At 38.5% G+C, this 230,686-nt stretch carries 206 protein-coding genes, 4 tRNA genes and 2 riboswitches (2 of these 212 only partly in view); of the genes, 105 read left to right on the plus strand and 105 right to left on the minus strand.

Going from position 1 to position 230,686, the window contains the following annotated elements; genetic code table 11:
- The 8 genes from LQ227_RS07095 to pckA all read right to left on the minus strand — a co-directional run.
- A protein-coding gene (locus LQ227_RS07095) for a tetratricopeptide repeat protein (RefSeq protein ID WP_230148858.1) crosses the window boundary here: on the minus strand, nucleotides 1-573 show its start. Its footprint begins 1,143 nt before the window's first position; only the first 573 of its 1,716 coding nucleotides appear in the window; its start codon is at nucleotides 571-573; its stop codon lies beyond the left edge, outside the window.
- A gap of 79 nt (nucleotides 574-652) precedes the next feature.
- Complete coding sequence (locus tag LQ227_RS07100; protein ID WP_230148860.1) at nucleotides 653-1,558, minus strand: PstS family phosphate ABC transporter substrate-binding protein; 906 nt, start codon at nucleotides 1,556-1,558, stop codon at nucleotides 653-655.
- An 8-nt stretch (nucleotides 1,559-1,566) separates the two neighbouring features.
- Nucleotides 1,567-1,794, minus strand: coding sequence for a hypothetical protein (locus LQ227_RS07105; RefSeq protein WP_029274767.1), 228 nt, complete (start codon nucleotides 1,792-1,794; stop codon nucleotides 1,567-1,569).
- A gap of 6 nt (nucleotides 1,795-1,800) precedes the next feature.
- On the minus strand, nucleotides 1,801-2,619 hold the full coding sequence (locus tag LQ227_RS07110; RefSeq protein WP_215129967.1) for an energy transducer TonB: 819 nt from the start codon (nucleotides 2,617-2,619) through the stop codon (nucleotides 1,801-1,803).
- Between the two features lie 18 nt (nucleotides 2,620-2,637).
- Nucleotides 2,638-3,144: a biopolymer transporter ExbD gene (locus LQ227_RS07115; RefSeq protein ID WP_138819651.1), complete on the minus strand. Its 507-nt coding sequence runs from the start codon at nucleotides 3,142-3,144 to the stop codon at nucleotides 2,638-2,640.
- Nucleotides 3,145-3,147: 3 nt separating this feature from the next.
- Nucleotides 3,148-3,762, minus strand: a complete 615-nt coding sequence (locus tag LQ227_RS07120) for a biopolymer transporter ExbD (protein ID WP_230148862.1) — start codon at nucleotides 3,760-3,762, stop codon at nucleotides 3,148-3,150.
- 78 nt (nucleotides 3,763-3,840) lie between these two features.
- Nucleotides 3,841-4,671, minus strand: a complete 831-nt coding sequence (locus LQ227_RS07125) for a MotA/TolQ/ExbB proton channel family protein (protein ID WP_057931433.1) — start codon at nucleotides 4,669-4,671, stop codon at nucleotides 3,841-3,843.
- A 298-nt stretch (nucleotides 4,672-4,969) separates the two neighbouring features.
- Nucleotides 4,970-6,565: a phosphoenolpyruvate carboxykinase (ATP) gene (gene pckA / locus LQ227_RS07130; protein WP_230148864.1), complete on the minus strand. Its 1,596-nt coding sequence runs from the start codon at nucleotides 6,563-6,565 to the stop codon at nucleotides 4,970-4,972.
- 297 nt (nucleotides 6,566-6,862) lie between these two features.
- Between pckA and LQ227_RS07135 the strand changes: the two genes are divergently transcribed.
- From LQ227_RS07135 to thrC, 5 genes are all read left to right on the plus strand, one after another.
- Nucleotides 6,863-7,354 carry a hypothetical protein gene (locus LQ227_RS07135; RefSeq protein ID WP_230146637.1) on the plus strand — a complete coding sequence of 164 codons (492 nt, stop codon included), beginning with the start codon at nucleotides 6,863-6,865 and terminating at the stop codon, nucleotides 7,352-7,354.
- 937 nt (nucleotides 7,355-8,291) lie between these two features.
- Nucleotides 8,292-10,745 (plus strand): bifunctional aspartate kinase/homoserine dehydrogenase I, encoded by a 2,454-nt coding sequence (thrA, locus tag LQ227_RS07140; RefSeq protein WP_230148866.1) that lies wholly within the window; start codon nucleotides 8,292-8,294, stop codon nucleotides 10,743-10,745.
- Nucleotides 10,746-10,749: 4 nt separating this feature from the next.
- Nucleotides 10,750-11,208: a DinB family protein gene (locus tag LQ227_RS07145; RefSeq protein ID WP_230148868.1), complete on the plus strand. Its 459-nt coding sequence runs from the start codon at nucleotides 10,750-10,752 to the stop codon at nucleotides 11,206-11,208.
- A gap of 15 nt (nucleotides 11,209-11,223) precedes the next feature.
- Complete coding sequence (locus LQ227_RS07150; protein WP_230148870.1) at nucleotides 11,224-12,159, plus strand: homoserine kinase; 936 nt, start codon at nucleotides 11,224-11,226, stop codon at nucleotides 12,157-12,159.
- Between the two features lie 84 nt (nucleotides 12,160-12,243).
- A complete protein-coding gene (gene thrC, locus LQ227_RS07155; RefSeq protein WP_230148873.1) occupies nucleotides 12,244-13,551 on the plus strand; it encodes a threonine synthase in 1,308 nt (435 codons plus the stop codon).
- A 188-nt stretch (nucleotides 13,552-13,739) separates the two neighbouring features.
- On the opposite strand, the gene LQ227_RS07160 is transcribed toward thrC, so the two are convergent.
- The 8 genes from LQ227_RS07160 to murQ form a co-directional block, all read right to left on the minus strand.
- Nucleotides 13,740-14,153, minus strand: coding sequence for a tail fiber domain-containing protein (locus tag LQ227_RS07160; RefSeq protein ID WP_230142274.1), 414 nt, complete (start codon nucleotides 14,151-14,153; stop codon nucleotides 13,740-13,742).
- A 75-nt stretch (nucleotides 14,154-14,228) separates the two neighbouring features.
- The gene (locus tag LQ227_RS07165) at nucleotides 14,229-14,531 is read right to left on the minus strand and encodes a hypothetical protein (RefSeq protein ID WP_230142276.1); all 303 of its coding nucleotides are present in this window, start codon (nucleotides 14,529-14,531) and stop codon (nucleotides 14,229-14,231) included.
- Nucleotides 14,532-14,576: 45 nt separating this feature from the next.
- On the minus strand, nucleotides 14,577-15,968 hold the full coding sequence (locus LQ227_RS07170; protein WP_230148875.1) for a pyridoxal-dependent decarboxylase: 1,392 nt from the start codon (nucleotides 15,966-15,968) through the stop codon (nucleotides 14,577-14,579).
- A 175-nt stretch (nucleotides 15,969-16,143) separates the two neighbouring features.
- Nucleotides 16,144-17,097, minus strand: a complete 954-nt coding sequence (metF, locus tag LQ227_RS07175) for a methylenetetrahydrofolate reductase [NAD(P)H] (protein ID WP_108197393.1) — start codon at nucleotides 17,095-17,097, stop codon at nucleotides 16,144-16,146.
- A 144-nt stretch (nucleotides 17,098-17,241) separates the two neighbouring features.
- Nucleotides 17,242-20,940: a methionine synthase gene (gene metH, locus LQ227_RS07180; RefSeq protein ID WP_230148877.1), complete on the minus strand. Its 3,699-nt coding sequence runs from the start codon at nucleotides 20,938-20,940 to the stop codon at nucleotides 17,242-17,244.
- Nucleotides 20,941-21,108: 168 nt separating this feature from the next.
- Nucleotides 21,109-21,213: riboswitch (SAM riboswitch) on the minus strand.
- A 116-nt stretch (nucleotides 21,214-21,329) separates the two neighbouring features.
- Nucleotides 21,330-22,085: a Bax inhibitor-1/YccA family protein gene (locus LQ227_RS07185; RefSeq protein ID WP_230148878.1), complete on the minus strand. Its 756-nt coding sequence runs from the start codon at nucleotides 22,083-22,085 to the stop codon at nucleotides 21,330-21,332.
- Between the two features lie 38 nt (nucleotides 22,086-22,123).
- Nucleotides 22,124-22,690 (minus strand): hypothetical protein, encoded by a 567-nt coding sequence (locus tag LQ227_RS07190; RefSeq protein WP_230142287.1) that lies wholly within the window; start codon nucleotides 22,688-22,690, stop codon nucleotides 22,124-22,126.
- A gap of 113 nt (nucleotides 22,691-22,803) precedes the next feature.
- Nucleotides 22,804-23,607 carry an N-acetylmuramic acid 6-phosphate etherase gene (gene murQ / locus LQ227_RS07195; RefSeq protein ID WP_131028100.1) on the minus strand — a complete coding sequence of 268 codons (804 nt, stop codon included), beginning with the start codon at nucleotides 23,605-23,607 and terminating at the stop codon, nucleotides 22,804-22,806.
- 190 nt (nucleotides 23,608-23,797) lie between these two features.
- Between murQ and LQ227_RS07200 the strand changes: the two genes are divergently transcribed.
- From LQ227_RS07200 to LQ227_RS07215, 4 genes are all read left to right on the plus strand, one after another.
- Nucleotides 23,798-25,405, plus strand: coding sequence for a S41 family peptidase (locus LQ227_RS07200; RefSeq protein ID WP_230142289.1), 1,608 nt, complete (start codon nucleotides 23,798-23,800; stop codon nucleotides 25,403-25,405).
- 152 nt (nucleotides 25,406-25,557) lie between these two features.
- Nucleotides 25,558-26,691 (plus strand): histidine decarboxylase, encoded by a 1,134-nt coding sequence (locus tag LQ227_RS07205; RefSeq protein ID WP_230142290.1) that lies wholly within the window; start codon nucleotides 25,558-25,560, stop codon nucleotides 26,689-26,691.
- Between the two features lie 74 nt (nucleotides 26,692-26,765).
- Nucleotides 26,766-27,362, plus strand: a complete 597-nt coding sequence (locus tag LQ227_RS07210) for a short chain dehydrogenase (protein ID WP_230148879.1) — start codon at nucleotides 26,766-26,768, stop codon at nucleotides 27,360-27,362.
- 94 nt (nucleotides 27,363-27,456) lie between these two features.
- Nucleotides 27,457-27,963: a GNAT family N-acetyltransferase gene (locus LQ227_RS07215; protein ID WP_230148880.1), complete on the plus strand. Its 507-nt coding sequence runs from the start codon at nucleotides 27,457-27,459 to the stop codon at nucleotides 27,961-27,963.
- A 211-nt stretch (nucleotides 27,964-28,174) separates the two neighbouring features.
- Here LQ227_RS07215 and LQ227_RS07220 read toward each other — a convergent pair whose 3' ends face one another.
- The 4 genes from LQ227_RS07220 to era form a co-directional block, all read right to left on the minus strand.
- Nucleotides 28,175-28,684, minus strand: a complete 510-nt coding sequence (locus LQ227_RS07220; protein ID WP_230142293.1) for an N-acetyltransferase — start codon at nucleotides 28,682-28,684, stop codon at nucleotides 28,175-28,177.
- A 318-nt stretch (nucleotides 28,685-29,002) separates the two neighbouring features.
- Complete coding sequence (gene der, locus LQ227_RS07225) at nucleotides 29,003-30,304, minus strand: ribosome biogenesis GTPase Der (RefSeq protein WP_230148881.1); 1,302 nt, start codon at nucleotides 30,302-30,304, stop codon at nucleotides 29,003-29,005.
- Nucleotides 30,305-30,458: 154 nt separating this feature from the next.
- Nucleotides 30,459-30,965: a TlpA disulfide reductase family protein gene (locus LQ227_RS07230; RefSeq protein WP_230142295.1), complete on the minus strand. Its 507-nt coding sequence runs from the start codon at nucleotides 30,963-30,965 to the stop codon at nucleotides 30,459-30,461.
- 16 nt (nucleotides 30,966-30,981) lie between these two features.
- The gene (gene era / locus LQ227_RS07235; protein WP_193421259.1) at nucleotides 30,982-31,878 is read right to left on the minus strand and encodes a GTPase Era; all 897 of its coding nucleotides are present in this window, start codon (nucleotides 31,876-31,878) and stop codon (nucleotides 30,982-30,984) included.
- A gap of 113 nt (nucleotides 31,879-31,991) precedes the next feature.
- On the opposite strand from era, the gene LQ227_RS07240 reads away from it, so the two are divergent.
- From LQ227_RS07240 to LQ227_RS07265, 6 genes are all read left to right on the plus strand, one after another.
- Nucleotides 31,992-32,067 (plus strand) — tRNA-Met (locus tag LQ227_RS07240).
- A gap of 26 nt (nucleotides 32,068-32,093) precedes the next feature.
- A tRNA-Glu gene (locus LQ227_RS07245) sits at nucleotides 32,094-32,165 on the plus strand.
- A 90-nt stretch (nucleotides 32,166-32,255) separates the two neighbouring features.
- Nucleotides 32,256-32,331: transfer RNA gene (locus LQ227_RS07250), tRNA-Met, on the plus strand.
- A gap of 30 nt (nucleotides 32,332-32,361) precedes the next feature.
- Nucleotides 32,362-32,433, plus strand: a tRNA-Glu gene (locus LQ227_RS07255).
- Between the two features lie 134 nt (nucleotides 32,434-32,567).
- Nucleotides 32,568-33,458 (plus strand): helix-turn-helix transcriptional regulator, encoded by an 891-nt coding sequence (locus tag LQ227_RS07260; protein WP_230142297.1) that lies wholly within the window; start codon nucleotides 32,568-32,570, stop codon nucleotides 33,456-33,458.
- 67 nt (nucleotides 33,459-33,525) lie between these two features.
- Nucleotides 33,526-34,260 (plus strand): SDR family oxidoreductase, encoded by a 735-nt coding sequence (locus LQ227_RS07265; RefSeq protein ID WP_230142299.1) that lies wholly within the window; start codon nucleotides 33,526-33,528, stop codon nucleotides 34,258-34,260.
- Between the two features lie 95 nt (nucleotides 34,261-34,355).
- Here the strand turns inward: LQ227_RS07265 and LQ227_RS07270 are convergent, their stop codons facing one another.
- On the minus strand, nucleotides 34,356-38,084 hold the full coding sequence (locus tag LQ227_RS07270; RefSeq protein WP_230142301.1) for a tetratricopeptide repeat protein: 3,729 nt from the start codon (nucleotides 38,082-38,084) through the stop codon (nucleotides 34,356-34,358).
- A 147-nt stretch (nucleotides 38,085-38,231) separates the two neighbouring features.
- Here LQ227_RS07270 and LQ227_RS07275 point away from each other — a divergent pair, with 147 nt between their 5' ends.
- Nucleotides 38,232-38,681, plus strand: a complete 450-nt coding sequence (locus LQ227_RS07275; RefSeq protein WP_230142302.1) for an SRPBCC domain-containing protein — start codon at nucleotides 38,232-38,234, stop codon at nucleotides 38,679-38,681.
- A gap of 239 nt (nucleotides 38,682-38,920) precedes the next feature.
- On the opposite strand, the gene LQ227_RS07280 is transcribed toward LQ227_RS07275, so the two are convergent.
- Genes LQ227_RS07280 through LQ227_RS07295 form a run of 4 tightly spaced genes read right to left on the minus strand, consistent with a single transcriptional unit; the run spans nucleotide 38,921 to nucleotide 46,282 of the window.
- On the minus strand, nucleotides 38,921-40,006 hold the full coding sequence (locus tag LQ227_RS07280) for a Gfo/Idh/MocA family protein (protein WP_230148882.1): 1,086 nt from the start codon (nucleotides 40,004-40,006) through the stop codon (nucleotides 38,921-38,923).
- Between the two features lie 8 nt (nucleotides 40,007-40,014).
- Nucleotides 40,015-41,469 (minus strand): Gfo/Idh/MocA family protein, encoded by a 1,455-nt coding sequence (locus LQ227_RS07285; protein WP_230148883.1) that lies wholly within the window; start codon nucleotides 41,467-41,469, stop codon nucleotides 40,015-40,017.
- 30 nt (nucleotides 41,470-41,499) lie between these two features.
- Entirely contained in the window at nucleotides 41,500-44,973 is a 3,474-nt protein-coding gene (locus LQ227_RS07290) for a DUF1080 domain-containing protein (RefSeq protein ID WP_230148884.1), read from the minus strand.
- A 22-nt stretch (nucleotides 44,974-44,995) separates the two neighbouring features.
- Entirely contained in the window at nucleotides 44,996-46,282 is a 1,287-nt protein-coding gene (locus LQ227_RS07295) for a Gfo/Idh/MocA family oxidoreductase (protein WP_029276744.1), read from the minus strand.
- A 225-nt stretch (nucleotides 46,283-46,507) separates the two neighbouring features.
- Between LQ227_RS07295 and LQ227_RS07300 the strand changes: the two genes are divergently transcribed.
- The 5 genes from LQ227_RS07300 (at nucleotide 46,508) to LQ227_RS07320 (ending at nucleotide 50,026) form a co-directional block, all read left to right on the plus strand.
- Nucleotides 46,508-47,770, plus strand: coding sequence for an ROK family protein (locus tag LQ227_RS07300; RefSeq protein WP_230148886.1), 1,263 nt, complete (start codon nucleotides 46,508-46,510; stop codon nucleotides 47,768-47,770).
- A gap of 100 nt (nucleotides 47,771-47,870) precedes the next feature.
- Nucleotides 47,871-48,653, plus strand: a complete 783-nt coding sequence (locus LQ227_RS07305) for an alpha/beta fold hydrolase (RefSeq protein ID WP_230148888.1) — start codon at nucleotides 47,871-47,873, stop codon at nucleotides 48,651-48,653.
- A gap of 38 nt (nucleotides 48,654-48,691) precedes the next feature.
- On the plus strand, nucleotides 48,692-48,967 hold the full coding sequence (locus tag LQ227_RS07310; RefSeq protein ID WP_230148890.1) for a MafI family immunity protein: 276 nt from the start codon (nucleotides 48,692-48,694) through the stop codon (nucleotides 48,965-48,967).
- Between the two features lie 66 nt (nucleotides 48,968-49,033).
- Nucleotides 49,034-49,717 (plus strand): GNAT family N-acetyltransferase, encoded by a 684-nt coding sequence (locus tag LQ227_RS07315; RefSeq protein ID WP_230142309.1) that lies wholly within the window; start codon nucleotides 49,034-49,036, stop codon nucleotides 49,715-49,717.
- Between the two features lie 84 nt (nucleotides 49,718-49,801).
- Nucleotides 49,802-50,026: a CDGSH iron-sulfur domain-containing protein gene (locus LQ227_RS07320; protein WP_086548824.1), complete on the plus strand. Its 225-nt coding sequence runs from the start codon at nucleotides 49,802-49,804 to the stop codon at nucleotides 50,024-50,026.
- 63 nt (nucleotides 50,027-50,089) lie between these two features.
- On the opposite strand, the gene LQ227_RS07325 is transcribed toward LQ227_RS07320, so the two are convergent.
- Both LQ227_RS07325 and LQ227_RS07330 read right to left on the minus strand, forming a co-directional pair.
- Nucleotides 50,090-50,893, minus strand: coding sequence for an AraC family transcriptional regulator (locus LQ227_RS07325; RefSeq protein ID WP_230142310.1), 804 nt, complete (start codon nucleotides 50,891-50,893; stop codon nucleotides 50,090-50,092).
- Between the two features lie 111 nt (nucleotides 50,894-51,004).
- A complete protein-coding gene (locus tag LQ227_RS07330; protein ID WP_230148892.1) occupies nucleotides 51,005-51,883 on the minus strand; it encodes an oxidoreductase in 879 nt (292 codons plus the stop codon).
- Between the two features lie 149 nt (nucleotides 51,884-52,032).
- On the opposite strand from LQ227_RS07330, the gene LQ227_RS07335 reads away from it, so the two are divergent.
- On the plus strand, nucleotides 52,033-52,227 hold the full coding sequence (locus tag LQ227_RS07335; RefSeq protein ID WP_109929779.1) for a hypothetical protein: 195 nt from the start codon (nucleotides 52,033-52,035) through the stop codon (nucleotides 52,225-52,227).
- A gap of 78 nt (nucleotides 52,228-52,305) precedes the next feature.
- On the opposite strand, the gene LQ227_RS07340 is transcribed toward LQ227_RS07335, so the two are convergent.
- Nucleotides 52,306-54,036, minus strand: a complete 1,731-nt coding sequence (locus tag LQ227_RS07340) for an arylsulfatase (RefSeq protein WP_230148894.1) — start codon at nucleotides 54,034-54,036, stop codon at nucleotides 52,306-52,308.
- Nucleotides 54,037-54,101: 65 nt separating this feature from the next.
- Complete coding sequence (locus LQ227_RS07345) at nucleotides 54,102-54,476, minus strand: DoxX family protein (RefSeq protein ID WP_230148896.1); 375 nt, start codon at nucleotides 54,474-54,476, stop codon at nucleotides 54,102-54,104.
- Nucleotides 54,477-54,576: 100 nt separating this feature from the next.
- Between LQ227_RS07345 and LQ227_RS07350 the strand changes: the two genes are divergently transcribed.
- From LQ227_RS07350 to LQ227_RS07375, 6 genes are all read left to right on the plus strand, one after another.
- Nucleotides 54,577-54,975: a helix-turn-helix domain-containing protein gene (locus LQ227_RS07350; RefSeq protein WP_230142317.1), complete on the plus strand. Its 399-nt coding sequence runs from the start codon at nucleotides 54,577-54,579 to the stop codon at nucleotides 54,973-54,975.
- Nucleotides 54,976-55,053: 78 nt separating this feature from the next.
- Nucleotides 55,054-55,605, plus strand: coding sequence for a hypothetical protein (locus tag LQ227_RS07355; RefSeq protein WP_230148898.1), 552 nt, complete (start codon nucleotides 55,054-55,056; stop codon nucleotides 55,603-55,605).
- A gap of 515 nt (nucleotides 55,606-56,120) precedes the next feature.
- Nucleotides 56,121-56,423 carry a helix-turn-helix transcriptional regulator gene (locus tag LQ227_RS07360; RefSeq protein ID WP_029276735.1) on the plus strand — a complete coding sequence of 101 codons (303 nt, stop codon included), beginning with the start codon at nucleotides 56,121-56,123 and terminating at the stop codon, nucleotides 56,421-56,423.
- 11 nt (nucleotides 56,424-56,434) lie between these two features.
- Nucleotides 56,435-57,535 carry an NADH:flavin oxidoreductase gene (locus LQ227_RS07365; protein WP_230148900.1) on the plus strand — a complete coding sequence of 367 codons (1,101 nt, stop codon included), beginning with the start codon at nucleotides 56,435-56,437 and terminating at the stop codon, nucleotides 57,533-57,535.
- A 533-nt stretch (nucleotides 57,536-58,068) separates the two neighbouring features.
- A complete protein-coding gene (locus tag LQ227_RS07370) occupies nucleotides 58,069-58,959 on the plus strand; it encodes a pirin family protein (protein WP_230142323.1) in 891 nt (296 codons plus the stop codon).
- Nucleotides 58,960-58,965: 6 nt separating this feature from the next.
- Complete coding sequence (locus tag LQ227_RS07375) at nucleotides 58,966-59,247, plus strand: GNAT family N-acetyltransferase (protein WP_230142325.1); 282 nt, start codon at nucleotides 58,966-58,968, stop codon at nucleotides 59,245-59,247.
- A 6-nt stretch (nucleotides 59,248-59,253) separates the two neighbouring features.
- On the opposite strand, the gene LQ227_RS07380 is transcribed toward LQ227_RS07375, so the two are convergent.
- Both LQ227_RS07380 and LQ227_RS07385 read right to left on the minus strand, forming a co-directional pair.
- Nucleotides 59,254-60,438, minus strand: a complete 1,185-nt coding sequence (locus LQ227_RS07380; protein WP_230142326.1) for a PorT family protein — start codon at nucleotides 60,436-60,438, stop codon at nucleotides 59,254-59,256.
- Nucleotides 60,435-61,073, minus strand: coding sequence for an RNA polymerase sigma factor (locus tag LQ227_RS07385; RefSeq protein ID WP_230142327.1), 639 nt, complete (start codon nucleotides 61,071-61,073; stop codon nucleotides 60,435-60,437). The genes LQ227_RS07380 and LQ227_RS07385 overlap by 4 nt, the downstream gene beginning before the upstream one ends.
- A 173-nt stretch (nucleotides 61,074-61,246) precedes the next feature.
- Between LQ227_RS07385 and LQ227_RS07390 the strand changes: the two genes are divergently transcribed.
- Complete coding sequence (locus LQ227_RS07390) at nucleotides 61,247-62,110, plus strand: hypothetical protein (RefSeq protein WP_230142328.1); 864 nt, start codon at nucleotides 61,247-61,249, stop codon at nucleotides 62,108-62,110.
- A 56-nt stretch (nucleotides 62,111-62,166) separates the two neighbouring features.
- Here LQ227_RS07390 and LQ227_RS07395 read toward each other — a convergent pair whose 3' ends face one another.
- Together LQ227_RS07395 and greA are read right to left on the minus strand one after the other, a co-directional pair.
- Entirely contained in the window at nucleotides 62,167-62,565 is a 399-nt protein-coding gene (locus LQ227_RS07395; RefSeq protein ID WP_057931477.1) for an HIT family protein, read from the minus strand.
- A gap of 99 nt (nucleotides 62,566-62,664) precedes the next feature.
- Nucleotides 62,665-63,138, minus strand: a complete 474-nt coding sequence (gene greA, locus LQ227_RS07400) for a transcription elongation factor GreA (RefSeq protein ID WP_029276724.1) — start codon at nucleotides 63,136-63,138, stop codon at nucleotides 62,665-62,667.
- 321 nt (nucleotides 63,139-63,459) lie between these two features.
- Here greA and LQ227_RS07405 point away from each other — a divergent pair, with 321 nt between their 5' ends.
- Nucleotides 63,460-65,340: a M1 family metallopeptidase gene (locus LQ227_RS07405; protein WP_230142329.1), complete on the plus strand. Its 1,881-nt coding sequence runs from the start codon at nucleotides 63,460-63,462 to the stop codon at nucleotides 65,338-65,340.
- Between the two features lie 175 nt (nucleotides 65,341-65,515).
- Here LQ227_RS07405 and LQ227_RS07410 read toward each other — a convergent pair whose 3' ends face one another.
- The 3 genes from LQ227_RS07410 to LQ227_RS07420 form a co-directional block, all read right to left on the minus strand.
- Nucleotides 65,516-65,992 (minus strand): OsmC family protein, encoded by a 477-nt coding sequence (locus LQ227_RS07410; protein ID WP_230148902.1) that lies wholly within the window; start codon nucleotides 65,990-65,992, stop codon nucleotides 65,516-65,518.
- A 140-nt stretch (nucleotides 65,993-66,132) separates the two neighbouring features.
- On the minus strand, nucleotides 66,133-66,591 hold the full coding sequence (locus LQ227_RS07415) for a hypothetical protein (RefSeq protein WP_230148904.1): 459 nt from the start codon (nucleotides 66,589-66,591) through the stop codon (nucleotides 66,133-66,135).
- Nucleotides 66,592-66,690: 99 nt separating this feature from the next.
- Nucleotides 66,691-67,617 carry a 2-hydroxyacid dehydrogenase gene (locus LQ227_RS07420; RefSeq protein ID WP_230142332.1) on the minus strand — a complete coding sequence of 309 codons (927 nt, stop codon included), beginning with the start codon at nucleotides 67,615-67,617 and terminating at the stop codon, nucleotides 66,691-66,693.
- 218 nt (nucleotides 67,618-67,835) lie between these two features.
- Between LQ227_RS07420 and LQ227_RS07425 the strand changes: the two genes are divergently transcribed.
- From LQ227_RS07425 to LQ227_RS07445, 5 genes are all read left to right on the plus strand, one after another.
- Complete coding sequence (locus LQ227_RS07425) at nucleotides 67,836-70,325, plus strand: outer membrane beta-barrel family protein (RefSeq protein WP_230148906.1); 2,490 nt, start codon at nucleotides 67,836-67,838, stop codon at nucleotides 70,323-70,325.
- 56 nt (nucleotides 70,326-70,381) lie between these two features.
- A complete protein-coding gene (locus tag LQ227_RS07430) occupies nucleotides 70,382-72,811 on the plus strand; it encodes an outer membrane beta-barrel protein (RefSeq protein WP_230148908.1) in 2,430 nt (809 codons plus the stop codon).
- 27 nt (nucleotides 72,812-72,838) lie between these two features.
- Entirely contained in the window at nucleotides 72,839-73,393 is a 555-nt protein-coding gene (locus LQ227_RS07435; protein WP_230142338.1) for an NUDIX hydrolase, read from the plus strand.
- A 487-nt stretch (nucleotides 73,394-73,880) separates the two neighbouring features.
- Nucleotides 73,881-74,342 carry an IS200/IS605 family transposase gene (gene tnpA / locus LQ227_RS07440; protein ID WP_230142341.1) on the plus strand — a complete coding sequence of 154 codons (462 nt, stop codon included), beginning with the start codon at nucleotides 73,881-73,883 and terminating at the stop codon, nucleotides 74,340-74,342.
- 36 nt (nucleotides 74,343-74,378) lie between these two features.
- Nucleotides 74,379-75,137 carry a 1-acyl-sn-glycerol-3-phosphate acyltransferase gene (locus tag LQ227_RS07445; RefSeq protein WP_230148910.1) on the plus strand — a complete coding sequence of 253 codons (759 nt, stop codon included), beginning with the start codon at nucleotides 74,379-74,381 and terminating at the stop codon, nucleotides 75,135-75,137.
- Between the two features lie 138 nt (nucleotides 75,138-75,275).
- On the opposite strand, the gene LQ227_RS07450 is transcribed toward LQ227_RS07445, so the two are convergent.
- Together LQ227_RS07450 and LQ227_RS07455 are read right to left on the minus strand one after the other, a co-directional pair.
- Nucleotides 75,276-76,025, minus strand: a complete 750-nt coding sequence (locus tag LQ227_RS07450) for a LytTR family DNA-binding domain-containing protein (protein WP_230142345.1) — start codon at nucleotides 76,023-76,025, stop codon at nucleotides 75,276-75,278.
- A 54-nt stretch (nucleotides 76,026-76,079) separates the two neighbouring features.
- Nucleotides 76,080-77,114 carry a sensor histidine kinase gene (locus LQ227_RS07455; RefSeq protein WP_230142347.1) on the minus strand — a complete coding sequence of 345 codons (1,035 nt, stop codon included), beginning with the start codon at nucleotides 77,112-77,114 and terminating at the stop codon, nucleotides 76,080-76,082.
- Between the two features lie 263 nt (nucleotides 77,115-77,377).
- Here LQ227_RS07455 and LQ227_RS07460 point away from each other — a divergent pair, with 263 nt between their 5' ends.
- The 3 genes from LQ227_RS07460 to LQ227_RS07470 are packed head-to-tail and all read left to right on the plus strand — an operon-like array spanning nucleotide 77,378 to nucleotide 79,348.
- The gene (locus tag LQ227_RS07460) at nucleotides 77,378-77,635 is read left to right on the plus strand and encodes a hypothetical protein (protein WP_230142348.1); all 258 of its coding nucleotides are present in this window, start codon (nucleotides 77,378-77,380) and stop codon (nucleotides 77,633-77,635) included.
- Nucleotides 77,636-77,640: 5 nt separating this feature from the next.
- The gene (locus LQ227_RS07465; RefSeq protein WP_230142350.1) at nucleotides 77,641-78,549 is read left to right on the plus strand and encodes an ABC transporter ATP-binding protein; all 909 of its coding nucleotides are present in this window, start codon (nucleotides 77,641-77,643) and stop codon (nucleotides 78,547-78,549) included.
- A gap of 1 nt (nucleotide 78,550) precedes the next feature.
- Nucleotides 78,551-79,348, plus strand: coding sequence for an ABC transporter permease (locus tag LQ227_RS07470; protein WP_230142352.1), 798 nt, complete (start codon nucleotides 78,551-78,553; stop codon nucleotides 79,346-79,348).
- 108 nt (nucleotides 79,349-79,456) lie between these two features.
- Here LQ227_RS07470 and LQ227_RS07475 read toward each other — a convergent pair whose 3' ends face one another.
- Nucleotides 79,457-79,687: a response regulator transcription factor gene (locus LQ227_RS07475; RefSeq protein ID WP_057931491.1), complete on the minus strand. Its 231-nt coding sequence runs from the start codon at nucleotides 79,685-79,687 to the stop codon at nucleotides 79,457-79,459.
- Between the two features lie 292 nt (nucleotides 79,688-79,979).
- Between LQ227_RS07475 and LQ227_RS07480 the strand changes: the two genes are divergently transcribed.
- The 8 genes from LQ227_RS07480 to LQ227_RS07515 all read left to right on the plus strand — a co-directional run bounded on the left by LQ227_RS07480 (nucleotide 79,980) and on the right by LQ227_RS07515 (nucleotide 86,058).
- Entirely contained in the window at nucleotides 79,980-80,348 is a 369-nt protein-coding gene (locus LQ227_RS07480) for a hypothetical protein (protein WP_230142354.1), read from the plus strand.
- Between the two features lie 8 nt (nucleotides 80,349-80,356).
- Nucleotides 80,357-81,007 (plus strand): hypothetical protein, encoded by a 651-nt coding sequence (locus LQ227_RS07485; RefSeq protein ID WP_230142356.1) that lies wholly within the window; start codon nucleotides 80,357-80,359, stop codon nucleotides 81,005-81,007.
- 104 nt (nucleotides 81,008-81,111) lie between these two features.
- Nucleotides 81,112-81,765, plus strand: coding sequence for a sensor histidine kinase (locus LQ227_RS07490; RefSeq protein ID WP_230142359.1), 654 nt, complete (start codon nucleotides 81,112-81,114; stop codon nucleotides 81,763-81,765).
- A 4-nt stretch (nucleotides 81,766-81,769) separates the two neighbouring features.
- The gene (locus LQ227_RS07495; RefSeq protein ID WP_230142361.1) at nucleotides 81,770-82,411 is read left to right on the plus strand and encodes a response regulator transcription factor; all 642 of its coding nucleotides are present in this window, start codon (nucleotides 81,770-81,772) and stop codon (nucleotides 82,409-82,411) included.
- A gap of 221 nt (nucleotides 82,412-82,632) precedes the next feature.
- Nucleotides 82,633-83,010 (plus strand): BlaI/MecI/CopY family transcriptional regulator, encoded by a 378-nt coding sequence (locus LQ227_RS07500; protein ID WP_147227562.1) that lies wholly within the window; start codon nucleotides 82,633-82,635, stop codon nucleotides 83,008-83,010.
- On the plus strand, nucleotides 83,007-84,992 hold the full coding sequence (locus LQ227_RS07505) for a M56 family metallopeptidase (RefSeq protein WP_230142364.1): 1,986 nt from the start codon (nucleotides 83,007-83,009) through the stop codon (nucleotides 84,990-84,992). The genes LQ227_RS07500 and LQ227_RS07505 overlap by 4 nt, the downstream gene beginning before the upstream one ends.
- A gap of 5 nt (nucleotides 84,993-84,997) precedes the next feature.
- Nucleotides 84,998-85,633 carry a TonB-dependent receptor plug domain-containing protein gene (locus tag LQ227_RS07510; protein ID WP_230148913.1) on the plus strand — a complete coding sequence of 212 codons (636 nt, stop codon included), beginning with the start codon at nucleotides 84,998-85,000 and terminating at the stop codon, nucleotides 85,631-85,633.
- A 26-nt stretch (nucleotides 85,634-85,659) separates the two neighbouring features.
- Complete coding sequence (locus LQ227_RS07515; protein WP_230142368.1) at nucleotides 85,660-86,058, plus strand: energy transducer TonB; 399 nt, start codon at nucleotides 85,660-85,662, stop codon at nucleotides 86,056-86,058.
- 493 nt (nucleotides 86,059-86,551) lie between these two features.
- Here the strand turns inward: LQ227_RS07515 and LQ227_RS07520 are convergent, their stop codons facing one another.
- The 3 genes from LQ227_RS07520 to LQ227_RS07530 form a co-directional block, all read right to left on the minus strand.
- The gene (locus LQ227_RS07520; RefSeq protein WP_029278232.1) at nucleotides 86,552-87,322 is read right to left on the minus strand and encodes a succinate dehydrogenase/fumarate reductase iron-sulfur subunit; all 771 of its coding nucleotides are present in this window, start codon (nucleotides 87,320-87,322) and stop codon (nucleotides 86,552-86,554) included.
- 84 nt (nucleotides 87,323-87,406) lie between these two features.
- A complete protein-coding gene (locus LQ227_RS07525) occupies nucleotides 87,407-89,386 on the minus strand; it encodes a fumarate reductase/succinate dehydrogenase flavoprotein subunit (RefSeq protein WP_230142369.1) in 1,980 nt (659 codons plus the stop codon).
- Between the two features lie 17 nt (nucleotides 89,387-89,403).
- Entirely contained in the window at nucleotides 89,404-90,084 is a 681-nt protein-coding gene (locus LQ227_RS07530; RefSeq protein WP_230142371.1) for a succinate dehydrogenase cytochrome b subunit, read from the minus strand.
- Nucleotides 90,085-90,418: 334 nt separating this feature from the next.
- Here LQ227_RS07530 and LQ227_RS07535 point away from each other — a divergent pair, with 334 nt between their 5' ends.
- The gene (locus LQ227_RS07535; protein ID WP_230146638.1) at nucleotides 90,419-91,054 is read left to right on the plus strand and encodes a M48 family metallopeptidase; all 636 of its coding nucleotides are present in this window, start codon (nucleotides 90,419-90,421) and stop codon (nucleotides 91,052-91,054) included.
- Nucleotides 91,055-91,147: 93 nt separating this feature from the next.
- The gene (locus LQ227_RS07540; RefSeq protein WP_230142375.1) at nucleotides 91,148-92,269 is read left to right on the plus strand and encodes a thioredoxin family protein; all 1,122 of its coding nucleotides are present in this window, start codon (nucleotides 91,148-91,150) and stop codon (nucleotides 92,267-92,269) included.
- A gap of 89 nt (nucleotides 92,270-92,358) precedes the next feature.
- Here the strand turns inward: LQ227_RS07540 and LQ227_RS07545 are convergent, their stop codons facing one another.
- Together LQ227_RS07545 and LQ227_RS07550 are read right to left on the minus strand one after the other, a co-directional pair.
- Complete coding sequence (locus tag LQ227_RS07545) at nucleotides 92,359-92,550, minus strand: cold-shock protein (RefSeq protein WP_010599638.1); 192 nt, start codon at nucleotides 92,548-92,550, stop codon at nucleotides 92,359-92,361.
- A 289-nt stretch (nucleotides 92,551-92,839) separates the two neighbouring features.
- Nucleotides 92,840-93,343, minus strand: coding sequence for a hypothetical protein (locus LQ227_RS07550; RefSeq protein WP_230142380.1), 504 nt, complete (start codon nucleotides 93,341-93,343; stop codon nucleotides 92,840-92,842).
- An 817-nt stretch (nucleotides 93,344-94,160) separates the two neighbouring features.
- Here LQ227_RS07550 and LQ227_RS07555 point away from each other — a divergent pair.
- Nucleotides 94,161-94,505, plus strand: coding sequence for a four-helix bundle copper-binding protein (locus LQ227_RS07555; protein ID WP_230142383.1), 345 nt, complete (start codon nucleotides 94,161-94,163; stop codon nucleotides 94,503-94,505).
- 57 nt (nucleotides 94,506-94,562) lie between these two features.
- On the opposite strand, the gene LQ227_RS07560 is transcribed toward LQ227_RS07555, so the two are convergent.
- Nucleotides 94,563-96,113, minus strand: a complete 1,551-nt coding sequence (locus tag LQ227_RS07560) for a trypsin-like peptidase domain-containing protein (protein WP_230142385.1) — start codon at nucleotides 96,111-96,113, stop codon at nucleotides 94,563-94,565.
- A gap of 396 nt (nucleotides 96,114-96,509) precedes the next feature.
- Here LQ227_RS07560 and dapF point away from each other — a divergent pair, with 396 nt between their 5' ends.
- The 5 genes from dapF to LQ227_RS07585 all read left to right on the plus strand — a co-directional run bounded on the left by dapF (nucleotide 96,510) and on the right by LQ227_RS07585 (nucleotide 107,483).
- Nucleotides 96,510-97,292, plus strand: coding sequence for a diaminopimelate epimerase (gene dapF, locus LQ227_RS07565; RefSeq protein WP_230142388.1), 783 nt, complete (start codon nucleotides 96,510-96,512; stop codon nucleotides 97,290-97,292).
- Between the two features lie 618 nt (nucleotides 97,293-97,910).
- Nucleotides 97,911-99,080 carry an efflux RND transporter periplasmic adaptor subunit gene (locus tag LQ227_RS07570; protein ID WP_230142390.1) on the plus strand — a complete coding sequence of 390 codons (1,170 nt, stop codon included), beginning with the start codon at nucleotides 97,911-97,913 and terminating at the stop codon, nucleotides 99,078-99,080.
- 48 nt (nucleotides 99,081-99,128) lie between these two features.
- A complete protein-coding gene (locus LQ227_RS07575) occupies nucleotides 99,129-102,305 on the plus strand; it encodes an efflux RND transporter permease subunit (RefSeq protein ID WP_230142393.1) in 3,177 nt (1,058 codons plus the stop codon).
- 10 nt (nucleotides 102,306-102,315) lie between these two features.
- Nucleotides 102,316-103,716, plus strand: coding sequence for an efflux transporter outer membrane subunit (locus tag LQ227_RS07580; RefSeq protein WP_230148915.1), 1,401 nt, complete (start codon nucleotides 102,316-102,318; stop codon nucleotides 103,714-103,716).
- A 221-nt stretch (nucleotides 103,717-103,937) separates the two neighbouring features.
- Nucleotides 103,938-107,483 (plus strand): gliding motility-associated C-terminal domain-containing protein, encoded by a 3,546-nt coding sequence (locus LQ227_RS07585; protein ID WP_230148917.1) that lies wholly within the window; start codon nucleotides 103,938-103,940, stop codon nucleotides 107,481-107,483.
- Here the strand turns inward: LQ227_RS07585 and LQ227_RS07590 are convergent.
- Nucleotides 107,480-108,490, minus strand: a complete 1,011-nt coding sequence (locus tag LQ227_RS07590; RefSeq protein ID WP_230148919.1) for a type IX secretion system membrane protein PorP/SprF — start codon at nucleotides 108,488-108,490, stop codon at nucleotides 107,480-107,482. The genes LQ227_RS07585 and LQ227_RS07590 overlap by 4 nt on opposite strands.
- A gap of 287 nt (nucleotides 108,491-108,777) precedes the next feature.
- Here LQ227_RS07590 and LQ227_RS07595 point away from each other — a divergent pair, with 287 nt between their 5' ends.
- The 5 genes from LQ227_RS07595 (at nucleotide 108,778) to LQ227_RS07615 (ending at nucleotide 114,588) form a co-directional block, all read left to right on the plus strand.
- On the plus strand, nucleotides 108,778-111,669 hold the full coding sequence (locus tag LQ227_RS07595; RefSeq protein WP_230148921.1) for a DEAD/DEAH box helicase: 2,892 nt from the start codon (nucleotides 108,778-108,780) through the stop codon (nucleotides 111,667-111,669).
- A 315-nt stretch (nucleotides 111,670-111,984) separates the two neighbouring features.
- On the plus strand, nucleotides 111,985-112,371 hold the full coding sequence (locus LQ227_RS07600; RefSeq protein WP_230142403.1) for a GxxExxY protein: 387 nt from the start codon (nucleotides 111,985-111,987) through the stop codon (nucleotides 112,369-112,371).
- Nucleotides 112,372-112,555: 184 nt separating this feature from the next.
- The gene (locus tag LQ227_RS07605; protein WP_029278253.1) at nucleotides 112,556-112,873 is read left to right on the plus strand and encodes a DUF2892 domain-containing protein; all 318 of its coding nucleotides are present in this window, start codon (nucleotides 112,556-112,558) and stop codon (nucleotides 112,871-112,873) included.
- Between the two features lie 65 nt (nucleotides 112,874-112,938).
- On the plus strand, nucleotides 112,939-113,721 hold the full coding sequence (locus tag LQ227_RS07610; RefSeq protein ID WP_230148923.1) for a DUF1080 domain-containing protein: 783 nt from the start codon (nucleotides 112,939-112,941) through the stop codon (nucleotides 113,719-113,721).
- A 252-nt stretch (nucleotides 113,722-113,973) separates the two neighbouring features.
- On the plus strand, nucleotides 113,974-114,588 hold the full coding sequence (locus LQ227_RS07615) for a TMEM175 family protein (protein ID WP_230142407.1): 615 nt from the start codon (nucleotides 113,974-113,976) through the stop codon (nucleotides 114,586-114,588).
- A 223-nt stretch (nucleotides 114,589-114,811) separates the two neighbouring features.
- Here LQ227_RS07615 and aat read toward each other — a convergent pair whose 3' ends face one another.
- Nucleotides 114,812-115,444 (minus strand): leucyl/phenylalanyl-tRNA--protein transferase, encoded by a 633-nt coding sequence (gene aat / locus LQ227_RS07620; RefSeq protein WP_230142408.1) that lies wholly within the window; start codon nucleotides 115,442-115,444, stop codon nucleotides 114,812-114,814.
- A gap of 73 nt (nucleotides 115,445-115,517) precedes the next feature.
- Here aat and LQ227_RS07625 point away from each other — a divergent pair, with 73 nt between their 5' ends.
- Together LQ227_RS07625 and LQ227_RS07630 are read left to right on the plus strand one after the other, a co-directional pair.
- Complete coding sequence (locus tag LQ227_RS07625; protein ID WP_230142409.1) at nucleotides 115,518-116,960, plus strand: DUF1800 family protein; 1,443 nt, start codon at nucleotides 115,518-115,520, stop codon at nucleotides 116,958-116,960.
- Between the two features lie 92 nt (nucleotides 116,961-117,052).
- Nucleotides 117,053-118,252, plus strand: a complete 1,200-nt coding sequence (locus LQ227_RS07630) for a DUF1501 domain-containing protein (RefSeq protein WP_230148925.1) — start codon at nucleotides 117,053-117,055, stop codon at nucleotides 118,250-118,252.
- 60 nt (nucleotides 118,253-118,312) lie between these two features.
- Here the strand turns inward: LQ227_RS07630 and LQ227_RS07635 are convergent, their stop codons facing one another.
- On the minus strand, nucleotides 118,313-118,663 hold the full coding sequence (locus tag LQ227_RS07635) for a hypothetical protein (RefSeq protein WP_230148927.1): 351 nt from the start codon (nucleotides 118,661-118,663) through the stop codon (nucleotides 118,313-118,315).
- A gap of 106 nt (nucleotides 118,664-118,769) precedes the next feature.
- Between LQ227_RS07635 and LQ227_RS07640 the strand changes: the two genes are divergently transcribed.
- On the plus strand, nucleotides 118,770-119,138 hold the full coding sequence (locus LQ227_RS07640; RefSeq protein WP_029274540.1) for a YccF domain-containing protein: 369 nt from the start codon (nucleotides 118,770-118,772) through the stop codon (nucleotides 119,136-119,138).
- A gap of 303 nt (nucleotides 119,139-119,441) precedes the next feature.
- Here LQ227_RS07640 and LQ227_RS07645 read toward each other — a convergent pair whose 3' ends face one another.
- Entirely contained in the window at nucleotides 119,442-120,416 is a 975-nt protein-coding gene (locus LQ227_RS07645; RefSeq protein WP_230148928.1) for an App1 family protein, read from the minus strand.
- Between the two features lie 57 nt (nucleotides 120,417-120,473).
- Here LQ227_RS07645 and LQ227_RS07650 point away from each other — a divergent pair, with 57 nt between their 5' ends.
- Nucleotides 120,474-121,346 (plus strand): diacylglycerol kinase family protein, encoded by an 873-nt coding sequence (locus LQ227_RS07650; RefSeq protein ID WP_230148929.1) that lies wholly within the window; start codon nucleotides 120,474-120,476, stop codon nucleotides 121,344-121,346.
- Here the strand turns inward: LQ227_RS07650 and LQ227_RS07655 are convergent.
- The 10 genes from LQ227_RS07655 to LQ227_RS07700 form a co-directional block, all read right to left on the minus strand.
- Entirely contained in the window at nucleotides 121,335-121,724 is a 390-nt protein-coding gene (locus tag LQ227_RS07655) for a hypothetical protein (RefSeq protein ID WP_230142414.1), read from the minus strand. The two genes, LQ227_RS07650 and LQ227_RS07655, sit on opposite strands and share 12 nt — an antisense overlap.
- Nucleotides 121,725-122,378: an energy transducer TonB gene (locus tag LQ227_RS07660; RefSeq protein WP_230142416.1), complete on the minus strand. Its 654-nt coding sequence runs from the start codon at nucleotides 122,376-122,378 to the stop codon at nucleotides 121,725-121,727. It abuts the gene before it with no gap.
- A gap of 351 nt (nucleotides 122,379-122,729) precedes the next feature.
- On the minus strand, nucleotides 122,730-123,416 hold the full coding sequence (locus LQ227_RS07665) for a peptidoglycan DD-metalloendopeptidase family protein (RefSeq protein ID WP_230148930.1): 687 nt from the start codon (nucleotides 123,414-123,416) through the stop codon (nucleotides 122,730-122,732).
- A 7-nt stretch (nucleotides 123,417-123,423) separates the two neighbouring features.
- The gene (locus tag LQ227_RS07670; RefSeq protein ID WP_230142421.1) at nucleotides 123,424-124,053 is read right to left on the minus strand and encodes a hemolysin III family protein; all 630 of its coding nucleotides are present in this window, start codon (nucleotides 124,051-124,053) and stop codon (nucleotides 123,424-123,426) included.
- 5 nt (nucleotides 124,054-124,058) lie between these two features.
- On the minus strand, nucleotides 124,059-124,436 hold the full coding sequence (rbfA, locus tag LQ227_RS07675) for a 30S ribosome-binding factor RbfA (protein WP_116249286.1): 378 nt from the start codon (nucleotides 124,434-124,436) through the stop codon (nucleotides 124,059-124,061).
- Nucleotides 124,437-124,526: 90 nt separating this feature from the next.
- Nucleotides 124,527-125,717 (minus strand): GTPase HflX, encoded by a 1,191-nt coding sequence (hflX, locus tag LQ227_RS07680; protein ID WP_230142423.1) that lies wholly within the window; start codon nucleotides 125,715-125,717, stop codon nucleotides 124,527-124,529.
- A gap of 109 nt (nucleotides 125,718-125,826) precedes the next feature.
- Complete coding sequence (trpC, locus tag LQ227_RS07685; protein WP_230143445.1) at nucleotides 125,827-126,609, minus strand: indole-3-glycerol phosphate synthase TrpC; 783 nt, start codon at nucleotides 126,607-126,609, stop codon at nucleotides 125,827-125,829.
- 104 nt (nucleotides 126,610-126,713) lie between these two features.
- A complete protein-coding gene (locus LQ227_RS07690) occupies nucleotides 126,714-127,301 on the minus strand; it encodes an aminodeoxychorismate/anthranilate synthase component II (RefSeq protein ID WP_230142425.1) in 588 nt (195 codons plus the stop codon).
- 52 nt (nucleotides 127,302-127,353) lie between these two features.
- Entirely contained in the window at nucleotides 127,354-128,751 is a 1,398-nt protein-coding gene (locus tag LQ227_RS07695; RefSeq protein ID WP_230142427.1) for an anthranilate synthase component I family protein, read from the minus strand.
- A 360-nt stretch (nucleotides 128,752-129,111) separates the two neighbouring features.
- Nucleotides 129,112-129,555, minus strand: coding sequence for a cytochrome B (locus tag LQ227_RS07700; protein ID WP_230142430.1), 444 nt, complete (start codon nucleotides 129,553-129,555; stop codon nucleotides 129,112-129,114).
- Between the two features lie 112 nt (nucleotides 129,556-129,667).
- On the opposite strand from LQ227_RS07700, the gene LQ227_RS07705 reads away from it, so the two are divergent.
- From LQ227_RS07705 to LQ227_RS07725, 5 genes are all read left to right on the plus strand, one after another.
- Nucleotides 129,668-132,688, plus strand: coding sequence for an amidohydrolase family protein (locus tag LQ227_RS07705; RefSeq protein ID WP_230142432.1), 3,021 nt, complete (start codon nucleotides 129,668-129,670; stop codon nucleotides 132,686-132,688).
- A 1-nt stretch (nucleotide 132,689) separates the two neighbouring features.
- Entirely contained in the window at nucleotides 132,690-134,000 is a 1,311-nt protein-coding gene (locus LQ227_RS07710) for an amidohydrolase family protein (protein ID WP_230142435.1), read from the plus strand.
- A gap of 239 nt (nucleotides 134,001-134,239) precedes the next feature.
- Complete coding sequence (locus LQ227_RS07715; protein ID WP_230148931.1) at nucleotides 134,240-137,410, plus strand: carboxypeptidase regulatory-like domain-containing protein; 3,171 nt, start codon at nucleotides 134,240-134,242, stop codon at nucleotides 137,408-137,410.
- Between the two features lie 102 nt (nucleotides 137,411-137,512).
- The gene (locus tag LQ227_RS07720) at nucleotides 137,513-139,264 is read left to right on the plus strand and encodes an ABC transporter ATP-binding protein (RefSeq protein WP_215129585.1); all 1,752 of its coding nucleotides are present in this window, start codon (nucleotides 137,513-137,515) and stop codon (nucleotides 139,262-139,264) included.
- Nucleotides 139,265-139,281: 17 nt separating this feature from the next.
- Nucleotides 139,282-139,497 (plus strand): PLD nuclease N-terminal domain-containing protein, encoded by a 216-nt coding sequence (locus tag LQ227_RS07725; RefSeq protein ID WP_230142438.1) that lies wholly within the window; start codon nucleotides 139,282-139,284, stop codon nucleotides 139,495-139,497.
- A gap of 559 nt (nucleotides 139,498-140,056) precedes the next feature.
- On the opposite strand, the gene LQ227_RS07730 is transcribed toward LQ227_RS07725, so the two are convergent.
- The 8 genes from LQ227_RS07730 to LQ227_RS07760 all read right to left on the minus strand — a co-directional run bounded on the left by LQ227_RS07730 (nucleotide 140,057) and on the right by LQ227_RS07760 (nucleotide 152,287).
- Nucleotides 140,057-141,379 (minus strand): MFS transporter, encoded by a 1,323-nt coding sequence (locus tag LQ227_RS07730; protein WP_230142440.1) that lies wholly within the window; start codon nucleotides 141,377-141,379, stop codon nucleotides 140,057-140,059.
- 178 nt (nucleotides 141,380-141,557) lie between these two features.
- Nucleotides 141,558-143,432: a RagB/SusD family nutrient uptake outer membrane protein gene (locus LQ227_RS07735; protein WP_230148932.1), complete on the minus strand. Its 1,875-nt coding sequence runs from the start codon at nucleotides 143,430-143,432 to the stop codon at nucleotides 141,558-141,560.
- A 119-nt stretch (nucleotides 143,433-143,551) separates the two neighbouring features.
- A complete protein-coding gene (locus tag LQ227_RS07740; protein ID WP_230148934.1) occupies nucleotides 143,552-146,824 on the minus strand; it encodes a TonB-dependent receptor in 3,273 nt (1,090 codons plus the stop codon).
- A gap of 471 nt (nucleotides 146,825-147,295) precedes the next feature.
- Nucleotides 147,296-149,401 (minus strand): ATP-dependent DNA helicase RecG, encoded by a 2,106-nt coding sequence (gene recG, locus LQ227_RS07745; RefSeq protein ID WP_230148936.1) that lies wholly within the window; start codon nucleotides 149,399-149,401, stop codon nucleotides 147,296-147,298.
- Nucleotides 149,402-149,407: 6 nt separating this feature from the next.
- Complete coding sequence (locus LQ227_RS07750) at nucleotides 149,408-150,310, minus strand: EamA family transporter (protein WP_230142448.1); 903 nt, start codon at nucleotides 150,308-150,310, stop codon at nucleotides 149,408-149,410.
- Nucleotides 150,311-150,312: 2 nt separating this feature from the next.
- Nucleotides 150,313-150,693 carry a RidA family protein gene (locus LQ227_RS07755; protein ID WP_230142450.1) on the minus strand — a complete coding sequence of 127 codons (381 nt, stop codon included), beginning with the start codon at nucleotides 150,691-150,693 and terminating at the stop codon, nucleotides 150,313-150,315.
- A gap of 12 nt (nucleotides 150,694-150,705) precedes the next feature.
- Complete coding sequence (locus LQ227_RS25625) at nucleotides 150,706-150,843, minus strand: DUF6728 family protein (protein WP_317130071.1); 138 nt, start codon at nucleotides 150,841-150,843, stop codon at nucleotides 150,706-150,708.
- A gap of 97 nt (nucleotides 150,844-150,940) precedes the next feature.
- Nucleotides 150,941-152,287: an OmpA family protein gene (locus LQ227_RS07760; RefSeq protein ID WP_230142452.1), complete on the minus strand. Its 1,347-nt coding sequence runs from the start codon at nucleotides 152,285-152,287 to the stop codon at nucleotides 150,941-150,943.
- Nucleotides 152,288-152,459: 172 nt separating this feature from the next.
- Here LQ227_RS07760 and LQ227_RS07765 point away from each other — a divergent pair, with 172 nt between their 5' ends.
- On the plus strand, nucleotides 152,460-153,749 hold the full coding sequence (locus LQ227_RS07765; RefSeq protein WP_230148938.1) for an aminopeptidase P family protein: 1,290 nt from the start codon (nucleotides 152,460-152,462) through the stop codon (nucleotides 153,747-153,749).
- Between the two features lie 57 nt (nucleotides 153,750-153,806).
- Here the strand turns inward: LQ227_RS07765 and meaB are convergent, their stop codons facing one another.
- Entirely contained in the window at nucleotides 153,807-154,706 is a 900-nt protein-coding gene (gene meaB / locus LQ227_RS07770; protein ID WP_230142456.1) for a methylmalonyl Co-A mutase-associated GTPase MeaB, read from the minus strand.
- 58 nt (nucleotides 154,707-154,764) lie between these two features.
- Here meaB and LQ227_RS07775 point away from each other — a divergent pair, with 58 nt between their 5' ends.
- The 5 genes from LQ227_RS07775 to LQ227_RS07795 all read left to right on the plus strand — a co-directional run bounded on the left by LQ227_RS07775 (nucleotide 154,765) and on the right by LQ227_RS07795 (nucleotide 160,791).
- Nucleotides 154,765-155,640, plus strand: coding sequence for a glycosyltransferase family 2 protein (locus LQ227_RS07775; protein WP_230142458.1), 876 nt, complete (start codon nucleotides 154,765-154,767; stop codon nucleotides 155,638-155,640).
- A gap of 63 nt (nucleotides 155,641-155,703) precedes the next feature.
- The gene (locus LQ227_RS07780; protein WP_230148940.1) at nucleotides 155,704-156,759 is read left to right on the plus strand and encodes a glycosyltransferase family 1 protein; all 1,056 of its coding nucleotides are present in this window, start codon (nucleotides 155,704-155,706) and stop codon (nucleotides 156,757-156,759) included.
- 214 nt (nucleotides 156,760-156,973) lie between these two features.
- Complete coding sequence (locus LQ227_RS07785; protein ID WP_230148942.1) at nucleotides 156,974-158,809, plus strand: ABC transporter ATP-binding protein; 1,836 nt, start codon at nucleotides 156,974-156,976, stop codon at nucleotides 158,807-158,809.
- 7 nt (nucleotides 158,810-158,816) lie between these two features.
- Nucleotides 158,817-159,983: a glycosyltransferase gene (locus tag LQ227_RS07790; protein WP_230142463.1), complete on the plus strand. Its 1,167-nt coding sequence runs from the start codon at nucleotides 158,817-158,819 to the stop codon at nucleotides 159,981-159,983.
- Between the two features lie 13 nt (nucleotides 159,984-159,996).
- Complete coding sequence (locus LQ227_RS07795) at nucleotides 159,997-160,791, plus strand: DUF5672 family protein (RefSeq protein WP_230142467.1); 795 nt, start codon at nucleotides 159,997-159,999, stop codon at nucleotides 160,789-160,791.
- 12 nt (nucleotides 160,792-160,803) lie between these two features.
- Here the strand turns inward: LQ227_RS07795 and LQ227_RS07800 are convergent, their stop codons facing one another.
- Nucleotides 160,804-161,748: a glycosyltransferase family 2 protein gene (locus LQ227_RS07800; protein WP_230142468.1), complete on the minus strand. Its 945-nt coding sequence runs from the start codon at nucleotides 161,746-161,748 to the stop codon at nucleotides 160,804-160,806.
- Nucleotides 161,749-161,831: 83 nt separating this feature from the next.
- Here LQ227_RS07800 and LQ227_RS07805 point away from each other — a divergent pair, with 83 nt between their 5' ends.
- Both LQ227_RS07805 and LQ227_RS07810 read left to right on the plus strand, forming a co-directional pair.
- Nucleotides 161,832-162,686, plus strand: coding sequence for an alpha-1,2-fucosyltransferase (locus LQ227_RS07805; RefSeq protein ID WP_230142470.1), 855 nt, complete (start codon nucleotides 161,832-161,834; stop codon nucleotides 162,684-162,686).
- Nucleotides 162,683-163,690: a glycosyltransferase gene (locus tag LQ227_RS07810; protein WP_230142471.1), complete on the plus strand. Its 1,008-nt coding sequence runs from the start codon at nucleotides 162,683-162,685 to the stop codon at nucleotides 163,688-163,690. The genes LQ227_RS07805 and LQ227_RS07810 overlap by 4 nt, the downstream gene beginning before the upstream one ends.
- Here the strand turns inward: LQ227_RS07810 and LQ227_RS07815 are convergent.
- On the minus strand, nucleotides 163,687-164,778 hold the full coding sequence (locus LQ227_RS07815) for an acyltransferase (RefSeq protein ID WP_230148944.1): 1,092 nt from the start codon (nucleotides 164,776-164,778) through the stop codon (nucleotides 163,687-163,689). The two genes, LQ227_RS07810 and LQ227_RS07815, sit on opposite strands and share 4 nt — an antisense overlap.
- A gap of 238 nt (nucleotides 164,779-165,016) precedes the next feature.
- On the opposite strand from LQ227_RS07815, the gene LQ227_RS07820 reads away from it, so the two are divergent.
- Entirely contained in the window at nucleotides 165,017-165,763 is a 747-nt protein-coding gene (locus LQ227_RS07820) for a DUF268 domain-containing protein (RefSeq protein WP_230142474.1), read from the plus strand.
- Nucleotides 165,764-166,229: 466 nt separating this feature from the next.
- On the opposite strand, the gene infB is transcribed toward LQ227_RS07820, so the two are convergent.
- From infB to LQ227_RS07840, 4 genes are all read right to left on the minus strand, one after another.
- Nucleotides 166,230-169,334 (minus strand): translation initiation factor IF-2, encoded by a 3,105-nt coding sequence (infB, locus tag LQ227_RS07825; RefSeq protein ID WP_230142476.1) that lies wholly within the window; start codon nucleotides 169,332-169,334, stop codon nucleotides 166,230-166,232.
- 62 nt (nucleotides 169,335-169,396) lie between these two features.
- On the minus strand, nucleotides 169,397-170,641 hold the full coding sequence (nusA, locus tag LQ227_RS07830; protein ID WP_029274497.1) for a transcription termination factor NusA: 1,245 nt from the start codon (nucleotides 170,639-170,641) through the stop codon (nucleotides 169,397-169,399).
- A gap of 2 nt (nucleotides 170,642-170,643) precedes the next feature.
- Entirely contained in the window at nucleotides 170,644-171,108 is a 465-nt protein-coding gene (gene rimP, locus LQ227_RS07835) for a ribosome assembly cofactor RimP (RefSeq protein WP_230148946.1), read from the minus strand.
- Nucleotides 171,109-171,229: 121 nt separating this feature from the next.
- A complete protein-coding gene (locus LQ227_RS07840; protein ID WP_230148948.1) occupies nucleotides 171,230-171,661 on the minus strand; it encodes a hypothetical protein in 432 nt (143 codons plus the stop codon).
- An 18-nt stretch (nucleotides 171,662-171,679) separates the two neighbouring features.
- Between LQ227_RS07840 and LQ227_RS07845 the strand changes: the two genes are divergently transcribed.
- Nucleotides 171,680-172,024 (plus strand): phage holin family protein, encoded by a 345-nt coding sequence (locus tag LQ227_RS07845; RefSeq protein WP_230142482.1) that lies wholly within the window; start codon nucleotides 171,680-171,682, stop codon nucleotides 172,022-172,024.
- A 64-nt stretch (nucleotides 172,025-172,088) separates the two neighbouring features.
- Here LQ227_RS07845 and LQ227_RS07850 read toward each other — a convergent pair whose 3' ends face one another.
- From LQ227_RS07850 to panC, 4 genes are all read right to left on the minus strand, one after another.
- Nucleotides 172,089-173,228 carry an acyl-CoA dehydrogenase gene (locus tag LQ227_RS07850; protein ID WP_230142483.1) on the minus strand — a complete coding sequence of 380 codons (1,140 nt, stop codon included), beginning with the start codon at nucleotides 173,226-173,228 and terminating at the stop codon, nucleotides 172,089-172,091.
- Nucleotides 173,229-173,841: 613 nt separating this feature from the next.
- Nucleotides 173,842-174,822 (minus strand): lysylphosphatidylglycerol synthase transmembrane domain-containing protein, encoded by a 981-nt coding sequence (locus LQ227_RS07855; RefSeq protein WP_230142485.1) that lies wholly within the window; start codon nucleotides 174,820-174,822, stop codon nucleotides 173,842-173,844.
- Nucleotides 174,823-174,826: 4 nt separating this feature from the next.
- Nucleotides 174,827-175,177: an aspartate 1-decarboxylase gene (panD, locus tag LQ227_RS07860; protein ID WP_029274491.1), complete on the minus strand. Its 351-nt coding sequence runs from the start codon at nucleotides 175,175-175,177 to the stop codon at nucleotides 174,827-174,829.
- A 162-nt stretch (nucleotides 175,178-175,339) separates the two neighbouring features.
- A complete protein-coding gene (panC, locus tag LQ227_RS07865) occupies nucleotides 175,340-176,185 on the minus strand; it encodes a pantoate--beta-alanine ligase (RefSeq protein ID WP_230142487.1) in 846 nt (281 codons plus the stop codon).
- A gap of 149 nt (nucleotides 176,186-176,334) precedes the next feature.
- Between panC and LQ227_RS07870 the strand changes: the two genes are divergently transcribed.
- Together LQ227_RS07870 and LQ227_RS07875 are read left to right on the plus strand one after the other, a co-directional pair.
- Nucleotides 176,335-177,159 carry a glycogen/starch synthase gene (locus LQ227_RS07870; RefSeq protein WP_230143447.1) on the plus strand — a complete coding sequence of 275 codons (825 nt, stop codon included), beginning with the start codon at nucleotides 176,335-176,337 and terminating at the stop codon, nucleotides 177,157-177,159.
- A 22-nt stretch (nucleotides 177,160-177,181) separates the two neighbouring features.
- Nucleotides 177,182-178,612, plus strand: a complete 1,431-nt coding sequence (locus tag LQ227_RS07875) for a DUF4270 domain-containing protein (protein WP_230148950.1) — start codon at nucleotides 177,182-177,184, stop codon at nucleotides 178,610-178,612.
- 143 nt (nucleotides 178,613-178,755) lie between these two features.
- Here LQ227_RS07875 and LQ227_RS07880 read toward each other — a convergent pair whose 3' ends face one another.
- Both LQ227_RS07880 and mutY read right to left on the minus strand, forming a co-directional pair.
- Nucleotides 178,756-179,193: a single-stranded DNA-binding protein gene (locus LQ227_RS07880; RefSeq protein WP_029274486.1), complete on the minus strand. Its 438-nt coding sequence runs from the start codon at nucleotides 179,191-179,193 to the stop codon at nucleotides 178,756-178,758.
- 56 nt (nucleotides 179,194-179,249) lie between these two features.
- A complete protein-coding gene (gene mutY / locus LQ227_RS07885) occupies nucleotides 179,250-180,311 on the minus strand; it encodes an A/G-specific adenine glycosylase (protein WP_230142492.1) in 1,062 nt (353 codons plus the stop codon).
- A 169-nt stretch (nucleotides 180,312-180,480) separates the two neighbouring features.
- Here mutY and LQ227_RS07890 point away from each other — a divergent pair, with 169 nt between their 5' ends.
- The 5 genes from LQ227_RS07890 (at nucleotide 180,481) to LQ227_RS07915 (ending at nucleotide 186,062) form a co-directional block, all read left to right on the plus strand.
- A complete protein-coding gene (locus tag LQ227_RS07890; protein WP_025143406.1) occupies nucleotides 180,481-180,783 on the plus strand; it encodes an HU family DNA-binding protein in 303 nt (100 codons plus the stop codon).
- A gap of 9 nt (nucleotides 180,784-180,792) precedes the next feature.
- A complete protein-coding gene (locus LQ227_RS07895) occupies nucleotides 180,793-181,671 on the plus strand; it encodes a M48 family metallopeptidase (RefSeq protein ID WP_230148952.1) in 879 nt (292 codons plus the stop codon).
- Between the two features lie 279 nt (nucleotides 181,672-181,950).
- Complete coding sequence (locus LQ227_RS07905; protein ID WP_029274483.1) at nucleotides 181,951-183,501, plus strand: Rne/Rng family ribonuclease; 1,551 nt, start codon at nucleotides 181,951-181,953, stop codon at nucleotides 183,499-183,501.
- A gap of 394 nt (nucleotides 183,502-183,895) precedes the next feature.
- On the plus strand, nucleotides 183,896-185,272 hold the full coding sequence (radA, locus tag LQ227_RS07910) for a DNA repair protein RadA (protein WP_230148954.1): 1,377 nt from the start codon (nucleotides 183,896-183,898) through the stop codon (nucleotides 185,270-185,272).
- A 325-nt stretch (nucleotides 185,273-185,597) separates the two neighbouring features.
- Nucleotides 185,598-186,062, plus strand: a complete 465-nt coding sequence (locus LQ227_RS07915; protein ID WP_230142497.1) for a DUF4920 domain-containing protein — start codon at nucleotides 185,598-185,600, stop codon at nucleotides 186,060-186,062.
- A 127-nt stretch (nucleotides 186,063-186,189) separates the two neighbouring features.
- On the opposite strand, the gene LQ227_RS07920 is transcribed toward LQ227_RS07915, so the two are convergent.
- Together LQ227_RS07920 and LQ227_RS07925 are read right to left on the minus strand one after the other, a co-directional pair.
- Nucleotides 186,190-187,254, minus strand: a complete 1,065-nt coding sequence (locus LQ227_RS07920) for a branched-chain amino acid aminotransferase (protein ID WP_230142499.1) — start codon at nucleotides 187,252-187,254, stop codon at nucleotides 186,190-186,192.
- A 144-nt stretch (nucleotides 187,255-187,398) separates the two neighbouring features.
- Nucleotides 187,399-188,364 (minus strand): tryptophan 2,3-dioxygenase family protein, encoded by a 966-nt coding sequence (locus LQ227_RS07925; RefSeq protein ID WP_230142502.1) that lies wholly within the window; start codon nucleotides 188,362-188,364, stop codon nucleotides 187,399-187,401.
- Between the two features lie 64 nt (nucleotides 188,365-188,428).
- Nucleotides 188,429-188,491: riboswitch (Fluoride riboswitch) on the plus strand.
- A gap of 19 nt (nucleotides 188,492-188,510) precedes the next feature.
- Here LQ227_RS07925 and LQ227_RS07930 point away from each other — a divergent pair.
- Nucleotides 188,511-189,800, plus strand: a complete 1,290-nt coding sequence (locus tag LQ227_RS07930; RefSeq protein ID WP_230142505.1) for a voltage-gated chloride channel family protein — start codon at nucleotides 188,511-188,513, stop codon at nucleotides 189,798-189,800.
- Between the two features lie 161 nt (nucleotides 189,801-189,961).
- Here the strand turns inward: LQ227_RS07930 and LQ227_RS07935 are convergent, their stop codons facing one another.
- Together LQ227_RS07935 and LQ227_RS07940 are read right to left on the minus strand one after the other, a co-directional pair.
- A complete protein-coding gene (locus LQ227_RS07935; RefSeq protein ID WP_230142507.1) occupies nucleotides 189,962-191,263 on the minus strand; it encodes an HAD-IB family phosphatase in 1,302 nt (433 codons plus the stop codon).
- Nucleotides 191,263-192,225 (minus strand): NAD-dependent epimerase/dehydratase family protein, encoded by a 963-nt coding sequence (locus tag LQ227_RS07940; RefSeq protein WP_230148956.1) that lies wholly within the window; start codon nucleotides 192,223-192,225, stop codon nucleotides 191,263-191,265. The genes LQ227_RS07935 and LQ227_RS07940 overlap by 1 nt, the downstream gene beginning before the upstream one ends.
- A gap of 71 nt (nucleotides 192,226-192,296) precedes the next feature.
- On the opposite strand from LQ227_RS07940, the gene LQ227_RS07945 reads away from it, so the two are divergent.
- Nucleotides 192,297-193,478 (plus strand): formimidoylglutamase, encoded by a 1,182-nt coding sequence (locus LQ227_RS07945; RefSeq protein WP_029274474.1) that lies wholly within the window; start codon nucleotides 192,297-192,299, stop codon nucleotides 193,476-193,478.
- Nucleotides 193,479-193,621: 143 nt separating this feature from the next.
- Nucleotides 193,622-194,776 (plus strand): TlpA disulfide reductase family protein, encoded by a 1,155-nt coding sequence (locus LQ227_RS07950; protein ID WP_230142510.1) that lies wholly within the window; start codon nucleotides 193,622-193,624, stop codon nucleotides 194,774-194,776.
- Nucleotides 194,777-194,842: 66 nt separating this feature from the next.
- Here LQ227_RS07950 and LQ227_RS07955 read toward each other — a convergent pair whose 3' ends face one another.
- From LQ227_RS07955 to dcd, 10 genes are all read right to left on the minus strand, one after another.
- On the minus strand, nucleotides 194,843-195,349 hold the full coding sequence (locus LQ227_RS07955) for an SMI1/KNR4 family protein (protein WP_230148958.1): 507 nt from the start codon (nucleotides 195,347-195,349) through the stop codon (nucleotides 194,843-194,845).
- An 11-nt stretch (nucleotides 195,350-195,360) separates the two neighbouring features.
- Entirely contained in the window at nucleotides 195,361-196,632 is a 1,272-nt protein-coding gene (gene purD, locus LQ227_RS07960) for a phosphoribosylamine--glycine ligase (RefSeq protein ID WP_215129489.1), read from the minus strand.
- A 75-nt stretch (nucleotides 196,633-196,707) separates the two neighbouring features.
- Nucleotides 196,708-197,115, minus strand: a complete 408-nt coding sequence (locus LQ227_RS07965; RefSeq protein WP_230142513.1) for a hypothetical protein — start codon at nucleotides 197,113-197,115, stop codon at nucleotides 196,708-196,710.
- Between the two features lie 5 nt (nucleotides 197,116-197,120).
- A complete protein-coding gene (locus LQ227_RS07970; RefSeq protein WP_230142515.1) occupies nucleotides 197,121-197,699 on the minus strand; it encodes a class I SAM-dependent methyltransferase in 579 nt (192 codons plus the stop codon).
- Between the two features lie 164 nt (nucleotides 197,700-197,863).
- Nucleotides 197,864-198,601 (minus strand): DUF2071 domain-containing protein, encoded by a 738-nt coding sequence (locus tag LQ227_RS07975; RefSeq protein ID WP_230142517.1) that lies wholly within the window; start codon nucleotides 198,599-198,601, stop codon nucleotides 197,864-197,866.
- Nucleotides 198,601-199,011 carry a DoxX-like family protein gene (locus LQ227_RS07980; protein WP_230142520.1) on the minus strand — a complete coding sequence of 137 codons (411 nt, stop codon included), beginning with the start codon at nucleotides 199,009-199,011 and terminating at the stop codon, nucleotides 198,601-198,603. Before LQ227_RS07980 ends, LQ227_RS07975 begins: the two co-directional genes overlap by 1 nt.
- Before the next feature lie 6 nt (nucleotides 199,012-199,017).
- Complete coding sequence (locus LQ227_RS07985; protein ID WP_086548706.1) at nucleotides 199,018-199,893, minus strand: SDR family oxidoreductase; 876 nt, start codon at nucleotides 199,891-199,893, stop codon at nucleotides 199,018-199,020.
- Between the two features lie 121 nt (nucleotides 199,894-200,014).
- Complete coding sequence (locus tag LQ227_RS07990) at nucleotides 200,015-200,776, minus strand: enoyl-CoA hydratase/isomerase family protein (RefSeq protein ID WP_230148960.1); 762 nt, start codon at nucleotides 200,774-200,776, stop codon at nucleotides 200,015-200,017.
- Between the two features lie 98 nt (nucleotides 200,777-200,874).
- Nucleotides 200,875-203,565 (minus strand): carboxypeptidase-like regulatory domain-containing protein, encoded by a 2,691-nt coding sequence (locus LQ227_RS07995; RefSeq protein ID WP_230148962.1) that lies wholly within the window; start codon nucleotides 203,563-203,565, stop codon nucleotides 200,875-200,877.
- 522 nt (nucleotides 203,566-204,087) lie between these two features.
- Nucleotides 204,088-204,624, minus strand: a complete 537-nt coding sequence (gene dcd / locus LQ227_RS08000) for a dCTP deaminase (RefSeq protein ID WP_215129483.1) — start codon at nucleotides 204,622-204,624, stop codon at nucleotides 204,088-204,090.
- Between the two features lie 71 nt (nucleotides 204,625-204,695).
- On the opposite strand from dcd, the gene LQ227_RS08005 reads away from it, so the two are divergent.
- The 5 genes from LQ227_RS08005 (at nucleotide 204,696) to LQ227_RS08025 (ending at nucleotide 207,676) form a co-directional block, all read left to right on the plus strand.
- Nucleotides 204,696-205,343 (plus strand): 4'-phosphopantetheinyl transferase superfamily protein, encoded by a 648-nt coding sequence (locus LQ227_RS08005; RefSeq protein WP_230142528.1) that lies wholly within the window; start codon nucleotides 204,696-204,698, stop codon nucleotides 205,341-205,343.
- 11 nt (nucleotides 205,344-205,354) lie between these two features.
- The gene (gene lipB, locus LQ227_RS08010; RefSeq protein WP_230142530.1) at nucleotides 205,355-206,083 is read left to right on the plus strand and encodes a lipoyl(octanoyl) transferase LipB; all 729 of its coding nucleotides are present in this window, start codon (nucleotides 205,355-205,357) and stop codon (nucleotides 206,081-206,083) included.
- A gap of 45 nt (nucleotides 206,084-206,128) precedes the next feature.
- The gene (locus LQ227_RS08015; protein WP_230142532.1) at nucleotides 206,129-206,854 is read left to right on the plus strand and encodes an SGNH/GDSL hydrolase family protein; all 726 of its coding nucleotides are present in this window, start codon (nucleotides 206,129-206,131) and stop codon (nucleotides 206,852-206,854) included.
- Nucleotides 206,855-206,938: 84 nt separating this feature from the next.
- Nucleotides 206,939-207,280, plus strand: coding sequence for a CD225/dispanin family protein (locus LQ227_RS08020; RefSeq protein WP_083488603.1), 342 nt, complete (start codon nucleotides 206,939-206,941; stop codon nucleotides 207,278-207,280).
- A 75-nt stretch (nucleotides 207,281-207,355) separates the two neighbouring features.
- Nucleotides 207,356-207,676 carry a DUF2752 domain-containing protein gene (locus tag LQ227_RS08025; RefSeq protein WP_230148963.1) on the plus strand — a complete coding sequence of 107 codons (321 nt, stop codon included), beginning with the start codon at nucleotides 207,356-207,358 and terminating at the stop codon, nucleotides 207,674-207,676.
- Here LQ227_RS08025 and LQ227_RS08030 read toward each other — a convergent pair whose 3' ends face one another.
- Nucleotides 207,677-208,417, minus strand: a complete 741-nt coding sequence (locus LQ227_RS08030; RefSeq protein WP_230142536.1) for an RDD family protein — start codon at nucleotides 208,415-208,417, stop codon at nucleotides 207,677-207,679. It lies immediately after the preceding gene.
- A gap of 196 nt (nucleotides 208,418-208,613) precedes the next feature.
- Between LQ227_RS08030 and LQ227_RS08035 the strand changes: the two genes are divergently transcribed.
- The 6 genes from LQ227_RS08035 to LQ227_RS08060 all read left to right on the plus strand — a co-directional run bounded on the left by LQ227_RS08035 (nucleotide 208,614) and on the right by LQ227_RS08060 (nucleotide 214,758).
- Nucleotides 208,614-209,567, plus strand: a complete 954-nt coding sequence (locus LQ227_RS08035) for a stage II sporulation protein M (protein WP_230142537.1) — start codon at nucleotides 208,614-208,616, stop codon at nucleotides 209,565-209,567.
- 1 nt (nucleotide 209,568) lies between these two features.
- Nucleotides 209,569-210,453: a hypothetical protein gene (locus LQ227_RS08040; RefSeq protein ID WP_230142539.1), complete on the plus strand. Its 885-nt coding sequence runs from the start codon at nucleotides 209,569-209,571 to the stop codon at nucleotides 210,451-210,453.
- 1 nt (nucleotide 210,454) lies between these two features.
- Nucleotides 210,455-211,183 (plus strand): DUF4129 domain-containing protein, encoded by a 729-nt coding sequence (locus tag LQ227_RS08045; RefSeq protein WP_230142541.1) that lies wholly within the window; start codon nucleotides 210,455-210,457, stop codon nucleotides 211,181-211,183.
- On the plus strand, nucleotides 211,180-212,370 hold the full coding sequence (locus LQ227_RS08050) for a DUF4350 domain-containing protein (RefSeq protein WP_230148964.1): 1,191 nt from the start codon (nucleotides 211,180-211,182) through the stop codon (nucleotides 212,368-212,370). The genes LQ227_RS08045 and LQ227_RS08050 overlap by 4 nt, the downstream gene beginning before the upstream one ends.
- A complete protein-coding gene (locus LQ227_RS08055) occupies nucleotides 212,351-213,328 on the plus strand; it encodes a MoxR family ATPase (RefSeq protein WP_230148965.1) in 978 nt (325 codons plus the stop codon). Before LQ227_RS08050 ends, LQ227_RS08055 begins: the two co-directional genes overlap by 20 nt.
- Nucleotides 213,329-213,411: 83 nt before the next feature.
- Entirely contained in the window at nucleotides 213,412-214,758 is a 1,347-nt protein-coding gene (locus tag LQ227_RS08060) for a DUF58 domain-containing protein (protein WP_230148966.1), read from the plus strand.
- A 90-nt stretch (nucleotides 214,759-214,848) separates the two neighbouring features.
- Here LQ227_RS08060 and LQ227_RS08065 read toward each other — a convergent pair whose 3' ends face one another.
- The 4 genes from LQ227_RS08065 to LQ227_RS08080 form a co-directional block, all read right to left on the minus strand.
- Nucleotides 214,849-215,907, minus strand: coding sequence for a nucleoid-associated protein (locus LQ227_RS08065; protein ID WP_131528988.1), 1,059 nt, complete (start codon nucleotides 215,905-215,907; stop codon nucleotides 214,849-214,851).
- Nucleotides 215,908-216,002: 95 nt separating this feature from the next.
- Nucleotides 216,003-216,485, minus strand: a complete 483-nt coding sequence (locus LQ227_RS08070) for a MarR family winged helix-turn-helix transcriptional regulator (protein ID WP_230142550.1) — start codon at nucleotides 216,483-216,485, stop codon at nucleotides 216,003-216,005.
- Nucleotides 216,485-216,988: a GNAT family N-acetyltransferase gene (locus LQ227_RS08075; RefSeq protein WP_230142551.1), complete on the minus strand. Its 504-nt coding sequence runs from the start codon at nucleotides 216,986-216,988 to the stop codon at nucleotides 216,485-216,487. Before LQ227_RS08075 ends, LQ227_RS08070 begins: the two co-directional genes overlap by 1 nt.
- A 102-nt stretch (nucleotides 216,989-217,090) precedes the next feature.
- Nucleotides 217,091-217,663 carry a TlpA disulfide reductase family protein gene (locus LQ227_RS08080; RefSeq protein WP_230148967.1) on the minus strand — a complete coding sequence of 191 codons (573 nt, stop codon included), beginning with the start codon at nucleotides 217,661-217,663 and terminating at the stop codon, nucleotides 217,091-217,093.
- A 633-nt stretch (nucleotides 217,664-218,296) separates the two neighbouring features.
- On the opposite strand from LQ227_RS08080, the gene LQ227_RS08085 reads away from it, so the two are divergent.
- Nucleotides 218,297-220,609 (plus strand): TonB-dependent receptor, encoded by a 2,313-nt coding sequence (locus LQ227_RS08085; RefSeq protein ID WP_230142554.1) that lies wholly within the window; start codon nucleotides 218,297-218,299, stop codon nucleotides 220,607-220,609.
- Nucleotides 220,610-220,959: 350 nt separating this feature from the next.
- On the opposite strand, the gene LQ227_RS08090 is transcribed toward LQ227_RS08085, so the two are convergent.
- The 3 genes from LQ227_RS08090 to LQ227_RS08100 all read right to left on the minus strand — a co-directional run bounded on the left by LQ227_RS08090 (nucleotide 220,960) and on the right by LQ227_RS08100 (nucleotide 223,533).
- Nucleotides 220,960-222,039 (minus strand): NADH:flavin oxidoreductase/NADH oxidase, encoded by a 1,080-nt coding sequence (locus LQ227_RS08090; RefSeq protein ID WP_230142556.1) that lies wholly within the window; start codon nucleotides 222,037-222,039, stop codon nucleotides 220,960-220,962.
- A 106-nt stretch (nucleotides 222,040-222,145) separates the two neighbouring features.
- Nucleotides 222,146-223,135, minus strand: coding sequence for an aldo/keto reductase (locus LQ227_RS08095; RefSeq protein ID WP_230142557.1), 990 nt, complete (start codon nucleotides 223,133-223,135; stop codon nucleotides 222,146-222,148).
- Between the two features lie 2 nt (nucleotides 223,136-223,137).
- Nucleotides 223,138-223,533, minus strand: coding sequence for a DoxX family protein (locus LQ227_RS08100; RefSeq protein ID WP_230142559.1), 396 nt, complete (start codon nucleotides 223,531-223,533; stop codon nucleotides 223,138-223,140).
- 220 nt (nucleotides 223,534-223,753) lie between these two features.
- Here LQ227_RS08100 and LQ227_RS08105 point away from each other — a divergent pair, with 220 nt between their 5' ends.
- The 5 genes from LQ227_RS08105 to LQ227_RS08125 all read left to right on the plus strand — a co-directional run bounded on the left by LQ227_RS08105 (nucleotide 223,754) and on the right by LQ227_RS08125 (nucleotide 227,893).
- The gene (locus LQ227_RS08105) at nucleotides 223,754-224,581 is read left to right on the plus strand and encodes an ATP-binding cassette domain-containing protein (protein ID WP_230142562.1); all 828 of its coding nucleotides are present in this window, start codon (nucleotides 223,754-223,756) and stop codon (nucleotides 224,579-224,581) included.
- A 3-nt stretch (nucleotides 224,582-224,584) separates the two neighbouring features.
- Nucleotides 224,585-225,397 carry a hypothetical protein gene (locus tag LQ227_RS08110; protein ID WP_230148968.1) on the plus strand — a complete coding sequence of 271 codons (813 nt, stop codon included), beginning with the start codon at nucleotides 224,585-224,587 and terminating at the stop codon, nucleotides 225,395-225,397.
- A 19-nt stretch (nucleotides 225,398-225,416) separates the two neighbouring features.
- The gene (locus tag LQ227_RS08115; RefSeq protein WP_230142567.1) at nucleotides 225,417-225,791 is read left to right on the plus strand and encodes a GntR family transcriptional regulator; all 375 of its coding nucleotides are present in this window, start codon (nucleotides 225,417-225,419) and stop codon (nucleotides 225,789-225,791) included.
- 4 nt (nucleotides 225,792-225,795) lie between these two features.
- On the plus strand, nucleotides 225,796-226,641 hold the full coding sequence (locus tag LQ227_RS08120; protein WP_230142568.1) for a hypothetical protein: 846 nt from the start codon (nucleotides 225,796-225,798) through the stop codon (nucleotides 226,639-226,641).
- A gap of 265 nt (nucleotides 226,642-226,906) precedes the next feature.
- A complete protein-coding gene (locus LQ227_RS08125) occupies nucleotides 226,907-227,893 on the plus strand; it encodes an alpha/beta fold hydrolase (RefSeq protein WP_230142570.1) in 987 nt (328 codons plus the stop codon).
- A 54-nt stretch (nucleotides 227,894-227,947) separates the two neighbouring features.
- Here the strand turns inward: LQ227_RS08125 and LQ227_RS08130 are convergent, their stop codons facing one another.
- The 3 genes in view from LQ227_RS08130 to LQ227_RS08140 are tightly spaced (at most 60 nt apart) and all read right to left on the minus strand, a layout consistent with a single transcriptional unit that may run on beyond the window.
- A complete protein-coding gene (locus LQ227_RS08130) occupies nucleotides 227,948-228,853 on the minus strand; it encodes a DUF6263 family protein (protein ID WP_230142572.1) in 906 nt (301 codons plus the stop codon).
- Nucleotide 228,854: 1 nt separating this feature from the next.
- Complete coding sequence (locus LQ227_RS08135; protein ID WP_230142574.1) at nucleotides 228,855-229,628, minus strand: zinc-dependent peptidase; 774 nt, start codon at nucleotides 229,626-229,628, stop codon at nucleotides 228,855-228,857.
- A 60-nt stretch (nucleotides 229,629-229,688) separates the two neighbouring features.
- Nucleotides 229,689-230,686, minus strand: the 3' portion of a protein-coding gene (locus tag LQ227_RS08140; RefSeq protein ID WP_230142576.1) for a Gfo/Idh/MocA family oxidoreductase. It continues 28 nt past the right edge of the window; only the last 998 of its 1,026 coding nucleotides appear in the window; its start codon lies beyond the right edge, outside the window — the gene reads right to left on this strand; its stop codon occupies nucleotides 229,689-229,691.

Consider the following 230,686-nt stretch of genomic DNA (forward strand, 5'->3'; position numbering starts at 1 on the left):
AGGGCCTAATGCCTCTGAATTTTTCTTCTGTAAAGCGTAAGCATCGCCTTGTGCCAAGAAAACTTCTGCATCCTTATCTTTAGAATCTAACTCATCTGCTTTGGTAATGTTTGCTAAAGCGTTGGTAAAATCAGGTTTAGATACATCATCACTTGGTTTATCCTGTGCTAAATAGGCTTTACCGATATACAAATAAGTTTTGTAATCTTTCGGCGCCAAAGCTACTGCCTTGTCGAAATTAGTTTTAGCAGAACTTGGGTTATTAGATAACATATCTGCTTCACCTAAACCGATTAAGTTTAAGTTGTTTTTTGGATCAGCGGTAATACCTTTGGTAAATACGGCTCTAGCAGAGTCGATATAACCGGTTTTTAAGTAAACCAAACCAAGATTGTAATAGTTATTACCATCTGATGCTTTTGAGCTCACCAACGATTTAAGCATTGATGACGCTTTCTGATACTGCTCCGCGTCGATGGCTTTTTTCGCGTCATTTAAATCTTGAGCAAAAACTGCAGAACCCATCAACACCAAACCTACATTTAAGGTTATTGCTTTCTTTAAAATTTTCATCGGATATTCTGTTTTTTTATTTAATAAAAATGAAGTGTCTCTTTAGATTTACTTCGTGGTTCAATTTATAATTTTTAATTTAATTCCCTTTTGTCAGGTTAATTTGTCTTGGCATTAATTTATGCGGGCCAAGTCCAGATTTAAGTACAATCAATTGTCCCCTCTGACTTCTTAACCATGTTGCAAATCCTGTGCCTAAACCATCTCTTCCCTCGCAATCTATAATATTTATATTTCTTAAGAAAGGATAAACACCGTTGATCAAGTTATCTTGAGTTGGTTTATAGAACTGATCGTCTCCTACCTTGCCTTTTACATTCTTTACGCCCAGCACTTTTATCCGAGAAAGGTATTCGCTCATCTCTGTATCCTTGTCAGTGATCCAATTCACGCCCAAAATACCAATAAAATCTTTATCTTCTGCAATAAGTTTAATTACTTCTTTGCTAGAATTTTTGGAGTAAACACCCGTGGCTGGAAATTGGCTGATATGGGCCAACTCTTTAAAATATTGAAAGGTACTTGAATAAGCGTTATCAAAGACCAATTTTTTATCTGATTTCTTCCCCTGTAATATATCAATCACCTCTTTAACGTTAATTGTACTATCGATATTGCCCTGATTGGTAATTAAAGCAATACCATCAATGGCAAAACGCGAAGAGTTGATTTTAATATTACGCTGGTTATAATACTTTTCTTCTGCTTTGGTTAATAACCTTGGCAAAACAATTACCCTTATACTATCATTAAGAAAGGCAGGCAATAATTTTTCTTCAGGTTTTACCATTGTCTGAAATTTTGCATCCGGATAATCCAAACTAAAAATATCGATCTGATCCTGAACAATCGGTCCAACACTTTCATCAACCAATATTTTTAGGGTACCGCTTGTTCTGGTTTCTTTAACTGCATTGGCTTTATTCTTACGTTTGCAGGATACAAGTAAAGCTAGTACACAAAATATTAAAAGGAAATTTTTCATTGAAATGATTAATCGCGCCTTCCAAGGCTTAAAAGTCTTACAAATGCATAAATAATTAGGAAGATACCGATTGCGATGCGGCCCCATTGTGGAATAGTGCTTAAGCGCAGGGCAATTGGTTCGTAAAATATAAATGCGAAGCCCAATACCACATAGAAAACGAACATGACAAGGCCTAAAATGAGCAAAAACCGCTGTTTAGGCGATTTTTGCTTAAAAATATCAAAATTTAACATCTACTATTAGTTCAATGTAAAGTTAACGTTGATGTTGTATTTTACCCTTACCGGCTTACCATTTTGGATACCAGGGTTCCAACGTGGACTAGCTTTCAATACACGGATGGCTTCTTCATCAGTTCCGCTACCCAAACCACGGGTAACAGTGATATCAGTTAATTTACCATCTTTTTCAACAACGAAAGATAAAAATACTTTACCTTGAACGTTGTTTTCTTGTGCCATCGGCGGGTACTTTATTGCTTTACTTAAGTATCCATAAAACTTAGAGATACCTCCTGGGAATTCTGGTTGTTTCTCGATACTAACAAAGTCGTAAACTTTATTATCATCAACCGCAACAGCAGCTTCTCTTTTTGGTCCTTCACCTACTGGTTCAGCGATAACAATATCAGCTGTTGGATCACCTTTGATATCTCTCTGACCTGGATCAGCTTCCTTCAACTTTTCAACCGTAGGTGGTTCATCACGAACCTCGATATCTGGTTTTACAATTGGAGGTGGCATTTTCACCTGGTCAACTTTTGGTGGAGGTGGCTCTACCGGTGGTGGTGGCGGTGTTTTAGGATCTACTGGTGGTGGTGGCGCTAAAATTACTTCTTGTGCTTTTAATTGCTCATCTTCATGATCCATTGAGCCTTTAATCAGGCTATAGATTTTAGGAGAGAAAAATAACACAATAAATATAATAGAGCCGATAATTAATGCTTTTGAGGTGTTGGCACCATTGCTTTTACGCAATTGATACGCACCGTAGGTTTTGTTTTTATCCGCAAAAACCACTTCAAGCCATTCTTTTCTGAATATATCTAACTTCGACATAACTATTGGTTTTACTGATTATAAAATTCCTTTTTCTTTCATGAACTGCTTCTCATTATCAAGGATGTTATCATCGTCGATCTGACGAACCTTAACTTTAAGAATTTCCAACTCATCCATGATGTCTACAAAGTTTTGGAATGTAGAACCTGATGTTGGTTTTACCAGTACAACAAAGTCTCCAGCAACGCCTGAGGCATCAGCTGCTTTTCTATTTTTAACAATAGCATCTTCGATTTGTGAACCAGATTCTATAGTTGGTGCGCTTTCGCCAGCTACTCCCATGTACCATGCTACCTTATTGCTTTTACCCAACAAAATAGTCATTGTTTTACTTGCTTTCAGCTCCAATCTGTTCTCAGGTAACTTTTCGTTTTTATCTGGCTTTGCAATATCCATCGCTTGAGGCGTAGAGATTACTGTTGTTAAGATAAAGAATGTTACCAAAAGAAACATTAGATCCACCATCGGAGTCATATCAACCCTTGGGGTGGCTTTCTTCCCGCCTGTGTTTAATTCTGCCATTTCTTATTTCTTTTTAGCTTCAGAGTTGGTAACCAATAAAAACTTGTTTACACTTTGTTTCTGAAGTACATCAATAATCTTTTTAACTACCGGATATTCTTCTTTTGCATCACCTTTAATACTGATACGCATATCCTGATTATTAATCTCTTTAGTTGCTTTACGGGCATTTAATACCCATGCATTTAACTGATTGTCAGTCGAATCTGAAGGTATGCCAGGTTGTACCCCTGGTTTCATACGGTCAGCACCGTTCAAGGCAATAAGAGATTTTAAACTCTGGATCGGCACACCGAAACTCCCGATATTGGAGAAACGTTGTATTTCTAACGGAGTGAACGATATTTTATACTGTTCGCCCATTAGTTCTAATGTTTTCGCTCTCACTTTTGTACCTGCTACTTCGAAGAAAACTTTACCCTGCCCGATGGTTAATATCGCATTGTTTTCTACCGGCACCTTAAACTCATATGTAGATGAAGGTGTAGAAACGGCTAGTGGTTCTGGTTGCCTCGCTGTAGCAGTTAAGATGAAGAAAGTAAGTAACAATGACGCCACATCACACATGGCGGTCATATCGGTTACTGTACTTGTTCTTTTAACTTTAATTCTAGGCATAATATTTTTTACTAGTTTTAATAATGATGATCTTTTTTCCGGTTTTCCATAAAGCCGGTAAAAATTTTTTCAAAATTCTTATTTATGCGAACTAGCGTATGTTTGAACGATGCTGAAACCAGCCTCATCGATAGCGTAAGTTAACTTGTCGATTTTAGAAGTTAATACGTTATACATGATAATTGCCACAGTAGAAACCAAGATACCTGTTGCAGTGTTGATCAATGCCTCAGAGATACCTACCGCTAATGCTGACTGATCTGGTGCACCAGAGTTTGCTAAACCGGCGAATGCACGGATCATACCTGTTACTGTACCCAATAAACCTACTAATGTACCAATTGAGACCAAAGTTGCAATTACAGTTAAGTTTTGCTCTAACATTGGCATTTCTAAAGCTGTAGCTTCTTCAACCTCTTTTTGGATTGCAACGATTGATTGCTCAACATCCATATTGGTATCTGCTTCAACTTCACTGTATTTTTTCAAGCCAGATTTAATTACGTTAGCAACTGAACCTTCTTGTTTATCACACTCAGCTTTTGCTGCTTCGATGTTGCCTGCGCTTAATAAACCCTGTACTTTGCGAATGAAAGTGTCTAAGCTAGATTTTCCACTTGCTTTACCAATAACGATGAAACGTTCGATAGAGAATACAATTACTACTAATAGTAATCCAACTAAGATCGCTACGATAGGACCTCCTTTGTAAGCTGTTCCAAGATAGTTACCAGGTAATGGTAATTTTTCTCTGTCACCATCGATAAAGTTACTTCCTTCTCCGAATACGAATCTCCAAACACAGAATCCAATGATAATACAAATTGGAATAACGAATGTTGCAAATACATTTGAAGCACTAGAAGAGCTCTCTTTTTTAACAGTTGTTGGTTTTGGTGCGTTTGCCATTTTTTTTGAAATTTTAGTTTTAGTTCTTGTTTTTAATTTTTAGCTGTTTTTTTCTTTTGTACTACACTCAACGTTTCATATCCGAAATTGTTGCGAAAAACAAATTTATAAATTGATTTTAAATTACAAATTAATAAATCAATAAGCAATTAAATCGTTACTTAGAATTTAGTTTCGGTAAATCACCTAGGGTGTATAACAAAAAAATTGCCCCAGCCGAGGCAATTCTTTCACAATAAAAACTAAAAAAAAATCGAATTGCAAATTTTTCGCTCAAAAAATGCATTTTAAAGTGCATTTAACATAATTTTAACGCTTCGTGTCTGCTTTTTGGTACTTTTGTCAGTTCGAACTGCTTGAAATTCTCTGTAAAGGCATCCGACAGTTCGTAGGCTTTCAAAAAGTATTCTTCCTGATTGCTCCATGTTTTAGAGGGGTCTAAAATTTCGTCTGGTACGCCAGGACAATTTATTGGCATCATCAATTTAAATACATGATGTTGCTTATATTTATTATGATCCAAGTCTCCATTTAAAGCTGCCGTAATCATCGCTCTGGTATAACTTAATTTCATCCTTTTACCTACGCCGTAAGCTCCACCGCTCCAACCCGTATTTACTAACCATACGTTTACCTGGTGTTTTTCCATCTTCTCGCCCAATAGTGCGGCATACTTAGATGGGTGCAATGGCAGGAAGGCTTTACCAAAGCAAGCCGAAAACGTTAACTGAGGTTCAGTTACCCCTGTTTCTGTTCCTGCAACCTTGGCTGTATATCCGCTCATAAAGTGGAACATCGCCTGTTCTACATTCAATTTTGAAATTGGAGGCAATACGCCAAACGCATCTGCAGTTAAGAAAAAGATATTTTTCGGAACAGCCGCGATTGATGGTAAAATCGCATTGTCAATATAATCTATAGGATAAGCCACGCGGGTATTCTCCGTTTTACTGATATTGCTATAATCAACTTCCTTCGTACCTGGAAAAAAATTAATATTCTCCAGCAAGGAGCCAAATTTGATTGCCTTAAAGATCTGAGGCTCTTTCTCTTCTGTTAAGTCTACGCATTTTGCATAGCAACCGCCTTCGAAATTAAATACAGAATCTTTACCCCAGCCATGTTCATCATCACCGATCAATCCTCTTTCGGGATCGGCAGATAAGGTGGTTTTTCCCGTTCCTGACAAGCCGAAGAATATAGCAGTATCACCATTTTTACCCACATTGGCCGAACAGTGCATGGATAGCGTATTCTTATATACTGGCAGGATAAAGTTTAAAACAGAAAAAATTCCTTTTTTAATTTCGCCGGTATAGCCAGTTCCCCCAATCAAAATCATTTTCCTGGTAAAATTGATGATGGAGAAGTTTTCCTGTCTGGTTCCGTCAATAGCCGGCTCGGCCAAGAAACCTGGTGCAGCAATGATGGTCCACTCTGGCGTGGCCCCCAAACGATCTTCTTCAGGGCGGATAAACAAATGATGAGCAAAAAGATTCTGATAAGCAGTTTCTGTAATTACCCGAATGGATATATCGTAATCCGGATTGGCACAGGCTGAAGAATCGCGGACATAGATTTTCTTATCTTCAAGGTAATTTGTTAGCTTATAAAACAGCTGATCGAATTTCTCCGGAGAAATTTTAATGTTTACATCGCCCCACCAAACCTGATCTTCGGTTACCTCGTCGCATACAATAAAACGGTCTTTAGGAGAACGTCCGGTAAACTTTCCGGTATCAACCGCCAGCGCTCCTGAAGCAGCCAGCGTACCTTCTTTATTTAATAAGGCATCATCAATTAATTCCGTTGGAGATAATTGGTACTTTACAGCAATGTTTCCACCTAGATTTAAATAGCTTAAATCTGGCGTTTGCAGTTTCTTTTTGCTCATAACAATAAGTTAGTTAGTACAGCAAAGGTAAATACTTATCTTCCACAAAAACTAGTTTTGAAGCGTAATTTTTTACATATTGTAGCAAATACACTATTATGTAAACATTTTATTTACAGATATTTACACTCATTTTTACAAGGTAAAAAAAATTAAAAAATTACACTAAGTAAAATCTGTTAAATGGTTTTAGCTGGTTTAAACTTTTAATTGATAAGGCTTTAAGCGCTTATAAATCTTACATACTATTTGGAAATGAATTAAAGATCATACTTTTATGCAGTAACATGATCAATAATGAACTGGGAAATACTTAGAAAAAAGATATATTATATTGACGGCTCCTTAAGGGATATCTATGTTAAAGATACAAGCATGGAAGATTGGGAAAAATGGATAGACCTCATCAATACCAGATATAAAGTGAAATTTTATAATGCATTCTCGGGTGAAATTGAAGGCCATATTAATAAAAGCATTGTATTTGATTATTGGAATGGAAAAACCGACGTACTTAATAATGTTACTATATATTTAGGAGATATTCTAGTTAAATGCTATTTCTTTGGTGGCGATGAAATTGAAAATGATATTACCCCTACGGAAATTAATTCGATAGAAGACCATAACAGGTTAGTAGATTATTTAAAAGATGTTTCTGCCTGCTTAGGCAAAGAAGTTATGCTAACTCCAGAAAATTATTCGGAAGAAGACAAGAAATTAATTATTGTTAATAAAAACGGAATTGAGCTTGATTTTTCAGATCATCCCATTGGAGGCAAATATTGAATATTAAAAAAATGACAGGCAACAATAGCTTAAAAAGCTTATCCATTGTCTCGTTAACAATATTATTATGGTTATTAATCTGGAATATAGTTCCAATAATACAGGTCAGAATGCAGTTGGTTAGCGATTTTATCCCTAGCAGTATTATTTATGACTCCGCAAAACCGTATATATACATCAGTTCTGTTTTGGTTTTTGCTAACATTATAGCATTTCTATTATTCTTTCTTAAGAAATATTTACCAGTGATTATTTTGGGTAGTATTGCTTTTTGCATTCATGGAGCATATATTTTTTTGAATTAATTATTTCATTTACCACTTCGCCTGGCGGGCGCCCCTCAAGAGGAGGGGAATTAGACGCCGGAAAGGTAACCAACTTAAATAGTACCACAACCCAAATTTAACTAAACCTGATAAAAGCGGCAGCTCCCGACCTCACCAACAACAAAACAGCACTACCATCAGGACTATAGCGGTTAGCAGGGCTGCCGTACCCGAAGATTTACGACAGCACCTTTTCTAATATTTAAAACTGCTTACCAACAACCCCACCCTGCAAGCAGCCCTCAAAAAGGGAATGATTTGGTTTCGGGTTCAAAAAATACAGCTATTTCATCTACTTAAACGTTTTAATAGAAATTTCGAAATAAAAATCAAAAAACATTTGCATTTTAAAAAAATAATCTCCTACTTTACGGTGTACAAAGTACACAAAGACAAGATGAATTTTAACACTTCGATTATTACAACGATTATTATTACCACCGGTATAAACCAGCGGGGCTAATTTGTTGTAAATTGAAAAAACATAAAACACAGAAAGCGTCCCGATAAAAATCGGGACGTTTTTTTTTTAAACCCAAGCTGAATGAAACCTGTACGAGCAACCATGAATTATCCGCACAGCATCAAACAGTTAAAACCAATATAGACTAATGAAAGTACTTAAATTCGGCGGCACATCCGTAGGTTCGGCCGAGAACATTAAAACCCTCTTACGCCTGGTTGGCGAAGAAAAACAGAAGAACAGCCCGGTAGTTGTATTATCGGCAATGAGTGGTGTAACCAATTTGCTTACCGATATGGCCGAAATGGCCGAGCGTGGAGAAGATTACGACGCTCATTTAAAAGAAATCGAAGCAAAACACTTTGCTGTAATCCGCTCGCTTTTGCCTGCGGCTGCACAAAACCCTGTGTTTACACGTTTAAAGATCTTTTTTAACGAATTGGAAGACCTGTTACAGGCTGTGGCCAATCTGCGCGAACTGAGTTTGCAGACCAAAGATCAGATTTTGAGTTATGGCGAACGCTGTTCTACCTTTATGATCAGCCATATCGCTTCTCAAAATTTTGGCGATGCGCTTTATGTTAACGGTTCCGACCTGATTAAAACCGACAGCAACTTCGGTCAGGCGAAAGTAGATACCGAATTGACTGAAATGCTGATCAACAATTTTTACCAGGAAAATAAAGACAAAGTACTTTTTGTTACTGGGTTTATAGCGAGCAATGCAGCAGGCAGGGTAACAACTTTAGGCCGTGGTGGCTCTGATTATACCGCAGCGGTATGGGGTGCGGCCTTAAATGCCGAAGAAATAGAGATATGGACGGATGTAAACGGCATGATGACAGCCGATCCACGCATTGTGAAAAAGGCTTTCTCGTTACCGGAATTAAGCTACACCGAAGCCATGGAACTAAGCTATTTTGGGGCGAAAGTGATCTATCCGCCAACCATGATCCCTGCCTTTATGAAGAAAATCCCGATTGTGATCAAAAACACTTTCGAACCTGATTTCGGAGGAACTTATATCAAAAGCGACGTTAAAGCATCGAGTTTACCCATAAAAGGAATTTCCTCTATCGATCATATCAGCATTATTAACCTAACGGGTAGTGGTATGGTAGGTAAGGCAGGCTTTAGCGGAAGATTATTTTCACTACTTTCGCGCGAACAGATCAATGTAGTATTGATTACCCAGTCTTCATCAGAACATAGCATTACTTTCGCTGTTAAACCAACAGATGCTTCACAGGCCATTTCTCTAATCAAAAAAGAGTTCGAACTGGAGTTAGACGCTAAAAAACTAGAACTTCCGGAAGTTGAAAATAACCTTTCAGTTTTGGCCATTGTTGGCGAAAACATGAAACGTACACCAGGTATGAGCGGACGTTTGTTCAGCGCTTTGGGCCGCAACGGTATCAATGTAAGGGCTATTGCTCAGGGATCTTCAGAATATAACATTTCGGTAATCATCAGCAAAGACGATTTATCGAAAGCAGTAAATGCAGTGCACGACGCTTTCTTTACCGACCTGAAAAGAACATTAAACGTTTTCTGCCTGGGCACCGGAAACATTGGCAAAACCTTGTTTAACCAACTGAAAGAACAGATGCCTTTCTTAGCGGCGAATAACGACCTACAGGTTAAGGTAACGGGCATCAGCAATACACGAAAAATGATTTTCAGCCCTGATGGCCTTTCGTTAGAAAATTGGGAAGCAGAATTGAATACAAATGGTGAACAGGCAGATTTAGCGGGTTTTGTTGCCAAAATGAAAGCCCTAAACTTACCAAACTGCGTTTTTGTAGACAACACGGCTGCAGAATCACCAATAGAATTTTATCAGGGCATCTTCGAAAGCAGCATTTCGGTAGTAACGTGCAATAAAAAAGGAAACTCGGCAGATTTTGCCCAGTATAAATCATTTAAAGATACCGCCCGCAAATTTGGTGTAGATTTTTATTATGAAACCAATGTTGGCGCAGGCCTGCCAATCATCCGTACACTGCGCGAGCTGATGATGAGTGGTGATAAGGTAGCGCGGATTGAAGCGATTTTATCAGGAACCATTTCTTACATCTTCAATAATTTTAAAGGTGATGCCGGTTTTTACGAAACTGTGAAGGAAGCGCAAGAACTGGGTTATACTGAACCAGATCCCCGCGACGACTTAAATGGAAAAGATTTTATGCGTAAAATGCTGATCCTTGCCCGTGATGCTGGTTATCCGTTAGAAGCCAGTGATGTAAAAATCGACAATATTTTGCCAGAAGCCTGCTTAAATGCCACATCAGTTGAAGATTTCTATGCTGAATTACAGGCAAATGCAGCATACTTCGAAAATTTAAAGAATACCGCAGCCAACGATGGAAAAGTTTTGCGTTACATCGGCAAGCTTGAAAATGGAAATGTAGAAATCAGCCTGCAAATGGTTGACGACAGTCATCCTTTTTATATGTTATCAGGTAGCGACAACATTATTTCGTTTACTACAGACCGATACAAAACCCGCCCGTTAGTGGTAAAAGGCCCAGGCGCAGGTGCAGAAGTTACCGCCGCCGGAGTTTTTGCGGATATCATTAACGTAGGTACTTTAAATAAGTAGCAAGATGAATTCGGTTTTAGACAAAAAAAACGAGATCCTTCAGCTGGTTAATCAGGCGATGACCGATTTCGAAAATATTTCGGATGAGGCCTGGAATAATAAACTGCAGCCTTTAAAATGGTCTAAGAAAGAACTGTTGGGTCATTTGGTAGATAGTGCAGTTAACAACATCCGTCGTTTGGTTGTTGGACAATACGAACAAGGGGTTAAAATTATTTATCATCAGGATGAATGGGTAAACTACCAAAACTACCAGGAGGCAGCTATTGCGGAAGTTATAATGCTCTGGAAGTTATTAAACCATCAGATTAGCCGGGTAATTGAAAATATTCCAGAGGAAAAGCTTCAAAATACCTGCGACACAGGAAAAGGGAAAATAGAAATGCACACCCTTTCTTTTTTTATCGATGATTACTTAGTGCATTTGAAATATCATTTAAACCAAATAACGCTTAACAAATAGCTAAGCCAATTAATAATGAAAAATAGTATAAAAGTTTTCGCTCCGGCAACCGTTGCAAACGTAGTTTGTGGTTTCGATGTACTGGGTTTCGCTGTAAACGAACCTGGTGATGAAGTTGAAATGCGATTTACCGATACACCTGGTGTGGTGATCAAAAGAATTACTGGCGATGATGGCCGTTTGCCTTTAGATGCAGCAAAAAATACCGTAAGTGCCAGTGTTCAACATTATTTAAAGCATATAAACCGTTTGGATGTTGGTGTAGAAATTGAACTGCACAAGAAAATGCCTATTGGTAGTGGATTGGGCTCAAGCTCGGCCAGTACAGTAGCTGGTTTGTTTGCCATTAACAAATTAATGGGCGATTTATTGAGCACCAAAGAGCTGGTTCCTTTTGCCATGAAAGGCGAAGAACTTGCCTGTGGTTATGGCCATGCCGATAACGTTGCCCCTGCATTGTTGGGTGGTTTTGTACTGGTGAGAAGTTACGAACCGCTTGATGTGATTTCTTTACCTACGCCTGCTGGCACGTATGCGGCAATTGTTTATCCAGAAGTGGATGTGCCGACCAAAGATGCACGCCAAATGATCCGTAGTAAAGTAGCATTAAAAGATGCGGTTACCCAGTGGGGAAATGTTGCAGGTTTGGTGAGTGGATTGTTCATGAATGATTTTGATTTAATCGGAAGAAGCATGAAAGATGTTCTGGTAGAACCAACACGTTCGATCTTAATACCTGGTTTTGAAGAAATGAGAAAACTGGCGATGGAGAACGGCGCAATCGGCTTCGGAATTTCAGGTTCAGGCCCATCTGTTTTCGCATTAACCCAAGATGAAGAAACAGCCAGAAAAATAACAAAATCGCAACAGCAACATTTACATAAAATAAATATTAACAGCAAAGCTTTCGTATCTCCGGTTAACGCTGAAGGACCGAGAGTAATTTCTTAAGGCTGGAAGGTAGAAGGCTTAAGGCGTAGGATTGTACTCTGCGCCATAACCCTAAACCCTACACCCTAAACCCTAAACCTTAAAATGAAACTATACTCAACCAACAATAAAGATCTACGTGTTTCTTTCAAAGAAGCAGTTTTTAACAGCATGCCGCAGGATAAAGGCTTATATATGCCTGTTGAAATTCCACAGCTTGACCCCGAATTCATCCAGAATATAGAAAAATATTCTCTGCCTGAAATTGCTTACAAGGTAGCCTCAACTTTATTAAAAGAAGAGATCCCTTCAGATGATTTAAAAGCTTTAATTGATGATGCTATTAATTTTGAAGCTCCGGCTGTTAAATTAGATGACAAAACCTTTGTGCTCGAATTGTTCCGTGGTCCGTCTTTGGCCTTTAAAGATTTCGGCGCTCGTTTTATGAGTCGTGTGATGGCTTATTTCTTAAAAGACGGCGAACAACTTTTAGATGTTCTGGTTGCCACTTCTGGCGATACCGGTGGCGCAGTGGCTTTGGGTTTCTTGGGGGTGCCGAACACCAGAGTAACTATTCTATATCCAGAGGGAAAAGTGAGCCCGATACAGGAACTGCAGTTAACCACCAACGGCGAAAACATCAGAGCCGTTGAAGTCAAAGGTACTTTTGATGACTGCCAAACTTTGGTTAAACAAGCTTTTGCGGATGATGAGTTGAATGCAAAATTCAGATTGACTTCTGCCAATTCGATTAATATTTCGCGATTAATTCCGCAAACATTTTATTATTTCAATACTTACGCCCAACTGAAAAAGCAAGGTTTTAAAGACGTGGTGTTTTCAGTACCAAGTGGAAATTTCGGAAATATTGGTGCAGGTTTACTGGCCTATAAATTAGGATTACCTGTTAAACAGTTTATCGCTGCTACTAATGTTAACGATACCGTTCCACGCTTTTTAGACAGTGGCGTATATGAAACGAAACCATCTACACAAACCTACTCGAACGCGATGGATGTAGGTGCACCAAGCAATTGGGTACGCATTATGGATCTGTTTAATCAGGATGTAGAAGCCATCAAAAAGGTGGTTACCTCTTATCGTTTTACTGATGATGAAACATTGAAAGGGATCAAAGAAATTGACAGCAAGTTAAACTATGTAGCTTGTCCGCATACTGCGATTGCCTATTTAGCAGTTGAAAAATACAGGAACGAAAATCCTGCAGACGAAAGTGCCGCAGTTTTCTTATCTACAGCACATGCTTGTAAGTTCCCTGATATTTTCCCTGCAGATATTGCGGCTAAAATCGAAATCCCTGAACAGGTAAAAGCTTTAGAAAGTAAACCAAAACATGCTGATCAGTTAAGTGTGGATTTTGAAGGGTTTAAAAGTTATTTGCTTAAAGGATAGTAAGTAAAAATATACTTCTATTTCGAAAGTTCGTCATTCCCGCACAGGCGGGAATGACGAATCTATAAAACAATGTTCCCTATTTCATACTTCTCTGTGCATTCCTTTTTAAGTACTTCGAACAGTAAATACCGGACCAACTTAAAAAAACAGAGAATAAAAATCCCGACTTTCATCGGGATTCATTTTTACTTAGTGCTTTGCGATTTTAGCGTTTTCAGCTCGCGTTGCAGGGCTTCAATCTGTTGCTGTTGCTCCTTTATACTGGCAACCAAAAGCGGGACTAAACTTTCGTAATCTACCTTGGTAATAGTAGCATTTCTAAATGCGTTTTTACCTGATGCATAACTTTTTGCCTGTACTGAAACAATTTCAGGAACAGCTGTTTTAGCTTCAGTACCTACAAAACCATACTGCGGTTTGGCGGATAGCTTTAGTTTTTCTGCCCAGGTTTTATCATAATTAAAACTTACCGGTTGTAGCTTAGTTACCTGAATAAGGGCATTTTCTACCGGCTTAACATTATTTTGCACAACTTCTTGTGCACTGATTTTTAAAGAAGCAGCGATTAATAACACTGCAAATGAAATTGCTCGTTTCATATGTATTATTTTGAAATTTTAAAATAGACTGTTTGTTCTACAGGATCTGCAGAAAAAATAAACACAAAAATAAGTTTATATGGAGGGTGGTGGGGTTAAAACTTCAGGGAAGTAGGCCAATTGAAGAGAATAATCAGGAATAACCAACTTTTTTGAAGTTTGAAGTGGAAAATATAACGCTCCATGAAATGCGATCTGTTGCACCGCATATTCGGTTTCTACTTTCTTTTCTTCTTTCTCTGTTGCGTCATCGTTTGTAGATAAAACTTCAACATTATTGGTAGAATAGCTTAAATACGAAACCGCATGACTTACTTTTAAGAAAAAAGCTATCGCAATGCAGGCAATAAGTACATATTTAAGGCCATCTAATTTCATCGGTACAAAGATAAACGCTACAGCATTAAAACAATAATTTTAAGGTTAAAGTTCTGTAAGAATTTTAAGCATAACTGTCGTAGCCAACTCAACATCAGCGGCTGAGGTCCGCCAGTTTACAAAAGCAGCACGTATTCCTTTCTTCCCGTTATAAAATGTAGGGGTCATAAAAACTTTTCCGCCCGCGTTTAACTTATTCAGGAATGTTGCAACTAAACCTTCATCTGTCAACGAAAAACAAACGGTATTTAGACGTACGGGTGCCAACAACTCGAAGTTTGGATTTTCATTAATAAAATCTGCAAACTGTAAAGCCACTTCAACATTACTTTCCACAATTTCCTGATAACCTTGTTTTCCGTAGCTTGTTAAGGTAAACCATGCAGGTAAGGCCTTTAAACGGCGGGAATTTTCTGGCAAAAAATTTAAGTAACTGAAATTTTCCATCGGGTTGCCCAAATAAGCCGCATTAGAATTCTGAAAGGTTTCTACCTGTAACAATTGATATTTTTCTTTCACTAAAAATACGGCGTTTTCATAGGGTACATTTAGCCACTTATGGCAATCTATCGTAATACTGTCGGCATGCTCCCATCCTTTAACCAAATGATTATATTTTGGCGAACAAGCGGCAAAGCCACCAAAGGCTGCATCGATATGCCACCAGAAATTATATTTTTCTTTTAAGGTATTAATGGCTTCAAAATCATCAAAATCAACCGTATTTACTGTTCCGGCGCTGGAAATCAGAATGAAAGGTTCGCCATTTAAGGCTTGTATTTTTAGTTCAAGGTCGGCAATATCCAATGCTTCGCGATTACCCTGCATTACGTTTACCTGAATAAAATTGCCACTCCCCAAGCCAAGCATCGATAAGGATTTTATGGCTGATGAGTGCGGTGTAGCCGACAGTACATTTACCTTACCGGATATACCTTCTCTGGCAAAATCTTTCCCAAATTGTTTGCCAATCCATTGCCTGGCAACAGCTAGACAGGTAAAATTAGATAAGGTTGCACCTGTTACAAAACCACCAAAAAAATCTTTGGGCAGGTTAAACAATGAAAGTAATAACTGGATGGTTTCGAGTTCGATGATAGCCGAAATGTCGCCGTTACCTTTTGCGTTTTGCGTGTTTTGATCGTAGATAGTCGACAGCCAATCGCCAGCAATGGCGGCAGGTGTAGTACCTCCGGTTACGAAACCCCAGTACCTTGGACCAGACGAGGCCACCATAATGGGTTCAAAACGTTGATTAAATTGTTTTAAGGCTTCAAGTGTACCAAAACCCTGCTCACTTAAATCCCAAACAATCTCTGCTTCAGCAGAACTGGCCGTAGGCCGTTCATGAATTTGGTTTAAATAATCTATTCCCTGTTGTTTAACCTCTGTTAGGATGGCATCAAGGTTTTGTTGGTCGATATTTAGATTATTCATGATGATAATTTAAGTAATAAAGAAAATACGTCATTGCGAGGCACGAAGCAATCCTAAAGCGCTAGGTTAATTAGCGATCGTTGTAGGATTATTCATTTTGCAGTTGTTTTTAAAGGCATTCATGAGCTCACTTCGTTCGGTTATCTTCGTGCCTCCCAATGACGATGCTTTTTGATTAAAAAATAGCTTTCGCAATCTTTTTGGTTTGCTCGGGGCGGCCCATGGTATAAAAGTGTAGTACTGGAGCACCGAAATCAATCAGTTCTTTACATTGTTTAATCATCGCTTCGGTACCAATTTCTTTTGCCTCATTATTATTTTTAGCGTGCGATAGCGCATCCGTTAATTCATCAGGTAAATCGATGTGAAAAATCTTAGGCAGTACATTTAACTGCGATAAGGTACTAATCGGTTTCAAACCTGGTATAATTGGAATATTGATATCGTTTTCCCTGCATTTCTTTACAAAGTCGAAATACTTCTGGTTATCGAAGAACATCTGCGTAACAATAAACTCTGCTCCTGCTTCAACTTTCTTTTTCAGGTATTTGAAATCGGTACTCATGTTAGGCGCTTCGAAATGTTTTTCAGGATAGCCAGCCACGCCGATACAGAAATCGCTTTTAAAGGTTTCTACATCTTCGTGGAGAAATTTACCTTCATTATGATTCTTGATGTGCTCGATCAAATCTGTAGCATAACAATGTCCGCCAGGAGTTGGCACGAAATTCCCATCTGCCTTACGTGCATCGCCCCGCAAAGCCAACACGTTATCGATTCCCAAAAATTGTAAATCGATCAATGCATTTTCAGTTTCTTCCTTGGTAAATCCACCGCAAATGAGATGTGGAACGGCATCGACCTTATATTTATGGATAATAGCCGCACAAATGGCTATGGTTCCCGGACGCTTGCGATACGAAACCTTTTGGAGCAAACCATTGGCCTGTTCTTTATAAATGTAATCCTCGCGGAGCGAAGTTACATCGATAAAAGGAGGATTAAACTCTAATAATGGCTCTATCGCATCATAAATCCATTGTATACTTTGCCCTTTAATAGGCGGCAATAGTTCAAAAGAGAACAAGGTTTTACCCTTTGCGTTTTTTATATGGTCTGTAATCTTCATAACCTATTTCTGGGTGTCATGCTGAGTGCTAACGAGCATCTCTAACATTGTAGCAGTTCTTATTTCTGACGACTGCAAACATCAAAATTATATGTTCATCGTTTTGAGATCCTTCGCTTCACTCAGGATGACAAATCGACAATATTAATAAGCTAAATTTGGACTTAACCACCGCTCCACTTCTTCAACCGGCATATTCTTTCTGATGGCGTAATCTTCAATCTGATCTTTGGTGATTTTTCCTAATCCAAAATACCTCGAATCAGGGTGCGCGAAATAAAACCCACTTACCGCTGCTGTTGGATACATGGCATAACTTTCAGTTAAGTGCAATCCAATTTTATTCTCCGCATCAAGCAATTGGAATAAAGTTCCTTTTTCGGTGTGTTCCGGACAGGCAGGATAACCTGGTGCGGGACGAATACCTGCGTATTCTTCTTTAATCAATTCCTGGTTGCTCAGGTTTTCATCTTGTGCATACCCCCAGTATTCTTTACGCACACGTTCGTGCAAGCGTTCTGCGAAAGCTTCAGCTAAACGATCGGCCAATGCTTTAGCCATGATACTGTTGTAATCATCGTAATTGGATTCGAACTCATTTACCAGTTCATCAATCCCGATACCTGCGGTTACGGCAAAACCACCAAAATAATCCTGAATACCACTTTCTTTCGGTGCAATAAAATCAGACAAAGCATAATAAGGCTGCCCATCTACTTTTTCGGCCTGCTGACGGAGGGTGTGGATTTTGACTAGTTTGGAGTTTGGAGTTTGGAGTTTAGAGTCTCCCAACTCATCACTCTCAACTCTCAACTCGATGTCGTCTCCTACCGCATTTGCTGGCCAGAAACCGATTACGGCTCTTGCTGTTAACAGTTTTTCATCGAGGATGCGTTTTAATAAAGTCTGTGCATCATCAAAAAGCTTCTTCGCTTCGTCACCTACATTTTTATCGTCGAAAATTTTCGGATAACTGCCACGGAGCTCCCAGGTATGGAAAAACGGCGTCCAATCGATATAGGGAACCAATTCTTCTAATGGGTAATTATCAAAAACCCTTGTGCCTGTAAATTCCGGAACGGGTAGGTTTGGTTGAAAATCGATTTTAAATTTATTTGCACGTGCTTCTTCTAAGGTTTTAAAACGTTTATCCGATCGCTTATTTAAATGCGCTTCACGTGCTTTATCATATTCGGCCCTGATACCTGCAATGTACTCATCTCTTGTATCCGGGTTCATCAGGGTGCTGCAAACGGTAACACTTCTGGAAGCATCCAATACGTGGATAGCAGGACCTGAATAATTTGGCGCTACTTTTACAGCAGCATGGATTCTTGAAGTAGTTGCCCCACCGATAATTAAGGGAATGGTAAAGCCTTCGCGTTCCATTTCTTTGGCAAAATGAACCATTTCATCCAATGATGGTGTAATCAATCCACTTAAACCAATAATATCCGCTTTTATTTCTTTGGCTTTTTTGATGATTTCCTGCGCAGGAACCATCACGCCCATATCAACAATTTCGAAGTTATTACAAGCCAATACTACGCCTACAATATTTTTTCCAATATCGTGCACATCACCTTTTACGGTGGCCATTAAAACTCTTCCTGCAGATGAATTTTGATCCTGATCGGGATTATCCAGCTTTTCCTGTTCAATAAATGGCAATAAATAGGCTACAGCTTTTTTCATTACCCTTGCCGATTTTACCACCTGAGGCAGGAACATTTTGCCGGCTCCGAATAGATCCCCAACAATGTTCATCCCGTCCATCAATGGCCCTTCGATTACCTGAATCGGTCGGGCATATTTTTGTCTGGCTTCTTCCACATCATCATCCAGGTATTCTACAATTCCCTTTACTAAAGAATGAGATAACCGCTCTTCAACAGCGCCTTTTCTCCACTCTTCATCTTTAACCACCTCTTTACCTTTCGATTTTACGGTATCGGCATATTCTACCAAACGCTCTGTAGCATCGTCTCTTCGGTTTAAGAGTACATCTTCTACCCTTTCTAACAATTCGGGTGGAATTTCCTGATAAACCTCCAACATCCCTGCATTTACGATTCCCATGTCTAAACCAGCCTGAATGGCGTGATAAAGGAATGCGGAGTGCATGGCTTCGCGAACGGTGTTATTCCCCCTGAAAGAGAAAGAAATATTGGAAACCCCACCGCTCACTTTAGCATGAGGTAGGTTTTCTTTGATCCAGCGGGTGGCATTTATAAAGTCGACAGCATAATTATTATGCTCTTCTAATCCGGTTGCAACGGTTAAAATGTTCGGATCGAAAATAATATCCTCTGGCGGGAAACCAATTTCGTGCACCAGAATATCGTAACTTCTTTTACAGATTTCTTTTCTGCGCTCGTAATTATCGGCCTGTCCCTGCTCATCAAAAGCCATTACTACTACCGCAGCACCGTATTGCATAATTTTGCGTGCACTTTCGCGGAATTTCTCCTCCCCTTCTTTTAGTGAAATAGAGTTTACAATTCCTTTTCCCTGCAAACATTTTAAGCCATTTTCAATAACCGACCATTTGGATGAATCGACCATGATTGGCAATTTGGCAATATCAGGTTCAGAGGCAATGAGATTTAAGAATTTGGTCATGGCTGCTTCCGAATCCAACATTCCCTCATCCATGTTCACATCAATTATCTGCGCACCGCCTTCAACCTGTTGCAGGGCAACGGCCAGTGCAGCTTCGTAATCGCCACCCAAAATCAGTTTAGAGAATTTGGGAGATCCGGTGATATTTGTTCTTTCACCAATATTTACAAAAATGCTTTCTGGAGTGATGGTTACGGGTTCCAATCCGCTTAAACGCATATAAGGTTCAAGAACCGGTATTTTCCGCGGCTCAGCTTTTCGCGCATTTTTGGCAATACAGCCAATATGCTCTGGTGTGGTACCACAACAGCCACCCACAATATTCACAAAACCAGATGCAATAAAGTCATCAACCAAATGTGCCGTTTCATGTGGCTGTTCATCATAAGCGCCAAACTCGTTTGGTAAACCTGCATTTGGATAGGCCGAAACATAACAGCCTGCTTTTGCTGCAAGTTCCTCAATATGCGGACGCATTTCTTTAGCACCCAAAGCACAGTTAAAACCGATACTTAATGGTTTTGCATGCATTACAGAGTTTAAAAAAGCTTCGGCAGTTTGACCTGAAAGTGTTCTTCCGGAGGCATCGGTAATGGTACCAGAAATCATGATCTCCAGTTTACGGCCAATTACCTCTTCATATTTTTTTATGGCTACAATAGCCACTTTAGCATTTAAAGTATCGAAAATGGTTTCGATTAATAATACATCAGAACCACCATCTACCAAACCACGCACCTGCTCATAATAAGCTGCTTCAAGCTCATCAAAATAGACTGCCCTAAAACCAGGATCGTTTACATTCGGCGACATGGAAAGGGTACGGTTGGTTGGGCCAATAGCACCGGCCACAAAACATTTACGGTCTGGATTTGCAGCCATGAACTCATTTACGGCTTCCTTTGCCACCCGCGCACCTTCAAAACTCATTTCGTAAGAAAGGTCTTCCATCTGGTAATCGGCCATGGAAATGCGCTGTGTACTGAACGTGTTGGTTTCGATAATATCGGCACCAGCGGCCAGGTACTCCAGGTGTATGGTTTTAATAATATCCGGACGTGTGATGTTGAGCAAATCATTATTGCCTTTTACATCACAGGGATGGTTTTTAAATCGCTCCCCTCTAAAATCTTCTTCGGTTAAGGTATATCGCTGAATCATGGTACCCATTGCACCATCAATCACCAAAATACGTTTTTCTAATTCTTCTCTTATGCTCATCTGTTGTTATTAGTAACAAGCAGTTAGTATCAAGTATCAATATTAATGATAGATCGAACTAACTTTAGATAAAAGCAAAGTATAAACAAATCTGTCTTGATACTTGATACTTAATACCCAATACTTATATGGCTTATTTAAAAAGTTGGTACGTGAATCGTAATCCTAAACTTATCTGTTTCCGCTATTTGCAGAATAGAATTTAGCACCTTGTATGGTTACAGGTTGCTAAGACTTCGTTGGGTCTAATCCCTCCGTCTTTCTTAATAAGCATACAAAAATGCAACAAAGCAACATCAATTCCAAAATTTATCGCTTTGCTACCAAATAAAATTACAAAGGCCATGCAATTCTGCACGGCCTTAAGAATATTGTTCTGTTTTTGAGGTTTACCTTCTGTTACCGAAAATACGCAATAGCGACAAAAACAAGTTGATAAAAGTAATGTAGAGGGACAGTGCACCCATGATTGCTAATTTTTTGCTTTCATTTACGCCTAAAGTGTTGCCATTTTCATCTAATCCTTCGCCTATCCTTTTAAGCTCCTGAACCTTATATGCAGTCAATGCAGTAAAAATTGCTACTCCGATAAATCCCATGATGTAACCTAATGTTGAGCTCCCCAAAAACATATTGATTACGCTAATGATCACCAAACCGATTACACCAGCAAATAATATAGGACCAAATTTACTTAAATCGGTATCTGTGGTATATCCCATTACCGCCATTACTGCAAATATTGCGGCGGCCGCAGCAAAACTAATTACAACTGATGGCAAAGAATAGGTTAACAAGATAAAGCTGAGCATTACTCCGGTTAATATAGAATAAAGCAAAAATACGCCGATTAACGTCTGATAAGACATTCGTTGCATACCAGCACCCATTAAGAATACCAGCCCGAGTGGGGCAAATATTGCAATATAGCCTAAAACAGTAAAGCCACCTTTACCAGTTTGAGGATTATAAGATAAAAGATAGTCCAATACCGCTGGTGTACTTGCGATAAAATAAGCTGCAACTGTGGAAACAGCTAATGCTACAAACATCCATAAGAAAACATTCCCAAAGAAACGTTTAGATGCAGATCTTTCCTGTACAAAAACACTGTCCTTTTGATATTGATAATTTTGTTGTTCCATTTTAAATTTTGTGTATTTAACTATATAAAAATAAATATTTAGTTTAATCTTTTTGTCAGCAATTCTTCAACTTTTTTAAAGAATTGTAGCGGTTTTAATGTGCGCCATGGCAGATTATCAAATGCACCACCAAAGTTAATGTAATAATCGATGTTATTATCGCGAAACTCGGTGATTACGTGTTCCTGAAAATTCACCCCAACAATCCAGCCATCTTCTACTTCCTGAAACCACTCTTCGTAATAACTGTCATCAGAGGCATGAAAATTCAGTATATTTTCACCGATCAGGATAAATTTATTAATGCCTTCATCCATCATCATCTCTAAAATATCGCGTTTCAGCAGCATAATGTCGTTGTTAATGGCATCGTTCCACTCGCCTATAAATTCTATAACCGCATAACTGCGATCATAATCGGCGTATAACACCTTCATGTATAAGGTATTCGAACCAAACTCGTCCCATTGGGGGTGAAGTAAAAAATTGTAAATCTGCTTATCGAAGTAAAGTTCTGAATATTCGGTATTGTAAAACGGCGAACGCTCATCTTCTGCCGAAATATAATCATCTCTCCACTGGTAATAAGGCTCAATTTCGTGCATACTCTTTTTTAATTATTGAATGAGTGAGTTTTGAATGATTGAATGATAATGCTATTCTTTCATGCTATCATTCACTAATTCTTTCCTTCAATCCTTCATCCTTCTCTCATTTCTTAGTGTCCTGCTTCAACTGCTTTACGTACACTTCCATAACGGGTTAACAACTCAGCTGCTTCATCGTAACCTATATTTAGCTCATCGGCCACCATTTGTGTACCGCGGTCTACGAGTTTATGATTGGTTAACTGCATATCGACCATTTTATTGCCAACTACACGCCCCAACTGAACCATAACGGTGGTGCTTAACATATTTAACACCATTTTTTGCGCCGTACCAGATTTCATGCGGGTAGAGCCGGTTACAAACTCAGGGCCAACCACCACTTCAACCGGAAAATCCGATTCTGCAGCAATAGGTCCGCCGGTATTACAAACGATGCAACCTGTTAAAATACCATGCTTACGTGCTGTGTTTAATCCGCCGATTACATAAGGCGTAGTACCTGACGCTGCCAGGCCAACCAAACAATCTTTCTCGTTAATTTCAAATTCCTGAAGATCTTTCCAGGCTTGTTCGGCATCATCTTCAGCAAATTCTACCGCTCTTCTAATGGCTGTATCTCCACCGGCAATAATTCCAACAACCCAATCAAAAGGAACACCATATGTAGGTGGGCATTCTGATGCGTCTACTACACCTAAACGACCACTTGTACCCGCACCTATATAAAAGAGACGGCCACCTTTTTTCATTCGCTCGGCCACTGCCGATGTTAATTTTTCGATCTGAGGCAAAGATTTTTCAACTGCAAATGCTACAGTTTTATCTTCGTTATTAATGCCCTGCAAAACTTCTAACACCGACATCTGATCGATGTGGTTATAGTTAGATTCTTGCTCGGTAACTCTATTCATAAATTTAATTTTGATAAAATTCGGTAAATTCTTTCTAAAAACTACCCTAAAAACCCAAAAATATCTGTCTTAAATTTCAACCTATGGCTCCATTGCATTAATTAATGTTAAATATTATAAACAAAAGACATGAAAATGCAGTTAAAAAATATATCAACTCGCTAATTTTCATAAATTTGCAGTAACGCTGATGAAAAAAAATACCCGAAATAACATACTGATCGCTGCAAGCTATTCTGTAATTTTAATAGTGGGTATGTTTTTGGGCATAAAATTTATTAAAGATCAAGGCTTTGGCGTTAAAAAGAGCCCTCAACTTGCCAGCAACAGCGATGAGAAATTAAATGAGATCTTACACATCATCAACGGTAATTATGTTGATGACATCAATACCGATTCGCTTCAAAACTTACCCATAGACAGCGTTCTGCACCAACTCGATCCACATAGTGTTTACCTGCCGCCAACCGATGCGCAGGATATGACCGATAACCTGGAAGGAAACTTTGAGGGTGTGGGCATAGAATATTATATGCTTAACGATACCATGATGGTTACCGGCGTGGTTAAAGATGGCCCGGCTTATCAGGCGGGGATAAAATTAGGCGATAAAATTCTGAGTATCGATACAGCAGTTGTAAGTGGGAGAAACTTACCAAAAGACCAACTTACCGGTCGTTTTAAAGGCAGGTCTGGAACAGGTGTTAGCGTGGTGCTTTTACATCCAGGTGCACCGCAAAGTAACCGCATTATGGTTACGCGAGGCAAAGTAAACATCAGCAGTATCGATGCCGCTTATATGATCAATAACGAAACAGGTTATGTACGGATCAGCAAGTTTGGCGCCAATACCGATAACGACTTCTCAGTTGCAGCCAATAACCTGAAAGCAAGGGGCATGAAAAAACTGATTCTTGACTTGCGCGATAATGGAGGGGGTTATTTTACGGCAGCTACAGGCTTGGCCGATCAGTTTTTAGCAGAGAACAAACTTATTGTATATACACAGGGTAAACATGAGCCACGTACCGATTATTTTTCTACGGGCACCGGCGCTTTTCAAAATGGCAAACTGGCCATCTTGATTAATGAAAATACCGCTTCGGCCAGCGAAATTGTTGCTGGAGCCATCCAGGATCTGGGACGCGGAATTATTGTTGGCCGCCGTTCTTTTGGTAAAGGCTTGGTACAAGAGCAATTTGCTTTTGGCGACGGCTCTGCATTGAACTTAACCATCGCTAGATATTACACACCATCTGGTCGTAGTATCCAAAAATCGTATAAAAAAGGTTACGATGCCTACAAACATGAATTAGACGAACGCATGATGGACGGAGAGCTTACCGGAGACCGGACCTCTTTTCAAGATTCTATTGAAAAAACAGAAGGCGTAAATATTCAGCCCAACAGAAAAGTTAAACCGATTGGCGGTATCCAGCCAGATGTATTTGTAAAATTAGACACGAGTGGATACAATAAGTTTTACAGCAATTTAGTAAGCAAAAAAGTGCTTTCTGATTATGTATTTAATGTACTTACCAATAAGTATAGTGCCAGTTTTGTAGAGCAGAATATCAACATTTTCACTATAAATGATAACGACTTTAAAGACTTTATCGGATATCTTCAACGCAAAAATGTAGCGATAGACCGTTTTCAATTGTATAATTCGAAAAATGTGATTCTGAATGATTTAAAAGCTTTGCTTTGCCGTTATTATCTGGGCGATGTAGGCTATTACAAGGCTGCAAACCAAACCGACAACGCCGTAAGACAAGCGCTACTTAACCTTCAATAGCCATATTTTATATGCTATGGCGGATGAATCCAGATGCTAAAAAGAATTTTAATTTCACAAATACAACACATCCAAACATAATATTCTTAATTTAACACAAACCATAAAACTATATTTTGTTTTATTAATTTTGCCAGCAAATCATATTTTTTATGGAAGCGAGCAAATTAAAGGAAAAGGACCAACAAGTATTAAATGATCTATTAGAGAACGTTAAGAAACAGACCGATTTATTCTTAGGTTATCCCGTTTCAAAGGACTTTGATTATCAATCACTTTCAGATTTTTTAAAATATCCGATGAACAACCTGGGCGATCCTTTTGTTACTTCAACCTATGCCGTAGGCTCACGTGAACTCGAAAAAGAAGTAGTCCAGTTTTTTGCCGAACTTTTCCGTGCCCCTACAGATAACTGGTGGGGTTATGTAACCAATGGCGGCTCAGAAGGAAATCTTTATGGCTTGTATCTTGCCCGCGAATTACATCCAAAAGGAATGGTTTATTACTCTGAAGCTACACATTATAGTGTGCAAAAGAACCTGCACTTACTCAACATGTCAAATATCGTTATCCGTACCCAGGAAAATGGAGAAATTGATTACGAAGACCTTGAACACACCATAAGGATGAACCGTCACATGCCTGTTATCATTATGGCCAATATTGGCACCACCATGACCGAAGCCCGTGACGATGTGGCCAAAATTAAAAGCATCTTAAAAAAACTGGCTATCCAACATTATTATATCCATGCCGATGCTGCACTTTCTGGCACCTATAGTGCGTTGATTGAACCCAGACCAGCATTCGACTTTGAAGATGGCGCAGACAGCATCGCCATTAGCGGTCACAAGTTTTTTGGCTCGCCGATGCCTTGCGGTGTAGTAGTTGCCAAAAAATCGAACCGGGATCGGATTGCCCGTTCGGTGGCTTACATCGGAAGTGTTGATACCACCATTACCGGATCTAGAAATGGCCATAGCCCCTTATTTTTATGGCACACCATTAAACGTTTGGGTATAACAGGTTTAAAAACCAGGGCCATGCACAGTTTAGCAACTGCAGCTTATACCGAACAAAAACTTAAAGCGCTGGGTATTGCTGCATGGCGAAACACGAATGCCATAACTGTAAACTTCCCTACCCCATCTGCAACAATTTGTAAAAAATGGCAACTGGCAGCTGAACAGGGAAATTCTCATATCATCTGCATGCCTAACGTAACCCAAGCGCATGTCGATCTTCTGATTACCGACCTGAAAGCAGAAATTGTGTTGCAGGATTAACGCGATGCAAACATTTTAATGACCCTGATGTTTAATAACGATGCAAATCTGGTATCCACATTAAACATATTTATATGAAAATAATAATTGTAGGCGCGACAGGCACGTTGGGCACAAAAGTAGCTGAAACTTTCGCACAAAAACATGAGATCATCCGTGTAGGAAATACCAAAGGTGACGTTCAGGTAGATATTACCAATGAAGCATCGATTAAAACCATGTTTGAGCAGATTGGTGCTTTTGATGCCCTGATCAGTACCAGTGGAAAAGGTCCTTTTGCTCCTGTAAGCCAGATGACGGGTGAAGTATTTAAGCGTGGCTTATTGGACAAACTATTGGGTCAGGTTAACCTCGTGCTTATTGGTCAGCATTACATTAATAAAGGTGGCTCACTTACCCTAACTTCGGGCATATTGGCTGATCATCCTGTTGCGGCAGGTGCCGCACTAAGCGCAATAAATGGAGGATTAAATTCTTTTGTTCTCGCTGCTGCTCCAGAACTTGAAAATGGGGTTCGTATAAATGCCATCAGTCCCAACGTGGTTGAAGATTCGCCTGCTTATTTTGATTCTTTTCCTGGCGAAATTCCTGTTAGTATGGAGAAAGTAGTTAAAGCTTACGAGAAAAGTGTGCTGGGTATTGTAACCGGACAGGTAATAAAGGTTTATTAATTACGCTAGACATTTTTTTTAACAAAAGCTTGTTCTAAAATTTTGGCTATTCAAAACCCAATGCTTTATATTAGTCCATGTAACAACCTCAAGCATGATAGAAACAAAACGCCTCATTTTAAGACCATTAACACACGATCAGCTTTTAAAATACATTAAAGATGATCATTCACTTGAAGAAGAATTTGGCCTTTTGCCAACCAAAAAAAACATTTCTCCTTCGCTTCACGAGGCTTTGGAAGAGACGATTTTACCTAATGTTTTCGATAAGGATAAAGATTACCTGTACCATACCCTATGGACAATCATATCAAAACCCGATCATAGAATGGTAGGCGATATCTGTTTTGTTGGTGAGCCTGATCCAAATGGCGAAATTGAGATCGGTTATGGCACATATAAGGAATTTAGAGGTAAGGGTTTTATGACGGAAGCCGTGGGCAGATTAATAGAATGGGCTAAGGAGCAGCCAAAAGTGAAATCTGTCTTTGCCGCCACTACAAAAGATAATGTGGCCTCGTATTCCATTTTAGAAAAAAACAACTTTATTCATATTGGAGAAGTTGATGATATGTTAAGCTGGAAAATTGAATTAAAATGATTTAATTCATCGTCCTCGTTTGCAACGAGGACGTCGAGTATCCCGATTGCATCGGCTTAAGTGATTTGACACATTACAAATGTGTATTTCATTCATCCTCGTTGCAAACGAGGACGATACTCCTCTAATCTTAGCGTCTCGCTAAGATATTGATGATTTTATCACAGCATAAATTTCGTTACAAGCGACCCTGATGAACCTTTGCAATACGCTACAGCACGATCTCAAACAAGCTTAAACTGATTCCTTCATAGTGTTTCGGTAGCCCGTCGGTTTTTTCCATGCTTACTACCCCAACATAATCAAAGCCACAGCCTGTATAATATTCGAGTAGTTTTTCATTATCCGCCCAGGTGTCCATTCTGATAAATTTAATACCCTTCTTTGCAGCGTAATCTTTAGCCCATTTGATAATTTCCTTCACAAAAGAATAACCTCTAAATTCGGGATGGGTTACAATCCTGTGGATATAAATCGCATCATGATCCCGCTCTCCCCAAATTAACTCATCGTTAAACGTAACGGCAAATACACAGGCCAACACGCCATCTACAAGAATTTTATATTGGCGGTTTTCATCAATTTCGGCTTGCACCATTTCTCTGCTAAAGCCTTGCCAATGTTTATTAAATACTTTCTTCTGGTGGGCTATAGCCATATCGTAAAATTCGAAAATGACATCGATGTCGGCTGCCAGGCTATTTTGTACTTGTAATTGCATAAAGCAAAGGTAAGGGTATTTTTTTACCACAGATAAGGAGGATGAGCACAGATTTAGGAAAATAGACCACCTATTGTAATCTCGACGAACAAAAAAGTATCTGTTGTCATTCTGAACGCAGTAAAGAATCCCGAACCTATGAAACACTGCCTTCCAACGTTAGTAAATTCATTCTACAGATTCTTCACTGCGTTCAGAATGACATGAATAGCAAAAACAAAACAGGGCTGCTTTCGCTATGAATGCAGCCCTGTTTCTAATTATATTGTTAGGTATCCCGACCCTACGCCTTCCACCTTTAAACCTTCAACCTCAAACCTATTTCTGTCTGAAATAAATCTGGATCGGTGCACCAGAAAAATCGAAGTTTTCTCTCAATTTATTCTCGATGAAACGTTTATATGGATCTTTAATGTACTGCGGCAAGTTGCAGAAAAAGGCAAACATTGGCGAAGTAGCATTAATTTGCGTGATGTATTTGATTTTAATGTGTTTTCCTTTTAAAGCCGGCGGTGGGAATTTCTCGATGAGCGGCAACATCACATCATTCAATTTAGATGTAGGGATTTTCTTGCTACGGTTTTTATAAACTTCTAAAGCCGCTTCAATTGCTTTGAAGATACGTTGCTTGTTTAATACGGATGTGAAAATGATCGGCACATCGGTAAACGGTCGGATACGCTCATGAATCTGCTCTTCGAAAGCTTTCATCGTTTGTGTATTTTTTTCGATCAAATCCCATTTGTTAACCAAAATTACGATCCCTTTTTTGTTCTTCTCGGCTAGGTGGAAGATATTGATATCCTGACTTTCGATTCCTTCTACGGCATCGATCATTAATACCACAACATCAGCTTCTTCTAAAGCTTTAATGGTACGCATTACCGAATAAAACTCTAAGTTTTCTTTAACTTTTGTTTTTTTACGTAATCCGGCAGTATCGATCAGCATAAACTCATGACCGAACTGGTTATAATGAATTTTGATCGAATCGCGGGTTGTACCTGCATTTGCAGTAACGATATTACGTTCTTTACCAATCAGTGCATTAACCAGAGAAGATTTGCCTACATTCGGACGACCAGCAATGGTAATCTTAGGCAATTGATTTTCTTCTTCCGGAATATCTTCGAAGTTTTTAACGATCTCATCCAACAACTCTCCTGTTCCAGAACCCGTCATTGATGATAATGCATATACTTCGCCTAATCCGAAACCGTAAAAAGTATGGATCTCGTTATATAAAGCGGTATTGTCTACTTTATTTGCACAAACATAAACTGGCTTATTACTTCTGCGCAGTACGTGGGCAATGTCGTCATCTAAATCGGTGATGCCTGTAGTTACATCAACCATAAAGATTAATACACTGGCTTCTTCGATGGCGATCATTACCTGTTCGCGAATGGCGGCTTCGTAAACGTCTTCTGAGTTGGCTACATAACCTCCAGTATCAATTACTGTAAATTGTCTGTCTGTCCACTCACCCACTCCATAGTGTCTATCGCGGGTTACCCCGCTGATGTCATCTACAATCGCCTTACGGCTTTCGGTTAATCTATTAAAAAGGGTGCTCTTGCCTACGTTTGGCCTGCCTACGATGGCTATAATATTACTCATGGTGTTCTTTTGATAGTTAATGGCTTATAGTTAATGGTCGTGGTGTTTAGGCAAGCTGCTCAAACTATTTGGCTATCAGCCATTGACTATCAACTACTAACCGATTTATTTCGGGCTGCAAAGGTAAGGTTAATTTTCGTAACCTCCATTAATATTAATTTTTATACTTTTCTAAAAGTCCTTTTATTACCTCTTCTGTTAATTGATTCCCTTGCAATAAGGGAAAGCCCTCCCACCTAACAATTCCTTTCGGATCGATAAGAATAGCATGCGGGATGCCTTTAACCTGAAGCGAGTCTTTTACCGTTCCCTTAGTGTCTATGGCTTCAAAATAGTTGATTTTAGGATTATTAAAAGCTTCTACTTTTTCAGCTGCTTCATCAGAAACACCAATAATTACAATTTTATCGGCATATTTCTTTTGAATATCGTTTAACGTAGGGATATATGCCCTGCAGGGTCCGCACCAGGTTGCCCAAAAATCGATCAGCACAAACTTCCCTTTGGTATCGGGCTGTTTTGAAATCCATTTTTCAACAACTAAGTCTGGCGCTCTTTCGTTCAGGATAGATTTTGCCCACAATTTTTTACCATTGTTTGATTCCTGAGCAAAAACTGCTGTACTGATCAGCAATAAGAGAAACGTTAAATTTATCTTCATATCCTAAAAATCGAAATTAATTATCGTAACCGAAGCTTTTTAAATAATTCTTTTTACTTCTCCAATCGGGAATTACCTTCACAAACATCTCCAGGAAAACCTTGTTGTCTAAAAATTTCTCAATCTCTAAACGTGCTTCGGTACCTACCTTCTTCAACATGCTTCCACCTGTACCGATTAAAATATTCTTTTGCGAATCGCGTTCGACCACAATTTCTGCAGTAATCCTGATCAATGCACCTTTACCGTTTTTCATTTCCTCTTCTTTAAAACTCTTCACAATTACCTCTGTACTGTAAGGAATTTCTTTCTGATAATTAAGGAAGATTTTTTCGCGGATAATCTCCGAAACAAAGAAACGTTCTGAGCGATCGGTTAAATCTTCTTTGTCGTAATATGGCGGATGTTCTGGCAACATCTCGAGCACGCGATCCAATAATCCGTCGACATTGTGTTTATGTAAAGCCGAAATTGCATAAATAGCAACCGGATTTAGCTTCTCCTGCCAGTAGGCAATCTTCTCATCAACCTGTTCTTGTAATGCTTTATCTATTTTATTGATGAGTACAATTGTAGGGATATTACGGTTCAGAATTTTCTCCAGAACGTCTTCCTCATCGTGCGCTTCGTTGATGTCGGTTACGAATAAAAGTACGTCGGCATCGGTCAAAGATCCGTTAACAAAGCTCATCATACTCTCTTGTAAACTGTATTTTGGCTTAATTATACCCGGAGTATCAGAGAAAACGATCTGATATTCTTCTTCATTTACGATACCTAAAATGCGGTGTCTTGTGGTTTGTGCCTTAGGAGTTATAATGCTAAGTCGCTCGCCTACAAGCACATTCATGAGGGTAGATTTACCTACATTTGGTTTACCTATTATACTAACAAAACCTGCTTTATGCGCCATTAAAATATTTTTTAAAAAAAATTTGCAGCACAAAGAAACGAATTATATCTTTGCATTCCAATTCGGAAACAGAGTTAAGGATTTAATTCAAAGAAAAAACGGGTTGTATAGAGTGCGGGGTGGAGCAGTTGGTAGCTCGTCGGGCTCATAACCCGAAGGTCGCACGTTCGAGTCGTGTCCCCGCTACCAAAGAGTTGAAAGACACTCAAATTAATGGCCCGTTCGTCTAGGGGTGAGGACGCCAGATTTTCATTCTGGAAACAGGGGTTCGATTCCCCTACGGGCTACGAAACCGCTACAAAAGCTGAGCGGTTTTTTTTATCAGTTTCAACACTGCAAAATTGAAGGTTGGTATTTCCATTAAAAATACATGAGAGTGCGGGGTGGAGCAGTTGGTAGCTCGTCGGGCTCATAACCCGAAGGTCGCACGTTCGAGTCGTGTCCCCGCTACCAAAAGAGTTGAAAGACACTCTAATATTTAATGGCCCGTTCGTCTAGGGGTGAGGACGCCAGATTTTCATTCTGGAAACAGGGGTTCGATTCCCCTACGGGCTACGAAAAAGCATCAATCTGATTAAGGTTGATGCTTTTTTTATATCTTCAATATGCAAGCTTATGCCTATAATTGCATATTGAACGCAATTCGAGCACAATCAGGACAATTCATTTCTTTCAATTTGTTTTAAGCGATGCAGATACTTAATTCCCTTCAACAACTACCAATCTACAGTATAGAACCTGATGAGATAGCAGGAAATAAAAACTTTAGGGTTTACAATTTTGAAGGTACTTTGCCAAACCAGTCGGAGTTGCTTATCCCCCATCGAAAAGATCATTTTCTTGTTGTTTTGATTAGACATGCAGATAGTCGACAATGGATCGATATGACGCCTTACGTCCTTAAAGATAACACCATTTACTTTTCTGGCCCAAGCAACATCATTGTAAAAGAAGGTTTTAAGCAGTTATGGAGCACCGGCATTGCTTTTTCAAAAGAGTTTCTCTCCCTTCAGGAAAATGCTTCATTGAGTAAACTCCCCATCATCGAAAACCTGCACAATGGACATGAATTAGCCTTAACCCAAGCTGATCTTAACTTTGTTGAGGATATCCTTGCCAAAATCAATGCCGAATATCAAAAGTCCGGCGAATGGCAACAGCGTATGCTTACCGCCTACCTTACCGTGCTGCTTACCTATTTAAGTCGGCTGTATACCGAGCAGTTTAAAGGAGCTGATCATTCCGCGGATAAACTTTTACTGAAAAGTTTTCAGACAAAAATAAATGAATGTTATCGAGAGCTGCGCGAAGTAAGCGATTATGCCTCTATATTGAACATTTCTGCCGGACATTTAAGCGAGGTGGTGAAAATACAAAGTGGTAAACCTGCCATTAAACATATACACGAACGATTGGTATTGGAGGCACAGCGGTTGTTGTTTCATACTCAAAACCCTTTAAAAGAAATTGCCTTTGATTTGGGTTTCTCGGATACTTCCTATTTTAACCGCTTCTTTAAACGCGAAACGGGTATAACACCTGCCGACTACCGGATCAGCATCCGCGAAATGTACCATTAATACCGTTGGATGTGTTCTGCTCAGGCTAACCAATACGCCTACATTTGTACCATAAACATTGTAAATTATGAAAACAGCACTGATTACAGGAGCAAATAAAAGCATAGGCTTTGAAACAGCAAGACAATTATTACAACACGGGTATTATGTATATGTAGGCTCCCGAGATATTAAAAAAGGCGAAGAGGCCGTAAGCCAGTTAAAATTAGAAGGGTTAAATAACTTAGCGCCCATAGAAATTGACGTGGATAACATCGAATCGATACAAGCTGCCGGAACATTACTCAGTAAGAAAATTAATGTGCTCGATGTATTGATCAATAATGCAGGTATTAGTGGTGCTATGCACGCGGCTTTGGAAACAGATATTAATGTATTCAGGCAGGTATTTGAAACCAACTTTTTTGGTGTAATCACAGTTACGCAAACCTTTATAGATTTATTAAAGCAATCGCCAGCACCAAGAATTGTGAACGTTACATCAGGTTTGGGTTCGCTTACGTTACACAGTGATCCAAGCTGGAAATACTATGGCGTAAAGCCGGCCGGTTACGTTTCTTCAAAGGCAGCACTTAATGCTTATACCATTCTATTGGCTAATAACCTGTTGAATACCCCTTTTAAGGTAAATGCGGTTGATCCAGGCTATACTGCTACAGATTTTAATCACCACTCAGGCCCGGGAACAATACCAGATGCAGCAGCAAGAGTGGTAAAGGCAGCTACATTAGCACCAGATGGGCCAACAGGACAATTTTTTAGTGATGACAATGTGCCTGATACAGGAATAAGTCCATGGTAAGCGAGAATTAGCTATTGAGATGCGACTGAGTTTCTTTGGTAACGCTTTATATCACTTAAAAGCCCTGCTTTGTTAAACAGGGCTTTTAAGTGTTCTTATTTCATAGCCAGTTGCTGATCATCTGCTTCGGCCATTTCTTTATAAAACGCCTTAAACTGATCGATTTTATCTAAGGGAACATAATCTTTCTTTAATGCAAAACTCCGCTTTAAAACGAGTTTATTTCCTTGTTGTACGCTTTCTAGTTTAAAATCAACAAAATCATTACTCAATTGAACGGCTTTAAAAGGCTGAACCATGGCTTTTCCGGTTGGAAGTTCTAGTGATAATTCCTGATTAGACTCGTCAACCCCAAATAACTGGGTAAGATCGATACCAAATTTACGCGGTGAAACTACCTGCAAGGCTGTTGCATACGATTTGTTTGACCATGGAATAGAGAATATCGACATGCCTGCTACACTTTTGCTTACATTCAGCAATTTATAGGAACAAGCTGTCCCCACAGTATCTGAAGTTGATTTTGCGGCATTGAGGTTAGAAAAACTAAGGCTATAAATTTCGTTTTCGGGATAGACACCTGTCAGATCTTCCTTCATTTTCTTGATCTGATCTGCACTGCTCAAATCGTTAAAAACACTTCTGATATAGCTAGACATTGATCCCGTATTCCAATTGGTTTCCTTAACCGTCATATCGGCATTTTCCAGCTTAACCTCGGTTTTGTAGGCCATCATGTTCCTTCCTCTTATTCCAGGATTAAACTTGGTTAACGCTGTGCTTGCTTTATTAATTTCGAGAATATTAGATCCCAGGAAAGTATTGCTGAAAGTATTAAAAGGCAATGTTCCGGAAGTAAGCTCTACCCAGTAATCTTTCCCTCCTATTGTAGATTTGGCAATACAGTGATTAAATTCGATACTAGGTAACAATAACGTATTCTGTCCACGATCTCTGGTATTTGCTAAAGCCAGTGTTGCGGTAATTCCAGCTTCTTTACACATACTCACGAAAAGCGTAGATACATCTTTACAATCCCCAATTCTTGTATTAATAACTGTTGATGGATTTTGGGGAATAATACCACTCTGCCTAAACGATACTGAGCTGTAAGCGATGTTGGTAATAATGTAATTATAAATCATCTTGATTTTGGTTAAATCATCTAAATTACTTTTACCAGCAAACAAATCATTTACTACTGTTTTTATTTCATAACTGCTGCGGGCTTTAGCCGATGCAATATTGTCGTACCAATCTGCAATAAATTTCCAGTCGGGAATAGATGATAAATACAGCATGTTGGTTACATCATCCATTGGGGGCATTTTATCCTCATACCTTAATGCTTCCTGTTTATTCTTCTCCCATACATACAGGTCAAACTCGTCTTTTGCCGTTTTAACAGGAGCAATGTCCTGCTGTGAGAAAACATATTTAAAAGCTTTATCGCGGTGGATTAACAATGAATATTTAATATTAAGGTTATCCAAACCATCGCTAAAATAGAAAGCGTCCCAGAAGTGGGTAGACATTGCCCCAACATGAAAATTCTCGATTTTATAACGGATATTAATCACATCGCCAATTTCGAGGTTGGTAAATACCAACTCATTATTATTGGTTTCGGCAGGAACTTTTGTTCCACTGGCCTTTATTACCTCGGCTATTTCGACGGCATAATTCTGGTCATTATTATAAGGAATAGCATATTCTTTAAAGCTTTCAAGCCCTTTTTGGGTTAGTATTTTTGCAGTAAAAAAGTGTTTCTCTTCTGATCCACCGTTTTCATAAACAACTTTCTGCACTTCATTATTTAAAACTACAACCTGCCCATCGGGATATTCTGTTTTAGACGGCGCCTTGCTAACCATCATTTTAACATCGGGTTTGTCGAAGTAATCAAATACCGCTTTTTTGTCCTGAAGTGTTCTTAACAACTGGATAACAGTGTAATTATTCGGATCGATCTGTAAACTCTTTTCGTATGCCTTAATACTTTTCTCTTTCTGTTTATTTGCATTATACAGCGTACCTAACTGAGAATAAACAAATGCGTTGTTAGGATCGATCTCGAGTACTTTTAAATATAATTTTTCTGCCTCATCGTATTGTTGCAACTGATAGTAAATACCTGCGAGGTCGGTGTATATGGAAAATCCGATCGGATCGTTTGCTAGTTCTTTTTTGTAAATATCAATGCCTGCATCGGTTTCTCCTTTATCCAAATGCAGCTTTGCTACATATTTAGCAGCCTTGTAATCGTTATTCTCATCAATGTATTTTTGCAAAATATCAATCGCCTTAGGGTTTTTCCTAATCTGCACTTCGATAAGGTATTTTAAATTGACAATATCTGCTGAATTTAAATATTGTGGATAAATTTTTTCCACCAGGTCTATAATTTCAGGTTGTTTTTTCTCCTGGCCGAGTATGTTTAGTTTTTTCATCAACACCGTTTCATTCTCGCCATAAATTTTTTCCAGTTTAGCAAGAACTTCTTTTGCTCGCACGTAATCATTCTGTTGAAAATGCTCCGTATATACAAGCTCCAGGGCTAGCGAGCACTCCGGGTCGTGTGTTTTAATTTCTTCTCTGAGGGTTTCAATTCCAGTTCTATTATCGGCTTTAACAAACAGTTCTATCATCATTAGGTTGAGATAGGTACTTTCAGGAAAATGTTTTTTAAGTTTCTCCAGGATCAACCTTGCATCGAACACATTTCCTAAACGCAAATAAAGCTTAGCCATCATTAACTGATTTAAATAGCTCTGCGGTTTTGCTTTAAGGGCATCTTCGAAATATTTAAATCCAACTGGTTTTAGCTGAGCTGGAACAGGATTTGTTTCTTTTGAATACGCCTGTGGTGTACTGGTAGTAGAAAGGTTATTTAATGGTGCTCCGTTGGCATCAGTTAACCGCAGCATAAAATTCGATCTGCCCGCATAGCTCTCGCCTATCTGCACCAAAACGCGGTTGTAGCCCTGATTTAACTTAATCGGCACAATGTATGCGTCAAGATCGTTGTTTCTTTCTTCTGATTCGCTGATTAAAAGCTGATCATTTACCCAAACCTTTACCGAGCCGGATACGCCGATTCTTAATTGCCCTGTTGTACTTGCAGGCGCATTAACAAATGTTTGGGCAAACTGTAGTGCATTTTCATAAGTGTTATAATACGTAAAATCGAACCATTTATCATGCCGTACATAAGGTACCGTTCTCCAGCTAAATTTTCTGTTCTTTTTACCCGTAAAAACATAATTAAGTTCAGGATGGGCTAAAATATCATCGTACTGTTTATCGAAACCACTGGTCGAAATGTTTTCATACTCGCCTGTGATTAACCAATTTTCGATTTCGCCAATCTTATTAAAATACTGATCAGCTTCGGCATATTGTTTTTTCTCTTCGAAATGCGAACCTAACGATGCGTAGGCCAATGCATTAATGGTGCCGTCTACATCTTTTCTTGTTGCCAGTTTTTTATAAAACTCCAACTGGTCGGTCGTTTTTATCTTCGAAGCGTTATTGGGCAAATCGCTCCATAGCGCAACAAGATATGGTTGTGGGTTTTTAGCCGTATTAGATAATTTATTTAAGTAGCTAAAACCTTCTTTGGCTGGCCGGTCCATTTCAGTCATCATAGATAATGCAACATTTGCTTCATCTGAAAATGCAGGTTTAAGTGCTGCCTTGGTAAAAAAATCGCGTGCCGCTGTCCGGTTGTTTTTAAAAAAATATTCCCAGCCTGGGTTCAAATTTGTTTGTGCCTGAATAGACGAAGAAACAAGAATTGAGAGAATTAATAGTTTAAATTTCATTTTGTAATTATAGAAAAAAAACAAATCTGAATCAAAGCAATTTAGATTAAAAAATAAGCAGGAAAAACCTCACCCATTTACTGCATTTAATGTGCAGGTAATATTTTTTAACTTAGATGATCAAACTAAAAAATTGAATAAACTGTGATGGATAAAACGGAGAACAGATCAATGCAGGTTAAGGGCCTTTTTAAAGCAAATATGCAATTGCTTTGGGACGTTTGGACCAAACCCGAGCACCTAAAAAACTGGTGGGGACCAAAAGGCTTTAGTGCCACCATCCATAAAATGGATTTGCAGGCAGGTGGTGAATGGAAGCTCACCTTACATGGACCTGATGGTAAAGACTATGCCAACCGCAGCATTTTTAAAGAGATTATTCCACTTGAAAAAATTGTATTCGAACACTTCAACCCACATTTTTTCACTACAGTTCTTTTTGAGGCCCATGATGAAGAAACCCAAATAAACTGGACGATGTTATTCGACACTCCTGAGATGCGCGAAACGATAGTTAAAGTGCATAAGGCCGAGGAAGGGCAAAAGGAAAATATGGAAAGACTTGGAGACTACCTTTTGAAGGTACATACGCAATAATTCTCTCATTTCGAGTGATAATTGATTTTATAAAATCAATATAAGGAATTTTAGTAGTTTGTGAGCATACAAGAAATCGTCATTGCTGGAAGGTATTTTTTGCCCAGGAAGCAATTTTATGATTATCGCTACTAGCGTCCGCTTTAAGGTTGCTTCGTGCCGACGACTTATCCTTTCGTGGTGTCAGATGGTAACATCTGATACTACGACCGCAGCAACCGAAATGACAAGAAATAATTTTAATCTAACCGGATCATTTCACCTGTTTTTACCGATTCATCGCAGGCAAAAGCAATCCTTAAGCTGTTTACAGCATCTTCAGTGGCGTCGGTTAAATCTATATCTTCTGCAATAGCTTTTAGGAAATAACGCTGCTCGCGGTTGCACAGTTCCTGATGATCCGGCTCATCGGTTAGATCCACCCATTCATCAGCTTTGCTGAACTCATCATTAACATCTAAATCGGCATGATGTATTTTAATCGATTCGGTTTTGGTATGCGCATCAATGTTATCAGAGTTTCCGGCTGCACCTGCTTTTTTAGCCGTGATAGATACTGATCCTTTTGGTCCAAAAACATCTTTAATAAAAAAAGCATTATCGCTCACCATCGGTCCCCAGCCAGCTTCATACCAACCAATAGAACCATCCTCGAAACGGATCTGCAGCTGCCCGTAATTGTAGTTCCACTCTGGGATATCGTCAGTAAGCCTGGCACCAATGGCACTCACCTGTACAGGCTTCGATCGGGTCATTTGGCACATAATATCGATGTAATGTACGGCACAATCGACAATGGGGCTTAAACTTTTCATCAGGTTACAGTGCACCGTCCATTTAGGTCCATGGCTCTGTTGGTTCAGGTTCATGCGCATCACCAAAGGTTTTCCCATTTCCTGAGCCAGCGAAGTAAATTTCTCCCAGGAGGGATGATAGCGGAGGATATACCCCACCAATAATTTTTTATTCGCTTTTTTAGCGGCGTCTGCCACCTTTATAGCGCCTTCTACGCTATCGGCCAATGGTTTTTCGATAAACACGTGGCAACCATTTTCGAAAGATTTTATGGCATAAGCTTCGTGTGTATCGGGATAAGTAGAAATACAAACGGCATCTGGTTTGGTTATTTCAAGTGCCTCGTAAAAATCAGTATACAAATCATATTGTCCGCCTAATTTTTCATTAAGCTTTTCTTTGCTTTTACCGGTAGAAACCAATCCGCAAATTTCAAAACCGGGTAGGGTGTGGTAAGCTGTGGCATGGGAAGCACCCATATTGCCACAGCCTACTACTAATACCTTTAAATTCTTATTTTCTATCGACATACTAAATCTTAAACGCCCAACGTCCAACCCTTACGGTATTCGCGTTTCACAAATTGATTTACCTCGTCAAAATTGGTCACCTTCATATTTATTTTGTCCCAAAGCATTTTGATATCTCTGCCCGGGTAACTGATTTTACTTGCTGCATCTCTGCGCTGTACATCTGTGCCCCTAATGGCGAGATTGGCAATCAATAAGGTTTCGGTAAGTGGCCCGGCGATTTCAAATGGCGAACTCAGTTCCATTTTTCCATAACCGGCAATGGCGGCTTCGGCAAACTGAGTATAATGGCCTTCTTCCTGATTAGCGATACGCGGAATAGTGATTTTCGTTCTATCTGATTCGTTGCGCGAGAGTGGTAACAATTTTGGATTTTTGCCATAGGTTTCACAGATCATTTTACCTTTTGTACCGATAAAAAGCACACCATTATCGCCGAAACTTTCATTAGGCCCTAATTCTTCCGGACGTTCCGGCTTAATGCCTCCATCCATCCAATGCACCTGAACCTCATGTTTGGTTTTTGGCGTTTTGGCAAAGGTTAAAATGACGTGGCTTGATGGCGGGCAGCTTTCTGGCAAATAGGCACGTTTAAATTCATCAACATATACACTGCCTACGCTGCATTCTACGCTGATTGGGGTATCCAGGCCTAACACCCTAAAAGGAGGCCCTACCAAGTGACAGCCCATATCGCCAATGGCACCGGTGCCGTAATCCCACCATCCCCTCCAATTAAAGGGAACCAGTTTATTTACATATTCTTTATATGGAGCACTGCCCAACCACAAATCCCAATCCAGTTCTTTCGGTATTTCGGCTTTTCCACTTGGCCACGAAATTCCCTGAGGCCATACTGGCCGGTTAGTCCAGCAGTAAACCGTATGAACTTTACCTATCCTGCCTGCATCGTACCATTCCTGAAGTCTTCTTACACCATCGCCCGAAGCACCCTGATTACCCATTTGCGTAACCACTTTATAGCGGTTTGCGGCTTCGGTTAACATCCTGGCTTCGTAAATATCGTGCGTTAAAGGCTTTTGCACATACACATGTTTACCCAATTGCATGGCTGCCATGGCAATTTGCGCGTGGGTATGATCGGGTGTTGATACCGTTACGGCATCAATATTTTTGCCTTCTTTATCCAATAACTCACGATAATCTTTGTAATATTTTGCCTTTGGGAAGTTTTTTAGAGAATTTGCAGCTCTTCTATCATCTACATCGCATAAAAAAGCAACATCTGTTTTTCCTCCCCTAACAATACTGGCAATATCGCCCTCTCCTTTTCCACCTGCACCTATTCCAGCCAATTGCAAACGATCGCTTGGCGCCAGAAAACCTGGCCCACCCAACACATGGCGGGGTACAATCATAAATCCAGCGGCAGCAAGTGCTGTTGTTTTAATAAAGTTTCTTCTCGAATTTTCTGTTTTCGAATTTGCCTTATCTTCTATCATTATTTAACCTGTTATAATGCTAAATTTAACTTATTTCTTTTTACCTGTAACTTTTGTATCAGTTTCTTCTTGAGCTGACGCTTTCTTGCTCAGATCTTTAATCCTGATGTTGCGGAACTGAACAGGAGAACCATGACCTAAGAAACCGATATGTCCACTTTCACGTAGTAAACCCGGGTGTTCTTTATGGTCTGGAGTGCCGTTTTTCTTAAATGGTTCGATATCGCCATCTAAAATTACGGTGCCGTTTAAGATCACTTTAATTTTCGATCCTTTGGCAATTACTTCTTCATAGTTCCACTCTCCAGTAGGCTTTAAAAACCCTCTCTTTGCAGCGATAGTGCCATAAACCGAACCATGATACTGGTATTCTTTCAGGTCTTTATAAATCGGTGCATCGTTATCCAGTATCTGCAGTTCCATACCGGCATAAGCAGCATCACCTTCTAAAGGAGCCCTGATCCCTAAACCGTTGTTTGCACCTGGAGTGAGCTGAAATTCGAAACGGTAAACAAAATCGCTGAATTCTTCTTTGGTGAATAAGTTACCGCCTGATCCTTTACCTGGTTTTGGACGGATAGCGATGTTTCCATCCTCGATAACGTAATCGGTAGTATTACCTGTCCAGCTGTGCATATTGGTTCCATCGAACAATACTTTATAACCTTCTTTTTTCTCTTGTGCACTCAGCTCAAAAGGTTTTGGGCGGGGAATTTCTTTGATATAGATATCGCGGTAAGCCACCGGCGATCCATGCGCCTGCAATTCGATCTGCTCTTCTGCAAAGATCGGCAAACTTCTGTCCCAATAATTCTCTAAAATCACATTATCGGTCACCAATTGTCCGTTCAGATAAACGGTAACACGGTCGCCTTTCATTAAGATTCTGAATGTATTCCATTCATCCAACTTGTTATCGGCCACTTTAAGCGGTTTACTTTCGTTTGTTTGATTGTTGTACAAACCACCAGAACCAACCTGGGCACCCACTTTTGTACGGGCAAGATCCCAGATCTGTACCTGTGGCGTACCGCGGAGATAAATACCCGCATCGCCCTCTCCTTTTTTATCGTCGATGATTTTCCAGTCTACCAACATTTCAAAATCGCCATATTTTTTAACGGTTGCAAGGTTATTGCCATGACTTTGAAACTGTAGTTCACCGTTGATCACTTTCCAGCTTTCCTTTGCCTCGGCATCAGCTTTGGTTTGTGCTTCGGCTAAGGTTTTTTCATCCATTTTTGATCTTTTGATCGGATCGGCCACAAGTCCTTTCCATCCGGATAAATCTTTGCCGTTAAAAATCTGAACAAAGCCTTCGCCAGCTTTCATCTCAGAAATATACTTCCGCATACCTTCTTTCTGATAACCGGCATCGCCTCCGGTAATTACGGCAATGGTTTTATTTAACAAGCCTTTTACAATGTCGCCATTGTAAGTTCCGGCCATGGCAATATTCATCACCGCGTTTGCCGCAGCCTGTTGTAAAGTAGCATTATCTAAATACTGACCAGCAAATACAATCGCATTAAAACATTTGGCCTGTTCGACATCTTTAAGAATCTGCTGTTGTTGTGCTGGTGTTTTAGCCACTGCCATCGCATTGCGCAATAATAATAAACGTTGCTCAGCCGGGTACTTTGTATTTCTTACTAAAGTTAAGTAACCCACAATCGCCTGGTTCAAAAAGTCTGGATTGGTGGTGGTACGCGCAATGCTGATCAATGCATCCGTTGAGCCTGCATCCGACCATGAAGAAAGTGCTTCAATTGCAGCTTTCTTGGTGGCGTCATCGCCTGTGGCATAGGCTTCTGAAACCGATTTTAACGATTGCTCACCACCTAAACTGCCAAGTACCTTATAAAACAACAATTTCTTATCAGCAGGTGTATTGCTCATTTGCTGAAGAATGGCATTGGTTTGTGCCGCTTTATCTGTTGATCCTTTTACCGAAGCAATAATGGCATCTTGTACAGCAGTAAGTTCGTCGGCATTGGTGCTTTTATTTAAAAGATCAAATAATTGTGCTTTATTTTCAGCTGCTGCTACATGTTGCAATGAAAGGTATGCTGCTTTTCGTACTTCAGGTTTTTTACTGTTTAATGCAGTATAAATAACCTCCGTTTGGCTGGTTGCAGCGCGGTCGGCTAAAATATTAATCAAGGCAACCTGTACCTCTGGTTTAGCTTTCGGAAGATAAGCACCAACTTTAGTGGCTACACTTTCGCCTTTTATTCTTAAAATTCCATTAGAAATAGCCGCAATATCTGCTGTATCTCCTTTGCCCATTAACTTCAACAGATCGTCTATAACTTCTTCCTGTCCAAGTTTTACAGCGGTGTTAATTGCAGCCAGTTTTACCTGCTCATCGTCGCTTTTAATTAATTTGAGTACGGCTGGCAATGCAGATTTTGCTTTGCTATTGCCCAGCATATCTAAAATAGAAACCTGAGTTGGGGCATCAACCTTTTTTAACTGGCTTACCCAGGCTGCACTATTGGTATCATTTACGCCATCAGCAGCGAATTTAACCGCAGCCGCTCGAAATTCGAACTGTTTATCGGTCATGGCAGCCAACAAAGCTTGTTGATCGGTTTGTGTTGCCGAAAGTAATTTTAAGGCTGCAGTACGTTCGTTTACCTGATCATCAGCCGTTGCTTTTTCTAATATTGTTTTCGCTATTGCTTCCACTCCCGCTTTATCTGTTGCTATGTTTTTCTGGGCGTAAACCAATAAAGCTGCAACCGCATTGGTTTGGTCGTATTTATAACCTGCTTGTTCAGCAGCTTTTACTAAAATTTCTTTTGCGGATGCATCGCCAATATTGGCAAGGGCATACAAACTTACCTTGGTTAATGCTTTGTCTGTTCCAGTAGCCAATGGCGCAATAGCTGTAGCTGCTGCTTTAGCATTAGTATGGCCCAATGCTTCTACAATGGCAATTTTTGCTTTGCCGTTTGCTTTACTCAAGCCACTAAGCAATGCATTTGTAGCAGAGGCAGTACCAATTTTGGCCAGTGCTCTCGATGCTTCGTCAGCCAATTGTTCGTCAGCAAGGTAATCTGTTAGACAGGCTACCGCAACATCATTTCCTACCAAATCGAACTGACTGATGATAAATGCTTTGTTCTGTTTATCGGTTAGTTTGGGTAACGCTTTGCAATAGGCATTGATGGCCATACTCCTTAGATTCTGTTGACCGGTTTTGGTCGCATAAGCAGTAAAACCACCTACTGCATACTCAATAAGGGCGTTGTTTCCTTTTTCAGAAGCCGTTAAACCAATAATTAAGGCTACGTAACCCTCTTCACCTAAATCGGCCACTTCTTTCATATTGCGTTCTAGCTGGGCAGCATTTCTAGCGGGCAGCTGTGCCAATAAATCGGCAATACGCGTGGTTGTAGTTCTCTCGTCTTTTTTATCTTGAGCCAGGGCCCTTACCGTAAATAATGCGTTTGTAAGCATTACAATGGCTAACAGCACCAATAATATTTTTTTGTTCATGATGGTTTGTATTTTGAGATGTTTAAATAGAAAATGGTGCACGCATTACAGGATTAATCAATCTGTTAGCAGCCTCATCATCTACGAATTCTTGCTTAACCGGGTCGAATTTTAACGATCTTCCCAATCTTAAGGCAGCCAAACCAATATTTACAATGTTGCACGAACGGTGTCCGTTCTCTTCATTTAAAGCGAATTTTTTCCTCGTCCGTACCGATTCTGAAAATTCTACAATCTCAGGATCAGGATCAGGGAATTGCGCCAGTTTACGTTCCAGATCAGGAATGTCAGATTTAAAACCCGGATACAATTTACCTTTTGGACCTTCTATATACGGTACATTGGTATCTTTACCTTCACCGTCTAAAATAATCTGGCAGCCATCGGCATAAGTATAGGTAATCCTGCGCCAAATGCCTACAGCATCCGTATGTTGTTGTGGCGCATCAACCTCTACAGAAATTGGATTGGTATCATCCTTACCTAAAAAGTATTGTATCGGGTCGATATAATGTTGCCCCATATCACTTAATCCACCACCATCATAATCCCAATAACCTCTAAAAGTTTGGTGAACACGGTGTGCATTGTAAGGCTTATATGGTGCAGGGCCTAACCATGCATTATAATCTAATTCTGGTGGTACGGGCTGAGGTTCTAAATGATCTTTGCCCACCCAGTAAAATTTCCAGTCGTAGCCGGTATGTTTACTTACGGTTACTTTTAATGGCCAGCCCAACATACCACTATCTACCAGTTTTTTAATCGGTTTTACAGTAGTGCCCATTCCGTAAAAGGTATCTTTAAACCTAAACCAGGTATTTAACCTAAACATTCTACCATGCTGTTTTACCGCTTCTACCACCCTTTTGCCCTCACCTATGGTATGTGTCATTGGTTTTTCGCACCAAATATCTTTTCCTGCATTGGCAGCATCTACAGCCATTATACCATGCCAGTGTGGTGGGGTAGCAATGTGTACAATATCTACCTCAGGCAATTGTATCAGTTCTCTATAATCACTAAATGTTTTTACACCTTTATCCAACATTGATGCCGCTTGTTTAAGGTGGTTCTGATCAACATCACATATGGCTACTACCTGGGTACCTTCGTAGCCAAAATGGCCTCTGCCCATTCCTCCAACACCGATTACGGCTTTGGTTAATTTATCGCTTGGGGCAAGATATCCTTGTCCGCCCAATACATACCTTGGGACGATGGTAAATGCTGCCAGGCCAATTGCAGATTTTTTGATGAAATCGCGTCTGGTGTTTTGTTCATTTTGTGGTTCTTCTTTAGTTTTCATTTGTTTCTTGGTGTTGTAAAAACTTATATGATAGTTTGGTTCCAAAAGCATTAGGATGCTGGAGCATAGGATTTATCGATCTGGTTAGATTAAAATTACAAGGTTAATGTTAATAAGAAATTATTATAAAGACAAAACATCGTTGATTTCTTTACGTATTAAAAAAACTTTAGTAAATTTTTAATAGAAGTTATCTATATTTATCGAAATAGTGCAATCAACAACATGAATCTTAATCTATTAAATAACCTAACATCAGACACCAACGATAAGCAGTCGATTCAAAAACATAAGCTCATAAAATACCTTTTTAATTTAGGGGCATCTTCGGTTTCTACTTTATGTGAAATTATGGAAATGAGTACGCCGAGTATTCTGAAGCTTCTGCTTAGCCTGATTGATGAAGGCTGGATAGAAAAGAAGGGTTATGGTTTATCTATTGGGGGGCGAAAACCCGACCTTTATCGTTTAAAGGATAAAAAGATTCTGATTCTCTGTATAGACATTGAATTATTTCATACCAAAATAGCCATTATTGACAACAATTATAATTTTGTATTGGATGTTAAAACCATTTCGGTGCCTATTTCAAAAAGCAGGACTGATTTTTTCAATATTTTACATACACACCTTCAGGATATCTTAAAATCGGCAGGTATTCAGCATAGGCAGTTTATTGGCTGTAGTGTTGGCATGCCTGGCTTAATTGATGCTGAAAAGGGAGAAAATTATAGTTATTTCCTAAGCGATGATGAAAATATCCCTTTAACAGCCGCATTTGAAAAAATGCTAAATATACCTGTAGTGATCCAAAACGATGTGAATGGTTCATCAATGGCAGAATTTACCCACGGAATGGCTAAGGGCAAAAAGAACGTACTCGTATTGTTAATGGATTGGGGTGTGGGTTTAGGCATTATAATGGACGGAAAATTGAGGCAAGGTAACTGCGGTTTCTCTGGCGAATTGGGCCATATGCCTTTTGTAGAGAATGGCGCACTCTGTTACTGTGGAAAACACGGCTGCCTCGAGACCGTTGCATCTGGAAACGCACTGTCAGAAATGGCAAAAGAAGGTATTTTATTGGGCAAAAACTCTATGCTTACTAATCTTTCGAACGAAGAACTGGAAAGAATTGAGCCAGCCCTGATTATTAAGGCAGCCAATAAAGGTGATCAATACGCCATTCAGCTGCTCTCCAATGTTGGCACGCATATGGGCAAAGGAATAGCTGTTCTGATCCAGTTGTTCAACCCCGAACTGATTATTTTAAGCGGCAAAATTGCGGGGGCCAAACAATACATCACATTACCCATGCAACAGGCAATAAACACCTATTGTATGACCCAAATTAGAGAAAAAACAACGATAGTTTCTTCCGAGCTGGGCGAAAACTCCAGGTTATTAGGATATGCAGCAACAGGTATCGATCAATTTCTAGGCGCTTACATCAAAAAAGTAAAAAAGCTTAAAAAGCTTAAAAAGTAATATTCCAAATGGCGCAAACCACCCTAAATTTGTCTGTTATCAGCACCTTATTTTCCAATAGCTTATTTAGATTTGTATAGCAAATTTTAAACCAAGACCAATGGAAACATATAAAAAAGCAGGACATGAAAAGGTAAATGGCATTAACATGTACTATGAAATTTACGGGGAGGGAGAAATTCCACTGGTATTGATACATGGCGGCGGTTCCACCATTCAATCTACATTCGGCAGATTTATTCCTTTTTTGGCAAAATCTGGTCGGGTTATAGCTGTTGAGCTTCAGGCTCATGGACGTACCAGCGACCGTGACCAGGCAGAATCTTTTGAGCAGGATGCAAAAGATGTGGTCACTTTATTAAATCAGCTAAAAATAACGAAAGCCAATTTTTTAGGTTTTAGTAACGGGGGAACAACAACCTTGAACATAGCAGTACACCATCCGACTGTGGTGAATAAAATCATCGTTATTTCGGCCAATTACCAACGAGAAGGCTTAATTGATGGCTTTTATAATGGCTTTGGAGATGCAACCATCGACCATATACCCGAGCCGCTTAAAACAGCTTTTTTAGCAGTAAACCCAGATCAAAACGCACTGCAGATGATGTTCGAAAAGGACAAACAGCGCATGCTCGATTTTGTCGACCTCAGCGATGAAGATCTGAGGGAAATTACCGCCGATACGCTTTTAATGGTGGCAGATAAAGATGTGATCAAGCCAGAACATGTGGTTAAAATGTCGAGATTGATTACAAATGCGCAACTGGTTATTTTACCTGGTATGCATGGCGCTATGATCGGCGAAAACCTTAATCCGGACGTAAGCGACAAAACAATTGAGATTACGGCACATCTGGTGGAAACTTTTTTAAATAATTAATGCCTTAAGCTAATCTGCATAAAATTAACTGTAGGTATATGAAAAAGAAATTAGCAGCATTAATTGAGGAGGTTAAAATACTGGGTTTACCTCAGCGCGATCTAGATAATGCAAATGATTTTTTAATTAACCACGAATATGGCCTATGTTACGATACAGTTATAACACAATTGTATGAGTATGATATAGAAATTGACAATAAGATATATAGTCTGATTTCGAAAATCGCGAAAGACCTCAGCCTTTCCGAAAATGATTATTTGTTTATGAAAGATTTAGTTCGCGCAGAAACTGAAATTTCTAAGAAATTATAAGTCAAGATTTAACTCCATTAGATTAAAATTACCTCCCCCTAATTTAGCATTTAATATCTTTGCCGGATGGAACACGTATTGGATAATCCAATTTATTATGCCTTAACATCCGGACATAGCCATATTGCAAAAGGACTTGAAGAGGTAAAATATTATATCGAAGATATCACCGCATTTGCAGGCTTAAAAGATAATTCGCTGGAAAATCTAAACACCCTTTATCAGATCAGTCCTGCAGAAAGCCTTTTTGTATTTTTCTCCAAAACACCTGTCGAAATACCTGCACAGTGGAAGTTGCTAACCCATATCGATATGTTTCAATTTATTTTCCGCGGCAAGGAAATACCAACAGTAGATGCAACGGAAATAAAAGACCTTGATCTGGAACATGTTGCAGAAATGATCGACCTGGTAGAGCTGACTAAACCAGGGCCTTTTCTGGCCAAAACCATAGAACTCAGTAATTACACAGGCATATTTGCTGATGGGAAATTGGCAGCCATGGCCGGACACCGATTCCATCCCAACCCTTACCGTGAAGTAAGTGCGGTTTGCACCCATCCCGATCATTTAGGCAAAGGTTATGCTTTTAAGATTTTACAAGAACAGATCAAAAGAATATTGCTCCGTTCGGAAATACCGTTTTTACATGTCAGAAATGATAATGAAGGTGCCATTAAACTTTATCATAAATTGGGTTTCGAGATCAGGACAGAAATGATTGCCTACGTTATTAAAAAAGAGGCTTAGACCAAGAAGAGAATGTTTCTAAATAGAAAACCGTTCAGAAATTACCATTTCAATGCTTTAGTTTTGCACTAAACAAACACATACATGTCTAAAACAAAACTTACCATTAACAATAACGGCTCTGTTAAAATTGAGGGCGATTTCGAAATTGTAGATAGAAACGGAAACACTTATGGCTTACAGGGCAGAGAAGTACTTTCGATTTGCCGTTGTGGTTTATCAAAAAACAAACCTTTTTGCGATGGTGCACATAACGGCCATTTTGAGCATGAGGCGATAGCCTTTGATCTTCCTCCAAAAAAGGTTTAATAATGACTTTTTTCTAAAAAGCCCTGCTAAATGCGGGGCTTTTACATTTTGAAAGCAGCATAACTAAACCACTACCCTTGATGGCGCCATGCCATAAGCTTTTTTAAAAGCGAAAGAGAAATGCGACAGGTCTTTAAAACCAACTTCGAGGTACACATCTGATGATTTCCAGCCTTTTTCGGTTAGGAGATAATAGGCATCATTCAAGCGCTTTTTCTGTAGCCAGCGATTGGGCGAAAGGTTAAAAATCTTTTCAAAATCTCTTTTAAATGTGGCCAAACTCCTGCCCGTTAAATAAGCAAATCGGTTAATATCTACATTAAACTTATAATTGGCATTCATATAGGCTTCCAGATCAATTTTTCCAGGTTCTGAAAAATCGAAAAGCACATCTTTTAATATTGGATTGGTCTGCAATAATATCATTACTGCTTCTTTAACTTTTAAATCGATCAAAGCTTGATTAAACGCGTTATTGCCGTCTAAATATGGCCATATCGAATCGATATAATTCTTCAAAAGGCCATTGGCTTCTAAAGCCAGGCCTTTAATATCGGGATTCGGCTTTTGCATGTGCAGATCATATTCATTGCTGATGCTATGCAGAATATCCTGGTCGATGTTTATGCTAATCGACTTAAACTCTCCTCCTGCTGGTGGATATTTGGTATACCGGGCCAATTGATTCCGCCTGAAAAAACGAAAATCACCATCCGAAAACACGAATTTCTCTCCTCCGATAAAAATTTCAGATGTACCCGCAATAACCAATCCCAGCGAATGATTGGGAATAAACTGTTCGCCCTCACTGCTTTTCTGGGCATAACACGAATACAGGATCTTGGGGCGTTTCTCTTGATTTGACATCTTAATCAAATTTATGGATTTACATTTAACCACAGATAAAAAGGATGCACACAGATAAAATATGACACTGCTAAAATCTGTGTTCATCTGTATGAATCTGTGGTTAATATACTATCCTTTAGTAAAAGATTTCCCCAAATCGGTTGCTAAGAAATTCTCAGCCTCATCATGATCTGTGGATAAACTTACGTCCATCCATTTCTCCATTTCGGCAGTCCTGGTAGCATTAGCATGTTTAAGCATTCCAATGGCTTCACTTCCAAATACCAGGTGTACAGGTGGCTCAGGGTGTTCTACCAGTGCCAACATGGCTTTCGCTGCTTTTTGCGGATCGCCCATCGGTATAAAGTTACCACTTTGGAAAAAATCTGAGCGCTTTTCTACAGTAGATTCGTACCCTTCAATGCGAGGTGCATATGACATTGAGGCACCTGCCCAATCGGTACGAAAACCACCAGGTTCTACACAGGTTACATAAATCCCTAAATCCACTACCTCTTTTGCCAGGGATTCACTAAAGCCGCTCAACCCAAACTTTGCAGCCTGGTAAATACTCACCCCGGCATTACCTACCCGCCCGCCTATCGAGCTGATTTGAAGAATTCTGCCCGAACGTTGCTTGCGCATAAATGGCAATACAGCTCTCGTAATTTCGATCGGTGCATATAAATTTGTTTCCAACTGACTGCGCACTTGTTCTTCTGTAAAAGCTTCTGCTGCACCAACAATACCAAAACCGGCATTGTTAACCAAAACATCTATTTGACCAAAATGGGCTACTGCCGATTCTACTGCCAAATACACCTGATCGTAATCGGTAACATCTAAAGTGATCGGAAAAATCTGATCAGGGTATTTTTCTACAAGATCTTTTAAAGCTGCTGTATTTCTTGCTGTTGCGGCAACTAAGTCGCCTTTTGCCAATACTTGTGCTGTTAGGTCACGTCCCAATCCACGGGAACTACCTGTTATAAACCAAACTTTTTTCATTTTTCTAAATTTTTATAGAATCAAAGGTAGGCTGATAATCGAGGTGAGGCTTTGCTTTAAGGCTCAATTTACTTTGTTAAAAAGCTCAATTGGTTTATCAGAACTTTTAAGTACAATCTGCTGTTATTTAATTAGTAAATACTTGGGTTATGGCGAAAGAAAAGAAAAAAGGAAAAAAGAAGAAAGATAAAAAGAAAGGCAAGAAAAAAAATAAGTTGGGGGTTAAAAACTCCCTTGTTAATAACATCAATGCCCGAAAGAAGAAAGGCAAATCGAGGTCTAAGAAGAAATCAAAAATTAGTAAGAAAGCCTATAAAAAAATGCAAAAAGGCTGGAAAAAGTAACTATTGATATCTACCTACCAGAGCATCGGGGCAAGAAGTTGATAAAAAAGCCTTCGGGCAAGAATGATCAACTTTAATTTATTTCTTAGGTAGTACATGGTTTTCCTTTGCCCAGCTTTGCCATTTTGCATTTAATTCTTTTACCTGATCAGGATGTTGAGCCGCAACATCGTTCAATTCGGTCTGATCATTTTTGATGTTATAGAGATGCCAGGTAGAATCGCCAGAAAGATTAACCATTTTCCAGTCGCCCGAACGCACGAAACTGGCGTTAAAATGTTCGTTAAATAAGATTTCATGTCCGTTTGATACCTTTCCTTTTAAAGCAGGCACCAAACTCATGCCTTGCATTGGCTTGATAGTGTTGCCCTTATAGCTGCTGGGATACTTCGCATTGGCAAGTTCGACAAAAGTGCTCATAAAATCCATTACATGCCCTACCTGATTGCTATAACTTCCTTTTTTGGCAGCGATACCTTTTGGCCAGAAGGCAATCATCGGCGTATGCACACCACCTTCATACGATTGTGATTTTGCAAGTTGATAGGGCGTATTGGCTACATTTGCCCAGGTTGGTCCGATTGAGGTATAACTCGTTTGCGGCCCCGGCATTACTTTCTTATAAATGGGATAGGCAATTTTTTCGCCAGCCCTTGTTTCACTTGGACGGTCGAAACCTGGCCCATAGCGCATTGCATCTTCAGGGCTTGCACCATTATCGCTCAAAAACACAATCAATGTATTGTCCAATTGATTGGTTTCTTTCAGGGCTTTAATAATCCGCCCGATACCTTGGTCCATCCGATCAATCATTGCTGCATGTACAGCCATCGCCATTTCATCAAATGTCTTTGTAGGATTATCTTCCCATTTCATGGTCGATTTGCGTGGAGATAAAGGAGCCGTTTTAGGATCGATCAATCCCATCTCTACCATTCGCTTATACCTCGCCTCACGAATAGCATCCCATCCAACTTTGTAGGTATCTTTATATTTCGCGATATCACCTGGTTTTGCCTGCAATGGCCAATGTGGCGCATTTTCAGCTACATAGAGAAAAAATGGCTTATCACCTTTGCTAAATTCATAGATGTAACTCGCAGCAGTATCGTTAATGGCATCCGTATGGTAATAATCTTTAGGTACCTCTTTAATCGGCGTTGTACCACTTACCAAACTAAAAGGGTCAAAAAAATCGACCACTCCCCAAAGTGTTCCGAAGAATTTCTCAAAGCCTCTGCTGGTTGGGTATTGATCAATCGGCGAAAACAAAGGAAAAGATGTTTTATGGTTTAGCCAATCTAGCTGCGCTTGAGGCGTAGGTTGTTCTATGGTATTTGCAACATGCCATTTACCTGACATTGCCGTCCTGTATCCTGCATCTTTTAAAACTTCTGCCAGCGTTACTGTATTTTTGGTAATGGTACCACGATATCCTTCTACACCACGATCGGTAGTCATTTCGCCAATGCCAGCGTTGTGGTTATAAAGCCCGGTTAATAAGGCTGCACGTGTTGGACAGCAACGAGAAGTATTATAAAAATTTTTGAAACGGACACCCTGGCTAGCCAGATAATCGATATTTGGTGTTTTAATTTCTCCGCCATAACAGCCGATATCAGAAAACCCCAGATCATCGGCAAGGACGACAATAATATTAGGTCTTTTATCAGCAGCTTTCTTTGGCTTGGGTTTATCGGTAAAAGCGGTTAAAACAGCTACAGTAAAGATTAAAAACAGGCCGGAATATTTGGTAAATGTGCGCATATTACCTAAATTAAAATAAAAAGCCGAAAGATCCAGTTTCATCAATTAATTTGTTGCAAACACAGCTAAATCGTTTTATAAACACCGAAAAAAATTCAGCGCTTCATCTAAACAGATGCTTTCTTAGCTTTGTGATAGGTAAAATACGACAGCAATAACACGATTAAAAATACAACCGGACCAACGCGGTTATTGATTGGATCACCCGATGCCGTATGCGCAATAAATGCCGAAACAAATGTAAATGCAAAACCTGCATATGCCCATTCTTTCCATTGCCCTTTTATCGGCAACAGTAATAAAACAGCTCCTAAAATTTTGGCAACGGCTAATTCTACCCTAAAATAATCAGGAAAGCCAAGGTGACGAAAAGCCTGTTTAATGGTTTCATTAGTCAGGTAGGAATAGGCCGAGAAAGTCATCATTAACGAAACCAAAGCAGTGGATATCCAGTAAATAGTTTTGATTGTTTTTGTTTTCATATTATTTTTTTGATGCAAACTTATGTAGTTTTGCTATCTAAAAGATACTAGTATCCCAAAGGATAGTACTATCCTTTACGAAAGCTTATACCTTTGTATTATGGGACCAAGAAAAGAACACCGTAATCTAGAAACCTGTACGGCAAGTTTAAATGCGGTAAAAGACGCGCTCTATGTTTTAAATGGCAAGTGGAAACTTCCGCTGATTATTTCTCTGCAAGAAGGACCACTGCGTTTTAATGAGATCCAAAAATCACTTGGAGAAATTACACCCAAAATATTATCGAAAGAACTTAAAGATTTAGAATTAAATGAATTTGTGATCCGGAAAGTATTTTCTACCACTCCGGTTACCGTAACTTACGAGCTTACCCCTTATAGTGAATCGCTTGAAAGAGTTATTGATGAACTAAGGGATTGGGGGTTAAAACATCGCGAACGGTTGGTTAAAAACAGAAAAAGCGAGTTGGTTGAAGCAGAACTGGCGACTTCACTTTAGGCCACTAAATTTGATCTGCTAGACCATCCATTTTGCTCAAAAAAGCAAAAAACTGATAATGATAAAATTCGGCTATCTTTGTACAAAATAAAATCGATGGCGGTATTACATAAAAAAGAAGAAAAAATTCAGGCAGTGCTGGGTAGGTTGCCTAAAAAATATACAGACGAACAATTTGTAGAGATGTTTATCAGACTTTACTCTAAAGATTGGGGCAAAATTAAATCGGCTTACATTAAACAATCTCAGGATAAAGAACCTGGAACCATCATTAACATGCCGAAACCAGAGGTATATCTACGACAGATTCTGGCAAACTATCTACAACAAGATCATGCTCCGAAAGCAGTTGAGGTTAAAGAAGAACCTGTTGTTGAAGCGCCGGTTACCGGAGTTAAAAAAGCGAAGGCTCCGGCCAAGAAGAAAGAAACTGTAGCTGAAGAAGTACCTGCCGAGGTTAAAAAAGCAAAAGCACCTGCTAAAAAGAAAGCTGAAGCAATTGAAGAACCGATTGTAGAAGTTAAAAAAGCTAAGGCGCCTGCGAAGAAAAAAGCAGAAGCAATCGAAGAGGCTCCAGTAGCTGAAAAGAAAGCAAAAGCAGTAGCAAAAAAGCCGGCAGCAAAAAAATAAAAAATATTTTACATCAAATATAATAAATCACCTTTTTGGTTGTTTATATATATGAGAGCGTTAATTTAGATGACGGGGATAGGTCGGTATGATTTATCCCCGTTCTTTTTTGACCGTTTTTTCTCTCAGATTATCTTAGCCACAGAAGACATTGATCTCAGTCATTCCAAAAACTCAGTTTTTTTCGAAACTTCAACGGCCATTCGCAGCGATGCGTCATTCCCAACTTGATTGGGAACCACGGAGTGCTCATGAATGCCTCTGAAAAAAGCAAAACTTATGAATAATCGTAATGCTTCGGTAGGGCTTGTATGCTGCATTAAGATTCCCGCCTGCGCGGGAATGACGACCGTTCTTTAAAATCTGTCATATTACAATCTGTCAGTAATAGTGCAACGAAGAATCTTTCAGCGCACATCCATATTTCATTTTTATCCATCGGCATGTTTTACATCCAATTGTAAACTTTGTTCTTTTAATTGGTATATCGGGAAAAGTCGATATACATTTGCGCCATGGATCAAGTAGAAATATTTAAAGCCCTTTCGAACAAAACACGTTTACAGATTTTAGGCTGGTTAAAAGCGCCTGAGCTACATTTTCCGGAGCAGCCCAATGCCGATTTTGAAAATGTAGGTGTTTGCGTTGGGCAGATTCAGCTTAAAAGTGGTTTATCACAAAGTACCATTTCCGAATACCTCTCTATTTTACAGCGCGCCGATTTAATCAGTTCAACGCGCTTAGGCCAATGGACTTATTACAAACGCAATAAAGAAGGCTTAGAAAAATTAAGCGAAATCATCAATACCGAATTATAATTTAGAAACATATGAACACAGATAGTTTATTCAGGCCTTTTAGCCTTAAAACATTAAATATCAAAAACAGAATAGTAATGGCCCCCATGACGCGTTCATTTTCGCCAGGTGGCGTGCCAACAGCCGATGTTGCCAGCTATTACGCAAAAAGAGCTGCTGGTGAAGTGGGTTTAATTTTATCAGAAGGAACCGTAATTAACCGCCCATCTTCTTCTGCCGATCCTAACATTCCACATTTTTACGGTACTGAAGCTTTGGCAGGCTGGGAAAACGTAATTAAAAGTGTACACCAGGCCGGTGGTAAAATGGGACCACAGATCTGGCACCAGGGCATTATGGACAACCATGCATCAGGCTGGTTACCAAGCACACCATTTGAAGGTCCATCAAGCCTAAACAAACCAGGTTTCGAAAACGGCGTACCGATGACTGATGCAGCCATTGCTGATACCATTGCGGCTTTTGGCCAGGCGGCAGCAGATGCCAAAGCTTTGGGTTTTGACACTGTTGAAATACATGGCGCGCACCAATACCTGATCGATCAGTTTTTCTGGGACGGTACAAACAACCGTACCGATATTTATGGCGGTAAAACCTTAGCTGAACGCACCCGTTTTGGTGTTGAAGTAATTAAGGAAGTACGTAAAAGGGTTGGAGAAGATTTCGCGCTAATTATCCGTTTATCACAATTTAAACCTGCTGCCTACGATTTTAAACTGGCCAAAAACGAGCAGGAAATGGAACAGTGGTTAACGCCATTGGCCGAAGCCGGAATTGATATTTTTCATTGTTCGCAACGCCGTTTCTGGGAGCCTGAATTTGAAGGTTCTGACTTAAATTTTGCAGGTTGGGCTAAAAAAGTAACCGGAAAAGCTACAATCTCAGTAGGCTCAGTTGGTTTGGATGGCGATTTCTTTGGCGCTTTCGCAGGCCAAAGTTCACAGCCAAGCTCATTAGATGAACTGGTGCGCAGAATGGACCGCGGCGATTTCGATTTAGTAGCCGTTGGCCGTCCGCTTTTAGCAGACCCGAACTGGGTAGAGAAAATCAAAAACAACCTTACCGAAGAACTGAAAGGCTTTAGCAAAGAAGCTTTAATGGAATTGGTATAAAAACCATATTTTTTCTTTTTAAGTTTAGAAAGGCATCTCGAAAGGGATGCTTTTTTGATAAGGAGGCATCGTCATCTCGATCCGATAGTTATTGGATGAAGCGTAGTGAAATAGAGAGATCTATTTGCACCGTCAGGTGTTACATAATAAGTTTAGAAATAATTTTTCTGCCACGGAAGCACAGAGGGCACGGAAATTTTCTTGATAATTTGAAAAGCAGTATCCGTATTACTTCGGTTGCGCCAGCCCCGCCCTTCGCTTAATCCGACTGAAAAAGTCGGGATAACGCTGTCGGTCGGGTTTATTTTACTTCTGACAGTAGCAATGCCCTAGCCGCCTAAACCCGATCAAAGCGAGATGACAATTTCCTTCAAAATTGGCAGAAGCGGGAGCGGGACTACAACAACCCAAAAGCTTCTGTTATTGCTTTCCAAAAAACAAACTAGTTTTTTTTCGTGCCACCAGATACTACCAAACCAATCTGCCTTAGGATTTTTTTCCTTAAATTCACCTCATCAAAAATTGATTTCACCATGTCGAACATTAAACTCATTATCGAAGAAAGACCAGCAAATATTGGAAATTTTATGGTTGGCAGACTCCTGCCTTTCAGAGAGAAACGGATGGTTGGGCCTTTTTCTTTTATCGACCATATGGGTCCTGCTGCAATGAGCGATCACGAGAATCTCGACGTTCCACCTCATCCACATATTGGTTTATCTACCTTAACTTTTTTATTTGAAGGTGAAATTACACATAAAGACAGTTTAGGTTCGGATATTGTAATTAAACCCGGGCAGGTAAACTGGATGACTTCGGGCAGCGGCATTGTACATTCGGAAAGAACTCCCGAATACCTTCGGCATACTGATAAAATGCTCCACGGCTTACAGATCTGGGTAGCCTTACCCAAAGATTTAGAGCAAATGGACCCTGAGTTTTACCATGTAGAAGGGGCAGACATTCCAAGCTGGACAGAAGATGGTGTAAGTTTTAAATTAATCGCAGGAGAAGCTTTTGGCTATAAATCTCCAGTTCCGGTGTATAGTCCATTATATTTTCTAGAATTGAAAAGTACCAAGCAGCAAAAGCTAAACATTGGCGATTACCTGTTTGGAGAAAGTGCACTTTATATTTTAGAGGGTGCAATTGAAAGTGAGGGGAATATTTTTGAGCCACGTTTAATTTTAATTGCCAACGACGCCAAACTGTGCGAATTTACCATGCACGAAAACACCACGGTTTATATTTTCGGAGGCGAGCCTTTTCCTGAAGAGCGTTTCATTTACTGGAACTTTGTTGCCTCTGACAAAGAACTGATTGAAAAAGCCAAGCAAAAATGGCTCGAACAAAGCTTTAAACCCGTTCCTGGAGAAACAGGTTTTGTGCCTTTGCCAGATCAAAACCCAAAGGTTAAGAAATAAACCCTAATGGAAATACAACAGATTAACAACGAAAAGAAAGGGCAGTTCGAAGCCTTAGAGAACGGCTTACAAGCAGGCGTTATGGCATATGTTTGGGCTGGCCCTGGCAAATTCATTATTGACCATACCGAAGTAAATCAAGATTTTGCCGGTAAAGGGGTAGGAAAAAAGTTAGTGCTTGCCGCCGTAAATTATGCCAGAGAAAACAAGATGAAAATTCTTCCGCTTTGTCCGTTTGCAAAAAGTGTTTTCGATAAAACGCCAGAAATTCAAGACGTATTATTTTAATCTTAATTAATTCTTCCTGCCAAATAAATTCATATTTACCGAAACTGCCACGCCTGTTGATGATAATTTAGAATTTCCATAACCAATATTGGTTAAGGGTATTTTCATAAATGGTTTAGCGCTAATGCTTAAATTATTATTTATTTTGTGCTGAAACTCGACACCAACATTGGCTATACCTAAATAATGCTGATTCTGGTTTCTAACTTCGTAGCTTTGAGGACCTTGATAAGCTCCATTATAAGAATAGCTGTATTTCTCTTTCAACATTAAATAACTGGACAAGCCTGTACTTACTGAAATCGAATTTCTACGTCCATCAAAAACCTTATAGTTCACATTAATTGGAATATCAATTACATCGCAATTGGCGTGAATATTTGCTGGATTTGCCTTAAAAACATAATTGCTGTTAGGATTGTATTGGCTAAAATCTGAGTCGTAGATTTTCTTAGCATAAGCTGCCCCGGTAGTAACACTCAATTTCTTTGTTAAGAAAAGCGTAGCTTCTACCCCAAAACCACCACTTAAACTACTTCTACCTGATTTCTGCACACTGGTTAAATCGGGTGCAGCCAGAATACTCAACACAAATCTTGGTTTTTTCTTAAAAACTGGGTCTTTAATTCTTGGTATTTTGCCTCGAACAGGATCAGCTACAAGATTCTGTTTTTCAAATTCTATAAGCTTGGTTTCAGCTTTTATTTCTGGATTATAAATCACATCCGCTAAAAGGTTATGATTACCACTATTACCTTTCTCAATAACTTTTGGAAAAATTTCGCGGACGAATCCTGTTTTGATTATTTTTTGATCTTTGCTTTCCTCCGCTCCTTTATTATTCTCTGTCAATAAACTTTCTTCCCTATCCTTGGCTAACGAATCATTGTTGGTTGGCTTTTCAATTAAACCACCATCATTATTTAATGGCTTGTTATTCTCATTTGTTTTTGTTTTCACCAGCGGATTCGTTTTTGATCGATCACCATCAGGTTTAACCAATAAAAAAACCACCAGCAACATTGCGGCTACCGCAGCCGCAGCAGTTAACCAAATTATCGGCACTATCGTCCTTTTAGGTGCTGGATGCAATCTCTCCTCCAGATTATCCCAATCTAAATCATTAAAAGGAAGATCGGGATTTTCCAATCCATCCTTAAATAATTTATCTATATCTTTTCCCGCTCTCATTGCATGTTTGTATTTAACCTCACCTGTAAAAGGTTTCTATCTACCTCCGAACTCCTTACCTGGTAAGTTTTCGCATCTGCAGCTTTTAGCATTTCCTGTAATTTCTGTCGTGCCTTAAACAGGTTCGACTTTGATGTTCCTATCGATATTCCCAGCATTTCGGCAATTTCTTCGTGGGTATACCCATCAATGGCAAAAAGGTTAAAAACCGTTCGATAGGCAGGACTTAGGTTTTGAACCAATGCTAACAAATCATTATAAGCCAATTTATCGTACACCGAGTTTGTATGTGCAATATTTTCATGATCCTGAATATCTACATGATCGGCAAATTTTAAATTTGCACGATAATAATCAATGGCAGTATTGGTTATTATCCGACCAAGCCAAGGCAAAAAGGCCTTCGAAGTTTCATATTTGGCTATATTTTTAAAGGCCTTAAAAAAGCCATCGTTCAGTATTCCTGCAGCATCTAGCCGATCGTTTGCATAACGCAAACAAATCCCCATGGCAAAGCTATAGAAATGTTTGTATAGCGCTTTTTGGCTATCCCTTTCATTTCTAACGCACCCTTGAATATACTTTTGTATAATATCTTCACTATCGCGGCTAGCGGTCACAGGTTCTCCTTTCAAAATACATTACGGTAAGAAATTACAAAAGGTTGCCACAAAAAAGTATTTCTTTAAAATAATTATTATTCGTTCGGTTATGCTAAAATTCTCTATTCAACAAGCAACCATTTACAACTTGACGGCGTAATAGCAGCATATTAATGATTAAAGTTAAAACTAAAAACAAAAATCTTATGCTAATCTACTTAAAAAGAAATCTATTGGCTATCGTTTGCATAGCAATGGTATTTACAGCCTGCAAAAAAAGCAGTTCAGACGAACCTACAACACCACCCGTTACCAATAACAATAAGGGGATTCAATTGGCAACAGATGCCAAGTTCGGGACGGTATTAACTGATAAAGACGGTAAAACTTTATACTTTTTTGCATCTGACGCTGCAGGCACGCCAACCTGTACCGGCGGTTGCGAAACGGCATGGCCACTTTATTACTCAGCCGATGCGAGCACCGATTTAAAACTGAACAAAGCAGAAGTTGGGGAGGTTACCCGTGCCGACGGCCGTAAACAAAGCACATACCGAGGTTATCCATTGTATTACTTTGCTAGTGATACTAAAGCCGGAGATATTAAAGGTGACGGTTCAGGTGGTATTTGGTTTGTAGCCAAGCCCGATTATTCGTTAATGTTGGCCAATGCACAATTGTTCGGGAACAACACCAATTATACCAGTACTTATGCCGTAGGCACTGGCAACACCATTTACCTAACCGATAGCAAAGGACGTACTTTGTATGCTTTTGCACCAGATAAAAATGGTGTAAACACATATACCAAGAGTGCTACACAAGAAGGTATTTGGCCGGTATATGAATCTGAAGTGCTTAATGTACCCTCTGCTGTTGCAAAAGCTGATGTTGGCGTAATTACTGTGGCTACAATTGGTAAAAAACAGTTAACTTATAAAGGATGGCCATTATACTACTGGGTATCAGATCTAAAAAGAGGCGATAACAATGGCATAGTAATCGGAAAGGGACCAGGTTTAACTTGGCCTGTATTACAGTTAAATGCTACAGTTGCTCCGGCGCCATAAATAATTTGGGTTAGGCGGGTAGAATGGTCGGCTGGTGTTTTCACAGCCGGCCTTTTTTATACCTCCAGTAAGGCTTGTTTAATTTTTTCGGCAGCTTCAGCCAATTCTTCGCTGGTTGGCTTTAATTTTTCTTTACTAAAGTTCATGTCGCTAACATTATTCATTGGGATTAAATGAATATGAGCATGTGGAACTTCCAATCCGATAACCGAAACACCTACTTTTTTACAAGGGAAAGCTATTTTTACACCTTTAGCTACAATTTTAGCGAACATCCAAAGGCCAACATACAGATCTTCATCCATATCGAAGATATAATCGGTTTCAATTTTCGGAATAACCAAAACATGCCCCGCCGTTAAAGGCTGAACATCTAAAAACGCTAAATATTCTACAGTTTCAGCAACAACATGTGCACTGATTTCGCCTGCAACAATTTTTGAAAAGATAGTCATAAGGTGGAAGGTTAAAAGGTGTAGGGTGTAAGGGCTGGGCGATCAGGGTCAAGCGTTTGGCGGGAGGCGATTAAACACTTATCGCCAAACGCTATCCGCTTATCTCGATATTTCCAGCACTTCGAACTGCATTTTACCTGCCGGCACTTCGATTTCGGCGAATTCGCCTACCGATTTACCTAACAAACCTTGTGCAATTGGCGATTTAACAGAAATTTTTCCTGTTTTTAAATCTGCTTCTGTTTCAGCTACCAACTGGTAAGTCATGGTAGCACCGTTTTTAACATTCTTTATTTTAACGATCGATAAAGCAAGTACTTTCGATAAATCTAATTTAGACTCATCAATTAAACGTGCGTTTGCCAACGTATTCTTTAATTTTGAAATTTTTGCTTCATGCAAACCTTGCGCTTCTTTAGCAGCATCGTATTCTGCATTCTCCGATAAATCACCTTTATCCCTTGCTTCTGCAATTGCTTTAGATATTAGCTGACGACCGGTGGTTGTTAAATAATGAACTTCCTCTTTTAATTTATCTAACCCCTCTTGGGTGTAGTATGTTACCTCTGTCATTGCTCTATTAATTTTATTCAAACGCTATAAAAAACAAACAAGACTATATAGTTGGTTTGCTACATAGTCTTGCTTCAATTATAACGAAGATAAAATGTGGAAATTACAAAAGCAAATAAAAAATTAAGAAGCGGCCAATATTTTAACCTTTTGTGACGCTCAAGGTCAATTAGAAGCATTAATTACACCTTAAAATAAAGACAAACCCATTCGTTCCTTATTATAATTATATGCCAGAATCACCACAATGGTAACATTCATTTATACACTTATCCAAAATTCAACCATTAATTCTATTTTTAGCTAAAATTATTCGTAAAAATGAAAAAGTTATTATCTATTGTCCTACTCATTTGTTTGGGTGGCTATACCGTTTCTGCCCAAGAACTTTATATGCCCAGAAATATAAAAGCAGCATATGCTAAGGGTACCCGTGCTATGAATGGAAAACCTGGCCCCAACTATTGGCAAAACCATGGTAAATACAACATGGATATTAAGGTAGATGCCGAAACCAAAGTGGTAAGCGGTAAAGAAGAAATTTTGTACAGCAACAACAGCACCGATACTTTAAGAACTTTGGCCATTCGCTTTGTAAACAACCTGCATAAACCAACCTCACCGAGAGGTGGTGCCGTGAGCGAAGATTTTTTGAGCACAGGCTTGAATATCAGTTCTTTCTCTGTTGATGGCGAAACGTATAAAGTAGATAGCAAAAACTGGGGAACAGTTGGCAATGTAAAACTGAACAAACCGTTGCTACCGAAATCGAAAATTGCGGTTAAAATAGAGTGGGATTATCCCCTATCAAAAGAAAGTGGACGTGAGGGACAGATTGATCCAAACTCTTTTTTTGTGGCTTACAGCTATCCACGTATCTCTGTATATGATGATTATAACGGCTGGGACCGCATTCCACACACCGATAGAGCCGAGTTCTATAACGACTTTAATGATTACGAATTCTCGATCAAAGCGCCTAAAAACTATGTGGTTTATGCTACTGGCGATTTCCTGAATCCTGATGAAGTATTACAACCTGAAATTTCTGCGCGTTTAAAAAAATCGTACAATGGAGATGAGGTAATTCATATTGCTACCGAACAGGAAATGAAAGATGGCAAAGTAACCCAGCAAAAAGACTGGAACACCTGGAAATTTGCAGTACAGCACATTACCGATGTTACTTTTGCTTTGAGCAACCATTATGTTTGGGATGGCGCAAGTGTAATTGTAGATAAAAAGACCAATCGCCGTGCAAGTGCCCAGGCGGCTTACAACCCAACTACCGGAACAGATTTTACAAACTCGGTTAAATACAACCTTAATGCTTTAGATTGGTTCTCGAACAATTGGCCAGGCATCCCCTACCCCTATGCTAAAACCATTGCTTTTCAAGGTTTTGCCGATATGGAGTACCCGATGATGGTTAACGATTCTCAATTTGGCGATCCTGTTTTTGCACAATTGGTTCAGGACCATGAAGTAGCACATACTTACTTCCCTTTTTATATGGGCATTAACGAAACCCGTTATGCCTATATGGACGAGGGTTGGGCCACAACATTCGAATATTTAATCGGTATTGCAGAACACGGCAAAGAGGCTGCTGATAAGTTTTACAAAAACTTTAGGGTAAATAAATATATTAATGATAAATCGACAGAAGAAGATCAACCGGTAATTTCCATGTCTGATCAGGTTTCGGGTTCGGGTTATGGGAATAACTCCTACGGAAAGGCTTCATTATCTTACCTTGCCTTAAAAGATATGCTGGGTGATGAGCTATTTAAAAAAGCATTACATACCTATATGGGCAACTGGAATGGCAAACACCCTATTCCATGGGATTATTTTAATTCGATGAATGCGGGATCTGGACAAAATTTAAACTGGTTTTTCCAAAATTGGTTTTTCACCAACAACTATCTTGATTTAGCCATTGCCAAAGTAACACCTGCAAAAGGAAAATCTACCCTAACCATTAAAAATATTGGTGGATTTGTTATTCCTTTTGATATAGTGATTACTTATACGGATGGAAAAGCAGACACCATCCACAAAACACCTGCAGTTTGGAAAGCAAACCAGAAAGAGGTGAACATAGTGCTTAACACTACTAAAAAAGTAAAATCAATTGGTTTAGACAACGGTATCTATGTAGATGCTACGCCGAAAGATAATGTTTGGTCAGCTAAATAGTTTGACAGTTTGCAATTTTCAGTTGGCAGTTAGATGACTACCAACTGAAAACTGTTAACTAATAGTCCCGCTTATAACAAGGATTATCGAGATCCGCACTTGTAATGCGACATAAACAAATTAATGGCGATAAAATCGCCTATCTCCACCATCCGATGGTATCAACTGAAAGCTGTTACCCGTTCTCCGCTTTACAAGCGGGTTCGTGTTTAACTGGAAAATTTAATGAATTGGCAATAAAACACATTTTATTTGCCTCATGATGCAGCGAAGCTGCAAGTTCGTAATGTGCCTTATCGGCTATTAAAACCTGGGGATGAAGGGTAACCTCTTTAAAACGGCCACTGCCATCAGCCGATTCTTCCATTGTACCTACTGCCTCATCTTTATAATCGATTACCACGATCTCGTTTTTAGAGCATAAGTGTAAATACCAGAGCATATGACAGCTGGATATTGAGGCCAATAACAGATCTTCGGGATTATATTTAGATTTATCGCCCAAAAAAGCAGAATCAGACGATCCTGAAATATCGGATTTGCCTTTTACTGAAATTACATAATCGCGATCGTACGAACGGTAATCCATTGTACCCGAGCCTTTATTGCCCGTCCAAGTAACTGTAGTTGAATATAAATGATCTTTCGGCATGATAAAATTGGTTAGATTGTATAGCCAATTTAAGAAAATATTATCAAGATTAATCTACTTTTCAACCCTTTTGACTAAGAATAATCTAAATATCTTAATCTCAAGAAACAATTTTAACTCAAGAAATATTTCAGAAAAAATTATGCCCTAATTTTATGCCCTTTTGAGGTTAAGAAGGACTTTAGCAAGCCGTATGTAGATTCGTCTGCATTAATATTAATCCCTTTATCATTCTCCATGTATGAGCATTCGAAACATACATTAAGAGCAGAAACAATTTCTCCAGTCTTATTATAAAATATGATTGCATCCCTGTAAATAGGTAGACACATCCAAGAAGGTAAGTTTGCAACCTCGGTTTCTAAAATGTGATTTAATTTAATCACATCCTGACTATTACGTTGGAAGGAACTAATCTTTTCCGAAGTGTTATCAAGGTTACCATTCAGATCAGTTATGCGGTTATCATACCAAGATATTGCTCCTGTATTTCTAGTAGTATCCGAATAGTAGGCCTGCTGTTGAAAAGAGTATGTCTCAACATATTCGAAATCGATGTTTTTAATATAATCTTTGGATTGAATAGCACTATGTGTCATATTACTTTTTCAAGACGTAGTTTTAAAAGCCTGTAAATTTGGATTGGTAGTAAATAATTAGACCTATGAGGTTTTAAAAACCTCATAGGTCTTTCTAAACTAAAAATTAAGATCCCTTAATTTCTCAGCCAAAACCTCCGAAATTTTCCGGTAAGAATCGAATGTCCAGCCACCAACATGTGGCGTTAAAATCACTTTTTCGTTATTTTTTAGCTCATCGTACCAAACCTGTTCGCCCAATGCAGGGAATTTTTCTGTTTGCAGTACATCCAATCCGGCACCTAAAATCTTTCCGCTTTTAATTGCACTCAACACTGCTTGCGTATTTACAATTTCGCCTCTCGCGGTATTGATAAAGAAAATGGGCTTTTTAAAATGGAAGAAATACTCGTCATCAACCATCTGTCTGGTTTCGGCAGTTAGGGGAATATGCAAGCTCAGTACATCGCTGTGTTTCACAATTTCTTCCATGCTTACCTCGCGGGCAAAAGCATCAGAAAAGCCTGTTTTATACTTATCATAGGCCATTACATCCACCTCAAAACCTGCCAGTTTCTTCGCAAAACTTTGCCCCATAAAGCCATAACCAATAATTCCCACCTTTTTGCCTTTCAATTCGTAACCACGGTTACCTTCTCTATCCCACACCCCGTTTCTAATCTCCATATCGGCCCTGCGGAAGTTGTTCATCAACGATAACAGCAAACCCGTAGCATGTTCGCCAACAGCATCACAATTTCCTTCAGGTGCATTAATCAATTCGATATTTCTTTCAAAAGCGATTTTATCATCAATATTATCTAAGCCAGCCCCTGCTCTTGCCACAAACTTTAAGTTTGGAGCGGCTGCAAAAATTTCGGCGTCTATCCTAAATTTCGTTCTTACCGCAATACCGGTATAATCTTTTATTTTATCTAATGTTTGTTGGCGGGTAATCTGTGGTTCATTATCAACCAGGTAACCCATAGCAATGGCCTGCTCTTTAAATGCAGGGTGCAAATCATCAACAATTAATATCCTATTCATAATAAACAAAAGTAACATTTTGCAAATTGTTCAATTGTAATATTCTTTTATTGTTTAGGCAAAACTGAAAACTGCCAATTACTAACCGCCAACTGGAGAATAACCCACAAAAATATTACTATAAAATGGCTGTAATAAAATAGTTACGGCTCCTTAATTAAACTTAGTTGCCGTTACTTTGTCTCCCTTTACAAAAACACACGAAATTTTATTTTTTAATGAGACTTTTACAATCGAGAACAATACAGATTACCCTTTTACTTTTAAGCTTATCTTTTAGTCTTTTCGCACAAACAGGTGGAAAAGCAAAAATTACCGGAGTACTTAAAGATGCAAAAACACAAGAAACCATTCCATTTGCTACCGCTGTTTTAATTGATAAAGCAACAAGCAAAAATGCAAAAATTGCCCAAACAGATGTAAATGGTGCATTTATAATGGCAGATATCCCAACCGGAACTTTTACCTTTAAAATAAGCTTTGTTGGCTACCAAACCATGGTTAGAGATAATATAGCCATTACTGCCGCTACGGGTACATTAAACTTTGGCGACATTAAAATGAATCCTTCAAAAGGAAATATGCTGAGCGAAATTACCGTAACAGGCCAAAAACAAGGCATGCAAATGGGGATCGACAAAAAGATTTTTGCTGTGGATCAGAGCGTAATCAGCGAAGGTGGCTCAGCAGGCGATTTATTGCAGAATGTTCCTTCAGTTTCTACCGATATGGATGGCAATGTGAGTTTACGTGGCTCTGCAGGCGTAAAAGTTTTAATTGATGGAAAACCATCTTTAATTGCCGGTGGTAATGTAGCGCAGATTCTCCAATCGATCCCGGCAAGCTCTATCGAAAGCGTTGAGGTAATTACCAATCCATCGGCTAAATATGATGCAGAAGGTCAGTCAGGAATCATCAACATCGTACTGAAGAAAAATACGAAACTTGGCTTTAACGGTTCAGTCGCACTAACTGCAGGTAACCGCGATAACTATAATGCCAACACTAATTTAAGTTTTCAGAATAGCAAAGTAAACCTTTACGGAAACTATGGCTATCGCTATGGCAACCGTTTGGGTGGCGGTTTCCAGGATATTACCTACAAAACACCAACCAGTTCAACAGCTTTCGCAAATCAGAATACCGTTTCTAATTCATCTGATAGGGGACACAATGCTAAAGCTGGTTTAGATTATTATTTGGCACCAAAAAGCGTAATCAGCTTATCGGGTGGTTTTAACTCAAGAGAAAATGAGCGGAACGAGCTGCTTAACATTAGACAATTAAGTGCAAACCAGTCGCCTGTTTTATTAAGCAACAGAACCAATAATAATGACGGTTATGGAAAAAGTTACGACCTGAATTTAGATTACGTACAGAAGTTTAAAAAACCGAAAGAAGAGTTAACCTTCAACTTTGGCTATTCGTATGGCACAAACAACAACGACCAAACTTACAGCACCAATACCACTAACCGAAATGGTGTGCCGATTGATGAAACCTTAAGTTTACAGCGTGTTTTTAACACAGGCAATAATACCAATTACAACATCCAGACTGATTATGCATTGCCTGTTGGTAAAGCCGGTAAAATTGAAGTTGGTTACCGTAGCCAGATCCGCTTAGGAAACAATGATCAATACGCAGATTCGATCCCTACCAATACGAACATTTATGTTAGCAATAATAAGTTAATTAACGGTTTCGATAGTAAGGATCAGGTGCACGCACTTTATTTCAATTATCAGAGCCAGATTAAAGATTTTGGTTACCAGATTGGATTAAGAGGAGAAGATGCGCGTTTAGATACACATTTAGAAGGTTACACGGGCAATGTATTAACCACGGCCGAAGGAAATATCCACTACAAAAGGATCTATCCAAGTGTTTTCTTAACGCAAAAATTAAAGGGCGACAACCAGCTTCAATTGAGTTATACACGCCGTGTAAACCGCCCCCGCCCCTGGGATACCAACCCGTTTTTGGATGTTTCGGATCCTTTAAACTATAGAGGTGGTAATCCGAATTTATTGCCAGAGGATGTACACTCTTTCGAATTGGGATATAGTAAATACTGGAAAAAAGTAACCTTAACTTCGAGTTTGTATTTCCGCCAAACCAATGATGTAATTCAAAGGGTAAGAAGTACACCTGTTAACGGGATCATTACTTCAACCCCTCAAAATTTAACGAATCAGATTAATAGCGGTTTAGAGTTGATTGGCCGTTTCGATCTGATTAAAGCTTTAAATTTTACTACCAATGTAAACTTATATCAAGCTAAGTTTGCCGGAGATGCAAGATTTGACATTCCATCAAGCAGTGGCTTTAGCTGGAACGCCAATATTACCGGAAATTTAACAGTAGTTAAAAATTTATCGTTACAGGTGCGTGGTGATTATAGGGCGCCAGAAGTGATGGCACAAGGAAAACGTAATGCTATGTATGGGGTTGATGGTGGAGCCAAATACGATTTCCCGAACAAAAAAGCATCTTTAAGTTTCAATGTTCGTGATGTCTTTAACACCAGAAGATGGAGCATGACCACTGAAGATAGAGCCACAATTGTTGATTTTGAACGCCAGTTTCAGGGCACAATGGGGAATTTAACCTTCTCTTACCGCTTTGGAAAAACTACATTTACCGGTACGAATAAAAAGAGGAAAGACGATCAGCAGGACAACCGCCCTGATGAGGGATCCTTTTAATAACCTAAGGTGCTTAGAAAAAATATTTCTAAGCACCTTTTTTAACTAATCAGATATTGGAAAAACTTTTACCTAAGCTTTGCTTTACCTTATTAATTTTACTCAAGGCCTTTACCGCGCTTGCTGTAGAAAAAGGTGTAATCAGTGGGAAGGTGATTGAAGAAGTTGGTGGATTATCTATTCCATCGGCAGTAATATCTGTTTATATCGATGGATCTGAACAGCCCATAATTACGTCTGCCACAGATGAGGATGGCCATTTTAGTATTAAAAATCTAAAAACAGGAAATTATAGCATTAGGGTAAGTTTTGTTGGCTATGCCCCATTAAAAGTAAATGGAATAGCCATAACAGAAAAAGATTTTGATAAAAACCTGGGCGCATTAAAACTAACCTCTGAACAAAATTCTTTGCAGGAAGTAACCATTACCTTCCAAAAACCACCTATCGAATTCGGAGCTGACGGTGTTACCTATAATGTTGGCTCAACACTATTAGCCGAAGGCAGCACCGCAACAGATGTATTAAAAAACGTACCAATGGTGCAGGTAGATATTGATGGTAACGCTACCATTGCAGGAAAGAGAAGTACGAGGGTTTTTATTGATGGTAAACCCTCAGACTATATGACCTCTAACATCGTCGACCTGCTAAATGTGCTACCTTCTGATGCCATCGATAAGATAGAGGTCCTTACCAATCCACCATCTAAATATAGCGGAGATGGCGAAGGCATCATTAACATTGTAATGAAAAAAGGCTTCAAGGTTGGCTTTAACGGTAATGTAGGTGTTTCGAGCGGATTGCAGGGCAACGGCAATACCAACGCCAATGCCTCTTACCGCGGAAAATCTTATGCTATAAATGGAAGCGCAGCTTATCGCTATAATGTTGGGAAAGGTGACAGCCATAATTTCCGCGAAAACTTTTTTCCCGATACAACTTTCTATTATGACCAATACGGGGCTTACCGGAACCATAACAACGGTGGAAATTTTAGAATGGGTTTAGATTGGACCATTAGTCCAAAGCAAAGCCTGCGCTTATCAACCAATTACAACCTCAATAATTCAAATTCAAATGCTACAACCGATCTTCATTACTTAAGCGAAGAACGCATAGAAAACCGCCTCCGCAACCAGCATAATACGGGTAAAGGCAATAGCAATAACTTTGTTTTTAATGCCGATTACGATCTTCAGACCGATACCAGCGGAGGTAAAATATCTTTAGGATTAAATTTCAACACCAATAAAAATATCGATTTTAGGGATTATAGCACCACTTATGCCCAACCCAGCACATCAGCCCCAACTTTACAGCAAAATAATAACAACACCGGAAACAGGGGGCTAAACGTAACCTTTGATTACGAAAAACCAATATTCAATAAACGCGACCGCATTGAAGCCGGGCTGGCTTTTAACTACAGAAAGAACGATAACGACTTGTTAATCGAAAATTTTAATTTTGCAGCGCAACAGTTTGTGCGTAACAACAAATTATCGAACCAGTTTTTATACAATGAAAACATAGCTGCTGCTTATGTATCCTACAACTACCGGAAGGTTGGCTGGGGCGTTAAAACAGGAGTTAGGGTCGAACTTACAGATGTAGCTTTCGATTTATCTACCGGGCAGAATTATAATGTAAAACCTTATCTCAGTGTTTTCCCTAATTTATCTTTAAATCGATTTTACCGCAAACGGTACAATATTGGTGCTACCTATAGCATCCGTATAAACCGGCCAAGAGAAAATACCTTGAACCCACAGGTTAATAATGTGGATACACTTAATATCTCCTATGGGAATCCTAATCTATCGCCAGCTTACACCCACCAGTTTGATATTAATTTTGGGGCTTTTGGCCAGAAATGGTCATTCAACCCGCGGCTCTCTTATTCGACCAGTCAAGGAGTTATAGAACGCTACCGCACGGTAACGTTAATTCCGGGCTCCAATACAGCCAGATCTGAAAGCACTTATGATAATGTGGGCACCAATAATTCGCTATCGCTTATCTTAATCGGGAATTATCGCCCTACCAATAAGATATCGGCCAATGGAAATTTCAGCGTGATCCAAAGTAATTATAAATCGCAGTTAAACAATTCGCTAAACCGAGATGGTTTGAGTTTTAGAGGGGCAATTGGCCTATCGATGCAGTTACCGCTTAAAACGGCTTTCGAATCGAACTTAAATTATGCCAACAATACCAATGCACAAGGCCGGAGCAAAGGTTCCATTACTTCTAATTTCTCGGCCAGAAAAGTCTTTTTAAGTAACCGGTTAAACCTTCGCGTAACAATTAATGATATTTTAGGGAACAGAGCCAATACCTTTTACAATGAAGGACAGAATTTCAGGCTGGAGAATTATTCAACCAATAACACGCAGAATTTCACTTTCAGCCTAAATTATCGTTTCACTAAAATTACCGTAAATAAAACTCCACCACCGCCGTCTCCTGCAAAACCACAGTAAGATAAATCATATTGCTTATCTTGCACCATGGAAGAGATCAACCCTTGGAAAACATTAGAGAGCGAGGTAAAGTACGACAACAATTGGATCCGATTAACCGAACATCAGGTGATTAACCCCTCTGGCGGAAAAGGAATTTATGGTACCGTTCATTTTAAAAACCTGGCGATCGGAATCCTCCCACTAGATGAAAATTACAATACCTGGTTGGTTGGTCAATATCGATATGCCCTAAACGCTTACAGCTGGGAAATTCCCGAAGGTGGTGGGCCATTTCACGAAGCATCGCTAGAAAGCGCCAGAAGGGAATTACTGGAAGAAACGGGAATGAGTGCCAGAAACTGGAAAGAGATTCAAAGAATGCATTTATCTAACTCTGTGAGTGATGAACTGAGCATAATCTATGTTGCCACTGGTTTAATTCAAGGTATCGCGATGCCTGAAGAAACGGAACAACTCATGGTAAAAAAATTGCCCTTTGATGAAGCTTATCAAATGGTTTTGAATGGAGAAATTACCGACTCAATAAGCGTTGCCGCAATTTTAAGAGCAAAGCTGATGATAATGAATGGCGAATTGTAGTTCGGACAACCACCAAATGTTCCTAATGGAACATAAAAAATATTGCATATTTTTTCTACCCAGCATATGTCCCCATGGGACATTAGGGGCAATCTGATGATTATAAGATCTTTTTAAAAAAATGGGCACACCTCTGTCTACTCCAAGTACTTATTATTTTGTTACTAAATCTATAAGCTGTTCCTTAGGAACAAATCCTAGTAGTAGTAGAAATAATACAATTGCAATTTTCGTTCCATAGGAACGTTTCATGACCAATAAAAATGCTATATCTTTTATAATTCAAAAAATTATATCTAATTTAAGATCGCAAAACAATGCATCAAACCGTTATTTAATAAGATCATTTGTTTTAAATTGCCAGTGCAATCCCTAAATATTAAATCATCCTAAAAATTATTAATGTCCAGTATGGACATTTCCCCGGTAGAAATTGCACACAACAATTTTCGTTCCGTAGGAACGTTTGATTATGATTTAAAATGCCATGCCGAATACCTACACCCAATTGCATATTCAATTTGTTTTTGCCGTTAAATTTCGCGCTTCATTAATTCATAAAGATTGGAAAGAAAGGCTTTTGAAATATATCACAGGGATATTTCAGGCAAATAACCATAAAATGATCCAGATCAATTGTATGCCAGATCATATTCACATCTTTATTGGTATGCGGCCACACCAATCCATTTCCAGCCTGATCCAGAATGTAAAAACAGAAAGTTCAAAATGGATTAACGATCAGAGATTTTGTAAAGTTAAATTTGCCTGGCAAGAAGGTTATGGTGCATTCTCTTATTCAAAAAGCCATGTTCAACAAGTTATTCAATACATCCAAAACCAGGAACAGCACCATAAAAAGGAAACCTTTTTACAAGAGTACACCAGCTTCTTAAAAACGTTTGAGATTGAATACGAAGAAAAATACATCTTCAAAGAACCAGAATAATTTATTATTATCTTTGCCATCTATTAAATCAACCAGATGAGCAAGCTTTTCGGATATATTTTAAGCCCTATTTTTTATATTTTCTTTGGATTAACACTTTGTATCTTCCATCCTATACAATGGATTTGCTTTAAGCTTTTTGGTTATAAAGCGCATAAAGTTTCGGTAGATATCCTCAACTTTTTCCTAACCTACTGCCAGATTTTTCTATTCAATTCAATCAGCTTTAAGAATGAATACGATTTACCTACAGACAGACCAATTATTTTTGCTGCGAACCACCAGAGTATGTACGACATCCCTTCGTTAATTTGGTTTTTAAGAAAACACAGCGCAAAATTTATCTCTAAAATTGAGCTTACCAAAGGTATTCCATCCATATCCATTAACCTGCGTTTAGGCGGTGGGGCAAACATCAACCGAAAAGACAACAAACAGGCCATTTCCGAAATCATCAAACTTGGCCGTAGAATGAAAGAAAACAACTGGAGTACTGTTATTTTCCCGGAGGGAACCCGAGCGAAAGATGGTCAGCTGAAAACATTCCAATTTGGAGGTATTGCTACCATATTAAAAGTAGTACCCAATGCTTTGGTCGTTCCGGTGGCTATAGAAAATTCATGGAAAATTGTTCGCTTTGGCATGTTTCCATTAACCACAGGCAATGCGCTAAAATGGACGGTTTTAAAACCGATAGAACCAGGCGTAAAAACGCCAAATGATATCACGCTTGAGGTAGAAAACGAAATCAGGAAAGTTTTAGGTCAACCAATGGCGCAGGCTGCTGTTTTGTAATTTTAATTAATCTCTTTAAAGATCCTTCGACTCCGCTCAGGATGACAATCGCAGCAGGATCATTCCGTGGTTTTTGTGCTTCCGTGGCAATTAAAAGGTTAATTGTTTGAACTGGTTAAGCGCCTAATGCCAAACGCTCTAAATATTCTTATTTCCGATCACCCTAAAAAATTCATCGCGGTAAGTATCGCCAACAGGGATAATTTTTTGATTGATGGTAATGCGGCTACGCTCAATACTTTCAATTTTATCAACAGCCACAATATAAGATTTGTGTACCCTGATAAACTGACCTTGAGGTAAAGCTTCTTCCATCTTCTTCATACTCTGTAGCGTAATTACACGCTCATCTTTCGTAAATATCGAGATGTAATCTTTTAAACCCTCGATAAATAAAATATTATGCAGATAGATTTTTTGGATCTTATGTTCTGTTTTAACGAAAATATAATCCTGAACAGGATTTGCTGAACCAGAAAACGGTGCAGGTGTAACGATGGGCTGTGCCACACTCGCAGGGGCTTCAGTTGGTTTTACCTGATTATGTACTTTTTCTACCGCTTTATAAAAACGGTCGAATGCAATTGGCTTTAACAGGTAATCCGAAACATTAAGGTCATAACTTTCTAAAGCGTATTGTGGGTAAGCGGTTGTTAATATATAGTGGCATTTATTGCCAGCAATTTTTAAGAACTGGATTCCGGTCAGCTCAGGCATTTGAATATCTAAAAACACAAGATCAATCCCTCCGCCCTGAACAATCTGCAAAGCTTCAATAGGGTTTTCGCACCTTTTAACCATGGTTAAAAAAGGTACTTTCGAAATATAATCCTGTAAAATATCAAGCGCTAAAGGCTCATCATCAACAACAATACAGTTTAAGTTCATTTTAGGTTATTATTTTAATTAATGATTTTATCCGGGTTATGTTTGGTTATCGGATTATATGTCAATCATCAGTTCACAGGTATAATGAGTAGCCGAATTTACAACATTTAATTTATATCTATCAGGATAAACCAATTGTAACCGTCGTTCTACATTGGTTAAACCAACTCCTCCCTGTGCATCTTTATTCTGTTGGTTCTTTTTATTTACTACACTAAAATGCAAAATCTTTTGATTGGCAATGATATTAATTTTTACCGGTTCTGCCGGATCGGTTACTACCCCATGTTTAAATGCGTTTTCTACAAACGAAATCAGCATTAAAGGAACAATTTTCTGATTGTCAATTTCGCCGTTTAAGGTAAGCTCGATATAGGCGCCATCTTTAAACCTTATTTTTTGCAATTCGATATAACTGGTTAAATAGTCTACTTCCTTACTTAGTGCTACCGTTGGCGTATTGCTCTCATAAATCATGTAACGCATAATTTCCGAAAGCTTCATAATGGCATCGGCAGTTTTATCCGATTTCTGATAGGCCAGTGAATAGATATTATTGAGCGAATTAAAAAGAAAATGCGGGTTTAACTGCGATTTTAAAAACTGAAGCTCCATCTCCCGCCGCTCACTTTCTAAGTTACGTTGAATCCTTTCACTTGCAAACCAATCGATGGTAAATTTAATGATGCAACTGCAGATTAAGAAAAAGCCCGACAAGAACGTAACCAAAATCACAAAATTATGAACAGGTATTTCCATCCGCTTTCCCTTAGCGCTTACCGTAGTCAGTACATCATCTGGATATAATACCGCAATAGCGGTTTTAGCAACAACAGATACAGCAATCAACAATAAGAATGCTAAAACATAGATGAGGTATTTTTTTCTCTTTTTTATTAATTCAGGAATTAAAAAGATATAATTAATGTAGAAAATAGAAATATTGATTACCCCATAAACAACATAGCTGATAAAATAATCTTTCATCGTATGTTTTGTGGTATCGAATATATTACCACCAACGATAATCATTAAGATAATTGTCCAAAAAATAGCATGTAATATTAAAGGCCCCTTACTTTGTTTCATTAAGATATATATTAAATGGTTATGAAAGCTGATATCCGTTTAATAGACGCATATTCTTTCATGCATCCAAAATAAATAAAGTTTTATCGATTTACTTACACAATCTACCAACGGGCATTTTTTTTCTACCAACGGCCCAATAGGCAAATTTTATCGACAAACGCCAAAAATGTCTGTTGATCTAGAATCTTGAACACTTGGTATAATAGATTTTAGCAGGTTGTTTTTCTTGAGTTTCTTTGAATCATCAAAACGAAAACAAAATGAAAACTTCATCAGCAATCAACTTAAAAAATCAAACAGTAATTACTGATGGTATTTTCGCAACCGCTCAAATAAAACTATCGATCATGAAAAAGTTAGCAAACACATCACCATTTTTACTTTTATTATTACCTGTATTTATGATGATTATTTTAACCCTTACCGTTAGCACCAATCAGAATGATGCAGAAATAGTTGTAAAACCTACAAAAACATCTGGTTCTGTTGTGAAACAGGTAACTGCCATTTTCAAATAGAAACAATGGGTAAATACGCTATCGAAACTGTAGGTTTAAACTTTAACTTCGGCAACCAGGTTATTGTAAAAGATCTTTCATTACAAGTGCCAAAAGGCAGCATTTACGGCTTCTTAGGCCCCAATGGGGCTGGCAAAACAACCACTATAAAAATCTTGCTTAACCTGCTCAAATCGCCTTCCGATCAGGTTTTTATCTTTGGCAAAGAAATAAACAGTAATCGCATAGCTACCCTTAAACGCATTGGCGCTCTGGTAGAACAGCCAGCCATTTATGGGCATTTAACAGGGAAAGAAAACCTCATTAACCGCTGTATTCTGTTAGGCATAAAAAAAACGAAAGCTGATGAAATGCTGTCGCTGGTAGGTTTGACAGAAGCAGCAAATAAAAAAGCCAGTAAATATTCGTTAGGTATGAAACAACGGCTGGGCATTGCGCAAGCACTAATTTCAGACCCGGAATTACTCCTGCTGGATGAGCCTACAAATGGCTTAGATCCAAATGGCATTATTGAGGTCCGGAACCTCATGATCGATTTAGCTACTAAACACCAAAAAACAATATTGGTTTCAAGCCACCTATTGGCAGAAATAGAAAGAACAGCAACCCATGTTGGCATTATAAACAAAGGTCAATTATTATTTCAGGGCACCATTAACGAACTTCATTTACTGAGCAAACCTATGCTCGAAATCGAAGTCGACAAGATCGAAAGCGCAAGTTCCCTTTTAACAAAGTCGGGTTATGAAATTATTGCAAAAACCGATAGGATAATTACTATTCCATTTACTTCATCACAAAAAAGTGGAGAACTAAATACATTACTTATCCAAAATGGTTTCACGGTGAGCAGTCTTTATCAGCAAAGAAAAGACCTCGAAAATTTATTCCTTGATATTACCAAAACAAACTAACATGCACGCTCTTTATATTTCTTTAGTATCAGAATTTTACAAATCCAGGAAAACCTTAGCTTTCTGGGCAGCTATATTATTACCAGTTATTATATGTGGGTTAATCAGCTTTGGTTTTTATTCCGACGCCGAGAAAATCATCGCTAGGCATTATCCTCCAATGGTATTATGGGCACATTACAGCGGTGCGGCACTCGGCGTAATGGGATTTTTGATAATGCCCTTCTATGTTATATTCATGGCCTTTTCGGTCAATAATATCGAACATAAAAACGATACCTGGAAGATGTTATTTGCCCAGCCCTTAAATAAATTTTCGATTTATGCGGCAAAATACCTGTATGCGGTGTTGTTAATATTTATCTGTTTATTCTTATTCGCTACACTTACCTACGCCTTTGGCCACTTATTACAGGTATTGTTGCCTAAGCTTAATTTTAATCAATACAACCCGTTAAATATCCTGGTTAACTCTTACGGTAAATTATTCTTATCATCTTTAGGCATTTTATCGCTACAGTTCATATTAAGCCTGCTATGGAGCGACTTTCTTAAGCCAATGGGCATTGGCTTTATTGGAACGATTATGGGCATTATTACCGCAAATGTAGGGTGGAAATATGCTTACCTGATCCCATATTCATTACCTGCTTTGTCTTTAAAGATGACCAAGGTAAAAAAAGGAGGCGATCCGCTGGATTTTCCGGTTTTTACGCAGGAAATATGGACGAGTTTGATTTACGCAGCGATACTTTTCATCATCGGCTATTTTATTGTCACCAAAAAGAGTATAAAATAGCTGGCGCTACTGCAAAAGACATTAAAAAACAAAAGCCTGCTGATTTGACTTTAGTATCAAATAGCAGGCTTTGCTGTTTAGAATGAGAGGTTATGCGTATTTTAACCCTTATAAGGATAATATTCTTTCTTTAAAGGCCCAAACAATTAATTGATAAGAATTTTTAAGATCGAGCTTTCTTACCATATTTCTTCGGTGCGTATTAACGGTATGCTCGCTGATAAAAAGCATTTCACCAATTTCCTTACTGTTGTACCCCATCGATAACAGGTGTACAATTTCAACTTCCCTTTCGCTGATCGAACTGTGATTTTCCCGTAACAGGATATTGTTTATCATTTTTGAAAGAATTAAATGGTTAATGTTTCTATAATCAAGCTTTCTTAAAAGATTAGACTTATTTTAAAATAAGTCCAAAATATTTGTTTTAATAGGACCCACGGCATTCATTGTTTACAATCACAAATTATTCAGCTGTTATTGTATACCAAAAGTAGTGGTACCGCACAATTCGATGTTAGCACAAAACGCCCTAAATAACAGGGTGTTTTTACGGTATTTTAATTGCAAATATTTCTTGCCAGAACACTTATTATTATCGATTTTTAGACAAATCAAACTTTTAACTTTTATGAGCAAAAAATTTAATTCGGAACCTATCGATAAGAAGGTTGCGCAGGCAATGGTTAATGCCTACACAGAAGAAGCCAGGAAATTTCCAAAATCTTACACAAAAGCCGTATGGTTTCCGGCAGAGCAGATTTTAGAAATAGCAAAATCAATGAGCGAAGGGAAATATGATGGATTGAGAATTTATTTTGGACAATACACCCCCGACTCACTCGAAGGTTTGCCAAAAACATACGAAGGCCGAAATACCTTACTATTGGTACCTACACTGCCGAGTATAAGCAATGATGACGAACACAAAGATGACCTGGATGATATCGAAAACAGGGGAGAAATGTGCCCTGAAGTATGCAATGGAACTTGTCTATAATATAAAGAATGATCAAGATTATAGATCCTGTAACCTCAGTTGAACTTGTATGTTTAATAATTGCTATATTTTTTCTAAGCAAGGATAAACAAAGTTTTTGGACTATAACCTTGGCGTATCTTGCATTTGTATGTTGTACAGAGTATTTCGGTCAGTATATTGGTGCTAAATACAAAAACAATCTTTGGGTATATAATGTATTTGTTTTTTTTGAGGCCGGTTTTATCTCTTATGGATTGTATAATTGTTTTAAAAAATACATTAACCCTAAACCCATTTTTTTAATTAGCAGCATTATTATCTACACCACATATTTTGCTGTTTTTATAAAAAATGGGGTTTTTGCTTTCAATTCGATTACTGTAAGTGTAATGTCGGTTATTTTTGTGCTGTACTGCCTTTACTATTATTACTTACTACTTAGGGACGAGCACCTTTTAGATATTACGTATCACCCAGAATTTTGGTGGCTAACCGCTGTTTTGTTCTTCTATTTTGGCAGTACCACCAGTAATTTGTTTTTTGGCTTATTTAAATCTATCAAAATTGGTCCTTACCCACTAACATACGCTATCTACATACTATTAAACTGGACTTTATATAGCCTTTGGGCTTACTCTTTTATATGCAGAGCCAAACAACGCAAATTGCAATCTTAGTAGGAATATCTACTTTGATTTTTTTATTGATGCCCGTGTTTTTGATATTCTATATTAAGATTAGTATAAAGTATAGAAAAAATCACATTCTCGAAAAGGCAGCTATGAAACAGAAATTTGAATCCGAAATGCTTCAAACCCGTGTGGAAGTACAGGATCAGACCATGCAGAGCATTGCCACAGAACTGCACGATAATGTTGGCCAATTGCTCAGTCTTACTACCTTAACCTTAAACTCCGTAAATTTAGATGATGGCGAAAAGGCTAAAAAGAAGATCGACAATTCCTTAGCGCTAGTGAACAAATCAATTAAAGAATTGAGAGAGTTGGCTAAGTTATTACATGGCGAACAATTGGTAGAAAATGGCATTGGGCATGCAATAGATCAAGAGATTAACTGGCTTAACAAAGCTGGAGCATATGAGTTAAAAGTTAGTAACCAATTAGTTGACCTGCAGATCACATCTCCCGATAAAGATTTGATTATTCTTCGTTTATTACAGGAAATCATCAATAACATTATAAAACATGCTCGGGCAAAACATATACAGATCGATTCTTATCTCGAAAAGAATGCTTTACATCTAAAGGTTATTGAGAATGGTGTAGGTTTTAACCCCGAAGAAATTAAATCAAAAAAATCGGGAATGGGACTAAATTCTATTTATAAAAGAATTGAGATGATCAATGGAAAATTAATATTAAATTCGACTCCAGGCGAAGGCACTTCCATTTCCATAGAAGTTCCATACCCTTAATTGTATGCAAGACCAAAGTATCTCTATCGCTATTGTTGATGACCACACGCTTTTCCGTTCCGGATTGGCCAGCCTATTGGAAGAATTTGACGAAATAAATGTCACGTTTGAGGCTGTAAACGGATTAGATCTACAGTCTAAAATAAACAGCCACAAACACGTCCAACTGGTGCTAATGGACATTAATATGCCGGTAATGGATGGTTTTGCAGCAACCAAATGGGTTAAAACCAATCATCCGAATGTACATGTGCTTGCATTAAGTATGCTCGAAGATGAAAAAGCAATTATCGGAATGCTTAAAGCCGGTGCCGGAGGCTATATGCTTAAAGAATCAACCCCATCCGATCTGCTAACAGCAATTAAAGTAATAGTAGATAAAGGTTTTTATGTAAACGAACTGGTATCGGGCAGACTTTTGGTGGCGCTAAAAGACAGCGATCAAAAACCAGTATTCTCTGCAAGAGAACTTACATTTTTACAATATTGCAGTACTGAACTTACTTATAAGGAAATTGCAGACCTCATGATTGTTAGTCCACGCACAGTAGATAACTACCGGGAATCTCTTTTTGCGAAGCTGAATATTAAATCGCGCACCGGATTAGTGGTATATGGCATCAAAAACAACCTGATTACCATATAGTCTCCACACCTTATCGAAACAGATTTAAACACTGTTTTTCAGTCAAATAGCTACTTAAAGCTAATTACTTTTCTCAAAGTAACCTCCTAAAAGGAAGCAAAAACTCATTTTTATTCATTTTTCTAATAATTTATTCAATAAAATTAGGATAACTAACTAATTAGTTTTAACTTTAGTTAAGGCAAAGTAATTTGCTGTCATCCTTATTATTATTAACTATTATGGAAATTAAAGATTTAACCAAAGCCGAAGAACAGATTATGCAGGTTTTATGGCAATTGGAAAAAGCATTCGTCAAAGAAGTTATTGATGAGCTACCCCTCCCTAAACCTGCATACAATACCGTATCAACCATTATAAGAATTTTAGAAACCAAAGGTTTTATTGGTCACGAAGCCTTCGGTAAGGCACACCAATATTATCCTCTAATCAGCAGAGAAGAATATAAACGCCATGCAACAGAAAAACTGTTAGGCAATTACTTCGAAAATTCGGTAGAAAGTATGTTCTCTTTCTTCGTTAAAGAAGAAAAACTGGATTTAAGTGATGTTGATGAAATTTTAAAAATGATTAACAAAATTAAACATAAGCCAAAATGAGTTTTGCCCACTACCTATTACAGGTGAACTTATACTTAATTGTTTTTTTCGGTTTTTACAAATTACTGTTAGATAAGGAGACCTATTTCACTTTAAACCGCATTTATTTAGTAGCTGCGGGCGTTTTGTCGCTATCTATACCATTTATCCGTTTAGAATGGCTAACGGAGCAAAGAGCGGCACAACAGGTTTATACTTCAGTTAATTGGGAAGCCGTATTAGCACAGGCAACGATTGTAACGGAGCGCAATACCGGTTTTAACTGGGGGAATGCATTCGTTTACATCTATTGCGCAGGTATTTTGTTCTTCTTAGGTAGATTGGTATTTAACCTATTAGCGGTTAAAAAACTCATCTCAATAAGCAAAGCGGGCTCGGCTTTCTCTTTTTTTGGCAAAAAAGTAATTGATCGGGAATTGCCACAAATGGATGTGATTGATATTCATGAAGAAGCACATATTAAACAATGGCATACAGTAGATATTTTATTTTTCGAAATTATAGGAATTATAACCTGGCTAAATCCAGTGATTTATCTTTATAAAAAAGCAATTAAAAATATTCACGAGTTTTTAGCCGATGAACTTGCAGCCGAATTTCAGGGTGATAAAGCGGAATATGCCATGTTATTGCTCAGTAAGTCGTTCGGCATTTCGCCAAATGCCTTAACAAATGGCTTTTTAGAAAAATCATTGATCAAAAAAAGAATTTTCATGCTTCATAAAGAGCGGTCGAAAAAGATCGCTATTATGAAGTATGGAATTTTTATCCCCTTATTTGCCCTTCTGATTGTGTTTTCGTCGGCTACTGTCCGCAAAAATGAAAAGTTGTTATCCATTACCGATCAAATCCCTTTAGAGAAACCAATTGAGATTGTAGAAAACATGGTTACAGCACCCGAGAAGATAACTGTAGCACCTAAAATTTCAGTTGATGGCAAAACAGATGCAAACTGGAAAGGATTTTACCAGTTTCTATTAAGAAATATTAAATACCCAGGCGCAGCCAGCAGTGATGAGGTACAAGGTAATGCCCAGATAAAATTTAATCTAAAAAGCGGCAGGGTTACCAATATTACATCGAATGTAGAACTGGGGGCAGGTTGCGATGAAGAAGTGATGAAAGCAATTTTATCTTATAAAGGATTTAAAACTGTAGCAGATGGCAATTATGCTTTAACGGTAAGTTTTAAAATTCCAGAATCTTCAGAAGAGTTCAGGAATAAATTATTACCTGAATCGGATGGATATGTAAATCTGAACAAGATCAATATCATATCTTATCTTCCTAAAACCGCTGAAACAGAAACCAGTTCTATTAAATCTGAAAATACAGATAAAGTATATGATTTCGTTTCAATCGAGAAACAACCGGAGTTTCCGGGCGGTATAAGCAAGTTTTATAGATATCTGGGTGGCAGCATCAGGTATCCGAAAATGGCGCTGGAGAATAATGTGCAAGGTAAAGTTTTTCTCAGTTTCGTGGTTGAAAAAGATGGTGCACTATCCGATATCCAAATTACAAGGGGTTTAGGAAGCGGCACAGATGAAGAGGCAATAAGGGTTTTAAAAGAATCGCCAAAATGGCACCCAGGCATCCAGAATGGCTTAGCCGTGAGGGTAAAATACAATATCAATGTGAATTTCACACTTAATGACCCCTCACAAGAAACTAAAGCAAATAGCATAGCAACAAACCGGATCGCCTTTAGGGATGGTATAAATCAAGAAGCGTTGATCATTTTAGATGGTGTGAAGTTGCCAAACAATAGCCAGTTGAGTACTATAAATCCAAATAACATAGAATCGATTTCTGTTTTAAAAGATCAGGCAGCTGTTAATCTTTATGGGGAAAGAGCTAAAGCTGGTGTAATTCTAATTACAAGTAAAGGATCTAAAAACAATGCCTTCAAACAATTGGATGGAAAGGAACTTACTACCGACAAAACTTCTAATTTTTTCAACCTTAAAAGAAAATTCTAACCAAAATGAAAAATATAATCGCCTTTACCCTAATGATGGGTTTTAGTTTAGTTGGTTTTGCTCAAAAAGCAGATAGCACAAAAACAACCAAAATTACACTTAGAGGTGTACCTGCCCCTGGCATTGAACCCTTGATTGTAATAGATGGCAATAAACAGTATATAAGGGGCACATCATCACTTAGCGAGGTTGATCCCAATAATATTGAGTCTGTAAGCATCTTAAAAGATAGTTTAGCAACAGCTACGTATGGAGCTGACGGTTTTGCTGGGGTAATAGAAGTTAAAACCAAAAATGGCTCTTTAAGCAATTCTAAATTTAAAACCGCTCCGATAAAAATTGACGACCCTAATTTAAAAGGGAAAGTATCAGGATTTAGCACTCGACCAAATGTACCTAACCCCAATACGTCTATAACCTTAAGAAATCTATTGAATAGCGATTTCGACCCGAAGGCAGAACCGCTTTATGTTGTGGATGGGAAAGAAGTTTCGGAAATAAAAAACATGGATCCGAAATCTATTGAATCAGTAGAAGTGCTAAAGGATTCGTCTGGTATAACTTTACATGGTGATAAGGGCAAAAATGGAGTGGTGATTATCACCACCAAAAAATCAAAAACAACGCCCAAGAAAAACTAAATAATCAGCATTTTAATAAAAAAACAATGAGAAAGCTAATCTTTTTAGCCCTAACGGGCATCGCTATGTGCTTAAATCAGGCAAAAGCACAAGACAATTCAAACAAAGTTTATGATTTTGTGTCTGTTGAAAAACAGCCGGCGTTTCCGGGCGGCATTTCAAATTTCTATAGATACTTAAGCCATGAAATTAAATACCCTGAAGCTGCAAAGCGGAATAATACAAAGGGCAAGGTCTTCGCCTCTTTTATAGTCGAAAAAAATGGCACCTTAGCCGATATTCAGATCATCAGAAGCCTTTCACCAGAAACGGATAAAGAAGCAGTACGGGTACTGAACAAGTCGCCCCGGTGGAACCCGGCCTTGCAAAACGGAATACCCGTAAGGGTAAAATACAACATGGCTATTAATTTCGCCTTGAAGTAAAACCAGTTTATATTAATGCTCTCCAAGCACAAAACCCCAGCAAAAATTGCCGGGGTTTTATGTTTTCTCTCCTGTCTCGGAAGACTAAATTTAGAAAAATTTTAATGTATATGCAAATATTACAGAATAAAATTTCTAAATACGCAAAACTTTAATATGCAAACATAAGATTATTACGACTTTCGCAAACTTTTATTTCGAGACCGCTTTGTTGTGCAAGGTTTCGGTTTTAAATTATAAAGTTTCATATGTTTTCATAACAGCGGGAAAATGTTAAATATGTATCTGTTTTAGTCGTTAGTATGCTAACAAATCATTAAAATTTATTCATTATTTATTCTTGGTCTATTAACCAGTATTAGCCTGATAATGTGTCTTAAACAGCTATTTTATCTATTTTATGATTAGTTTGTAGTTCCCTTTAAAACTAAAAAGCCTCCACATTGTGGAGGCTCAAGAACCCTGCGGTTAAGCTGGGTGCACAGTATATTTTTTAAACGGTTTCTTCTGAAATAAATTTTGCAGATGCAAAATCGCGGTTCATACGAGCGATGTTTTCCAAAGAGATTCCTTTAGGGCATTCGGCTTCGCACGCACCAGTATTGGTACAGTTACCAAAACCTTCAGCATCCATTTGCGCAACCATGCTCTGCACCCTGCGGTAACGCTCTGGCTGACCTTGTGGTAATAATGCCAACTGAGAGATTTTAGCTGATACGAATAACATTGCTGAAGCATTTTTACAGGTTGCCACACAAGCACCGCAACCAATACAAGCTGCGGCTTCGAAAGCAGCATCTGCCTGCATTTTAGGGATTGGCAAGTTGTTCGCATCTTGCGCATTACCTGTGTTTACCGAAATAAAGCCACCAGCAGCAATAACTCTATCGAATGCAGAACGATCTACGGTTAAATCTTTTACTACCGGAAAAGCTGCTGCCCTCCAAGGCTCAACAACAATGGTATCGCCATCTTTGAAAGAACGCATATGCAACTGGCAGGTAGTAACCAAATCTTTTGGTCCGTGTGGACGGCCGTTGATAAACATCGAGCACATTCCGCAGATCCCTTCGCGGCAATCATGATCGAATACCACTGGCTCTTCACCTTTATTTATTAATTGTTCGTTTAATACATCGAACATCTCTAAGAAAGACATATCCGGTGAAATATCGGCCAATTTATAATCTACCAAAGCACCTTTGGCATTGTTATTTTTTTGACGCCAAACTTTTAGCGTTAAGTTCATATTTCCTGTACTCATGATATTGAGATTTAAGTATCAAGTAACGAGCACCAAGTATCAAGATTAATTCAAGTCTTGATACTTGATACTTACGTCTTGCTACTATTTATAACTTCTTTGTGCTACTTTAATATTTTCAAACTTCAGCTCTTCTTTGTGAAGTTCGAAGTTTACACCTTCTTTAAATTCCCACGCGGCTACGTAAGCATAATTCTCATCATCACGTAGTGCTTCACCTTCTTCTGTCTGATACTCTTCACGGAAGTGACCACCACAACTTTCGTTACGGTTTAATGCATCAATACACATCAACTCGCCCAGCTCGATAAAATCGGCAACGCGACCAGCTTTTTCCAATTCGGTGTTTAACTCATCAGCTGTTCCAGGTACACGAACATCGCTCCAGAATTCAGCACGTAAGGCTCTGATTTCCTGAATTGCTTCATTTAAACCTTTTGCGTTACGGGCCATACCACATTTCTCCCACATGATGTGACCTAAACGTTTGTGGAAATGATCTACCGACTTAGTTCCTTTAATATTGATCAGTGTATTTAAAATACCAACTGCTCTTTCTTCAGCCTCTACAAAGGCAGGGTGATCAGTAGGAATTGCTTTTACCGAAATCTCTTTTGATAAGTAAGCACCAATGGTGTAAGGAAGAACGAAATAACCATCAGCTAAACCTTGCATCAAAGCAGATGCACCTAAACGGTTGGCTCCGTGATCTGAGAAGTTAGCCTCGCCTGTACAGTATAAACCAGGTACCGATGTCATTAAGTTATAATCAACCCATAAACCACCCATGGTATAGTGAACCGCAGGATAAATACGCATTGGTGTTTCGTAAGGATTTTCGCCGGTAATCTGCGCATACATATCGAATAGATTACCATATTTTTCCTTAATTACTGCAGTACCTAAGCGCATACAGGTTTCTTTATCAGGATTGTGGTTACCCGCTTTGGCAGCTTCGATTTTTCCGTAACGTTCTGTATTGGCTTTAAAATCTAAGTATACTGCTAACTTAGAAGCACCTACTCCATAACCTGCATCGCAACGCTCTTTTGCAGCACGGGAGGCCACATCACGAGGAACTAAGTTACCGAAAGCAGGGTAACGGCGCTCTAAATAATAATCTCTTTCATCTTCAGGAATTTCTGAAGCTTTACGGTTATCATCTTTCTTTTTAGGAACCCAGATACGTCCATCGTTACGCAACGACTCAGACATTAGGGTTAATTTAGACTGGTGATCGCCAGAAACCGGGATACAAGTTGGGTGGATCTGTGTGTAACATGGGTTTGCAAAATAAGCACCTTGTTTGTGTGCTTTCCATGCTGCAGTAACATTACTTCCCATCGCGTTGGTAGAAAGATAGAATACGTTACCGTAACCACCTGTTCCCAATACCACTGCATGACCGAAATGGCGCTCGATTTCTCCTGTAATTAAGTTACGTGCAATAATACCACGTGCTTTGCCATCGATTTTAACAACTTCAAGCATTTCGTGGCGGGTATACATTTCTACTTTACCCATACCAATCTGGCGTTCTAAAGCAGAATATGCACCTAATAATAACTGTTGACCAGTTTGACCAGCTGCATAAAAAGTACGTTGTACCTGTGTACCACCGAACGAGCGGTTATCTAACAAACCACCGTACTCACGTGCTAAAGGCACACCCTGAGCCACACACTGATCTATAATGTTGGCACTCACTTCGGCCAAACGATGCACATTGGCTTCGCGGGCACGATAATCGCCACCTTTAATTGTATCGTAAAAAAGGCGATAAACGCTATCACCATCATTCTGATAGTTTTTTGCTGCATTGATACCACCCTGAGCAGCAATTGAGTGTGCTCTACGTGGTGAATCCTGGAAGCAGAAACATTTTACTTTGTAACCCATTTCGGCCAAAGTAGCCGCTGCCGAAGCACCCGCTAAACCTGAACCTACTATGATTACTTCAATAGTTCTTTTGTTCGATGGGTTAACCAAAGGCACAGAAGACTTATATTTTGTCCATTTGCTGGTTAATTCGCCTTCTGGAATATTTGAATTAATATCTGACATATCTTTTGTGCTAAAAATTATTGAATAAGACCGAAATAAACTGCAATCGGCATGGCTGCGAAAAGGATCGAAATAATAACCGAATACCAAACGCCAGCTCCTTTAATTATACCGTTATATTTTGAGTGGTTCCATCCTAATGTTTGGAATGCGGAAGCAAAACCATGCAATAAGTGGTAGCATAAAGAAAACATAGCAAGAATATATACAACAACCCTTACCGGATCCTGAAATTTCTCTTTCATTACCGCATAAAGATCTTCATGTCCGCTGGCATCAACCGTTGGGATTCCTGTAAAACGGGAAACTACCCAGAAATCTTTCAGGTGAACGACCAGAAAGATCAGCAAAAGCGTACCCAGCAAGCCCATAGAACGGCTGTACCATTTACTGTTTGCCTTACCATCGTTTACGGCATATTTAACCGGGCGTGCTTTTTGATTTTCCAACGTTAAACGCAACGCCTGAAAAATGTGCGCAAGCAAACCAATAAACAACACAATCTCGCCAGCCCGGATAATCCAGTTGGTGGCCATAAAATGTGCGCCTACGTTAAATGTTAAACCACCGTCGTTAATAAATATTAAAGCATTAATACCGCAGTGTACAATTAAAAAAAGTATCAGGAACAAACCTGTAATACCCATGATGAATTTCTTCCCTATTGAAGAAGAAAATGCATTTCCGAAACCACTCATTTGATTAGGATTTATATCTAAATTTCTTGCAAAAGTATCTAATTATGAGTTTAATTTATAAACGAATATGACAAAACAACGATAAAACATTTATTTAGAAACATTCTAAAGCATATTCGGAAGAAAGTTAAAGAACATCTACCTTTTTATACGTAGAATGCTACTAACATGGGATTTTCAAAGTGCAGTAAAAACATCAATTCTAAAAATTAATGAGGCGAATATTTTAAAATGCGGTAAGAATTGACTCAAATTAATTCTATCTTAACATCAATTTAATTAAGCTATGAAAAGAATCCTCATTATTATATTTAGCTGTTTTTCTCTCCCGATAATGGCACAACAAATCACTTATCAAGAATGGAAAGCTGCAGCCAAAGAGGAAATCAGGTTATTGCCCAAATACGGAGGGGCAAAAAAAACACCCGCTCAACTAGAATCAGATGAGAACTTCAAAACAACAACTTTAACAAATGAACCCGATCGGCGCAAAGCATCAGATTATTTAATAAAAAGAGGATTTGATTTTTATTATAAAGGCGATTTAAAAACAGCAATGTTTAGGTTTAACCAGGCCTGGCTAATAGATCCAACTAACGAAAATGTGAATTGGGCATTTGGGGCTATATATGCTTTTTTTAACGATTATGAGAATACGCTGAAGCAGTATGACGAAGGTTTAAAACTTAACCCTAAAAGTTCAAATATATTAACGGATAAAGCCACTGTTTTCGCTACAAAATATAGCAATGGCAGAAACAAAAAAGATCTCGATACTGCACTTTCTTTATATAAACAATCTTACCTTATCGATTCGGAGAATCAAAATACACTGTTTAAAATATCTGCCCTTTACTTTCTTATCGATGATTGCGCTAACGCAAAAAGATATTTTAATGAGTGCAAAAAACTTGGTGGTAAGCCAATTCCAGCTGACTATGATGTTGCGCTCAAAAGTAAATGTAAGTAGACTTATACCTCATTTTTGATAAAACGTTTATAATTTCAACTTGGCAAAAAAACAACTAAGTTTTTCGTTATATTGCAATAGCAAATTGTTAATATGAAAAAACAGCTCTATTTACTTACTTTATTAGCGGGCCTCTTCGCTTCTTGCGATCCAGCTCCTGCTACATTTAATTTCGAAACCAAAAACTTTGGCCCAAATGCCGTCATTACCATTCAAAGCGCTGAAAAGGGCGAGACACTGAAAGTTGAAAACATTACCAATAGCGATCAGACTTTTAAAATCAATATCCCAATAAAAGGCTATGCCACTCTAAGAACTGAGGATGGCAGTCGCACTGGAGAATACTACTTCTATCTTGATAAAGGCAGCTTCAAAGGCGTTCTTGATGGAAAAAATCCTAGCATTTATCCATTAAAGAGCGTTCCGGACACAGAGGGTGAAGAATTTATCGATTTCTACAAACTAACGGGCAATATGAGTAAAAACATACTCGATAGTTTGAACATTGCAGAACAAGAGCTGGATCAGGCTAACCAGAGCAACATTATGGAGAAAGCTCAAAAAGCAGATCGGTGGAGAGCGAAACAGCTTCAGCTTAAACTGGAAATTATCAGGGCTTTTGCCAAAAAGTATCCCAGCTCAACGCACACACTTTTTTTATTAGAACGCTTAGGAACGGTAGAATCAGAAGCGAAGCACTACCTGTCAATCTTTAATGGCTTAGATAAAAAAGTTCAGGAAAGTAAAAAGGGGAAAAGTCTTTTAGCTGAAATTACACAGGCCAACCAAATGATGGCAGGAAGTAAAATGCCAAATATTGAAGGAGAAAATATCGAAGGAAATAAATTCGATTTAAAAGTATTAAAAAAGATAAATCTGGTAACCTTTTGGGCATCATATAGTGGCAAGAGCCGCAGAGACAACCAAACACTGACTTCACTTTACGAAAAATACAAGAATAAGGATGTTGAATTTATAAGCGTATCATTTGATAAGAAGCGCGATTCGTGGCTTAAAACGATAAAACAAGATAAGTTAATCTGGCCACAATATGCCGATTTTAAAGGTTCCGAATCGCCAAATGCAAAAAACTTAAGCAATTACAACGTTACCTACTTCTTTTTAGTGGATAAAAACGGCACTGTATTAACCAACAATGATCTTTCTTTAGATTTTGTTGACAGTGAAATCAGCAAAAATTTGGCAGGCAGATAAAGGTGAGGATCGACAATTCAAAAGTTGGTTCCACAAAAAAAGTCCCGATTTGCATCGGGACTTTTTACGATTTATGTGTTTGAGTTTTCTTAAGCTACTTTAACATTTACCGCGTTTAGGCCTTTTCTACCTTCTTCTACATCGTAGTTTACGGTATCATTCTCGCGAATGTTATCGATTAAGCCTGAAGCATGAACAAAAATTTCGGCATCGCCATTAGATGGAGTGATAAATCCGAAACCTTTAGTTTCATTAAAAAATTTTACTGTTCCTTGTTGCATTGTATTGTATTTTAATTTGTTTCAAAGATAGAGTTAAATCCCTATAAATCAATTTTTTATTTTTTTATTATGTAAATAATGCTAAATATATTGATAATTTGCCATTTAAGCCCGATTTAGCGACCCGATTTATTCTTTCATTGCTCGATGTACCGTCCAATTTTATCAATAAAGCACGTTCAAAACAGTCCGTTACCTCTACTTTTCTACCTAAAAAAAGCAAATACCAATCCAACATATAATTTCCGTCGTAATCAATACGGGCTATTTGGAAAGAAATCATGTTAAGTTAACTATAAACCAGGTTTTCGTGCTGCTCATAATTTACCATCAGATTTTCGGTAATTTTCACCACTAATGTTTCGTTTTCTTTACCATTATAACTTAAGATTAACAGATCGCCAATGATTTCGTGTAAAATTAATTTCGGGCTGGTATAGGTGATCGATACCACATGCGCTGCTTTATTTAACAGATCTGAAGTGTAAATATGTAATTCGGCCCAATCGAAAAGGATCGGATGATCTTCTAAATCGTTTAAAACAGGCATTTTATTTGCTAAGGCAGCAATGCTGTTCATTACGGCGTACTGAAGTTTTTGGTGTAATGCGTTTGCCTTTTCGCTGGCTTGCTGCATCTGAGAAAAGGTATGTGCCTGCTCATCTAAGCGGTATATTTTTGATCTTTTTTGAAATTCTTTGTAAGTATCGTGAAATATCCGTCTTTCAAAATCTGTTCTGCACATGAAATTGAAATATTGTTTTACGCTGAGGTTAATGCTAGCTAAAGCCATAATATTCGGTTTTTGTTGCTGATTCAAATATGGGACAATAAAAAAAATTAATTTATAGCGTATCGGTAAACGCTGATTATCAATCGGTAAATAGCGAAACTAAATCTTGATTATGAAAAACGGATGAATATTGGTTTGAGTACAGGGATTTGGCTGAACATCCCGATATTTAAGGTATTTTAACATTTAGAGATTTTCTGAAGGGGCAACTTGAGCGTAGTCGAAGCATAGCCTTATTATTAGAAAACGTAGCTGTAGTAGTTCTTGGCGGTTTGCAGTCCCGCCATTCGTTTAGTCCCGATGAAACCTGTCAAACAAGCAAGCACACCATAAAAAAGCAAAAAATAGTGCTTAAATCGGGAGCTGTCGCTATTGTCGGGTTTAAGAATAAGGGTTTTTATACCCTGCAACCCAAAAAATGAAATGCTGTGTGGCCAGCTCGCCCCGGTTGAAGCGACACCCTGCAGCAACGAGGTACGAGGCAGCAAAGCGTATAAGCGTAAACGGGAACGCATTTATTGCTATGTACCAAGCCTTGCGCTCCAAACATGAAAATTAAATTGGGTTTTTAAATGTGAAGATAACGGTCTTCGACTACACTCTCCACAGGAGTCCTTTGGACAGACTGACAACCACGGCGCCTAACTTTAACTTAATCACACGGCCTTCTTGGCTAAAAATACAATCTAGTAGTTTATAGCTCAAACTATTAATTAGCGGCAAGATGCGACCGATCGCCAATTTCATTTTTTTAAAACAGTTTAATTTCCAGCAGGTTATTAATATACAAAATAGGTATAACCAAAACTTTTACGATATGGAAACGAGAAACAACCATGGTTTAATCCAGGCTTTACTAGATTGCGCGCTAGCTTGCGAACATTGTGCATCGTCCTGCTTAAAAGAAGAAGACATCAACATGATGATTGACTGCATTAAACTAGATCGGGATTGCGCAGATATTTGCATCCAGGCAGCCCGGTTATTGCAAAGAGATTCAATTGTCGGGCATCAATATTTACTACTCTGTGAAGAAATATGCAGGCTTTGTGCAGCCGAATGTAGCAAACACGATCATGAACATTGCAGACAATGCGCTGTTGCCTGCGAGGAATGTGCAGATGCCTGCCATGCCAATCACGAACCAATCCATCAGGATTAAAAAAAAGCGTCCCGATTTAAATCGGGACGCTTTTAAAACTATTTTTTATCAGATCAATTACTGCGCTGGGAAGCTATAGTTATAAGAACCTTGCTCGCCAACACCAGAAATACTCACCATGTTGTTCCTGCCTAAAGGCAATGCTTTTTGTACATCGGCTACAGAATTTACAGGTTGCCCATTCACTTTGGTAATGATTAAACCCTTTTCTACACCAATATTATCAAATGCTTTTCCTGTGGTTACAGAGGTTACAACAACACCACTATTAATGCCATATTTCGATTTCTGTGCTTGAGTAGCAGGAGCAAAAGTTGCACCTAATTTCGAAACCTCAGCGCCTTTGCTTGTTGCATTTTTGGCTGTAAGACCTACACTAGCTTCTCCTTTTAAGGTTACAGTGTAATCTTTAAGTGCACCATCGCGTAATACAGTTAATTTAACCTTATCGCCCGGATTTAAACGGCCAACTCTTTCCTGAAGATCAGGAGAATCGTTGATTACTACGCCATCAACTTTTTTGATTACATCACCTGATTTAATGCCTGCTGCTGCAGCACCGCCACCGGCAACTACATCATTCACATATAAACCGCTTATTTCGTTGGTTTTAATACCTTCAGGTTTATCTTCACCACTTAGCGGTACAAAGTTAACGCCGATATAACCACGTTTAACCGAGCCGTATTTCATAAAATCATCAACAATTTTACGGGCAAGATTAACTGGAATTGCAAATCCATAACCTTGATTGTATCCGCTTTGCGATGCAATTGCTGAGTTAATACCTACCAATTCGCCATTTGCGTTTACAAGCGCACCACCGCTGTTGCCTGGGTTAATGGCTGCATCGGTTTGGATAAATGATTCGATACTGGTATTTGCCGGACGATCTGGCCTTTTACCCGTACGTTGGTATTCGCGATACTCCTCTTCAGTAATTTCGTTGCCTTGTTGCTCGCGACCAATAATACCAATACTACGGTTTTTCGCACTTACAATACCAGCTGTTACCGTAGTATTTAAATCTAGCGGGAAACCAACTGCTAAAACCCATTCTCCAACCTGTACATTATCTGAGTTACCCATTTTTACAACAGGTAAACCAGTTGCATTTACTTTAATCAAAGCCAAATCGGTATTCGGATCGCGACCAATTACTTTTGCCTCAACTTTACGTCTGTCTGTTAAAACCACCTCTACCTTCTCTGCATTTTCTACCACGTGGTTATTGGTTACGATATAACCGTCCTGACTAATAATTACGCCAGAACCCGATGCCGCTCTAGGCTGACGTTGCATCTGACGGCCACCGCCACCGAAGAAATCTTCCATCATATCAAATGGAGAAGAGCTTCTACCACCGCCGCTTTGTGCCGCATATGTAGTTTTAATGTGAACTACACCAGGTGCAACAGCTGCTGCCGCCTGCGTAAAATCTGTTGTTCCCGCTGATGATACTTTAAGCGGATTGTTTGCGAAGTACAAGTTCTGTTTTTCAGTAATAGTACTGCCAGTTTGGTTACGCTCAAATAGTTTGTAACCCCCAATTGCTGCTGCCCCACCTATAAAAGCAGCCAACACGGTAATTCCTAATATTTTTTTCATGTGTTTGTATATTGTTTTTTAATGGTCATGAAGCTATTAAAAGCTTAGTATTGCTTTTAATGGTTTCATGTGTTAATATGTGTTTATATTTATATATTATTTTAAAGCCATGAATTATTACAAGCTGATTTGCTAGCTAATTGTTTGGTTAGCTTATAATATTCATTGTTAAATGTATTACTTGCAAGAGCACTTTCACTTTGATTTAAGCAGAATGCTCCAGCAGTTTTTATCTGCTCAAATTTTCTTTTGTAAGTTTACTCAAAATTAATACCATATAAACGATATTTGCACCCTCAGAGCACTTAGTTTTGTGTTAAAAAATGTTAAATTAAAAAGCACAAACCACTAATTACCTTTTGCAACTCAAATATTGCATTAAAAAATGAAGCTTTCATGAAAATTAATTTCTTTAAATACCAGGGCGCAGGCAACGATTTTATTTTAATAGACCACACGATGAGTCCGTTAAAAAATATTGATAATCAATTAGTTGAACAACTATGCCATAGAAGATTTGGCATTGGTGCCGATGGATTAATGTTTATTACCAAACATGAGGATTATGATTTTGAGATGCATTATTTTAACGCTGACGGTAAGCTGGGCAGCATGTGCGGAAATGGTGGCAGATGTATTGTTGCCTTTGCCAAACAACTCGGAATCATCGATCGCGAAACAAACTTTTTGGCAGTAGACGGCCCACATTATGCCAGAATTTCAGAAAATGGCGAATGGGTTGATTTACAAATGATTGATGTAGATACCATTACCAAAGATGGTGAGGCTTATGTACTGAACACTGGCTCGCCTCATTATGTTGCTTTACAAAGCGGTTTAAAAGACTTTGATGTTTTTACTGAAGGGAAAAACGTCCGTTACAATGGAACTTATGCAGAAAAGGGCATAAATGTAAACTTTGTAGAAGATAAAGGTGATCATTTATTTGTGCGTACCTACGAGCGCGGTGTTGAAGATGAAACTTATGCCTGTGGTACTGGAGTAACCGCGGTTGCCATGGCCATGGCGAAACACAAAGACCAAACCGGTCATATTAAAACAGCCATTAAAGTTTTGGGTGGTGATATTAAAATAGAATTCGATTACGATGGTAAGGAATTTACCAATGTATTTTTATGCGGCCCGGCCAAACTGGTTTTTGAGGGAGAAGTGGAGTAGTTTTCATAGAAACTTATTTTACTTTAAGACCATTTATCGTCCTCGTTTATAACGAGGACGTATGAGATTAGCGATTTCATCGCCTTCTTTAAATCTCACTTTTCATAAGAGCTTATGGGAGATTTATAATCCAATTACAGATAAATATTTCTCCGCATTACAAATGCGGTTTTCATTCATCCTCGTTACAAACGAGGACTATTGTCAGGAATGGAATAATCTTCTTTTCAAACCTCATAGGTTTAGCGCTAACTGAACACTTCGTGTAAAACAGACACTATCCATGTATTTTATTGCCTAAAATAGGCAACATTTATTCAAAAAAAATCGTATATTTCCTTTAGATTTAACAGCTTTTAACATCTGTCGCAAGATATTTACACACTGTTTTTTATGCCAAAAAATACGACAACACAATCTTTAACAGTACTTTAAAGGAAATCCGACAGGTTTTCAATCGCAAAATAAATCAATCGATTGATTAAATGACAGAATTCGGACAGATTTATTTTTTTTTAGGCTCTATTTTTGGGCATTTATTGGCGAAAATCGAAGTCCTATATTTTTTGACAACGCCCTTAATTCCGGAAATTTAAATTTAAACACACAGAAATACCCATGAGAAAAGTAACAACTCTCTTTTTTAGCGTAAGCATTGGTATGCTTCTAGCGTCCTGCGGAAATAACGATGCAGCTAAAAAAGCTGCCGCTGCAGCCGCAGCTGGTCCACAAGCTTACCCTGTTTTTACAGTAACCACACAAAATACAACATTAGATTCTGATTATCCAGCAACAATTGAAGGTATTCAAAACATCGATATCCGTCCGAAAGTTGATGGTTTCATTGAAAAAATATTGGTTGATGAGGGTGCTGTAGTTAAGAAAGGTCAATTGCTTTTCACCATTAATGCACCACAGTACGAGCAACAGGTTAGGACAGCACGAGCTGCAATTAGCAGCGCCGAAGCTGATGTAAATGCTGCCCAGCTAACAGTAAACAAAACCAAACCCCTGGTAGAAAAAGATATCATTAGCAAATATGACTTGGATGCAGCGCAGCTTACGCTCCAAAGCAGAAAAGCTGCATTGGCACAAGCAAAAGCAGAATTGGTAAATGCACAGGTTAATTTAGGTTATACTTCGATTACCAGCCCTGTTGATGGTGTAGTGGGCAGTATCCCTTTCAGAAATGGAAGTTTAGTGAGCAGCAGCAGTACGCAACCGTTAACTACTGTTTCTAATACCTCTAAGGTTTACGCCTATTTCTCATTAAATGAGAAACAGCTTTTAGATTTTTCTAATACCTACAAAGGCAATACGCTTGCACAGCAAATGAAAAACATTCCTCCGGTGAGCTTGGTTCTTGCTGACGGAACAGTTTATGCACAGAATGGCAAAATCGAATCGATCAACGGGCAGATTAATACCAGCACCGGCTCGGCAAGTTTAAGGGCAACCTTCCCTAATCCGGTTTTCTTATTAAAAAATGGTGCTAGTGCATCGGTTAGAATTCCACAGCATGTTGAAAATGCAATTTTAGTTCCTCAAAAATCAACTATCGATTTACAGGGCAAGAAATTCGTCTATATTTTAGGCGATTCGGCTAAGGTGGTCAATACCCAAATTGAAGTGATGGAATTGGCCAAAGGTAATTTCTATGTGGTTACCAAAGGACTTAAAGCTGGCGATAAAGTTATTTTAGAAGGCTTTCAATCGTTAAAAGACGGGACTAAAATTAAACCTGAGGTAAAAAACACCGATTCAGTTTATGCTGAAATAAAAAAATAACAATATAGTCAGTGCAATCACACTACATCAGTGTAATCCATATTAATTATGTTTAAGAAATTTATAGATAGGCCCGTTTTATCAACAGTCATATCCATTATAATTGTAATATTAGGTGTATTAGGCCTTGTAACTTTACCCATCTCTCAATACCCCGAAATTGCACCGCCAACCGTTCAGGTATCGGCTTCGTACCAAGGGGCAAATGCCGATGTGGTAATGAGTAGTGTTGTTGTTCCGCTGGAAGAGCAGATAAATGGTGTGGAAGACATGACCTACATGACTTCTAGTGCCAGTAATGATGGTACTGCAACCATTACCGTTAACTTTAAATTGGGTACAAATGCCGATTTAGCAGCGGTTAACGTGCAGAACCGTGTAGCCAGGGCAACCAGTTTATTACCTGCAGAGGTAACCAGATCGGGTGTAATTACAGCAAAGAGACAGGCGAGTAACTTACTTATTTTTGCCATTTACAGCGATGATCCATCATACGATCAGAAGTTTTTGCAGAATTATGCCAACATCAACATCATCCCTGAAATTAAAAGGATTAGCGGTGTGGGTGATGCAAGTGCGTTTGGTACTTTAGATTACACCATGCGTATCTGGCTTAAGCCAGAAGTAATGGCCGTTTATGGTCTGGTACCAAATGATGTAAGTGTAGCCTTGGCTGAGCAAAACATCGAAGCTGCACCAGGTCAGTTTGGTGAGCAGGGAAATCAGGCTTTTCAATACACCTTAAAATATAGTGGCCGTTTAAAAACGGAAACTGAGTTTAGCAACATCATTATTAAGGCGGATGCAAACGGACAGATTCTTCGCCTAAAAGATGTGGCCAGGATAGAACTTGGTGCGCAAAGTTATGCCAGTTATGTGAAGTTTAACGGCAAACCTGCTTTAGGTATCGCCATTAGTCAAACAGCGGGTTCGAATGCGAAAGAAGTAATCGAAAACTCGATCAAAACTTTAGATAAAGCCGCAACTTCTTTCCCTAAAGGTGTTCATTACGAAACCGTAGTTAACGTAAATAACTTCTTGGATGCCTCAATCGAAAAGGTAATCCACACCTTGATTGAAGCATTCATTTTGGTGTTCTTAGTGGTATTTATTTTCCTACAGGATTTCCGTTCAACCTTAATACCTGCAATTAGTGTTCCGGTGGCTATTATCGGTACCTTTTTCTTCCTGAGTCTGTTCGGTTTTACCATCAACCTGTTAACCTTATTTGCATTGGTACTGGCCATCGGTATTGTGGTGGATGATGCCATTGTGGTGGTTGAGGCCGTACATGCCAAGCTGGATGCGGGTTACAAAGACCCTAAAAAGGCAACGAAAGATGCGATGGATGATATTAGTGGTGCGATTATTTCGATTACACTGGTAATGGCGGCGGTATTTATCCCGGTAAGTTTTATCCAGGGTTCGTCGGGTGTATTTTATAAACAATTCGGTTTAACACTGGCTATTGCGATTATTTTATCGGCGATCAATGCCTTAACATTAAGTCCGGCACTATGTGCGATGTTCTTAAAACCGCACGCAGAAGATCACGAAAAAAGCAAAAATTTCTTGCAACGTTTTTATACTGCTTTCAATACTTCATTTGATGCCGTAACGCAAAAGTATAAACGCTCTGTTGGCTTCTTAGGCAAAAAAAGGTGGCTTGCAGGTTTAGGAATTGCTGTTTTCGCAGTGGTGTTAGTGTGGATTATGAATACAACGCCTAAAGGTTTCGTGCCAAACGAAGATTTAGGAACGGTTTTCTCTGATATTTCATTACCACCTTCTACGTCACAGGAAGAAACCGATAAAATTATTGTAAAAATCAATGATATTGTAAGTAAGGTGCCAGAAGTAGAAGCTACATTTAGGGTTGTTGGCCGAAGTTTGATCAGCGGATCGGGTAGTTCTTATGGTATGGTTATCGCCAGGCTTAAACCATGGGATAAACGTAAGCGTGATGTTAAAGCCATTATTGGTGAATTATTTGCAAAAGCATCCAGCATTAAAGGTGCGAAGGTAATTTTCTTTGCTCCGCCAACCATTCAGGGTTTTGGTACCGGTGGTGGTTTCGAGTTCCAGTTACAGGATAAAACCGGTGGCGACATCAAAAAATTCAACGAAGTGGGTAATGCATTTTTAGCCGCATTGAGTAAACGCCCTGAAATCCAATATGCATCAACCTCGTTCAACCCGAATTTTCCACAATATCAGATCGATGTAAATGTGGCAAAAGTGAAACAAGCTGGCCTAACGGTTAGTGATGTGTTGGGTGTTTTGCAAGGTTATTATGGTGGTGTTTATGCATCAAACTTTAATAAATTTGGTAAACAGTACAGGGTAATGTACCAGGCAGATGCCAAATACCGTGCAAATCAGCAAAGTTTAACCAGTATTTATGTACGTAATTCGAGTGGTACAATGGCTCCTATTTCTGAGTTTATCACTTTAGAAAAAGTTTACGGACCACAGGCTATTTCACGTTTCAATTTGTATACCTCAATTGCAGTTACGGGTAACCCGAATGCAGGATTTAGTTCTGGTGATGCCATTAAAGCGATTCAGGAAGAAGCCGCAATTCATCTTCCAGCAGGTTATGGATATGAGTTCTCCGGTTTATCGCGTGAAGAAGTAAGCAGTGGCAGTCAGACAATTTTTATCTTTCTACTTTGCGTTGTCTTCGTATATTTCCTGCTTTCGGCTCAGTACGAAAGTTATATCTTACCATTAGCGGTATTGTTTTCGCTGCCAATTGGTTTAGCCGGAGTATTCATCTTTGATAAGATATTTGGTGTAGATAATAACATCTATACGCAGATTACCTTGATCATGCTTGTGGGGCTACTGGCAAAGAATGCCATTTTAATTGTAGAGTACGCGGTAGACAGGCGACGAAAGGGAATGAGTATTATTAATTCGGCTATTGACGGTGCAACTGCCCGTTTACGTCCGATCTTGATGACCTCTTTTGCCTTTATCCTGGGTTTATTGCCTTTAATGTTATCATCAGGTGTTGGTGCAGCAGGTAATACTTCAATTGGTACCGGAGCTGTAGGCGGTATGTTAATCGGTACTATATTCGGCGTGTTTGTAATCCCGGCCTTGTTCATTGTTTTCCAAACCTTACAGGAAAAAATCAGTAGCAGTTCTCCTTTTGAGGAAGGCATTGATCGCGAACAAACAGAAGAAGAGTACGAGTTAGCGGTTAACCGTCCACATTAATTTTAAAACCATGAAATTTAGATATAAGCATTCCATTTTTATCGGTGTAGCCATCCTCAGCCTAAGCGCCTGCGTAACTAAAAAATACGAGCGCCCACAACTTAAGAGCGAAGGTTTATACCGTGATAACAATAGTACCGATACAACCACCATTGCCGACGTACAATGGAAAACGTTGTTTTCAGACACCACTTTACAATCGCTGATCCAACAGGGGATAAATGAAAATTTAGACCTGAAACAGGCCATCGAGCGCATTAAAATTGCGGAAGCAACACTCATACAAAGTCGTGGCGCATTATTGCCAAGCTTACAGGCTGATGTAAACGTAGCGGATAATAAACAATCGCAGGCCTCCTTAAACTTTCCTCCTGGGATTAACATTAATTTAGAAACCCAAACCTATAAAGCACAGTTGAGCACCAGCTGGGAAGCTGATATTTGGGGGAAATTAAGCAGTGCAAAGCGTGGTGCTTACGCTACTTTATTACAAAGTGATGCAGCAAAACGCGCTGTTCAAACACAGTTAATTGCTACCATTGCTAATAATTATTACGCTTTATTGGCCCTTGATAAACAATTGGCCATTACCGAGCAGACGATTAAGGTTAGAACACAGGATGTTGAAACCATGAAAGCCTTAAAACAAGGTGCCGTAGTTAATGGCGCGGCTGTTGTACAGAGTGAAGCCAATTTATACGCAGCTCAGGTAACCTTGCCCGATTTGAAAAGAAGCATTAAAGAGGCTGAAAATGCATTAAGTGTTTTAGTGGCTAAAGCGCCGAATGCGATTAACCGCACTACCTTAGATCAGCAGACCCCTTATGCTAATTTACAAACCGGCGTTTCTGCACAATTGTTAAAAAACCGCCCGGATGTAATAGCTGCTGAATTTGGTTTCAGATCGGCTTTCGAAAACACAAACGTAGCAAAAGCTTATTTTTATCCTGCGTTAACCATTACAGCAACAGGCGGCTTATCAAGCTTACAATTACAGGATTTCTTCAGCAAATCTATCTTCTATAATTTGGTGGGTGGTTTAACGCAGCCAATTTTTGCTAAAGGCGCAAACAAAGCACGTTTAAAAACAGCCGAAGCGAATCAGCAGATTGCTTTTTACAACTTTCAACAAACGCTGCTAACCGGTGGACAAGAAGTATCGAATGCTTTGTACGCTTACCAAACAGCTTCGGAAAAAGAGGCAACTAGGGCAAAACAAATTGCTTCATTAACCAAAGCAGTAGATTTTACCAAAGAATTATTGCGCTACAGTTCGGCAACAAACTATACTGACGTTTTAACTTCAGAACAAAGTTTATTAACAGCACAATTAAGTGGAATTAATGATCGATTACAAAAACTACAATCGGTGGTAAACCTATACCGCGCATTAGGCGGTGGCTGGAAATAAACAATAATTAACAAACTTTTAAGGCATTCTGATTTTCAGGATGCCTTTTTTGTTTGGGCCAATTCGCAAATAGCATTACAATTTGGTCAATCGCGATAATAAAAACGAGCATATGCTTAGTCAAGCGCTCAATTATTTTCAGAAAAATAATGTACGTTTGTTTCACTAAAACGCTAGCCACTAAATAGTTTATTTGTATTTTGGCTGCACCAAACAATTTTATGCGCTTCTCAAAACTGCTAGCCCTATTTATCGGCTTATTTTTCTGCAATAATATATATGCTCAAACTTATGTAGTAACCAGTAATGCCGATAGCGGCCCTGGAACACTAAGGGAAGGATTAACACAAGCGGCTGTAGCCAATAGGGTAACTACTTTTACTATTAACTTCAATTTACCGGGCACGCCTAGCGACAATGCCAACCGTACCATTAGGTTACGTTCGGCATTACCTGTGGTTTCTTCAAATGTAGTAATCGATGGCACCTCGCAGGCTGCGTGGCCAGCACTTGGTGTTTCGGGTGCGAAAGTAATTTTGGAGCCTGAGTATCCAAACACTACGTTTCCCGGATTGGTTATCGGCCAGTCATCAACCACGCAGATCCAAACTACTGGCGTTGAGGTTTATGGCTTATACATCCGTAATTTTGCTACGATCAATAACTTACAGAATGTAAATATGGCTCAGGGCTCGGGAATTGTAATCGATTATCGTGCAAATAATATTACCATCGGTGCTCCAAATAAAGGAAATGTTATTGGAGGGAACATTAACGGTATTATTGTACAGAACAGCTATTATTTTAATACCATCACCGCTACTAAAATCAAGATCCAATCGAACTTAATCGGGGTGATATATGATGGAATAACACCAAACACCAATGTTTTTGGTATTTCGGCCAATTTATACGATAGTGCACTAGACGTCGGTGGTGATAATCCTGGTGAAGGAAACGTAATTGCCGCAAACCGGATTAATGTAGATATTACCCGGTCATCGTACTCCACCAATGCAAGGTTTGATGTTAACGTGATCAATAATAAAATCGGGGTCGATTATACAGGTAAAAAAGATTTTCATGAATTACCGATATTTCTTTCTTCCTCCGCTTTAGAAATTGCAGGTTTAAAGGTCAATGCGGTAAATACGGCACTTTATGTGCGCAATAATATTATCGGCGGAAACAGAACTACAGGGGTTTCGATCACCAACTCTGATTTTATTTTAACCGGTAATGCCATTGGTACCGATGCTGCCGGAGCTGTAGTGATGAGCAATGGAATTGGCGTAAAAATAGAGTTGGGTGCAGGAGGAACCATTGGCGGCGCAACACCTGCCGAAGCAAACTTAATTGCCAACAACAATTTCGGTGTCGAAACGGTATCTTCAAAGCCCGTAAAAATCACCAGGAACAGTTTCTTTTGCAACAAGACATTCGGCATCGGAAAAACCCTATCAATCCTTCAACCCTACATTCAGGTGCTGAAAAAAAGAAATGATTATGTTTCGGGCAGGGCTACACCCAATTCAGAAGTAGAACTATTTTATACTATAAATTGCCAAGGTATCTGTGAAGGTAAAACCTATATCGCAACAGTACAAGCTGGTAGCGATGGCCGTTGGGAATATAACGGAACCTTGAGCGGAATGGTTACTGCAACAGCCAGCTTATTAAATGCCACCACCTCCCCTTTCTCTACTGCTGAATTATTACCAAATGAGGCGATAGTAGAGCCTGTAACCTGTAATGCCAATGGATCTATCACCATCCCAGAACCCCGTGAAGGTTTTACTTTTAGTTGGGTAAAGATAGAAACAGATGGGAGCCGCGTACCTAAAGGCAATACACAAAGCATCTCCAATTTAGATGTAGGCACCTATGAAGTAACTGTTGATGACGGCTGTAAGGCATTCCCATCAGTGTTTATCATCAAAGATCAGAAGTTAACCAAACCTACTATCCAACCCATTTCTCCCATCTGTGGACAAACCACTTTTACATTTACCGCGGAGGTTTTAAGAGGAAAAGGTGTATTAAAATATGAGTGGATAAATACCGCAACAAATGCTGTTGTAAGCAGAACAAACCCGGCAAATTTACCTGAAGGTACTTACTTCGTAAAAGTATCGGATGAGTCAGTACCAAGCTGCTCACTAGATTCTGATCCGATTACGGTTAAAAGGAAACCAAGAATAATTATTACTAGCACCATCCCACCAAAACATGCTACCTGTGGCAGCCAAAATGGTGCAGTTACCGGTTTAAAAATTACTGATTTTACAGGAACCGTTACTTACAATTGGTACAAACCAGATCCAATTACCGGAGATTTAGGGAATTCAATTTCTTCGACATTGGATTTAGTAAATGTTGAAGGAGGAAATTATAAACTCGTGGTAACCGATGAAGGTGACTGTAACCTCCCTCCTGTTTCTGCTTCTTATTTCATCATTACCGATAATACCATCCAGATTAGCGATGCTTCAATCAAAAAAAATGTAACCTGTAATAGCGACAATGGCGCTTTGGGTGGAATTACACTGACCGATGCTGATGGTTACGAATGGATTGGGCCAGATTTAATCACCATTAAAAAAGGTGCTTATTCTCCTGGAACATCTTTATTGATCGAAAACCTAAAACCTGGTTCTTACAGATTATGGGCCAGTAACAGCAGTTCTACCTGCCCGAGAGTGCCAAGAGATTTTGTGGTAACAGCTGTTGCCCCTCCTGTTTATACCTTTTCGCATCGCGAATCGCCAACCACATGCGGGCTGATCAATGGAAGTATCGACTTAGATTTTAGCTCAGCGCTTCCATACCGATATGAATGGAAAGATCAGGCAGGTAACATCATTTCGAGTACGAAAACAATCAATTCCATTTCGCTTAAAAATTTACCGGGCGGCACTTATACTATGTACGCTTATGACATTAACAACTGTGCTCCTTTTGTTATTGGCCCGTATACAATAGATGTTACGCCGTTGCTGACCATTGTGCCTAAAACCGGGACCCCAGTTAAAGATGGATGTAGTTTACAGAGAGGTTCCGTTACGGGGGTTGAGGTAATTGGTGGTGTACCAGGCTATACTTTTAAGTGGATAAACGAAGCTGACGAAGCTGTTCAATTTACGCAAGACCTAACTAAGATTGGTGCAGGTACCTATCGTTTAGAAGTTTACGACAAAACAGCTTGCGGTTACGCCATTAGCGAGCCTTTCACTATTATCGACGAACCTTTTAAAATTATAGCTCCGATTATCAACGATCTACGCGTTTGTTATGTATCAGATATTGTTTTGCCTGTAATTGCACCAGAAGAAGGCACCTACCAACTCTTCGAAAAAATTGATGATACGAAGCCTTTTTTAGAAAACACCAACGGAATATTCAAATTTAGGGTAGCCAAAACGGCCGATTATTTTGTGAGGAGAAAACTGGGTTCTTGTACAAGCGAGTTTACCAAGGTACATGTAGAAGTAACACACGATAACCTGGAGGTTACCAACACCATGACCCCAAATGGGGATGGCATGAACGATGTTTGGCAAGTGAGGGGTTTACCAGATTTTAAGGGCACCAATATTAAAATCTACACCCGTGGCGGTCAGTTGGTTTACGAATCGATCGGCAATTATACCAAACCTTTTGATGGCCGTTTTAGGGATAAAGAATTACCAGCAGGGGTTTATTATTATGTAATCGATTTGCGTGCCGAATGTAAACCACTTGGTGGCAGTATAACACTTTTACGTTAAAATTGCCTACTTGGACAAACTACCTGATAGCGGTTATTTAATAAAATACCCAGTACAATTTCGTGGGTACCATTATTTACCGAACGTAATCCTGAAGTATTTACATCATAAGAATAACTCAGGTTTACCAGCGATGCAATATTAAATCCTGCTAGAAGCGAAAAAGAATCGTTGTTCCTGAAACTGGTTCCAACCCAAAATTTATCCTTATAGGCAAACTTCAAATTGGCATCGAAAGTAGCTGGAGCGTTGGCCCAATATGAAATCAAACCAGAGGGGATCATTGCAATATCCTCATCGATAAATATTTTATAACCCGCCGTTCCGTAAAAAGTAGCAGACTGGTATGGGCTCGTTTTAACTTGATTATTTACTATACTGCTTTTATTTCCAACCAGCTGTTTTGCTGAAACACCAGCAAAAAATCTTGGACTATACAGCCAAATACCTGCGCCAATATCGGGTCTAATTTTGTTGTTATAATCGGCAGAGAATAAAGGGTCGCCCGATTCATCGGCTATAATTCCGCGCACATCAACACTGATCGATTTAAATCCGCCTGATAAACCAACTGATAAATTTACTTCGTTTGTAAGGCCCAAATGATAGGCGTAGGTTAAATTCACATTGGTCTGCCGAACCAAACCTGCTTTATCCGTCATAGCCACCAGGCCAATTCCATGGTGAGGCTCCGCCGCGGTGTAGCTGTTTACAAAACTTCTGCTCATTGGATTGTCTCCATTCCCGGCAAATGAATTTACATTGCTCCGAACAAAATCTTCGCCAATAGCGGTACTTAAAGAAAGGTATTGTGTACTTGGTGCACCTTCTAAACCGCTCCACTGTTTGCGTAAACCTATTTTTAAATCTGTATAATTATCTATTCCCGATAATGCAGGATTCAGCAGGATATTGTTAAAAATATATTGGGTGCTCCGGGGGATTTCTTGCCCATAGCTACAAAAGAATAAGCAGGCAAACAGAGAGAGCGCGTAAAAAAATTTCATTTAAACCTTAATAGTGATGCGTTAATTGATTGATACTAAAAAGCCTATCAATACAATGGCTAAGATAATAAGTTGTAGCCAATTATAAAGCATTTAATATTTATCTGCCTTTAACTTCAAAATAAGCGTCCCATCCAATAGTAGCAATTAACCATTCTTTTAAATTTCGATAAAAAACTGATACTTTTTATTTCAAAAACCGCTACTTCTTTTTGATGTAACCTCAAAATATTGTAAGTTTAAAGTTTTTTAAGCGCTTAGCTTAGAAAAAAATTTTATCTCCATCAATGTTACGTGTCGATAGCTCTAAAACCTGTAAAGTGGTGTACTCTTTGTGCAAACATGAGTACTTGGGCTATTTAATTGAACCTCACGTTGTTCAGCTCAATCCACAAGGAGATTTTTCGTTTACTTATCAACGGATTTTTACACATACCGCAGAAGAATTTAATGCCTGTTTAAGTGATATTGATTATAAACTGATCAAAATTTTAGATGACATTGAACAAGACTCACTGATTAAAAAATATTATAAAAAACTAATCAGGCCAACTGAGTTTTTCACTAAAATTTTCGACAATAAATTTTATGAAAATGTCCGTCCTAAAATCGAAAAGAAACTTGCCGAAGCTTTAGAGCTTTTGAAAGTCAAAAACGAGCTTTATATAATGGACAAAGATGGCTGGCCGGTAGAACGAAAAATCGAACTGGCTGATGAGCCTGCATCTATTCTTTTTCATTTCCGAAGGAACGAAACTGAAACACGTTATTTTCCGACCATCAAATATCAGAATCTGCGCATCGAATTTATGTTTAAAGAAGCACAGATTATCAGCAACAAACCTGCCTGGTTATTGCTTAACGATGTATTGTACTTTTTTGATCAGGATATTGAAGGAAAAAAACTGCAACCCTTTTTAAATAAACGGTTTATTGCCATACCCAAAACAACCGAAGCCACTTATTTTGAAAAGTTTGTAGCCCCTTTAATAGAAAAGCACCATGTGTATGCCGAAGGTTTCGAAATCAGAACTGAACAATTTGAGGCAACACCGGTAATTAAAGTTTTATATGTTGATGGTGGTCTTTCTCAAATTCAGCTATATTTTAAATATGGCGAATATACTTTCCCGGTAGAGAATGCGCACAAAGTAACTGTACGTTTAGAAAAAACTGCCGATAACTATATTTTCCACCGCATCAAACGTTCGGCGGAATGGGAGAAAAAGCAGTTTAATTTGCTGTTATCCTTAGGACTAAAAAAAACGAGTTCTTTATTCAGCAACCTGGAAGTAGCTTCTGCCGAAGAAAATCCAAGTTACGGAGCTATAAATTGGGTAAACGAGCATATCGAAATTTTACAGGCATCAGGTTTTGAAATTGAACAGGCCACAGGACAGAAAAAATTTGTTTTCGGTGCCAGCAAAATAGATCTTGAAGTTAAAGAAGGAAACGATTGGTTCGATATCCATGCTGTGGTATGGTTTGGAAAATACCAGATTCCTTTTCTTTCACTAAAGCAACATATTCTACACAAAAAGCGTGAGTTTTTGTTGCCCGATGGCGAAGTGGCTATTATCCCCGATAAATGGTTTACGCAATACGGCAGTTTGTTCAGTTTGGCAGAGGCCGGAAAAACGCTAAAATTAAAGAAACACCATATCGGTCTCATCAATGATCTGGCTGAAGATAGCCTGGCTAATGTTACGCTTGAACGCAAGTTACAGCGATTATCAGACTTTGAGGATATTGCTGATACGCAAATGCCTGTTCATTTTAAAGGCAGTTTACGCGATTACCAGAAAGCTGGTTATAACTGGTTCAGTTTTTTACGCGAATACAATTTCGGTGGCTGTTTGGCCGATGATATGGGTTTGGGTAAAACCATCCAGACATTGGCTATGCTGCAAAAGGTGAAGGAAGATGACCAATTGCTTGAAACGCAGACGACCTCGCTCATCATCATGCCTACCTCTTTAATTTACAACTGGTTAACAGAAGCTAAAAAATTTACTCCAAAGCTTAAAATACTGGCACATACAGGCACCAACCGAAATAAAGATGTTGCCAATTTTGCCAATTACGATATTATTATTACCACTTACGGGGTAACCAGGGTAGATGTAGATGAATTGAAAAACTTTTATTTCAACTACATTATTCTCGATGAAAGTCAGAACATTAAAAACCCGGCATCAAAATCGTTTAAAGCCGTTAGAAGCTTAAAATCTAAACATAAACTGATTCTGAGTGGTACACCTGTAGAAAACTCAGTAAGCGATTTGTGGTCGCAGTTGACCTTTTTAAACCCTGGTTTATTGGGTACACAGGCGTTCTTCTACGAAGAATATGTACAAGCGATAGAAAAGAAAAAAGACGAAGAAAAGGCGCGTAAACTGCAATCGATTATCAAGCCTTTTGTGCTCCGTAGAACGAAAGAGCAGGTGGCTGCAGAATTACCACCAAAAACGGAGCAGGTAATTTATTGCGACATGAGCGAAGATCAAGCCGCTTATTACGAAAAAACAAAATCTGCCTACCGTAATGATTTATTGCAGAGCATGGACGATGGAACTTTCGCAAAGAAACAGGTACAGCTTTTACAAGGGTTAACCGCCTTACGTCAGTTGGCCAACCACCCGGTAATGATTGATGGCACCTATGTTTCAGATTCAGGAAAGTTCGAAAACGTGATCCATACGCTCGATAACGTACTTAAAGGCGGACATAAGGTTTTGGTTTTTTCTCAGTTTGTAAAACATCTTGATATATTCAAAAAACATTTTGAAGCGGAAAATATTCCATTTGCTTATTTAGATGGTGCAACCCGTAACCGTGGCGAAATTGTTTCCGAATTTCAGCAGAATACCGAACTGAAAGTCTTCTTAATCTCTATAAAAGCAGGCGGCGTAGGTTTAAACTTAACGCAAGCTGATTATGTTTTTATCCTCGACCCATGGTGGAACCCGGCAGTAGAGCAACAAGCCATCGACAGAACGCACCGTATTGGTCAGGATAAAAAGGTTTTCATTTACAAATTCATTGCAAAAGATACCGTTGAAGAGAAAATATTGGCTTTACAGAACCGTAAAAAATCGCTCGCAAATTCTTTAATTACAACTGAAGAAAGTTTCTTTAAATCACTGAGCAAGGAAGATATACGCGATATATTGAATTAATTGCCGAAATCTGCCATTGAGCGAATTCGAACAGTTTATTTGAATATTGAACCCTCTAACAGACTATTCTACTTAATTTTTTGCCACGGAAACACGGAAATCACGGATGTACTCTCTGTTGGTCACTCTGAGCATAGTCGAAGAGTTGGCTGTGTAAACAGGCATCTATAGCCAGTGTCTAACACAAACCTTTCAAGTTATTCTTTGCCATGGAGGCACAAAATTGCAAAGTATGTTTTGCAGCGTCCCATTATTTTACTATTTTAGTAAATACATCCCAAGTTAATAAGTTAAACCTTTATTAAATCCCTTGGTATGGAAATCCGTCAATCGAACTTCCCATTAAAAAACGAAACAGACCTAATTATTAGTGCTGCTATTGAGATTCATAGTTTTTTAGGCTGTGGTTTTTTAGAAATTGTTTACAAAGACGCCTTTTGCATAGAACTGAAAAACAGGGATTATTTTTACGAAAGAGAAAAGTTATACCGAGTTTATTATAAAGGTGTTCTCCTACCCCATAGCTTTTATGCCGACTTTATTATATTTGACGCGGTAATAGTAGAAATTAAATCAAAAAGTGCCCTTGCAAGCGCCGATATAGCGCAAACTCTAAACTACTTAAGATGTTCAGGATGCAAAGTTGGGCTTATTTTAAATTTCGGTAAACCAACTCTCGAAATCAGGCGTGTTGTTTTATAATCCCGATTATTAGTACTTCTTCCATGCTAATCAGCGTTTCCGTGGCTAAAACATCAACGTGATACAAACAACCTGTTCTTTCCGTGCTAATCTGTGCCTCCGTGGCAACATTACATAATTAAAATTTCTTTCAAAACTCATTTCCTTCTTACTTGTTATACAGTAGAACATAAATTTAACCATCATGACAAATCAAGATTTTAATACCGCTGTAAACAATGTTAAGGAAGCCTGGAAGTACCCAGAATTGTTCGAAAACGTTTCAAAATCTGAACGTTGGTTATCTGGCGCTGCAGGAACATATTTACTTTTTAAAGGCATCACCAGTATTTTTTCACATCCTGTAATTGGCCTTACGGGTGCAGCAATTGGTGCAGGATTACTGTATCGCGGCATTACGGGTTATTGTCCAATGCGCGATTTGGCCGAACAGCGTAAAGAAGACATTGCCCCTGATGAAGTAATTATAAGTGAAACCTATGTTGTTGACGATTTGGGGTAAAATTTTAAATACGAAATTTCCTTTTCTTAATAAACTGGTTAACTTTAAAAAGTTAAACCACAATCATGAACAAGTATACACTATTATTTATTCCTGCACTTTTTGCAGGGCAAGCTATGGCACAAGATAAAAAACCAGATCCTGCCAAAGACCCAAAAACAACCGAGGTTTGGGAACCCGTTCCTAAAATTGTTACACCGGGCAAATTGCCTCAGGATGCACCGTCTGACGCCACCATTCTTTTCAATGGCAGAAATTTAGATGCATGGCATTCTGTTAAAGATCCATCTAAACCAGCTGCCTGGACAATCGACGATGGTTTTTTCACGGTAAAAAAAGGCACTGGGAATATTGAAACCAATAAAAAGTTTACCGATTACCAATTGCACATGGAATGGAAAATTCCTGAAAACATAACTGGCGAAGGTCAGGCACGTGGGAACAGTGGTGTGTTTTTAGCATCAACAGGTGGCGGCGATGACGGTTACGAAATCCAGATTATGGATGCTTATAACAACAAAACCTATGTTAACGGACAAACAGGCAGTGTTTACAAACAAGCTATTCCATTGGCAAATGCCAATAAGAAACCAGGCGAATGGCAATATTACGATATCATTTGGAACGCGCCACGTTTTAATGAAGATGGAACCATACAAAAACCAGCAAGTGTTACTGTATTTTTAAACGGCGTACTTTTACAGAACGGATTTGTATTAAAAGGGGAAACCAGGTATATCGGCGCACCAGAATACAAAAAACATGGTCCGGCTTCAATTAAATTACAAGATCACGGCGATCCAAGTCCTGCAATCAGTTACAGGAACATCTGGGTAAGAGAATTATAATTTCAACAAAACAACAATATAGTCCTCGTTTGTAACGAGGATTAATGAAAATAGCGATTTTATCGCTTAATATTAAAGCACATTAAAAATGTGAATCTCTCGCATCCTCGTTACAAACGAGGACGACCACAGTTAGAGAATTATAAATACAACAAAACAACAATAAGGAACCTGCAGACCAAAAGTTTGCGGGTTTTGTTTTATAAGATAATTTCATTGATAATTGTATCAGATTAACAGCGGTCATTTTTTATGAACAAAGGCAGATTAGAAGCATTTAGTGATGGGGTAATTGCAATTATCATTACCATCATGGTTTTAGAAATTAAAGTCCCGGAGCATGGCGAAACTTTAGCAAGCTTAAAACCGCTTATTCCAAAATTCATCAGCTATGTTTTAAGTTTTATCTACGTAGGCATTTACTGGAACAATCACCACCATTTATTGCATGCAGTTAAAAAAGTAAACGGATCAATGCTTTGGGCAAACCTTAATTTTTTATTCTGGCTCTCGTTATTCCCAGTAGCAGCCGGATGGATGGGTGAACATCATTTTGCCTTGTGGCCGGTGGTAGTTTATGGTGCTGTACTCCTGCTTGCCGCTGTTTCTTACACCCTGTTGGTAATCGTAATCAAAAGAACAGAAGGTCAGCATTCGCTTGTGGTACATGCCATTGGGAATGATGCAAAAGGGAAATTCTCATTACTTTTTTATATCGGGGGCATTGCACTAAGTTTTATAAACCCATGGATTGGCGTTGCACTTTATTTCATTGTAGCCTGCATCTGGTTTATTCCCGATAAACGCATAGAGAATGCAATGCTCGAGCAGGGTTTAATTGATAATAATAATGGACTAGGCACTTAGCCTATAATAGTAATGCCAGCCCTCGCCACCTAGCCCCGATTGCAGTGAGCATCCCGATCCTTTCATCGGGATAAAACGAAAAGCGGGAAGAAACCTGAATAGCTGTATTAAAAATGCGCTTCTAACCTGAACTCGATTAATAACTTGCTTAGATATTTTCGGCTAAATATTAATTGACCTAAGGCCCTTAATAATCTAAAGCAATTCAAAACTTACCTTAACATTAAGGAGCCTGAAGCAGTTCCATATACAATTTCCGATCGATCATTTCAGCACCTAAACTCATTAAATGATCGTTCGGCAACTGACAGTCAATTAAATCGATATTCATTTTACTTAAAAAAATCAATGCTGCTTTTGAGGCATTGCTTACATGGCTAAACATGCTTTCTCCACAAAAAACACGATTTACTTTTAAACCATATAGGCCACCCACCAGCTGATCAGCCAACCAAACCTCTACACTGTGTGCGTAGCCCTGCTGATGAAGGCTAATGTAAGCATCTTGCATTTCGTTGGTAATCCAGGTACCATCCTGCCCTTTCCTTTCGGTAGTTGCGCAATTGCGGATCACTTCGGCAAAGGCCTGATTAAAAGTAATCTTGAAAACTTCCTGGTTTAAAATTTTCTGCATGCTTTTACTGATTTTAATTTTATCAGGATAAATCACACAGCGTTTGTGTGGAGAATACCAAAGAATTGGTTCGCCTTCACTAAACCATGGAAATATACCATTCGAATAGGCGATTAACAACCGCTCCGTACTTAAATCACCACCAATGGCCAATAAACCATCCTCTTCTGCCAAGGCTGGGTCTGGAAAGCCTGGATTGTCATCTAGTAGCTGAAAAAACATAGGCAAAAATAAGAAAGAAAACAAAGATTAAACCCTGGCGTTTTAAATAAGTCATACTGTAAAACAGTCCATTATGAGCGCAAAAGATAATTTCTTAAAAGTAAAACATCTTTACAACCGGGCAGGCTTCGGGGTTTCTTATGCCGACTTACAAAAATTAAGCAAAAAAAATCTCGATAAAGTGGTCGATAATCTGCTTAAAGATTCCCTAAAAAACGATCCCATTAATTTAGTAAACGATTACGAATCGAAACGACAACTTTTGGTTCAGGCGGGTTTATACTCCAAAAAAGACCTCACGGATGAAGAAAAGAAAATGCGCCAGCAGATTGTACGGGAGCAAAACGAAGTAAGCCGTGATCTGAATATTGCCTTCATTACCAAAATGATCAATACAGATGCTCCATTGAGGGAAAAGATGACACTCTTTTGGCATGGCCATTTTGCCTGCCGTAGCAATAACCCGTTTTTTGCACAACAATTAAATAACATCCAAAGAGCAAATGCACTGGGCAGCTTTAAAACCTTATTGATTGAGGTTTCCAAGTCGCCGGCAATGCTGCAATACCTGAATAACCAGCAGAATAGAAAAGGTAAACCAAATGAGAACTTCGCCCGCGAACTCATGGAACTTTTCACCCTGGGAAGAGGAAATTATACCGAGCAGGACATTAAAGAATCTGCCCGCTCATTTACCGGCTGGATGTACGACAAAGATGGCTCGTTCATTTTCAGACAAAACCTGCACGATCCTGGAACAAAAACCTTTTTCGGTAAAATCGGGAATTTTGAAGGCGAAAACATCATCGATATTATTCTAGAAAAACCAGAAACTTCACAGTTTATCGCCAGGAAAGTATATAAATTCTTCGTAAACGATAACCCGAATGAGGATCATATTAAAGAACTTGCCACACATTTTTACAACTCGAAATACGACATTGGCTCGATGATGAAAAAAATGTTTACATCAGATTGGTTTTATAGCCCTGAAAATGTAGGCACCAAAATTAAATCACCTGCCGAATTTTTAGTAGGCTTAAGTCGCGAGTTTTATGTTACCTATAACAAACCACAGGTTTTAATACAGCTGCAAAGCAGTTTGGGGCAATATTTATTTAACCCACCTAATGTAGCGGGCTGGCCTGGCGGACAAAGCTGGATTGATAGTTCATCGTTAATGTTAAGGATGCGGATTCCTTCACTTGTTTTAAATGACGGGGAAATCGACTTCAGCGGCAAAGCCGATCCTGAAGATGAAGCCGTAATTGCGTTAAGCAGAACAGCTACCACCAATGCAAATGCCAACATGAAACCAAAATCATACGTAAACGCAAATGCAGACTGGCCTAAATTTTTAGATACTTTACCAAAAGGATTAACGCCATTGGAACTTACAGAGTTTTTATTGCAACCGAAATTAAATGCAAAAATAACAACTATGGTAAGCGATAATAAAGGATTGCGAAGTACTGCAGTCGAAATTACCAGTATGCCAGAGTATCAGTTGTGTTAATAGTCAATGGTTGATGGTCCAATAGCCGATTAGCTGAACACCCAAACCAACGAACTATTGACGAATGAACATTGAACCAAAATATTAACAAGATGAACAGAAGAAATTTTTTAAGAAATACAGGATTTGTTGCAGCAGGTTCGCTATTTGTTCCGGCTTTTATGAAACCGTTTGAGGCCATGGCGCTTGATGAGCTGAGCCTATACAAAAACTTAGTTGTGGTACAGCTTTCTGGTGGAAATGACGGCTTAAACACAGTTATTCCCTTTGGAAATGATATTTATTACCAAAAAAGAAAAAGTATTGCCATTAAACCTGAAGAGGTAATTAGATTGAACGACATGCAAGGGCTAAACCCGAACATGGCGGCCCTGCAAGAAATTTATGACCAAGGCTGGATGACCATCATCAACGATGTTGGCTACCCCAACCCAGACCGCTCGCATTTCCGTTCGATGGATATTTGGCAAACGGGTAGCGACAGCAATCAGTTCTTATCAACCGGATGGATTGGCCGTTATTTAGACAGCAATTGCCAAACCTGCAAATTCCCTTATACTGCAATAGAAGTAGACGACTCGCTTTCTCTGGCCATGAAAGGGCAAACCAAAAAAGGAATTGCATTAAAAGATCCCGCAGCTTTGTTCCGTAATACGAACGATCCGTTTTTTAAGGCCATGTTGCAGAATGATAAGGAACATTTAGATGAAGATAATTTAGGCTATTTGTATAAAACGATGATCGAAACTTCATCCTCTGCCAGTTACATACAGAATACCTCCAAAATTTATCAGTCGAAATCTACTTACCCTACTTCGGGTTTTGCAAACCAATTGAAAACGGTTTCTAAATTTATTTCTTCGGGATTAAAAACAAGGGTTTATTATGTATCCTTAAGTGGCTTTGATACCCACGTAAATCAAATTGGTCAACAAGGCAATCTGCTTAAACAGTATAGTGAAGGTATGGCTGCTTTTTTGAAAGACCTAAAATCGAACAATAAACTGGAGGATACCTTGGTAATTACCTTCTCCGAATTTGGCCGTAGGGTAGAACAAAACGCCAGTAACGGCACCGACCACGGAACGGCAAATAATATGTTTGTTTTTGGTGGGAAATTGAAAAAACAAGGGATTTTTAATGCTGCACCTAATTTAAGTGATCTGGATACCGGCGATTTAAAATATCAACTGGATTTCAGACAGGTTTATGGTACCATTTTAGATAAATGGCTGGATGTAAATAATGCTGATATCCTGAATAAAAAGTTTAATACACTCGATTTTATATAGATATTATAAAGAAGTCAAGTTTAATAAGCTACAGGCTATGAAACTTGACTTCTTTATTATTTACTTCCTTTTTAACACATATACAGGCCTACTGCTATCTTTATCAATCTGATCGGTATAGGTATTAAAAAGTTCATAACCATATCCTTTCAGTTTATTGAGGCAATCCATCTGGGAATTGAAAAGTAAATCGTTTCCATCGTCGTCTCTTACGTTCAGTTCCTTAGGCCTTTTGAATTTTTGCCCATAATCTACCCTGGCAATATAGGTATCGCCACCGTTGTAAATCGGTTTGACCTCAATGTATTCCACCTTGATATCGCTTAATTTAAAGCCATTTACATTTTGGGCTTTGGCACGCGACAGCCCAAAGCAGGCGACAAGTGCCGCTGCAAGAATTAATTTTTTCATGTTGTGTTTCTTTTGTGTGTGATTCTAAATTACGAAGAATACGTGAGTATGTATTAAATGAATTGTAACAAAACATCCATTATTAAATCTTAAACTAAAAAACATAATGAACTTTTTAGGCAATATTATCTGGATTATTTTTGGCGGTATCTTTATTTTCTTCGAATATATTATTGGAGGTTTAATCCTTTGTCTAACCATTGTGGGGATTCCTTTTGGTATCCAATGTTTTAAATTTGCCATTGTAGGCCTTGCTCCTTTTGGCGTTAAAATAACTGACACTTCATCAAACACAGGTTGCCTTTCTACCATCATGAACCTGATCTGGATTTTATGCGGCGGTTTCTGGATTGCTTTAACCCATTTGTTTTTTGGTATTTTGCTTTGCATTACCATTGTGGGTATTCCATTTGGGCGCCAGCATTTTAAATTAATGAATTTAGCTTTTACACCGTTCGGAAAATCGATTTCTTGATTTGGGGGTAATTCTTCTATTTCGTCATAGCGAGGCACGAAGCAATCTTACAACAACCGCTATTAAGATTGCTTTTTCTGAAAAGCAGGGTCCTGTGTTTATCGGACCCGAAAGCCCTGCCATCCGCTTTACCTCTCTACGTTCGGTGCCCGCTTCTGTCAGGTTTATTAAACTGTGGCCAGTTTCCACTAGCAAAAAACTTTGTTCTTAGCCCCGATTGAATGGATGCCCACGATACTTCATCGGGGCAGGAAGGAAAGCGGGATTGTCGAAACCGATGAGCACAACCATTCTGCTCCAAAACTATTTGATCAATCCTATTGATTTAGAATGTTCAATCGCTTCCTTACTTTCATTAAATAAGCAAGCTTTTACATTTTTACCTTCTACTTTTTTGAGAAACTCCCCCGCTTCTGCTTCTTTTTCAGGACGAATATTGCGAATGTAGACCGCTTCGATATTTTTTGGATACTTCTCCACTATTGTAGAATAAATTTTTGGGTCCTGCTGCGAGTTATCGCCAAAAAACACAAACTTCTGGTTGGGAAAGGCATCTAAAATTCGCATTACCCTCAATAATTTACCTTCATGTCCTGTTTTACCTGTTCTGACTAAATCTTTCCACCGCTTTAATGTATTTAAAAGAAAAGCACCGTCAGGCAACTTGTTAAACCTAAACGTCTCGACCAAATAATCGTAAAGGTTCCATTCGCTGCTGCTTACATAAAAAAAAGGATTGGGCTGATCTGATTCAGTGTGCGACATGGCCAATTGCTGATAATGACTGGCCGCATCAGGAAAGGTTTTACGTGTATGTGGATTCTTGATAAACAGCTCTCTCAACCGCCGCCCTATAGTTGCCGAATGAGAAATCATCACAGTATCATCCACATCCGAAATAAAGGCATATTGCGTAATGTGCGGTACATATACCTTCCCCTCACCTGCACTTAAAACTTTCCCGTTTTTATCAACAGCTTCTACCTTAACAAAGTGCCAGCCTGCAGGCACATCATGTTCAGCTTTCCATTCGAACTTAAAAAAGCCATCCCCTTCGGTTTTATTGTAAACCGTTTGATCAAAAAATTGCAAACGCACCTCAACAAAAGCATAAGGTTTTAAGATAAAGAGCTTTAAAAGATGTGCAATATTAACAAACAAATTATTGCTGTAAACCTGCTGTGTTTTTGCCTTGCGTTTAAAAACATGACCATAAACAACCAAATTGTGTGCGTGGCCATAGCCATGATATACCTTAACACTAGCAGATTTATTCATCTGTATTAAAACAGAGTTTATTAAAAGTTGTTTGTGATGTAAACCATAAGGTAACACATGAAATTATTATTCATCATCAATCCAGGCTCGGGCAGTCACGACATTAATCTAAAGGAAGTAATTTCTACCCATTTCGATGCAAAAAAAACGGAGATCGATCTTTTCGAATTACCGGAAGACTGCTCTTTAGCGAAGATAAAAGAAAGGATTAAAGCTGCGAAGGCAGATCGTGTGGTGGCCGTTGGTGGCGATGGCACCCTAAAACTGGTTGCCGAATGTCTGTTGCATACCGAAACGCCTATTGGAATAATCCCTGCTGGTTCTGCAAATGGAATGGCGAAAGAATTAGGTATCCCGACTGATATTGAACTTGCTTTAGCCATTTTGGATGAAGGCCGTTTGCAAAAAATCCATGTGGTTAAACTCAACGACGAAATCTGCATCCATTTATCCGATTTAGGTTTTAATGCCTACCTGGTAAAGAAATTTGATTCCCTGCCCCAACGCGGCATGTGGGGTTATGCAAAGGCTACATGGCATGCTTTATGGAACCACAGCAGAATGGACGTGCAATTGAACCTAAGAGGTGAAACAATCACTTCTAAAGCGGCAATGGTGGCTATTGCAAACGCAACCATGTACGGTTCTGGATTAAAAATAAACCCAGACGGAAAATTAGACGATGATCTTTTCGAAGTGGTTTTGGTAAAAGATTACTCATATCTTGAAATACTAAAGATATGGATCACCAAATTACCTTTCAACCCTAAAAAAATAGAAGTATTTCAAACCGCTGAGGTTAAGGTTTCTTCGAAACATAAAGCACACTTTCAGGTTGATGGAGAATACATTGGCAGGGTGAATACCGTTGAAGCAAAAATTCTACCTGCAGCCATAACGGTGGTTTTACCTGAGGTATCAGAAGGATGAACGGTGAATTTTAATGGTAAAATACAATCTGAAGAATTCGGCAATAAAACAGATGCGGAACAAAATATCAAACCACCGTTCGCCGAGGTTTAACGCTTCTGGTAAATAAGTAATAAAGCCGATGGAAAATATCCATACCACCAAACGAAAAGGGAATTGAATGTAGTAGGTAATAAAACCGAATTTCTTAAATAAGATTAAACCCGCTGCCGATACAAAAAGCGACACAAATAAGGGCAACAATAAAACAACCTTGGCCTGCGAAAGGATCTGATCGGGGATTTCGTTCAGGTGAGTTAAAATCTGCCAAAACTGTTTAGCCAATAATGCAATGCTGATGATATCCAGTAAGGCAAAAAATCTTGTGGTGTTCTTCATTTACTTACAATACTTTGCTAAATAATCATCAGCCATTTTACTCCCCATATATTTAACAAATAAAAAATCTTCACAGGCACCTTGTTTATCACCCTGTTTTATTTTTTTTAGGGCCATTTTTATCCGGTCATCCAAGTATTCATCATCAATGCCCAACTGGTTTTTAATGGCAATAATCTGAACCTCTTGTCCGGGTTTTGCCTGGTCGATGTTTTTATAGAAATTAATTACCGAGTTGGTTAAGGCTTCTTCAGCTAGATAAGTACGGATAGCTTCCTGAATGGCTTCGCTTGATTTCCCTTCACAATTATAGCCCGAAAGTTTAAAATTAACCGGCGCAACAATCGAAACTGTGGTATCGTAACCTGCCGGAACCTGCCATTTACCGCTGCTTAAACGCACCAAGCGCAGGGCCTCTTCATCCAGATCAGATAATATTCCTTTGCTAATTTTCGAAAAATAAACCTTCCCTTGTGCATCAAGCTTAAAGCTCACATTTACCGTTCCTTGAATACAATTATCTTTAGAGAACTGCGGATAAATGGTATTCTCTCTCAGGAAGTTTACAAAACCGCTTTTACCCGATTTAAACTGAACCTGGGCCATGGCCAGTGAACAGCAGAAAAGTAAAAAAAGGGTCAACAGGTTTTTCATTATACTAATTTACGGTTTTAACTGCAGAGAACGCAAAGTTTTTTGTATGGGAGCTTGATATTTTACCACAGAGAACATGGAGTTTTTCACAGAGAAAATGAGAGATTTAATTGACATTTAAATAGTAAGATCGTGATTATCGTCGATTAGCACTTCGTGGTTCCAATCAAGTCACCAATGACGAATTTAAAAAATCGACCATCATTTCCTTTGGTTAAGCAAATGACAATCCGCCTATATTTGTCATCATAACTTCTATGTTTTTTCTAAGAATGACTTCTGGAAATGACAATCGCAAACAAATATCTCTGCGGGCTCTGTGGCCTTCTCTGTGTTCTCGGTGGTTAAAAACTAAGAAAACGTAGCCTTTAAAATCAAATTCGGGTCAGGGCAGTTTGCCAGGTATTTTTCTCGCTCACTAAACCTACAAACCCCAGGGTAATCGCCTTTTAATCCTTGCATATTTTCGATCAATTGAAAATGAAGGTGTGGTGGCCAGTAACCATTCTCTTCTTTTGAGCCTAATACTGCAATTTTGGCCCCGGCAGGAATGAATTTACCTTCCTTAAGGCCATTTAACGAAGCTAGGCTTAAATGCCCATATAACGCATTAAACTTAAAACCATCAATTTCGTAAGCTAAGATAATGGTTGCGCCATAATCGCCAAATTTGTTGTTATTGGCAAAGCTTTGAACAGTGGCATCATAAAAATTGTAGATCGATGTCCCCGCTGGGCCCCAGATATCAACACCTAAATGTAACCTGCGAGCTCCTTCACCGGCATTAAAATGAGCACTTCGTGAATATATGGTGCGGTGTTCGTCATAACCGCCAATTCCATAACGGGCATTATTATCAATTAATTTTCCATTTACCCAAGCAGAAAACAAATCGGTATTATCCAGAATTTTATCCGTTAACTCAGTGTTTGCTGCAGTAAAATCTAAAGATAAAAGCTGATCCCGTTCTACATCAAAATCAACCACCTTATGGATCAATGAAGCATTCGCTTGAATAATCTGCTCAAAAGTTTGCATTTATAATCTACTTAAAAATATAAACGAAGTTATAAATATAGTGAGATAAGGCTCCTCCAATTACAAACAGGTGCCAAAGTTCGTGACTGTGCATCCACCTGAAGAGCTGTTTATCCTTTGCATAATAATAAGTTCCGGCAATGTAAAAAACACCACCGAACATTAACCAGACAATAGCGCCAATAGGTAACGTACCTAGCATTTTCTGTAGCAAAGGCACAATTAAGCAGCCCATTAAAATATAGATAGACAATGAGATAGCCGTGCTTTTTAATCGGTTAAAGATTTTAAGCAGGCAACCTATAATAGCGATAACCCATACGATTGCGAACAAACTCCAACGTAACCAGTCATCAAAAACCAGCAAAGCAGTTGGTGTGTAAGAACCTGCTATCATTAGATAAATGCAGCAATGATCGAATTTTTGCCAAAAACGTACACCATAATCGGTAGCCGGATAACCATGATACATAGCACTTACGCCAAAAAGGATAAAAGTGCCAATGCTATAAATCCAGGCAGCAGTATATTCAATAGGTGTATTGCATTTCTGGAGCAATAAATAACCAGCCGGAATTGCAATTAATGCCGGTATAAAATGAGTGAAGAAATTAACGGGTTCCCTTAGCTTCCTCACAAAGATTATTCGCTGTCTTCGTCTTTTTGTCTAGGCTCTTTTGCAATCTTCTCGAAAAGATGATCCATGCGCTCTACATACTCATTCGTATCATCTACAAAGAAAGTAAGCTCTGGCACTACCCTAACCTGATGGCGGATTCTGCTTCCCAGTTTATACCTGATTTCGCCCGAATGTGCGTTAACTGTATTGATAGAAAGCGTGGTGTTATTGGTATTAAAAAAGCTCAGGTAAACTTTAGCCACTGCCAAATCCGGCGAAACCCGAACACGGGTAATGGTTACCAATGTATTAGGCAAAAATGCAGCACCTTCACGCTGAAAAACCTGTGCTAACTCCTCTTGTAATACTCCTGCAAATTTCTGCTGACGTTTACTTTCCATAATGTATTTATCTATCGTTATTGTGATGAAACCTCGCAGGTTTTAAAAACCTGCGAGGTTTATTTTCGCACCGCAATGACGGAATTTAATCTAATATAACAAATTACTATCATACGGGTATCTTGCCACGTGCGCAGCTTTAATCTTATCGTACAATAATGTTTTAAACTCTTCTAAGTTTTCTTTTTCGGTAGCCGATATAAACAATACAGGCACTTTATCGTGGCTCATCCAGCTTTTCTTAAAGTCTTCCAAAGTGAGCTTGCCATCATCTTCTTCATCGTCAAGCTCTGGCGAAACATAGGCATCAATCTTATTAAAAACTAATATCATGTCTTTATCAATCGCGCCAATATCTTTCAAGGTTTCATTGACTGTATTAATCTGATCTTCGAAGTTAGGATGCGAAACATCAACCACGTGGATCAACAAATCAGCTTCACGTACTTCATCTAAAGTAGATTTAAAACATTCTACCAAATGGTGAGGCAGCTTGCGGATAAACCCAACGGTATCAGAAAGTAAAAAAGGCAAATTCTCGATCACAACTTTACGAACTGTTGTATCTAAAGTTGCAAACAGTTTATTTTCCGCAAATACTTCCGATTTCGACAGCATATTCATGATGGTCGATTTACCAACGTTCGTATAGCCTACCAAAGCAACCCGAATTAACTGTCCGCGATTTTTACGCTGCGTTTCGTTCTGACGATCTATGTTTCTTAAACGCTCTTTTAACAAAGAGATTTTATTTAAAATAATCCGTCTATCACTTTCTATCTGGGTTTCACCCGGACCACGCATCCCGATACCACCTTTCTGGCGCTCTAAGTGAGTCCACATACCGGTTAAGCGTGGCAAAACATATTGTAATTGTGCCAGTTCTACCTGTGTTTTTGCCTGTGCAGTTTGGGCCCTGTTGGCAAAAATATCAAGGATCAGATTGCTTCGATCTAAAACCTTAACTCCAAGTTCACGATCGATGTTACGCAGTTGCGACGGCGATAATTCATCGTCGAAAACCACCACATCAATTTCTTCTGATTTTACATAAGCTTTTATCTCTTCCAATTTTCCCGTACCCACAAATGTAGCACGCTCTGGTTTAAGCATTTTCTGTGTAAAAACTTTCTCTACCTTCCCCCCGGCTGTATCTACCAAAAAGGCCAACTCATCTAAATATTCTTTTGTTTGGGCTTCTTTTTCGCCTGGCGTAACCACTCCGACTAAAATTGCCCGTTCCTGCACTACGGCAGTATCATATGTCTTTTGTTTTCCCATGTAATTGAGGCAAATATACGAAATTTGCGAACGTGTAAATCTTTTTAAGTCGCAAAGACTTCCGAAGTTTGCCTGTGCTTTGGCCTTTGAGACTTCGGAAGTCTGTTGATTATATCTGCCCTATAAATTCTTTTATTGCAACACCTGGGTTGTCAGTCTTCATAAAATTCTCGCCAATTAAAAATCCGTTAAAACCCGCGGTTTTTAATTCCCTGATCGTTTGTGGATTACTGATCGCACTTTCCGAAATCTTTAAAAATTCGTTCGGGATTTTGTTTACCAGATCGAACGATGTCTGAATATCTACTGTAAAATCGCCCAGGTTTCTATTGTTTACACCAATGGCATCCAGATTTGGGCAGATGCTCCGTTCCAACTCTTCCAGGTTGTGCACTTCTAACAACACGTTTAAACCTAAATCTTTTGCAAACTTTCCGAAATCGTTAATCTGTTGAGGTGTTAATATTGAGGCAATCAACAGAATAATATCAGCGCCCCAAGCTTTTGCTTCGAGGATCTGATACTCATCGATCATAAAATCCTTTCTTAAGATCGGAATATTGTTTGCCGCCCGTGCTGCCAGAATATCGTCGGTTTTACCGCCAAAGAAATCTACATCCGTTAATACCGAAAGCGCTGATGCGCCTGCAGCATTATAAGCCTGCGTTACCTCTGCAACATCGGCAATGCCATTGATTAACCCTTTTGATGGTGAGCGGCGCTTAAACTCAGCAATAATGCCAGTACGGTCTTCGGCCAATAGAAACTCCTTAAAGGAATAAGGCGTTCGGTTAAAATGTACCGAATTTTCTAAATCCTGTACAGAAACCAAAGCTTTGGCAGCTGCAACCTCTTCCTTTTTACGTAATACGATTTTATCTAATATGTTCACCCCTAAATCCCCTGAAGGGGACTTTGACTTTCCATCGTTCATATTTCTGTTATAATCAATTTTAAACTTTAAGTTATTTGGGTTTTCATTCCCCCTTCAGGGGGCTAGGGGGTCGTTAACCAGTTTTCCATCATCTGTTTCCCATACTCCGTTAGCACACTTTCTGGGTGAAACTGTACCCCGCGTACATCCAAAGTTTCATGTCTTAACGCCATGATCTCATTCTTATGATCTCTTGCTGTAATTTTTAAACACGAAGGGAAGTTCTCTTTACTCACTACCCAACTATGGTAGCGACCAACATTTATGGTTTGCGGGCATTCCCAGAACAAAGGCTCATCGCCATCTACAACAGTTACCGGTGTCGCAATTCCGTGCATTGGTCTGCCCAGGTTCAATAAAGTACCGCCAAAAACTTCGGCGATGGCTTGCTGGCCTAAACATACCCCAAAGATACTCTTCGTTGGCGCATAAGTTTTAATTACATCCAACAACAAGCCTGCTTCTTCCGGAATGCCCGGCCCAGGTGAAAGTAAAATTTTATCATACTTTTCTACATCAGCCAGATCGAATTTATCATTTCTCCAAACCTCTGCTTCATAACCAACTTCGTTAATTAAATGCACAAGATTGTAGGTAAAACTATCATAGTTATCAATTACTAAGACGGTTTTTTTATCTATATTTTCCATTTTATTTCCTGTTAACGGATTTTACTCCAAGCTAAAAACTCCTCACTCCCAACTATATTCCCTCTGCCATTTGCACCGCTTTACGCAAAGCTGCAATTTTATTGTTCACCTCCTGCATTTCAGTTTCGGGAACAGAATCGGCCACAATACCTGCGCCTGCACGGTAATGCAGTTCGTTATTCTTGCTCATAAACGTCCTGATCATGATGGCATGGTTAAAATCTTCATTAAAGCCCATAAAACCAATTGCACCGGCATAAAAATTCCTGCCCAGCTTTTCGTTTTCGTCAATCAATTGCATGGCTTTATATTTTGGCGCACCACTTAAGGTACCTGCCGGATAGGTATCTGCAACGACTTTAAAAGCACTTACGTTTTCCTGCAAATGACCGCTCACTTTACTTACCAGGTGGATCAGGTGCGAATAGTATTGTACTTCTTTAAAAGATTTTACCTCCACACGATTACAGTGCCTGCTAAGGTCGTTTCTGGCCAAATCAACAAGCATTACATGTTCTGCACTTTCTTTCGGGTCTTGTTCTAATTTACGGGCCTGTTCAGCATCTTCGATGTCATTTCCGCTGCGTTTAAAAGTTCCTGCGATTGGAAAAATGTTGGCCGAATTGTTTTTGATGGTAATCTGCGCTTCGGGTGAAGAACCGAACAACTTAAAATTCCCATAATCAAAATAAAACAGGTAAGGAGATGGGTTTATCGAACGCAGGCAACGGTACACATTAAATTCATCACCAGAAAATGCTTGCTTAAATGCTCTTGAAGGCACAATCTGAAAAACATCTCCACGATAAATATGCTTTTGTAGTTTCTCTACCAGATCCATAAATCCCTGATCGGTTAGGTTCGAACTTTCCTCACCACGAAGTTGAAACTTATATTCAGGGTAATTTTTATTCTGGATCAGGTACTCCATTTTTTCAAGCCCGCCCTCTTCTTCTCCTTCGAAAGTATTTTTGAAAAGGGTAATTTCATTTTTAAAGTGATCGATGGCGATGATATAACGGTACAGGTGATACTGCATTTCCGGAATTTCTTCACCCTCTGGTGTTTCAGAAGTAAACTTTATATCTTCAAAATGTTGTACTGCATTCCAGGTAAAATAGCCAAACAGACCGCTCGAAATAAATTTGATTTCGGGTAATTCCGTTTCGCTGAATTTATCTTTAAAATCGGCAATTTCTTCAATCAGGTTTTTACTTTCGGTAATCTCTACAGCGCCATCAGGGAAATAAGTCTCCAATCGCGATCCTTTTAAAATAATTCCCGCTACCGGATCGGCACAAACAAAACTCATCGAGTTTTCTCTGCTGTGGTAATCAGAACTTTCTAACAAGATACTGTTAGGATACACATCACGTAAGCGTAAATAAATGCTCACTGGCGTTGTGGTATCGGCAAGCATTTTTTTGTAAGTCGTATTAATTTTATACATGATAAAGGTAAATGGTGTAAGCTATAGGGCTTAAGGTTTGCATTTCGTATTTTTTAACAATAAAAAGCCCGGCGTGTGGTTCTACGCCGGGCTTTAATGGTTCTTTAATAAGGTTTAGGTTGATAAACTATATTTTGTTCATACGCAGCCAGCGCAATTCGTTCGAATTACTTTGCCAAAGCCATGTATGTATATTGTTGATCATGAGCAACAAAAATATAAAGAATTTCCAAAAATGGAAATAATTATGAAAATAAATTTAGCAGGAAGGCAGGAGTCGATTGGATCATGACATAATCTCTAATTAGTCTTATGCCTTTCGCTATGCGCCAAACGCCCAGCCCTCTACTTTGCAATTGGCTATGAAACCCCAAAAAACGATCTTCCTGGCACAGCTTTAACCATAAGCAGAATGGCAACAATAATCAGGATCAATGCCAATCCAAAGAATACAGCAATGGTGCGGTGTTTTGCAACAGCTTCTGTTACCTTTTTCGATTTTGCATTACCAATGGTAATCAGAATAATGGCAATAAGCATCATTGAAGTATGTTCAGCCTTAAAGTAACGGCCTATGGCATCGCTCATCGGCAATTTTGTTAATGGACTTAAGAAAAAAAGCACCAAACCCATCAGGAATTGAATGTGTGCACTGATCAGCGTAAATACATTCAGCTTACGGTTACCTTCCGTGTAAGTTTTATTACCAAACCAACCAGCCAAAGCATTGATTACAGCAATAACCAATAGAATTAATACGATGTAGCGCCATCCGGAGTGCGCAGATTTTAAGATGTTGTACATTTTTATCAAATATGTTTAGTCAAAAATAGACATTAATTGTAAAAAATAGGATATTCAACAGATTGAACGCTTATTTATATTAGTTTTAAACAAAAAAAACACTAAACTTATTATGAAGAAAATTTTACTCGCCATTGGGCTGGTATTTTCTACTACATTTCTGTTTGCCCAGCAAACCTCCTTTCCTGTTAACGGTTCTTTCGATACCCGACCTGGAATGTTTGCTTTTACCAATGCAACCATAGTAGTTAATGCCAACCAAACCCTAACAAATGCCACACTTTTAATCAAAGGACAAACCATACAGGGTGTTGGCACCGGTTTAGCCGTGCCTAAAGGCTATGTGGTAATAGACCTTAAAGGAAAATTTGTTTACCCCTCCCTAATTGATGCCTTTACCAGTTATGGCCTTAGCGAAACACCTGCACAACAGCGTGGTTTCGGCGGTCAGCGTCAGTCTATTTTCGTATCTACCAAAAAAGGTGCTTATGGCTGGAACGAATCAATCAGGCCGGAAACTTATGTAAAAAGCATCTTTTCTACCGACAGCAAAAAAGCAGATGAATTACGTAAGGTAGGCTTTGGTAGTGTAAACGTAATTAATCGCGATGGTATTGCCCGCGGCGTTTCTGCTGCTGTAACTTTAAACGAAGGCGCAGATAACAGCGTATTTTTAAAAGATCAAACCGCAGCAAACTATTCATTTAACAAAGGAACATCATCAAACGATTACCCAACCTCATTAATGGGCTCTATTGCTTTATTGCGCCAAACCTATTATGATGCGCAATGGTATGGCAAACAAAAAGATGAGTTTAACATTTCTTTGGATGAATTTGGCAAGCAACAGACCATGCCACAGATTTTTGAAGTTGATGGATGGCAGAACATCCTGCGTGCTGATAAAATCGGAAAAGAATTTGGCAAAAAATACATCATTAAATCTACAGGTGATGAATACCAACGCATAAACGAGGTTAAAGCTACCGGAGCCAGTTTAATTATTCCAGTAACTTTCCCTAAAGCTTATGATGTTGAAGATCCGGCAGAGGCCAGAAACGTCACTTTATCACAAATGAAAGGCTGGGAACTGGCACCAACCAATCCAGCCAGCTTGGAAAAAGCAGGGATTAAATTTGCTTTAACGGCATTCGGACTGGAGAACAGTCGCGATTTTTGGGCAAATATCCGCACTGCGATAGAAAATGGCTTAACTGAAAAACAGGCCCTACAATCGGTTACCGAAATTCCTGCTTCACTTTTGGGCATCAGCGATAAAGTTGGTTCCCTGGAAAAAGGAAAAGTAGCCAATTTTTTAATCTCATCTGATAACCTGTTCAAAAACGGAAACATTATTTTCGAAAACTGGGTACAGGGCAAACGTTTCATTGTTAACAAAATGGATGTGAGCGATGTACGCGGCACTTATAATTTAAACGTTGATGGTATTGGTGCTTTAACCCTAAAAATTACGGGTACAGGTGGCGGATCGACAGCAGCTATTGAAAGAATTGGTGTAGATAGTGTAAAAACCACAGCAACCTTTAGCAGAAATGGCGATTGGATAAGCATCAATTTCAATTTAAAGAAAAACCCTAAGGGTGATGTCCGTTTAAGCGGTTACATTACTTCGGCAAATCCGGTTACCATCAAAGGCGAATCGGCTCTGGCTGACGGCACTACGGGAAAATTTACAGCAACTTATAAAGAAGCCGCAAAAGAAACACCTAAAAAAGAAGAGCCAAAAAGCACTTTGGCCATGGGGCCGGTAATTTACCCTTTCTCGGCTTTCGGAAGCACTGAACTGCCCAAACAAGAAACGGTTTTAATTAAAAACGGTACCGTTTGGACGAATGAAAAAGATGGAATCCTCCAAAATGCCGACGTACTTTTAGAAAACGGAAAAATTAAAGCGGTTGGCAAAAACCTTTCGGCAAGCGGCGCAAAAGTGATCGATGCTACCGGTAAACACGTAACCGCTGGTATTATTGATGAGCACTCGCACATTGCAGGCGCAGGCGGCATAAACGAAGGTGCACAATCGGTTTCTGCCGAGGTACGCGTTGCCGACATCCTCAACTCTGAAGACGTAAACATTTACCGCCAGCTGGCCGGTGGTGTAACCACTTCACAAATCCTGCATGGGTCTGCCAATCCGATCGGTGGTCAGTCGCAATTGATCAAACTACGCTGGGGCAAATCGCCAGAGGAACTGAAATTTGCAGGTGCTGATGGCTTCATTAAATTTGCTTTGGGCGAAAACGTGAAACAAAGCAATTTCGGCACAGGTGCCCGTTTCCCGGTTACACGTATGGGTGTTGAGCAAACTTTTGTGGATGAATTTACCCGTGCAAAAGAATATGAAAAAGCATTATCCGTAAAAGGTAACAGCGTACGTAAAGATTTAGAATTAGATGCTATTGTTGAGATTTTGAACAACAAACGTTTCATTACCTGCCACTCTTATGTGCAGAGCGAGATCAATATGTTAATTCATGTGGCAGACAGCTTAGGCTTTAAGATCAACACCTTTACACACATTTTAGAAGGTTATAAAGTAGCCGATAAAATGAAAGCACACGGCATTGCAGGTTCTACCTTTTCTGATTGGTGGGCCTATAAAAACGAAGTGGCCGAAGCCATCCCTTACAATGGAAAAATTATGCATAATGTTGGTGTAACTACGGCTTTCAACTCTGATGATGCCGAAATGGCCCGTCACTTAAACCAGGAAGCTGGTAAATCGGTATTATACGGTAACGTTCCGGAAGAAGATGCCTTTAAGTTTGTAACCTTAAACCCGGCAAAAATGCTGCACATCGACGATAAAGTGGGCAGTTTAAAAGCAGGTAAAGATGCAGATGTGGTGATCTGGACCGCCAATCCACTTTCTATCTATGCCAGGGCAGAGAAAACTTTTGTAGATGGTATTGCTTATTGGGATATCGAGAAAGATGCTCAGGTAATCAAAGCTCAACAGACAGAAAAAGCACGCTTGATCCAGAAGATGTTAGAGAGCAAAAGCAAAGGTGGCCGTACACAACGTCCATTGGGCGATGCACCACGTCTGTACAATTGCGAAACCTTAGAAAACTATTCAGCAGAATTAACCGAGAAAGAACATGCACACTAACATGAAAACATATTTATTCAGTCTGGCTTTTTCGGCTTCGAGCCTGATGTGTTTTGCGCAGGCGAACATATCGCCAGCTAAAAAACAAAGCAAAACCATTGCCATAACAGGTGCAACCGTACATGTTGGCAATGGAACAGTGATCGAAAACGGAACCATCCTTTTTGGCAACGGAAAAATTATCTCGGTTACCGCTAACGGACAGGTACCACAGGATGATGTAATGCGCATTGTGGCTACAGGTAAACACATTTACCCAGGCTTTATTGCTGCAACCACAAACCTGGGTTTAACCGAAATTGAAGCTGTAAAAGCAACATTGGATTTTCAGGAGATCGGAGATTTTAATTCACACATCCGTTCTATTGTGGCTTACAATACCGACTCGAAAGTTCCGGCTACATTACGTAGCAATGGCGTATTAATGGCGCAACCAACTCCACAAGGCGGCACGGTTTCGGGCAGTTCGTCAGTTGTTCAGCTTGATGCCTGGAACTGGGAAGATGCAGCCCTTAAAACAGACGATGCCATGCACATGGCCTGGCCTGTTACGCCACGTTTTAGAGGCGGTTTTGGTGGTTTCGGCAGGCCACAACAATCGCCAGAAAGCTTAGCCGAAAGAACGCAGGCTGCCATTGCGCAGTTAACTTCTTTCTTTGCCGAGGCAAAAGCTTATGCTGAAATGAGCAAACCAGATGCAATTAATACCCGTTTCGAGGCGATGAAAAAAGTATTCGCCGGTAACGAAAAATTGTTTATCGCGGCCGAAAGTCAGAAAGATATTGTTGCAGCCGTTAATTTCGCCAAGAAATTTGGCATCACCCCGGTAATTACAGGGGCAGATGAAGCTTACCTGATCATCGATTTCTTAAAAGAAAACAACATTACCTTAGTGGTGAAACAGCCTCATGCTTTACCTAACAATAATGATGACGATGTAAATATGCCTTACAAAAATGCTGCAATATTGGCCAATGCAGGCTTAAATGTAGTATTGAGTATTGATGGTTACTGGCAACAACGCAACCTGCCTTTTATGGCGGGTACGGTTACGGCCTGGGGCTTGGATAAAGAAAGAGCTTTATCAACCATTACCTTAAACGCTGCAAAAGCGATGGGCGTTGAGAAAAGCACAGGCAGTATTGAGACGGGCAAAGATGCTACTTTCTTTATTTCAGCTGGCGACGCTTTGGATATGCGCACCAACAAAGTGGAGCAGGCTTTTATTCAAGGCAGGGATATTAATCTTGATAACCTGCACAAACAGTTGGATAAAAAGTTTAGTGATAAATATATTGTTGAGAAGAAATAAGTTAACACCAGTTTAACACAAACGGCCGATATTGATTTATCGGCCGTTTTTTATTTTAACATCAGCAATCAAAATGCCAACACACTAAACCTATTATTAATATTAAATCAGGATTCAGTTAACAGCACATTAACATCTTTGTCATCATAAAAAATCAGAACAAATCATAATGAAATCTGCCTGAGCAGCAAAAAAACAGGCTCAGGCAAGCTTCATAACCGTTAAAAAAACAAATGATGATGAAAAATTTACTTATTGCAGTGATGCTGTTTTTATGTTATTCCAGTAATTCGGTTATAGCACAGACTACCCAAGCATCAATCTCCGGAATTGTAACGGATAATCAAAAGAAGCCCATCCCAGGTGTTTCTGTTCAAATCAAAAACAACTCTACTGGTTTTACCACCAGAACATCAACAAACGCTCAGGGAGAATACACATTTAAAGAGCTTCCTTTAGGTGGCCCCTACACCATTAAAGCAACATACATTGGCTTTGCAGAGCAAAACAGAACAGGTTATATGCTTAACCAGGGCGATGCTGTAATCGTAGCGGTTAACATGCAGGAAGATGCGAAAACACTTGATGGTATCACAGTTAATGGATCAGCTTTAAGAAATAAAGTGCAGCAATTTGGTGCTTCAACAGAAATTTCATCGAAGACGATGAACTTGTTACCAGTAAATGGCCGTAACTTTTCAAGTTTAACAGACTTATCTCCGCTATCAGGTCCCGGTGGAATTTCTGGCCAGTTAGGCTCGTCAACCAACTTCACCATTGATGGTATGACAGCGAAAAACCCAACTTCAGCAGGTAGTACAACCAGCCGTAGTGGTGCGCCATATTCTATCTCAATTGAAAGTGTCCGTGAGTTTAAAGTAGTAACCAATCAGTACGATGTAAGTTTAGGTCGTTCAGGTGGTGGTACAATCAGTGCTGTAACTAAATCTGGTACAAATCAAATTACAGGTAGTGCTTTTGCTTATAACCGTGCTGATTTCCTTGCAAGTAAATATGACATCAGAGGAAATAGAAGAACTAATGATTTTTCAACTTATCAGTATGGTTTTAGCTTAGGTGGCCCGATCATAAAAGATAAATTACATTATTTTGCAGCCTGGGATCATCAAAGAGATTCTCGCCCATTAATTATTGCCGATATTAACTCGGATGCGGATGTAGCCCGTTTCAACATCACAAACAGCACACTAAATAATTTTTTAGCTGTTGCAAGATCAAAATATGGTGTAGCTAATACTCCACAATTTGGTTCTTTCCCAAAAAAGAGAGGCACCGATGCAGGTTTCCTTCGTTTAGATTGGCAGATTGATGATAAAAATTTATTAACCGTTAGAGATAACTATACCAACGACAGAAATCCGTTAGGATTAGCTGACAATACGGCCATCAACTTTTACGAAAGTTATGGAAATGATAAAAACGTGGATAATAGCTTATTGGCTACCTTACGTTCAACAATCAGCAGCAAAGTTACCAATGAATTAAAATTGCAGCATTTGTACACCTACCAGGCTAGTACGCAAAATGATGAATTAGGTTTTGCTATACCAAGAGCGGTTGTTTCTAATTTACAATCTACTACCCCAACTGGCAGTTTATTAACAGCTATTCAAATTGGCGGTCACCGTTTCGGACAAGAAGGTTTTACCAATAACGTGTTGCAATTGGTAGATAATTTCTATTATAACACAGATAAAATTAAATATACTTTTGGTGTAGATATCATGTACACCCATGCAAAATCATTGTATGGTAGTGAAGTAAATGGTCGTTTTACTTTTAACAGATCAGGCACAGGAGCAACCGATCCAACCGCTTTACAAAACTTCGATAATTTAACACCAATCAGTTATTACAGAGAAGTTCCTTTAGTTGCTGATCCAACTGTTGTCGGCAAATTATGGAATACAGCAGTATATGGCCAAATGCAAACTAAATTGGGTAAAGGTTTAGATTTTACAGGTGGTTTACGTTTAGATTATAGCAAGTACCCAACCTCACCATTAAATCAGCAATTATTTGATGCCATAGGTGTAAGAACAGATCATAAATTAAAGCAGTTTTTAATTCAGCCTCGCATCCAGTTTAATTGGGATGTGAATGAAAAACATACTGATTACGTTCGCTTAGGCGCCGGAATTTTTGGATCAGATGTGAACAATTATGTAACCATTAACAACTTAACATTTGATGGTAAACATTTTGCAACGGTTGATGTTACAGGTACAGGTGTACCTACTCCTAACTTTATTGGCTACAGAAACGGAACTGCTTCAGCACCAACGCTACCGGCACTACAAATCCCTACCATTAATACTTATGCTGACGATGCGAAAATACCAGTAGTGTATAAAGCAAACTTATCTTATAACAAATTAATAAATGATAGAATACGTATAGGTATTACCGGTTATGCAACTTTAGCACGTAATAACTATATGTATGTAGATAGAAATATGGTTGCCGATCCTTTCTTCAGATTATCGAACGAAGGAGACAGAGGAGTTTATGTGCCTGCAAACAGTATCATTACAGGTAATGGAACTACAGATTGGAAAAGAGGTCGTTTAACTAATCAGTTTGGTAGAGTATTAGAGATGAACAGCAAGGGCAAGGTAAATCAATTTGCAGTAGTTGTAGATGGTACCTGGAGATACTTTAAAGATGGAGAAATTTCGGCTAGTTTTACCTGGAATGATACAAAAGATAACACATCGTACAATGGTAACGTAGCTAACTCAGCAACATTATCTTTACCTGTTGTTGATGATCCACGCGATTTAAGCAGAATGACTTACTCAAATGGTCAATTTAGAAACAAAGTTGTAGTTTACGGAACATTACCATCATTCTACGGTATTAAAGCTGGGATTCGTTATTCGGGCATTGGCGGTACCAGATATAGTTTACTATCTGGTGGAAATACCAATGGCGATTTCGTGGCAACAAATGATTTAGCCTACATCTTCAACAGATCAAATACCAATGTACCAGCTGCACTTAGAACTGCTTTACAAGCCTTATTGGATAATGGCGCTGCAAGCCAGAGTTTGAAAGATTATATCACTAAGTACGAAGGTACCTTTGCTGAGCGCAATGGTGGTATAAATGGCTTCTATGGCACATTCGATTTAAGACTGGCTTATGAGTTTAAATTTGGCCCTCGTAAAAACCAGAAGGTAGAAATTTCTGGCGATTTGTTTAACGTAGCCAATTTGTTTAAGAAAACATGGGGTACAACGGAAACTTTAGGTACGCAGGCATTATATGCTGTAACAGGCTTTGACGCCGCAACTTCTAATTACAATTACCGCGTAAACAATACTGGTATTGTAACACCAACCGGAAACCCTTGGCAGGCTCAAATTGGTTTACGTTACGGTTTTTAACAAACATTTAGCTAAGTTTCTTAGCTTAAAGTCATAAAAAAAGGGAATGGATTTTTATCCGTTCCCTTTTTTTATGTTTGCATTAACAAACAACAAAACTTAATGGGATTATTACTTAACTACCTGAAAAACCACAAATGGATTGTGGCCTTAGCGTTATTGCTAGCAGGCATAAATATTGGTTTTTCACTTTTAGATCCATACATCACCGGTCGGATTTTAGACCGCTTTATCAATAAAAAAGATTCGTTAACCTATAACCAATACCTTTGGGGTTCGCTGGGTTTAATCGGGCTGGCTATTGGTGCAGCCATGGTTTCGCGTATCGCTAAAAACTTTCAGGATTATTTCACCAGTGTGATTGTTCAAAAAGTTGGCGCAAAAATGTATGCTGATGGTTTGCAACATTCTCTAAAACTGCCTTATCAGGTTTTCGAAGATCAACGCAGTGGCGAAACATTGGGTATTTTACAAAAAGTACGTTTGGATTCGGAGAAGTTTATCACCGCCTTTATCAGCATCCTTTTTGTAAGTTTAATCGGAATGATTTTCGTTATCGTGTATTCGGTTTCGGTAAGCTACAAAGTTACCCTGGTTTATTTTTCAGCTATTCCGATCATCAGTTTCGTGAGCTGGTTTTTAAGTCGCAAAATTAAAACCATCCAACGCTCTATCGTTGGCGAAACCACAGCTTTAGCAGGTTCTACCACCGAATCGTTAAGAAACATCGAACTGGTTAAGAGTTTAGGTTTGGCCGATCAGGAAATTGACCGGCTGAATAAAACCACTTACAAAATTTTGGGTTTAGAACTTAAAAAAGTGAAATATGTGCGCAGTATGAGTTTTGTTCAGGGCACAACCGTTAACCTGGTCCGCAGTACAATGGTACTGGTTTTACTGCTCCTTATTTTCGACAATACGATTTCTGCCGGACAGTACTTCTCATTCCTTTTTTACTCGTTCTTCCTTTTCGGACCGCTACAAGAACTGGGCAATGTGATTTTAACCTGGCGTGAGGCTGAAGTTTCGTTAGGTAACTTTAAAAAGATTCTAAGTACACCAATTGATAAAAAACCAGAGAATCCAACTTCTATAGCAAAAATTAAGGATCTAACCTTTAACAACGTTGGCTTCAAACACCTAACAGCCAATAGAAATGCTTTAGATAATATTTCATTTAAAACCCATCACGGGCAAACCATTGCATTTGTAGGCCCATCAGGTTCTGGAAAAAGCACACTCGTGAAACTATTGGTGGGTTTATATCCGGCAAAAGATGGTGAGATTTTATACAATGGTATTCCAAGTAACGATATCGATCTTGATGCCTTACGCGAGAAAATCGGTTTCGTAACGCAAGACACGCAATTGTTCTCGGGTACAATAAGAGAAAACCTGTTGTTTGTTAACCCTAATGCTACAGATGAAGAATGTTATAAGGTTTTAAACCAGGCAGCCTGTCAAACTTTACTGGCCCGTGCCGACAAAGGTTTGGATTCTTTAATTGGCGAGGGTGGTGTTAAAGTCTCGGGAGGAGAAAAACAACGTTTATCAATTGCAAGAGCACTGCTCCGCCAACCAGATATTTTGGTTTTTGATGAGGCCACTTCTTCGCTGGATTCGATTACGGAAGAAGAGATTACCAAAACCATTCGCTCGGTTTCAAATTTAACTGATCACATTACCATTTTGATTGCGCATCGTTTATCGACCATAAAACATGCTGATAAAATTTATGTTTTAGAGAAAGGCCATATTATTGAGCAAGGACGGCATGAAGAACTAATTGCACAAAATGGTTTGTATCAAGCCATGTGGCGCCAACAAATTGGAGAAAGAGTTGTTGAAGCTTAGGAACAATTTTTTTAATTATGTTACTAGCTCAAATAGAAAGCAACCAGATTGCAATTATCATTATTATAGCAGCCATACTTTGGCTGGCATTAATATTAGCGGCATTGTACCATATATCGAGAAACAACCACATCAGTTTCTCGGTAAAAGTACTTTGGTTTATCATTATCCTGCTTGCCCCCTTTTTAGGTTCCATTATTTATCTAATCTGGGGTAAGAACAAGAAGTTTTAATGTTTCGTGGCCGATGGCTCATTAGCTAATCACACAGTATAGTATCGCTATGGTCCGTGCCCTCACAGACCATTTCTTATTCAAAAACAAATACTGTTGGTAGAATAAGTCTATTTTTTTGGAAAGCAATTCCAGTTTTCTTCGGTTTGGTTCCGTCCCGCTGTTCCTCCTGCCGATAGCTATTGATAAAAAAATAACAAATCCCCTCTATCGGCATCCGTGCCATCGGGTTTAGGTGGCCTGGGCAAACCCATAACTGACATTTTTTACCGCTATGGGTTTTGCATGAGAGATAGCAGTGGAAATCCTTTTTTGATTTTTCTTCAAAAAAGATTGCAACGGATAGCCCGGCCCTTTCCCGATTCATCGGGATTAGGGGCATGCCCAAATTATTTGCAATAAAATATTTTCCTTATCGCCATGGTCCGTGCCCTCACAGACCATTTTTTTGTTTCACCACCAAGACGCAAAGGCACAATAAATAGTTAATTTATTATTAAATTCCAGAATGTCAACTTTCTGGCAAACTGGCTATTAAAGTTGACAACTCTTTTAGTAACTAAACAGCCTTGCTGGTTTGTTCATTAATATCCTGCAAACTCAGTTTCGTTAAAGATTTCGTTTTTAACCATGTAATTCCAGCAATTGCCAATGTCATCGTTCCACCAAAAACTACCGATGGGATAGTACGCATTAACTTTGCGGTAAGGCCTGATTCGAAAGCTCCGATTTCGTTCGACGACCCAATGAACATGCTGTTTACTGCTGATACACGTCCGCGCATTTCGTCGGGCGTTAACAATTGCATAATGGTTGATCTGATGATTACACTTACGCTATCAAAAGAGCCTTCTAAAAAGAGAAAGAAGAGCGTTAAGTAGAAATTTTTAGATAAACTCCAGCAGATGATGCTTAAGCCAAAACCGGTTACGGCGATCAATAAATTTCGCCATGGTTTGTTCATCGGCGAAAAACGCGTCATAGCAAGCATGGTAAAAACAGACCCTGCAGAAACAGCGGCCCGCATAAAGCCTAAACCCTCGGGTCCAACTTTTAGTATATCATTTGCAAACACAGGCAATATGGCTACCGCACCACCAAAAAACACCGAAAACAGATCCAAACTCATTGCCCAAACCATCATTTTGGTTTTAAACACAAAATTTATTCCTTTAAGCAAACTCTCTTTAATATTTTCTTTGGGCACAAACTGCGGAGGGTGTACTTTTAAAAAGAAAATACAGATAAGGGCTATAAATACAAAAGAAATAATTACGATATAAGTGATGGTAATACCGAAGAAACCATAAGTTATTCCTCCTATTGCCGGCCCTAAAATAGAAGCCATCTGCCAGCTCGAACTGCTCCAGGTGCTCGCATTTGGATAAAGGTTTTTTGGTAAAATCTGAGCCATTAAAGAGAATGTAGCCGGACCGAAAAACCCTCTTGATATCCCCATCCCAAATACGAGTACATACATAATTAAGGCAATTAGATTCACCTTAAAATTAAACAGGGTAAAAATAATATCGAACTGCCCAAGGTTAAACTGCGGTAATGTTACCAGCAGCATAATGAGGGTACAAAGAAATACGCCTCCAAATACTTTGAGCAATAAGCCCCTTTTTTCGCTCTTATCTGCAACATAACCTCCGTATAATGCAATCCCTATAGCAGGAATAGCCTCACACAGGCCTACAAACCCTAAGGCCAATGGATCTTTTGTTACGTGATAAATATAAATCCCAAGCACTACTGCCTGCATTTGATAGGCAAAGGTGAAGAAAAAACGCATGCCTAAATAAGAGCGGAACTCCCTAAAGCGCAATGCGGCGTAAGGATCTGGTTTTGTAATAACCGAATTGAGGTCTGAATCTGCCACAGAAAAAAATTTATTTGCAAAACTACGCTTTGAAAATTAAATAAGGGAATGGCCAAAGGCTTAAGCTTACCTGTTTTTTCTATTAAAAAGTAAAAATATCCGATCGGCCAGCTCCAGATATTATTGCATAAAAAACCCGATGAATAATATTATCCATCGGGTATCTAGATTGGTTAGCTTAGTAACCGGGGTTTTGTTCCAGTAAATTATTTTTGTTTACTTCATCGCGACTAAATGGCCTGAAATAAAGTTTATTGTCCCAACTTCTGTTTTCCTGTGCATTTTCTACCACTGGACTATAAGTATAATCATATACAGTAGGGTCGTAATGGTAAGGGGCAGACATCGTTTTACCTGGTTTAAATTTACCGGTAACTTTGATATAAGTAACCTTTCTGCCCAGTGTTTCGCCAGCAATTAACCACCTGCGCGTATCGTGATAACGTTGTTCTTCATAGGCCATTTCTATACGGCGCTCATGGCGGTAAGCCTCTCTAAGGCCAGCCTGATCTGTTGCTGTAACCGCAGGCATACCCGCCCTGAAACGAATTTTATTTAACCAGTTTGTAGCATTACTCAATTCGCCGAGCTCAATACTCGCCTCGATATAATTAAATACCACTTCGGTATATCTAAAGAAAGGCCAAGGCACATTTTGCGACATCGAGGCATCTACAATAGTTGGATCTGGATCAATAAATTTATGGTAGTAATAACCTGTCCAGCTACCGTTCCAGTTTTCGATAGAACTTGCACGTGTATCTAAACCTCTAAAGTCAATTCTCGTATTGTTATCCATTAAATCGTATACTCCAGTTTGGATTTGACTGGCAGGATCGACATTACCGGATGCTTTATCGCGGGGTTTCCAACCTGCACCATCATATAAAACTGTAGCGTAAAACCTTGGATCTCTATTTACATAAGGATTTGCTTTCTGTACTGGATCGTTCCAACTAAACTTTGTCCCATCCATCATTTCATAATCATCAACCAATAACCCAATTGGCGTATTTCCAGCCCAGTTATGGTAACCGTTCGGGCCATTTTGCTGTGCATGTTTGATATTGCTTTGAATGATAAAATAACGGGCAAAAATAAGTTCAGATGCAGCTGACGCATCTATATTTGGTGCCTTGCTTGCTCCACCCATAGCTATACTTTTATAATTTAACCGGCCATCTGTTAGCGCAGCAGGAGCTGAAAGATTTAATTTATAACCAGTACCTAAATCCATAACGGCTTTGGCAGCAGTTTGGGCTAATTTATAACGGTCTGCCTGATTACCACTCGCATAGCTTAAGAAATCTAATTTTTGCGCAGCTATTCCTGTAATTTTTGCATTAAGTTTCGCTCTATCATGCAAGTCGCTTGCGGCATAAATCAGCACTCTAGATTTTAATGCCAGCGCAGCAAGCGCTGTAGTACGGCCTTTATCGAGTGTTTTACCTGTTAACAGCTTATTGGCTTCATCGCAGTCTTTAATAATAAAATTCACACATTCTTCGTAAGTGTTGCGTTTTATTTTAAAATCATCAGTTAAAGCATATGTTTTGGTTATAATAGGTACTGCTCCATAAAAGCGTAATAACTGCTGATAAAAATAAGCACGTAAAAAATATGCTTCACCCACCAGCTGATCTTTTAACGTTTGGCTGGTTAGTGCATTATCTCCACTAGTAATTTTCTCGATGGTAATGTTGCAGGCCCGGATGCGGTTATACATTTGTTTATAAGCCCAGGTATCATTAACCCACCCCAATGTAGATGGGTTGATGGTAGCACTATTAACCAGATCGATACCACGGGTAGGGTGCGTAAACAAGGCTTCGTCAGAAACTGATGCTAACATCTCTTCTGAAAAACCACCATTTCCCAATCCGTTATAGATATCGTTTACAAAAGCCTGCGCAAGTGCAGGGTCTTTCCAAACCAGTTCCGAAGATATTTTATCGGGCGGGTTTACATCCATAAAATCTTTCTTACAAGAAGCTGCAAGAAAAGTTATAAAAACCAATATATATAGATTTATATTTTTGTTTGTTGCTTTCATATTTTTCATCCTTTTAAATTTATTTTCAACTACGATGAAGCTTTCATGATTTAAATATTCACTACGTGATCTTGAAAAGTATGATGGTTTCAATGTAATTGATAAACTGTTATACATTTTTAAAAAGCGGCCTTAATTCCCATGTTGATTACCCTGGCCTGAGGATAGTATTGACCACTTGTGTTGGTAGATTCAGGATCCCATATCTTGATTTTATCAAGCGTTGCCAGGTTGAGGCCATTTGCATAAACCCGTACACTATTTAGTCCAATTTTTTCAACCCATGTGGTTGGCAACGTATAGCCCAACTCAACATTTTTTAGCCTGATGTAATTGTTGCTGCGCAACCAATAAGTATTATTTAAGGCATTATTACTATCGGTATAATAGGTAGCGCCCCTGTTTGATAAACGTGGGTTTACTGAACTCGGATTCTCGATACTCCAACGATTTTGATACGACCACTCCAAGAAATTGCCGATATCTCCAGATTCAGTTATCCCTACAATTTGCATCCCACCTGTGGCTCCCTGGATAAGTACAGAAAGGTCGAATCCTTTATATTGCAAATTCAAGTTTAGCCCTCCGGTGAAGGTTGGTGTTCCGTTTTTGTCTAAACGTATTTTATCATCTGCATTGATTTTACCATCACCGTTAATGTCTTTAAATTTCATGTCGCCAGGGCGAAGATTGCCGGTAAGTGCACTATAATTAAGCGTATTGGCACTAACTTCTGCCTGATCTTTAAAAACACCATCATAATCGTATACCAACCACGAGCTAGTTACCCTATCGGTAGAACGTTGCCACTCTGGGGCACCCGGTGTCTCATCCCAAAATATGATTTTATTTTTAGCATAACCACCATTTACACTCACGCCATAATTCCAATCACCTACGTGGTCGTTATAACTTAATTTAAATTCGAAACCTTTGTTATTTACTTTACCCAAGTTAACAGGCGGTAAACGGTCTGTAATCCCTGAACTTTCTGGAACTGAACTACCTCTGCTGATCAGGATATTTGTACGTTTATTGTAGAAATAATCGAACTCAAGAGAGAGTTTGTTTTTCAAAAAGGATGCATCCAAACCAATGTTCGTATTGTTAGCAACTTCCCATCCGAAATCTAAATTAGGCACCTTGCCTTCGGTCAATGATTTTGTAATCAAATCATTAAAAACATAACTACCAAAGTTCATCAAACTGAGATACTGGTACTCTTGCAAGGCATCTCCGAAGTAGGCCTCAGCACCCATTTGTCCCCAAGAAGCTCTCAATTTTAGATTATCAACGAACCTAACATTGTCTTTAAAAAAGGGTTCTTCAGACAAGCGCCATCCTACTGATACGCCAGGGAAGAAACCAAAACGCTTGGCTGTCGGAAAAATATAAGAACCATCTACACGCCAAAGAAATTCGGCCAGGTATTTTTCTTTGTAATTATAGCCAGCACGCCCGAAATAACTTAATCGTGCACGGTTGAATAAATTGTTCGGGTCGCCAGGATTATTACCTAATGACTGTTCTTTCTCATCACCCGCCAATAATTGCTCAATTGCCGATGACAGGAAATATCTTCTGAATGCAGTAAAACCATCATTCTTTATTTTCTCGCGGGTAACACCAGCCATTAATCCTATGGTATGATCACCGATTTTTTTATCATAATTGATCATACCCGTTAAATTTACAGCCAATTGACCACCAGCTGTTTCTCTAAGCCTTGGATCGGTATATTGAGAGCGTACAGTACCTGTTAATACCGGAGTTACCCCATCCGCTTGAAAAGTCTTCTTGTCCCAGTCGTAAAGTGTCCATGGTAATTGCCAGTTTTTTTGCCTTCCAGAATATTTGTCTATGGCTGCTGTTCCGGTTACTTTTAATCCTTCTACACCTGGGATTTTAATTTCAACTTTACCTGTTGTTTGAAAGTAATCTCTGATATCTTTATTGTACCCTGTCAAATCAGTAGTAGAAACCACTGGATTATAACCATATTCAATATCCCTACCTGGCAAACCGTTAGGCCATATGGCTATTTCATTAGGGCGTCCTCTCATTAAAAATCTAAATATATCGCCCGCACTAACCGTCGGAAAATTGCGGTTTTCCTCTCTCGCAGTTACGCCCAATGTCGTGGTAATATATTTACTTACTTTTGCTTCCAGGTTAAAACGCATATCGTATTGCTGATAGCCAGTAGCAGAATTCTTATAGTATGCATCTTGATCAAGATAGCCGAGTGAGACCAGATATTTCACATTTTCACTGCCACCATTAATCTGAACATTATGTCTTTGTTGAGGCGACCAATTTTGAAAAACAGTTTTAAACCAATCAGTATTGGGATACCTTAAAGGATCTGAGCCGTCGCCAAATTTCCGGATTTCATCTGGTTTGTAAGCAGCATTAATCGTTTTACCGCCGGTAGACAAATAAGTACCTGTTGTTTTAAAACTATTCCATGCTGCCGACCATTCATTTGGATTAAGATCGGAGCCGAAAATATTCAGTTCATTTAAAATCTCAGCATATTGAGTAGAATTGGCCATTTTAGGTATGCGTGTAGGCTGTTGTAGGCCATAACTAAAATCGTAAGAAAATTGTGGTTTCCCAGATTTTCCTAATTTAGTAGTGATGAGGATTACTCCATTTGCAGCCTGCGAGCCATAAATAGCTGCAGATGCATCTTTTAGCACCGATACACTTTCTATATCGTTCGGATTTAATCTTTCGATCCCACCTGCCCGGTTAGGTATTCCATCGATTACAATTAAGGCATTATTATTACCCAGCGAATTTATACCGCGAATCCGGATCGTCGAGCCGTCGTATCCAGGCTCCCCGCTTCCTTGCAGTGCCGTAACGCCAGGTAAACGACCAGCCAATGAATTGGTTAAGTTTACTGAAGAGGATTTGGCTAATTCTGTACCTTTAACCGAGGCTACAGCACCAGATACAACTGCTTTCTTTTGGGTTCCGTAACCCACTACCACTACCTCAGATAAGTTTTGGTTGTTTTCTAATAAACGGACATTAATATTGCTTTGGTTTTTTACCTGAATCTCTTGATCTACATAACCTACATAGGTAAATACTAAAGTAGCATCTTCGGGTACTTTTATGCTAAATTTTCCGGAAGCATCTGTTACGGTAGTTGCAGCACCTCCTTTTAATTTAACACTTACTCCAGGAATCGGACCTTTAGCATCGGTAACCTGTCCCTTCACAATAATATCCTCAAGCGGAGGTCTGTAAAAATCAAAGGGTTCTTTTTCGTGCAATGATGCTTTAGCAGACATGCTGGTAAACGGCGAAAAAACGAGACAACCACCGCAAACAAGAAACATGCTACTTCTGGCAAAAGTCTTCCATAGATTTTTTTTCATAGTTTTCAATTTATTTTGGTTAGATAATAATTGTATTATAATTTAATACTCATAAGTAATATCGAACTGTCATTACACAAATCAATTATACATGACTTATCGACATAATCGCTTACATCACTTAACATCAAAAAAATTAAGGTTCCCTTCTAATTACGCCAATAAATCATTGTTAACCATATCAAATCGGCTTTAATTAGTTCAAAATTCATTTTTGGGATTAAAAATTACAAGGTACGATGTACCTAATTTTGGACTTGCCGACGCTACAGTTCACATTTGGTTACACGCAAGATAGGAATATTAGGAGGTAAAAAAAAGGGGGTAAAATAATATTTATAAGGGGCTGATTAGTAAAAAAATAATTTCAAACTACGCAAAGTAGCACTAATAATACAGCACTAAATATTATTGCAAAATAGGAAGAGAAGAAAATTATAATAATTAGAAGAGTTTAAACTTAATACAAGATTAGCTTATTTTTTCGAAAGAAATGCCCCTTTCTAATTTTTGCAGGTAAGCTTTTAAGATTGCATTTTCGGGCTTTGCCAGCTGCGGATCGTCTTCAAAAAGTGCGATTACGGTGTTACGTGCTTCAGACAAAATAATCTGATCTTTGGCCAGGTCGGCAAGCTTCAGATCTAAAACGCCGCTTTGCTGAGTTCCTGTAATATCGCCAGGGCCGCGCAACTGTAAATCTATTTCTGATATTTCGAAGCCGTTGTTGGTTCTTACCATTGTTTCCAAACGAATCTTACCTTCTTTACTCAGTTTATTCCCGCTCATTAATATACAAAAAGACTGTTCTGCACCGCGGCCTACCCTACCACGCAACTGGTGCAGTTGTGAAAGCCCAAACCGTTCTGCATTTTCAATTACCATTACCGAAGCGTTAGGTACGTTTACGCCCACCTCTATTACGGTAGTGGCCACCATAATTTGGCTTTTACCATCGATAAACTGCTGCATTTCGAACTGTTTATCGGCATTGGGCATTTGTCCGTGTACAATACTCATTTGGTAATTAGGCCTAGGAAACTGATAGCTCAGCTGCTCAATTCCAGCTTCGAGATGCAAAAGATCTAATTTTTCGCTTTCTTTAATTAAAGGATAAACAATATAAACCTGCCTGCCTTTGGCAATTTCCTGCTTCATAAAACCGAACATCCTGAGGCGTTGGCCTTCAAAAAGGTGTTTGGTTTCTATCGGTTTTCTGCCCGCAGGTAATTCGTCAATAACCGAAACATCAAGATCGCCATATAAGGTCATGGCCAAAGTACGCGGAATTGGCGTAGCGGTCATCACTAGGATGTGTGGGGGAATAATATTTTTCCGCCAAAGCTTAGCGCGCTGCTCTACACCAAAACGATGCTGTTCATCAATTACAACCAGCCCTAAATTCTTAAATTGAACCTTATCTTCAATCAGGGCATGTGTCCCGATCAGAATATCGATTTCTCCATTCTCCAATTGCTCATGCAAAACGGTACGCTCCTTCTTTTTGGTATTTCCTGTAAGGATAGCAACACGCACCAGATCGTTGGTTACAAGTTCTGTAATAGAGGCATAGTGCTGGCGGGCCAAAATTTCCGTTGGAGCCATCATACAAGCCTGATAGCCGTTGTCATTTGCCAAAAGCATACTCATCAGTGCAACCGCAGTTTTGCCGCTTCCTACGTCGCCCTGTACAAGCCGGTTCATTTGCACACCCCGTTGTGTATCTATCCTAATTTCTTTAACCACCCGCTTTTGCGCATTGGTTAATTCGAAAGGTAAAAACTCATTATAAAAGCGGTTCACTTTTTCACCAACCTTTTCAAAAGTTACACCTTTAAATTTTAACTGGCGTAAATGTTTATTGTGCAAAAGCTGTAATTGGATGAAGAATAATTCTTCAAATTTAAGGCGTCTTTGTGCTGCACTTAAATCCTTTACATTTTTAGGAAAATGAATATTCAGCAGCGCCAATCTTTTATCTGGCAGCTGATACTTATCAATGATGTATTGTGGTAAATTTTCGGGAACCTGAGGGATGATCTGATCCAATAAGCCGGCGATTAAACGCTGTAATCCTTTTGAATCAAGATTAAACTTTTTAAGCTTCTCTGTTGAGTTATAAACCGGCTGTAAGGTTAAATTCCCTCGCCCCACCTGTTTGCGCTGGTACAGCTCCATTTCTGGATGCGAGATGCTGAATGTACCGTTAAAGATGGTTGGTTTACCAAAAGCCACGTAAGCGGTGCCAACAGTGATATTATCATCAACCCATTTTAGGCTCTGGAACCAAACCAATTCCATAATTCCGGTTTCATCTTTAAAAACAGCAACAATACGTTTAGCTCTTTTATCGCCAATTACTTTTTTGCTGATCACACGCCCAATAATCTGGATATATTGCGAATCAGGATTGATCTGGTTAATCTTGAAATATTTTGTACGGTCGATATACCTGAATGGATAGTGCGCAAGCATGTCCTGATAAGTGAACAGGCCGAGATCCTTTTTCAAAACATCGGCACGGCTTGGCCCAACGCCTTTTAAAAACTCAACAGGTGTATCTAATACCGAATTAAACAAAATATTTTACTGTTTCTTGTAAACAACACTCTTTAGCAACTGCGCATTAAAAATAACGATCGATAGCAGCAAAAGCAAATAGGCAAAAAATTGATGCAGATCTATTTTCTCTTTAAAATAGAGAAATGCAACGGTAAATGCAACTATGGGGTTGAGATAGATCAAAATACCCAGGGCCGATGAAGGCATGCCCAACAGTGCATACGAATTTAAAAAGAGCGGAATAATGGTAAATACAATGGCAATCAACAATATATGCGACCAAAAGAAGGTTTCGGTAGGAAAAGGCGCAGCATTAAGAAAATACAACGGAAGCATTATTAATCCTGATAAAATTAACTGAACGCCCAAAAAATTAAACTTATCTACATCTTTAATTACTTTTAGCACAATAACATATAAGGCATAAAAAGATGCGATGATAATGGCCCACATTACTTCATTTAAAGAGCCTGTTGCCAATAAAATGATGCTTATAAACGCAATCATCAGGGCAATGATTTTAGCCTTTGTTAACTGCTCTTTTAAAATGATAAATCCACAGAGTGCAGTTAACAGTGGGCACACCATATAGGCAAAGGCGGCTGCTTTTAAACTTACGCTATTTACGGCATAAATATAGGTGAACCAGTTTCCCGTGATCAAAAATGACGACACTACGGTAAGCAACAATAGCCTTGTTTTCTTAGGGGCGCTTAATGATTTTAGGAAATTGAAATCATTCTTCAGCGCTTCTCTTCTGAACAAAAAAATAGTTGCCCAAACAACGATAATGGAAATAAATATCCTGTAGTATAAAATTTCGTGTGGCGGAAAACCTTTTATGTTACGCAAAGGTATAGACATTGTTCCCCAGATAATGTAAGGAACAATGCCAGCAATAAAATATTTGTTTTTACTATCTGCCAAAATTAGCCTACAATGGCAACTACAGAAATTTCTACATTAACATTTTTAGGCAATACCGAAACCTGAACCGTTTCGCGCGCAGGGAAATCAGCAGTAAAATACTGCCCATAAACTTCGTTTACCTGAGCGAAGGTGCCCATATCGCTTAAGAAGATAGTAGACTTTACTACGTTATCGAAAGTTAAACCTGCTTCAAGCAAAACTGCTTTAAGGTTACGCATTACCTGGTGTGTCTCTTCTTCAATATTACCAATATTTAATTCTCCATTTTCGGGATTAATGGCTACCTGGCCTGATACGAATAAAAAGTTGCCGGCTTGTACAGCTTGGCTATATGGTCCAATTGGAGCTGGAGCATTGGTTGTTTTAATAATTTGTTTCATACAATTTTGGGGTTATTTAGCAAGCCATTGGATTAGCTTGTAGATGATACCTGCAAGAAAAATTAAGATGGCCAATGCATTTATAAAATGCATAATTTTCAGATTGATATTATTTGGCCTGTTTGGGTCCTTTTTTCTAAAGAAGTACATAACACAAACTTAGCTAAAAAGCGTAACACAGAAAATTAAAAGGCATAAAAAAAGTCCTGACTTTCATCAGGACTTTTTTAAATCTTATATTGAAATACTAGTTTCTAGCAGTTTCAACACGACGGTTTTGGATACGACCTTCTTCAGTATCGTTAGAAGCAATTGGATTAGCTTCGCCATTACCTTTAGTAGCAACTTGACTAGCGTTAACGCCAGAGTTTACTAAGTAAGTTTTAACAGAGTTAGCTCTGTCTTTAGATAATTTCAAGTTATATGCAGCAGTACCTTCGCTTGAAGCGTAACCGTTTACAGTTACTTTACCACCGTTTTCACGTAACACTGAAGATAATTTATCTAAAGTAGGGTAAGACTCAGTTTTTAAAACTGAAGAGTTGAAATCGAAACCGATTTTTTCGAAACCAGTTACATTTGAAGGAATTGAATCAACTGGAGCTGGTTTTGGAAGAGGACAACCTGAACCATCAACAGCAGTACCAGCAGGAGTTCCTGGGCATTTATCGAATTGATCAGCAACACCGTCACCGTCAGTATCTTTTTTCAAATCTTCAACTGATTTTTCAACAGCAGAAACACGGTTTTTCAATGCTTCAACTTCTTGACGCAAAGTTGGATCTTTTAACTCATCGTACATAGTAGCTAATGGGTTAGTCCATTCTAAACTTGGTTTAGCAGAAGAACCTAAAGAGAATTCTAAACCAGCATAACCGTAAGAGAATTTATCTTTAGTTTGACCTTTTGCATAAACTCCATCTAAGTTATCAGCATCAACAAAGTTCATTGTGTAACCTAAGTTAAAGTTAACACGCTCAGAAACTTTGAATTTAACACCAGCACCAACTGGAATGTAGAAACCTTTTACGTAATCTTTAGCATCATGTTTGTCATCAGCAGGACCAGTAGCTTTACCTTTCCAGTCAATAACACTACCATTACCTAAAGTAACTTTTGGAGCATAAGCCATATAACCAGCACCAGCAGTTAAGAAGAAACCTACTGAGTTCTCACGACGTAAGAAATCGATAGAACCAACATTTACAACACCACGTAAATCTACAGCATATTGTAATTCAGTTTCGAAATCTTTTGTAGCTGGGTTAGAGATACCTTCGTTAGTACCTGAAAGTTTACCACGTGTTCCGTTTAATTCTAAACCGAATGAGTGACCTAATTGTTTACGGATGTTTAAACCGTAACCTAAGTTAGCATCCCATTTGTTGAAGTCATTTGAACCACCGATAGCAACAACTGGCATTAAAACACCACCATGTACACCGATAGACCAAGTTCTGTACTGACCTCTACCGCCAAATACCTTGACGCCAGAAGTTGTTGCAGGTGCATCTTGAGCGACAGCAAGAGAAGCAACTCCTGTTAATGCCACTAAAGAAAGCGCAACACTTTTCTTTAAAGTAGAATAATTCATAATCTTTTTTCTTTTTTAAGGGTTAAACAATTTAATTGATTAATTTTTTAGTAATGCCAAAATTAAACAAAATTTTAAATTTTCAAACTTTTATACAAACTCCGTTCCAAACTTCACAGTAATTAATCATTTTATTACATTTGGCCATTGCCCATATAAAAATACCATTTTCATGAAATATCCTACTATTGATCAGTCATTATTTATTTTAAACAGAAAAAAATTCTCTAACAACCTAAAAAACAATTCATTAGCTATATTCAACTCAAGCGATGAATTTCCTAGAAGCGGTGATCAGAACTTTATTTTTAAGCAAAACCCTGATTTATTTTATTTATCTGGAATTGATCAAGAACAAACAATATTGCTATTATATCCTGATTGTCCTAATCCTTTGTACAGAGAAGTCCTGTTTTTAAGACAGACTAACGATTACATTAAAGTTTGGGAAGGATACAAATACACTAAAGAGCAGGCTAAAGCGGCATCGGGTATTCAAGCGGTATATTGGATAGAAGATTTTGATAACATATTGCATAGCATTGTTAACTATGCCGAATATATTTATTTAAATACAAATGAAAACGATAGGTATGCCCATGAAGTTCCTTATCGTGATATCCGTTTTATTGAGAAAATGCGGGCCAAATATCCATTGCATCATTATGAACGTTCGGCACCAATTATGCGAAATTTACGTGCAGTTAAATCTGATATTGAAGTTGAGCTAACTAAAAAGGCTTCAGCAATAACACGCGATGCTTTTATCAGGGTGTTAAAATTCACCAAGCCTGGTGTTAAAGAATATGAAATTGAAGCAGAAATTATCCACGAATTTATCCGTCAAGGCGGAACAGGCCATGCCTACACTCCTATTATTGCTTCAGGCCACAATGCAAACATCCTCCACTACAATGATAATAATCAAGAATGTAAAGATGGCGACGTAATACTTTTTGATTTTGGTGCCGAATATGCCAATTACAATGCAGATATGAGCAGATCAATCCCTGTTAACGGTCGGTTCACCCAAAGACAAAAACAGGTATATAATGCAGTATTGCACGTAATGAAAGAGTCGATTAAATTAATTGGCGAAGGAACCATATGGAACACCTACCACGAACAGGTTGGCGAAATTATGACTGAGCAGCTGGTTAATCTTGGACTTATTTCTACAACAGACGTGAAGAATCAAACGGCAGCGTGGCCAGCTTATAAAAAATACTTTATGCATGGCACTTCACACCATTTAGGTATTGATGTACATGACTTTGCCGGAAGATATACGCCATTTGCAGCAGGCAATATTTTAACTGTTGAACCAGGAATCTATATTCCAGAAGAAGGCTTAGGCATCCGTTTGGAAAATAACATTCTCATTACTGCAAAGGGAAATATTGATTTAATGGCCGATATTCCACTAGAAGCTGAAGAAATTGAGGACATTATGAACAGTTAGCCAGTTTACAATTTCCGGTTTGCAGTGCTCAATTAGCAATTTTAAAAAACTAAACGGTTAACCGTTATTGATAAATTCATCTGCAAAACGATAAATATTAAAATCGTCTTGCTTTAAGGCTGCCTGGACTTTTTCTAGCAGCCTTTTTTTATCAACAATCTTCATTTTTTCATACTGAATGAGTCTCCAGGCTTTCTCTGCAAACAGAAAAGCCCTTCGGTTATGATCAGCAGTAAGCGGCTTGATTATCCAAGCGCATAATTCATCAATACCTGTATTTTTATCGGCCACTGTTTTTAATATTGGGATAGTCTTCGTGCCCTGATGAACAATTTTCTTTAAATTATTGGCAAAAATAGCTGCACCTTCTCTATCAGCCTTGTTTATCACAAAGCAATCGGCAATCTCCATCAAACCTGATTTGATATTCTGCACCTCATCGCCCGATTCTGGAACCAGCACCACGATGGTTTTATCTGCTAATCCGGCAATTTCTACTTCCGATTGCCCAACACCAACAGTTTCTACAATAATCAGATCAAAATTAGCGGCTTTTAAAACATCAACCATCTCGATGGTTTTCGCCGAAATACCGCCCAGAGCGCCCCGGGTAGCCAACGAACGGATAAAAACATTTGGATTGTTAAACTGACCGGCCATGCGGATACGGTCGCCCAGCAAAGAACCAAAATTAAATGGAGAGGTAGGATCTATCGCCAATATCGCGATGCGCATTCCTTTCGTAACAAAATGACCAGCTATTGCATTTACCAAGGTACTTTTACCGGCACCTGGAGGGCCGGTAATGCCTAAAACCGGCACATTAACCCGACTATCTAAATCTCTTAAAATCGAATCGGCCGGTGTAATGTTGTTTTCGACAAGGGTTAATGTTCTTGCCAAAACCTTGTAATTCCCGGCTTTTACTTCGCTTAAAATGGATAGATGCGTATTCATCAATAAAACTATCTTTGTACAAATAAACAAAAATTATCAGCTACAAAGCATCCCCATAATGAAAGTTACCGGTTTTACCTTTTTAAGAAATGCAATTGTAAACGATTATCCAGCAAAAGAAGCCATACTTTCAGTATTACCTTTATGTGATGATTTTATAGTTGCGCTGGGCAACTCATCTGATGAGACTTCTGAAATGGTTAAAAGCATCGATCCTAAAATCAGGACCATCGATACCGTTTGGGATGACAGCATAAGGGAAGGCGGCCGTGTTTTTGCTGATGAAACCAATAAGGCCTTAGCAGAAATAGGGAAAGATACCGACTGGATGATCTATATTCAAGGGGACGAAGCCATACATGAAGATTATCTACCCCTGATCAAAAAAGAAATGGAGCTAGCGCTTAACAACAGCAATGTAGAGGCCTTACTTTTAAAATACAAACATTTTTATGCTTCTTACGACTATCTGGCTGAATCCAGACGCTGGTATAGAAGAGAGGTTCGGATTATAAAAAATTTACCAGGGGTAAAATCTTATCGCGATGCGCAAGGCTTCAGAATTAACGACAGAAAGCTTAAGGTTAAGCTAATTGATGCTTACATTTATCATTATGGCTGGGTTAAACCTCCAAAAGGATTACAAGGTAAGGTGCGGAACTTTAATCAGTTTTATCAAACAGAAGAATGGATTGAAGAGAATTATCCCGTGCAGGAAACTTATGATATGCACAATGCCGACCGTTTAGTTCATTTTAAGGGTAGCCATCCAAAGGTAATGCAGGAAAGAATTGCTGCTGCAAACTGGAAATTTGAAAAAGATTTAACCAAGGAAACTCCAAAAATGAATTTCCGTAGGAGGGTTTTGCAAAAAATTGAAGATTTAACAGGAATGCGTTTGTTCGAATACCGGAATTATAAAATTGTAAAGTAGTCTACAATTTTAAATCTGTCTATATTTGCATAATTTTTTTCTTATAAATACACGATTTAATTAATGGAAAAGCCTAAGGTCTTAGTAACTTTTGATTCGATGAAAGATGCCAATTGCGGCTATTTTTCATTTGGAAAAGGATTAGGCGACGCATTAATCCAAGAAAACAAAGGAAAGTTTGAATTAAAATTTTATCTTTTCAAACAGACAAAATATCTTTTTAACGGCTTGGTTGATATCATTTATCTTTCGAGATTAGATCGGTTATTTTTTAAGAAAAAAAATGATTTCGAAGTTGTTCATCTCTCTGATCAGACCTGCCGATTACGACCTAGCAAAGTAAACGCAAAAAAAATAATGACCATTCATGACATGAATAAGGTTCATTTAAAGTTTAGCAAGCCACACAGAATCCAGGTATATCTAAAAAAATTAGGCAAGTTAATAGCGCAGTGCGATAAAATTGTATGTATTTCGCAGTTTGTTGCAAATGATGTGAAACACTATTTCCCTGAATCAGCAAATAAAATCAGTGTAATTTATAACGGGGCCGATAAATTAGTTTCAGATGAAAATCATCAGCCAGCTTTTAAGCCTAGAAAGAAATTTCTATTTACCATTGGTTTACTTTCGGTGCAAAAAGGTTTTCACTTATTACCTGCATTATTAAAAGATAACGATTTTGAACTGGTAATTTCTGGAAGGGAAACACCTCATAAGCAGCGAATTTTAGCGGAAGCAGAAAAACATAATTGTCTGGATAAGGTACACATTACCGGGCCAATTAGTGATGAAGATAAAGCCTGGTACTACAAAAATTGCGATGCTTTTTTATTCCCTTCTGTTGCTGAAGGTTTTGGTCTTCCTGTAATAGAAGCCATGCACTTTGGAAAACCTGTTTTCCTCTCCAAATTCACCTCACTCCCAGAGGTTGGCGGCGACGTGGCTTATTACTTTGATAATTTTGAACCTGAACACATGCAGGAAGTGTTTAAAAAAGGAATGAATGATTTCGCTCAAAATAATCGCGTTAAAGAAACAATTGCCCAAGCAGAAAAATTTTCGTGGGAAATTGCAGCCAACCAGTATCTGAATTTATATCAGGAATGTTTGGAATGACAGTTCTTACCTGTATTCTATAGCCCAACGGTTGACGCGAAACATCCCGTAAAACAGCATCTCAATCCATTCCATAACCCAAGAATTGTAATTTTAATTTTGTTGGGTTTCACCATCTTATTCATATGTATGAAAAACCGTACATTTGCTCGGATTTTATTATATTTTTTTCCTACTGGGTACTTCCTGGGTTCTGTTATATATACAATACTTAATGAAAACTTATTTTCGTTTATTATCATTTGCCAAGCCTATTGAAAAGTTTGCCATACCTTACGTTATTGCAACCTTACTTTCTATTCTATTCGGAACCTTTAACCTGGCTTTGTTATCGCCGCTGTTCGAAACACTTTTAAATGCAAACAAGCAAGCTTGCCAAACGCCAAGCTTAACAGATAAAGCGGCCTCCTCATTTAGCTTATTGGGCAAGTTAAGGGATTTTGTTAATTATTCAATAAAGGTTAACACCATAGAAAGTACGCTGATGTACATCTGTATTATCATTGTTATCTCTGTATTGCTTTCCAATTTGTTCAGGTATTTTTCTCAGCGTTATATGGAAGATCTGAGAGTCCATACGTTGCTAAACTTTAGAAAGCGGGTATTTAACAATGTGATGAATCTTCATGTAGGATATTTTAACAATGAGAGAAAAGGCGATATTATTTCTAAAGTAGCCTCTGATGTACAGGTGGTTCAATTCACGGTTACCAATACATTACAGGTTGTTTTTAAAGAACCTGTAACACTAATTGTATATGTTATTCTTTTATTTAATATTTCAGCAAAGCTTACCTTATTCTCTTTACTGGTAATCCCAATTTCTGCATTTATTATCAGTAAAATTGTAAAAAGGTTAAAGCAGCAGGCAAAAGAATCGCATGAATCTTTTGCGAAAATGATTGGCTTTTTAGATGAGGCATTAAGTGGGATTAAAATCATAAAGGCCTTTAATGCAACGGAACGAATTAAAAACAAATTTAACCAGGAAAATATATACTATTCCAACTTAACACGCAAAATGGTTAGACGCCAACAACTCGGCTCACCAGTTTCTGAATTTTTAGGTGTTTTAATGATTTCTATTATCGTTTGGTATGGCGGATCATTAATATTACATAATGATAAAAACGCCTTAACCGCATCAGATTTTATTGCTTACATCGCTATTTTTTCCCAGGTAATGCGTCCTGCAAAAGCATTAACAGATTCATTTAGTGGAATCCATTCTGGAATTGCAGCAGGCGAACGGGTTTTAGACCTAATAGATACTAAACCGTTGTTGATTAATGAACCAGACGCGAAAGTTCTGGATGATTTTAACAGTACAATCAGCCTTCAAAATATATCATTCAGTTATGGGGAAAAACAAATTCTTAACTCGATAACCTTCGACATTGAAAAAGGGCAAACAGTAGCACTTGTGGGGCCTTCTGGGGGTGGAAAAAGCACATTAATGGATCTGCTTCCCCGTTTCCATGATCCAAAATCAGGAACGATTAAAATTGATGGCCACGATTATAGGGAGCTTACTGTCGAAAGTATCAGGGCACAAATGGGAACCGTTAATCAAGAATCTTTTCTATTTAACGATACCATTTTTAATAACATCGCATTTGCCAAACCAGATGCTACAATGGAAGAAGTTGTTGCCGCAGCGAAAATCGCAAATGCGCACGATTTTATCGAGAATACAGAAGATGGTTATCAATCTTTTGTTGGCGATCGAGGAAATAAACTCTCAGGAGGCCAGAAACAACGGGTTTGTATTGCAAGGGCTGTATTGGCTAATCCACCAATCATGTTGTTGGATGAGGCCACTTCAGCCTTAGATACAGAATCTGAAAAATTAGTTCAGGATGCCTTAAATAATCTGATGAAAAACCGCACCTCAATTGTAATAGCTCACCGTTTAAGTACAATACAACATGCCAATAAAATTGTTGTTATAGATAAAGGCAGCGTTGTAGAAACCGGAAGCCATAATGAGTTAATGAACAAAAATGGTTTATATAGGCGCTTAATCGACATGCAGGCTTTTAACGACTAACATCTAGATGAAGAAAGTACTATTTTTTATGCCTGATAATCCGCTAAAAAAAAATGCGGGCAACAGAACCAGGGCTTTAAGCATGTTAAGCTATTTTAAATCAAGGAATTTTGAAATTGATTTTGTAAGTGAGTATTTCACCGGGAAATGGAGCGAAACAGATATTAAAGCATTTGAGCAAGCGGGCCTGGCCAGTAGGACTTATGTAATTAAAAAAAAGCCATCTAAAAAGAACATACTCTATTATCTGCTTTTTTATAAACTGCCTAATTTTTTCTATCAAAATAAGGCTTGGTTCTTTCCGCTTCAATTCCCTGAATTAGTAACCTTAAGGTTTAAGAGGGCTTTCAAAAAAATTCTAAAAAACAACAATTATGATTACATCTTTATCAATTATGCCAGTTGGGCTACATTGGTAGAAGATAATCACCTTACAAAAAAATCGATAAAAGTAATTGATACACATGATTTTATAACCGCTCAACTTCAAAAAAAAGTTAATATTGGCCAATCTTTTAAAGAAGAAATCAGAAGGATTTCTTTGTTTGATATCGCTTTAGCCATTTCTGTCGAAGAACAGTATATTTTTAGTCAATTCTGTAAAAACAAGGTGGTATTAGCGCCAATGATGCTTGATAAACCTCAAAATCTTCATGATATTAATGAAAAGTCGTTTGATCTGGTCTATGTAGCCAGCGATAATGTACATAATCAAAAAGCCGCCAACTGGTTTTTTAAGGATGTGTATCCGTTATTACCAACCAACGTGCAGATATGCGTCATTGGACAGATAAACGAGCATCTTTCAATAAAGGCGCCGAATATTGTTTCCGTAAACTTTGCCGAAGATTTGTCAATCTATTACCAAAATGCTAAAGTAGCACTATGCCCTATGCTTACGGGCACTGGAACCAAGATAAAAGTAGTAGAAGCGCTATCTTATGGCTTACCGATCGTTTGTAATACCCGTGGGATCGATGGGCTGATCAACAAGACCGACAATGGCTGTTTGGTTAGTGATGATCCCGTTGAATTCGGAAATAATATCATGAAACTATTAACAGACGAATCAGAATATAAAAAACAGGCAAAAAATGCCTTTGCTGCTTTTAGCATCAATTATGAAAAAGAACGTTGTTACAAAAATCTTGATACCGTTTTTGAAATAGTTTAAATCTCATCACATTATGAAAAAGGTTGCCGTTATTGTACCTATTTATAAAGAAATAAGCTATTTAGAGGATATATCCTTGCAGCAGTGTTTCAAAGTTCTTTCTAAATCCCATCCAATTTTTTGTGTAAAACCCAGCTCTTTAAATCTAAATACCAGGTATCCATTTAATAACTTTATCAGTTTTGATGATGCGTATTTTAAAGATATCGCAGGTTACAACAAATTAATGCTGTCTGGAGAATTTTATGAAGCATTTTTAGACTATGAATACATCTTGATTTATCAATTAGATGCTTTTGTTTTCAAAGATGACCTAACGCTTTGGTCTGAAAAAAACATAGATTATGTTGGAGCTCCGTGGCTCAGACATAAATATCCTGACGCAATCAAAGCAATAAAAAATAGTGTTTTGGGCTACTTACACCGAAAATTCGACATTAAAGAGAAAAATACGCTTGCTCCAACCGACATCCAGCGGGAGTATAAAGTAGGAAATGGGGGGCTATCCTTGCGTAGAACACAGTTATTTTATGATTTAACCAAACGCTTTCAGAAAAAAATAAAAGAATATTCATCAAATCCTGCAGCCAACTTTAATGAAGATGTTTTTTGGAGCATAGAAGTAAATAGAAAGACAAAACATTTAAGGATACCATCCTATAAAGAGGCCGTATATTTTGCATTTGAAGTGCCTGTTGACAGAGCTTTCGAACTCACTAACAATACACTGCCATTTGGATGCCACGCATGGAACAAAAACCTGGAGGTATGGAGGCCTATATTTAAAGACTTTGGATACTCTATTTAAACTACAATCGCGTTAAGGTTTACTTTTTCTGCTATCGTTCATTGCTTTTAAGTAAGATGCCAGGAATTGAGATGTACCGGCGTTTTTAATCAAGTTAAAACATTCTTTTAAGCTAAGCTTTGATTCTTTAATTAATCCACTTACAATAACCTTATTATGCCTCGAGTTTGATTTTTCCAGCATCTTTTTCTGCCCTGAGTTAATAAATGAACAGTTTTTTATTAAGTTTTTAATTCTCTTCCTCACTATTACTTCGTACTCCGACATCTTTTTCCTGTTCTGACTCATACTGATTTTATGAATCCTAATTAACGCAAAAGCCTCCTCTACAGGCAAAAAAGAAAAGTAAAAATCTTTAAATGCGCACGAAATCCAAAAATCCCAGTCTTCCAAACTTTTCAAAGACATATCAAAAAAGCCTACTTTTTTCAATGAAGATGCCCTAATTAAAGCGGAATTAACTGGCATTATATTTTGCTTTACTAGCATTTCTAAAACTTCATATCCAGAAGCATCCAACTTAGGCATCCATTCATCCTGGTTTAAGTTTATACTTTTATAAAGCTTTTCTTTATCGCCGTCTACAAAATAACATGCCATAGTGTAAGAGATATCTATATGAGCATCTTTTTCCATATCCTCAACTTGCGAGCTTAATTTTAGATCGGACAAAAGGTCATCCGCGTCTAAAAACTGGATATATTCTCCACTTGCATTTTTTATCCCCAGATTTCTAGCAGCCGATAAGCCTGCATTTGATTGATAGAAATATTTTATTCTGGAATCTTTTGCTAAAAATTCAGCGACAACATCTTTTGTTTTATCTGTCGAACCGTCATCTACAACAATAAGTTCAAAATTTTGATATTTTTGTGCCAATACCGAATTTAAAGTCTCAGGTAAAAACGCCTGATAATTATATGCGGGTATAACAATAGTAACTAAAGGATTTTCCATCTATAACAAAGTTAATTTAAATCTGAGTATGTATTTCAGATCACCCAGATTTAAGTAGAAATTTATTGATTCAACTCAAAGTAATGATCATCATAAAAATAATAGGCGGATTGGGCAATCAGATGTTTCAATATTCATTCTACAGATCGCTACAAAGTAAGGGCTTCAATGTTTATGCAGATTTATCTGATTTTGAAGATTATCCTTTACATAATGGCTATGAACTGGAAAGAATTTTTAAATTAACCGTAAGAACACCAAGCAAATTTATTTTAAATCTATTTAAGCCCAATCAAACCAAATGGATATTTAGAAAACTGAAAAGGGTTTTAGATTTAAAAAAGACCTATAGGGTAGAGGAAAAGGAATTTAGGTTCGATCCCTCTTTTTTAAGCGATACTAATAAATATTATTTTGGTTATTGGCAAAACGAGGGGTATTTCTATGATATAGCAGATCAAATAAAACATGATTTCATTTTTCCTAAAATTGTAGATATAGAAAATGAAACAATCCTTCAAAAAATAACAAATACTCAAAGTGTATCGATCCATGTAAGAAGGGGTGACTATTTAAAAGACCCCTTATTAGGCAACATTTGTAACTTAGATTATTATGAGGAAGCTATATTGAGCATCAATTCAAAAATTAAAGATGCTCAATTTTTTGTCTTCTCTGATGACGTGGCCTGGTGCAGACAAAATCTTAAATTAGAGAATGTAAGCTACATTGATTTGAATAAGGGAAAAAACAGTTATATAGACATGCAATTGATGAGCAACTGTAAGCATAATATTATTGCAAATAGCAGCTTTAGTTGGTGGGGTGCATGGCTAAATAACAATACTAATAAAGTGGTTATTGCTCCAGGGAAATGGGTAAATAATCTTGCTAGTGATGATACTGATATTTGTCCAAAAAACTGGATCAAACTATGAAAAGCCCTAAAATAACAGCATTTATAGCTGCCTATAATGCTTCCGGCTATATAGAAGAATCTGTATCTAGTATTTTAAATCAAACCTTTAAAGATTTTGAACTTATTATTATCGACGATGGGTCAACTGATGATACGGCATTAGCAGTTAAAAAATTTAATGATAACAGAATCAGGTTTATACAAAATGAGGGGAATAAGGGATTGCCTTTTACCAGAAACAGATTGCTTGAACTGGCTAACGGCGAATACATTGCAATTTTAGATAGTGATGATATCGCTTATCCTAATAGGTTTCAGTTACAGTTAAACTTTTTTTCTTCACATCCAGAAGTTGCATTGTGTGGAGGGCATGGTACAATTATAAATGAAAATGGAATAGAAGCTGATAAAAAAATAATTGTGCCAACTGATGATTCGATAAACATGCATATGTTATTTGCCAATTCTTTCATAAATTCAAGCACCATGTTTAAAACGGAAATCTTTAAAACACTTAACGGCTATAGAGATTTTGCCTTAGCTGAAGATTTCGACCTTTTTACACGGATTTCAGAAAAATACAAAGTTGCAAATATTGATACCTTTTTAGTTAAGTATAGGATACATGGCGAAAATATAACGATCAAAAGATCGGAGGATCAAGGAAAAAACGAACTCGAAGTGCTTAAAAATATACAAGAAAACTTAGGCATGTCGTTTAACACGAGCAGCTTAAATCTACATAAAGAATTATTAACAAATAATTTAAATGAAGCTCATTTTGCTGGATATCTCGAACTACTGATTGCAATGAAAGTTGCAAATGCAAAATCAAAAAGATTTGATACAGCTAAATTGAACCGGTTTTTATTTAATAAATGGTACGAAATACTGCGGTTAAAAAAATCAAATGTTAAAGCATTAAATTGGTATTTTAAAAAGGAATTGTATAGTGCAGCGTATTTTAATTTTAAGCAATTTCGAAAAATATTTAAAATCACGCTTAGGGGATTGATCAGTTAATTCCCTACCATCCATTTCACTTTAGTTTTTCCTATAGCTCTTGCCAGGAAAAAGCTTAGCATATAAGTAACTAAAAATCTAATTAACAGTATTCCAGTATTCTGCCATATGCTAAGCTCAAGAAAATTTAACTTTAAGGGCTGAAAAATTAGGGGAAGCCCTCTGTCAATTATAATCACATGGATGAGATAGATACCGAAGGTAGTTTCCCTGGGGCGTAAATTTCGCTGGAGCCAATTTAAACTGCCAACTTTTAACAATAGCGCAAACATGACTAAAGAATAGATGATATTACTAAAACGTAAGGTATTATATGCATCTTTTATACCAATACTGTTAAGGTAAGTAGATTCCCCAACCGCTATCCAAAAGGTAGCAAGTGCTAAAAGCAAGATCATAAACCAGGATGTGGCTTTAATTATATTCATTATTTTATCATAATATTCGTTAAAATAAACGCCGAGCCATAAATAAAACACGAATCCAAAAATTGCTGTAGTATGGGTTGTAGCAATCCAGCCCTGATAAATATTTACACTATAAAACAGCGAAAAAAGCGCCAAAACCAAACCGAACCAAAGGTTATATAAATGCTTTTTAAATAGCAATAAAATGGTAATACAAATAAGAAAATTAAGGATAAACCAATATGGGCTGATGAGTACGATACGTGTAAAGGTTTCAACAAAGTATAGAAAAAAGTTACTTCCTATCAAACCCATCTCACTTCCTCTACTATGAGCGATATAACGGTCTAAAACACTTAGCATAATTAACATAAATATCCAGAACAACCATGGTTTAATGGTCTTTTTAAATCTATTTTTTAAATACTGAAAAGGGGTGTATTCATCAAACTTATGGTTAATTAAAAAACCACCAATTAAAAAAAAAGCTATTGTACTGAACTTAAAAGACTGTATAATAGAACTTTCGACAATATTTTCGAACTGCCTGCTATAGTGATTTGGCGGAACAACTCCGCAATGCTCAAGAACAATCCCAATCATAGATATACACCTGATTGAATCGACAAAAGAAAAATTCTTTGTTTTAGGTGTTGTAACCTTTATTGGCTCAGTATCCATTGAATATCATTTTTAAAACAGTCTGCGAATATCTGCAAAAAATGATCTTATATAAAAAATCGAGCAAGTTTTAACACACATGTATAAAGAATATTACCCATATCGGGTATATGTATTAGAGCTCAGTAAGAATTATTTTTACGCCGTTACAAGTTTAAATCATTTAATATTAGGTATGGCCGGAAGATTTCATTAAATAATTGCGTTATCTTAGTCGGGCGAATAATTAGGATTTAGTATGATTAAAAAAATAAGAAAAGCATTTTCTAAAGACAATTCCCATAATATAAAATTCAAAGCCGAATTTAAACAATTGCTTGACTTAGAGAAACGTTCAAAAAAACGTTTTTCTTTGGGTGAAGAAAATCTTTATCCATGTTTATTTGATAATACAGCAGATACAGGCTTTGATAGGCATTACGTTTATCATCCTGCTTGGGCAATCAGAATAATCATAAACAATAAGCCTTCTAAACATATAGACATCTCATCGACGCTGCATTTCTGTTCTATGCTGTCGGCAATTTTACCTGTTGAGTTTTATGATTATCGACCAGCAAAACTAGAATTACCAAATTTGAAATCCTTATCTGGCGACCTAATGAATTTGCCATTTGAATCTGGCTCCATCGAATCGTTATCATGCATGCATACAGTAGAGCATGTTGGCCTAGGCCGTTATGGAGACCCTCTGGATTACGACGCGGATATTAAAGCAGTAAAAGAATTGACGCGGGTATTAGCAATTGGTGGCAATTTGTTATTCGTTGTTCCTCTAGGGGCAAAAGATGTAATCTGTTTTAATGCACACCGCATTTATTCAAAGGATCAGGTTTTAAATTTGTTTTCAGATCTGGAACTTAAAGAAGTTACCTTAATACCTGAAGATGAAGCAGACGGCGGGCTAGTGCTTAATCCATCAGACGAATTACTTAAAAAACAGTTTTATGGCTGTGGCTGCTTTTGGTTTAGTAAAACTAAATAGCCTCCCATTATACGAAAAAGAGCCTCAATTTATTATTGAGGCTCTTTTTCGTATGTAAATATTACAGTTTATGAAGCTGAGACATACCAAAATAATTTCTCTCCGCAAAAAAAGCATCAATATTTTTAATGCCGGTAAGTTGGTTTATCTTCTCATCAACAAGCTATAACCTGATAGCCTCTGTTTTTTTACGTAGGGTTAAACTGAACATCATTATACTTCACCTCGTAAGCAATTCCTTTGTTTAAGTGTTGTTCTACAATAAAATTTACTTCGTTGCCATCGGCTGTAAGCCAAAATGCAGATGATCGGCATAAGCTGTCGCAATCTGAGTAGCAACTTAAAATTATTTGATATTTTTAAGATACAAGCTCAAAATTATCGGATTTTTAAGATAAAGAATCTATTAGCACAAAAAAAAGTGGCCCTTTTGAGGCCACTCTAATTTTTATAATATACTGTAGAATTACAGCTTTCTAGCTACTTCTACTTGTTCGTAAGCTTCCACGATATCGCCAACTTCGATGTTGTTAAAGTTCTGAATGTTTAAACCACATTCGTAACCTTTATTAACCTCTTTCACATCATCCTTAAAGCGTTTTAATGAGGCCAGTTCACCGGTGTACACTACAACACCATCTCTAACGATACGGATCTTGCTGTTACGGGTAATCTTACCATCCAATACCATACAACCTGCAATGGTACCCACTTTAGTAATTTTGAAAGTCTCACGAATCTCAACGTTAGCCACAATTTTCTCTTCGAATTCCGGATCCAACATACCTTCCATCGCTGATTTAATCTCGTTGATTGCATCGTAGATGATAGAATATAAACGGATATCGATCTGCTCAGCTTCTGCAAGTTTACGTGCACCTGTTGATGGACGAACCTGGAAACCAATAATGATCGCATCAGAAGCCGAAGCTAACAATACATCAGATTCTGAAATCTGACCAACACCTTTACTGATGATATTAATCTGAATTTGCTCAGTCGATAATTTCAACAATGAATCGGCTAATGCCTCAATTGAACCATCCACATCACCTTTAACAATGATGTTAAGCTCTTTAAAGTTACCGATAGCCAAACGACGACCGATCTCATCCAATGTAATGTGTTTCTGTGTACGTAATCCCTGCTCGCGTTGTAACTGCATACGTTTGTTTGCAATATCACGTGCTTCGGTTTCACTTTCTAAAGCATTAAATCTATCACCTGCTGTAGGTGCACCTTGCATACCCAAAACCTGTACCGGTTGTGATGGGCCTGCTGATTCTACCTTAGCACCACGCTCGTTGGTTAATGCTTTTACACGTCCGCTATAACTACCCGCTAAGATTGGATCTCCCACTCTTAACGTACCGGCCTGAACCAATACCGTAGTTACAATACCACGTCCTTTATCTAATGCCGACTCAATTACAGTACCTGTAGCCCTCTTATTCGGATTCGCTTTCAGCTCTAATAATTCTGCTTCTAATAATACTTTATCCAAAAGTAAATCAACATTTAAGCCGCTTTTGCTTGAGATTTCCTGTGATTGATATTTACCACCCCAATCTTCAACCAAGATATTCATTACTGATAATTGCTCGCGTACTTTATCTGCATTTGCACCTGGCTTATCTACTTTAGTGAAAGCAAATACCAATGGTACACCTGCAGCCTGTGCGTGGTTAATCGCCTCTTTTGTTTGAGGCATTACCGCATCATCAGCCGCGATAACAATAATGGCAATATCGGCAGCCTTAGCACCACGTGCACGCATCGCTGTAAAGGCTTCGTGACCTGGAGTATCTAAGAAGGTTACTTTTTTACCGGTTGGTGTAGTTACCATGTAAGCACCAATGTGCTGGGTAATACCACCTGCCTCACCAGCTACCACGTTTGCTTTACGGATATAATCCAGCAATGAGGTTTTACCGTGATCGACGTGACCCATAATCGTAACAACCGGAGCTCTCTCGATTAAATCTGCCTCGTTATCTTCTTCCTCAATTACATTTTCTTCATCTTCATCTGGTTTAACGAATTGAATTTCGTAACCAAACTCATCTGCAACGATGGTTAAGGTTTCAGCATCTAAACGTTGGTTAATGGAAACGAACATCCCTAGACTCATACAAGTACCAATAATTTTGGTAACCGGTACATCCATCATGCTCGCTAACTCATTAGCCGTAACAAATTCTGTTACTTTTAATATTTTCGATTGAGATTCAAGCTCATTTGCAGCCTCTTCTGCATTCGATGCTACATCATCACGTTTCTGACGACGTAATTTAGCACGTTGTGCAAATTTACCTGATTTACCGGCACCACTTAAACGGGCAAGTGTTGCTTTGATCTGATCTTGAATTTCCTTCTCAGTAGGTTCTTCTTTAGGTCCGCTTGGTGTAGCATTTCTATTTTGGAAACCTGGTCTGTTATTGTTGTTATTTCTATTTCCCTGGTATGGAGTTCCGCCTTGTCCTGCTGGTCTGTTACCTTGGTATGGAGTTCCACCACCTGGTCTGTTACCTTGATAAGGTGTACGAGGTTGCCCTGGTGTACCACTTTGGCCCTGGCCTTGACCTGCAGGATTATTTTGTCCTTGCTGGCCTTGACCACCGTGTTGACCAGGTTGGCCCGGTGCTCCTGGAGTTTTTTTGCGTTTACGCTTACGTTTAGCAGCTTCACTATCGCTAGATGATGCTACCGGACCGTTCCTTCTATCCGGAGTTGTTGGTAAAACAATTTTACCAATAATATTCGGACCGGTTAATTTAACGGTACGCGCTTTAATTACTTCAGGCTCGTTGCTTACCGGTTTTGCTTCAGCTGGTTTTTCTTCCACTTTAGGTTGTTCAACTGGTTTTACAGGCTCAGGTGCTTTAGCCACTGGTGGCGCTACAACTGGCGCTGGAGCAGCAGCCGTTTCTTCCTTTTTAACCTCAACCGGTTTCTCTTCCACTTTAGGTTGTTCAACTGGTTTTACAGGCTCAGGGGCTTTAACCACCGGCTGTTCTACAACAGGTGCTGGTGCAGCAGGTGTTTCTTCTTTCTTAGCCGGGCGTGTTTTCGAGTTAAGATCATTTAAATCGATCTTCCCTACAATTTTAACCCCTGGCAATCCAGTTTCTTCAACTTTATCTTCTGCCTTAGTTTCTTTTACCGGCTCTACTGCTGCCGCAGGGGCTGGTGTTGGCGCTGGCGTTTCTACCTTAGGGGTTTCTACAACCTTTGGTTTCTCTACCGGAGGTGTAAATGACTGAGCATTTTTAATTAAAATCTCTTCATTTTTCTCAAAATCGGTATTCTTCTTCGGCGCTTCTACTGGCTTTTCAGTCTCAGGCTCGTCACGACGTATTTTACCAATCACTATTTGTTTGGCTTCTTCTCTTACGATCTTATCTCCCTGATACTCTTTCAATAAGGCATTATACATGTCTCCCGTAAGTTTAAACATAGGGCTCTTCTCGGCAGAGAATCCCTTTTTGTTTAAAAACTCAACGGCCGTACCCATGCCTATATTAAGTTCTTTAATAGCTTTAATTAAAATGATTGGTTTGTCGTCTGACATTTAGCTCCTGTTATTGTTTTTTATTTAATACAAAAGTAGTGTTTATTTGGCAATTACACCACTTATTCAAATTCTGACTTCAAAATTTGAACCACTTCTTTAATGGTTTCCTCTTCAAGGTCGGTGCGTTTTACCAAATCTTCTACTGTAAGTGCTAATACACTCTTAGCAGTATCGCAACCGATAGCCTTTAATTCATCAATGATCCAGCTATCAATCTCATCTGAGAATTCTTCTAAATCAACATCCTCGTCGTTTTCTTCTCCGGCTTCGCGATACACATCAATTTCGTAGCCAGTTAATTTACCAGCAAGTTTAATATTGTGTCCGCCACGTCCAATTGCCAGTGAAACCTGATCTGGTTTTAAGTAAACCGATGCATGTTTGGTTTCATCATCCAATTTAATAGAGGTGATTTTTGCCGGGCTTAAAGCACGGGTAATGTATAATGAAATATTATTGGTGAAATTAATCACATCAATGTTTTCGTTTTTCAATTCGCGAACGATACCATGGATACGTGATCCTTTCATACCTACACACGCTCCAACCGGATCGATACGGTCATCGTACGATTCAACTGCAACTTTAGCACGTTCTCCTGGTTCGCGAACAATTTTCTTAACGGTAATTAAACCATCGAAAATTTCTGGAACCTCCTGTTCGAACAGGCGTTGCAAAAATTCTGGTGCTGTTCTCGAAATGATAATTTTCGGGTTAGCGTTGATCATTTCTACTTTAGAGATTACCGCTCTTACAGAATCGCCTTTTTTGAAATAATCTGCTGGAATCTGCTCTGTTTTAGGCATTAAAAGTTCGTTGCCTTCATCATCTAAAACCAAAGTTTCTTTCTTCCAAACCTGGTAAACTTCACCTGTTACGATTTCGCCTACTCTATCTTTATATTTTTTGAAAATTTCGTCTTTCTCTAATTCCAATACTTTAGACACCAAAGTTTGACGTGCAGCTAAAATTGCTCTGCGGCCAAAACTTTCTAAAGTAATCTGCTCGATATAATCATCGCCAACTTCTAAAGTGCTATCTAACTTAGAAACTTCAGCAAGCTCAATCTCTAAATCATCATCCTCAGAAAATCCATCTTCCATTACTTTTCTCGTTCTCCAGATCTCCAAATCACCGTTATCCGGATTCACGATAACATCACAGTTTTCGTCTGTTCCGTATTTTTTACGCAACATGCTACGAAAAACTTCTTCCAGCACACTGATCACCGTTGGGCGATCTATATTTTTGAAATCTTTAAACTCTTGAAAAGAGTCGATCAAATTAATTGTTGTAGTACTCATTTTTACTTAAATGAAATTAACACACTTGTTTCTAATATATCATTAAACGGAACATCTGTTTGAATTGTTACCGCCTTTTTCCCTTTTTCTTTAACCGATTCTTCAATCAGCAGATTATTTTCTGTAACCGCCAGCAGTTTCCCTTCTTTTTTTAATCCTTCTTTCAGCTTAATGCTTACTGTACGGCCAATATTTTTATTGTATTGACGGATTAACTTTAAAGGCTCACCAACACCCGGCGAAGAAACTTCTAAATTATAAGCCTGTTCTATTGCGTTTTCTTCTTCGAGATGAAAACCAACATGCCTGCTTATGGCCACACAATCCTTTATGCTAATACCTTCGTCGCCATCAACATGGATAATTAATTTATTGTTTGGCAACATTTTCACCTCAACCAGAAACAGTTCTGGCCGATCTGCTATTTTTTCCTCAACGAGGGCTGCAACTCTCTTTTCTACCTGCATATTTTAACCTGATTTCATAGAAAAAGGGGACATTGTCCCCTTCTCTTTTCTTCGATTACGATGCAAATGTAGTAATTTTTTAGAAAAAATCAAACACTTGCGCTAATTATTATGCTGATTATTACCGTTTAAGTGTTTGTTGCTGCGCTTTTAAATTTTGCTTACCCTTCCCCATAATCAGATCGCCGACGGTTGCAAATTTTATCCCGATGTAACTCTCAACCAGATATTCTTTACCCTTAAGAAAAGGCTGATCGGGATTAAATACCAGTGAATCTCCAAGTATCTTAACCTTGCCAGGCACTTCCAGTTCATCCTGGATACTGTCCATTTCGCCCGGTTTTACTAAAACAGAAACCAAATTAAGTGTATCTGTGTTAGCCTGATAGGCATTTTTAACCTGCAAGAGGCTCGCCTCATCAATATTTTTAATTATTATTGATGAACTATCCCCAGAAAACTTAATTATTGGCCTGTTGTTTGTATTCGAACATGAAAATGTGAATAGGACAATAGCAATTATGGCCTGGTATTTAAAAAAGCATTTGAACATTTACAAAAATAAACAATTATGAGATTTATTATCGAAATCCTTTTGATGGGATTAGCCTTTTTTATCGGCGCAAGAATAGTACCTGGCGTACATGTTGATGGTTATGCAACATCCATTATTGCTGCAGTACTGGTTGCACTTGCAAACTCAACCATCGGGTTCATTTTAAGATTATTAACATTCCCTGTTAATTTTTTGACGCTTGGACTAGTATCATTTATCATTACCGTTTTAATGATTTTATTGGTTGATAATATGATGACCTCTTTTAACACTTCAGGTTTTATCGCTGCTGCATTTTTGGCTATAGTTGTAGCCTTAATTAAAGCAGTGTTTAGCGCTGTAGTTGGCGAAAAAGAATAAGTTGGGAGTTTTGAGTTGAGAGTTTGGACTTGTGACTCCAAGCTCCCAGCTCCAAGCTCAAAAACTAACGGATCACTTCTCTCGAAATCACCATTTTCTGGATCTCAGATGTACCTTCGTAAATCTGAGTAATTTTAGCATCGCGCATTAACCGTTCTACATGGTATTCTTTTACGAAACCGTAACCACCGTGCACTTGTACAGCTTCGATGGTTACATCCATCGCCACTTTTGAAGCAAAAAGCTTGGCCATAGAACCGGCCTGTGTGTAAGGTAAACCCTGATCTTTTAACCAGGCAGCTTTATAAACCAATAACCTGGCTGCTTCGATCTGGGTAGCCATATCGGCCAGTTTAAAAGCAATGGCCTGATGCTCGGAAATTGGTTTGCCGAATGATTTTCGCTCTTTAGCATACTGCGTGGCCAACTCGAAAGCACCCTGTGCAATACCTAAAGCCTGGGCCGCAATACCGATCCTCCCACCTTCCAAAGTTTTCATGGCAAACTTAAAACCGAAGCCATCTTCGCCAATCCTATTTTCTTTTGGCACCTTCACATCGTTAAACATTAAAGAATGTGTATCAGATCCGCGGATGCCGAGTTTATTTTCTTTTGGTCCAACGGTAAAACCTTCCATCCCTTTCTCTACAATAAAAGCATTGATACCTTTATGCCTTAACTCTGGGTGGGTTTGTGCAATAACCAGATAGGTTGATGCAGTACCGCCGTTGGTGATCCAGTTTTTTGTACCATTCAGTAGATAATAATCGCCTTTATCTTCAGCGGTCGTACGTTGCGAGGTAGCATCAGATCCGGCTTCGGGTTCTGATAAACAAAATGCGCCTATTTTTTCTCCAGCTGCAAGTGGCTTTAAATATTTTTCCTTTTGGGCTTCACTGCCATAGGCCTCTAATCCATAGCAAACCAAAGAGTTGTTTACCGAAACCACAACTGATGCAGAGGCATCGATTTTAGATAGCTCTTCCATTACCAAAACGTAAGAAATGGCATCGAGTCCGCTTCCGTTATATTTTTCGCTCACCATCATCCCCAAAAAACCAAGTTCTCCAAGTTTTTTTACCTGCTCGGCCGGAAATTTCTGATGTTCGTCTCGTTCGATTACACCCGGCTTTAATTCCTGCTGCGCGAAATCGCGGGCAGCCTGCCGGATCATTAATTGTTCTTCACTTAATTCAAAATGCATAACATTTATGTATAAAAGGTTAGTAAATCAAATGTAGCATTAATGATCGAAATTACTATGGTTGCATAGTAATTTATTTTTAAATTCATTTCATGTTGCGACGGCGTATTTAGATTCTGTTTCTATCGGGATCATAGCGAATCGCGGGATTAGAGCCCAAAGCACACCGGCTTCCACTTTTCCTAAAAAATGTTCATTTTAGGCTATTGTCTTGGAAATGAGGGGTTCTGAGCGTTTGGCAGCCATGGCCCCGCTTTACGCTTTACTTCGCTGCGCTCCGTGTTCGCTTTTAATCGGGTTTAGGAGCAACGTGTAGTGCCAGGAGAACAAAACCGCTAATCATAAACCCGACAGCAGCGGCGACTCCCAATTTAAGCACCTGTTTATGTGATATCTTGGTGTGCTTGCGTGTTTTACAGGTTTTCTTGTTGTTACAAAATATTTAGTTTTTTGTAAAGCAATAGCGGTAATACTTCGGTTACGATAGCCAAAGATAGTTGTACAATATTTATTTACTTGCAGGGTCTGCGTTAACGATGGAAGCGGCATCCTTTTTGGTTTTTTCTACCAAAAAGATACAGTGAACAGCGTGTTAAAACGCCCATAAAAAAAATCATCTAACTGTTCTTTTAGTCAGGATGAGCCCAAGGCTTAAACTTCCTAAAACAAGAATCAATAAAATCTGCGAAGAATGAATAATGGTTGAGTAAGCCAAACCATCTTTAAAAGATATGCCATACAGCACCAAAGACTGCGCAACCATCCAGTGGAAAATGCCAATACCGCCCTGAACAGGGGCTGCCATAGCAAAACCAGAAAATACAATTGCGGTAAATGCAGCGTTAAAATGTAATCCTGAAGTAGCTTGAATAGAAGAAAAGGCGAAATACATAGAAAGTGAGTAGAAAAGCCATATCCCTAGTGTATACGTTAAAAATAATCCTTTTTGTTTTAACTTACTATATGAGCCAAATCCCTGGCGCAGGCTTACAAAAATGCGTAAGAACTTTTTACTGAATTTTTGACGGAGAAAATATATTGCAACAGCAACGAGCAGCAAAATAATGATCCCCAAACCAACCAGCCACAAATAGTTAATCGTACTTAATTTTTTAATAAGATTGACATATATGGTTTGATAAAGAAAATCGGCTACCATATCATACTGAAAAATCAGCATTGCCAAACTGGTGAGAAAAAGCATCAGCACATCAAATAGCCGTTCGGTAATTACGGTACCTATAGAAGCAAACATGGGCACCTTTTCGGCTTTGTGAATAACTGAACAACGGCCAATCTCTCCGAAGCGCGGTAAAGCAAGGTTAGCCAGATAGCCAATTATTACGGCATGGTAAGCATTCCAGAAACTCACTTTGTAATGAATAGATTTGTACAGCATTTGCCAGCGCAAAGCACGTAATACATGTGCAATCCATACGGCAAATGCGGAAGTAATTACCCAAAAGTAGTTGGCGGTTTTGATTTCCTGCCAGATCTTTCCTAAATCCTGACCTCTAAAAGCTAAATATAAAACCCCTATCCCGATTAAAAACAGGATGATATATTTTAGCGCTGTTTTGAGGTCGATTGTCACAAGGTTATTTTAGCAAGTGGTTATTATCATCAGGAAAAACCAATATTGGATTGTATTTTTTCGCTTCTTCTATTGGTAATGAGCCATACGACATAATGATGAGAATGTCGCCAAGCTGAGCCAAACGGGCTGTTGCGCCATTTAAACAGATGGTTCCGGTACCGCGTTCGCCTTTAATCACATAAGTTTCGAAACGTGCACCATTATTATTATTTACGATCTGCACCTTTTCATTAGCGATAATGTTAGCTGCATCCATCAAATCTTCATCTATCGTAATACTGCCTACATAGTTCAATTCGGCTTGTGTTACCCTAACACGGTGTATTTTCGATTTTAATATTGTGATAACCATTCGGCAAAGTTAGTAATCAGTTTGGAGTTTTCAGTCATCAGTTTGGAGTTTCGCAAAGTAGCAGAATGTTAAATGTGAATAGTTAATGGTCCATAGTTGATAGCTTAGGCGCCCTGGCCATCAACCATAAGACTATGAACCATTAACCGACTACATCATCCATCACTTAATAATCATATTATCGATCAGCCTGGTTGAACCTACTTTTGCGGCAACCAGTGCAATCAGGTTATTTTCATGTTTTGATTTGGCTGGTTCCAGTGTATCGCCATTGGCAATGGTAAAATAATCGAGTTCCACCCCTTCAATACCCTGATAGAATACTTTTGCCTTATCCACCAATTCTGTAAGTGAATATTCGTTAAAATGATCGATAACGAACTGAAGCGATTTACTCAGCACGAGCGAATGTTTGCGATCATCGGCCGATAAATGGATATTTCGACTGCTCATGGCTAAACCATCGGCTTCTCGGATAATCGGACAGGTAATAATGGTGATGGGCAGCTTAAAATAAGCCAGCATATTCTTGATCATTAATACCTGTTGGAAATCTTTTTGTCCGAACATGGCTACATCTGGCTCAACGGCATCAAACAATTTTTTTACAATCTGCGTTACACCTTGATAATGGCCCTTTCTGAATTCGCCTTCCAACAGAAATTCGGCATTCCCCAAATCAATGTGCCAGGCCTCGTCGGCCCCGGCAGGATACATTTCATCTACATTTGGCATAAATACACCGTTACAACCAGCATCGGCCAGCATGGTCAAATCGTGTTCGATTGGGCGCGGGTATTTCTCTAAATCTTTGGGATCTGTAAACTGCGTTGGATTTACAAATATGCTACAGATAATGATATCGGCATTTTGTTGGGCCAGTTTTATCAACGATATATGACCATTGTGCAAGGCACCCATGGTAGGCACAAGTGCTATTTTTTTACCTGATGCTTTTAAGGGTTTTAAAAAAGCCTTAAGTGCTGCTTTGGTTTTAAATATTTCCAATTTGGACAAACTAAATTAAAGCCGTAAAGGTGTAAATTAATCTAAACGAAACCAAACAAATGCTTGCTATATTGATAAATAGTATTATTATGCTTACCTTTGCAGCTCATTATCTTTTATTTAACTTAATATTTTCTTAGAATATGGAGATGGCCAAAACGAAGCTGCTGATTGTTACACACGAGATGTCGCCTTTCCTCGAGCTTACTAAAATTTCTGAAATTACGCGCCAATTACCACAAGCAATGCAAGAAAAAGGATTCGAAATCCGCATCTTAATGCCTAAATTTGGTAACATCAACGAAAGAAGAAATCGTTTACACGAAGTAATCCGCTTATCAGGAATGAACATCATTATCGATGACAACGATAATCCCTTAATCATTAAAGTAGCCTCCATCCCAGCTGCACGCATGCAGGTTTATTTCTTAGACAATGAAGAATATTTCCAACGCAAACAAGTATTTAGAGATGCGAGCGGGAAATTCTTCGACGACAATGATGAACGCACAATTTTCTTTTGCAAAGGCGCATTGGAAACCGTTAAAAAATTAGGCTGGGCGCCAGATATCGTTCACTGCCATGGCTGGATGAGTGCATTAGTTCCTGCCTATATCAAAACAACTTATAAAAATGATCCTACTTTTAAAAATTCCAAAGTAGTATATTCTATTTATGAGGATGGCTTTACAGAGAAATTAAATGCTAATTTCGCGAATAAAGCAGTAATGGCCAATATGACTGAGGATGACACTAAAGCATTCTTACCATCTGATTGCGACAGCATGCACATCGGTGCGATAACACACTCTGATGCAGTAGTTTTAGCAGATGAAAACTTAAATAAAGATGTGTTAAAATTTGTTAAAGATTCCAATAAGCCAACATTAGCTTTTAACTTAACCGAGAATTTCGAAAACTTCTATACTTTTTATGAAGAAATTTCGAATGACGAACTGGTTTCACTTGCTTAATTAAGGTATTATTATTTTAAATATGAAATTTACAAAACAAGACTTATTAACCCTGTTGATAGGTCTTTTTCTTTTTGCATCGTGCAAAAACCCTGATGGTGTTGGTTTAGATGTAGATCCGAACGCGGCAATTACCGGAACGCTGGTGGTATCGCCGGTTAAGTCTCAACTTGTACAAGAAGATGCTGCCAATACCTACGGATTAAACCGTTATCCATTGGGATACATGGTAGACCCTACCTTTGGAAAAACCGAGGCAGCTTTAGCATTAACGGTTTACCCGGTGAGTGCAAGTTATGATTTCGGTACTGCTCCGGTGTTAGACTCTGCAGTTTTGGTATTAAAATTAGATACAACATCTACACTAACCAAATTTTATGGCGATACCACCAATTCTAAATACAGTATTGATGTTTATCAGTTAGCCAACAAGGTTACAACTTACAAAAGCTCTGATATACAAGCGATTAACAACACACTTTTAGGAAACTTTACAGGAAAACTTGCACCAAACACGAAAAGAAAGGTATCTGTTATTGTTCCAGGCAAAACTGATACTTTAAAAACCGTACCTGCACAGATCAGGATCCCTTTAAACAAGGCATTTATACAAAATGCGATACTTAATCTGGGTACTGCAGGAACAGCAACTGATGCTAAGTTTATAGAATCGTTTAAAGGCTTGTATGCGCAGATCAATAAAACATCTTCTACAGGTGTTGGAGGAATTGCATTCTTTAACTTTTCTGGAAGTGATTCTTACCTGCAACTGGTTTGGAAAAAAACCAACTCATCAAGCGGTATAGATACTACAAGTGTAAATTTCCCTATTGGTAAGATGGCTACGAATGCTGCGCAAACTGCAAACGTAATTTCTGGTATAGCAGCTTATATTAAACATGATTATACAGGCACACCTGTGCAGGAGCAGATTGCAACTCCAAATCCTTCGGCTCCATATAGCGTTACTTATTTACAAGGCTTAGCTGGTGTAAAAACCAAGTTAACGTTCCCAGGATTGGCAGGTTTTACTGGCACTTACGGTAAAGCAATTATCAATAAGGCAGAGTTAGTTGTAGAGATTGGTGAGAATGCGCCAGCATACCCTTTTAATGCCGCTCAACGACTTTCTTTATATCGTTGGGATATTGCACAACAACCAGCCGATATACCTGATTTTGCAACTTTTTCAAGCAGTGCTTCTGGTGGCGCAGCACTTTTTGGTGGTTATTTCGATTCATTAAAGAAACGTTATATTTTTATTGTAACCAGTTACGTTCAGGGCTTGATTGATAAAAACATCGAAGATGAGGGTACATTCTTAGCTCCTACATCTTTTACCGATTTCCAGAGGACATCTACTGCTACATCTGCAGAAAGGTCGATTATAGGCGCCAGCGATGCAACTGCAAATAAGATAAAACTAAATATTTATTACACTAAAATTAATTAACGGTTTAAGTGTAATCACAAAAACTCCTGCTAGCAGAACTGGCAGGAGTTTTTTGTATTATTATTTTAAGGCTACGAAATATAAAGCGCATAAAAAAAGCTACCTCTCATCAGGTAGCTTTTTTTATGCATTTTAGCCTTTAATTAAAAGGGAAGATCTCCATTCTCATCTGATGGGCCAATTGTAAATTCATCTTCAATTTTAGCTTCAGAACTTTGATGCGTTGGTGTAGTTGGACTTTGCTCGAAATCACTCTTTCTGCCTAACATGGTAAAGTTTTCGGCCACAATTTCTGTTACATATTTTTTAACCTTTTCTTTATCTTCAAAGGATCTTGTTCTTAATTTGCCCTCTATGTAAACCAGTTTGCCTTTCTGAAGGTATTTGGAAGCAACTTCTGCCAAGCCACGCCATAACACAATATTGTGCCATTCCGTTTGTTCTACTCTTTTTCCGTCTTTGTTGTATGTTTCCGAGGTAGCTAATGGAAAACTGGCTACTGTTACGCCACCGTCTAAATGTCGCACTTCAGGGTCTTTGCCTAAATGGCCTACTAAAATAACTTTGTTAATCCCAGACATAAATATTTTTGGTTAGTTGTTTCGTTTTCTAAGTGTGCGCCGAATAAGATGGTTAGTTACTCCATTTTGTTCTTATAAAAATACTCCAAAACAAAATCATGGATTACTTTTGGCTGCGGTAACTCATCTAATTTACTTAAAGAAACCCAATTAAGTTCCTTTTGTTTATTAAAGTTAAATATATAATTTTTTAATGCAAAAAATTGTACATGGATTATTTGGTGCGTTAATATGTGCTTTTTGGCGCTTATAAATGTAAAATCGGCGTTGTTTCCGAATACAAATTTTACCCGATCGATGAATAGTGAATCGCTCCACTCGCATTCTGCTGTAGTTTCCACGCTAGGGAAATCATATAAATGCTGCCATATATCCCCTGCTTGTCTTTCCCTGATCAATACTTTTTCATCTTCGAAACAAACAAAATAATTAATATGCCGGTGTTTTTGTTCGGCTTTGCGAATTTTAACCGGTAGCACATTTACCTGGCTATGGTTAAAAGCATAACAGCTCTGATTAAGCGGACAAATGCTGCAATTGGGCGATTTTGGCTTGCACTGCATGGCTCCAAACTCCATAATAGCCTGGTTATATAGCGCAGGGTCTTCTTTATAGAGCAAATTATTTGCTAACGCATAAAATTCTTTTTTGCCGGCCGGGCTATTTATTGGCGTAGCTAAACCATAGAATCTAGAGAGTACCCGAAATACATTTCCATCTACCACAGCACGTGCTTCTCCGGACGAAAATGAGGAAATGGCAGCAGCTGTATATTCGCCAATCCCTTTTAATTTTATGAGCTCATCATGCAGATTTGGGAAGATTCCATGATAATCTTTCACCACAATTTGAGCGGTTGCATGCATATTCCTGCCCCTCGAGTAATAACCTAATCCTTGCCAAAGCTTCAAAACTTTGGCTTCGGTAGCACTGGCAAAATCGGCAACTGTAGGGAAATTCTCCAAAAACCTATTAAAGTACGGAAGCCCTTGTTCTACCCGTGTTTGTTGTAATATAACCTCTGATAACCAGATGGTATAAGCATCATTGGTATGCCTCCAGGGCAAATCTCTCTTGTTTATCAGGTACCAATTGATGAGTTCATTTTGAAATATCATTACTGCAAATTACGGTCTATTTATCCGATTAAAAAAAAACTTGCAATTGCCTGATAAGTCTAGTGATAAAAAAATCATCTTTTATTTCCCTATCTCATTAAAAAGCAATACTTTTGCAACCCCAAAACAGTAGTAATATTAAAACATAATATATAATAAATAATAAAATATGACTAAGGCAGATATTATTTCAGAAATATCAACAAAAACCGGAATTGAGAAGGTTGATGTACAGGAAACAGTTGAGGCATTTTTCAAGGTTATCAAAACCAGCATGATTGGCGGTGAAAATGTATACGTTAGAGGCTTCGGAAGCTTTGTTGTTAAAAAGAGAGCGCAAAAAACTGCGAGAAATATCTCAAAAAACACTGCAATAATTATCCCAGAACACTTCGTTCCTAGCTTTAAACCAGCAAAAGTATTTGTTGATAAAGTAAAAAGCAATTCAAAAAAAATTAACGTAGAAGCCTAAGTCTTATATATGAATAGCAACATCAGATCAAAACAAACCATAGTTATTGGAGCGATTGTATTGCTTGTTGCATTCTTATTTACAAGAGACATTAAGGGTTTGGTTAAACCAACGGAAGAAAATGGAAAAATGCCTTCAAGTGGCCCAATGGCCGGAGCAGCTTCTCCATCAACTACATCGGTACTAAACCTCGAAACTTCGTCTACTGCTGCAAAGAATGTAATCAACAAGAATTTGGCTACAGACATTACAGCTTTAGAAAACAGCTACAAAGGCGCAAATGGCGCAGAGAAGATTGAACTTGCTAAACAACTGGCTCAAAAATGGGACGATGTTGAGCAAATTACGCCATCTGCACTGTATTTAGAAGTTGTAGCCGAAGGCGAACCATCATCAAAATCGTGGTTAGCTGCCGGTAATCAATTTATAAAAGCTTTTGAAAGCACACAAGATAGCATAGCGCAACCTGCTTTATTGCAGAAAGCCAATGTATCTTACAAAAATGCATTAGAGAAAGACTCTACAAACATTGAAGCTAAAACAGGCTTAGGGGTAACAATAGTAAACGGCTTAGGCGCACCAATGCAAGGTATTGCAATGTTGTTAGAAGTTGTTGCTAAAGAACCTAAAAATGTAAAGGCCAATATGAATTTAGGATTGTTCTCCATAAAATCAGGTCAGTTTGATAAAGCAATTCCTCGTTTTAACACGGTAATTGCCACTGCTCCAACTCCTGAAGCCTATTTTTATTTAGGAACAGCTTTAGAAAATTTAGGCAGAAATAAAGAAGCAGTAAATGCTTATCTATCAAGCAAAAAATTAGCGGCTAACCCAACCTTATCTTCATTCATTGATAAGAAGGTGGCTGAACTAAAGAATAAAAATTAATTAACAGATTAATAAAAACATTTAAAACTTAAAACTATGCCAAGCGGTAAAAAAAGAAAGAGACATAAAATGGCTACCCACAAACGTAAAAAACGTTTAAGAAAAAACAGACATAAGAAAAAATAGTTTCTTATTTGATAAAGCCAGTTAAACCTCATAGTAAACACTATGAGGTTTAAACAATTTATATGATTTTTTTATTGTATATCTTTTTGGCTACATCATTGTTTTTATTTACTATCCATTTGTTAATAGGCGAAAGCCTTAAATCTGTAGCTGTTGGTAAAAGAATTAATTATCAATTCGACTCCTGCCGGAGTTACCATAGCGTTGATTGAAGACAAACAACTTGTTGAGCTTCACAAAGAACAAATCAATATTAACTACGCTGTAGGCGATATTTATTTAGGCCGCATTAAAAAAATTATGCCTGGTCTGAATGCCGCTTTCGTGGATGTTGGTTATGAAAAAGATGCTTTTTTGCATTACTTTGATTTGGGCCCTCAGGTGCAATCTTTAATTAAGCTAACGAAGATCAAGCGTAATGGCTCGGTTACAGGCACATTATTAGATAATTTAAAGCTAGAAGCCGATATTAACAAGGCTGGCAAAATTTCTGATGTGCTCAGTAAAAACATGCTCCTACCTGTACAAATTGCCAAAGAGCCAATTTCTACAAAGGGACCGCGTTTAAGTTCCGACATTTCGATTGCCGGCAGGTATGTGGTACTGGTGCCATTCTCCAATACCATATCTGTATCAAAAAAAATTAAAAGTAATACCGAACGTAATCGTTTAAAAAAGATTATTGAAAGTATTAAACCTCAAAATTTTGGGGTCATTATCAGAACCGTTTCTGAAGGCAGAGGAGTTGCCGAAATGCAAAAAGATCTTTTAGATTTAATTGCTAAGTGGGAGAACTTCATTAAAAAAATGCCATCTACCGAACCTTCAAAAAGAGTTTGGGGAGAAATGGACAGATCATCAACGTTAATCCGCGATATTCTGAACCCTGATTTTACAAACGTTTACGTAAGTACGCCAGAGCTGTACGATGATATCCGTTCTTATGTTCACGACATCTCTCCCGAAATGGAAAAGATCGTTAAACTATACAAACAGAAAGAACCTATCTTCGATCATTTTGGTGTAGAAAAGCAGATTAAAAACGCTTTCGGAAAAACAGTAAACTTACCAGGTGGTGCTTACCTTGTTGTAGAGCACACTGAAGCACTCCACGTTATAGACGTGAATAGTGGAAACCGTACTGCCAGTAAAGAAAATCAAGAAGAGAATGCTTTACAGGTAAACAAAGAGGCGGCCAAAGAAATTGCCCGTCAATTGCGCTTGCGTGATATGGGCGGTATTGTGGTAATCGATTTTATCGATATGCACAAACCAACAAACCGTAAAATGCTATTCGATTATTTGCGTGAGCTGATGTTATTGGATAGAGCCAAACACACTATTTTGCCTCCGAGCAAATTTGGTTTGGTACAGATTACCAGACAACGTGTTCGTCCGGAAATGAATATTGTTACGGTAGAAAAATGCCCGGCCTGCGATGGGACCGGAGAAATTAAAGCGAGTATCGTTTTAATGGATGATATTGAGAACAACCTTAATTATATTTTAAGAGAGCAGAATGAAAAAGGCGTAACGCTTTGCGTACACCCATACATCGAAGCTTATATTACAAAAGGCATTTTCAACCTTCAACGCCGCTGGTTCTTTAAATACGGCCAATGGATTAAAGTTAAGGCACAATCATCTTATCACTTAACCGAGTTTCACTTCATCTCCGCAAAAGATGAAGAGATTAAATTATAACTCAAAACACATTTAACAGAAAGCCTGGATTTTTAAATCTGGGCTTTTTTGTTTAAGTGTATTTTAAACCTAAAATATTAATTAAGTGCCTCACTAAGTTGTGCTCAGATGACTTAGGTGGTCAATATTTTTGGGAAACAACTGTCCTGTGCGTTTTGGCCACTTAGTCCTGCTATCCCTCCAAGTCCTCACTCATTCTTCGCTCCGGGCTTTCCGTTCTATCAGGTTTATCAACAATGGCTCTGCATTTTATAGTGATGTTTCAAACCTCGCAGGTTTTGAAAACCTGCGAGGTTTAACGTAAACACGATTCGGGCAAACGATTAATTGTTCAAAAAAATAAAAACACTTTCAATCCTGAAAGGTTAAATTCGTAATCTAAAACCTTAATCAATTGGCAAAATCAAAAAGTGCATTTTTCTGTCAGAGCTGTGGCTACGAATCGGCAAAATGGCTGGGTAAATGTCCGTCATGTAACCAATGGAATACCTTTGTAGAAGAAATTGTGGAAAAAAGCTCCGCTTCTGTTCCAACCTGGAAAAGCGATACTACTAGCCGCAAATTAAGCAAACCAAGCAAGGTTGATGAAATACAATCGTCAACAGAACGTAGAATATTAACTGGCGATAAAGAATTGGACCGCGTTTTAGGTGGTGGATTGGTAGAAGGATCGCTAGTGCTCATCGGCGGTGAACCGGGTATCGGAAAATCGACCTTGATGCTGCAACTGGCTTTAAATTTAAAGGGCAAAAAATTGCTCTATATCTCCGGTGAAGAAAGCGAACAACAGATTAAAATGCGGGCAGAAAGGATTCAGGAAAGCCCCTCATCCAACTGTTACATTTTAACAGAAACTTCTACACAGAATATATTTAAACAGATCGAAATTCTCGAACCAGAAATTTTAGTTGTAGATTCTATCCAGACTTTGCACTCCGCTCATATCGATTCAACACCAGGTAGTGTATCGCAGGTAAGGGAATGTACTGCCGAATTATTGCGTTTTGCAAAAGAAACTGGTGTACCTGTTTTCCTTATCGGCCACATCACCAAAGATGGCGCTATTGCAGGACCTAAAATACTCGAGCACATGGTTGATACTGTTTTGCAGTTCGAAGGCGACAGGCACCACGTTTATCGTATCCTAAGATCCATAAAAAACCGGTTTGGCGCAGCCGCAGAACTCGGGATCTATGAAATGCAGGGCAGTGGTTTAAGAGAAGTTTCCAATCCATCAGAAATCTTACTCTCACAACGTGATGAAGAGCTGAGCGGAATCGCCATAGCCGCAACCTTAGAAGGTGCCAGGCCGATGTTGATTGAAACACAGGCCTTAGTGAGTTCGGCAGCATATGGAACTCCTCAACGCTCAGCAACAGGCTTCGATACCAAAAGGATGAATATGCTCTTAGCTGTTTTAGAAAAACGCTGTGGCTTTAGGTTAAGTACGCAAGATGTTTTCTTAAATATCGCTGGCGGAATTAGAGTAGAAGACCCTGCAATTGACCTGGCTGTATTAATTGCCATTATATCATCGCATCAGGATATCGCTGTTTCTTCAAAAAACTGTTTCGCTGCAGAAGTAGGCCTATCGGGAGAAATTAGGGCGGTAAACAGAATCGAACAACGTATTGCCGAAGCAGACAAATTAGGTTTCGAAACGATTTACATCTCTAAATACAACTTGAAAGGAATTGATCCAAACAAATACAACCTAGAGATTAAAGCAGTAAGTAAAATAGAAGAAGTATTCAGTCTTGTTTTTGGATAGATAAAAGGTGGGGAAACAACTCAACAAGTTTCCACAGAAAGAAGATAATATTCTACATCTCTACAAGATCATTGAATATTAATAACCCAGAAAAAAAACAACAACTATCTGGATACAAACACATTAACTACAACCAAAACAAAAATTAAACTTTTGGATTCTAGTTTGCCTATAATAATTTAAATGTACATCATAAAATGTGATTTGCAATTATAGGGATGATTTTCCCCGTTAATGGATGTTAACGGGGATTTTTTGTTTTCCATTATTAATGAAAAATTTTAAATAACTTTGATTAGATCATTAACCGGATAATTATAAAATCATGAAAAAAATCATTGTAAGCTTGGGCTTTTGTCTATTTGCGGCATTTTCATTTGCTCAAGGCGCATATACTGGTCAAAAATTTGGAGAAGAAGTTAAACCAGGAGATGTAAAACCTGCCGCAAAAATGGAAGCTGCCATGGGGGATAAAAAAATTGCCGATATGAAAATCGAAGGCAAGGTGGTAGATGTATGTAAAAAAAAGGGCTGCTGGATGACTTTAGAAATGCCTAATGGCGATCCAATGCGGGTAACTTTTAAAGATTATGCATTCTTTATGCCGATGGATATTGTTGGCAAAAAAGTAGTTTTGGATGGGTTGGCAAAGAAACAAACCATCTCGGTGGAAACTTTACGCCACTATGCAGAAGATGCTAAAAAATCTCCTGAAGAAGTGGCCAAAATTACCGATCCTAAAAAAGAATTGGCTTTCGAAGCTAAAGGCGTAGTGATTTTAGATAAATAATTCCCAGAATTAATATTGTAGAGTTCAGCACCCTTATTCGATAGCTATCGGATCAGCATGACGATATTATAAATAAGAAACCCCGATGCATATGCTGCATCGGGGTTTACTTTAAATGGTTTCCGAATTATAAAACCCAGTTCCAACCAAATTCATCAGGTGCTAAACCGTAACGGATATCGTTTAATTTTTTAGCAATGCCATTAGAAATATGTCTTGTAGATGGATCGGTCAATTTATAGATCTGACCATTATAGCCCATTTCGCCTACATGTGTTACTGTAGCTGCAGTTCCTGCGGCAAAAGCCTCTGTTAAGCTTCCGTTTTCAATTCCTTCGATCACTTCTTTAACAGAAACCCTACGTTCTTCAACTTCTACTCCGGCATCTTTAGCCAGTTTAATAATAGTATCACGCGTTACACCATCCAAAACCGTACTGCGTACTGACGGTGTAACCAATTTGCCATTAATTACAAAAAGTAAGTTGGCAGTTCCAGCTTCTTCAATAAACTCATGCGTTACCGAATCTGTCCAGATCAATTGATCGTAACCTTCTTTTTTTGCTTGCTCGAAAGGATATAACGAACGTGCGTAATTTCCAGCAGTTTTGGCAAAGCCCACACCACCTTCGTCTGCACGTGTAAATTCTGTTTCAATTTTAACCTTTAGCGCACTACTGTAATATGGACCAGTTGGTGTAGTTAACAAAGCAAATTTATAGGTATCGGATGCCTTAACGCCCAAATAAGGATCCATTGCAAACATTACCGGGCGGATGTATAAAGCATAATCTTCTTGATTAGGTACCCATTTTTCATCAACATTGATTAATGCGGCTAAACCTTGCATAAAAATTTCTTCAGGAATACCTGGCATCGACATTCTGGCGGCTGATTTGTTAAAACGTTCGAAATTTTTATCAGCACGGAAAACGCTAATTTTACCATCTGGTTGGCGGTAAGCCTTTAATCCTTCGAAAATTGCCTGTCCATAATGAAGTGCAGAAATTGCCGGGCTCATCGGAATTGGGCCATAAGGAAGAATCTGTAAATTTTTCCATTCGCCATCTTCGTAGTCGGCAGTAAACATGTGATCGGTAAAAACCTTACCGAACGGTAATTGCGAAAAATCAGTAACAGCCAAACGTGTTTGCGCTGCCTTGGTGATTTTTATATCTAATGTCTCGGTCATTGTATTTGAATTTTGAATGGGTGAATGATCGAATGATTGAGTGTTTTACCGCTCATTCTCTTATTCAATAATTCACTCATCCTATCATTAATTATTTCGCGCAAATTAAGAAAAAACAGGCTTTTTTAATAGCTTTTTGTAATATTAATCTTTGTTTTTGAGTGTTTTAAGTACACTAAGCACCCAGCCTTTACCCCACTCTTCCATTTGCTCACCGGTCCATAAGAACGGATAAAAGATTCTCTTCTGAAAACGCGGAGGCAGATATTTTTGCCAGTTGGTTCCACCTGTTGCTGCAATATCAACCGGATCTTTCTCCAAATAACGTACGGCCGATTTGTAGTGCGATAAAGGCCATTCTACATTTACATACAAATCTAACTTACGCAACTCTTCTGCAAGGGCAGAAACATCGGCTCCATTCGCTTGCAATTGATGGTATAAAGCTGAAAAATTGGTTAAAGTGCGATCTTTGGCCAGTTGTAGAAACTGAGCAGCATACTTTTTAATAAATTGCTTTAAGGTTAAAGTTTGCTTACCCGAAGACAGTTCGGTTGCGCCGAATTTCCAGTAAATATTTTCGAATTGTTCTTCTATTGTTGCAGTACTTAGTTCTTCGCGTTTGCTTTTATCTACCAATTGGATAAAATCTGTAGCACAGATCTCGATCATCCGGTACTGGCCAGATTGGAATCCACTGGCAGGCAATAATGACATGCGGAATTTCAGGAACTGCTCTTTCTCCATACCATCAACCATCACCTCGAAAGAAGTGGTTAAGGCATTGAAATAAGCGTTGATCCGTTTTACACGTGCAGTAAAAAATTCGGCGGTTAAATTTTCATGCTCAGCAATCTGCCTGCATTCGTGCAGTGCAAGCTTAAAATAAAGCTCCGTGATTTGATGGTACATAATGAAAATCTCTTCATCCGGAATCGGTGTTTTAGGATTCTGTAAGCTCAGTAACGTATCCAAATGAATGTAGTCCCAATAGGTTAAGAAATCGGCATATAAAAGCCCATCGAGGTACGATGCCATATCTTGCCCCATTGCCGTATACTTTTCTTGCAGTTGATGTAATTTGTCTTTTATTTCGGGTGTGAAATCCATGGTTTAAAGTTAGCTGCACAAAGGTGATAAAGATTTTGCAACAAATAACTAAATTTTATACATTTGGAACAATGGCGATGGAGTACCGCCAAAACCGCCCAAACAGGCTGATGACTCCTACGATTTTTATTTAAAATTGAATTCAAATGCCTGTTAAAAAACTAACAGAAGAATTTCTTCTGCCTATTAAACATTTTATTAAACTCGACTTCGGATTACTCTTAATTAGCACATTAAAGTGGCTATTGATTTCTGCAATATTGGGTGGGATTATAGGCTCTGCCTCTGCCCTGTTTTTAGAAACTTTAAACTGGGCAACCAATTACCGTGAACAACACCTCTGGATTATCGCCTTTTTACCAATTGCCGGTATACTCATTGGCCTGGCTTATCATTATTGGGGTGCAGCCGTTGTAAAGGGCAACAATCTCTTGATTGAGGAATTACAATCGCCCAAAAATGTGATTCCGTTGGTCATGGCGCCACTCATTTTTGCAGGCACGATTATTACCCATTTATTTGGCGGCTCGGCTGGAAGAGAGGGTACAGCTGTCCAAATTGGAGGGGCCTTTGCCGACCAGTTTACGAAACTGTTTAAACTTAATGCCAGAGATCGAAAAGTAATTCTCATCTGCGGGATCAGTGCTGGCTTTGCCTCTGTTTTCGGGACACCTTTGGCAGGCGCAGTATTCGGATTGGAAGTTTTCGTTATTGGAAGTTTAACCTACAGTTCCATTCTCCCTTCCTTTATTACAGCAATTATTGCCGACTATGCCTGCAAGGCTTGGGGCGTTGGGCATACCCATTATTCCATTTCTGTGATACCGGAAATGAATTCGATCAATTTATTGTTATCCTTAGGTGCCGGAATATTATTTGGACTGGTGGCGAGATCTTTTTCAGCCTTAAACCATGGTTTATCAAGTCTTTTCAGTAAAATCAAATACCCGCCATTAAGGCCATTTATTGGTGGACTAGTTTTAATTGGTATTATTTACCTGATCGGGAATACACGATATATCGGCTTGGGCATTCCGGTTATTTCAGAATCCTTTGTTCAACAAGAAGCTTATTATACATTTGCGATCAAATTATTTTTGACTGCATTTACCCTGAGTGCAGGGTTTAAGGGCGGCGAAGTTACTCCACTTTTCTTTATTGGGGCCACACTGGGTAGCTTTTTGAGTTTCTTTATCCCCTTACCTCTTGGCCTGTTGGCAGGAATGGGCTTTGTGGCTGTTTTTGCTGGGGCAGCGAATACCCCTTTGGCTTGTATTTTTATGGGTATAGAGTTATTTGGCACCTCATCTGGAATTTATATCGCTTTAGCCTGCGTTACGGCTTACTTATTTTCAGGCCATACAGGAATTTATCGGTCACAAACGATAGGTGCACCTAAACATTTGTTGTTGAAGAGGCATCAGTTTTTGAGGTAGCGAAGCGTATGTGGCGCTAGGCGTACAGAGAAATCGTTATTGTCATTCTGAACGCAGTGAAGAATCTATCACCACCAAAGCACTAAAAAGGCAGTACTTTATGAGGGCAAGTATAAGAAAACACAGAGATTCTTCGTTGCACTCAGAATGACAGCATGAAGTTAATACAGCACCCTAAACTTTATGGTATGCTCGATCTTTTTAAGCGATTTAAACAATTGTTTATCATACTGCGCATTGATGTCGGTAATGGCATAGCCAATCTCAGGATTGGTCATTAAAAACTGGCTCACAATGTTAATGTCGTGTTTGGCAAAAACAGTGTTGATTTTCGCCATAATACCAGGAACGTTTTTGTGGATGTGAATTAAGCGATGCGATTTCTCAATTTTTGGCAATTGTAAGTTAGGAAAATTGCTGCTCAGATAAGTTGCTCCCGTATTCATAAAATCGGCAACCCGTTTCGGGATAAAATCGATATTACGTGGATTGTTTTTAGGGTCATCGAAAACAACAATACCTTGTTTGGTACATAAATCGAGGTCTATTTTGTTTTTTGCATTACCTAAATAACCTATAGTTTTTAGCTTAGCCGCGTTTTTTAACTGTTCTTTGTTTATTTTTTCGCCATCAGCTAAAAGAATAATTCCCACATCCTTTACATATTTATCTTCAAAAGAAGTCTTATGCCTAATTGATAAACCATCGTTTTTAAGGATAGAAATCGTTAAGGGATCAACTTCACCAATTACCAGGCAAAGGATTCTGTTTTTAGGATAAGAAATTGCACGCGGCAGATCGTTTACGTACAAAAACTCGTCGAAACTTGGTGTTACATGGTCAGCTTTCGAAACAATACTTTCGCGGGCTATATTCTCCGTAAATGCAAAAAATTTATTGATGATACCGCTTTCGCGCAACTGGAAATCAGAATACCCATCGCCAATACCGAACAGTTCGCCTTCGAGCTTTAAATGCTGAAGTAATTTTACTTTGCCACCCTCTTCACTTAAAGGATTGGTATGATCGTAATCTATAATTTTACCATCGCCAGTGGTTACAAAGGTATTGGCATAAATATTTTCCTTTTTAATGTGGTATTGGCTCACTACAGGAGTAATAAATTCCTTAAACCCGCCAGAAACAATCAGCACCTCATCGGCATGTTTCTTAAAAAACTCGGCATTACGCGAAAAAGATGTAGATACTTTCTTTTTCAAATGTTTGATGAGTTGTTTTAAATGATCTTCGTTAGCTTCAAGAAGCTTAACACGTTGTGCTAAACTTTCGGAGAAGGAAAGTTTTCCCTCCATTGCAAAATTGGTATAATCTTCAATTTTTTGAAAAATCGCCTCTTTATCAGGGTGGTTCTTTAGCGAAATTCGGGCAAGTTCATCAAGTGCTTCTACCTGTGTAAAGGTACTATCAAAATCGATGATGTAATAGGCTTTCTGTTTGGGCATTATCTTAAATGTTGGGTAATTTCTTTTATGCTTTCGGCAACTGGCTTAAAGGTAATACCTGTTTCCGTTTTTATTTTATTGTTATTGTAATAACTTAAGGTTAAACTGCTCTTTGCAGCATCTTTAGTGATGGAAGGCTGTTTACCAGTGAATATGGATGCAAATTTTAGGGCCCTCCAGGCTATTCCGAGCATCCATGATTTTGCCTCTCTTTTTGGTGCTTTAACGCCAAAACCCTGTGCAATTTCGCTGAACAGATCTTTATAATGATAATCATTGGCAGAAATGATATACCGTTCTCCCGAAACTTCCGCCTCCATTAACAAGATCATCACTTTGGCCACATCTTCAACATCAACAAAACCCGAAGCTCCATCGGTGTAAAAGGGAAAACCATCTTTTACCAGTTTAAAAATTGCCCCACTTCCCTCAAAGCCCGCGTTTTTACCGATAATTACCGATGGGTTGACAATAATAGCGTCTAATCCTTCGGTAATACCCCGCCAAACTTCCATCTCACCCTCGTATTTCGATAAACCATAGGCGTGTGCTCTGGCATCATATTCCCAAAAGTCTTTTTCAGTAATTTTATTGCCCTTTTTAGCATTTCCTAACGCAGCAACTGAGCTTACGTGCAATAAACGGCAATTGTTTTCGGCACAAAGATTTACAATGTTCGAGGTTCCTTCTATGTTTACATGAAAAAGCTGCTTTTTATCCTTTGGATTGAAGGATACAAAAGCTGCGCAATGGTAAACTTTGGTAATCCCGATAAAGGCATCTTCCAGTACAGAAGGCTCGTTTATATCAGCCTCATACCATTCGATGAGTGGGATATTTTGAATTAGCAAAGGGATTTTAGATTTCTCCCGCCTCAAGGACCGAACAGCTAACCCCTTGTCGGTTAACTGTTTAATTAATTCAGATCCTAAAAATCCAGTTCCTCCGGTTACCAGTATCATTTTATTTTTTTCGAGCTATATGTGGAAATACGCATTCAAAAATAGATATTTGAGCCGAGAGTTTTAAATATATGTCATTAACGGATTTCTTTTCCCCTATAAACCCCGATAGTTTTACACCCAAGCAAGGATTTTTTACAAGCCAGCTGGGGTTAAAAGCGCAGATTTACACCGAATCGTTCCCCGATTTTGAGGAGCATACCTACGATCTGGCAATTTTTGGGGTACTTGATGGAAGAGGCGCCGTTAACAATGAAGGCTCTGCCCTGGCACCCGATTATTTTAGAGAAAAATTTTATAAACTCAACGAAGGTGCTTTTAATAGCAGGATTGTCGATTTAGGCAATATTAAACACGGCGCAACCATTGCCGATACCTACATTGCCATCAAGATGGTAGTCTCGGAACTGATTAAAAAAGACATTATTCCGATCATTATTGGTGGCGGACAAGACTTAACCTATGGCCAATACCTGGGTTATGAAGATTTAGAGCAAAAAGTAGATCTGGTGGTTATTGATAACCAATTTGACATTGGCGATGACGACAATGAGGGAATTGCTACCCGTTCGGACTGTTACCTGAACAAAATTTTCCTGCACCAGCCCAATTACCTTTTCAATTTTAGCAATGTGGGTTATCAAACTTATTTTGTAAACCAGGAAAGTTTGAGCGTGATGGATAAATTATATTTTGATGTACACCGTTTGGGTGAATTTGCTCAGGACATTACCTTAACAGAGCCCATTATCCGTAATGCAAACATGATTAGCTTTGACATGGGCGCTATCCGTTCTGCAGATGCCGCAGCAAATGCGAATACCACGCCAAATGGTTTTGATGGCGAAGAGGCCTGTCGTATTGCCCGTTATGCAGGCATGAATGATAAGTTGACCTCAATTGGCTTTTACGAGTTTAATCCGGCCTATGACAATAACGGACAAACTGCCTTCCTACTTGCTCAAATGGTATGGTATTTTGTTGATGGATTTTATGCCCGCAAAAAGGATTTTCCGCTTACACCGAAATCACAATTTATGATCTATCGAACCAGCTTAAAAGACGGTTCGGGAGAAATGATGTTTGTGAAAAGCAAAAAATCAGACCGATGGTGGATGCAGGTCCCTTACCCTTCGGGGCAATCTAAAAACGAGCGCTACCACCTTGTGCCTTGCAGATATGATGATTACCAGACTGCTGTTAATGGCGAAATGCCCGATTTATGGTGGAGAACTTACCAAAAATTAAATTAAAAGCTATCCCTGAAACAGTCTATCATAATTTTACACAGCTATTTACGTTTTAGCGGTACAGATTTCTATATTTGGACAGGATTAAACTAATCTCATGAAACCATCATGATAGCTTCATCACCAATGAAAAAAATATTATACAGATGAAAAAAATATTATTATCTGCAATGGCACTATTGCCCCTTGCAGCTTTGGCACAAAAGCCATTTACAGTTAACGGCGATATAAAAGGATTAAAAACCGGAGATAAGGTTTATCTGATCTATCAGGGAGATGGCAAAAACATTACCGATTCGGCAACCGTAACAAATGGCACCTTTGCATTTAAAGGAACATTGTTAAATCCTGCACAGGGAAGTCTTTTCTTAAACAAAAATCCTTACGTAAACCGTCCGGCACAGGGTGAGAAATTAGATGCTTTATCGCTATACGTAGAGCCAGGAAATATAAAGCTAGCGGCAGCAGATTCTTTAAAGAAAGCGACAATTACTGGCTCACCGGTTAATGACGATGCAAAGAAATTAAAAGCATTAACTAAACCTGTAGCAGATAAACTTGCTGCAATTAATGCAGAATATGCAGCCTATACACCCGAGCAAAAACAAGATAAAGCTGTTATGGGCGCTTTAGGTGCCCGCTATGAAAAAGAAGCTGCTGGAATGGCTCCATTATTATTACAGTATGCAAACGGCAATCCAAAATCATTTATCAGCTTAAGCGCAATTAGCCAATTGGCAGCAGATCCTGATCAGGCAACAGCAGCAGAAAAAGCTTTTGTTGGGTTGTCGCCAGACTTGAAAGCAACTACGACAGGTAAAAAAATTGCTCAAATATTTGATGCGGGAAGAAAAACCGCTGTAGGTGCCATGGCTATGGACTTTACGCAAGTTGATACTGCAGGTAAACCTGTTAAATTATCCGATTTTAAAGGTAAATACGTACTGGTAGATTTTTGGGCATCATGGTGTGGCCCATGCCGTCAGGAAAACCCAAATGTGGTAGTGGCTTACAACAAATTTAAAGATAAAGGCTTTACTGTTTTGGGTGTTTCTTTAGATGGAGGAAATACCAGAACTACCAAAGCAGCCTGGCAGAAAGCCATTGAGGCTGATAAGTTAACCTGGACACATGTATCAGATTTAAAAGGCTGGAGCAATGAAGTGGCTCAAATGTATGGCATTCAATCCATTCCGGCTAATTTCTTAATTGATCCAACAGGCAAAATTATTGCTAAAGGTTTAAGAGAACAAGCTTTACAAGATAAACTTCAAGAATTACTGGGAAGTAAATCGAAATAAAAAAGCATTCAAAACAAAGAAAGCCCCAATTTTGATTGGGGCTTTCTTTGTTTATACGAAAACGTATTACGCAGATTTTAAGAAATCCAATACGTTAATGAAATAATTTTCAAGTCCTTCGTAAGGATCTTCTCCTGGAATCCATGATGCAAATTTCCAGTATTCCCAATCAGCATTTTCAATTACCGGCGGGATTAGAAGAAAATATTGCTCTTCTCCTAAGCCACCAATAATAATGCTTCTGGCCAGTTTAATGGCCACCTCTAGCAACTCATCATTTTCTGTCCAAATCTCGATCAGCTGTGGATCAACATCCTTTAGAAATGCGACATCACTTGCTTTTGAAAACGACGGATCAACGTGTTCATTTGGCGTAGTAAATCCATTGGTAATCAACAGAAATTCTCTATAATCCATTGGAAACGTTATCCCCAGTCTTGCTTCAGCCTCTTGTATTTCGGCTAAGGTGGCAGGTTGATTGCCTAGCCACTTTGCTTCTGTTTGCTCAGGTGCAAAACTAAACTCTCCTTGTTTAATTGCGATTTCGGAGATTTTCTTGAGTACTTTTTTCAACTTATGTTCTTTTAAATTAAGTCAAAACCAATATCTTCCCTGAAATATTTTCCGTCGAAATAAATTCTACCAGCATCAGCTGTTGCTGATTGTAGAGCAGTAAACAAATCTTTTTGCAAACTGGTAATTGCAATTACCCTTCCTCCATTTGTTTTCACGACATCATTTTCTAACAATGTTCCGGCATGGAATGCGTTAGAATGACGTAGGTTTTCAATTCCGGTAATGGCTTTACCCTTCAGGTAATCGCCTGGGTAACCACCTGCCACAATCATTACAGTAGCAGCTGTTTGCTCAGAAATAACCAAACTCACCTGGTTTAATTGTTTGTTGGCAGTAGCTAAAAACAACTCTACCAAGTCGTTTTCAACTCTGGGGATCACACTCTCTGTTTCAGGATCGCCCATACGTGCATTGTACTCAATTACAAATGGCTCTTCTCCTACTTTTATCAGTCCGAAGAAGATGAAACCTGTATAATCGATATTATCTTTCTTTAAACCCTCAACTGTTGGCTTAATAATCCGTTCTTCTACTTTAGCCAAAAATTCTGGTGTGGCAAAAGGAACTGGCGAAACTGAGCCCATACCACCAGTATTTAAACCGGTATCGCCCTGGCCAATCCGTTTATAATCTTTAGCTGAAGGCAGTGTGATATAATTTTCACCATCGGTTAAAATAAATACCGAAAGTTCTATCCCGCTTAAAAATTCTTCGATTACTACTGTTGCCCCGGCTGCACCAAATTTACCGCCAAGCATCAGTTTTAATTCTTCCTGAGCCTCGATAGTTTCGGTACAGATTAACACACCTTTACCTGCTGCCAAACCATCGGCCTTTAAAACAACCGGCAATGCATGGTTTTGGAGATAAGCCAAGCCATCTTCTAAAGTTTCGGGGGTGAAAGATTTTGAGGCCGCAGTTGGAATACCATGACGCTCCATAAACTGTTTAGAAAAATCTTTACTCCCTTCTAAAATAGCTCCTTCTTTTTTAGGTCCGATAACTGGAATGTGCGCAATGGCTTTGTCGGCAAGGAAAAAATCGTGAATACCATTTACCAAAGGTTCTTCCGGACCTACTACAACGAGTTCGATGTTTTCGGTAAGCACTACTTTTTTAATGGCATCAAAATCGTTTACATTGATGTTGATGTTTGTACCATAAGCTCCTGTACCACCGTTACCTGGAGCAATAATTAGTTTATCGCAGTGCGAAGACTGGCTCATTTTCCAAGCGAATGTGCTTTCTCTGCCGCCTGAACCTAAAAGTAAGATATTCATATCGGCAAAGATAATATTTTAGTAACAAGTAGCCCAGTATGAAGTGGCAAGACTTTACGATAAAGCACTTTTGCTTTAAACAGCTCCGTATTTAAAAAATATAAAGAGGAATACTAGGCTAAAATAAGCCCAAAGAATAGAAAATATGGTATGCATGGTAGTTTCGAATAGCTTACCTTTCCACAGATCCCTGGAGTAAACAAAAAACTGAATAAAGAATCTGGTAGTCCAAAATAAGCCCAAACCGAGCGATATTTTTCTTCCAAGATCGGTCTGTATTAATTCGTTTGATGAGGTTAAACAGAGTAGGCCCATTAGAAATACGGTAAGTGCAACAAAAAAGGTATGTACCAACATCATTTGCTTGTTGATTAAGCTCAGCAATTTAAGTTCACTTTCCCAATTAAAATATCTTGGAAAAATAATGTGAATAAGCGCTAACGCAACTAAAAGAACGCCAACGATTAATAAGTGTGTTTGCATTCAAATTAGGGACAACAGTTAAAAATAGACATAAATGGTGTGAATTTCGTTTCAGAAAAAGAAGAAAAACCTGCCGATTTAAATGCTTTTCGCCAAATTCCTCGTGAGAAAAAATGTGTAAAACCAATAGAGAAGGCCATAAAATTGGACAAATCGCGTAAATGTTCTACCATAATTACCCGGCCTGTTGGTTTACATACCCTATAACATTCCTTTAAGAAAACAATCTTCTCTTGTTGCGACCTTATTTCATGTGCGGCCGATAACAGGAAGATCATATCAACGGACTTATCGGCTAAAGGAATAAAATCTGTATTTATTTGCGCTGTATCAGGAAACATCAAACTTACTTTTCTCGCCCTGATTATTGCCTGCTCTGTATGCTTCTCAGGATTGTAAAAATCGAAGACCTTTAAAGTTGCTTGCGGAAAATGACTTTTAAGAATGAAGCTTGTTTCATCAAAACCTGCGTTAATATTTAAGATTAAATCTGGATTCGAATTGGAAATACTAGCTTTTTTTAGCCAATCGAAATGATAATACCCAGAAAAGTCGTAAACATATGCAGATACTATTAAGGGCATTAAAAGACCATAAAGAAAAGCTAAAGTGATTATCCAAAATAGGACAATAGGCCATGGCATTACCATTTGACTAATTATCACTAACAATAAAGCAATAAGACCAAATAGGTAAAAATGCCTGTTAAAGCTTAAAATGTTTAACACGCCCTGAAATTTTCTTCTTTTTACTTCCATTTTTCAATTTTTCCTCTTTTCCAATAATAAGGGATGTTTTGAATATCAAAGGCATTCGCTAAAATCGGTTCATTTAGATTCAATGAATCTAAAAATCCAAAGTTATAACTGGCAATTTTTATCGGCGCTGGCTGCCAGTTTTGCCTAACCCCCTCAATAATTAAAACTTCTTTGTTTTTTTCGTTGTACGTAAATGTAAAGGGTAAAGGCCCGGCAAATCTTCTGGCTTCTTTCCAATCGGCAAATGGAGAATTTTCGGGCAAGGCAACCTCCTGATCTGTTTTATCGATTACGATTTCAAAATCAGAATTGGTTGATGTAATTTTCTTTTTGTTTTCGTTGTCAATTAGCGATATATCTGTTGTGGTATAATTGTAATGGGTAAAAATATTGCCCATAAATTCCATTTTCTTTTTATTCGTTTCTGACTTTAAAATATACAGCCCGCGAAGACTTTTTCCTGCTTTGTTCGTATAACGTACAAATACGCGATAACCGATAAGAAAAAAATCATTACCCATAAATTTAGGAAAGCCTTTTGGTCGCAAATTTTTCGTTTGAACCATCGCGATAGCAATGAAAGCCCATTCATCTTTAAAGGTATCAAGGGCTAAGCATTCTGGAATAAGATGCTCTAATTCTGCTTTTGGAACAGAAAATGTTAATACGAGAGAATTTTCAAAAAATGCATCAACTGCAAATGGATGGTTTTTCAGAAATGAGAACATTATGCTTGCTGCGTTGTTTTTTTGTTAAAAGAAAACCCATTGATAAACACAACCAGAATAAACATAAATGCAAAGAGCGAATTGAATTTCCCCCAAAGCAATAGATCTGGCGCAAGTATAAATTCGATGGTATTCATGGTGGCAACTATTACAATCTGAACAAGAGCATTTAGCTTGGTTTTGAAATTACTCAAAATCCAAATTGCCATCACAATCTCTGATATGCCAATAAGAATTGTAAAGGTATGGCTATAGGTGGGCGTTAAAATTCTGGCAACGATCTGTTCATGGCGAGGCACAAGACCTAACACTTTGCAAAGTAATCCGTTTACAAGCCAAACCAATGCAATAAACGAGGTAAGTATTCTTTGTGGTAATAATTGATTATTGCGATTGATCACATTTACCATATCACTTTATTTCGCGCTTCGTGTCATTTGTTCGAGCATATCCCACATTTCGTTCGGAATTGCTTCCAGACCATTCATCTGACCTGCTCCCTGCAGCCATTCGCCGCCATCAATGGTAATTACTTCGCCATTAATGTATCCAGAGAAATCGCTCACCAGAAATGCAGCTAAATTGGCGAGCTCTTGATGATCGCCAACTCTTTTCAACGGTACACGGTTTTTGAAATCGAATTTTTTGGCTAAATCGCCGGGCAATAAACGCTCCCATGCGCCTTTGGTTGGGAACGGACCTGGAGCAATAGCATTGGTACGGATACCATATTTACCCCACTCTACGGCCAAAGATCTTGTTAGTGCCAAAACACCACCTTTTGCACAGGCAGAAGGCACAACATAGGCTGAGCCTGTAAAAGCGTAAGTGGTAATTATATTTAAAACTGTTGCCGCTTGTTTTTCCTTAATCCAGTGTTTACCGAAGGTAAGTGTACAGTTAACCGTTCCTTTTAAAACGATATCGATAATGGATGAAAATGCATTGGCTGATAACCGTTCGGTTGGAGAGATGAAATTACCCGCAGCATTGTTCAATAGTACATCAACTGAACCAAATCTTTCTAAAGTTTTGGCCAATACGTTTTCTACCTGTGTTACTTCTCTAACATCACAGGCAACCGCCAACACTTTGCCACCTGTTTTTTCTTCCATTTCATCGGCAGTTTTTTGCAGTACATCCTGTTTTCTGCTTGTGATGACGAGGTTGGCTCCCAATTTCAAGAAATATACGCCCATTGCTTTCCCCAAACCTGTTCCTCCACCTGTAATTACAATGGTTTTTCCTTTTAAAGCGTCTTCTCTGAGCATTGGTGCATTATAACTGAACATAGTATATTGGTTAATTGGTTAAAGTTAAATTGCTGGGAATTGTTAAATGGTTAACTGTTGAAACTGGTTAATCGGTTAATTGTTGTAATTAGTTAACTGAAAACCGACAACTGCAAACGGATTACTTTCGCTGCAGGTTAGCTAAAATTGTTTTTAAAATATGGCGTGTTGCCGGCGACCACCATTGTGCTAACATTTTTTCTAAAATAGCCGACTGATCTGCAGTTACGGCAGCAATTAATTCCTCTCGGATATTTAACTTGCTTTGCGACCAGGTATTACTTTCGAGCTCCATGTATTTCTTAATCTTACGCTCGGCAGCCGTTAACAAACTTTCATTTTTCACCAATTCATCAACCAAACCGACTTTTAAAGCTTCTTCGGGACTGTAAAGTTTACCCGAAAGCAAACTACGACTGGCTTCGGCCTTACCTAACCAAAACGCATACAATTGAAAAATACTATTTGGCACAATAATACCTACTGGCACCTCATTAAGTCCAATAATATATTGTCCTTCTGCCATTACCCGATAATCGCAGGCCAATGCCATTACGCATCCGCCGGCCGGGCTATGGCCACTAATTGCGGCTACCATCGGTTTTTTAAATGAGACCATATTGGCTGTAAAACCTAAAAACAACTGCCAGAAAGATTTAGCCTCTTCTTCGTTATAGTTATAAAGTTCTACTAAATCCAATCCAGCGGAAAAGAAAGGTGCTGTACCGGTTAAAATTACTCCTCCAATGTTATCATCGGCGGTAATATTTTTAAGCATATCGTCAAGCTCGGTAATCAACTCTCGGTTTAAGGCATTCGATTTCCCTCTATCTAACGTAATGGTTGCCAGGCGGTCTTTAACACTTACTTTTATTGTATTCATATTTTAAATAGTATCAAGATTTAAGAATCTAGTATCAAGATAAATATACCGTAGCATAAACTATGCATGCATACTAATTCAAATTTATCTATTTTTCTCTATTTAACATCATAAGTGTAAACTTTTCTCGCCAAATGCCCTATAGCATCTATTCCTTCTATTACTACACGGTAGGTACCAGGTTCGTCTGCATTGTAAAATTCGAATTGTGCTTTTCCATCTTTATCTGTAACAACCTGTGGGTTCCAATAAATAGTTGTTCTGAAATCGGTCCTGCTGTTTGAGCTTGTTGCATCATATTTTGGCGAATAAAACTCTCTTGAAATCGTAAATCCTTTTGGATTAAAGGTTACAATTCCTGGTGCATAACGATCGGTACTTCTTCCCCCATCACCACGTTTAGTCGTGATAATAATTACGCCTCCTCCTCCTCTCGAACCATAAATGGCTGTATTACCGATACTTTTTAAAAGCTCAATAGATTCTACATCACTAGGAGTAACATTATCCAGAAAATCAGCTTCCATGTGCATGCCATCAACAATAATCTGTATAGGCGTATCCTGACTACGCATAAGGTAAGGTATATTACCTCTAAATATCACTCCCGGTAACCGCCCTTGCAAACATTGCGAAAGGGTAACACAGGTAGAGAGCTGATCGGCTGTCATCACGAAATCCGCTCTTCCTGCACCATTCAGGTTGGATGAGTTCTTCGCAGGGTTTTTCTTTTCAGTAATGGTTACTTCTTCTAGTTTAATGGTCCGCTCCAGCAGGCCTAAACGGGTCATCTCATTAAAATAGTTATCGCTTTCTTTAATATACTTCATCAAAGTATTATTCACATTGATATCGATATCGGCTCCATTTTTATTCTTGGTTACAATCTGCCCGGGAACGATATCAAGATTAATATCTACAAACTTCCTTTCTGTTTTAGTTCTGGCCTGAACAACAAACTTTGTACTATCGCCAAAACTTAAATTATCGAAAACAAATTTTCCTTCAGCATTGGTTACCGTATCCAAAATGTACATCGTTCCTTTTGTAGCCATAAGCATTACCTTACCACCGGGTACAGGCTTATTGCCTTTCATTACCGTTCCGCTAATGGTAATAGACTGCTCGGGTTTATAGGTAATATTCGGACCAACACCATTGATAATATTTTTCCAAAGAAATCTTCTCCAGCCCTGGGTAAGCATTAAGTTATCGAGTTCTTTTTGTGTTTGAAGATCATCCTTTAAAAAATAATGGTTGGGTTTCTCTACATAACCGCTCAAATCAGAGGTAAGTAACAACGAGGTGAGGATATTAGACTCATTATTTTCATCAGGTGTTACTTTTGCCGTATTGGTTACAGCAACAGAAAAACTACCTAAAACGGGCTTGCTGTCATTAGCAGCATCGAAAGTAAAGGCTGCTTTTCCTCTTTTTGAACCAGAAACTCCTGATGCATTAATCGATACATCAATTAGTTCGGCCTTGTTATTAATAAAAACCAACCGCTCTGCCAAAGGTTGATTGGTACTTGAAAATAAAGTAAACTGCACAATACCAGTTGGCAGGTTCTTTTTTGGGATATTGGCCACTAATACCTGTTTATCCATTTTAGCTTTCGAGCCATAATATACATTGCCCCCATGCTGTGCCACAACTTTTAGTTCATTGCCATTCACAAGATCGGCACTGGCCATAATTTTTACCACCACTTTACCTGTATCTAAAGCATTTACAGAAAGTGCATAACCACTTTTAACTGCCACAGGTAATTTAAACGTTTTTTCTGATCCATCCTTAAATTTAATCTTTGCTGAATATGACTTACCGGCCTGATTGTTAAACACAAAGTTACCCATACCTAAATAATTGGTGGCAAAACTGGTTACTTCATTTCCCCCTTCGTCTACTATCGTTCCTTCTACATCTTCACCGCGGCCATCGGCATTAACAGCTTTAATGGCAACTTTTTGGGGCAATTCTTCAACAAGTGTTCCTCCCTCTGGCATAAACTGTACATCAACATTGTTAGATGTGGAAGTGATCGGGATAGATTTGATAACTTTTTGTTTATTATCCAGTGCGATGGTCGCAATAATTTTCCCTGATTTATTTTGGAAAGACTGGTTGTTTGTGAAGCTAATTACCGCATCACCTGTTAAACTTGTTTTAACTTTACCCTTTGTAACGGTACGGTAATCTAACTGAACTTCATAACTTACTTCATTTTCACTGTAAGCCACGCCATTTTTATCTTCAAAATGAACTGTTGCCGTTACTTTATCTGCATTGTTCTCTTTGGTAAAACTGTAAGAAGTTTTTGTAAAAACTTTGTTAGCCCAGCTATTTCCGATCTTAATTGTCTTATCGTAAAAGAATTCGGTGCCAAAATTCCGCATGTAATTGGTATAGGCCCTAATTCTATAATTACCCTCACCAAGTGAATCTGTTAACTTAAAATCGCCCCAGGTAATTCCTCCCATAATAGGTAACTTAACCAGTTTTTTTAGCGAATCTTTTTCATTTATCAGCTCCACATACAGGATCTTACTAATGCCCGAAGGGGCCGAAGTCTTGGTATTTACAACATAGGCTTTGAACCAAATATCGTCGCCAATGGCATAATAAGGCTTATCTAAGTGAAGGTGAACTTTTTCTTGCGGATTTTTACTGGTATAATCTTCGAGTTTTTGCAAGAGCTGACTAAATGGATCATCATCCATTTTAAATGCGGCAAAAACAATAAGTAAAGATAGAAAACTGATTGCGAGAGTAATTTTGAGTTTCATGTGGTTGGGTAACAAATAAATATGTGTCAAGGTACAAAACCTAAGGCATATTTTTATGAAGATACCATGAAATTTAGTTTCAATCTAAATTTTTAGTTCACAGTTAGAGAAACACCTTAATTCATCAATATGGATTTGAAAATGGGGTGCCTTTTTTTATCGGGACCACAGCAAATGGCAGGACTAAAGTAACCACAGCACACCAGCTTTCATTTCCAAAACAAAAAAAATTATAGGCTATTGATTTGGAAATGAGGGGTTCTGAGCGTTTGGCAGCCACGGCCCCGCTTTACGCTTTACTTCGTTGCACTCCGTGTTTGCTTTAATCGGGTTTAGGGACAATGTTTAGTGCCAAGAGACTAAAACCGCTAATCATAAACCCGACAGCAGCGGCGGCTCCCGATTCCTTCTATCGGGACCACAGCGAACGGCGGGGCTAAAGCAGCCATAGCACACTGGCTTTCATTTCCAAAAAAGAAAAAGATACCAGTTTTCAATTGGCTGTTGGCAGTTAAGCAATCTCTAAAACTTGTTTTTCCACATCATGCTTTCTACCGGCCTGGTGGTTTTGTTGTTGTACTTAGCATTGCCCTTCGAATTGTACATCGTTTCGATCTTACCTTCAACAACAAAATAAATCAATTGGCCAATAGGCATTCCGGCATAAATTTTTACTGGTTGTGCTACTGATATTTCTAATGTCCAGGTATTACAAAAACCAACATCTCCTTTACCTGCCGTTGCATGGATATCGATACCTAAGCGGCCGGTACTGCTTTTACCTTCTAAAAAAGGCACATGTCCGTGTGTTTCGGTATATTCTAAAGTAACACCAAGATATAGCGTACCTGGATGAAGGACATAACCATCTTTAGGGATTTCGAAATGTTCGATTTCATTGTGCGCTTTCGCATCGAGCACACGGCTTTTATAAGTAGCCAGGTATTTCCCTAAGTGCACATCATACGAGTTGGTTCCTAAACATTCGCGTTTAAAAGGCTCAATGATGATTGTTCCCTTCTCAATTTCTTCTAATATCCTGCTATCAGATAATATCATTTTTATACGTATTTTTGGCCTAAATTATCATTTATTTAAGATAATTTTGCATGTAATCTCCAATTTAATCAATGCCAATAATTTACAATAAAAATATTGATCAGCATTCTGTTTTAGCAATTTGGAAAATTGAAGAAACGGAGGAAGAATTGTTGGCCGGACTGCAGCTTAAGCAGCATGAACATGACATTATCTCGTCATTAAACAGCGGCAAGCGGTTACTGCACTGGTTAAGCACAAGATTACTATTGAGAACAATGCTTAATACAACGGAGTATATCGACTGTCAGTTTGATGAACATGGCAAGCCCTATCTGGTTAATTTCGACTATCATATTTCGTTAAGCCACTCTTATGATTATGCGGCCGTAATGATTAGCAAAGATCATGCTGTAGGTGTCGATATCGAACTGATTAAGCACAAGATAAAAAGCATTAAACACAAGTTTTTAAGCGATGTAGAACTTGCTCAGAAACAGATTGGAGATAATACGGATGGCTTATATGTTGCGTGGTGCGCTAAAGAAGCTATTTATAAGTGGCATGGCAAAAAAGGTTTAGAATTTAAACAGCATATCCATATTAAACCTTTTAAGCTAAAAAAAGAAGGCTCACTAAATGCATTGGTAGAACTGCCAACAGGTACGCGAGAGCTGACCGTTAATTACTTTAAAACCAAAGACAGTTACATGTTAGGCTATGTAGCCAGCAATTCTTAAAATAAATGGAGATGAACGAGACAGCGGAAAAAGCAATTGCGACAGATTTAAAGCCAACTATTTTTACAGACTGGGGCTTAACAGACTATCAGGAAGCCTGGGATAAACAGGAAGACCTGTTAAATAAAACGGTGGCCATTAAGACAGAAAACCGTGTAAACAATACCAATAAGCCTACCCCAAACCATCTTGTATTTTGCGAGCACCCACATGTTTACACCTTAGGTAAAAGCGGGCATCCCGAAAATTTATTATTGGATGAGCAGGGATTAAAAGATAAACAGGCAACCTACTATAAAATAAACCGGGGCGGCGATATTACTTATCATGGCCCGGGGCAGCTAGTGGGCTACCCTATTCTTGATCTTGATAACTTCTTTACCGACATACATTTATATCTGCGCACGCTGGAAGAAGCCGTTATCCTTACCTTAAAAGATTATGGGATAGAAGCTGGCCGTTATCCTGGTTTTACGGGGGTGTGGTTAGATGCCGATAACGAAAAGGCTCGTAAAATATGCGCCATGGGTGTTCGTTGCAGCCGTTGGGTTACCATGCACGGTTTTGCCTTTAATGTAAATGTAGATTTAGATTACTTTAAAAATATTGTACCATGTGGTATTGATGATAAAGCCGTAACTTCTTTAGCAAAGGAGCTGGGTTATCATCTTGATATGGAAGAAGTAAAAGGAAAATTAAAGAATCATATTGCCAAGCTCTTTAAAATGCAGCTGATTTAATTGGTTGAGTAAAACTAAACCGAACGCTAATTCGTAGATTAAACTATGAAGATTTTATTAAGCGCCATTTTATTTTCTTTCTTAACTTCGGGCTGCACAAAACAACAGCCTATGCCTATTGAACCCGTTACTGACCGAACAAAAGCTTCTTCAAATGGAGAAAGTAATTTTACATATCTGGCACTTGGCGATTCTTATACCATTGGCGAATCGGTTAGACAGGCAGAATCTTTTCCTTATCAGCTTCAAAGTTTATTAAAAGCTCAAAGTAGCAGTGTAGCAAATCCAAAAATTGTTGCGGTTACCGGTTGGACTACCGATGAACTTCAGGCAGGTATAAAAAAGGAGAATTTAACAGGCGCATATAGTTTTGTTACGCTCTTAATTGGTGTAAACAATCAATATCGGGGTTATCCGATAGATACGTACAAAAAGGAATTCACAGAATTGTTACAAACGGCAATCGCTTTTGCCGGAGGCAACAAGAATAAGGTTTTTGTAGTTTCTATTCCAGATTGGGGCGCTACGCCCTTTGGCCAAAACTCGGGGCGAAACCCACAAACGATTGCCAATGAAATCGATAGCTTTAACGCTGCAAATCAAGAAATTACGCTTTCAGCTGGCGTAAACTATACCAATATTACCCCCTCATCTCGAAATGCAGCAACTGATTTGTCGTTAGTGGCGAGCGACGGATTGCACCCAAGTGCTAAAATGTACGCAGAATGGGCAACCGCTTTATTACCAAAAGTGGCAAATGTATTGAAATAATTAAACGTTTGTTTATGCTGTTTTTAAATTAAAAAATATATTTTAGTTTAACTATTTAAATTAATATACTTAAAAGTTGATACTATGGAAGATCAAAAACCTCAAGAACAAGCACCCTTCGGTCAGCAACCGTTTGGACAAACACCATTCGGAAATCAAGGCCCAGCACCAAAGAACTGGCTTGTAGAATCAATTCTGGTTACATTATTCTGCTGCCTGCCTTTTGGAATAGCTGGTATTGTAAATGCAGCTAATGTTAATAGTAAATATGCCATGGGCGACTATGCAGGGGCTCAGGCAGCATCTCAAGCCGCCGGCAAATGGACAAAAATTGGATTCTTTATTGGAATTGGAGTTTATGTCTTATATATATTATTTTTTGTGGTGCTAGGTTTTGGCGGTGCCATGATGAGTAATTACAGATAGATGAAATTAACGTACATCTTAGGAATCGTTATAGGGTTAGCACTTGTGATAATTTACTATAAATTTAATCCTGAGATGTACAATTTCTTCCCAGAATGTCCTTTCCACAAATATTTACACCTCGATTGCCCTGGTTGCGGTTCACAAAGGGCAATACATGCCCTGCTCCACCTGGATATTAAAAAAGCTGCAGGATATAACCTACTCCTTGTACTCAGTTTACCACTACTCATTACCCAGCTGACTTTCAAAATTTATTCTTTTTCAACAAAGAAGAACCTGGTGATGCGCTTTTGGTATAACCCAAATACACCTAAAATAATTTTTGCTATCGTAATGATATTCTGGATCGCCAGAAATTTGCCCTACTCACCATTCAACTATCTCGCTGCTTAGCTAGGCCATTGTAGCAGTAAGGTGATTATAATCTTTTAGCACCGCCTCTAAAAACTGTAACTCATTCATCCCGCTCGGAATAGTTACAAAAATGTGTTCTTTGGTTTTAGACGCCATGGCATAAATTAAATCAGCATTCCCAGTTTGGTAATAGCCGGTTAACACTTCGTGAATTAGTTCTATATCTCTATCGTTTAAATGCAGAACTTCCTTAAACTGCGGCTCATATTCTTCAGGTAAATTAAAACTGAAAGCCACGTTGGAAAATTCGGTTCTTGGTTTAGTTTTAATCAATGTCGTTTTTGCTAATATATCACCCAATCTTTGATGGTTTTTGGTTACTGCTACAGAAACCAGTGCTACAACGCCCCATCCAAACGGGAAGCCGAAATCGATCATCCGAAATAACCACCTAAAAATATACTGTCCAAGTGTTGGTTGTGTACCATCAATACTAATTACTTTTATCTTTAACACCTTCTTTCCTAAAGTCTGGCCATCCATGGTGATTTCGCAAACCAGGTCGTAGAGAGCAAAAATTGCCAGGAAAATAAAGAAAATAACTATCGCAGCACTTCCTGACATCGCCATCTGTGCAGCGCCCATTACCACTAAAGTAATTATAGCGAGAATTAGAAATCCAGCCAGATCGATACACCTTGCAGCTATACGCTCTCCAAGGCCGGCAATTTCGTAATCAATATCAATATTTTGAGCAGTGCTAATTCTGATACTATCCATATTCAAACATAATTTTTTTTAAAGATAAAGCTGTACGCCGATCTTTATTTTTTAAACTAAAGTTTTCTTATATTTTCATATTAGATTGTTCAGCTATGTATATTTGTTCAGCCTGGTTAATTGATCTGAATATAATATTGGTTTCATTTCCATAAAAAATTAGCTATTTTAACCCGAGATTTGGTAAAGCCTTTAAATGAGAGAAGCATTATTTGTTAAACAGAATTCGAAGAAGTGGCAACATTATGATTCCATGCAACAGGCAAATCCTGATGAAGTGGCCAATCAGTTTATCGAAATCACTAACGATTTGGCTTACTCAAAAACGTTTTATCCAAATTCGAAAACAACAGCTTATCTCAATGGCTTAGCCTCTAAATTACATCAATCCGTTTACAAAAACAAAAAGGAAAAATCGAACCGGTTTATCCATTTCTGGAAAACAGAACTCCCCTTAATATTTCTACAACACAGAAAACAGGTATTTTATGCATTGGCATTTTTCTTGGTTTCTTGTGCCATTGGTGCTTTATCGGCAAAATACGATGATACTTTTGTGCGATTGATTATGGGTGATGGTTATGTAAACATGACAAACGAAAACATTGCCAAAGGTGATCCGTTTGGGGTTTATAAACAAAGTAATGAGTTTATGATGTTTATGCAAATTGGGGTTAATAATATTTATGTTGCGCTATATACCTTTGTTTTGGGTATTATATTCTCATTTGGCGCTATTGTTTCATTATTCAGAAATGGCGTGATGCTCGGCTCATTCCAATATTTCTTTTTTAGTAAAGGATTAGGCTTTCAATCGGTTTTGGTTATCTGGATTCACGGCACATTAGAAATATCGGCAATTGTTTTGGCAGGCGCGGCTGGTTTAATTTTGGGCAATAGCCTTTTATTCCCCAAAACGTATACCCGTATGGCTTCAGTTTTAAAAGGGGCCAAAGATGGATTAAAAATTGTAATTGGCCTGATCCCGATTTTTATAGTTGCTGCATTTTTTGAAAGTTTTGTTACCCGACATACTGAGATGCCGCTATGGTTAAGTATGTTCATCTTATTATCTTCCGCAGCTTTCATTATTTGGTATGTATTTATATACCCTATAAAAATCTACAATAAACAAGCAACACTAAATTAACATGCTAGGGAAAATTGAATTTAAGAAAAGAAGAGATTTCGGCCAGGTGATTAACGACACCTTTACTTTCATGCGTCAAAATCTTAAGCCCTTAATTAAAATATATTTCACATTTTGTGGCCTATTTGTACTGGCTAGCATGTTAACCATGTTATTGCAACAATACAAAATGGTTAACATCATCAATACCATCGGTAATGGAAAAAACACCAAAGGCTTAGGTTTTTCAGCTTTATATGGATTAGAATATTTCTTGTCTATTTTATTCTCTTTAGCAACATATGCCAGTATGAGTGTTGCTATACTTTCCTATATCGCTATATACGTGCAAAAAGGGAACCAAACACCAACCACCGATGAAGTATGGGGATATTTTAAGTATTACTTCTTCAGGATTTTTGGCAGTTCTATCCTATTGATTATCCTGTTATGTATAGCTTTTATGTTTTGCCTTGTACCTGGCTTCTGGCTATTCCCTTATGTGGCCATGATGTTCCCCATTATGGTAATCGAAAATGGTTCTTTAGGTTACTCTTTTAGTAGAAGCTTCAAAATTATTAAAGATAATTTCTGGATTACTTTTGGCACGCTGATCGTAGTATGGATTATTGTTTATGCTTGTATGAGCATGATCATTTTACCTACAAGTTTATTTAATATGATTGGTATGTTTACCCATAAAACGCCACACATGTCTTTAACACTTACCATGATTACAACAGTTTTACAGTCATTGTGCCAGGTATTTACCATCATCCCAATCATTACCATTTCATTGGCGTATTTCAGTTTAGTTGAACAAAAAGAAAGCCCCGGCCTAATGGAACGGATTTCAAATTTTGGCAATACCGAAAAACCGATTGATACCAGACCTGAAGAATATTAAAATGCAGCGCGCACTCTTCCGATATCTTCTTGTTTCTCTTTTGTTTTTTATTCCGGTAATCAACAGAGCACAGACAGCTAAACCTAAGCCTGTAACTGTTGTAATTAAAACAGATAGCAGTAAGGTTGTGGCCTCAAGATTTGATAAAGAGGCCATAAGCAATTATAAAGAACAAAAAGAGTTTCAATACGATGAAATAGGTCAACAACAATTATCGTTATGGGACAAATTTTGGTTATGGTTCTGGGGTATTATCGGCGAACTGTTTCAGGGAGCAGCATCAAACATTTTTTCCAGGTATATTTTTATCGGACTTGGCGTTGCGCTGATCATATTTATTGTGGTTAAAGTTATTGGAGCAGAAAAAATCTTCGCTAAAAAATCGAAAGAAACAATCCTTCCATACGATGTAATTACCGAAAACATCCATGAGATAGATTATGAACAGGAATTACAAAGATTAGTTGCCGAAAGAAAATTCCGTTTGGCCGTTAGGCTTTTATACTTGAGGGCGCTAAAAAAATTGAGCGATGCCGAAATTATCCAATGGCAGCCCGATAAAACCAATTATAATTATTTAATGGAAATCAGTAAGCCAGAGCTGAGAAACGATTTTAGCCAGCTTACCCTACAGTTCGATTATATCTGGTATGGCGATTTCCCTATCGATGAAGTGAAATTCGACCCTATTAAGCAATCGTTTAACCAGTTTAACAACCAGATTAAATGAAAGGCTACAAATTATACCTGATTATCGGTTCCATTCTAATTTTGGGTTATTTAATTGCGCAGTATAATAAGCCTACGCCAACAAACTGGGCGCCAACATATGCTATTAAAGACAAAATCCCATACGGAACATATATTTTATACAATAGAATCAAAGATATTTTGCCCTCGGCAAGTATTCAACAGTCGAAAACAGCCGTTTATACTACGCTAAAATCTAAAAGATTCAATAAAACGGCTTATATAATCGTTGCGCAAAAGGCAGATATTAGTAAAACGGATCTTGAACAGCTGATAAAATATATGCAAGCGGGCAATGATGTATTTATAGCCACTTATGATTTAGGAAAAATAAGGAAGGAACTTAAAGTGCAAACTTCTACCGCAATGTCTCCTGAAGCAAGTACCTTAAATTTCACCAATCCAGAGTTAAAAACCGATGCAAACTATGGCTTTGAAAGAGGCATCGGCAGCCAGTATTTTAGTAAGGTAGACAGCAGCAAAACAACAATACTTGGCGTAAATGGGAAGGGCCAGCCTAATTTTATCCGTTATGCTTACGGAAAAGGCAATCTCTATCTCATCGCAGAACCCGGTTTTTATACCAATTTCAATCTCCTCGATAAATATGGTGCAGAATATGCCGCTAAAACCTTGAGTTATTTACATGGGAATAAGCAGCTCATTTTCGACGAATATTTTTCTAGCCAAAAGAACACTGCCACCGATATGCTCAGGGTATTCTTTAAACATCCTGAACTGGAGTTTGCATACTATCTGGCCATATTTAGCCTGATAGTTTTTGTCTTGTACGACATTAAGCGCAGGCAAAGAATTATCCCGATCGCAGATCCGCTTACTAATTCTTCTTTGGCATTTGTTAATGTGGTGGGCAGTGTTTATTACCACGAGCGGAACAACCTCGATATAGCCTTAAAAAAGATCAATTACTTTATGGAGTACTTAAGAACCAGGTATTATCTAAAGACCAACGATATCGACAGCAAATTTGCTCAGGTGCTAATAGAGAAAACAGGCATTAATGAAGCGCTGGCCAAAACCCTGACTAAACATTTTATCCAAACGCCAACAATGGGCGATTTAAGCGATACCCAATTGATTAATTTAAACGAAAGCATAGAACAGTTTTATAAAAATACGCAAAGCAATGGAGCAAGAACAGTTTAACCCACGTACCGATTTAAGCGCCTTAAATGAAGCTGTAAATCAAATCAGAAATGTACTTGGAAATATCATTATCGGCCAAAAACAGGTTATTGATTTCTTAATTGTTGGTTTGCTTGCCGACGGGCACATCTTAATTGAAGGAGTACCTGGTGTAGCCAAAACGCTGAGCGCTAAATTGCTGGCAAAATCTATTGATGCACAATTTTCGAGGGTTCAGTTTACCCCCGATTTAATGCCATCTGATGTTTTAGGAACCCCGATTTTTAATACCAAAATAGGAGATTTCGAATTTAGAAAAGGTCCTATTTTTGGCAATATTATTCTGGTTGATGAAATTAACCGCGCACCGGCAAAAACCCAATCGGCCTTGTTCGAGGTGATGGAAGAGCGCCAGGTAACTATAGATGGCCATACCTATATCATGGACGAACCTTTTATGGTATTGGCCACCCAGAACCCGATTGAGCAGGAAGGGACATACCGCCTGCCCGAAGCACAATTGGATCGGTTTTTATTCAAAATAGAGGTTAAATACCCTTCGTTAGCGGAAGAAACTGCGATTTTAATGGCTCAGCACACTTTAGTTAACAAAACATTATTAAACGATGTAAAACCAGTATTGTCTGTTAAACAGATACAAGAGGCTAGAGCAATTATCCGCAATTTGTTTGTAGAGCCAAAATTATTGGAGTTTATCGCCAAAATCGTAAATGAAACCCGCAACAATTCATCACTTTATCTGGGCGCTTCGCCAAGGGCATCTTTAGCAATTGTACACAGTGCAAAAGCTTTCGCTGCTATTCAAAACCGCGATTTTGTTACGCCTGAAGATATTATTGCCGTTGCAGGCCCTGTATTGGCGCACAGGATATTGTTATCACCTGAAAAAGAAATGGAAGGATTAACCACCAGCGACATCGTTAGCCAGATTATTAAAAAAATTGAAGTACCTAGGTAAGTCCGAAGTCTTGAGTCAGGAGTCCGAAGTCGGACTTTGTCGCAACAGTTAACTAGTTTAAACAATTAACCGATTAAACAACATTGAAAAAATTCTTTCAGCAATATTATAACAATCTATTCCTAAGCGATCGCTTATTTGCGGCTTTAGGCCTCTGCGTTGTGCTTTTTTTGTTGAAATTCTTTTTTGCCTGGCTGGGCGATATCCCTGAAATTGCCACTGGCGCCATATTTGTTTTATTTTTTATCGATATTTTTATTCTATACCGCAATGCCCAAGGGATTAATGCCAAAAGAATTACTGCGAAACGTTTGAGTAATGGCGATGAAAATCCGATACAAATTGAAATCAGAAATAGTTATGGTTTTGGGGTAAATGCCAGGGTGATTGATGAAGTACCTTTTCAGTTTCAACTCCGAGATAAAGATTTTAAACTTCACCTAAAATCTGCTGAAGTAAAATCGATCCACTACAACCTGCGACCAACAAAACGTGGTGAGTATGATTTTGGGTTTATCAGAGCGTACATCAGTTCACCTCTCGGCTTAATCAACCGCCGTTACAATTTTGATGGCGCCAAGATCCTGCCTGTTTTTCCTTCTTTTATTAACCTTGGCCAATACGAATTGATGGCCGCTTCACGCTATTTAACAGAATTCGGGATCAAAAAAATCAGAAAGGTTGGACAAAGCAGCGAATTTGACCAGATCAAAAATTATGTTGGTGGCGATGATATCCGTACCATTAACTGGAAAGCTACGGCCAGAAAAGGTAGTTTAATGGTGAATACCTATACAGACGAGAAATCGCAGAATATTTATTGTGTAATTGATAAATCGCGTGTAATGCGCATGCCTTTTGAAGGATTAAGCCTACTCGATTATGCTATAAATGCAGCCGTTGCACTTTCGAAAGTGGCCATGCTTAAAGAAGACAAGGCAGGTTTAATCACGATATCTGAAAATATCGGCGCTGTTGTACCAGCAGACCGTAAAGCTTCTCAGCTTGGCAGTATTATGAATGTGCTTTACAAAGAAAAAACGAGATACCTTGAAAGTAATCTCGAGGCACTTTATTCCGCGGTACGATCAGTAGTAAAACAAAGGGGCCTTTTGGTTTTCTTTACCAATTTCGAAAGTTTATCGGCACTGCAAAGACAGTTGCCTTATTTAAAAAGAATAGCCAAATACCACTTATTGGTGGTTGTATTTTTCGAAAATACTGAACTAAAAGAATTGAGCACAGCACCTGCAAAAGATGTAGAAGGCATTTACCATAAAACCATTGCCGAGAAATTTATCTACGAGAAAAAACTAATGGTTAAAGAACTCAACAAACACGGCATTTTAGCCATTCTTACTCCTCCCCAAAAACTTACTGTTAATGTAATTAACCAGTATTTGGCATTAAAGGCACAACAGCGGATTTAGTCTGGAGCTTGGAGTGATGAGTTTGGAGGCGATGTTCTACTGAACCATGCCAGGCAACGCCAAACCCCAAACGCCAAACTCAAAGCCCCTCTACTCCTCTTCCCTAAAATACACCTTGTAAAAGTTCATCGATTTATCATCATCGTAACCTTTTTCGATCATATCTTTATTGCCATGGATATAAATATGGAAGTTTTTATCCAGCTTTAACACGCTTTTATAGGCTCGGGCTTGTTTTTTAACAGCGGATTCGGCGATTTCAAAATTATCGGCAATGGGGCTTTCGTACTCTTGCTCGTAATTCTTCTTATAGTTTTTGAATGATTCAATGCCTTCGGCATTTCCAATTACTTCATTACCGAATTCCTCAATATCAAAGGTTTCTTTTTCTTTGAAATACTTCATCGAGCGGTTTAAGAGATCGATTTTATCCGCTTTGCTGATTTCGTAATCGTCATCAAGTTTCTGCGTAACGAAGTTTTTGTAAACCCCTAAAACATTATTGGTTTGGTTATAACTGTCGTTCCTGATTTTCAGCTTCAAAAATTCATCTTTCCAGTAAACAGCAGAATCGTTGCTACTTTTTGATTGATCCAACACCACAACTTTGTAACCTTCTTCTTTATCAACGTTAAAAATCAGGCAGCCTTTATCTAATTTATTAATACTGATGGCTTCTTGCTCATAACTTACATTAAAGCCATCCTGCTCAGGATAAACTTTTAGGTAAGTATCTTTTGTTTCGGATTTAAAAACGCCAACTACGTCCAATTGCTCGCCTTCTATCTGTACCTTTTCAAAATAAGCGACATACAATTCGCCAGATTTAATTTTTGGGTGGTTGGCTACATCGTATAAATGCTTGGCCAGTTGTTGCGAATCTTCGTGAAAAAGTTCGTTGTTCTCAAAAATTTCATGAACAAAATGAAATACTTCATTTAGTTCTAAATTATCGTTGGGGTGATAAAACCGGTAGACTTCATTTACCTTTTCGAAAGGTTTTAAGAAATACTGCATCAGCAGGTTTCCTAACACTTCATCATCAATTTTTAAAGGCGCATCAGATAATTTATAATACTCTTCAAGCAGTTTATTGCCTGTGTGGTGGATAGAAAGTTGCTTAAGTGAAGCCTCGAAAAATGAAATCATGGGGGCAAAAATAGTAAAATCATTGGTTAACCTTCTCCGTCATTCAATCATTCTCTAATTCAATCATTTTCCCATTCTATCATTCTATCCTTCACTCATTTCTTAATATAAACCTCGGCCCGCTGCAGAAAGCTTTTTTCCTTTAACGATGCCTCAACCTCATTTATAGCTTTCATTAAGTTATTTTGACTGTTCATAATTTCTGCTGTGGCTTTAATAATCACATCCCAAACAGGCTCCATAGTGGAAAGAAGTGCTGTACCCTTTTCTGTGAGTTCAACCAAACGTTTACGGGTATCTACTTTATCTTTTTTAGACCGGATCAGTTTCTCCTTCTCCAATTCTTTTAACAAACTGATGGTAGAAGGGTGTGCATAACCAATTTCATCCGACAACGAAACCACATTCATGGTCGACTTTTTATATAAAGTATAAAGCACAGGGAACCATTTGGGTTGAAAATCAATTCCGAATGCTTTATAAATCAACAGACCATCTTTACGGATCTGATCGCTCAGCCTTTGCAATCGGGTAGAAATGGCCAATAAACCAGAAGCATCAATTACATTTTGTTCCATTAAAGAGATTTTAAATCCAGGCTATAAAAAACATTGTCTACAGCCATCCTAGGGAAATAAACCGGCAAATCTTCCATTGCAACTGATTTAAAGCCGTTACGTTCATAAAAACGGCAGGCGGCCTGCAATACGTCTTTTGTACCCAAATATACCTCATTCAGGTTATTATCCTCACAGTAGGCTAGAAGTGTTTTCAATAAAGCTTGCGCAACACCCAAATCTTTTCCTCGGAATTCCTTTTTAACAAACATTTTTCTGATTGCCCCCGATTGATGCTCAGGAACAGCAATTAAGGCAATGGTACCAATCAATTCACCATTTACTGTGGCACCCCAAAAAGCGCCGCCAGAACCATCGTAATTTTTTTCTATATCCAACAAATCCGGCTGTGCTGCCAGGTCTATATCTACATTAAATTCTATTTGTTGGATGGGCAGAATTAACCCAATAATCGCTTCACAGAATTGATTATTTAACCGTTCAATTTTAAAGTCGTTTTGCATTGCTAAATATTATTCGACAAATATATGTAGTTAACTACATATATTCAAAATACAAATATCATTTGAACCTCAAATTTTTGGAAAAATCTGATTACTAGAAAGTTACTTTGTATTTTTTAACTTATTGAGAAAGTCGACAATCTTTTTATCTGCATAATTGGCCATGCCTTCATGCCTGAAAGACAGTCGGCCCTGTTTATCGAAAATAACTGTTGTTGGTAAAGCGCCTGCAAATATTTTTTCAGGAATCTCACTTTTTACTTTATAAACGGGCATCGCATATTTACGGTCGGACATAAACTTGCCCGATTTGGCAAAATCGCCATCTGCATCTGCAAAAATGAAAACAACATGTTTGTCATCTTTAAACTGAGTGTATAATTTATTGATCGATGGCATTTCGGCCCTACAGGGAGGACACCAGGTTGCCCAGAAATTAAGAAAAATGACTTTTCCTTTTAAATCGCCAAGATCAATCACATTTCCCTTTACATCCTTAAACTGGATTCCGTTAAGGCTCCTTGCGGTTTCCTTTGGGCTTTCAACTTTTGGCGAATAAAAACCAATTTCCATTAATCCCCTAATTAAAAATGCTTTTGCATCGGGCACAAAAACAATTACTAAAAGGATAATGATAAATAATGCATTGAATATATGTTTCCTGATAAATTTCATAAGTTGCTTATCCTTTTATTGTGTATAACAACGAAATTGGTGTACAACTGGTATGGCCATAACTTATTACTAAACTTATCTGTCCTTTGTTAAACCATTGACTAAACCGCGAGTCAAAACAGCGCAAATACAATGTTACTTTGTAAATATATATAATTGCTTAGGAATTACTACTTTTGGCCTGTTGAAAAAGCATAGACAAAACATTAAGAAATATTTATCGGCATTTATGCTGATCGTATTTGCTATTGCTTTAACTCCCTGGAGTGTTCTTCACCACCACAACCCTCTTCCGCTTGTGCAGAAAGAGGTTAACTGTAAACATGTTAGTCATGTGCAGGCCCATGGCGATACCTGTTTAATCTGTAATGCTAGTTTTGAAAAAAATTATGTGCAAACGCACCACATTTACAGAATCTTCTTATCAGCCAAAATTTTTAACCGAACCGAAGCGACCTTAAAGAATGCCTTTACCGAAATAAAGCGCACTTGCCTACGTGGCCCCCCATTAGCATAATAATTTTTTCTTTTCAAGCGCATCCGCGCTTAATCAAATTATTTATTTGAGAAACTAAAACTAGCTTCATTTAGCTATTGCTTTGGTTTTTCTATCATTTTTATTTACTACAACACATGAAAAAATTACAGCTTATTGGCTTGGTAATTCTATATACATTATTAAGCAGCACCGTTTTTGCTGCCGCTTTAAAGAATATAACAGGTAAGGTTATTGATGCCAGCACCAAACAAACGTTGCCAGGTGCAACCATTTTTATTCCTGATTTAAAAGTCTCGGCAGTAACCAACAATGACGGAGGATTTACGTTGAATAACCTTCCTTCAAAAGGAAGTTATCTTATTGAGGTACACTATGTTGGATATAAAACCACTACACAGGTGGTAAATTTTGCAAGCGCAGCCGGATTAGAATTTTCTTTACAACCTACTGCAATAGAAACAAAGGAGATTGTAATTACCGGAAGTTTGATCAGCAGTACCAGCAAAAGAAATAGTGCTTCTTCTGCAGTAATTGGTAAGGATCAGCTTCTACAGCCTTCAACAAATTTAATTGATGCGTTGACCAAAATACCTGGTGTATCGCAAATTACTACTGGCCCATCTATTTCTAAGCCTGTAATCAGAGGCTTGGGTTACAACAGAATTGTAACTTTAGATGATGGGATAAAACAACAAGGCCAGCAATGGGGCGATGAGCATGGTATTGAAATCGATCAGTTTAAATCAGACCGCGTTGAAGTTTTACGTGGCGCTGCATCGTTAATGTACGGTTCTGATGCACTCGGTGGTGTAATTAACCTATTAGAGCCAAGTACCGCACCTGAAGGGCAGATTAAAGGAGAATTTATTACCAATTACTCTACAAATAATGGCCTTACTGCTAACTCATTAATGTTAAATGGTAACGAAAACGGATTTGTTTGGAGAGCCCGTGGAACGTATAAAAACGCTTACTCTTTTAAAACACCAACAGGTTACTTCCCTAATTCGGGCTTTAACGAAACCGATTTAAGTGGTATGGTAGGTTTAAATAAAAGCTGGGGTTATACCCACTTAAACGTTTCTAACTTTCATAACAATATTGGCTTTTATGAGCCGACTTTAGATGACAATGGAAATTTTGTAAAAGAAGATGGTAGTGCTTTTACCAACGATGATTATAAAAACCGCACTTTAGAATACCCTCGTCAGGATATCAGGCACTTTAAAATTGCATTGAACAACAATTTCATTATCGGTAACGGCAACTTGAAAGCTGATTTTGGCTATCAACAAAACCAACGCCGTGAGTTAGATGGACCGGACCCTGCCTTATTCTTCGATCTTAAAACCTACAATGCAGACCTGAAATATTATATACACGAAACCAATGGATGGCAGCCCGTTTTTGGGGTAAGTGTAGATGATGCACATAGCCAAAATAAAGGAACAGAATTTTTAATTCCAGCTTACGATACTTTTGGTTTAGGTGTTTTTGCTTTTGCCAAGAAAAACTGGGAGAACAATACATTTAGCATCGGCGCACGTTACGATTTCAGAAAAAACAACGGAAAACAATTGTTTGATGACGGAGAAGAACTTTTCGCACCTTTCAAAAATAAATTTTCCAATGTAAGTGGCGCATTGGGTTTTACGCACCAATTTAACGAAGAATGGAACTTTAAAGCCAATGTGGGTTCTGCATTCCGTGCACCGAATCCAGCAGAGTTAGGCTCGAACGGTGTGCACGAAGGTACATTTAGATATGAAATCGGTAACTCGGGCTTAAGTCCAGAACGCAGTTACCAGGTAGATGCAGCTTTAGAATATGAAGGAAAAATTGTAAGCGCAAGTGCTAGTGTTTATAACAACTACATCCACAATTATATTTACGCTTCCAACAATGGCGAACAAAGAGAAGCTGAAGGTACACTTTATGATGTTTACCGTTACGGACAGGTAAACGCCAACCTTTATGGTGCAGAAGCCAGTTTAACCATCCATCCGGTTCCGTTTATCCACTTCGAGAATACCTTTGGATATGTTCATGCACAGAATAACACTTTAAACAGGCCACTTTCATTTATCCCTGCGGGAACTTTAAGAAACGAGTTGCGTTTCGAGCCTAAACTTAAGGGAACAAATGATGCCTACCTATCTGTTGGTATCAACTCGGCATTTAAACAAACGCGTGTGGATGATGTTTTTGAAACACCAACCAGTGGTTATACACTATTAAACGCAGGTATTGGTGCTACATTTAATTTAGGCAAACAGCCAATCAAACTGTCTGTTTCGGCCAACAACTTGTTAGATCAGAAATATTATGATGCTTTAAGTAGATTTAAACCAGGCCGTTTTGATCAGGAGAATCCTAATTTAGGTGTGTACAATACCGGTAGAAATATCACTTTCGGATTGTATGTTCCTTTTACACTGGTAAAATAACAAACAAATCCGTCATTGCGAGGCACGAAGCAATCTAATAAAGGCAAATTAATAGCTAAAATAGACTTACTTTGTGCTTTGCAATTAATACCATATTATTTATTTGGAAAGCAATGACAGTACCTTTTAGTTGGCTCCGGTCCCGCTAATGTTCCTGCCCTGATAGAAAAAACCGGGGGCATCCACTTATATCGGGTTTAGGTAGATTGGATTGAGGTACTATGTGCCAGCCACATCATAATTGATTAAAAAAGGAAAAAGCCGACATTTGCCGGCTTTTTCCTTTTTTTTGGAAACTGTCCCGTCCTAAAATAAGTGTCAACCTATTTTAGGATTAGTCAAACCTATGATCATTTCTTAACCACTTCCCTCTTAGCCCTAACGTACTGGTTTGGCCATTCGGTATTGTCGCCAAGCACTTGCGCCGCATGTGTAGGAAAATAAGCATCACGTAATGATTCGCGGGCAATAAAAATCAAATCGGCTTTGTCTTGTTCTAAAATTTCTTCCGCCTGCTGGGCTTCTACAATCACGCCTACTGCACCTGTGTAAATACCAATTTCATTTCTGATCTTATCAGCAAAAGGAACCTGGTAATTTGGTCCTGCAGGGATAAATGCATCAGGTACATTACCACCCGATGAGGTATCAATTAAATCTACACCACGATCCTTTAACACCGCTGCCAATTGTAGCGAGTCGTTCTCGTTCCAGCCACCCTCCGTCCAGTCCGTTGCAGAAATGCGAACAAATAAAGGCAAGTTTTCTGGCCATACCGATTGTACAGCTTCAACCACATCGATTACCAAGCGAATACGGTTTTCGAAACTTCCGCCATAAACATCTGTACGTTTATTGCTCAGCGGACTAAAAAACTGATGCAGTAAATAACCGTGCGCAGCATGTATTTCTACAACTTTATAGCCTGCATCCAATGCACGTTTAGCAGCTGCCCGGAAGGCAAAAACAATATCCTGAATTTCTGATATCGTTAATTCATGTGGTTCAACCTGTCCTGGCTTAAAAGAAATCGGAGATGGCGCAACTGGTTTCCAGCTATTTTCACCAGCGGCAATTTGTTCGCCACCTTTCCAGGGCACTTCACAACTGGCTTTTCTACCTGCATGTGCCAACTGGATGCCTGCAATTGCCCCATTATCATGGATAAACGAAACAATCTGTTTTAATTTAGCTACATGTTCATCTTTCCAGATGCCCAAATCGGCATAGGTAATTCTTCCATCGGCAGTTACTGCAGAAGCTTCCTGGATAATTAAACCTGCGCCACCAACGGCACGGCTTCCTAAATGCACCAAATGCCAATCCGTTGCAAAACCATCAACAGCAGAATACTGGCACATTGGCGAAATAACAATTCTATTTTTTAAGGTTACATCCTTTATGGTAAAAGGAGAAAATAATTTAGACATATCTTGTTTGTTTAACCGCAAAGGACACAAAGTTTTTTCGCAAAGAAATCGAAGATCTTAACCTCTGTGTCCTTTGCGTATTCCTTCTTTTCTTTGCGGTTGAAGTTTAAAAACCTGCGTGCGCTAATTCGCTATTGATAAACTGAATCTCTTCAGCGTTTAATTTTACGTTTATAGCCTCAGCATTCTGAACGGCTTGTTTTTCATTTCTGGCGCCAACCAACGCAATGGTAATACCTGGTCGTTCAACCGTCCAACGCAAAACCAGCTGAGATAGGGTAGCATTTTTCTCATCTGCCAATGGTTTTATTTTAGTCAAAAATGCATTTGTTTTTTCGATGCTTTCTGGTAAGAAAAATTTATTCCCCTGACGGTGATCGCCTTCTTCGAATTTATAATCGGCAGTCATTTTTCCAGTTAACAAACCGCGCTCCATCGGACTATAAGCCAAAATTGACTTATTTTTTTCAATGCAATATGGAACAGTTTCCTCTTCAATACCACGGTTTACCATACTAAATGGAATCTGATTAGAAATAATTTCTAAAGTTTGATCTGCTTCTTTTAATTGTGCTACATTATAATTGCATACGCCGGCATAGCGAACTTTACCCTGCTCAATTAACTTGTTCACCGCTTCGAAAGTTTCGCTGATCGGCGTGGTTACATCTGGCCAGTGGATCTGGTAAAGGTCGATATAATCGGTACCCAAGCGTTTTAAGGATTGTTCACATTCGTAAATTACGCTCTCTTTACCTGCATATTTATAAATATCAATCTCTTTTCCGTCGTTGTTTTTACTCTTAAAGCCAAAATCGCCTTTGGCAAGATCCCAACGCATTCCGAATTTGGTTACCAGTTGTAATTTATCGCGTGAAATACCTTTTATTGCATCGCCCACAATTTCTTCACTATCGCCCTGACCATAAATTGGAGCGGTATCAATTGATGTAACCCCTAAATCGTAACCTGCTTTAATTGCATTAATCGCATCGTTTCTATCTGTACTTCCCCACATCCATCCGCCGGCTGCCCAGGCGCCAAAAGTGATTACCGAAAGTTCCAAATCTGAATTTCCAATTTTTCTGTATTCCATAATTATTTTTTAATGATTTTATCAACCGCATAACTATTATGTGGCAAGTAGGCAAGTAGTACCGATAAAAATGCCACATGGACGAGTTGAGAAGGCAATGCTTCCCAATTCTCAATTACTGTTGTTCCGAAAATCAGTGCTAAAGAAATTACTCCGGCTAATAACAATCCTTGCCTTGTAAACAATCCTAATATAATCATTAGCCCTGCTATAAATTCGGCGAATGGCAAAATATAACTGAAGGGAATAACCAATGCATCTGGTAAATACGATTTAGAAAATTGTCCTACCATCCAATGGCTAAAACCCGCTAGCTTAGGCAAACGCACTAAACCATGCCCAAAAAAACTCAATCCTATTGCCAAGCGGCCAAGTAAATATGCCCATTTTGTATCCATAATATATCGATATACTACAAAAATACAATCTCAACATTAACGATGTTTTAATGCAACAATTATTAGACTGACATTTTACCTTCCTGTGGCGGAGAACACGGAGCTATCGGCCTGAAAACGCCCACCGCTATTCGCTTACCGCTGAACTTTTTTCTATAAAAATTTGGATTTCATCAAACAACAATATACATTAGTGTATTATTTAACTAATACAGTAGATATGGTAAACATTAACAATCTTAATTTTGGCTACAGCAAGCATAAGCCATTATTTAAAAATATGAGCATGCGGTTAAGCAATGGCCATATTTACGGTTTGCTTGGAAAAAATGGAGCCGGTAAATCGAGCTTATTAAAAAACCTGGCCGGTTTGGTGTATGCACAAAGCGGCACATTGGATGTAATGGGCTTTAACCCCGCCAAAAGACAACCTGCACTTTTAGAGCAGATCTGTTTTATACCAGAAGAGTTTTATTTGCCTTCAGTAAAAATAGACGCCTATTTAAAAGCAAACGCACCATTTTACAAAAATTTCGATCACAGTTATTTTACTGATCTGATTAAAGAATTCGATATTCCGGTTGGACAGAAGCTCATTAACATGAGTTACGGACAGAAGAAAAAGGTAATTATCGCTTTCGGCCTAGCTACACAGGCGAAACTGGTAATTATGGATGAGCCCACTAACGGCTTAGATATTCCTTCTAAAGCTCAGTTTAGAAAAATTATGGCTTCTGCTATGACAGATGAACGCTGCATTATCATTTCTACCCATCAGGTGAGGGATCTCGATAACCTGATCGACACGGTAATTATGCTTGACGAAAATGACGTTGCGCTTAAAGCTTCAGTAGAAGAAATTACAGCAAAGCTAACATTCAAAAAGGTTAAGGAAATTGATGACAGTATTATTTACGCTGAACCGTCTCTCTCCGGCTATAACGTCGTGATGCCAAACTATCACCAGGAAGAAAGCAAATTAGATATGGAACTTCTTTTTAATGCCATACTTGCAGAAAAAATCAAATTTAAACCTTTATTCAGTTAAGTGATGAACAACACATTTAATATCAATCGATTTGGCTTATTGCTTAAAAGACAGTGGCTTGATTTTGGGAAAATTTATTTAATCAGTCTAGTGGTGTTATTGGGAATTGTAGTGGGATTTTATAGCTACAATATACCCTCACCACTTAAAGACAATAGTTTCGACTATGACGGCAACCTTGATATGCGTTTCCGCTACCCTCTTTTCCTGATTTTGGGATTTGTTTTTATCAGCATCGTAGCAAGTATCTATTTTAATATCCTGGGGCAGAAATCAAGGGCCATTTTAGAACTGATGACACCCGCTTCAGTATTCGAAAAATTTCTGGCAGGTGTAGTTTACACTGCAATAATAAGTTTGTTTAGCTATCTATTAATCTTTTATTTAACAGATTTGGCCTTTGTAAAATACCTGAACGGTCACCTTGCTGCCTTTAGAGGCCTCTTGCAAAAAAACGGGGCTGTTAGAGAAGTTGAAACGATTACTTATCAGGTCTTTAATGATGAAGGTTACAGGAAATATTGCAGCTACTTTTTTGCCTTTCCCTTTCTTATTACAAGCATATTCCTTTTAGGATCCGTGTATTTCAACCGCTTTCATTACATCAAAACAGCACTATCTGTAATGGTTTTTATCGGCCTTGCATCTTACCTGATGGTTAAATTTTCGAGGTGGGTAATGGAAGGCAAGGTTCCCTACCATTACGGGAAAAGTGATAATGATTTGATTCTGTGGACAATTTTATTGATAACAAGCATCATCACCATTATCGTGTGGGCGATTACCTACATCCGTCTTAAAGAAAAAGAAGTTTAAACTTAACGGCATAGTAGACATGGAATTTAGAGATAACAAGGCGATATACCTTCAAATAGCAGAATATGTTTGCGAACACATTTTGTTGGGGAAATGGAAAGCCGAAGAAAAAGTACCCTCAGTTAGGGAATTAGCGGTTGAACTTGAAGTTAACCCAAATACAGTAATGCGTACTTATGAACTGCTACAAAACAAGAACATCATTAACAATAAAAGAGGAATTGGCTTTTTTGTAGATGAGGCGGCAATAGATAATGTAAGAAACTATAGAAAACATCAGTTCATTATAGCTGATCTACCTGTGGTTTTCAGGAATATTTACCTACTTAATATTGGTTTTGATGAATTGGAAAATCAATATAAAACATTTGTAAAAGAGAACTTTAACGCTTAAGGATATGAAAACAAGTAATAAATTATTAATCAGCCTTGCGGCGCTACTCATCGTCATACCAATTGTGGTTGTCGCGATCAATATAAAGCTAAACTATAGGGAAAGGGGAATAGAGGACACTTATTTTGGAACACAAGAAATCAATAACGAAGCTTTTGATCAAAAATCGAAAGGCAGGATAACGATTCCCTTACAAACGCCATTTAAAGCCATTCAGATAAAAGATGCCAAGCGTTTTAGTGTACAGCTTTATGTAAAAGAAGATAAGCGGTATGGACTTAAAGTTCCTGAAAAGTTTAAAAACGATTTAAAATTTGAAGTGGATGCTAACGGAGTGCTGCAGATTACCGTTAAGAATCAAACTAATGACAACGACGCCGAAAAAATTGTCTTGGTTATATATTGTCCTAACATTAACGAGGCTTCAGTTACAAATTCGAATATTTTTGAATTTAGCGCCCATTCAGATTCTATAAAGTTAAATGTTGATCATAGCGAAATGTTATTCCTAACAGGCGACATTACCTACAACGATACAAAAGGAAAAGTGACAAGTATAATTAATCCAACGAAGATTGGAAAGCTCTACCTTAATCTAAATAAAACAAAGTTTAGCGGTGTTATCAATGCTTTTAAAGACCTATATGTTACGGCGAATAACTCAGAAATTGAAATTGGGAATATAGATGACAACAAAGAATTCCCCTTTGATAACCTGAATATTAAAACGACGGATACATCGAGCGTAAAATTGCAAAACGTTAAAGTGAAAACCTTCACTGGCGATTTTTCTGATGCTACAACCCTGCAGATTCCAACACCTCTGCTTAAACAATTGTTTAAGAAATAATTTATAAGGCTGTATCATAAATTTAAATTCAAGTCTATGACGTTGAGCTTGTCGAAACGTTTGCTCAAAAGTACTTAAACAGTTCCTTCGACAAGCTCATGATCACAACTCTATATTTATGATACGCCCATTTTTTACGATTTAATGTATTTACAACCACCTTTTACTCCTCATGGTGTAAAAAGGGCATGATTTTTAAGCTAACTAATTGGCAAAAGTTTAACTTGGGCCAATTAGCTTTTTAGTTTTTACATCATTACCAATCATGAAGAGATATTTTCTTTTATTTGCCCTCAGCCTGTTCGTTTTTAGCCATGCGCAAGCACAAAAGATAGACACCCTATCTATCACCCTTGATAATGTTAAATACCCCTATCCAGTTAAATATTTTCCTATCAATACCGAAGGGCAAGATATTAAAATGGCTTATATGGATGTTGCACCAACCGCAGCAGCCAATGGAAAAACAGCCATCTTATTCCATGGGAAAAATTTTGGAGGTTATTACTGGGGCAATGTAATTAAAGCCTTAACCAACATCGGTTACCGGGTTATTGTGCCTGATCAAATTGGTTTTGGCAAATCATCTAAAGCATTTATCCATTACAGTTTCCACCAAATGGCTACCTGGAATAAACGACTTCTAGATACCTTGGGTGTTCAAAAAACCGTAGTTTTAGGTCATAGTATGGGTGGTATGCTGGCTACGCGTTTTGCTTTAATGTACCCGGAAGCGACTGAAAAACTTTTGCTCGAAAATCCAATTGGGCTCGAAGATTATAAAACTTTCATTCCATATATCACCACCGCACAACAATACCAAACGGAACTTAAAACCACAGCAGAAAGTGTTCGTAAATATTACCAAGGTTCATATTTTACTTATTGGAAACCCGAATATGAATACCTGGTGAGCATTGCGGGAGGGGTAACCAATAGTTCCGACTACCCACGCTGGGCCAAAGTTGCCGCACTAACTTATACCATGATTTATGAACAACCTGTGGTCTACGAATTTCAGAATTTAAAGGTTCCTACCGTTTTGTTTATTGGTAAGGAAGACAAAACCATCGTCGGCAAAGGCCTGCTTACGCCAGATCAACAGGCTTTACACGGGCAATATAAACTTTTGGGAAAGCAGACTGCAGCCAAAATTATCGGTGCTAAAATTATCGAATTTGATGCCTGCGGGCATATTCCGCATATCGAAATTCCGACGGAATTTCTGGTGGCTTTAACAGGTAGTTTGTAGTTTTTTATCAGACCTTATAGGTTTTTGAGACCTATAAGGTCTGCAACAGTAAATCTAATTAACCTCTTTCCCTACAATTTTATTAATGCCCTGCATTTCGAAATCGATGTCCTGTCCCATCGATTTCATTTTACCATACAGCTCTACACGGAGGTGGCTGTTAAGTACGATTCCGGTTTTCATATCAAGTGAGGTTTCTCCGGAGTTGGTTCCTTGTAGATCAGTTTCCATTTTGTTGCCCATCACTTCAAAATTTCCTTTTGAGACTAATGTGCCTTTTACCCCTAATATGGCAATACCATCTTTTACCTCTTTCAATGTGTATTGTGTAATTGTTTCAATGGGCATACTCATCTGCATTTTGGTATCAACCGTCCAGCTGTCGCCTATTTTAACCGGTTTTTCAGGGTAAATTTTAAATGACGATTCCATGGTCTGTTTCACCACCTCGTTGCTAAATTGTTTACTTAAAGCATTTTTTATCTGTTTAACCTGACTGGTATCCTTAGTCATCCTTGCCGCCATATTATCAAGCATTTTATCTATACCAGCAACGGTTTTAATCCCACCATTTGGGGTTACAGTCATATAAAAAGACGCCCCTTTTAAGCCGCTAAAAGGGTTCTTTTTGGTACTATCCTGATCATCTGAATTGAGGGTCATGGTGTTGCCCATCGCTACAGATTTCATGAAAATTCTGTTGTATATTACTTTCACATCCTTTTCCCCGCTATGGCCTTCGGTAATATCAAAAGTATAATCCGTTCCAATGCTTTGGGTTAAATGTACATCGCGGCCAGCAATTTTCTGGTTAATGATCTGTTCGGAAGTAAGTGTGAAATCGTACTTATAGCCCGTTGGATAATTTTGTCTTAGCACATAGGTTTTCTGTGCAAAAGCAGTTACAGAGATCAGGCTCCAGATGATTGCTGCAAATATTTTTATTTGATCATTTCCCATTTTAACCTGCAGGTTGTTGTGCAAAAATGCGGCTTAGCTGAAAATACAATTCGGGATGTTTATCCCTTAACTGTTCAGGTTTTTCAAAGAAATACTCTGAAACCACAGCAAAAAATTCTGCCTGATTAGTGATGGCATAAGGATTAATATCCGATTTATTGTCTTCTATTTTTTCCATCTCCTCATGCATCATCTTAATCCATGGTAAAGTATATTCATGTGCAATTAAATTCTCTGGAACACCATCTGTTGCGCCGTCAGATTTATCTAAAAGGTGTACAAATTCGTGTATAGCCGTATTTTCTTTCCCTGCACTTTTAGAAAAACCATGTCGCAAGGCCGAGCGTGATAAAATCATCTGTCCATTCATATAACCCGTCCCTACCATACCCATAATATTCCTTTCACCACCTTCAAACTGAAAATCTTTATTAAAAGTATCTGGATACAATAAAACGCTGGTTAAGTTTTTGTATTGCCAATCGTCGAAACCAAAAATCGGGATAACTGCGCTTGAGGCAATCAGCAACTCATCTAATGTTGTCATTTCTAAACCCACCGCTTCTATTTTAACCGTGCTGAAAAACGCGGCCACTTTCTGTTCAAACCTCAGCTTATCGGTCGAATCGAGATTATGGTAATACCCTACATAATCATCCAGTATCTTTTTGTCTACATCCGTTAAAGGCTCAACAGTAACTTTCTTTTTTTTAAGGATAAGATAAAGGGCAATTAGAAAAATAGGAATTAAGTAGGCAAGTGGAAGCGAGTTCATAAATGGGATTACACAGATTAGCGTGATTACACGGATTTAACAGATGGGCACAAATAAGGGTTAGCTTTCAATAATTTCCAATTGAATCAAAACATCCTCGCGTGTAACCGGATAAGGTTTATTGTTTTTGATGGCTTGATAAACAGCTTCGAAAAGCGGCAAATAACTTCCTACTTCTGATGGAACTGTCTCCTCAGTTTTATGGCCTTCAGCATCAATGGTTGTTAATAAACCATCTTTACTTGGTGACTCAATGCCATAAGCCGGATCGGTTAATTTCATACCCGCCAGTAATTGTTCTTCCTGAATATCGGTCCTTTGTTTAATAAAGCTGCCATTTACACCATGTAAAACAAAGCCTGGCTGTGGATTTACCACCAACATGCTTGAGGTTACAAAAACATTTACGCTATTGGGATAACTCAATTGGATCGAGAAATAATCGTCGACCAAAGTACCTTCCCTATTTTTACCCAGAATTTTATGGTAACTCAATGGTTTGCCAAACAGGCAGATAACCTGGTCTAACAAGTGCGGGCCTAAATCGTATAAAAGTCCGCTGGCCTCTACCGGGTTTTCTTTAAATGCTTTCGGTCCAATAACATTTCGGTAACGATCGTAACGCAGGTGCATTTCGTTTAATTTCCCCAGTTTACCGCTTTCAATTACCTTTTTAACCGAGGTAAAATCACTGTCCCAACGACGGTTCTGGTAGAAAAAGATTTGTTTTCCTACACTATCGGCAAGCTCAAAAAGCTCCTTTGCCTGCGCAGCTGTTGCCGTAAATGGTTTTTCAACCAGAATATGCTTATGCCCGGTTAATGCCGCTTTCGAATGCTCATAATGAAGATTATTGGGTGTATTAATAACAACCAATTCTATCTCGGCATCATTTAAAAGTTCATCAACGCTATTATAACTTGTAATATTGGGATAATCGTTAACTGCATTTTTATGGCTGCGTTCTACTATAGCCTTTAAATTAAACCCACTATGTGCCTGTAAAAAAGGAGCATGAAAAACCTTCCCCGACATGCCATAAGCTAATAAACCGGCAT

This window comes from Pedobacter sp. Bi27 (assembly GCF_918698255.1).
GTDB lineage: Bacteria > Bacteroidota > Bacteroidia > Sphingobacteriales > Sphingobacteriaceae > Pedobacter.

Excerpts from the sequence above, each read along its gene's own strand:
- LQ227_RS07780 (WP_230148940.1), top strand. The coding sequence starts at position 155,704 with ATGGAAAAGCCTAAGGTCTTAGTAACTTTTGATTCGATGAAAGATGCC.
- LQ227_RS07455 (WP_230142347.1), bottom strand. The coding sequence starts at position 77,114 with ATGAAACAAAGTAAGGGGCCTTTAATATTACATGCTATTTTTTGGACA.
- LQ227_RS07470 (WP_230142352.1), top strand. The coding sequence starts at position 78,551 with ATGCACGCTCTTTATATTTCTTTAGTATCAGAATTTTACAAATCCAGG.
- LQ227_RS07560 (WP_230142385.1), bottom strand. The coding sequence starts at position 96,113 with ATGAAAAAAATATTAGGAATTACCGTGTTGGCTGCTTTTATAGGTGGG.
- era (WP_193421259.1), bottom strand. The coding sequence starts at position 31,878 with ATGGCGCATAAAGCAGGTTTTGTTAGTATAATAGGTAAACCAAATGTA.
- LQ227_RS07205 (WP_230142290.1), top strand. The coding sequence starts at position 25,558 with ATGGAAGCGAGCAAATTAAAGGAAAAGGACCAACAAGTATTAAATGAT.
- LQ227_RS07420 (WP_230142332.1), bottom strand. The coding sequence starts at position 67,617 with ATGAATAGGATATTAATTGTTGATGATTTGCACCCTGCATTTAAAGAG.
- LQ227_RS07870 (WP_230143447.1), top strand. The coding sequence starts at position 176,335 with ATGGCCAAAACGAAGCTGCTGATTGTTACACACGAGATGTCGCCTTTC.
- infB (WP_230142476.1), bottom strand. The coding sequence starts at position 169,334 with ATGTCAGACGACAAACCAATCATTTTAATTAAAGCTATTAAAGAACTT.
- LQ227_RS07875 (WP_230148950.1), top strand. The coding sequence starts at position 177,182 with ATGAAATTTACAAAACAAGACTTATTAACCCTGTTGATAGGTCTTTTT.
- LQ227_RS07465 (WP_230142350.1), top strand. The coding sequence starts at position 77,641 with ATGGGTAAATACGCTATCGAAACTGTAGGTTTAAACTTTAACTTCGGC.
- LQ227_RS07810 (WP_230142471.1), top strand. The coding sequence starts at position 162,683 with ATGAAAAGCCCTAAAATAACAGCATTTATAGCTGCCTATAATGCTTCC.
- LQ227_RS07925 (WP_230142502.1), bottom strand. The coding sequence starts at position 188,364 with ATGGATTTCACACCCGAAATAAAAGACAAATTACATCAACTGCAAGAA.
- LQ227_RS08075 (WP_230142551.1), bottom strand. The coding sequence starts at position 216,988 with ATGCAAAACGACTTTAAAATTGAACGGTTAAATAATCAATTCTGTGAA.
- LQ227_RS07510 (WP_230148913.1), top strand. The coding sequence starts at position 84,998 with ATGAAAAATATAATCGCCTTTACCCTAATGATGGGTTTTAGTTTAGTT.
- LQ227_RS08070 (WP_230142550.1), bottom strand. The coding sequence starts at position 216,485 with ATGGAACAAAATGTAATTGATGCTTCTGGTTTATTGGCCATTTCTACC.
- LQ227_RS07610 (WP_230148923.1), top strand. The coding sequence starts at position 112,939 with ATGAACAAGTATACACTATTATTTATTCCTGCACTTTTTGCAGGGCAA.
- LQ227_RS07310 (WP_230148890.1), top strand. The coding sequence starts at position 48,692 with ATGAAAAAGAAATTAGCAGCATTAATTGAGGAGGTTAAAATACTGGGT.
- LQ227_RS07290 (WP_230148884.1), bottom strand. The coding sequence starts at position 44,973 with ATGAACAAAAAAATATTATTGGTGCTGTTAGCCATTGTAATGCTTACA.
- LQ227_RS07505 (WP_230142364.1), top strand. The coding sequence starts at position 83,007 with ATGAGTTTTGCCCACTACCTATTACAGGTGAACTTATACTTAATTGTT.
- LQ227_RS07980 (WP_230142520.1), bottom strand. The coding sequence starts at position 199,011 with ATGGTAAATGTGATCAATCGCAATAATCAATTATTACCACAAAGAATA.
- LQ227_RS07995 (WP_230148962.1), bottom strand. The coding sequence starts at position 203,565 with ATGAAACTCAAAATTACTCTCGCAATCAGTTTTCTATCTTTACTTATT.
- LQ227_RS07325 (WP_230142310.1), bottom strand. The coding sequence starts at position 50,893 with ATGTCAAATCAAGAGAAACGCCCCAAGATCCTGTATTCGTGTTATGCC.
- LQ227_RS07125 (WP_057931433.1), bottom strand. The coding sequence starts at position 4,671 with ATGGCAAACGCACCAAAACCAACAACTGTTAAAAAAGAGAGCTCTTCT.
- nusA (WP_029274497.1), bottom strand. The coding sequence starts at position 170,641 with ATGAGTACTACAACAATTAATTTGATCGACTCTTTTCAAGAGTTTAAA.
- LQ227_RS07805 (WP_230142470.1), top strand. The coding sequence starts at position 161,832 with ATGATCATCATAAAAATAATAGGCGGATTGGGCAATCAGATGTTTCAA.
- LQ227_RS07340 (WP_230148894.1), bottom strand. The coding sequence starts at position 54,036 with ATGAAACTGGATCTTTCGGCTTTTTATTTTAATTTAGGTAATATGCGC.
- LQ227_RS07275 (WP_230142302.1), top strand. The coding sequence starts at position 38,232 with ATGGATAAAACGGAGAACAGATCAATGCAGGTTAAGGGCCTTTTTAAA.
- LQ227_RS07915 (WP_230142497.1), top strand. The coding sequence starts at position 185,598 with ATGAAAAAAATCATTGTAAGCTTGGGCTTTTGTCTATTTGCGGCATTT.
- LQ227_RS07170 (WP_230148875.1), bottom strand. The coding sequence starts at position 15,968 with ATGAATAATCTAAATATCGACCAACAAAACCTTGATGCCATCCTAACA.
- LQ227_RS07940 (WP_230148956.1), bottom strand. The coding sequence starts at position 192,225 with ATGATACTGGTAACCGGAGGAACTGGATTTTTAGGATCTGAATTAATT.
- LQ227_RS07840 (WP_230148948.1), bottom strand. The coding sequence starts at position 171,661 with ATGTTCAAATGCTTTTTTAAATACCAGGCCATAATTGCTATTGTCCTA.
- LQ227_RS07705 (WP_230142432.1), top strand. The coding sequence starts at position 129,668 with ATGAAGAAAATTTTACTCGCCATTGGGCTGGTATTTTCTACTACATTT.
- aat (WP_230142408.1), bottom strand. The coding sequence starts at position 115,444 with ATGTTTTTTCAGCTACTAGATGACAATCCAGGCTTTCCAGACCCAGCC.
- LQ227_RS08100 (WP_230142559.1), bottom strand. The coding sequence starts at position 223,533 with ATGGATACAAAATGGGCATATTTACTTGGCCGCTTGGCAATAGGATTG.
- LQ227_RS08040 (WP_230142539.1), top strand. The coding sequence starts at position 209,569 with ATGCTAGGGAAAATTGAATTTAAGAAAAGAAGAGATTTCGGCCAGGTG.
- LQ227_RS07200 (WP_230142289.1), top strand. The coding sequence starts at position 23,798 with ATGAAAAAAAATACCCGAAATAACATACTGATCGCTGCAAGCTATTCT.
- LQ227_RS07820 (WP_230142474.1), top strand. The coding sequence starts at position 165,017 with ATGATTAAAAAAATAAGAAAAGCATTTTCTAAAGACAATTCCCATAAT.
- LQ227_RS07815 (WP_230148944.1), bottom strand. The coding sequence starts at position 164,778 with ATGGATACTGAGCCAATAAAGGTTACAACACCTAAAACAAAGAATTTT.
- LQ227_RS07350 (WP_230142317.1), top strand. The coding sequence starts at position 54,577 with ATGGGACCAAGAAAAGAACACCGTAATCTAGAAACCTGTACGGCAAGT.
- LQ227_RS07725 (WP_230142438.1), top strand. The coding sequence starts at position 139,282 with ATGTTACTAGCTCAAATAGAAAGCAACCAGATTGCAATTATCATTATT.
- LQ227_RS07535 (WP_230146638.1), top strand. The coding sequence starts at position 90,419 with ATGGCACAACAAATCACTTATCAAGAATGGAAAGCTGCAGCCAAAGAG.
- tnpA (WP_230142341.1), top strand. The coding sequence starts at position 73,881 with ATGCCGAATACCTACACCCAATTGCATATTCAATTTGTTTTTGCCGTT.
- LQ227_RS08030 (WP_230142536.1), bottom strand. The coding sequence starts at position 208,417 with ATGGATAGTATCAGAATTAGCACTGCTCAAAATATTGATATTGATTAC.
- LQ227_RS08110 (WP_230148968.1), top strand. The coding sequence starts at position 224,585 with ATGAACAACACATTTAATATCAATCGATTTGGCTTATTGCTTAAAAGA.
- murQ (WP_131028100.1), bottom strand. The coding sequence starts at position 23,607 with ATGAATAGAGTTACCGAGCAAGAATCTAACTATAACCACATCGATCAG.
- LQ227_RS07395 (WP_057931477.1), bottom strand. The coding sequence starts at position 62,565 with ATGACTATCTTTTCAAAAATTGTTGCAGGCGAAATCAGTGCACATGTT.
- LQ227_RS07540 (WP_230142375.1), top strand. The coding sequence starts at position 91,148 with ATGAAAAAACAGCTCTATTTACTTACTTTATTAGCGGGCCTCTTCGCT.
- LQ227_RS07740 (WP_230148934.1), bottom strand. The coding sequence starts at position 146,824 with ATGAAAAAAAATCTATGGAAGACTTTTGCCAGAAGTAGCATGTTTCTT.
- LQ227_RS07425 (WP_230148906.1), top strand. The coding sequence starts at position 67,836 with ATGAGACTTTTACAATCGAGAACAATACAGATTACCCTTTTACTTTTA.
- LQ227_RS08025 (WP_230148963.1), top strand. The coding sequence starts at position 207,356 with ATGTACAATTTCTTCCCAGAATGTCCTTTCCACAAATATTTACACCTC.
- LQ227_RS07790 (WP_230142463.1), top strand. The coding sequence starts at position 158,817 with ATGAAGAAAGTACTATTTTTTATGCCTGATAATCCGCTAAAAAAAAAT.
- metH (WP_230148877.1), bottom strand. The coding sequence starts at position 20,940 with ATGAGCATAAGAGAAGAATTAGAAAAACGTATTTTGGTGATTGATGGT.
- LQ227_RS07545 (WP_010599638.1), bottom strand. The coding sequence starts at position 92,550 with ATGCAACAAGGAACAGTAAAATTTTTTAATGAAACTAAAGGTTTCGGA.
- LQ227_RS07515 (WP_230142368.1), top strand. The coding sequence starts at position 85,660 with ATGAGAAAGCTAATCTTTTTAGCCCTAACGGGCATCGCTATGTGCTTA.
- LQ227_RS07135 (WP_230146637.1), top strand. The coding sequence starts at position 6,863 with ATGAACTGGGAAATACTTAGAAAAAAGATATATTATATTGACGGCTCC.
- LQ227_RS07380 (WP_230142326.1), bottom strand. The coding sequence starts at position 60,438 with ATGAGAGCGGGAAAAGATATAGATAAATTATTTAAGGATGGATTGGAA.
- LQ227_RS07285 (WP_230148883.1), bottom strand. The coding sequence starts at position 41,469 with ATGATAGAAGATAAGGCAAATTCGAAAACAGAAAATTCGAGAAGAAAC.
- mutY (WP_230142492.1), bottom strand. The coding sequence starts at position 180,311 with ATGATATTTCAAAATGAACTCATCAATTGGTACCTGATAAACAAGAGA.
- LQ227_RS07880 (WP_029274486.1), bottom strand. The coding sequence starts at position 179,193 with ATGTCTGGGATTAACAAAGTTATTTTAGTAGGCCATTTAGGCAAAGAC.
- LQ227_RS07360 (WP_029276735.1), top strand. The coding sequence starts at position 56,121 with ATGGATCAAGTAGAAATATTTAAAGCCCTTTCGAACAAAACACGTTTA.
- LQ227_RS07280 (WP_230148882.1), bottom strand. The coding sequence starts at position 40,006 with ATGTCGATAGAAAATAAGAATTTAAAGGTATTAGTAGTAGGCTGTGGC.
- LQ227_RS25625 (WP_317130071.1), bottom strand. The coding sequence starts at position 150,843 with ATGTACTTCTTTAGAAAAAAGGACCCAAACAGGCCAAATAATATCAAT.
- LQ227_RS07160 (WP_230142274.1), bottom strand. The coding sequence starts at position 14,153 with ATGAAACGAGCAATTTCATTTGCAGTGTTATTAATCGCTGCTTCTTTA.
- LQ227_RS07410 (WP_230148902.1), bottom strand. The coding sequence starts at position 65,992 with ATGCCGAAAGATCATTTATATTCAACTACAGTTACTTGGACGGGCAAT.
- LQ227_RS07625 (WP_230142409.1), top strand. The coding sequence starts at position 115,518 with ATGAGCGCAAAAGATAATTTCTTAAAAGTAAAACATCTTTACAACCGG.
- LQ227_RS07220 (WP_230142293.1), bottom strand. The coding sequence starts at position 28,684 with ATGCAATTACAAGTACAAAATAGCCTGGCAGCCGACATCGATGTCATT.
- LQ227_RS07415 (WP_230148904.1), bottom strand. The coding sequence starts at position 66,591 with ATGACACATAGTGCTATTCAATCCAAAGATTATATTAAAAACATCGAT.
- LQ227_RS07775 (WP_230142458.1), top strand. The coding sequence starts at position 154,765 with ATGAAAGTTACCGGTTTTACCTTTTTAAGAAATGCAATTGTAAACGAT.
- LQ227_RS07115 (WP_138819651.1), bottom strand. The coding sequence starts at position 3,144 with ATGGCAGAATTAAACACAGGCGGGAAGAAAGCCACCCCAAGGGTTGAT.
- pckA (WP_230148864.1), bottom strand. The coding sequence starts at position 6,565 with ATGAGCAAAAAGAAACTGCAAACGCCAGATTTAAGCTATTTAAATCTA.
- LQ227_RS08105 (WP_230142562.1), top strand. The coding sequence starts at position 223,754 with ATGGTAAACATTAACAATCTTAATTTTGGCTACAGCAAGCATAAGCCA.
- LQ227_RS07150 (WP_230148870.1), top strand. The coding sequence starts at position 11,224 with ATGAAAAATAGTATAAAAGTTTTCGCTCCGGCAACCGTTGCAAACGTA.
- LQ227_RS08135 (WP_230142574.1), bottom strand. The coding sequence starts at position 229,628 with ATGAACTCGCTTCCACTTGCCTACTTAATTCCTATTTTTCTAATTGCC.
- LQ227_RS08005 (WP_230142528.1), top strand. The coding sequence starts at position 204,696 with ATGCCAATAATTTACAATAAAAATATTGATCAGCATTCTGTTTTAGCA.
- LQ227_RS07935 (WP_230142507.1), bottom strand. The coding sequence starts at position 191,263 with ATGCCCAAACAGAAAGCCTATTACATCATCGATTTTGATAGTACCTTT.
- LQ227_RS08045 (WP_230142541.1), top strand. The coding sequence starts at position 210,455 with ATGCAGCGCGCACTCTTCCGATATCTTCTTGTTTCTCTTTTGTTTTTT.
- LQ227_RS07480 (WP_230142354.1), top strand. The coding sequence starts at position 79,980 with ATGAGCAAAAAATTTAATTCGGAACCTATCGATAAGAAGGTTGCGCAG.
- LQ227_RS07215 (WP_230148880.1), top strand. The coding sequence starts at position 27,457 with ATGATAGAAACAAAACGCCTCATTTTAAGACCATTAACACACGATCAG.
- LQ227_RS07965 (WP_230142513.1), bottom strand. The coding sequence starts at position 197,115 with ATGCAAACACACTTATTAATCGTTGGCGTTCTTTTAGTTGCGTTAGCG.
- rimP (WP_230148946.1), bottom strand. The coding sequence starts at position 171,108 with ATGCAGGTAGAAAAGAGAGTTGCAGCCCTCGTTGAGGAAAAAATAGCA.
- LQ227_RS07800 (WP_230142468.1), bottom strand. The coding sequence starts at position 161,748 with ATGGAAAATCCTTTAGTTACTATTGTTATACCCGCATATAATTATCAG.
- LQ227_RS07330 (WP_230148892.1), bottom strand. The coding sequence starts at position 51,883 with ATGAAAAAAGTTTGGTTTATAACAGGTAGTTCCCGTGGATTGGGACGT.
- LQ227_RS07110 (WP_215129967.1), bottom strand. The coding sequence starts at position 2,619 with ATGTCGAAGTTAGATATATTCAGAAAAGAATGGCTTGAAGTGGTTTTT.
- LQ227_RS07990 (WP_230148960.1), bottom strand. The coding sequence starts at position 200,776 with ATGAATACAATAAAAGTAAGTGTTAAAGACCGCCTGGCAACCATTACG.
- LQ227_RS07450 (WP_230142345.1), bottom strand. The coding sequence starts at position 76,025 with ATGAACTTAAACTGTATTGTTGTTGATGATGAGCCTTTAGCGCTTGAT.
- LQ227_RS07975 (WP_230142517.1), bottom strand. The coding sequence starts at position 198,601 with ATGTTCTCATTTCTGAAAAACCATCCATTTGCAGTTGATGCATTTTTT.
- LQ227_RS07320 (WP_086548824.1), top strand. The coding sequence starts at position 49,802 with ATGTCTAAAACAAAACTTACCATTAACAATAACGGCTCTGTTAAAATT.
- LQ227_RS07945 (WP_029274474.1), top strand. The coding sequence starts at position 192,297 with ATGTCATTAACGGATTTCTTTTCCCCTATAAACCCCGATAGTTTTACA.
- LQ227_RS07405 (WP_230142329.1), top strand. The coding sequence starts at position 63,460 with ATGAAAAAGTTATTATCTATTGTCCTACTCATTTGTTTGGGTGGCTAT.
- LQ227_RS07300 (WP_230148886.1), top strand. The coding sequence starts at position 46,508 with ATGAATCTTAATCTATTAAATAACCTAACATCAGACACCAACGATAAG.
- LQ227_RS07930 (WP_230142505.1), top strand. The coding sequence starts at position 188,511 with ATGCCTGTTAAAAAACTAACAGAAGAATTTCTTCTGCCTATTAAACAT.
- LQ227_RS07615 (WP_230142407.1), top strand. The coding sequence starts at position 113,974 with ATGAACAAAGGCAGATTAGAAGCATTTAGTGATGGGGTAATTGCAATT.
- panD (WP_029274491.1), bottom strand. The coding sequence starts at position 175,177 with ATGGTTATCACAATATTAAAATCGAAAATACACCGTGTTAGGGTAACA.
- thrA (WP_230148866.1), top strand. The coding sequence starts at position 8,292 with ATGAAAGTACTTAAATTCGGCGGCACATCCGTAGGTTCGGCCGAGAAC.
- LQ227_RS08020 (WP_083488603.1), top strand. The coding sequence starts at position 206,939 with ATGGAAGATCAAAAACCTCAAGAACAAGCACCCTTCGGTCAGCAACCG.
- LQ227_RS07390 (WP_230142328.1), top strand. The coding sequence starts at position 61,247 with ATGCTAATCTACTTAAAAAGAAATCTATTGGCTATCGTTTGCATAGCA.
- LQ227_RS07590 (WP_230148919.1), bottom strand. The coding sequence starts at position 108,490 with ATGAAATTTTTTTACGCGCTCTCTCTGTTTGCCTGCTTATTCTTTTGT.
- LQ227_RS07580 (WP_230148915.1), top strand. The coding sequence starts at position 102,316 with ATGAAATTTAGATATAAGCATTCCATTTTTATCGGTGTAGCCATCCTC.
- LQ227_RS07650 (WP_230148929.1), top strand. The coding sequence starts at position 120,474 with ATGAAATTATTATTCATCATCAATCCAGGCTCGGGCAGTCACGACATT.
- LQ227_RS07370 (WP_230142323.1), top strand. The coding sequence starts at position 58,069 with ATGTCGAACATTAAACTCATTATCGAAGAAAGACCAGCAAATATTGGA.
- LQ227_RS07630 (WP_230148925.1), top strand. The coding sequence starts at position 117,053 with ATGAACAGAAGAAATTTTTTAAGAAATACAGGATTTGTTGCAGCAGGT.
- LQ227_RS08050 (WP_230148964.1), top strand. The coding sequence starts at position 211,180 with ATGAAAGGCTACAAATTATACCTGATTATCGGTTCCATTCTAATTTTG.
- LQ227_RS07525 (WP_230142369.1), bottom strand. The coding sequence starts at position 89,386 with ATGTCAGATATTAATTCAAATATTCCAGAAGGCGAATTAACCAGCAAA.
- LQ227_RS07260 (WP_230142297.1), top strand. The coding sequence starts at position 32,568 with ATGCAGATACTTAATTCCCTTCAACAACTACCAATCTACAGTATAGAA.
- hflX (WP_230142423.1), bottom strand. The coding sequence starts at position 125,717 with ATGGGAAAACAAAAGACATATGATACTGCCGTAGTGCAGGAACGGGCA.
- LQ227_RS07460 (WP_230142348.1), top strand. The coding sequence starts at position 77,378 with ATGAAAACTTCATCAGCAATCAACTTAAAAAATCAAACAGTAATTACT.
- LQ227_RS08125 (WP_230142570.1), top strand. The coding sequence starts at position 226,907 with ATGAAGAGATATTTTCTTTTATTTGCCCTCAGCCTGTTCGTTTTTAGC.
- LQ227_RS07645 (WP_230148928.1), bottom strand. The coding sequence starts at position 120,416 with ATGAATAAATCTGCTAGTGTTAAGGTATATCATGGCTATGGCCACGCA.
- LQ227_RS07655 (WP_230142414.1), bottom strand. The coding sequence starts at position 121,724 with ATGAAGAACACCACAAGATTTTTTGCCTTACTGGATATCATCAGCATT.
- LQ227_RS07495 (WP_230142361.1), top strand. The coding sequence starts at position 81,770 with ATGCAAGACCAAAGTATCTCTATCGCTATTGTTGATGACCACACGCTT.
- LQ227_RS07520 (WP_029278232.1), bottom strand. The coding sequence starts at position 87,322 with ATGAGTACAGGAAATATGAACTTAACGCTAAAAGTTTGGCGTCAAAAA.
- LQ227_RS07550 (WP_230142380.1), bottom strand. The coding sequence starts at position 93,343 with ATGGCTTTAGCTAGCATTAACCTCAGCGTAAAACAATATTTCAATTTC.
- LQ227_RS07165 (WP_230142276.1), bottom strand. The coding sequence starts at position 14,531 with ATGAAATTAGATGGCCTTAAATATGTACTTATTGCCTGCATTGCGATA.
- LQ227_RS07120 (WP_230148862.1), bottom strand. The coding sequence starts at position 3,762 with ATGCCTAGAATTAAAGTTAAAAGAACAAGTACAGTAACCGATATGACC.
- der (WP_230148881.1), bottom strand. The coding sequence starts at position 30,304 with ATGAGTAATATTATAGCCATCGTAGGCAGGCCAAACGTAGGCAAGAGC.
- LQ227_RS07555 (WP_230142383.1), top strand. The coding sequence starts at position 94,161 with ATGGAAACGAGAAACAACCATGGTTTAATCCAGGCTTTACTAGATTGC.
- LQ227_RS07985 (WP_086548706.1), bottom strand. The coding sequence starts at position 199,893 with ATGTTCAGTTATAATGCACCAATGCTCAGAGAAGACGCTTTAAAAGGA.
- LQ227_RS07895 (WP_230148952.1), top strand. The coding sequence starts at position 180,793 with ATGAATAGCAACATCAGATCAAAACAAACCATAGTTATTGGAGCGATT.
- LQ227_RS07845 (WP_230142482.1), top strand. The coding sequence starts at position 171,680 with ATGAGATTTATTATCGAAATCCTTTTGATGGGATTAGCCTTTTTTATC.
- LQ227_RS08055 (WP_230148965.1), top strand. The coding sequence starts at position 212,351 with ATGGAGCAAGAACAGTTTAACCCACGTACCGATTTAAGCGCCTTAAAT.
- dcd (WP_215129483.1), bottom strand. The coding sequence starts at position 204,624 with ATGATATTATCTGATAGCAGGATATTAGAAGAAATTGAGAAGGGAACA.
- LQ227_RS07785 (WP_230148942.1), top strand. The coding sequence starts at position 156,974 with ATGAAAACTTATTTTCGTTTATTATCATTTGCCAAGCCTATTGAAAAG.
- LQ227_RS07490 (WP_230142359.1), top strand. The coding sequence starts at position 81,112 with ATGAAACAGAAATTTGAATCCGAAATGCTTCAAACCCGTGTGGAAGTA.
- LQ227_RS07445 (WP_230148910.1), top strand. The coding sequence starts at position 74,379 with ATGAGCAAGCTTTTCGGATATATTTTAAGCCCTATTTTTTATATTTTC.
- LQ227_RS07695 (WP_230142427.1), bottom strand. The coding sequence starts at position 128,751 with ATGTATAAAATTAATACGACTTACAAAAAAATGCTTGCCGATACCACA.
- LQ227_RS08095 (WP_230142557.1), bottom strand. The coding sequence starts at position 223,135 with ATGGAATACAGAAAAATTGGAAATTCAGATTTGGAACTTTCGGTAATC.
- LQ227_RS08090 (WP_230142556.1), bottom strand. The coding sequence starts at position 222,039 with ATGTCTAAATTATTTTCTCCTTTTACCATAAAGGATGTAACCTTAAAA.
- LQ227_RS07795 (WP_230142467.1), top strand. The coding sequence starts at position 159,997 with ATGAAAAAGGTTGCCGTTATTGTACCTATTTATAAAGAAATAAGCTAT.
- LQ227_RS07185 (WP_230148878.1), bottom strand. The coding sequence starts at position 22,085 with ATGGAACAACAAAATTATCAATATCAAAAGGACAGTGTTTTTGTACAG.
- LQ227_RS07295 (WP_029276744.1), bottom strand. The coding sequence starts at position 46,282 with ATGAAAACTAAAGAAGAACCACAAAATGAACAAAACACCAGACGCGAT.
- LQ227_RS07210 (WP_230148879.1), top strand. The coding sequence starts at position 26,766 with ATGAAAATAATAATTGTAGGCGCGACAGGCACGTTGGGCACAAAAGTA.
- greA (WP_029276724.1), bottom strand. The coding sequence starts at position 63,138 with ATGACAGAGGTAACATACTACACCCAAGAGGGGTTAGATAAATTAAAA.
- lipB (WP_230142530.1), top strand. The coding sequence starts at position 205,355 with ATGAACGAGACAGCGGAAAAAGCAATTGCGACAGATTTAAAGCCAACT.
- LQ227_RS07500 (WP_147227562.1), top strand. The coding sequence starts at position 82,633 with ATGGAAATTAAAGATTTAACCAAAGCCGAAGAACAGATTATGCAGGTT.
- LQ227_RS07660 (WP_230142416.1), bottom strand. The coding sequence starts at position 122,378 with ATGAAAAACCTGTTGACCCTTTTTTTACTTTTCTGCTGTTCACTGGCC.
- LQ227_RS07890 (WP_025143406.1), top strand. The coding sequence starts at position 180,481 with ATGACTAAGGCAGATATTATTTCAGAAATATCAACAAAAACCGGAATT.
- LQ227_RS07735 (WP_230148932.1), bottom strand. The coding sequence starts at position 143,432 with ATGAAAGCAACAAACAAAAATATAAATCTATATATATTGGTTTTTATA.
- LQ227_RS07920 (WP_230142499.1), bottom strand. The coding sequence starts at position 187,254 with ATGACCGAGACATTAGATATAAAAATCACCAAGGCAGCGCAAACACGT.
- LQ227_RS07230 (WP_230142295.1), bottom strand. The coding sequence starts at position 30,965 with ATGAAGATAAATTTAACGTTTCTCTTATTGCTGATCAGTACAGCAGTT.
- meaB (WP_230142456.1), bottom strand. The coding sequence starts at position 154,706 with ATGAATACGCATCTATCCATTTTAAGCGAAGTAAAAGCCGGGAATTAC.
- LQ227_RS07365 (WP_230148900.1), top strand. The coding sequence starts at position 56,435 with ATGAACACAGATAGTTTATTCAGGCCTTTTAGCCTTAAAACATTAAAT.
- LQ227_RS07715 (WP_230148931.1), top strand. The coding sequence starts at position 134,240 with ATGAAAAATTTACTTATTGCAGTGATGCTGTTTTTATGTTATTCCAGT.
- LQ227_RS07950 (WP_230142510.1), top strand. The coding sequence starts at position 193,622 with ATGAAAAAAATATTATTATCTGCAATGGCACTATTGCCCCTTGCAGCT.
- dapF (WP_230142388.1), top strand. The coding sequence starts at position 96,510 with ATGAAAATTAATTTCTTTAAATACCAGGGCGCAGGCAACGATTTTATT.
- LQ227_RS07755 (WP_230142450.1), bottom strand. The coding sequence starts at position 150,693 with ATGAAACAAATTATTAAAACAACCAATGCTCCAGCTCCAATTGGACCA.
- LQ227_RS07105 (WP_029274767.1), bottom strand. The coding sequence starts at position 1,794 with ATGTTAAATTTTGATATTTTTAAGCAAAAATCGCCTAAACAGCGGTTT.
- LQ227_RS07710 (WP_230142435.1), top strand. The coding sequence starts at position 132,690 with ATGAAAACATATTTATTCAGTCTGGCTTTTTCGGCTTCGAGCCTGATG.
- LQ227_RS07640 (WP_029274540.1), top strand. The coding sequence starts at position 118,770 with ATGAACTTTTTAGGCAATATTATCTGGATTATTTTTGGCGGTATCTTT.
- metF (WP_108197393.1), bottom strand. The coding sequence starts at position 17,097 with ATGAAGATTACAGACCATATAAAAAACGCAAAGGGTAAAACCTTGTTC.
- LQ227_RS07375 (WP_230142325.1), top strand. The coding sequence starts at position 58,966 with ATGGAAATACAACAGATTAACAACGAAAAGAAAGGGCAGTTCGAAGCC.
- LQ227_RS07485 (WP_230142356.1), top strand. The coding sequence starts at position 80,357 with ATGATCAAGATTATAGATCCTGTAACCTCAGTTGAACTTGTATGTTTA.
- LQ227_RS07575 (WP_230142393.1), top strand. The coding sequence starts at position 99,129 with ATGTTTAAGAAATTTATAGATAGGCCCGTTTTATCAACAGTCATATCC.
- LQ227_RS07100 (WP_230148860.1), bottom strand. The coding sequence starts at position 1,558 with ATGAAAAATTTCCTTTTAATATTTTGTGTACTAGCTTTACTTGTATCC.
- LQ227_RS08035 (WP_230142537.1), top strand. The coding sequence starts at position 208,614 with ATGAGAGAAGCATTATTTGTTAAACAGAATTCGAAGAAGTGGCAACAT.
- LQ227_RS07265 (WP_230142299.1), top strand. The coding sequence starts at position 33,526 with ATGAAAACAGCACTGATTACAGGAGCAAATAAAAGCATAGGCTTTGAA.
- LQ227_RS07635 (WP_230148927.1), bottom strand. The coding sequence starts at position 118,663 with ATGAAAAAATTAATTCTTGCAGCGGCACTTGTCGCCTGCTTTGGGCTG.
- LQ227_RS07530 (WP_230142371.1), bottom strand. The coding sequence starts at position 90,084 with ATGAGTGGTTTCGGAAATGCATTTTCTTCTTCAATAGGGAAGAAATTC.
- LQ227_RS08085 (WP_230142554.1), top strand. The coding sequence starts at position 218,297 with ATGAAAAAATTACAGCTTATTGGCTTGGTAATTCTATATACATTATTA.
- LQ227_RS07720 (WP_215129585.1), top strand. The coding sequence starts at position 137,513 with ATGGGATTATTACTTAACTACCTGAAAAACCACAAATGGATTGTGGCC.
- thrC (WP_230148873.1), top strand. The coding sequence starts at position 12,244 with ATGAAACTATACTCAACCAACAATAAAGATCTACGTGTTTCTTTCAAA.
- LQ227_RS07690 (WP_230142425.1), bottom strand. The coding sequence starts at position 127,301 with ATGGAAAATATAGATAAAAAAACCGTCTTAGTAATTGATAACTATGAT.
- LQ227_RS07145 (WP_230148868.1), top strand. The coding sequence starts at position 10,750 with ATGAATTCGGTTTTAGACAAAAAAAACGAGATCCTTCAGCTGGTTAAT.
- LQ227_RS07305 (WP_230148888.1), top strand. The coding sequence starts at position 47,871 with ATGGAAACATATAAAAAAGCAGGACATGAAAAGGTAAATGGCATTAAC.
- LQ227_RS07850 (WP_230142483.1), bottom strand. The coding sequence starts at position 173,228 with ATGCATTTTGAATTAAGTGAAGAACAATTAATGATCCGGCAGGCTGCC.
- LQ227_RS08120 (WP_230142568.1), top strand. The coding sequence starts at position 225,796 with ATGAAAACAAGTAATAAATTATTAATCAGCCTTGCGGCGCTACTCATC.
- LQ227_RS07760 (WP_230142452.1), bottom strand. The coding sequence starts at position 152,287 with ATGAATTATTCTACTTTAAAGAAAAGTGTTGCGCTTTCTTTAGTGGCA.
- rbfA (WP_116249286.1), bottom strand. The coding sequence starts at position 124,436 with ATGGAAAGTAAACGTCAGCAGAAATTTGCAGGAGTATTACAAGAGGAG.
- LQ227_RS07190 (WP_230142287.1), bottom strand. The coding sequence starts at position 22,690 with ATGCACGAAATTGAGCCTTATTACCAGTGGAGAGATGATTATATTTCG.
- purD (WP_215129489.1), bottom strand. The coding sequence starts at position 196,632 with ATGAATATCTTACTTTTAGGTTCAGGCGGCAGAGAAAGCACATTCGCT.
- LQ227_RS07765 (WP_230148938.1), top strand. The coding sequence starts at position 152,460 with ATGAAATATCCTACTATTGATCAGTCATTATTTATTTTAAACAGAAAA.
- LQ227_RS07435 (WP_230142338.1), top strand. The coding sequence starts at position 72,839 with ATGGAAGAGATCAACCCTTGGAAAACATTAGAGAGCGAGGTAAAGTAC.
- LQ227_RS07600 (WP_230142403.1), top strand. The coding sequence starts at position 111,985 with ATGGAAATCCGTCAATCGAACTTCCCATTAAAAAACGAAACAGACCTA.
- LQ227_RS07270 (WP_230142301.1), bottom strand. The coding sequence starts at position 38,084 with ATGAAATTTAAACTATTAATTCTCTCAATTCTTGTTTCTTCGTCTATT.
- LQ227_RS07665 (WP_230148930.1), bottom strand. The coding sequence starts at position 123,416 with ATGCAAACTTTTGAGCAGATTATTCAAGCGAATGCTTCATTGATCCAT.
- LQ227_RS08065 (WP_131528988.1), bottom strand. The coding sequence starts at position 215,907 with ATGATTTCATTTTTCGAGGCTTCACTTAAGCAACTTTCTATCCACCAC.
- LQ227_RS08115 (WP_230142567.1), top strand. The coding sequence starts at position 225,417 with ATGGAATTTAGAGATAACAAGGCGATATACCTTCAAATAGCAGAATAT.
- LQ227_RS08130 (WP_230142572.1), bottom strand. The coding sequence starts at position 228,853 with ATGGGAAATGATCAAATAAAAATATTTGCAGCAATCATCTGGAGCCTG.
- LQ227_RS07605 (WP_029278253.1), top strand. The coding sequence starts at position 112,556 with ATGACAAATCAAGATTTTAATACCGCTGTAAACAATGTTAAGGAAGCC.
- LQ227_RS07595 (WP_230148921.1), top strand. The coding sequence starts at position 108,778 with ATGTTACGTGTCGATAGCTCTAAAACCTGTAAAGTGGTGTACTCTTTG.
- LQ227_RS07970 (WP_230142515.1), bottom strand. The coding sequence starts at position 197,699 with ATGCCCTTAATAGTATCTGCATATGTTTACGACTTTTCTGGGTATTAT.
- LQ227_RS07570 (WP_230142390.1), top strand. The coding sequence starts at position 97,911 with ATGAGAAAAGTAACAACTCTCTTTTTTAGCGTAAGCATTGGTATGCTT.
- LQ227_RS07315 (WP_230142309.1), top strand. The coding sequence starts at position 49,034 with ATGGAACACGTATTGGATAATCCAATTTATTATGCCTTAACATCCGGA.
- LQ227_RS07475 (WP_057931491.1), bottom strand. The coding sequence starts at position 79,687 with ATGATAAACAATATCCTGTTACGGGAAAATCACAGTTCGATCAGCGAA.
- LQ227_RS07345 (WP_230148896.1), bottom strand. The coding sequence starts at position 54,476 with ATGAAAACAAAAACAATCAAAACTATTTACTGGATATCCACTGCTTTG.
- LQ227_RS08080 (WP_230148967.1), bottom strand. The coding sequence starts at position 217,663 with ATGAAATTTATCAGGAAACATATATTCAATGCATTATTTATCATTATC.
- LQ227_RS07585 (WP_230148917.1), top strand. The coding sequence starts at position 103,938 with ATGCGCTTCTCAAAACTGCTAGCCCTATTTATCGGCTTATTTTTCTGC.
- LQ227_RS07335 (WP_109929779.1), top strand. The coding sequence starts at position 52,033 with ATGGCGAAAGAAAAGAAAAAAGGAAAAAAGAAGAAAGATAAAAAGAAA.
- LQ227_RS08015 (WP_230142532.1), top strand. The coding sequence starts at position 206,129 with ATGAAGATTTTATTAAGCGCCATTTTATTTTCTTTCTTAACTTCGGGC.
- LQ227_RS07700 (WP_230142430.1), bottom strand. The coding sequence starts at position 129,555 with ATGTACAACATCTTAAAATCTGCGCACTCCGGATGGCGCTACATCGTA.